The sequence below is a fragment of the Bacillus sp. LJBV19 genome (genome assembly GCF_017797845.1).
In the GTDB taxonomy this organism is placed as follows: Bacteria; Bacillota; Bacilli; order Bacillales; family Bacillaceae; genus Bacillus; species Bacillus velezensis.
In genome coordinates this window covers 346,029-576,714 of sequence record NZ_CP072563.1, presented here as the reverse complement: position 1 = coordinate 576,714, position 230,686 = coordinate 346,029, and the positions used below count along the sequence as shown (strand labels likewise).

Annotated in this window: 219 protein-coding genes, 7 tRNA genes, 11 pseudogenes and 1 riboswitch (1 of these 238 running past the window's edge); of the genes and pseudogenes, 72 read left to right on the top strand and 165 right to left on the bottom strand. The window is 45.5% G+C overall.

Translation table 11 applies throughout. The annotated features are described in order from the left end of the window. Positions 1-104 precede the first annotated feature (104 nt). Both J6600_RS02945 and J6600_RS02940 read right to left on the bottom strand, forming a co-directional pair. Positions 105-977: a DMT family transporter gene (locus J6600_RS02945; RefSeq protein ID WP_209387937.1), complete on the bottom strand. Its 873-nt coding sequence runs from the start codon at positions 975-977 to the stop codon at positions 105-107. 215 nt (positions 978-1,192) lie between these two features. After that, positions 1,193-2,014, bottom strand: coding sequence for a MerR family transcriptional regulator (locus tag J6600_RS02940; protein ID WP_209387936.1), 822 nt, complete (start codon positions 2,012-2,014; stop codon positions 1,193-1,195). 131 nt (positions 2,015-2,145) lie between these two features. Between J6600_RS02940 and J6600_RS02935 the strand changes: the two genes are divergently transcribed. Both J6600_RS02935 and J6600_RS02930 read left to right on the top strand, forming a co-directional pair. After that, entirely contained in the window at positions 2,146-2,604 is a 459-nt protein-coding gene (locus J6600_RS02935) for a GNAT family N-acetyltransferase (protein ID WP_017419174.1), read from the top strand. A 157-nt stretch (positions 2,605-2,761) separates the two neighbouring features. Continuing rightward, the gene (locus J6600_RS02930) at positions 2,762-3,505 is read left to right on the top strand and encodes a sulfite exporter TauE/SafE family protein (protein WP_209387935.1); all 744 of its coding nucleotides are present in this window, start codon (positions 2,762-2,764) and stop codon (positions 3,503-3,505) included. 41 nt (positions 3,506-3,546) lie between these two features. On the opposite strand, the gene J6600_RS02925 is transcribed toward J6600_RS02930, so the two are convergent. Then, entirely contained in the window at positions 3,547-4,386 is an 840-nt protein-coding gene (locus tag J6600_RS02925; protein WP_209387934.1) for a helix-turn-helix transcriptional regulator, read from the bottom strand. A 108-nt stretch (positions 4,387-4,494) separates the two neighbouring features. On the opposite strand from J6600_RS02925, the gene fabF reads away from it, so the two are divergent. After that, complete coding sequence (gene fabF, locus J6600_RS02920) at positions 4,495-5,730, top strand: beta-ketoacyl-ACP synthase II (RefSeq protein ID WP_021495025.1); 1,236 nt, start codon at positions 4,495-4,497, stop codon at positions 5,728-5,730. Positions 5,731-5,758: 28 nt separating this feature from the next. Here fabF and J6600_RS02915 read toward each other — a convergent pair whose 3' ends face one another. Continuing rightward, the gene (locus J6600_RS02915) at positions 5,759-6,970 is read right to left on the bottom strand and encodes a Bcr/CflA family efflux MFS transporter (protein ID WP_017419177.1); all 1,212 of its coding nucleotides are present in this window, start codon (positions 6,968-6,970) and stop codon (positions 5,759-5,761) included. A 145-nt stretch (positions 6,971-7,115) separates the two neighbouring features. After that, entirely contained in the window at positions 7,116-8,249 is a 1,134-nt protein-coding gene (locus J6600_RS02910) for a glycerol dehydrogenase (RefSeq protein ID WP_014417041.1), read from the bottom strand. Between the two features lie 282 nt (positions 8,250-8,531). Between J6600_RS02910 and J6600_RS02905 the strand changes: the two genes are divergently transcribed. From J6600_RS02905 to J6600_RS02890, 4 genes are all read left to right on the top strand, one after another. Beyond that, positions 8,532-9,389, top strand: a complete 858-nt coding sequence (locus tag J6600_RS02905; protein ID WP_014417040.1) for a YitT family protein — start codon at positions 8,532-8,534, stop codon at positions 9,387-9,389. 116 nt (positions 9,390-9,505) lie between these two features. Continuing rightward, the gene (locus J6600_RS02900) at positions 9,506-10,033 is read left to right on the top strand and encodes a GNAT family N-acetyltransferase (protein ID WP_209387933.1); all 528 of its coding nucleotides are present in this window, start codon (positions 9,506-9,508) and stop codon (positions 10,031-10,033) included. 276 nt (positions 10,034-10,309) lie between these two features. Next, entirely contained in the window at positions 10,310-11,941 is a 1,632-nt protein-coding gene (abc-f, locus tag J6600_RS02895; protein WP_022552673.1) for a ribosomal protection-like ABC-F family protein, read from the top strand. A 126-nt stretch (positions 11,942-12,067) separates the two neighbouring features. Beyond that, positions 12,068-12,790, top strand: a complete 723-nt coding sequence (locus J6600_RS02890) for a gamma-glutamyl-gamma-aminobutyrate hydrolase family protein (protein WP_209387932.1) — start codon at positions 12,068-12,070, stop codon at positions 12,788-12,790. Between the two features lie 33 nt (positions 12,791-12,823). Here J6600_RS02890 and J6600_RS02885 read toward each other — a convergent pair whose 3' ends face one another. From J6600_RS02885 to J6600_RS02870, 4 genes are all read right to left on the bottom strand, one after another. Then, positions 12,824-14,977 (bottom strand): MMPL family transporter, encoded by a 2,154-nt coding sequence (locus J6600_RS02885; protein ID WP_209387931.1) that lies wholly within the window; start codon positions 14,975-14,977, stop codon positions 12,824-12,826. 98 nt (positions 14,978-15,075) lie between these two features. Continuing rightward, positions 15,076-15,711 (bottom strand): two-component system response regulator YdfI, encoded by a 636-nt coding sequence (gene ydfI, locus J6600_RS02880; protein ID WP_014417035.1) that lies wholly within the window; start codon positions 15,709-15,711, stop codon positions 15,076-15,078. Continuing rightward, complete coding sequence (locus J6600_RS02875; RefSeq protein WP_280878960.1) at positions 15,704-16,921, bottom strand: sensor histidine kinase; 1,218 nt, start codon at positions 16,919-16,921, stop codon at positions 15,704-15,706. The genes ydfI and J6600_RS02875 overlap by 8 nt, the downstream gene beginning before the upstream one ends. A 56-nt stretch (positions 16,922-16,977) precedes the next feature. Beyond that, entirely contained in the window at positions 16,978-17,265 is a 288-nt protein-coding gene (locus J6600_RS02870) for a hypothetical protein (protein ID WP_017419184.1), read from the bottom strand. 146 nt (positions 17,266-17,411) lie between these two features. On the opposite strand from J6600_RS02870, the gene J6600_RS02865 reads away from it, so the two are divergent. Genes J6600_RS02865 through J6600_RS02845 form a run of 5 tightly spaced genes read left to right on the top strand, consistent with a single transcriptional unit; the run spans position 17,412 to position 19,730 of the window. After that, complete coding sequence (locus tag J6600_RS02865; protein ID WP_007409324.1) at positions 17,412-17,657, top strand: hypothetical protein; 246 nt, start codon at positions 17,412-17,414, stop codon at positions 17,655-17,657. Positions 17,658-17,674: 17 nt separating this feature from the next. Next, positions 17,675-18,043: a spore coat protein gene (locus J6600_RS02860; RefSeq protein WP_014417029.1), complete on the top strand. Its 369-nt coding sequence runs from the start codon at positions 17,675-17,677 to the stop codon at positions 18,041-18,043. Between the two features lie 18 nt (positions 18,044-18,061). Continuing rightward, positions 18,062-19,198, top strand: a complete 1,137-nt coding sequence (locus J6600_RS02855; protein ID WP_061861900.1) for a zinc-dependent alcohol dehydrogenase — start codon at positions 18,062-18,064, stop codon at positions 19,196-19,198. Between the two features lie 18 nt (positions 19,199-19,216). Further along, positions 19,217-19,423, top strand: coding sequence for a hypothetical protein (locus J6600_RS02850; RefSeq protein ID WP_014417027.1), 207 nt, complete (start codon positions 19,217-19,219; stop codon positions 19,421-19,423). Positions 19,424-19,430: 7 nt separating this feature from the next. Then, positions 19,431-19,730, top strand: a complete 300-nt coding sequence (locus tag J6600_RS02845) for a spore coat protein (protein WP_209387930.1) — start codon at positions 19,431-19,433, stop codon at positions 19,728-19,730. A 65-nt stretch (positions 19,731-19,795) separates the two neighbouring features. Here the strand turns inward: J6600_RS02845 and pdxR (J6600_RS02840) are convergent, their stop codons facing one another. After that, the gene (gene pdxR / locus J6600_RS02840; RefSeq protein WP_014417025.1) at positions 19,796-21,184 is read right to left on the bottom strand and encodes a MocR-like pyridoxine biosynthesis transcription factor PdxR; all 1,389 of its coding nucleotides are present in this window, start codon (positions 21,182-21,184) and stop codon (positions 19,796-19,798) included. 126 nt (positions 21,185-21,310) lie between these two features. Between pdxR (J6600_RS02840) and J6600_RS02835 the strand changes: the two genes are divergently transcribed. Continuing rightward, positions 21,311-22,195 carry a DMT family transporter gene (locus tag J6600_RS02835; RefSeq protein WP_095273184.1) on the top strand — a complete coding sequence of 295 codons (885 nt, stop codon included), beginning with the start codon at positions 21,311-21,313 and terminating at the stop codon, positions 22,193-22,195. A 77-nt stretch (positions 22,196-22,272) separates the two neighbouring features. Here J6600_RS02835 and J6600_RS02830 read toward each other — a convergent pair whose 3' ends face one another. Next, positions 22,273-22,851 (bottom strand): TetR/AcrR family transcriptional regulator, encoded by a 579-nt coding sequence (locus J6600_RS02830; protein WP_021495037.1) that lies wholly within the window; start codon positions 22,849-22,851, stop codon positions 22,273-22,275. 258 nt (positions 22,852-23,109) lie between these two features. Between J6600_RS02830 and J6600_RS02825 the strand changes: the two genes are divergently transcribed. Next, positions 23,110-24,300, top strand: a complete 1,191-nt coding sequence (locus tag J6600_RS02825) for an MFS transporter (protein WP_022552665.1) — start codon at positions 23,110-23,112, stop codon at positions 24,298-24,300. Between the two features lie 196 nt (positions 24,301-24,496). Then, on the top strand, positions 24,497-24,859 hold the full coding sequence (locus tag J6600_RS02820) for a hypothetical protein (RefSeq protein WP_021495039.1): 363 nt from the start codon (positions 24,497-24,499) through the stop codon (positions 24,857-24,859). A 47-nt stretch (positions 24,860-24,906) separates the two neighbouring features. Here J6600_RS02820 and J6600_RS02815 read toward each other — a convergent pair whose 3' ends face one another. Further along, entirely contained in the window at positions 24,907-25,527 is a 621-nt protein-coding gene (locus J6600_RS02815) for an FMN-binding negative transcriptional regulator (RefSeq protein WP_061861897.1), read from the bottom strand. 117 nt (positions 25,528-25,644) lie between these two features. Here J6600_RS02815 and pdxR (J6600_RS02810) point away from each other — a divergent pair, with 117 nt between their 5' ends. Further along, entirely contained in the window at positions 25,645-27,027 is a 1,383-nt protein-coding gene (gene pdxR / locus J6600_RS02810) for a MocR-like pyridoxine biosynthesis transcription factor PdxR (RefSeq protein ID WP_061861896.1), read from the top strand. Positions 27,028-27,057: 30 nt separating this feature from the next. On the opposite strand, the gene J6600_RS02805 is transcribed toward pdxR (J6600_RS02810), so the two are convergent. Together J6600_RS02805 and J6600_RS02800 are read right to left on the bottom strand one after the other, a co-directional pair. After that, positions 27,058-28,347, bottom strand: a complete 1,290-nt coding sequence (locus tag J6600_RS02805; RefSeq protein WP_209387929.1) for a Na+/H+ antiporter NhaC family protein — start codon at positions 28,345-28,347, stop codon at positions 27,058-27,060. A gap of 222 nt (positions 28,348-28,569) precedes the next feature. After that, positions 28,570-28,974 carry a MerR family transcriptional regulator gene (locus tag J6600_RS02800; protein WP_022552661.1) on the bottom strand — a complete coding sequence of 135 codons (405 nt, stop codon included), beginning with the start codon at positions 28,972-28,974 and terminating at the stop codon, positions 28,570-28,572. Between the two features lie 159 nt (positions 28,975-29,133). Between J6600_RS02800 and J6600_RS02795 the strand changes: the two genes are divergently transcribed. Then, complete coding sequence (locus J6600_RS02795; protein ID WP_061861894.1) at positions 29,134-30,183, top strand: NAD(P)-dependent alcohol dehydrogenase; 1,050 nt, start codon at positions 29,134-29,136, stop codon at positions 30,181-30,183. 57 nt (positions 30,184-30,240) lie between these two features. Here the strand turns inward: J6600_RS02795 and J6600_RS02790 are convergent, their stop codons facing one another. From J6600_RS02790 to J6600_RS02770, 5 genes are all read right to left on the bottom strand, one after another. Further along, entirely contained in the window at positions 30,241-31,203 is a 963-nt protein-coding gene (locus J6600_RS02790) for an arsenic resistance protein (protein ID WP_209387928.1), read from the bottom strand. 114 nt (positions 31,204-31,317) lie between these two features. Beyond that, on the bottom strand, positions 31,318-31,701 hold the full coding sequence (locus tag J6600_RS02785) for a hypothetical protein (protein WP_209387927.1): 384 nt from the start codon (positions 31,699-31,701) through the stop codon (positions 31,318-31,320). Positions 31,702-31,809: 108 nt separating this feature from the next. After that, positions 31,810-32,859, bottom strand: coding sequence for a Cfr family 23S rRNA (adenine(2503)-C(8))-methyltransferase (locus tag J6600_RS02780; protein ID WP_017419193.1), 1,050 nt, complete (start codon positions 32,857-32,859; stop codon positions 31,810-31,812). A gap of 150 nt (positions 32,860-33,009) precedes the next feature. Further along, positions 33,010-33,213, bottom strand: a complete 204-nt coding sequence (locus J6600_RS02775; RefSeq protein WP_017419194.1) for a hypothetical protein — start codon at positions 33,211-33,213, stop codon at positions 33,010-33,012. 143 nt (positions 33,214-33,356) lie between these two features. Continuing rightward, positions 33,357-34,151: a dihydrodipicolinate synthase family protein gene (locus J6600_RS02770; RefSeq protein WP_003156098.1), complete on the bottom strand. Its 795-nt coding sequence runs from the start codon at positions 34,149-34,151 to the stop codon at positions 33,357-33,359. A gap of 246 nt (positions 34,152-34,397) precedes the next feature. On the opposite strand from J6600_RS02770, the pseudogene J6600_RS02765 reads away from it, so the two are divergent. Then, positions 34,398-34,904: pseudogene (locus J6600_RS02765) on the top strand (DinB family protein). Positions 34,905-35,165: 261 nt separating this feature from the next. On the opposite strand, the gene J6600_RS02760 reads toward J6600_RS02765, so the two are convergent. Beyond that, complete coding sequence (locus J6600_RS02760) at positions 35,166-35,699, bottom strand: cupin domain-containing protein (RefSeq protein ID WP_129091647.1); 534 nt, start codon at positions 35,697-35,699, stop codon at positions 35,166-35,168. Between the two features lie 271 nt (positions 35,700-35,970). On the opposite strand from J6600_RS02760, the gene J6600_RS19505 reads away from it, so the two are divergent. Next, positions 35,971-36,366: a hypothetical protein gene (locus J6600_RS19505; protein WP_245207599.1), complete on the top strand. Its 396-nt coding sequence runs from the start codon at positions 35,971-35,973 to the stop codon at positions 36,364-36,366. Positions 36,367-36,694: 328 nt separating this feature from the next. On the opposite strand, the gene J6600_RS02750 is transcribed toward J6600_RS19505, so the two are convergent. Next, positions 36,695-37,732, bottom strand: a complete 1,038-nt coding sequence (locus J6600_RS02750) for a flavin-containing monooxygenase (RefSeq protein WP_209387926.1) — start codon at positions 37,730-37,732, stop codon at positions 36,695-36,697. 62 nt (positions 37,733-37,794) lie between these two features. Beyond that, positions 37,795-38,733, bottom strand: a complete 939-nt coding sequence (locus tag J6600_RS02745) for a cation diffusion facilitator family transporter (protein ID WP_209387925.1) — start codon at positions 38,731-38,733, stop codon at positions 37,795-37,797. Positions 38,734-38,925: 192 nt separating this feature from the next. Between J6600_RS02745 and J6600_RS02740 the strand changes: the two are divergent. Continuing rightward, positions 38,926-39,341: pseudogene (locus tag J6600_RS02740) on the top strand (VOC family protein). Positions 39,342-39,457: 116 nt separating this feature from the next. On the opposite strand, the gene J6600_RS02735 reads toward J6600_RS02740, so the two are convergent. From J6600_RS02735 to J6600_RS02705, 7 genes are all read right to left on the bottom strand, one after another. Further along, positions 39,458-40,804 (bottom strand): FAD-binding oxidoreductase, encoded by a 1,347-nt coding sequence (locus J6600_RS02735; protein WP_209387924.1) that lies wholly within the window; start codon positions 40,802-40,804, stop codon positions 39,458-39,460. Between the two features lie 396 nt (positions 40,805-41,200). Further along, positions 41,201-41,500, bottom strand: coding sequence for a hypothetical protein (locus J6600_RS02730; protein WP_017419202.1), 300 nt, complete (start codon positions 41,498-41,500; stop codon positions 41,201-41,203). 242 nt (positions 41,501-41,742) lie between these two features. Further along, entirely contained in the window at positions 41,743-41,928 is a 186-nt protein-coding gene (locus tag J6600_RS02725) for a hypothetical protein (RefSeq protein WP_017419203.1), read from the bottom strand. Between the two features lie 195 nt (positions 41,929-42,123). Continuing rightward, the gene (locus J6600_RS02720; protein WP_209387923.1) at positions 42,124-42,537 is read right to left on the bottom strand and encodes an NUDIX hydrolase; all 414 of its coding nucleotides are present in this window, start codon (positions 42,535-42,537) and stop codon (positions 42,124-42,126) included. A 331-nt stretch (positions 42,538-42,868) separates the two neighbouring features. Continuing rightward, positions 42,869-44,167 carry an MFS transporter gene (locus J6600_RS02715; protein ID WP_209388316.1) on the bottom strand — a complete coding sequence of 433 codons (1,299 nt, stop codon included), beginning with the start codon at positions 44,165-44,167 and terminating at the stop codon, positions 42,869-42,871. Between the two features lie 92 nt (positions 44,168-44,259). Further along, the gene (locus J6600_RS02710) at positions 44,260-45,648 is read right to left on the bottom strand and encodes an aminotransferase-like domain-containing protein (protein ID WP_209387922.1); all 1,389 of its coding nucleotides are present in this window, start codon (positions 45,646-45,648) and stop codon (positions 44,260-44,262) included. 239 nt (positions 45,649-45,887) lie between these two features. Next, complete coding sequence (locus J6600_RS02705) at positions 45,888-47,135, bottom strand: Zn-dependent hydrolase (RefSeq protein ID WP_022552648.1); 1,248 nt, start codon at positions 47,133-47,135, stop codon at positions 45,888-45,890. A gap of 126 nt (positions 47,136-47,261) precedes the next feature. Here J6600_RS02705 and J6600_RS02700 point away from each other — a divergent pair, with 126 nt between their 5' ends. Next, positions 47,262-48,158, top strand: a complete 897-nt coding sequence (locus J6600_RS02700) for an AraC family transcriptional regulator (protein WP_209387921.1) — start codon at positions 47,262-47,264, stop codon at positions 48,156-48,158. A 39-nt stretch (positions 48,159-48,197) separates the two neighbouring features. Here J6600_RS02700 and J6600_RS02695 read toward each other — a convergent pair whose 3' ends face one another. The 4 genes from J6600_RS02695 to J6600_RS02680 form a co-directional block, all read right to left on the bottom strand. Then, entirely contained in the window at positions 48,198-49,358 is a 1,161-nt protein-coding gene (locus J6600_RS02695; RefSeq protein WP_209387920.1) for a M20 aminoacylase family protein, read from the bottom strand. A gap of 49 nt (positions 49,359-49,407) precedes the next feature. Next, the gene (locus tag J6600_RS02690; RefSeq protein WP_198863959.1) at positions 49,408-50,718 is read right to left on the bottom strand and encodes an SLC5/6 family protein; all 1,311 of its coding nucleotides are present in this window, start codon (positions 50,716-50,718) and stop codon (positions 49,408-49,410) included. A gap of 77 nt (positions 50,719-50,795) precedes the next feature. Further along, positions 50,796-51,173, bottom strand: a complete 378-nt coding sequence (locus tag J6600_RS02685) for a RidA family protein (protein WP_014416993.1) — start codon at positions 51,171-51,173, stop codon at positions 50,796-50,798. Between the two features lie 139 nt (positions 51,174-51,312). Continuing rightward, complete coding sequence (locus tag J6600_RS02680; protein WP_209388315.1) at positions 51,313-51,978, bottom strand: GntR family transcriptional regulator; 666 nt, start codon at positions 51,976-51,978, stop codon at positions 51,313-51,315. A gap of 141 nt (positions 51,979-52,119) precedes the next feature. Between J6600_RS02680 and J6600_RS02675 the strand changes: the two genes are divergently transcribed. Then, entirely contained in the window at positions 52,120-53,316 is a 1,197-nt protein-coding gene (locus tag J6600_RS02675; protein WP_014416991.1) for a diaminopropionate ammonia-lyase, read from the top strand. A gap of 105 nt (positions 53,317-53,421) precedes the next feature. Here the strand turns inward: J6600_RS02675 and J6600_RS02670 are convergent, their stop codons facing one another. Further along, a complete protein-coding gene (locus J6600_RS02670; RefSeq protein ID WP_017419205.1) occupies positions 53,422-53,898 on the bottom strand; it encodes a DinB family protein in 477 nt (158 codons plus the stop codon). Between the two features lie 200 nt (positions 53,899-54,098). Between J6600_RS02670 and cotR the strand changes: the two genes are divergently transcribed. The 3 genes from cotR (at position 54,099) to J6600_RS02655 (ending at position 56,301) form a co-directional block, all read left to right on the top strand. Further along, positions 54,099-55,064: a sporulation hydrolase CotR gene (gene cotR, locus J6600_RS02665; protein ID WP_032866849.1), complete on the top strand. Its 966-nt coding sequence runs from the start codon at positions 54,099-54,101 to the stop codon at positions 55,062-55,064. 363 nt (positions 55,065-55,427) lie between these two features. Further along, complete coding sequence (locus J6600_RS02660) at positions 55,428-55,745, top strand: PadR family transcriptional regulator (protein WP_015239232.1); 318 nt, start codon at positions 55,428-55,430, stop codon at positions 55,743-55,745. Continuing rightward, positions 55,732-56,301: a DUF2812 domain-containing protein gene (locus J6600_RS02655; RefSeq protein WP_209387919.1), complete on the top strand. Its 570-nt coding sequence runs from the start codon at positions 55,732-55,734 to the stop codon at positions 56,299-56,301. The genes J6600_RS02660 and J6600_RS02655 overlap by 14 nt, the downstream gene beginning before the upstream one ends. A gap of 104 nt (positions 56,302-56,405) precedes the next feature. Here J6600_RS02655 and J6600_RS02650 read toward each other — a convergent pair. Further along, positions 56,406-56,747 (bottom strand): annotated as a pseudogene (locus J6600_RS02650) (aspartate/glutamate racemase family protein); the annotation flags it as partial. A 563-nt stretch (positions 56,748-57,310) separates the two neighbouring features. On the opposite strand from J6600_RS02650, the gene J6600_RS02645 reads away from it, so the two are divergent. Next, on the top strand, positions 57,311-57,772 hold the full coding sequence (locus tag J6600_RS02645) for a CarD family transcriptional regulator (protein WP_061861882.1): 462 nt from the start codon (positions 57,311-57,313) through the stop codon (positions 57,770-57,772). 627 nt (positions 57,773-58,399) lie between these two features. Here J6600_RS02645 and cspC read toward each other — a convergent pair. Beyond that, positions 58,400-58,603 carry a cold shock protein CspC gene (cspC, locus tag J6600_RS02640; RefSeq protein ID WP_003156143.1) on the bottom strand — a complete coding sequence of 68 codons (204 nt, stop codon included), beginning with the start codon at positions 58,601-58,603 and terminating at the stop codon, positions 58,400-58,402. Between the two features lie 447 nt (positions 58,604-59,050). Next, positions 59,051-59,149 carry a molecular chaperone TorD family protein gene (locus J6600_RS19775; RefSeq protein WP_072177240.1) on the bottom strand — a complete coding sequence of 33 codons (99 nt, stop codon included), beginning with the start codon at positions 59,147-59,149 and terminating at the stop codon, positions 59,051-59,053. Positions 59,150-59,333: 184 nt separating this feature from the next. On the opposite strand from J6600_RS19775, the gene desA reads away from it, so the two are divergent. From desA to J6600_RS02620, 3 genes are all read left to right on the top strand, one after another. Then, positions 59,334-60,362, top strand: coding sequence for a Delta(5) desaturase DesA (gene desA, locus J6600_RS02630; protein ID WP_209387918.1), 1,029 nt, complete (start codon positions 59,334-59,336; stop codon positions 60,360-60,362). Between the two features lie 511 nt (positions 60,363-60,873). After that, entirely contained in the window at positions 60,874-61,449 is a 576-nt protein-coding gene (locus J6600_RS02625; RefSeq protein WP_095273163.1) for a TetR/AcrR family transcriptional regulator, read from the top strand. 73 nt (positions 61,450-61,522) lie between these two features. Further along, positions 61,523-62,692, top strand: a complete 1,170-nt coding sequence (locus J6600_RS02620; protein ID WP_209387917.1) for an MFS transporter — start codon at positions 61,523-61,525, stop codon at positions 62,690-62,692. Between the two features lie 330 nt (positions 62,693-63,022). Here the strand turns inward: J6600_RS02620 and J6600_RS02615 are convergent, their stop codons facing one another. Further along, positions 63,023-63,661, bottom strand: coding sequence for an NAD(P)-dependent oxidoreductase (locus J6600_RS02615; RefSeq protein ID WP_179155898.1), 639 nt, complete (start codon positions 63,659-63,661; stop codon positions 63,023-63,025). A 197-nt stretch (positions 63,662-63,858) separates the two neighbouring features. Between J6600_RS02615 and J6600_RS02610 the strand changes: the two genes are divergently transcribed. Further along, positions 63,859-64,302, top strand: a complete 444-nt coding sequence (locus J6600_RS02610; RefSeq protein ID WP_021495071.1) for an Rrf2 family transcriptional regulator — start codon at positions 63,859-63,861, stop codon at positions 64,300-64,302. A gap of 331 nt (positions 64,303-64,633) precedes the next feature. After that, positions 64,634-64,975, top strand: coding sequence for an MmcQ/YjbR family DNA-binding protein (locus J6600_RS02600; RefSeq protein ID WP_209387916.1), 342 nt, complete (start codon positions 64,634-64,636; stop codon positions 64,973-64,975). Positions 64,976-65,238: 263 nt separating this feature from the next. On the opposite strand, the gene J6600_RS02595 is transcribed toward J6600_RS02600, so the two are convergent. Continuing rightward, positions 65,239-65,664 carry a MaoC family dehydratase gene (locus J6600_RS02595; RefSeq protein WP_014416973.1) on the bottom strand — a complete coding sequence of 142 codons (426 nt, stop codon included), beginning with the start codon at positions 65,662-65,664 and terminating at the stop codon, positions 65,239-65,241. Between the two features lie 125 nt (positions 65,665-65,789). After that, positions 65,790-66,162 (bottom strand): annotated as a pseudogene (locus J6600_RS02590) (cystatin-like fold lipoprotein); the annotation flags it as partial. A gap of 227 nt (positions 66,163-66,389) precedes the next feature. Here J6600_RS02590 and J6600_RS19500 point away from each other — a divergent pair. Beyond that, positions 66,390-66,494: pseudogene (locus J6600_RS19500) on the top strand (esterase); the annotation flags it as partial. A 616-nt stretch (positions 66,495-67,110) separates the two neighbouring features. Here J6600_RS19500 and J6600_RS02585 read toward each other — a convergent pair. The 13 genes and pseudogenes from J6600_RS02585 to J6600_RS02530 form a co-directional block, all read right to left on the bottom strand. After that, positions 67,111-68,514 carry an MFS transporter gene (locus tag J6600_RS02585; RefSeq protein WP_100261615.1) on the bottom strand — a complete coding sequence of 468 codons (1,404 nt, stop codon included), beginning with the start codon at positions 68,512-68,514 and terminating at the stop codon, positions 67,111-67,113. A gap of 38 nt (positions 68,515-68,552) precedes the next feature. Further along, positions 68,553-68,918, bottom strand: a pseudogene (locus tag J6600_RS02580) (BCCT family transporter); the annotation flags it as partial. A 782-nt stretch (positions 68,919-69,700) separates the two neighbouring features. Beyond that, a complete protein-coding gene (locus J6600_RS19495) occupies positions 69,701-69,829 on the bottom strand; it encodes a hypothetical protein (RefSeq protein ID WP_245207598.1) in 129 nt (42 codons plus the stop codon). Then, a pseudogene (locus J6600_RS02575) lies at positions 69,786-69,940 on the bottom strand (tetratricopeptide repeat protein); the annotation flags it as partial. The gene J6600_RS19495 and the pseudogene J6600_RS02575, both read right to left, overlap by 44 nt. Before the next feature lie 484 nt (positions 69,941-70,424). Continuing rightward, positions 70,425-70,949 (bottom strand): NAD(P)H-dependent oxidoreductase, encoded by a 525-nt coding sequence (locus J6600_RS02570; RefSeq protein ID WP_209387915.1) that lies wholly within the window; start codon positions 70,947-70,949, stop codon positions 70,425-70,427. A gap of 471 nt (positions 70,950-71,420) precedes the next feature. Further along, positions 71,421-71,504 (bottom strand) — tRNA-Leu (locus J6600_RS02565). A 68-nt stretch (positions 71,505-71,572) separates the two neighbouring features. Then, positions 71,573-71,654, bottom strand: a tRNA-Leu gene (locus tag J6600_RS02560). Between the two features lie 8 nt (positions 71,655-71,662). Then, positions 71,663-71,738: transfer RNA gene (locus J6600_RS02555), tRNA-Lys, on the bottom strand. A gap of 33 nt (positions 71,739-71,771) precedes the next feature. Continuing rightward, positions 71,772-71,846 (bottom strand) — tRNA-Gln (locus J6600_RS02550). An 11-nt stretch (positions 71,847-71,857) separates the two neighbouring features. Beyond that, a tRNA-Glu gene (locus J6600_RS02545) sits at positions 71,858-71,932 on the bottom strand. 19 nt (positions 71,933-71,951) lie between these two features. Beyond that, positions 71,952-72,042, bottom strand: a tRNA-Ser gene (locus J6600_RS02540). A gap of 3 nt (positions 72,043-72,045) precedes the next feature. Next, a tRNA-Asn gene (locus tag J6600_RS02535) sits at positions 72,046-72,120 on the bottom strand. Between the two features lie 135 nt (positions 72,121-72,255). Further along, positions 72,256-72,705, bottom strand: coding sequence for a SprT family protein (locus tag J6600_RS02530; RefSeq protein WP_115940463.1), 450 nt, complete (start codon positions 72,703-72,705; stop codon positions 72,256-72,258). 99 nt (positions 72,706-72,804) lie between these two features. Here J6600_RS02530 and cmpA point away from each other — a divergent pair, with 99 nt between their 5' ends. Beyond that, on the top strand, positions 72,805-72,918 hold the full coding sequence (gene cmpA / locus J6600_RS02525; protein ID WP_003156164.1) for a cortex morphogenetic protein CmpA: 114 nt from the start codon (positions 72,805-72,807) through the stop codon (positions 72,916-72,918). A 9-nt stretch (positions 72,919-72,927) separates the two neighbouring features. Here cmpA and J6600_RS02520 read toward each other — a convergent pair whose 3' ends face one another. The 14 genes from J6600_RS02520 to acpS form a co-directional block, all read right to left on the bottom strand. Then, on the bottom strand, positions 72,928-75,087 hold the full coding sequence (locus tag J6600_RS02520) for a Tex family protein (RefSeq protein ID WP_209387914.1): 2,160 nt from the start codon (positions 75,085-75,087) through the stop codon (positions 72,928-72,930). A gap of 72 nt (positions 75,088-75,159) precedes the next feature. Beyond that, entirely contained in the window at positions 75,160-75,762 is a 603-nt protein-coding gene (gene rsbX, locus J6600_RS02515; protein WP_007410234.1) for a phosphoserine phosphatase RsbX, read from the bottom strand. Continuing rightward, positions 75,762-76,550: an RNA polymerase sigma factor SigB gene (gene sigB / locus J6600_RS02510; RefSeq protein ID WP_003156171.1), complete on the bottom strand. Its 789-nt coding sequence runs from the start codon at positions 76,548-76,550 to the stop codon at positions 75,762-75,764. Before sigB ends, rsbX begins: the two co-directional genes overlap by 1 nt. Then, positions 76,516-76,998 carry an anti-sigma B factor RsbW gene (gene rsbW / locus J6600_RS02505; RefSeq protein ID WP_007609591.1) on the bottom strand — a complete coding sequence of 161 codons (483 nt, stop codon included), beginning with the start codon at positions 76,996-76,998 and terminating at the stop codon, positions 76,516-76,518. The genes sigB and rsbW overlap by 35 nt, the downstream gene beginning before the upstream one ends. Next, a complete protein-coding gene (rsbV, locus tag J6600_RS02500; RefSeq protein WP_003156176.1) occupies positions 76,995-77,324 on the bottom strand; it encodes an anti-sigma factor antagonist RsbV in 330 nt (109 codons plus the stop codon). The genes rsbW and rsbV overlap by 4 nt, the downstream gene beginning before the upstream one ends. A gap of 63 nt (positions 77,325-77,387) precedes the next feature. Then, positions 77,388-78,395, bottom strand: coding sequence for a PP2C family protein-serine/threonine phosphatase (locus J6600_RS02495; RefSeq protein ID WP_007609589.1), 1,008 nt, complete (start codon positions 78,393-78,395; stop codon positions 77,388-77,390). Positions 78,396-78,406: 11 nt separating this feature from the next. After that, entirely contained in the window at positions 78,407-78,808 is a 402-nt protein-coding gene (locus J6600_RS02490; RefSeq protein ID WP_003156178.1) for an anti-sigma regulatory factor, read from the bottom strand. 2 nt (positions 78,809-78,810) lie between these two features. Beyond that, positions 78,811-79,176 carry an RsbT antagonist protein RsbS gene (rsbS, locus tag J6600_RS02485; RefSeq protein ID WP_007609584.1) on the bottom strand — a complete coding sequence of 122 codons (366 nt, stop codon included), beginning with the start codon at positions 79,174-79,176 and terminating at the stop codon, positions 78,811-78,813. A 4-nt stretch (positions 79,177-79,180) separates the two neighbouring features. After that, positions 79,181-80,002 carry an STAS domain-containing protein gene (locus J6600_RS02480; protein WP_003156182.1) on the bottom strand — a complete coding sequence of 274 codons (822 nt, stop codon included), beginning with the start codon at positions 80,000-80,002 and terminating at the stop codon, positions 79,181-79,183. A gap of 117 nt (positions 80,003-80,119) precedes the next feature. Next, complete coding sequence (ndoA, locus tag J6600_RS02475) at positions 80,120-80,470, bottom strand: type II toxin-antitoxin system endoribonuclease NdoA (RefSeq protein WP_003156187.1); 351 nt, start codon at positions 80,468-80,470, stop codon at positions 80,120-80,122. Between the two features lie 5 nt (positions 80,471-80,475). Continuing rightward, a complete protein-coding gene (endB, locus tag J6600_RS02470) occupies positions 80,476-80,757 on the bottom strand; it encodes a type II toxin-antitoxin system antitoxin EndoAI (RefSeq protein ID WP_003156188.1) in 282 nt (93 codons plus the stop codon). A 119-nt stretch (positions 80,758-80,876) separates the two neighbouring features. Further along, positions 80,877-82,046: an alanine racemase gene (alr, locus tag J6600_RS02465; RefSeq protein WP_053285486.1), complete on the bottom strand. Its 1,170-nt coding sequence runs from the start codon at positions 82,044-82,046 to the stop codon at positions 80,877-80,879. Positions 82,047-82,162: 116 nt separating this feature from the next. After that, on the bottom strand, positions 82,163-83,170 hold the full coding sequence (locus tag J6600_RS02460; protein WP_007410230.1) for a LolA family protein: 1,008 nt from the start codon (positions 83,168-83,170) through the stop codon (positions 82,163-82,165). A gap of 164 nt (positions 83,171-83,334) precedes the next feature. Further along, positions 83,335-83,700, bottom strand: coding sequence for a holo-ACP synthase (gene acpS / locus J6600_RS02455; protein WP_095061578.1), 366 nt, complete (start codon positions 83,698-83,700; stop codon positions 83,335-83,337). Between the two features lie 92 nt (positions 83,701-83,792). On the opposite strand from acpS, the gene J6600_RS02450 reads away from it, so the two are divergent. Beyond that, entirely contained in the window at positions 83,793-84,392 is a 600-nt protein-coding gene (locus J6600_RS02450) for a rhomboid family intramembrane serine protease (protein ID WP_003156193.1), read from the top strand. Here the strand turns inward: J6600_RS02450 and J6600_RS02445 are convergent. The 5 genes from J6600_RS02445 to J6600_RS02425 form a co-directional block, all read right to left on the bottom strand. After that, the gene (locus J6600_RS02445) at positions 84,389-85,855 is read right to left on the bottom strand and encodes a PH domain-containing protein (RefSeq protein WP_038457027.1); all 1,467 of its coding nucleotides are present in this window, start codon (positions 85,853-85,855) and stop codon (positions 84,389-84,391) included. The genes J6600_RS02450 and J6600_RS02445 overlap by 4 nt on opposite strands. Continuing rightward, on the bottom strand, positions 85,845-86,324 hold the full coding sequence (locus J6600_RS02440) for a PH domain-containing protein (RefSeq protein ID WP_007410226.1): 480 nt from the start codon (positions 86,322-86,324) through the stop codon (positions 85,845-85,847). Before J6600_RS02440 ends, J6600_RS02445 begins: the two co-directional genes overlap by 11 nt. 116 nt (positions 86,325-86,440) lie before the next feature. Then, a complete protein-coding gene (cshA, locus tag J6600_RS02435; RefSeq protein ID WP_209387913.1) occupies positions 86,441-87,925 on the bottom strand; it encodes a degradosome RNA helicase CshA in 1,485 nt (494 codons plus the stop codon). 330 nt (positions 87,926-88,255) lie between these two features. Next, positions 88,256-89,626 (bottom strand): UDP-N-acetylmuramoyl-tripeptide--D-alanyl-D-alanine ligase, encoded by a 1,371-nt coding sequence (locus J6600_RS02430; protein WP_209387912.1) that lies wholly within the window; start codon positions 89,624-89,626, stop codon positions 88,256-88,258. Between the two features lie 76 nt (positions 89,627-89,702). Continuing rightward, positions 89,703-90,788, bottom strand: a complete 1,086-nt coding sequence (locus J6600_RS02425) for a D-alanine--D-alanine ligase (RefSeq protein WP_003156199.1) — start codon at positions 90,786-90,788, stop codon at positions 89,703-89,705. A gap of 153 nt (positions 90,789-90,941) precedes the next feature. Here J6600_RS02425 and J6600_RS02420 point away from each other — a divergent pair, with 153 nt between their 5' ends. Beyond that, a complete protein-coding gene (locus J6600_RS02420) occupies positions 90,942-91,259 on the top strand; it encodes a thioredoxin family protein (RefSeq protein WP_003156200.1) in 318 nt (105 codons plus the stop codon). Here the strand turns inward: J6600_RS02420 and J6600_RS02415 are convergent. Beyond that, the gene (locus J6600_RS02415; protein ID WP_007410221.1) at positions 91,256-92,149 is read right to left on the bottom strand and encodes a cation diffusion facilitator family transporter; all 894 of its coding nucleotides are present in this window, start codon (positions 92,147-92,149) and stop codon (positions 91,256-91,258) included. The genes J6600_RS02420 and J6600_RS02415 overlap by 4 nt on opposite strands. A gap of 216 nt (positions 92,150-92,365) precedes the next feature. Here J6600_RS02415 and J6600_RS02410 point away from each other — a divergent pair, with 216 nt between their 5' ends. Next, a complete protein-coding gene (locus J6600_RS02410) occupies positions 92,366-92,545 on the top strand; it encodes a Fur-regulated basic protein FbpA (RefSeq protein ID WP_003156203.1) in 180 nt (59 codons plus the stop codon). Continuing rightward, positions 92,532-92,678: a Fur-regulated basic protein FbpB gene (gene fbpB / locus J6600_RS02405; RefSeq protein ID WP_003156206.1), complete on the top strand. Its 147-nt coding sequence runs from the start codon at positions 92,532-92,534 to the stop codon at positions 92,676-92,678. The genes J6600_RS02410 and fbpB overlap by 14 nt, the downstream gene beginning before the upstream one ends. Before the next feature lie 25 nt (positions 92,679-92,703). Here fbpB and J6600_RS02400 read toward each other — a convergent pair whose 3' ends face one another. The 8 genes from J6600_RS02400 to J6600_RS02365 all read right to left on the bottom strand — a co-directional run bounded on the left by J6600_RS02400 (position 92,704) and on the right by J6600_RS02365 (position 101,050). Next, entirely contained in the window at positions 92,704-93,849 is a 1,146-nt protein-coding gene (locus J6600_RS02400; RefSeq protein WP_209387911.1) for an acyl-CoA dehydrogenase family protein, read from the bottom strand. 114 nt (positions 93,850-93,963) lie between these two features. Continuing rightward, positions 93,964-94,299 (bottom strand): hypothetical protein, encoded by a 336-nt coding sequence (locus J6600_RS02395; RefSeq protein WP_007410218.1) that lies wholly within the window; start codon positions 94,297-94,299, stop codon positions 93,964-93,966. A 94-nt stretch (positions 94,300-94,393) separates the two neighbouring features. Beyond that, a complete protein-coding gene (locus J6600_RS02390) occupies positions 94,394-95,161 on the bottom strand; it encodes an ABC transporter permease (protein ID WP_007410217.1) in 768 nt (255 codons plus the stop codon). Continuing rightward, positions 95,154-96,080 (bottom strand): ABC transporter ATP-binding protein, encoded by a 927-nt coding sequence (locus tag J6600_RS02385; protein ID WP_012116860.1) that lies wholly within the window; start codon positions 96,078-96,080, stop codon positions 95,154-95,156. Before J6600_RS02385 ends, J6600_RS02390 begins: the two co-directional genes overlap by 8 nt. A gap of 101 nt (positions 96,081-96,181) precedes the next feature. Further along, positions 96,182-97,231: an AI-2E family transporter gene (locus J6600_RS02380; protein WP_014416957.1), complete on the bottom strand. Its 1,050-nt coding sequence runs from the start codon at positions 97,229-97,231 to the stop codon at positions 96,182-96,184. 185 nt (positions 97,232-97,416) lie between these two features. Next, a complete protein-coding gene (gene dctP / locus J6600_RS02375; protein ID WP_012116859.1) occupies positions 97,417-98,673 on the bottom strand; it encodes a C4-dicarboxylate transporter DctP in 1,257 nt (418 codons plus the stop codon). 108 nt (positions 98,674-98,781) lie between these two features. Beyond that, positions 98,782-99,453, bottom strand: coding sequence for a two-component system response regulator DctR (locus J6600_RS02370; protein ID WP_003156219.1), 672 nt, complete (start codon positions 99,451-99,453; stop codon positions 98,782-98,784). Further along, positions 99,428-101,050 (bottom strand): two-component system sensor histidine kinase DctS, encoded by a 1,623-nt coding sequence (locus J6600_RS02365; protein ID WP_209387910.1) that lies wholly within the window; start codon positions 101,048-101,050, stop codon positions 99,428-99,430. The genes J6600_RS02370 and J6600_RS02365 overlap by 26 nt, the downstream gene beginning before the upstream one ends. Positions 101,051-101,130: 80 nt before the next feature. Between J6600_RS02365 and J6600_RS02360 the strand changes: the two genes are divergently transcribed. Both J6600_RS02360 and J6600_RS02355 read left to right on the top strand, forming a co-directional pair. Further along, positions 101,131-102,183, top strand: a complete 1,053-nt coding sequence (locus J6600_RS02360) for a TRAP transporter substrate-binding protein (RefSeq protein ID WP_021495085.1) — start codon at positions 101,131-101,133, stop codon at positions 102,181-102,183. Positions 102,184-102,266: 83 nt separating this feature from the next. Then, positions 102,267-103,088, top strand: a complete 822-nt coding sequence (locus tag J6600_RS02355) for a manganese catalase (protein WP_014416954.1) — start codon at positions 102,267-102,269, stop codon at positions 103,086-103,088. Positions 103,089-103,126: 38 nt separating this feature from the next. On the opposite strand, the gene J6600_RS02350 is transcribed toward J6600_RS02355, so the two are convergent. From J6600_RS02350 to J6600_RS02330, 5 genes are all read right to left on the bottom strand, one after another. Continuing rightward, on the bottom strand, positions 103,127-103,513 hold the full coding sequence (locus J6600_RS02350; protein ID WP_209387909.1) for a VOC family protein: 387 nt from the start codon (positions 103,511-103,513) through the stop codon (positions 103,127-103,129). A 138-nt stretch (positions 103,514-103,651) separates the two neighbouring features. Next, a complete protein-coding gene (locus tag J6600_RS02345; protein ID WP_209387908.1) occupies positions 103,652-104,011 on the bottom strand; it encodes a DUF4937 domain-containing protein in 360 nt (119 codons plus the stop codon). Next, complete coding sequence (locus tag J6600_RS02340; protein WP_017419234.1) at positions 104,005-104,346, bottom strand: cupin domain-containing protein; 342 nt, start codon at positions 104,344-104,346, stop codon at positions 104,005-104,007. The genes J6600_RS02345 and J6600_RS02340 overlap by 7 nt, the downstream gene beginning before the upstream one ends. Positions 104,347-104,479: 133 nt before the next feature. Further along, complete coding sequence (gene gsiB / locus J6600_RS02335) at positions 104,480-104,851, bottom strand: glucose starvation-inducible protein GsiB (protein WP_012116853.1); 372 nt, start codon at positions 104,849-104,851, stop codon at positions 104,480-104,482. 100 nt (positions 104,852-104,951) lie between these two features. Further along, positions 104,952-105,758 carry an EcsC family protein gene (locus J6600_RS02330; RefSeq protein ID WP_022552624.1) on the bottom strand — a complete coding sequence of 269 codons (807 nt, stop codon included), beginning with the start codon at positions 105,756-105,758 and terminating at the stop codon, positions 104,952-104,954. 166 nt (positions 105,759-105,924) lie between these two features. Between J6600_RS02330 and J6600_RS02325 the strand changes: the two genes are divergently transcribed. The 3 genes and pseudogenes from J6600_RS02325 to J6600_RS02315 form a co-directional block, all read left to right on the top strand. Next, positions 105,925-106,290, top strand: a complete 366-nt coding sequence (locus tag J6600_RS02325; protein ID WP_017419236.1) for a DMT family transporter — start codon at positions 105,925-105,927, stop codon at positions 106,288-106,290. Continuing rightward, entirely contained in the window at positions 106,287-106,694 is a 408-nt protein-coding gene (locus tag J6600_RS02320) for a DUF5360 family protein (protein WP_209387907.1), read from the top strand. The genes J6600_RS02325 and J6600_RS02320 overlap by 4 nt, the downstream gene beginning before the upstream one ends. 57 nt (positions 106,695-106,751) lie before the next feature. Then, a pseudogene (locus J6600_RS02315) lies at positions 106,752-106,967 on the top strand (DUF2188 domain-containing protein); the annotation flags it as partial. A 58-nt stretch (positions 106,968-107,025) separates the two neighbouring features. Here the strand turns inward: J6600_RS02315 and J6600_RS02310 are convergent. Continuing rightward, positions 107,026-107,379, bottom strand: a complete 354-nt coding sequence (locus tag J6600_RS02310; RefSeq protein WP_007410203.1) for a hypothetical protein — start codon at positions 107,377-107,379, stop codon at positions 107,026-107,028. A gap of 655 nt (positions 107,380-108,034) precedes the next feature. On the opposite strand from J6600_RS02310, the gene J6600_RS02305 reads away from it, so the two are divergent. The 4 genes from J6600_RS02305 (at position 108,035) to J6600_RS02290 (ending at position 111,145) form a co-directional block, all read left to right on the top strand. After that, on the top strand, positions 108,035-109,312 hold the full coding sequence (locus J6600_RS02305; protein WP_088056325.1) for an Nramp family divalent metal transporter: 1,278 nt from the start codon (positions 108,035-108,037) through the stop codon (positions 109,310-109,312). 105 nt (positions 109,313-109,417) lie between these two features. After that, positions 109,418-109,684 (top strand): hypothetical protein, encoded by a 267-nt coding sequence (locus J6600_RS02300; RefSeq protein ID WP_014416946.1) that lies wholly within the window; start codon positions 109,418-109,420, stop codon positions 109,682-109,684. A 183-nt stretch (positions 109,685-109,867) separates the two neighbouring features. Beyond that, positions 109,868-110,485, top strand: a complete 618-nt coding sequence (locus J6600_RS02295) for a hypothetical protein (RefSeq protein WP_021495090.1) — start codon at positions 109,868-109,870, stop codon at positions 110,483-110,485. 96 nt (positions 110,486-110,581) lie between these two features. Next, a complete protein-coding gene (locus tag J6600_RS02290) occupies positions 110,582-111,145 on the top strand; it encodes a hypothetical protein (protein ID WP_245207597.1) in 564 nt (187 codons plus the stop codon). 218 nt (positions 111,146-111,363) lie between these two features. Here J6600_RS02290 and J6600_RS19660 read toward each other — a convergent pair whose 3' ends face one another. Continuing rightward, on the bottom strand, positions 111,364-111,498 hold the full coding sequence (locus J6600_RS19660; RefSeq protein WP_254926347.1) for a hypothetical protein: 135 nt from the start codon (positions 111,496-111,498) through the stop codon (positions 111,364-111,366). Beyond that, positions 111,498-112,627: pseudogene (locus J6600_RS19730) on the bottom strand (response regulator aspartate phosphatase). The gene J6600_RS19660 and the pseudogene J6600_RS19730 overlap by 1 nt, the downstream one beginning before the upstream one ends. A 659-nt stretch (positions 112,628-113,286) precedes the next feature. Between J6600_RS19730 and J6600_RS02280 the strand changes: the two are divergent. Next, positions 113,287-113,736: a hypothetical protein gene (locus J6600_RS02280; RefSeq protein ID WP_025649977.1), complete on the top strand. Its 450-nt coding sequence runs from the start codon at positions 113,287-113,289 to the stop codon at positions 113,734-113,736. Positions 113,737-113,799: 63 nt separating this feature from the next. Then, positions 113,800-114,357, top strand: coding sequence for a hypothetical protein (locus J6600_RS02275; RefSeq protein WP_025649978.1), 558 nt, complete (start codon positions 113,800-113,802; stop codon positions 114,355-114,357). A 35-nt stretch (positions 114,358-114,392) separates the two neighbouring features. Here J6600_RS02275 and J6600_RS19655 read toward each other — a convergent pair. Then, positions 114,393-114,828 (bottom strand): annotated as a pseudogene (locus J6600_RS19655) (peptidoglycan-binding protein); the annotation flags it as partial. Positions 114,829-115,076: 248 nt separating this feature from the next. Further along, positions 115,077-115,178: pseudogene (locus J6600_RS19770) on the bottom strand (hypothetical protein); the annotation flags it as partial. A 126-nt stretch (positions 115,179-115,304) separates the two neighbouring features. Between J6600_RS19770 and J6600_RS02265 the strand changes: the two are divergent. Further along, positions 115,305-115,742 (top strand): GNAT family N-acetyltransferase, encoded by a 438-nt coding sequence (locus J6600_RS02265; RefSeq protein WP_209387906.1) that lies wholly within the window; start codon positions 115,305-115,307, stop codon positions 115,740-115,742. Between the two features lie 115 nt (positions 115,743-115,857). Here the strand turns inward: J6600_RS02265 and J6600_RS02260 are convergent, their stop codons facing one another. The 10 genes from J6600_RS02260 to lrpC all read right to left on the bottom strand — a co-directional run bounded on the left by J6600_RS02260 (position 115,858) and on the right by lrpC (position 130,310). Then, on the bottom strand, positions 115,858-117,579 hold the full coding sequence (locus tag J6600_RS02260) for a pyruvate oxidase (RefSeq protein WP_014416943.1): 1,722 nt from the start codon (positions 117,577-117,579) through the stop codon (positions 115,858-115,860). A 57-nt stretch (positions 117,580-117,636) separates the two neighbouring features. Beyond that, a complete protein-coding gene (locus J6600_RS02255) occupies positions 117,637-118,083 on the bottom strand; it encodes an NUDIX hydrolase (protein WP_209387905.1) in 447 nt (148 codons plus the stop codon). A gap of 53 nt (positions 118,084-118,136) precedes the next feature. Then, positions 118,137-119,957, bottom strand: a complete 1,821-nt coding sequence (locus J6600_RS02250) for an APC family permease (protein ID WP_025649980.1) — start codon at positions 119,955-119,957, stop codon at positions 118,137-118,139. Positions 119,958-120,113: 156 nt separating this feature from the next. Further along, positions 120,114-120,260: riboswitch (cyclic di-AMP (ydaO/yuaA leader) on the bottom strand. Between the two features lie 134 nt (positions 120,261-120,394). Next, positions 120,395-122,500: a cellulose biosynthesis cyclic di-GMP-binding regulatory protein BcsB gene (locus J6600_RS02245; protein ID WP_209387904.1), complete on the bottom strand. Its 2,106-nt coding sequence runs from the start codon at positions 122,498-122,500 to the stop codon at positions 120,395-120,397. A 5-nt stretch (positions 122,501-122,505) separates the two neighbouring features. Next, positions 122,506-123,768, bottom strand: a complete 1,263-nt coding sequence (locus J6600_RS02240; protein WP_017419244.1) for a glycosyltransferase family 2 protein — start codon at positions 123,766-123,768, stop codon at positions 122,506-122,508. Then, on the bottom strand, positions 123,761-125,488 hold the full coding sequence (locus J6600_RS02235; protein ID WP_209387903.1) for a DUF2334 domain-containing protein: 1,728 nt from the start codon (positions 125,486-125,488) through the stop codon (positions 123,761-123,763). The genes J6600_RS02240 and J6600_RS02235 overlap by 8 nt, the downstream gene beginning before the upstream one ends. Then, positions 125,478-126,326: a diguanylate cyclase domain-containing protein gene (locus J6600_RS02230; RefSeq protein WP_209387902.1), complete on the bottom strand. Its 849-nt coding sequence runs from the start codon at positions 126,324-126,326 to the stop codon at positions 125,478-125,480. Before J6600_RS02230 ends, J6600_RS02235 begins: the two co-directional genes overlap by 11 nt. Next, complete coding sequence (locus tag J6600_RS02225; RefSeq protein WP_209387901.1) at positions 126,307-127,392, bottom strand: lipoprotein YdaJ; 1,086 nt, start codon at positions 127,390-127,392, stop codon at positions 126,307-126,309. Before J6600_RS02225 ends, J6600_RS02230 begins: the two co-directional genes overlap by 20 nt. A gap of 233 nt (positions 127,393-127,625) precedes the next feature. Beyond that, a complete protein-coding gene (locus tag J6600_RS02220) occupies positions 127,626-129,812 on the bottom strand; it encodes a DNA topoisomerase III (protein ID WP_094296448.1) in 2,187 nt (728 codons plus the stop codon). 63 nt (positions 129,813-129,875) lie between these two features. Continuing rightward, entirely contained in the window at positions 129,876-130,310 is a 435-nt protein-coding gene (lrpC, locus tag J6600_RS02215) for a transcriptional regulator LrpC (RefSeq protein ID WP_003156263.1), read from the bottom strand. A 176-nt stretch (positions 130,311-130,486) separates the two neighbouring features. Between lrpC and J6600_RS02210 the strand changes: the two genes are divergently transcribed. Continuing rightward, complete coding sequence (locus J6600_RS02210) at positions 130,487-130,777, top strand: DUF3817 domain-containing protein (RefSeq protein ID WP_014416934.1); 291 nt, start codon at positions 130,487-130,489, stop codon at positions 130,775-130,777. Between the two features lie 37 nt (positions 130,778-130,814). On the opposite strand, the gene J6600_RS02205 is transcribed toward J6600_RS02210, so the two are convergent. The 9 genes from J6600_RS02205 to J6600_RS02165 form a co-directional block, all read right to left on the bottom strand. Continuing rightward, positions 130,815-131,624 carry a lipid II flippase Amj gene (locus J6600_RS02205; protein ID WP_014416933.1) on the bottom strand — a complete coding sequence of 270 codons (810 nt, stop codon included), beginning with the start codon at positions 131,622-131,624 and terminating at the stop codon, positions 130,815-130,817. 496 nt (positions 131,625-132,120) lie between these two features. Continuing rightward, positions 132,121-132,543, bottom strand: coding sequence for a pyridoxamine 5'-phosphate oxidase family protein (locus J6600_RS02200; protein WP_003156270.1), 423 nt, complete (start codon positions 132,541-132,543; stop codon positions 132,121-132,123). Between the two features lie 6 nt (positions 132,544-132,549). Continuing rightward, complete coding sequence (locus J6600_RS02195) at positions 132,550-133,173, bottom strand: GNAT family N-acetyltransferase (protein WP_022552606.1); 624 nt, start codon at positions 133,171-133,173, stop codon at positions 132,550-132,552. Positions 133,174-133,260: 87 nt separating this feature from the next. Next, positions 133,261-133,764: a D-lyxose/D-mannose family sugar isomerase gene (locus J6600_RS02190; protein ID WP_209387900.1), complete on the bottom strand. Its 504-nt coding sequence runs from the start codon at positions 133,762-133,764 to the stop codon at positions 133,261-133,263. 12 nt (positions 133,765-133,776) lie between these two features. After that, complete coding sequence (locus tag J6600_RS02185) at positions 133,777-134,637, bottom strand: SDR family oxidoreductase (RefSeq protein WP_021495102.1); 861 nt, start codon at positions 134,635-134,637, stop codon at positions 133,777-133,779. A 158-nt stretch (positions 134,638-134,795) separates the two neighbouring features. Beyond that, complete coding sequence (locus J6600_RS02180) at positions 134,796-136,310, bottom strand: class I adenylate-forming enzyme family protein (protein WP_014416929.1); 1,515 nt, start codon at positions 136,308-136,310, stop codon at positions 134,796-134,798. Positions 136,311-136,532: 222 nt separating this feature from the next. Then, positions 136,533-138,617, bottom strand: coding sequence for a BglG family transcription antiterminator (locus J6600_RS02175; RefSeq protein ID WP_209387899.1), 2,085 nt, complete (start codon positions 138,615-138,617; stop codon positions 136,533-136,535). A 299-nt stretch (positions 138,618-138,916) separates the two neighbouring features. Next, positions 138,917-139,819 (bottom strand): aldo/keto reductase, encoded by a 903-nt coding sequence (locus J6600_RS02170; protein WP_209387898.1) that lies wholly within the window; start codon positions 139,817-139,819, stop codon positions 138,917-138,919. A gap of 114 nt (positions 139,820-139,933) precedes the next feature. Beyond that, positions 139,934-141,937 (bottom strand): penicillin-binding transpeptidase domain-containing protein, encoded by a 2,004-nt coding sequence (locus J6600_RS02165; RefSeq protein ID WP_209387897.1) that lies wholly within the window; start codon positions 141,935-141,937, stop codon positions 139,934-139,936. A gap of 156 nt (positions 141,938-142,093) precedes the next feature. On the opposite strand from J6600_RS02165, the gene J6600_RS02160 reads away from it, so the two are divergent. Next, positions 142,094-142,414 carry an antibiotic biosynthesis monooxygenase family protein gene (locus J6600_RS02160; RefSeq protein WP_209387896.1) on the top strand — a complete coding sequence of 107 codons (321 nt, stop codon included), beginning with the start codon at positions 142,094-142,096 and terminating at the stop codon, positions 142,412-142,414. On the opposite strand, the gene J6600_RS02155 is transcribed toward J6600_RS02160, so the two are convergent. From J6600_RS02155 to J6600_RS02115, 9 genes are all read right to left on the bottom strand, one after another. Continuing rightward, positions 142,385-142,600: a YczI family protein gene (locus tag J6600_RS02155; RefSeq protein WP_369719110.1), complete on the bottom strand. Its 216-nt coding sequence runs from the start codon at positions 142,598-142,600 to the stop codon at positions 142,385-142,387. The two genes, J6600_RS02160 and J6600_RS02155, sit on opposite strands and share 30 nt — an antisense overlap. Positions 142,601-142,795: 195 nt before the next feature. Next, positions 142,796-143,437, bottom strand: a complete 642-nt coding sequence (gene lipC / locus J6600_RS02150) for a spore germination lipase LipC (protein WP_209387895.1) — start codon at positions 143,435-143,437, stop codon at positions 142,796-142,798. Positions 143,438-143,501: 64 nt separating this feature from the next. Next, positions 143,502-144,251, bottom strand: coding sequence for an IclR family transcriptional regulator (locus J6600_RS02145; RefSeq protein WP_209387894.1), 750 nt, complete (start codon positions 144,249-144,251; stop codon positions 143,502-143,504). 17 nt (positions 144,252-144,268) lie between these two features. Continuing rightward, positions 144,269-145,276 (bottom strand): 5-oxoprolinase subunit C family protein, encoded by a 1,008-nt coding sequence (locus tag J6600_RS02140; RefSeq protein WP_209388314.1) that lies wholly within the window; start codon positions 145,274-145,276, stop codon positions 144,269-144,271. A 2-nt stretch (positions 145,277-145,278) separates the two neighbouring features. Further along, on the bottom strand, positions 145,279-146,010 hold the full coding sequence (gene pxpB, locus J6600_RS02135) for a 5-oxoprolinase subunit PxpB (protein ID WP_110124520.1): 732 nt from the start codon (positions 146,008-146,010) through the stop codon (positions 145,279-145,281). Between the two features lie 29 nt (positions 146,011-146,039). Then, complete coding sequence (locus tag J6600_RS02130) at positions 146,040-146,834, bottom strand: putative hydro-lyase (RefSeq protein WP_209387893.1); 795 nt, start codon at positions 146,832-146,834, stop codon at positions 146,040-146,042. A 4-nt stretch (positions 146,835-146,838) separates the two neighbouring features. Further along, on the bottom strand, positions 146,839-148,053 hold the full coding sequence (locus J6600_RS02125; protein ID WP_014416919.1) for an NRAMP family divalent metal transporter: 1,215 nt from the start codon (positions 148,051-148,053) through the stop codon (positions 146,839-146,841). 22 nt (positions 148,054-148,075) lie between these two features. Next, on the bottom strand, positions 148,076-148,840 hold the full coding sequence (locus J6600_RS02120; protein ID WP_209387892.1) for a 5-oxoprolinase subunit PxpA: 765 nt from the start codon (positions 148,838-148,840) through the stop codon (positions 148,076-148,078). A gap of 206 nt (positions 148,841-149,046) precedes the next feature. After that, a complete protein-coding gene (locus J6600_RS02115) occupies positions 149,047-149,796 on the bottom strand; it encodes a Cof-type HAD-IIB family hydrolase (RefSeq protein WP_003156292.1) in 750 nt (249 codons plus the stop codon). 127 nt (positions 149,797-149,923) lie between these two features. On the opposite strand from J6600_RS02115, the gene J6600_RS02110 reads away from it, so the two are divergent. Beyond that, positions 149,924-150,088 (top strand): hypothetical protein, encoded by a 165-nt coding sequence (locus tag J6600_RS02110; RefSeq protein WP_003156294.1) that lies wholly within the window; start codon positions 149,924-149,926, stop codon positions 150,086-150,088. A gap of 38 nt (positions 150,089-150,126) precedes the next feature. Here J6600_RS02110 and J6600_RS02105 read toward each other — a convergent pair whose 3' ends face one another. The 5 genes from J6600_RS02105 to J6600_RS02085 all read right to left on the bottom strand — a co-directional run bounded on the left by J6600_RS02105 (position 150,127) and on the right by J6600_RS02085 (position 154,127). Beyond that, a complete protein-coding gene (locus J6600_RS02105; protein ID WP_003156298.1) occupies positions 150,127-150,522 on the bottom strand; it encodes a 3-hydroxyacyl-ACP dehydratase FabZ family protein in 396 nt (131 codons plus the stop codon). Positions 150,523-150,590: 68 nt separating this feature from the next. Next, complete coding sequence (locus tag J6600_RS02100) at positions 150,591-151,712, bottom strand: mannitol-1-phosphate 5-dehydrogenase (RefSeq protein WP_014416916.1); 1,122 nt, start codon at positions 151,710-151,712, stop codon at positions 150,591-150,593. A gap of 1 nt (position 151,713) precedes the next feature. Beyond that, complete coding sequence (locus J6600_RS02095) at positions 151,714-152,145, bottom strand: PTS mannitol transporter subunit IIA (protein WP_012116817.1); 432 nt, start codon at positions 152,143-152,145, stop codon at positions 151,714-151,716. 25 nt (positions 152,146-152,170) lie between these two features. Further along, positions 152,171-153,610, bottom strand: a complete 1,440-nt coding sequence (locus tag J6600_RS02090; RefSeq protein WP_014720723.1) for a PTS mannitol transporter subunit IIBC — start codon at positions 153,608-153,610, stop codon at positions 152,171-152,173. A 175-nt stretch (positions 153,611-153,785) separates the two neighbouring features. After that, on the bottom strand, positions 153,786-154,127 hold the full coding sequence (locus tag J6600_RS02085; protein ID WP_003156306.1) for a hypothetical protein: 342 nt from the start codon (positions 154,125-154,127) through the stop codon (positions 153,786-153,788). Positions 154,128-154,303: 176 nt separating this feature from the next. Between J6600_RS02085 and J6600_RS02080 the strand changes: the two genes are divergently transcribed. Genes J6600_RS02080 through J6600_RS02070 form a run of 3 tightly spaced genes read left to right on the top strand, consistent with a single transcriptional unit; the run spans position 154,304 to position 157,167 of the window. After that, on the top strand, positions 154,304-154,876 hold the full coding sequence (locus tag J6600_RS02080; protein WP_007609432.1) for a DeoR family transcriptional regulator: 573 nt from the start codon (positions 154,304-154,306) through the stop codon (positions 154,874-154,876). A gap of 32 nt (positions 154,877-154,908) precedes the next feature. Next, a complete protein-coding gene (locus J6600_RS02075) occupies positions 154,909-156,537 on the top strand; it encodes a copper resistance CopC/CopD family protein (protein WP_209387891.1) in 1,629 nt (542 codons plus the stop codon). 12 nt (positions 156,538-156,549) lie between these two features. Further along, positions 156,550-157,167 (top strand): YcnI family copper-binding membrane protein, encoded by a 618-nt coding sequence (locus J6600_RS02070; RefSeq protein ID WP_022552595.1) that lies wholly within the window; start codon positions 156,550-156,552, stop codon positions 157,165-157,167. Between the two features lie 45 nt (positions 157,168-157,212). Here the strand turns inward: J6600_RS02070 and gdh are convergent, their stop codons facing one another. The 4 genes from gdh to gabT form a co-directional block, all read right to left on the bottom strand. After that, positions 157,213-157,998, bottom strand: coding sequence for a glucose 1-dehydrogenase (gdh, locus tag J6600_RS02065; protein WP_015416819.1), 786 nt, complete (start codon positions 157,996-157,998; stop codon positions 157,213-157,215). Positions 157,999-158,018: 20 nt separating this feature from the next. After that, positions 158,019-158,882, bottom strand: a complete 864-nt coding sequence (locus J6600_RS02060; RefSeq protein ID WP_003156317.1) for a RhaT/GlcU family sugar-proton symporter — start codon at positions 158,880-158,882, stop codon at positions 158,019-158,021. A 154-nt stretch (positions 158,883-159,036) separates the two neighbouring features. Beyond that, complete coding sequence (gabD, locus tag J6600_RS02055; protein ID WP_014416912.1) at positions 159,037-160,425, bottom strand: succinate-semialdehyde dehydrogenase; 1,389 nt, start codon at positions 160,423-160,425, stop codon at positions 159,037-159,039. Between the two features lie 105 nt (positions 160,426-160,530). Continuing rightward, entirely contained in the window at positions 160,531-161,838 is a 1,308-nt protein-coding gene (gene gabT, locus J6600_RS02050) for a 4-aminobutyrate--2-oxoglutarate transaminase (protein WP_209387890.1), read from the bottom strand. 107 nt (positions 161,839-161,945) lie between these two features. Here gabT and gabR point away from each other — a divergent pair, with 107 nt between their 5' ends. Continuing rightward, complete coding sequence (gabR, locus tag J6600_RS02045) at positions 161,946-163,355, top strand: MocR-like transcriptional regulator GabR (RefSeq protein ID WP_209387889.1); 1,410 nt, start codon at positions 161,946-161,948, stop codon at positions 163,353-163,355. A gap of 27 nt (positions 163,356-163,382) precedes the next feature. Here gabR and J6600_RS02040 read toward each other — a convergent pair whose 3' ends face one another. Further along, positions 163,383-163,697 carry an ArsR/SmtB family transcription factor gene (locus tag J6600_RS02040; RefSeq protein ID WP_012116810.1) on the bottom strand — a complete coding sequence of 105 codons (315 nt, stop codon included), beginning with the start codon at positions 163,695-163,697 and terminating at the stop codon, positions 163,383-163,385. A 141-nt stretch (positions 163,698-163,838) separates the two neighbouring features. Between J6600_RS02040 and J6600_RS02035 the strand changes: the two genes are divergently transcribed. From J6600_RS02035 to J6600_RS02020, 4 genes are all read left to right on the top strand, one after another. Next, positions 163,839-164,126, top strand: a complete 288-nt coding sequence (locus tag J6600_RS02035) for a putative quinol monooxygenase (protein WP_014416909.1) — start codon at positions 163,839-163,841, stop codon at positions 164,124-164,126. Between the two features lie 16 nt (positions 164,127-164,142). Beyond that, the gene (locus J6600_RS02030; protein WP_095273133.1) at positions 164,143-164,889 is read left to right on the top strand and encodes an NADPH-dependent oxidoreductase; all 747 of its coding nucleotides are present in this window, start codon (positions 164,143-164,145) and stop codon (positions 164,887-164,889) included. Between the two features lie 160 nt (positions 164,890-165,049). Then, entirely contained in the window at positions 165,050-165,925 is an 876-nt protein-coding gene (locus J6600_RS02025) for a TetR/AcrR family transcriptional regulator (RefSeq protein WP_015239157.1), read from the top strand. A gap of 17 nt (positions 165,926-165,942) precedes the next feature. Beyond that, positions 165,943-167,367: an MDR family MFS transporter gene (locus J6600_RS02020; protein WP_017419270.1), complete on the top strand. Its 1,425-nt coding sequence runs from the start codon at positions 165,943-165,945 to the stop codon at positions 167,365-167,367. Between the two features lie 620 nt (positions 167,368-167,987). Here J6600_RS02020 and J6600_RS02015 read toward each other — a convergent pair. From J6600_RS02015 to J6600_RS01955, 13 genes are all read right to left on the bottom strand, one after another. Then, positions 167,988-169,292 (bottom strand): dihydroorotase, encoded by a 1,305-nt coding sequence (locus tag J6600_RS02015; RefSeq protein WP_209387888.1) that lies wholly within the window; start codon positions 169,290-169,292, stop codon positions 167,988-167,990. A 4-nt stretch (positions 169,293-169,296) separates the two neighbouring features. Next, on the bottom strand, positions 169,297-170,475 hold the full coding sequence (locus J6600_RS02010; RefSeq protein WP_101562706.1) for an acyl-CoA dehydrogenase family protein: 1,179 nt from the start codon (positions 170,473-170,475) through the stop codon (positions 169,297-169,299). Then, entirely contained in the window at positions 170,476-171,453 is a 978-nt protein-coding gene (locus J6600_RS02005; protein ID WP_209387887.1) for a PrpF domain-containing protein, read from the bottom strand. A 4-nt stretch (positions 171,454-171,457) separates the two neighbouring features. Continuing rightward, on the bottom strand, positions 171,458-173,215 hold the full coding sequence (gene asnB / locus J6600_RS02000; protein ID WP_209387886.1) for an asparagine synthase (glutamine-hydrolyzing): 1,758 nt from the start codon (positions 173,213-173,215) through the stop codon (positions 171,458-171,460). 38 nt (positions 173,216-173,253) lie between these two features. Continuing rightward, positions 173,254-173,934 carry a class I SAM-dependent methyltransferase gene (locus J6600_RS01995; protein ID WP_209387885.1) on the bottom strand — a complete coding sequence of 227 codons (681 nt, stop codon included), beginning with the start codon at positions 173,932-173,934 and terminating at the stop codon, positions 173,254-173,256. A 31-nt stretch (positions 173,935-173,965) separates the two neighbouring features. Continuing rightward, on the bottom strand, positions 173,966-175,219 hold the full coding sequence (locus tag J6600_RS01990; RefSeq protein ID WP_209387884.1) for an MFS transporter: 1,254 nt from the start codon (positions 175,217-175,219) through the stop codon (positions 173,966-173,968). Positions 175,220-175,267: 48 nt separating this feature from the next. Beyond that, the gene (locus J6600_RS01985; protein WP_209387883.1) at positions 175,268-177,064 is read right to left on the bottom strand and encodes a M3 family oligoendopeptidase; all 1,797 of its coding nucleotides are present in this window, start codon (positions 177,062-177,064) and stop codon (positions 175,268-175,270) included. A 255-nt stretch (positions 177,065-177,319) separates the two neighbouring features. Further along, complete coding sequence (locus J6600_RS01980) at positions 177,320-178,117, bottom strand: hypothetical protein (protein ID WP_209387882.1); 798 nt, start codon at positions 178,115-178,117, stop codon at positions 177,320-177,322. Beyond that, the gene (locus tag J6600_RS01975; protein WP_209387881.1) at positions 178,117-178,968 is read right to left on the bottom strand and encodes a multinuclear nonheme iron-dependent oxidase; all 852 of its coding nucleotides are present in this window, start codon (positions 178,966-178,968) and stop codon (positions 178,117-178,119) included. Before J6600_RS01975 ends, J6600_RS01980 begins: the two co-directional genes overlap by 1 nt. Before the next feature lie 1,352 nt (positions 178,969-180,320). After that, complete coding sequence (locus tag J6600_RS01970; protein ID WP_012116805.1) at positions 180,321-181,265, bottom strand: siderophore ABC transporter substrate-binding protein; 945 nt, start codon at positions 181,263-181,265, stop codon at positions 180,321-180,323. Positions 181,266-181,286: 21 nt separating this feature from the next. Continuing rightward, complete coding sequence (locus J6600_RS01965) at positions 181,287-182,045, bottom strand: iron ABC transporter ATP-binding protein (RefSeq protein ID WP_063636991.1); 759 nt, start codon at positions 182,043-182,045, stop codon at positions 181,287-181,289. Next, positions 182,039-182,986: an iron chelate uptake ABC transporter family permease subunit gene (locus J6600_RS01960; RefSeq protein WP_014416905.1), complete on the bottom strand. Its 948-nt coding sequence runs from the start codon at positions 182,984-182,986 to the stop codon at positions 182,039-182,041. The genes J6600_RS01965 and J6600_RS01960 overlap by 7 nt, the downstream gene beginning before the upstream one ends. Continuing rightward, on the bottom strand, positions 182,976-183,929 hold the full coding sequence (locus J6600_RS01955) for an ABC transporter permease (protein WP_015239156.1): 954 nt from the start codon (positions 183,927-183,929) through the stop codon (positions 182,976-182,978). The genes J6600_RS01960 and J6600_RS01955 overlap by 11 nt, the downstream gene beginning before the upstream one ends. A gap of 413 nt (positions 183,930-184,342) precedes the next feature. Here J6600_RS01955 and J6600_RS01950 point away from each other — a divergent pair, with 413 nt between their 5' ends. Then, on the top strand, positions 184,343-185,707 hold the full coding sequence (locus tag J6600_RS01950; protein WP_110085395.1) for an aspartate kinase: 1,365 nt from the start codon (positions 184,343-184,345) through the stop codon (positions 185,705-185,707). Positions 185,708-185,786: 79 nt separating this feature from the next. Continuing rightward, complete coding sequence (locus J6600_RS01945) at positions 185,787-185,897, top strand: YjcZ family sporulation protein (protein ID WP_369878517.1); 111 nt, start codon at positions 185,787-185,789, stop codon at positions 185,895-185,897. Between the two features lie 150 nt (positions 185,898-186,047). Here the strand turns inward: J6600_RS01945 and phrC are convergent, their stop codons facing one another. The 4 genes from phrC to yclJ all read right to left on the bottom strand — a co-directional run bounded on the left by phrC (position 186,048) and on the right by yclJ (position 189,555). Further along, positions 186,048-186,167, bottom strand: a complete 120-nt coding sequence (gene phrC / locus J6600_RS01940; protein ID WP_003156334.1) for a phosphatase RapC inhibitor PhrC — start codon at positions 186,165-186,167, stop codon at positions 186,048-186,050. Beyond that, entirely contained in the window at positions 186,151-187,299 is a 1,149-nt protein-coding gene (locus tag J6600_RS01935) for a Rap family tetratricopeptide repeat protein (protein WP_014304340.1), read from the bottom strand. Before J6600_RS01935 ends, phrC begins: the two co-directional genes overlap by 17 nt. Before the next feature lie 158 nt (positions 187,300-187,457). Further along, positions 187,458-188,885, bottom strand: a complete 1,428-nt coding sequence (gene yclK / locus J6600_RS01930; RefSeq protein ID WP_088056326.1) for a two-component system sensor histidine kinase YclK — start codon at positions 188,883-188,885, stop codon at positions 187,458-187,460. After that, positions 188,872-189,555, bottom strand: a complete 684-nt coding sequence (gene yclJ, locus J6600_RS01925; RefSeq protein ID WP_014416901.1) for a two-component system response regulator YclJ — start codon at positions 189,553-189,555, stop codon at positions 188,872-188,874. The genes yclK and yclJ overlap by 14 nt, the downstream gene beginning before the upstream one ends. 212 nt (positions 189,556-189,767) lie before the next feature. Between yclJ and J6600_RS01920 the strand changes: the two genes are divergently transcribed. After that, positions 189,768-191,201 carry an ABC transporter permease gene (locus J6600_RS01920; protein ID WP_209387880.1) on the top strand — a complete coding sequence of 478 codons (1,434 nt, stop codon included), beginning with the start codon at positions 189,768-189,770 and terminating at the stop codon, positions 191,199-191,201. A gap of 14 nt (positions 191,202-191,215) precedes the next feature. After that, positions 191,216-191,899 carry an ABC transporter ATP-binding protein gene (locus J6600_RS01915; protein WP_022552585.1) on the top strand — a complete coding sequence of 228 codons (684 nt, stop codon included), beginning with the start codon at positions 191,216-191,218 and terminating at the stop codon, positions 191,897-191,899. Positions 191,900-192,002: 103 nt separating this feature from the next. Here the strand turns inward: J6600_RS01915 and J6600_RS01910 are convergent, their stop codons facing one another. The 10 genes from J6600_RS01910 to gerKA all read right to left on the bottom strand — a co-directional run bounded on the left by J6600_RS01910 (position 192,003) and on the right by gerKA (position 202,790). Continuing rightward, positions 192,003-193,349 (bottom strand): MmgE/PrpD family protein, encoded by a 1,347-nt coding sequence (locus tag J6600_RS01910; protein WP_209387879.1) that lies wholly within the window; start codon positions 193,347-193,349, stop codon positions 192,003-192,005. Further along, positions 193,346-194,497, bottom strand: a complete 1,152-nt coding sequence (locus J6600_RS01905) for a M20 peptidase aminoacylase family protein (protein ID WP_209387878.1) — start codon at positions 194,495-194,497, stop codon at positions 193,346-193,348. Before J6600_RS01905 ends, J6600_RS01910 begins: the two co-directional genes overlap by 4 nt. Before the next feature lie 17 nt (positions 194,498-194,514). Beyond that, a complete protein-coding gene (locus J6600_RS01900; protein WP_003156349.1) occupies positions 194,515-195,264 on the bottom strand; it encodes an amino acid ABC transporter ATP-binding protein in 750 nt (249 codons plus the stop codon). Positions 195,265-195,277: 13 nt separating this feature from the next. Then, on the bottom strand, positions 195,278-195,952 hold the full coding sequence (locus J6600_RS01895) for an amino acid ABC transporter permease (protein WP_007410261.1): 675 nt from the start codon (positions 195,950-195,952) through the stop codon (positions 195,278-195,280). Positions 195,953-195,974: 22 nt separating this feature from the next. Next, a complete protein-coding gene (locus tag J6600_RS01890; RefSeq protein WP_014416894.1) occupies positions 195,975-196,766 on the bottom strand; it encodes an amino acid ABC transporter substrate-binding protein in 792 nt (263 codons plus the stop codon). A gap of 28 nt (positions 196,767-196,794) precedes the next feature. Next, positions 196,795-197,286, bottom strand: a complete 492-nt coding sequence (locus J6600_RS01885; RefSeq protein ID WP_003156352.1) for a GNAT family N-acetyltransferase — start codon at positions 197,284-197,286, stop codon at positions 196,795-196,797. 13 nt (positions 197,287-197,299) lie between these two features. Further along, on the bottom strand, positions 197,300-198,625 hold the full coding sequence (locus tag J6600_RS01880; RefSeq protein WP_209388313.1) for an LLM class flavin-dependent oxidoreductase: 1,326 nt from the start codon (positions 198,623-198,625) through the stop codon (positions 197,300-197,302). Between the two features lie 168 nt (positions 198,626-198,793). Beyond that, entirely contained in the window at positions 198,794-199,912 is a 1,119-nt protein-coding gene (locus J6600_RS01875) for an endospore germination permease GerKB (protein ID WP_014416891.1), read from the bottom strand. A 24-nt stretch (positions 199,913-199,936) separates the two neighbouring features. Continuing rightward, positions 199,937-201,163, bottom strand: coding sequence for a Ger(x)C family spore germination protein (locus J6600_RS01870; RefSeq protein ID WP_209387877.1), 1,227 nt, complete (start codon positions 201,161-201,163; stop codon positions 199,937-199,939). Further along, positions 201,150-202,790 (bottom strand): spore germination protein GerKA, encoded by a 1,641-nt coding sequence (gene gerKA, locus J6600_RS01865; protein WP_022552580.1) that lies wholly within the window; start codon positions 202,788-202,790, stop codon positions 201,150-201,152. The genes J6600_RS01870 and gerKA overlap by 14 nt, the downstream gene beginning before the upstream one ends. 121 nt (positions 202,791-202,911) lie before the next feature. On the opposite strand from gerKA, the gene J6600_RS01860 reads away from it, so the two are divergent. Beyond that, complete coding sequence (locus J6600_RS01860; protein ID WP_014720711.1) at positions 202,912-203,133, top strand: YczF family membrane protein; 222 nt, start codon at positions 202,912-202,914, stop codon at positions 203,131-203,133. Between the two features lie 92 nt (positions 203,134-203,225). On the opposite strand, the gene J6600_RS01855 is transcribed toward J6600_RS01860, so the two are convergent. Continuing rightward, positions 203,226-204,971, bottom strand: a complete 1,746-nt coding sequence (locus J6600_RS01855; RefSeq protein WP_209387876.1) for a right-handed parallel beta-helix repeat-containing protein — start codon at positions 204,969-204,971, stop codon at positions 203,226-203,228. Positions 204,972-205,249: 278 nt separating this feature from the next. Between J6600_RS01855 and J6600_RS01850 the strand changes: the two genes are divergently transcribed. Further along, positions 205,250-206,728: a peptide MFS transporter gene (locus tag J6600_RS01850; RefSeq protein WP_012116786.1), complete on the top strand. Its 1,479-nt coding sequence runs from the start codon at positions 205,250-205,252 to the stop codon at positions 206,726-206,728. A gap of 42 nt (positions 206,729-206,770) precedes the next feature. On the opposite strand, the gene J6600_RS01845 is transcribed toward J6600_RS01850, so the two are convergent. Genes J6600_RS01845 through J6600_RS01830 form a run of 4 tightly spaced genes read right to left on the bottom strand, consistent with a single transcriptional unit; the run spans position 206,771 to position 209,515 of the window. Beyond that, positions 206,771-207,232, bottom strand: a complete 462-nt coding sequence (locus tag J6600_RS01845; protein ID WP_209387875.1) for a pyridoxamine 5'-phosphate oxidase family protein — start codon at positions 207,230-207,232, stop codon at positions 206,771-206,773. Next, complete coding sequence (locus J6600_RS01840; protein ID WP_007410250.1) at positions 207,232-207,459, bottom strand: non-oxidative hydroxyarylic acid decarboxylases subunit D; 228 nt, start codon at positions 207,457-207,459, stop codon at positions 207,232-207,234. Before J6600_RS01840 ends, J6600_RS01845 begins: the two co-directional genes overlap by 1 nt. Before the next feature lie 17 nt (positions 207,460-207,476). Beyond that, positions 207,477-208,898: a phenolic acid decarboxylase BsdC gene (gene bsdC / locus J6600_RS01835; protein ID WP_022552576.1), complete on the bottom strand. Its 1,422-nt coding sequence runs from the start codon at positions 208,896-208,898 to the stop codon at positions 207,477-207,479. A 2-nt stretch (positions 208,899-208,900) separates the two neighbouring features. Continuing rightward, positions 208,901-209,515, bottom strand: a complete 615-nt coding sequence (locus J6600_RS01830; protein ID WP_104843074.1) for a non-oxidative hydroxyarylic acid decarboxylases subunit B — start codon at positions 209,513-209,515, stop codon at positions 208,901-208,903. Between the two features lie 91 nt (positions 209,516-209,606). Here J6600_RS01830 and J6600_RS01825 point away from each other — a divergent pair, with 91 nt between their 5' ends. The 6 genes from J6600_RS01825 (at position 209,607) to J6600_RS01800 (ending at position 214,356) form a co-directional block, all read left to right on the top strand. After that, complete coding sequence (locus J6600_RS01825) at positions 209,607-210,479, top strand: transcriptional regulator BsdA (protein WP_003156371.1); 873 nt, start codon at positions 209,607-209,609, stop codon at positions 210,477-210,479. Between the two features lie 129 nt (positions 210,480-210,608). Beyond that, complete coding sequence (gene tcyA, locus J6600_RS01820; protein WP_209387874.1) at positions 210,609-211,406, top strand: cystine ABC transporter substrate-binding lipoprotein TcyA; 798 nt, start codon at positions 210,609-210,611, stop codon at positions 211,404-211,406. After that, on the top strand, positions 211,393-212,097 hold the full coding sequence (locus J6600_RS01815) for an amino acid ABC transporter permease (protein WP_003156375.1): 705 nt from the start codon (positions 211,393-211,395) through the stop codon (positions 212,095-212,097). The genes tcyA and J6600_RS01815 overlap by 14 nt, the downstream gene beginning before the upstream one ends. 12 nt (positions 212,098-212,109) lie before the next feature. Next, positions 212,110-212,853, top strand: coding sequence for a cystine ABC transporter ATP-binding protein TcyC (gene tcyC / locus J6600_RS01810; RefSeq protein WP_209387873.1), 744 nt, complete (start codon positions 212,110-212,112; stop codon positions 212,851-212,853). Between the two features lie 117 nt (positions 212,854-212,970). Beyond that, the gene (locus tag J6600_RS01805; protein WP_014416881.1) at positions 212,971-213,582 is read left to right on the top strand and encodes a YczE/YyaS/YitT family protein; all 612 of its coding nucleotides are present in this window, start codon (positions 212,971-212,973) and stop codon (positions 213,580-213,582) included. A 99-nt stretch (positions 213,583-213,681) separates the two neighbouring features. Beyond that, positions 213,682-214,356, top strand: coding sequence for a 4'-phosphopantetheinyl transferase family protein (locus J6600_RS01800; protein ID WP_209387872.1), 675 nt, complete (start codon positions 213,682-213,684; stop codon positions 214,354-214,356). Between the two features lie 35 nt (positions 214,357-214,391). Here J6600_RS01800 and J6600_RS01795 read toward each other — a convergent pair whose 3' ends face one another. The 4 genes from J6600_RS01795 to srfAB all read right to left on the bottom strand — a co-directional run. Continuing rightward, positions 214,392-215,702 carry an aminotransferase class I/II-fold pyridoxal phosphate-dependent enzyme gene (locus J6600_RS01795; protein WP_209387871.1) on the bottom strand — a complete coding sequence of 437 codons (1,311 nt, stop codon included), beginning with the start codon at positions 215,700-215,702 and terminating at the stop codon, positions 214,392-214,394. A gap of 121 nt (positions 215,703-215,823) precedes the next feature. Then, positions 215,824-216,555 (bottom strand): surfactin biosynthesis thioesterase SrfAD, encoded by a 732-nt coding sequence (gene srfAD / locus J6600_RS01790; RefSeq protein ID WP_103527162.1) that lies wholly within the window; start codon positions 216,553-216,555, stop codon positions 215,824-215,826. Positions 216,556-216,574: 19 nt separating this feature from the next. Beyond that, complete coding sequence (gene srfAC, locus J6600_RS01785) at positions 216,575-220,411, bottom strand: surfactin non-ribosomal peptide synthetase SrfAC (RefSeq protein ID WP_209387870.1); 3,837 nt, start codon at positions 220,409-220,411, stop codon at positions 216,575-216,577. Positions 220,412-220,445: 34 nt separating this feature from the next. Continuing rightward, positions 220,446-230,686: the 3' portion of a surfactin non-ribosomal peptide synthetase SrfAB gene (srfAB, locus tag J6600_RS19475; RefSeq protein WP_209387869.1), read on the bottom strand. The gene runs 520 nt beyond the window's last position; the window shows 10,241 of its 10,761 coding nt (coding positions 521-10,761); its start codon lies beyond the right edge, outside the window — the gene reads right to left on this strand; it ends in the stop codon at positions 220,446-220,448.

Sequence of the window (230,686 nt, the reverse complement as noted above, 5' to 3'; positions counted from 1 at the left end):
CCCATGATCCGTTTCTGCTCCTTGTTTTCTGTGTATGACGGAGCGAATCCTGCCGGAAAATCAGAAAAAAGCCATTCATTTGCTGAATGGCTTTTTTTCATTTTCTATTTTTCTTTCATGACGAGAACGACGCCTGAAACAATAAGAGCCGCCCCGATCCAGAAGGTTCCTCCGATCGTCTCTCCCAGCAGCAGCCAGCCGAGCAATGTCCCGGAAAGCGGCTGAAAGAAGAAAAACAGACCGCCGCTTGCCGCATTCAGTAATTGCAATCCGCGATTCCAAAGCATGAACGCGCAGGCGGTTGAGATCACACCCAAATATAAAAGTCCGCCCCATATTTCAGGCCGGGCAAGCTGAGACAAAGGAATCTCCTGAAGCGAGCCCGCTGTAAACGGGGTCAGGATGACAAATGCGACGCAAATGGAATACGTTGTGACGACAAGCGGTGAGTAATGGCCGGGAACCCGTTTCATCAGCACGGACATCAAAGCCCATGTCAGCGCCGCAGCCAGAAGCGAGAGACCGCCGAGCTGGCTCGACATATCGAGATCTCCGTTCCCCACAATGAGCAATACTCCGATCGTCGCCAGCCCTGTCGATATTCCTTTTTTCAGCGTTAACCGCTCTTTCAACATCAGCCGGGCAAATACAACCATAAATGCGGGAGTGGATGCCGTAATAATCGCACCCATCTGCGCGGTTGATAATTTCGTGCCGATTTCCTGCGTGACGATCGAAATCGTGTTGCCGATCAATCCGATCGCAGCGATCAGTAATAAATCACGTTTATGAACTTTCCAGGATTGGCGTGTAAACAAACTGAGAAGCAAAAGCGAAAGAAGCGCCACCGCATATCTCAGCCATACCAGTTCAAGCGGCGGAATGACCGCTACCACAACTTTTACAACGACATACATACCTCCCCAGATACTGGCGGCCAATGCCAAATAAATCGAACCGAACAATGTATTTTTCAATTTGATGCACCCTCCGTTATCATATTAGGTCACGTCATATGCCCTAACGGAGAGAAGCGCAGTCACTTTTCTCCATTAAGGGCGGAGAAGTGCTGCCGGTACATCATGTTCAAATAAGGGCGCTAGAAACATATCGTGTTTCACCTCAATTGCAATCTGATTTTTCTCATTATACAAGGTTTGTTAAAAGACGTAAATGAACGGCGGCATCGGCTTTATGGATTGCGGACTTGCAGCTGGATTCTTGTGATCTGATTGTCAAACCCGTCCGCCACAACCTCATCAAGCATATATTCTTCATATGCATAATCGCCCATTTCCAGCCCATACTCTTCAATAAACTGCATGATGCTGCGGTAAGCCGCTTCCGCTTCATCCCCTATTTGGTACCCGACGGCATAAAGCCCTTTCGGCTTGATATGGAGGTCTCTATTCTCTATGCCTTCATCTGTCTTCATATAAAAATGGGTGTAGTTGTAGAATTCTTTTTTCAGAATCTGCTCCCGCGCAAACAGTCCGCCGACCGGATGCCCCTGATCGAGCTCATGTACCCGCATATAACGGATCAATTCGGAAATGGCGGCAGTGTATTGCCGTTCTGGCAAATGGAGTACGGGTCGTCCTATCATAAGTGTCTCTTCATCTAATCGCTGCAATGAGACGGAGGAAAAGTCTGTCTCCAAGGCTTGTTCGGTCAGCTTCACCTTTGTCTGAATCATCCTTTGCAGGTGCTCCAGCTTTTTGATTTTGCTTTCGATTTCTGAAGATTTCTCTTTTAAAAGCGTGATGATACCCTCAGGGGTTTTGTCTGTTAAGAGTGGTTTGATCTGCTTCAAGGGCACGCCGACCTCCTTAAACAGACCGATGACCTGGAACAGTTCGAATTGATGATAGGAATAGTATCTGTATCCATTCGCTTTTTTGATTTCCGGAGAAAGCAGGCCGATCTCGTCATAATGGAACAGGGTTTGTTTTTTTACGTGGCACAGTTTTGCAAATTCACCCGTTGTGAAGTATTTTCTGACGTCTTCGCTCATAATGCCTCCTTGACTATACGGTAACCATATCCTTTATGATGATCATTGTATCCGAGAGAAGGCTGATTCACAAATGGCTTACGCAATGAAAGCTTTACCGTCTCAAAAAAAGCGGAAGAGGAGTATCAAGTATGACGATTGAAATCAGAACAGTCACGGAAGAAAACCGTGCCGATATACTGGCGCTTCATGTAAGTGAAAGCCAGACTTCATTTATTGAAACCGCGGAAGAGTGCTTACAAGATGCTGAGGATTGCCGGCATTATCAGCCGGCCGGTCTTTATGTTAACGGGGAATTGGTCGGCTTTGCCATGTACGGATGGTTTCCGGAATATGATGAGGAAAATGAAAACGGCAGAGTGTGGCTTGACCGTTTTTTTATTGATGAACGTTATCAGGGACGGGGATTGGGCAAGCTGTTGCTTGATGCCCTAATCCGTCATCTCGTTCGAATATATGATTGCAGACGGATTTATTTAAGCCTGTTTGAAGATAACGTGCATGCATTGCGGCTTTATCAAAAATTCGGCTTCTTATTCAATGGAGAGCTGGACTCAAACGGGGAAAAAGTGATGGTGAAAGAGCTGTAAACCCTCTGTATAAAAGCGATTCGTCTTCTTGCCAATACCTTAAATTTGAGGTAACATAAAGATATCAGACGACGGTCGACGGACTACGGTCGATTATTAGAACCTGATACAGCGGAGCGGAACATGGTGATCAGGCATCTAAATGGAGGAGAAGATTGTGCTTATTATACTCGTTATGTTTCTTCTCGGGATTATTCTCGGGTTTATCGGCGCCGGGGGAGCCGGTTTTGTCATTGCACTTTTAACTATACTGTTTCACGTACCGATTCATACGGCTTTGGGCACCTCCCTTGCCGGAATGGCTTTCACAAGTTTATCTGGGGCTTTCAGCCACTACCGTGAAGGCAATATTCAGATGAAGATCGGCCTCATCGTCGGCGTTTTTGCGGCATTCGGTTCGTTTTTCGGGGCAAGGCTTACTTCCCTTATCCCCGCAGATTTGCTGCATTACTTGACGGCGGGCATGCTGTTTTTATCTGCTCTGCTTATTTTAGTCCGGTTATTTATTGTAAAAGAAACACATGAAGATTCCGGACAGCAAAGCAATCTGAATATATGGGTGAAAGCCGTTGTACTCGGTGTCATCGCAGGAATCTTGTCCGGAACATTCGGGATCGGCTCTGCCCCTTTCATCCAAATCGGCTTAATGATTCTTTTGCGCTTATCCATCCGCCAGTCGGTCGGCACCACCATGCTTGTCATTATCCCGCTTGCGGTCGGCGGAGGACTCGGTTATGTGACGGAAGGATTTGTCGATTATATGCTGTTGGTCAAAGTGCTGATCGGAACGATGTGCGGCGCATATGTCGGAGCGAAATTCACCAACCTCGTGCCGAAAGTCATTCTGAAATCAGCCATCTTTTTAACACCGGCCATCGCCGGTCTCATGCTTTTATTTTAAACTGAAACGGGAGGCGGCCGCCTCCCGTTTTTTTCTGTTCTTCACCTGTTTTCGAAGAGCTTTTTCAGCTTTGCTTCCGTTTCGGTATGATCTACCGGCGTATACACACTGCAGCGCAGATCACTGTTGCCCTGAACCTGAAATGAAGTCAGGTTAAAGACCATTTTTCCCGCCTTTGCGTGGCGGAACTCAATTAATACTTCGGGTGCCGAGCTGACTTCGCTCTCATTCCACAGCGCATGAAATTCCGAATACGTTTTCTCCATTTCTTCTATAAACTGAGAATACCACGTATCAGCTACATACTGGCCGTAATACGTTCTGAAAATGGCGATGAATCCTTTCACAAAGTGCTCCCAGTTCACGGCTAAACTTCTTAATTCTTTTCTGGAAAACAATAGCTCTATGAGATTCCGTTTTTCAGGAGGAATTTGTTCGAAATCTAAAAACACGTGAGCCGCAGCCTGGTTCCATCCTACGATATGACACCGCCTGTCCGAGATAATGGTGGGACAATAACGGAGCTCCTGCAGGATTTTTGAAAGCGACGGGCTGATAACCGCTTCTTCCTCCGCGGTAAACGGCTGCTTCACGCCCTCCTCAATGGCAAGCGCGTATAAATAATTTCTCTCATCTTTGTTGAGCTGCAGCGCATCGGAAACGGCGTCCAATACGGCTGCGGACACTTTAATGTCTCTGCCCTGCTCCAGCCACGTATACCACGTGGTGCTTACGCCGGCTAATTGCGCGACCTCTTCTCTTCGGAGTCCGGGCGTTCTTCTCCGTGTGCCCATCGGCAGCCCGGCCATCTGCGGAGAAATTTTGGCCCGCTGCGTTTTTAAAAACTCTGAAAGCGCCTGCAATCTTCCTTCTGGTATCATACCGAATCTCTCCTCTCTTACCCTGGTATTCATTATACTAGGATAATCAACAACTTGTAATAGGATAATTGCGAGTTACAATAAATACATACCGAAGGAGGAATGACCATGAAAAGAGTTGTGATCACCGGAATGGGAGTGATTTCACCTCTCGGCAATGATGTGCATACATTTTGGAAACACCTGACGGAAGGAAAATCGGGAATCTCTTTCATCGATTCGTTTGATGTCTCCGGTTCAAAGACAAAAATAGCCGGCACCGTCCGTGATTTTGACGCAGAAGAAAGATGGGGCAGAAAAGAAGCGAGACGGCTTGACCGTTTCAGCCAGTTTGCTCTAGCGGCAGCGGAACAGGCGCTTGAAAGCTCCGGGATTCAGCTCGATCAGATTGACCGTGAACGCCTCGGCGTGTACGTCGGCTCGGGAATCGGCGGCATCACGACTTTGATTGATAACGTTCATACTTTAAATGAACGGGGAGCGCGAAAAGTGAGCCCGAGCCTTGTCCCCATGATGATCTCAAACGCGGCCGCCGCTCAAATCAGCATCAGATTAGGCGCGCTCGGCCCCTCACTTTCTCCCGTCACCGCGTGTTCCATCGGCAATACGTCGATCGGGGAAGCTTTCAACGCCATTCGGAATGATGACGCAGATATCATGTTTGCCGGGGGAGCGGAAGCGGCGATTACGAATTTGTCATTAGCCAGCTTCGGCAATGCCCACGCGCTGTCAGCGAGAAACGAAGACCCCGCCGCGGCAAGCCGGCCGTTTGACGCGGATCGCGATGGGTTTGTCATGAGTGAAGGCGCGGGCATCTTAGTATTGGAATCATTGGATAGCGCAATCGGCAGAAATGCCCCGATCCTTTGTGAGGTGCTCGGCTACGGCGCAAGCTCTGACGCCTATCATATGGTGGCCTCTCATCCGGAAGGAACGGGCGCTTACCTGGCGATGAAAAACGCTTTGAAGAAGGCGAACGTTTCAGCGGAAGACATTGATGTCGTAAGCGCTCATGCGACAAGCACAAAAGCCGGAGATCTTTCTGAAACATTGGCCATCAAGACATTATTCGGGGAGCTTGCGTATGATATTCCGGTTACGGCCAACAAATCAATGCTCGGCCACATGCTTGGCGCGGCAGGCGGCGTTGAAGCCATCGCTCTGACAGAAAGCCTGAGACACGGCATCATTCCGCCGACGATCAATCTGCAGCACCCTGATTCGGCGTGTGATTTGGACTATGTAGCAGACGGGCCCCGCCAGCAATCGTTAACGATCGGCCTTTCCAACTCATTCGGCTTTGGCGGGCATAATTCGGCGATCGTGCTGAAGAAATATGAATAGCGGGCATCAAAAAAAGGAGTGAATCATTTCACTCCTTTTTTGCTTTCTCCGGTTTTGTTGTTAAGGCGAAAAAAGCGATGGAACCGATAACGGATGTCGTAAACATGATCGCCCCCATCGGGACGGCCGTCGCTTCATTCATCCCCACAAGCGGCGACACGATGGAACCGAGAAGAAGCGGAAGCATGCCGAGCAGTGCGCTTGCGCTTCCCGCGCGGTGTCCCTGCTTTTCCATCGCCAATGTAAAGGTGCTTGTCAGCGTCATGCCGATCGTAATCATATAAATAAAAATGGAAATCACCAGTGCCGCCAGCGGCCCGTGAATGATTGTCATGACGAGCAGAACGGCAGTCGCCGTCATCGCTGTAATCACGCCGATTCTCAGCAGGCTTTTTTCGTGAATGATCCCGCCGAAACGCCCGATGATAAAGCTTCCGGTAATGATCGCCAGACCGTTTATGCCGAATAAAACACTGAATACCTGAGGCGATACTCCGTAAATATCCTGATACACGAAAGGCGTTCCGGAGACATACGCAAAGCTCCCGCCGTGAATAAAACCGACCGTCAGCGCATAGCCGATAAATGACCGATCCTTCAGCAGGCTTCCCATTGTCCGCACGGAATTTCCGATGGAGCTCGGAATCCGCTTTTCCGGCGGCAGGGTTTCTGTCAGCTTGAGCGCAATGATGAGAACAAGCAAAAACCCGATAAACGTTAAAAAGAGAAAAATCGTATGCCATGATGCAAACGGAAGCAGTAAAATCGCGCCTCCCGTCATCGGCGCCACCATCGGCGCGACGGCGGTAATGACCATCAGCAGCGAGAAAAATTTAGAAAGCTCTCTTCCCGTAAACACATCTCTGACGATTGCACGGGATAAAACGAGTCCTGCCGAAGCGGTGAATCCTTGAAGAAAACGGGCAATCACTAGTGTTGCAATGTTCGGTGCAAGCGCGCAAAACAGAGAAAACAACGCAAATAAAAAAATACATAGTAATAACGGTTTTCTTCTTCCCTTCGCGTCACTTAACGGGCCGACAACAACCTGTCCGATTGTCAGCCCGATCAGACATGCGGTTAAACTGAGCTGGACAAGCGATGCGCGGGCGCTTAAATCTTCAGCGATTTCAGGGAAACTCGGCAGATACATATCTATATTGAGCGGCCCCAGTATCGCAAGCATTCCGAGAAGAAAAGCAAGCGCAAGCCGCTCCTTACCGGTCGGATTATGCAGCATATCGTTCCCACCTTTCCTTTGTCAATCTCTCAAAACATTTGTATATTGTATCATAATTTTTTCTTTATTTTTAAAAGTTTTCAAAGAGCACAAAAAAACCAAGGGCTGTAACAGCCCTTGGTTCCGGGTCACGCGGTAAAAGGTTTTACGCGTGTTTTTCTTTAAATGCTTTTGCGTATTGATCAGCCGCTATAATGGCATCCGCCACGTCGTCAGCCGTCACGTCAAAAGCGGCATGAATCGTTTCTTCTTCAATCGTCGCGGCTTCTGCCACTTTCATAATGTCCTCTTTAGATGCGTCTTTCAATTTGATGTCTTCAAGTGTGACAGGCAGCCCCAAGCTGATATAAAACGCGATATACCGCTCAATTTCCTCAAGCGAACGTTTTTCCAGCGCCAATTGAACGAGCGTGCCGAATGCCACTTTTTCACCGTGGGTCAAGTGATGGATTTCACCTTCAAGCGCGGTAAATCCGTTATGAATGGCATGTGCCGCAGCTAAGCCGCCGCTTTCAAATCCCAGCCCGCTCAGAAGTGTATTGGCTTCAACCACCGCTTCCAATGCGGGCGTAACGGCTTTCGCTTTCACAGACTCATAAGCGAGACGTCCGTATTTGAATAACACCGCTTCACATTTTTCCGCGATAGCCTCTCCGGCGATGGTAGGAATTCCGCCTGCCATCGTTTTACCGCCATTGGCGATGACACTGCGCGCCTCTATCCACGTCGCCATCGCATCGGCAATCCCTGATGCTAAAAAGCGCGGCGGAGCTTCCGCGACGATTTTCGTATCGACCAGAACCAAGTCAGGATTCTTATGATAGAAACGATAGTTTTCGAACGCGCCTTGTTCAGAATATACGACAGACAGCCCGCTTGTCGGAGCATCCGTTGAAGCGGCCGTCGGCACGATAACGGTGTAGCCGTTTATTTCATCTGATACGGCTTTGGCGGTATCAAGCGTTTTACCGCCGCCGACTCCGATGACAATAGTCGCGCCTGCTTTTTCTGCGATGCCGGCAATTCTTTTCATTTCTTCCTGGGAGGCTTCGCCGTTGAAAACCGCCTCTTCAGAAGAAATATTGCTTTTCTTTAATTCAGCCGTCACCTTGTGGCCCGCGATATCCCATACGGTTTTGTCCGCAATGACGACGGCTTTTTCACCAACGCCCTCCAGATGTCCGCCGATCGTTTCAATGGCGTTTTTTCCCTGCACGTATTTGGCCGGACTGATAAAAATTCGTTCCAATGTCATCATCCCTTCTTCGTTGTCTTTCATTACATTTCTCTTATTGATAGAGCAGAAATGAAAACTCTTCTGATATAATTCCTCGTTTTAACTTGATTTAAACCTCATATACACTGCAGAAAAATCAATTTTCACGGCATTGACAAGATGTGAAGGTGTCTATATAATCTTCGATATTGAAGCTGATCATTCTTTACTGAATGAACAAACGAGATTGTGAATGATTCGTCTTAAAAATTATTTAGTTCTGCTGGATAATTTTTGAGGCGTTTTTGTTTTTTATATATTTTTGACTGCAGAGGAGGTTTGCACATGAAGAACATTTGCAAGGATATACTGATGATTATGGCCGGAGCCTTTCTTATTGCGGCGTCCGTGGAATTTTTCGTCATCCCGAATCATTTAGGGGACGGCAGCACCGTGGGAATCGCTCTCGTGTTATATTATCTTTTCCATATACCTGCAAGTATTACGACTCTGGTTGTAAATTTGATTTTTATCGGGCTGGCTTATAAATTTTTAACGAAAAAAACGATTTTATACACGATACTCGGTACGGGGATGACTTCTGTTTTTCTCAGCGTCGTCAGCTTTATTCCGTTCGGCGTGCACGACATGGTGCTCGGGATTGTATTCGGCGCTCTGCTGATGGGAGCGGGGCTGGCATTGATCTTTATCGCTGACGGATCTACCGGCGGGACCACGCTTTTGGCGTATTTATTGAATTACACAAAGGGCTTTAACATCTCGAAAAGCATGTTTTATATGGATTGTGTCATCATTTTCGCATCCGTTTTAGCGATCGGCATCAATCACATGCTGTATACGTTTATATTCGTATATCTGTGCGCCAAAATCGTCGATATTGTCATTGAGGGTTTCCATAATAAAAAAGCCCTCACCATTATGTCTGACCAATACGAAGAAATCGCCAAAGCCATCACCTCTGAGTACGGCAACGCGGCGACGATTTTTTACGGATACGGGTATTACGGCAGCAAAGACAAGCGCATTATCTATGTCGTCATTAAAAAGAACGAATTGCTGAAAATCAAAAAACATGTTCAAAAAATTGACCCGAAATCATTTATCGTTATTCATGAAGTAAAAGAAGCTGTCGGAGGGCAATTCGGATTTACAAACCTGCCCGCCGCCGCAAATGAAAAATAATCGCCTGCAGTGTATAGCTGCAGGCTTTTTTTATTCGGCTCTTCTCCGCTCAAAGGTTTTTACATCTTTCAATCGAAGTAGTAAATGAAATCTTTTTTGATGGAGGAACATAAAAAATGAATATCAAAACTGACAGGCTCGTCATTCGGACATTTGAACCGGAAGATTGGCAGAATGTCTATGCGTACACGTCAAATCCGAATGTCATGAAATATATACCAGAAGGTGTCTTTACCGAAGAAGATGCCAGGAAATTCGTTACTGAAAACAGCGGTGAACATGCCGGGAAGTTTCCCGTTTTATTGAAGGATGAGAAAACGGTCATTGGCCACATTGCTTTTTTTCAGTATTTTGGCGATCATACGTATGAAATCGGCTGGGTGTTTCACCCGGAATACCAGGGCAAAGGATATGCTTCAGAGGCGGCCCGCGCCGTGCTGGCATTCGGGTTTAACAAGATGAAATTACACCGGATCATTGCGACATGTCAGCCGGAAAACATGGCTTCGCACCGGGTGATGGAAAAGATCGGGATGAGACGGGAAGGATTTTTTAAAAAATGCATCCCCCATGATAATGAATGGTGGGATGAATATTATTATGCCGTTTTAGAAGAAGAGTGGGAAGCCACCAATCTGGAATAAAAAGGCTTATACCCTTTGCTTTTACAGATAAGTGTGTGCTACACTGTTTGTAACAAATACGAAGGGATGATGGGTGGACAATGATTAACTAATCTTATTTTGACCGTTTGAAATCAAATATTTCAAATCAGAAAAAATAGGATTAGTCTGCCCATTTTCTATACGATACGAAAGCTATGTGAAAATAGCTTATTTGATCATGCACAGGTACGGCTAATCCTTCCAAATCAATTGGGAGGATTTTTTTGTCCTCCCTTTAAAGCGAGGGATTGACATATGAAAGAAATGTTAAAAATAAGCGGTATCAGTTATGAAATCAACAGCGTTCCCCTTTTTGAACAGATCAGCGCGAGCGTTCAGCAAGGTGACATCATCGGCGTTATCGGTAAAAACGGCGCCGGCAAATCTTTATTGCTGCAATTGATCTGCAATCAAAAAGCGCCGTCACAAGGACAGATTCAGATGATGCAAGATGTAAACATATATATGGTGGAACAAGAAACGGAAGCTTATGATTCCGGCCATCCGGAGCCTGCGGAGGCAGCCTTGTTAGAAAAGTGGAACGTGCCCGCACGCGCCTTTTCGCAATTGAGCGGCGGAGAAAAACTGAAAGCCCGTCTTGCCAAAGGTTTCTCCTCCTCAAGCAGCCTTTTGTTATTAGATGAGCCGACGAACCACCTCGATCAGCACAGTTTAGAAATACTGCTGAATCAGATCAAGAATTACAAAGGCACCATTATTTTCGTTTCGCATGATCGTGCTTTTATAGATGCAGCGGCGACAAAAATCTGGGCCATCGAAGGAAAGAAACTCATTGAACATAAAGGGAATTATTCAAGCTATATGGAGGTCCGCAAACAGAGAAGGCTGACACAGCAGCGGGAATATGAGAATCAGCAAAATATGATCAGACGGATTGAAGCTCAAATGAACGAGCTGAGCGCCTGGTCGAAAAAAGCCCACGCTCAATCAACGAAAATAGAAGGCTTTAAAGAATACCATCGTGTAAAAGCAAAACGCACCGACGCCCAGATTAAATCAAAGCAGAAGCGTCTTGAAAAAGAGCTTGAAAAAGCGAAAGCAGAACCGGTTGAAGCGGAGTATGAAGTCCGTTTTTCCATTGAGCACCGCAAAAAAGCGGGAAAGCGTTTTTTAGAAGTAAGTGATGTCACAAAGTCATATGACGGCCGAACGCTTTTCAAAAATGTGAATTTCACTGTGATGCACGGTGAAAAGATCGCGATTACAGGCCCGAACGGCAGCGGGAAAACAACATTATTGAAGGTCATCCTCGGTCAGGAAAAAGCACAGGACGGCAGCATATGGATTTCTCCGTCTGCAAACGTCGGATATTTAACCCAGGAAGTATTCGACCTTCCGCTTGATAAAACCCCCGAACAGCTTTTTTACAAAGAAACGTTCGAAGCAAGGGGAAATGTTCAATCCCTCATGAAGCATTTAGGATTTACCGCAGCGCAATGGACGGAACCCATCGGCAAGATGAGCATGGGAGAGCGGGTCAAATGCAAGCTGATGGCGTTTATTTTAGAGGAGAAAGATGTGCTGATTCTGGATGAGCCGACAAACCACCTTGATCTGCCGTCACGCGAGCAGCTTGAAGACACTTTGGCCCGATACGACGGAACGCTTATCATCGTATCTCATGATCGTTACTTTCTCGAAAAGACGACGGACATCCGGCTTGATATCTCAAATGGCAGCGTCCGAAAACAATGGAAAGAATCCCCCTCCGTCAGGGACGATGCTGAAGAACTGCGATTAAAGCTTGAAACCGAACGGCAGGAAGTCCTCGGAAAACTCAGCTTCATGACTCCGGCTGATAAACAATATCGTGAGCTTGATCAAAAATTCAAAGAGCTGACGGAAGAAATCAAGAAATTGAAATGAATGTAAAAGCCCGTGATTGTCACGGGTTTTGTTTTGGAAAGTTCACGTATCATGAAGAATAATTTCAAACTGATTTGTACAACCTACGTTCAGATTTATTATGAGCATAGTTCAGGGGGACGAAGAATGGCCAAACGCATCGGAATTACGGGAAACATTATGGCTGATCAATCCGGTCCTTTCCCGGGTTATAATCGGGCATATGTCAATAATGATTATATTCAGTCTGTTTCTGAGGCCGGCGGTGTGCCGTTTATATTGCCGGTGATTCAAGAGACGGCGCTTGTAAAGGAACAGGTCTCTCATGTTGACGGGATCATTCTGTCCGGCGGTCAGGATATAGACCCGCTGTTTTACGGCGAAGAACCTTTACAGGCTTTAAGAAAGACCTTTCCTGATCGGGACGCCTACGAGAAGGAGCTGATTCTCACGGCGGTTGCTTTAGAAAAGCCGATTCTGGCCATCTGCCGGGGGATGCATATGTTAAACGTCACTTACGGGGGAACTTTATATCAAGACCTGGCACACGCTTCGTTTGCTGACATTAAGCATGACCAAGAAAAAGATCCGCCGTTAAAAACCCATCATGTTTCCTTTGAAAAAGGGACACGTCTCCATTCTTTGTTTGGCGATTCAGCGCGGGTGAATTCATTCCATCACCAGATCATAAAAGAGACGGCGCCTTCGTTTAAAGCCGCGGCTTATGCGAAAGACGGGGCCATTGAAGCGATTGAACGGACGGGTGAATTATTTGTCGTCGGCGTGCAATGGCATCCCGAAATGCTGACAAAAAAACATGAAGACATGAAAAAGCTTTTTTCTCTTTTCATGAATGCGGTCAGCACATAAAAAAAGCAGATCATAACGATCTGCTTTTTCATTTTATTCTTCCGGTTTCTCCGGTGTTTTGCCTTGTGTCAGCTTATGGCCTTCGATATCCACGTTCGGAATGATTTTATCCAGCCACTTCGGCAAGTACCAGGCCGCATGTCCCATCAGCTTCATGACACTCGGAATAATGGTCATTCTTACAATGAACGCATCAAAAAGAACACCGAAGGTCATTGCCAAGCCCATGGATTTGATCGTAGCTTCTCCCGCAAAGATGAACCCCGCAAAGACGAAAATCATGATCAGTCCCGCCGCTGTTACGACAGGTCCGCTATGCTTCAATCCGGCATGGATGGCTTGTACCGGATTTTTTGTTTTGACATATTCTTCTCTCATTCTGCTGACAAGGAATACTTGATAATCCATCGCCAGTCCGAAAAGAATACCGATCGCTAAAATAGGCAGGAAGGCGAGAATCGGGCCTTTTTCCGGAATGCTGAGCAAGCCGGTGAAATTCCCATCCTGCAGAACGAATACCGATAAGCCGAGTGTAGCGGTCATCGTCAGCAAAAAGCCGACGACGGCGGCAAGCGGCACGAGAAGCGAGCGGAAAACAACGGTCAGCAATACAAACGCAAACCCGACAATGAGAATGGCGAATTCCGGAATGGCATCGTTTAACCGATCTGAAATATCAATGTTCACCGCGGTTGACCCGGTGACGAGCAGGCGGATGCCGTTTTTGTCTGATCGTTTCCGTATATCCTGCACTAACTCTTTCGTTGCCTTATCATTCGGCCCGGTTTCAGGCACTGCCGTAATAATGGCATAGTCCCCTTTTTCGTTCGGCATGGCCGGTGTGACGCTCGCCACATTGTGCAAGTCCTTCATTTCGTTCACGGCGTCTTGAAATGCTTCACTTTTGTTCCCCTTGACCCCTTTTGCATCGGCAACAATTGTCAGCTTGCCGTTAAAGCCCTCGCCGAATCCTTTAGACAAAAGATCATAGGCGCGGCGATCCGGGCTGTCTTTCGCTTTCATTCCCGCATCAGGCAGCCCCAGCTCTAAATGCATGGCCGGCAGACTGATGACGGCTAAAAGAATAATGCTGAAAATGCTTAACAGAATAGGCTTCTTTGTAACGAAGCGCCCCCAGGCATTCGTGTCGGCGCTTTTCTTTTCTTTCTTCTTGTTTGATGTCGGAATCATCCGTTTTCCTGCGATTGACAACACCGCAGGCACCAGCGTAACAGAAGCCGATACAGCCATCAGCACACTGAGTGCCGCAGTCAACCCCATGGCAGACATGAACGGAATGCCGACAACAGTCAATCCGCAAAGCGCGACGATCACGGTCAGTCCCGCAAAAACGACGGCGCTGCCAGCCGTTCCCGCGGCTTTCGCGATTGATTCATTTTTTTGTACACCTTCGCCCAAAAACTGACGATGCTTCGTAAAGATAAACAGCGCATAATCAATCCCGACGGCCAGTCCGATCATTCCGGATAATGAGAGACTGACCGAAGCGATCGTAAAGAACTGTGTCCCGATTAACGTCAGCGCGACGCTTACACCTAACCCAATCAGGGCCGTGACAATCGGAAGCCCCGCGATGACTAATGAACCAAACGTAATAGCCAGTACGATGAATGCCAGCACAACGCCGACAATTTCAGATACACCGCCGATTTCAACACCGGCCCCCGGCACATCGCCGCTGAGCTCCGTCTGCAGACCTTTGTCTCCTGCGGCGGACAGACTGTGTTTAATATGTGAAACAGACGCATCCGTAATGTCATCCGCCGCTTTTTTGTACGTAATATCGGCATATGCCACTGATCCGTCTTTAGAAATGGTTCCTATCTCAAAAGGACTTGCAATCGAAGCGACTGAATGATCTGTTTTGATCTTCTTTAATGTCTCTTCAATCGCTTGTTTTTCCGGTTTTGACGTCAATTTCTTCCCGTCTTCAGCTCCGAAAATAACCCGTATGCTTCCTTTATCGGGACCCTTTGAAAATTCTTTTTGAATCATATCCATCGCCTTTTCAGAAGGTGTGTCGGGAATTGACATATCCTCAGAAAAAGCAGGTTTTAACGAGATGGCGATCACAATCGAAGCGATCAGTATCACGAGCCACGCACTGATCATTTTTAATCGATTGCGGGCAGACCATCCCCCTAATTTATATAAAAAACCAGACATCGAATACTCCTCTCCAATCATTACTTTCTGCCTAATTGTAGTTCACATTCACATAAAAAAAACGTACATAGGGGCATGTACGTTTGGGCAGTTTTTCATTATATATTCAGTTTCAGAATGCCTTTTTGCATGGCAATGGTGACGGCTTCCGTCCGCGAATCAGCGCCTAATTTGTTATAAATCGATGTTAATCTCGCTTTTACCGTCCGCTCTGAGATTCCTAAATCGAAGGCGATCGCTTTGCTTTTATGTCCTTGCGCAACGGCTTGCAGAACTATGATTTCCTTTTCCGTCAGCTGTGTTTCATTGGCATTTGCCCGTTCCATTTTCATTTCCCGGAAACGCCGCAAGATGTCCGGCTGCAGAAGCACTTCTCCCCTGACTGCCGCATCCATCGTATGAAATAAGGTTTCTGAGCTTGTGTCCTTCAGCAGATAACCGTTCGCGCCTGATTCGATGCCTTCTATCATCAGATGATCTTCATTATAGGTCGTCAAAATAATGATCGGCACATCAGAATGCTCTTTTATCTGTTTAATGGCTTCCAGCCCGCTCATTTCCGGCATGTACAGATCCATGAGAATGACATCGGGTTTTAGTTCTTCTGCGAGCCGGACGGCGGTTTTCCCGTTTTCCGCCTCTCCCGTTATGGTGTAATGGTCATTTGTTTCTATCAAAAGCTTCAGACCTTCTCTGACGACAAGATGGTCATCTGCTATTAACACTTTATACATGTTCCGCCTCTCCCTGAATTGGTATGATGATCTCAATTTGAGTCCCCGCTGATCTGGCGCTTGTTATACGGAAAGTGCCGTTCATCATATTGACGCGTTCTTGTATCCCAAGCAGCCCGTAATGACCGCTTTTTCTCATTTCTGTTCCGGCATCAAAGCCTTTCCCGTCATCTTTGACGGTTATGCGGATCTGTCTCTCTTCTTCCCGAACGGACACCCAGACATTCTTTGCTTCTGCATGCTTGGCGGCGTTTGTCAGGCCTTCTCCGATCATGTAATGGCAATTCTCCGCCGTATGAACGTCAAGCACATGATGCACGCTGTAATCTAAAAAACAAGACAGCCCGGAGGCTTCTGTAAAATGGTTGATTTGTTCAGTGATGCTTTCTTTTAAGAACCCGATCTCTTCTGATTTGCTGCGAAGGTTATCAATGGCCGAGCGCGCATCAGCCAATGTGCTCTTCACTCTGTCCATTGACTGGCTGATGATGTCTTTCGCTCTGTCAGTGTTATCTTTCGAAAGATGAACTTGCACCGCTTCAAGCTGCATGTGCAAGCTGACCAATCCTTGGGCAAGCGTATCGTGCAAATCTCTCGCCATCCGCTGTCTTTCATTCTGAAGCGTCAGCTGTTTCACTTGCCGGTGAGCGAGCTCTAATTTTTCAAGCGTCATCTGTGTTTTTATTTTTTCATCAACTTGCGCGAAAAATGTTGCCGCATACGTGATAATCACGATCATGATGGGAGCGGCGATAACGATGAAACGCAGCAGATGATGCGGATGCTCCTGGTGCAAGGCTGTTATGGACATTAAAATGAAAAGATAGAGTATGAGCAGCGTTTTTCCCTTATCCGCCATTCCGATAATCTGCCCGATTAAAAAGGCATAGAGACCGATCACCAGCGCGATATAGCCGCCGGTCATCAAGTTAGCCGATGTATATATGATAAATCCCTGTATGATGAAATAAAGAAACGTCTTTTTCTTCACCCAGCGATGGGAATGCCAGTGCAGCACGGTAAAAATGACGATCAATATCGTGAATAACAGCTGCAAAAAAACCGTCCAGCTTTCATAAATGTACTGCAAAGAGACTGATGCGGCATATACCATTAAAATAAACGCCAGACCGGGCACCCGAAGCGCAAGCATATGCAATGAGCGTCTGTCACGGGAGACGTAGTCTTCTTGATGTTTTGTACCAAACAATCTCTGTCCACTTCCTTTTAGCCGACCGGCCTCACGAGGTTTTATTCTATTTGTCATCATACCATATGTGCCTTCTTCTCACCTTCCCCTTCTGTCCCTGCATGACGGGTGAAAGAAAAAACAGCCTGCGGGATTGTTCGCAAGCTGTTTTTTGCGGGATTGATTATATTCGGGCTTGCGTTCGGCTCATTGATCGGCCTGTTAAGCGCCAGCCGGATGATCTCGCGGAAGGGAACCAGGTTCGTTGCCCCGGTCAGCGTTCTGTTTGTTATCAGCGCAGGTGCTTTTGCCGCTTTCAAAAGAATCGTATTTGCCGACTTATCATTTTCGGCATATTTTGACAAGAGGAAGCGATTGTGCTTCCTCTTTTTTTTGATGCACTGTCAGGCTTTTTCACCGCTTTTTCTTACAAACAAAATTTGTAAGACTAGAGCTCTTTTCTCAGGGGAAATTAATTACGTATTTTTAGAAAGGGAGGTTTCAGACGATTATGGAAAAGCGTGAATTAGCGGCTCACGAGTCGCTGGACTTACATGAAATCATTAACTTCAAGACGCTTTGTGTAGCGAAATCCAAGCTCATGCAAGGGCTTGTGTTTGATCAGGATCTGAAAACGTTAATGGAAAAAGACGTTCAGCAAGCCTCTCAAGACCTGGCTGATCTGCAGGCGGTTTATGAACGGGCAACGTTTCAGGCCCCCGTTCCTCAAAACCGGCCGACTTCGATCATCAATTGAAAGGAAGGTAAGCATCATTGAATCATGACCATTTAGATCCGATCAATTCATTACATGTCCCTGAACTTGCGGATATGACATTCGCAATGGATTTTCTCATACGCGCCAAAGAAGGCGTCAGAAATACCGCCGTCGCTTTAACAGAAACCGCTTCACCTGATGTAAGAGCTTTGCTGCGCAAACAGCTCATGCAGGGAATCGCGATGCATCAGGAGATAACAGACTTGATGGTCAGCAAAAAGTGGTTTCACCCGCATGATTTGAGCGAACAGTATAAATTGGATCAGCTCTCTGCAAAAAATACCCTCATGGTCGGAAGCATGAACCTGTTTCCCGTTGAAACGAACAGAAAAGGGATGTTTGACCGCACACCTGATGAACACTAACACTGGAGGTATTACAGCATGAAGGCCGTAACGTATCAAGGAGTGAAAAACGTCGTTGTCAAAGACGTGCCTGATCCGAAGATTGAAAAACACGATGACATGATTATAAAAGTCACAAGTACGGCAATTTGCGGATCAGATTTACATTTAATCCACGGACTCATCCCGAATTTGCATGAAGACTACATCATCGGCCATGAACCGATGGGCATCGTGGAAGAAACCGGTCCCGGCGTGACGAAAGTCAAAAAAGGCGACCGCGTCATTATTCCTTTTAATATCGCCTGCGGAGAATGCGTTTATTGTAAGAATCACCTGGAAAGCCAGTGTGATCAATCAAATGAGAACGGCGATATAGGCGCTTATTTCGGCTATTCAGGAAATGCCGGCGGCTATCCGGGAGGCCAGGCCGAATATTTGCGCGTCCCATTTGCGAACTTTACCCACTTTAAAGTTCCCGAAACATGCGAAGAACCGGATGAGAAACTGAGTGTTATTTCCGATGCGATGACAACCGGCTTTTGGAGCGTCGACAATGCCGGCGTAAAAGAAGGCGATACAGTTATCGTTCTCGGCTGCGGGCCCGTGGGCCTTTTCGTTCAAAAATTCTGCTGGTTAAAGGGAGCGAAACGCGTAATAGCCGTAGACTATGTCAACTACCGTCTCCAGCATGCGAAACGGACGAATAAAGTAGAAATCGTGAACTTCGAAGACCACGAAAATACAGGCAGCTACCTGAAGGAAATCACCAAAGGCGGCGCCGACGTTGTCATTGACGCCGTCGGCATGGACGGAAAAATGACGGATCTCGAGTTCCTCGCCAGCGGATTAAAACTTCAGGGCGGGGCGATGAGCGCATTGGTCATCGCGTCCCAAGCGGTGCGAAAAGGGGGAACGATCCAGATTACGGGTGTGTACGGCGGCAGATACAACGGGTTTCCCCTTGGCGATATCATGCAGCGGAACGTCAATATCCGATCAGGACAAGCTCCGGTCATCCACTATATGCCGTATATGTTTGAATTGGTGTCAACCGGCAAAATTGATCCGGGCGATGTTGTAAGCCATGTCATTCCGCTCAGTGAAGCGAAGCACGGCTATGAGATGTTTGACACGAAAACAGATGATTGTATTAAAGTTGTACTCAAACCTTAAAGAACGGAGGCTACAGAAATGGCCAGCGCCTTACATGAATTACTCGAAATTCAGGAGATGGCTTCTTTTAAGTCACTTTGTCTGACGAAATCCAAAACCATGAAAGCGCTCGTATCCGATCCGCAGCTGAAAGAAATCATGCAGCAGGATGTGGATACATCAACAAGGCAATTGCAGGAATTTGCCTCGATTTTATCTGATGCACAGCATGAAATGAGGAGATGAATCACGAATGAATCCGATTATTGAATACTTGACGGGAATGAATGCACTGACAGACCAAATTGTCGCAATGGATTTATTGAATTCAGCAAAAAGCGGTGTCAGAAACTATGCAATGGCGGCGACGGAAGCCGGAACGCCTGAAGTGAAAGCGATCCTCACCCGGCACTTAGAAGAAGCCCTTGACATGCACGAGCAAATCTCACGCTATATGATGGAAAAAGGCTGGTATCGCCCGTGGAACACAAATGAACAAGTCCGGCTCAATTTGCAAAATATTGATACTGCGCTCCGCCTGCCCGTCCTATAAATTGTTTTGCTGCTGAGACAGCACCCCTGACTCAAGCTTCAGTATTTCAAACTGTGAGCTGCCTTTTACAGCGCCCAGGCGGCTCTCAGTTTTTTTATACCTTCTTGTATATTGGTTTCAGAAACCCCCGCGAAACCGAGAGAAACTGTTTTTTCAGGGAGCTGTTTTTGATAGGTGAGAGACACGGGATAGATTTTGACTCCTTGTTCCTCCGCCTTTTCAATCAGCTCTTTTTCACTGAAAGGCAGCTGAACGTCAAGTAAAATCCGCAGCCCGGAATTTTCTCCGCGAATCCTGACGTATTGTCCCAGCTCGCGCCGCACGGCCTCTAATAATACCGCTCTTTTTTTCCGGTACAGCTTTCTCATTCTGTTAATATGTTTCTGCCACTCTCCGCTTTTGATAAATTGAGCCAGCGTCAGCTGACTGTGGCAGGAGACGGTCTGCTTATATAAAGAAGCGATTTCCCTGCCTTTTTCGATAAGCGGCAAAGGAAGAATCATATAGCTGATGCGAAGCGAAGGAAGCAGAGATTGGGAAAACGTTCCCATATAAATAACACGGTGATGCTGATCAAGCCCTTGCAATGATGGGATCGGCTGGCCGGTGTATCGGAATTCACCGTCATAATCATCTTCTATAATGAACGATTGATGTTCCTTCGCCCATTTCAGCAGCTGAATCCTTCTGTTTACCGGCATAATCGTTCCTAACGTAAATTGATGAGAAGGCGTGACATATACAAGACGCGGCCGCTCTTCATTCAGCTTCCGGATACAGACTCCTTCATCATCGACGGGTATCGGAATGATCTTCATGTGATTGGCTTTAAAAATCTCCCTCGCTCTCGGATAACCCGGATCTTCATATCCGATGGATAGATTTGCTTCAAATATTTTGCACAGCATTTGCAAAAGAGCAGGGTTCCCGGCGCCGACTATCACTTGTTCAGGACGGCAATTCACGCCGCGCGACTGATATAAGTACTCTGAAATGAGCGTTCTCAGTTCAAGCTCGCCCAAATCATCCCCGGGCCGATACAGCTCGTGCCCATATTGATCTAAGCTTGCAACCATGCTTTTGCGCCATGCCGAAAAAGGAAAATGAGCGGCATCCACAGTGCCGTAGTGAAAATCAATCCATTGGCGGTCTTCCTTCGCCTTTGTTTGAACAGGCGAAGCACCCGGCTTTTTCACATAGACGGCGTCCGAGTCATAATCGGCAAACCATCCGCTTCTCGGCTTACTGACAATATAGCCTTCGGCGGCAAGCTGTTCATAGGCACGCTCCACAGTCGTCTGACTGACGGAAAGCTGACTTGACAAAAGCCTTTTTGAAGGAAGCTTCAGTCCTTTAGGAATACGGCCCTGATGCATATTTTCCTTAAAATGCCGATAAAGCTGCTGATAAAGCGGAATATCCAGATCTCTATTTAAAAATGGCGTGATATCCATTTTTACTCCCTCCAAACTGGCATTCTTCTTTTTATAAAAACTGGCCATTTGTATATGGCCAATTTCAGTTTATAGTCATTATAAACTTTGAAAATGGGTTTAGAAATATATATTGGAGTGATTGGAATGAATAAGGCCGCAAACGGCTGGATTAACGGATTTATCGGCGTGCTCATTTTCAGCGGCTCGCTTCCCGCGACCCGCTTGGCTGTAGCGGACTTTGATCCGGTATTTCTCACCGTATGCCGCGCCGCGATAGCCGGTATATTGGCAGGCGCTCTGCTCCTCATTTTTCAGGAGAAACGCCCTGCCAAAAGCGACATCATTTCACTACTAACAGTAGCGCTCGGCGTCGTGATCGGTTTCCCGCTGCTTACAGCATTAGCGCTTCAGCATGTCACATCCGCTCATGCCATTGTCTACATCGGGCTTCTCCCGCTTGCGACGGCGATCTTCGGCGTACTGCGGGGAGGCGAACGGCCCAGGCCGGTCTTTTGGATTTTCTCGGCTGCCGGCAGCATCCTCGTAGCCGGATATGCTCTGCTGCAAGGAGGGGAATCCTCTCCGCTCGGTGATACGTACATGATCGCTTCGATTATCGTGTGCGGTCTCGGTTATGCCGAAGGCGCCCGCCTCTCCCGGCGGCTTGGCAACTGGCAGGTGATCTCTTGGGCTCTCGTTTTATCGCTTCCCCTTATGTTCATCCTGTCTTTCTGCTTCATGCCGGACTCATGGTCAAACATCGGCGCGCCCGCACTGCTCAGTCTTGCATATGTCTCAATATTCAGCATGCTGATCGGCTTCGTATTCTGGTATCGCGGACTCGCCCAGGGAGGCATCGCCGCGGTCGGACAGCTGCAGCTTCTGCAGCCTTTCTTCGGACTGTTACTGGCCGCCATGATTCTCCATGAAAAAGCGGGATGGGAACTTGCGGCGGTGAATGTCGGCGTTATCGCTTGCGTGGCGGCCGCCCGGCGGTTCGCAAATCAATCAGAAAAGGCCGAACAATGAACTTGTTCGGCCTTTTCATTATGTTCCGCCCATAGGCAGCAAAAGTCTGCATCTCTTTCACACGATCCGGGTATTTTTCAGGCAGGCTGAACTCCCTTAAACGCACTCATCACCAGATCATGCACATAGGAATCATTCACCTCATCACCTGTGATCAACAGGCGATAGAAAATCGGTCCGTAAATGAGATCGATGCTTACGTCAATATCAAGATTCTCTCTTAATTCACCTTTTTGAATTCCCTTTTCCAGAAGGCCTTTCGCTTGGAGGCGGCGGGGCTGGAAAAATCGCGTGCGATATTCTTCCGCCAATTTTGCATCCAGCTGCCCCGCACCGATTAATTCCTTAATAACGGTTCCTTCCCGGCTCGTCAAAAACCTTGCTAAATTCGTGGCGTGGGTCAATATATCTTGCACTGTTGATCCTGTATCGGGCACAGGCAGTCTGTCCGTAGCGGTCGAAAGAAAGCTGTCCATGATAACGGCAGCCTTGTTTGACCACCATTTATAAATCGTTGCCTTACTCACTTTGGCACGCTCAGCAATTTTATCGACTGTCACCGCGTCAAAGCCATTTTCCAACAATAGGTCATAGGCTGCAGAAAGAATCGCCTTATGTGTTCCTTCATCGCGCGGCCGTCCTCGTTTACTCTGCACATGAATCATTCCTTCCCGAATTATAAACGATACGTTCAGTATACTTAACCTGTATAAAAAAAGAAAACAGAAACCCATTTACAAAACTGAACGTTTAGTATATCATTTGCTTATAATAAAACTAAACGTTTAGTTTACAAAATAACTTGAGGGAAATCTTGATGAAACACAAACTCTCAAAGCCTCTGCGTAAAGGAGATGAATCAGCAAATCATTTATCAAGCATCATAAAAACCACTTAAAAAGGAGTTCATTCATATGGCTAAAGAAAACAAACAGACAGCAGATCAGGGAATTTCACCTGGTTTAACCCTTCTTCTCGCAACGGCATGCGGTATCATTGTCGCTAATCTTTATTATGCACAGCCCTTGGCAGGATTCATTAGTGCGGCAATCGGACTTTCTCCAAGCAGCGCCGGACTGATTGTCACGCTGACCCAAATCGGATACGTTGCCGGCTTACTGTTTCTCGTCCCTTTGGGAGACATTATCGAAAACAAAAAACTTGTCGTTGTATCGCTCCTTCTAAGCGCAGCCGCTTTGACACTGACAGCATTTGTGAAGCATGGAACACTGTTTTTAGCCGCTGCGTTTTTCATCGGACTGGGATCAATCGCGGCCCAAGTGCTAGTTCCGTTCGCATCATACCTTGCACCAGATGCCGCACGCGGCCGGGTTGTCGGCAATGTGATGAGCGGCCTGCTGCTCGGTATTATGCTTTCCCGTCCGATATCCAGCCTGGTCGCTGATATATGGGGGTGGAATGCCATATTTGCTTTATCCGCCGCGTTAAGTGTTGTCCTGGCAATCATCTTATCAAAAGTGCTTCCTGCCAGAAAACCAACAGCAAACACAAGCTACACCGTCTTACTCGGTTCAATGTGGAAGCTGCTGCGCACGACTCCGGTCTTACGCCGCCGTGCCATTTATCATGCGTTTGTATTTGGAGCTTTCAGCTTATTCTGGACGACTGTACCTTTATTATTGTCCGGTCCTGCTTTTCATTTTTCTCAAAAGGCAATCGCGCTGTATGCATTAGCGGGCATTGCGGGTGCAGCGGCTGCACCGATAGGCGGCCGTCTGGCTGATCGCGGCTTGACCCGGCTTGCCACCGGAATCGCTCTCGGTGTTGTCATCGTTTCTTTATTACTCCCGCTCATGATTCAGAGCAGCTCCCCCGTCGGAATAGCAGTTCTGGTGGCCGCAGCTATCCTGTTGGATATGGGGGTATCTGCCAATCTCGTACTCAGTCAGCGTGCCATTTTTTCGTTGGCACCTGAATTTCGCAGCCGATTAAACGGATTATTTATGGCAATCTTCTTTCTCGGCGGTGCTATAGGATCATCAATCGGAGGATGGGCATACGCCTCAGGCGGGTGGAGTATCACATTATGGATTGGAATCGCTTTTCCGGTCATAGCATTGCTTTATTTCACCACAGAGAAATAAGCCTTTCACCAAAAATAAGCCGTCAGGACCAAGCTGACAGCTTTTTTTGGTGTATTCTTCTTTACATCCATCCGAACAAAAAATCCGGATTCATGAAAAGATGATATTGATTCTTTACGCCCCGCTCACATAGCAGAAACGGTAAAACCATGTCATAATATGTTAAGAAATAATTGCGCCATAGGCAGGTGAACACATGAAGAAGTATTTATATAAACACCTTTTGTTAGCTCTCGTTTCGTCCGTTTGCTTTTTATTGGTCTTTTATGTGGGTTTAAAAATGACACAGGAAGACACACCGCCGTTGTCTTCTTACCCGTTTTACCTTTTTATTTATCTTTACATAGCAGCCGGATATTTGACGGTCGGCCTTGTTTTAGCTTGTATGACTGATATCTTGAAAAACCGCTGGACATTGAATAAAACGTCTTCCATTCTATTGAAACTTATCGTTTACTTACTCATACCGTATGCTATTTTTCATTCTTTCTTCATTTTAATGGCGCCGTTGATTTATGTGCTGTTTGAGTCGTTATTCATCCTGAGAAAAGCTTCGTAACCTGAAAAAACATGCCCCATGCTGCCGGTATGTTTTTAATATGCTTGTCAGTTGTTCGCAGTGATCCGTTTGATGTTTTCTTCCATCAAGCCGGAAATGAGCTGTTCGTTTGTATGAGGAATCTGTTTGAGCTGTTGTACGACCAGCCCTTGTCTTGCGGCTGAATGATTTTGACTCAGCTTTGCTTTCCCCTCTATTTTGCTGATTTTGATTTTAAAACCTTTTACCCCTTTGTTCATGCCTGCCAGCAATTTCGCATCGACATCCTCTAATTTGTACGGGCTGTCGGGGCTTTCGTATTTCAATACGAGATCACTCATCGACTGCACGGTTTCTTCCTCATCCAAAAGCTCCGCCTCTCCGTAAACATGAACCGCCACGTAATTCCATGTGGGAACAGCCTGATTCGTCTCATACCATTTAGGCGAGATATAACAATGAGGCCCTTGAAAAACGGCTAACACGTTTTGGCCATCAATCTCTTTCCATTGGGGGTTCGGCAATGCAAAATGACCGTATAAGCATTCGTTATCCTTACTCATCATCAATGGCAGGTGGGTTGCATACGGCATGCCTTCCGCCGTTGAAAACAATGCTGCGAAACCATACTCTTTGATTACATCGCACGCTTCAGCTTCACTCAGCTGAAATGGAGCGGGAATATACATAAAAACTCTCCTCTCTGAACATGGATTGATAAAGCGCTTTCCGCTATAATAAGATATCAACTGACATTTAAAAAGGTACAGTTTTAAATAAATATACATGTCAGAGGAGAACATCTGATGAAAAATATGATTTTCGCTTTCGAAAGCGACACCCCGAAATACAAACAAATTTACGAGCAATTTAAAACATTGATTGAGCAGGGAAATATTCAGGCAGATGAGCGGCTGCCTTCAATTCGGGAGCTGGCAGATTCCCTGCGGGTAAGCCGCAATACAACGCTGATGGCCTATGATCTGCTTTTAGCGGAGGGATACATTCGCGGAGAAACACGCAAAGGATATTTTGCTAATGAAATAGAACCCTCTTTATTTCAACAAGAAAACGATGTTGTTTACGCTGAGAAAACCGAATCAACTCAGCCGATCCTGATTGATTTTCGTGCCGGAGCCGTCGATCAAAATCATTTTCCTCTGAAAACATGGAGAAAATTATACAATCAAGTTTTGACATCAGAGAAAAGCTTCCTTTACGGTGAACCGTTCGGCGAGAGAGACCTGCGTGAACAAATTGCCGCTTATCTCTTGGAATCCCGCGGAGTGAAAACAGATGCGGATTCCATTATCATCGGCAGCAGCACGCAGCAGATGCTGATATATCTCAGCCGGATTCTGAAAGAGGATTTTTCGGGAATGATCGTTGAAGACCCGGGATTTGACGGTGCCAGAGCGGCTTTTCAATTTCACGGGCTTTCTCTGGAGACGATGCCTGTCTATGAAAACGGAGCTGATTTTTCTCAATTACATGCAATGAAAGAAAAATTAATCTATGTGACCCCTTCCCATCACAGCCCTTACGGCGTAAGCATGTCCATTCAGCAGCGCCAAACTCTGATCAATTGGGTGAATCATAGAGAGGGTTATATTCTTGAGGATGATTATGACAGTGAATTCCGTTATACACAGCAGCCGTTTCCCGCTCTTGCTTCCATTCAATCAGACCGGGTGATTTATTTAGGGAATTTCTCAAAATCCTTTCTTCCGGGCATCCGCATAAGCTATATGGTTTTGCCGCAGCGCATTTTGCACCGGTATAAAAAAAGGTTTATTCATTTCGAAAGCACCGCTTCTTCGCTTAACCAGCTGACCATGGCTGAATTGATGAAGGCCGGTGAATGGACCCGCCATATTAAGCGCATGCGCATTGTTTATAAGCGCAAAATGCAGCACTTGATTTCACATGTAAAGCAGCAGTTCGGCGATCATGTGACGATCATCGGCGAGCAGTCGGGATTGTATATATTGGTGAAAGTTCACCTGAACTGTTCAGAAGAAACATTAATCGAACGCGCTTTTCAGTACGGAGTGAAGGTATATCCTACCGCCGTTTATTTCGTTGCCGAAAAACCCGAACCGCCGATCATAAAGCTGGGTTTCGCCCATCTCGATACGGATCAGATCACACAGGGCGTACAGCTTTTGAGAAATGCTTGGCTGTCATGAAAGAAAAAAGGCGCCGAACGGCGCCTTTTTTTATTTCGTATTTCTTGTGAATTTCGGCAGTCCAAATATGATGGCGGCGATGCCGCAGATTCCGATGAAAACGGGATAGAAAGAGTATGGCAGGATGCTGACGGGTGAAATATTCCCGAATTTTCCGGCTGATAACAGCTGCGCGCCATAAGGAATCAATCCTTGAATCATGCACGAAAAGATATCCAGAATACTTGCCGATTTTCTGTTGTCGATGTTGAATTTATCAGCGATATTCTTTGCAATCGGCCCGGCTGCGATAATCGAGATCGTATTATTGGCCGCAGCCAGATTCGTCACACTGACCAGTCCGGCAATGCCGGTTTCGGCTCCTTTTTTCGAACGGATTCGTTTCGTGATGAACTCCAGTAAAAAGTCAATCCCGCCGTTTTGTTTCATCACGCCGACCATCCCTCCGATCAGCATGGACAGGATGATCAGATCGCTCATTCCGGCAATTCCATCCGTAATCGCCTTAAAATAAGAGTCAAGCGTCAGGCTGCCGCCCGCTAATCCGATGATTCCCGTCAAAACCAATCCGCCGAATATGACAGCCATCACATTAATACCGATTAACGCAAAAACCAACACGGCGACATAAGGGAGCACCTTAATCCAGTTGTAAGATTCAGCACCCGTATGGCCGGCGTGGCCTGCCGGAATAAAAAATAAGATAATAACAGTCACAATGGCAGCAGGCAAAACAATCAGAAAGTTCGTTTTGAATTTATCCATCATTTGTGTTTTTTGCGTCCGGACTGACGCGATGGTCGTATCGGAAATAAAAGAAAGATTATCTCCGAACATAGCTCCGCCGACCACAGCCGCCATCGCAATCGCGCCGGAGATGCCAAGCTCTCCGCTCAGACCCGCGCTGATCGGCGCAACCGCCGCAATCGTGCCCATTGATGTTCCCATTGATATAGAAATAAAACAAGCAATGATAAACAGCCCCGGCAGCAAAAACTGCTGCGGAATAACGCTCAAAGCAAGATTGACAGTTGAATGCACCGCTCCCATTGCTTCAGCCGCTGAAGCAAAGGCACCTGCCAATATAAAAATCATAACCATAATGATAATATCAGGATGTCCCGCACCGGAAGCGAACCATTCTATTTTTTGATTGAGCGATTTCTTCCGGTTAAATAACAGCGCAAAAGCTGACGCAATGATCGCGGCAATCAAGATCGGCAATTTATAAAAATCTCCGGTCACCAGACCAGAGCCGACAAAAAGCCCTACGAATAAGACTAAAGGCAATAACGCCCAAGGGTTCTTTTTATTGTTCATCTGGGTAAACCACCTCTTTTCAGCATTAAAGTCGCTAATCACAGTCTAAGCAACATTTCACACTTTAAAAGTCTGCAGTGAAAAAGTCAAGCTGAAAAAAGGATAAGTAATGATTGATAAGATAGAAAAAGCTGTTTTGTTTCCTCTCTTTAAAAAATAAAAAAACCAAGGCTCGTTTCCTTGGTACATTTCATGCGGCCCGGCGTCCGGGACACCTTCTCTTCATTCAGAAATACATTCAGCTTTCAGTCTGCTTTTAAGTTTCGCTTCATTTTCAAGGATATCTTCGTAATCCTCAATCTTCCTGTTTAATCGTTTTATGGTTTCATCAATTTCCCTCTGTTTCTCCGTCAGCCTTTTCCTTTCATTTATCAGGATGTTTTTTCGGGGTTCGATCGTATGATCGGCTCCTTCAATAAATAAAGCGGTATATTCAATCAGCGCCTCAATCGACAGCCCGGCACTTCTCATGCATTTTATAAATTGAATCCAATTCACATCATCTTCGTCATAATCGCGGATGCCGCTTTCATCGCGTTTTACCGGAGGAATCAGTCCTATACTTTCATAATACCTAAGCGTTGCGGCTGATAACTCAACCTGCTTTGCAGCCTGCGCAATCTTCATATTCTTACCACCCGTCCTTCATACCTTTCATAAGCGTGCCATTATAGAATATCATTTCATAAAAAAATAAACCAAACTCCTTGACTTAAAGTCCGCTTTAACATTTAAAGTAAAACCGAACAAAGGATTCATCACTTTATCTTGGAAAGGAAGATAACCATGTGTAATAATCATCCGACTCGTGTATTAAGCGCTCCGCATGCAAAAGCTAAATTTGAGCGGACGACGATTGAGAGAAGAGCATTACGGCCGCACGATATCCTGATTGATATTAAGTACAGCGGGATTTGTCACTCAGACATCCACAGCGCATTCGATGAATGGGGCGGCGGAATCTTTCCGATGGTTCCCGGGCACGAAATTGCCGGAGTTGTGGAAGCCGTGGGTGAAGACGTCACCACATTTGCCGTCGGCGACCGTGTGGGTGTAGGCTGTTTTGTAGACTCCTGCGGGGAATGTGAATACTGCCTTAACGGAGACGAACAATATTGCACAAAAGGCGTTGTTCAGACTTATAATAACCTGGACTACGACGGAAACCCTACATACGGCGGCTACAGCCAGAAAATAGTTGTCACTGACAGATTCGTTGTCCGGATTCCCGATCAGCTGGATTTGGATGCTGCCAGCCCGCTATTGTGCGCGGGCATTACCACGTATTCTCCGCTGAAACACTGGAATGCCGGCCCCGGCAAAAAAGTGGCGATTGTCGGAATGGGCGGGCTCGGACATTTAGCCGTTCAATTCGCGCACGCTTTAGGCGCAGAGGTCACCGTCCTCAGCCGCTCAATGAACAAAAAAGACGAAGCGCTTGAATTTGGAGCCGATCATTACTTTGCAACAAGCGATCCGGATACATTTACTGAGCTGGCCGGACGTTTTGATCTTATTTTAAATACAGTATCCGCGAACCTTGACGTAGATGCCTACTTATCTCTGCTTCGCATTGACGGTACATTGGTAAATGTGGGGGCGCCCGCTAAGCCGGATTCATACAGTGTGTTCTCTTTAATCACGGGTCGCCGCAGCATTGCGGGTTCACTCGTCGGCGGTATTCCGCAGACTCAGGAGATGCTTGATTTCGCCGCCGAGCACGGCATTGCTCCTAAAATTGAAGTGATACCGGCCAATCAAGTCGACGAAGCGTACGAACGGGTTCTCCAAAGCGATGTCCGCTACCGTTTCGTCATTGACATTGCAACTTTATAATTCTCATAAAAACATACCAATATCTATTGGTATGTTTTTTTCTGTTCAGATTATTTTTTATTTCAGCAGCCATCCGGGCACCGCTTTTATATAAACCAATTCGCCTATCAGCTCAACAATCGTCTGTGTGACGATAACAGCGGCGGCTAATGAGGCCCAAGCATCCGGCAAAGCCAGCGCTAACGGAAGGACTGCGAGTGAATTTCTTGTGCCCGTGCTGAAGATCAATGCTCTTCCTTCACCTGTATCCAGACGGAACGCATTTGCGATAAACCGGGAGACAAACGGCATAATGAGCAGGAATAACAGATAGATCGGGATCACACGTAGAATGATGTCAGCATCACTGATGACCTTGCCGATTTGTGTGGCGACGACCGCCAGTAAGACCAGAGCCATAAAAGGAACAGGCAGCCACGCCGTCCATTCCAGCACCTTTTCTCCCGCCGGCTTCTTATCAGCCCATAATTGAGTCATCACCGCCGCCAGCAGCGGCACTGCTATTAACAATAAGAATGCTTCCAGAAACGGTTCCGCATGAACAGCTCCTATCACTTCTTTCCCGATAAACAGCCACAAGTATAACGGAAGCAATACCATCTGAACGGCGAACAAAACCGGCGTGGAAGCCAGTATTAATCTCTCATTTCCTTTGCCGAGCTGAGTAAAGACGATGACGTAATCAATACAAGGTGTAAGCAATACCAAACAAACCCCTAATAATATAGGAGGAGATTGAGGAAAAATGGCGGTTAACACCCATACAACGACAGGTACAGCTAAGAAATTACCGATCAGTAAAGCCGCCATAAACTTGAGGTTTGACAAGGCTTCCCTCAGCTTCAAGAATGGGATTTGGGCAAACATGGCATACATGAGAACAGCGATAAACGGTGATATCGTCCATCCCCAGCGAAGTCCTGAATCTTTCCCGGCGATCCCCGCTATTCCTCCGATCACAAGAGTCACACCATATATCCAAATTTGCTGTTTTTCTAATGTCTCTCTGGTTATTTTCATTGGCTGACACCTCTTCCCCGCCCATTATACCTTCTTTTCTGCCGGAATTAAAAAACACCAAGGGTCTGTGACACTTGGTGTTTTCAGGACGCGTGTTATTGTTGTCAAAACCGCTTACGAAAGCTTATTTGTGTTCTCTGTCCTGCCAACGAATAAGGTGACCGCAACACTGGCTGAACTGACCAAAGTTCCCAGGACGGCAGCAAGAATTGTCAAAAAGCCATTGGGGATCAGAAATCCAATCGGAATGAGCCCCGCAAACGTGAGGACGATAAAACATTGATAGACTCCGGATATGATTCTCATAACCAAGCTGCCAAAAAAGGACATGACGAATGGCGGAATGAACAAACATAAGATGATTCCGAGCGAGATCAATAAAATCATAGGCTCGTCAAAAGAAATGACACGATCGCCGGGAGACTCTTCAGCAGCCGCGAATACAGCAAATATAGACATTATCAGCGTAAGAAAAACAAGAAAAAACCTTTTCAGCAACGTTATGACTCCTTTTTTATAAAAACGGGTATCTTTTTTTCAATCACGATAACCATTTTATGTTATCAAATGAAATAATATGAAGTCAAACCGAGTTCTGCACCTGATTTATCGGTTCTTATTTTTTTGATAATTTCCATATAATTGTCCGCAAGCAGCATCTATATCAATGCCAAATTGACTTCTGACGGTCACGTTAATTCCTGCTGACTTTAATTTTTTATAGAAGTTTACAACTTGTTTCTCATTTACTTCTTCAAATCTCATAGGTGAACTAACAGTCGGGTTATATCTAATGATGTTTACATGGAACAAGTTCCCTCTCTTATATCTGCTTCTTAAAAGACGTACTACTTCATTCGCATGATCAATAGAATCATTAACTCCCGGCAGCATAATATAAGCAATATAAACTTTTCTTGAGGTCACACGTATATGCTCATCTAATGTGTCCATTACCTCCAATAACGGGAAGCGTTCATTTATCGGCATTAACTTGCTTCGCTGTTCATTAAAAGGAGAATGTAATGAAAACGTCAGGTTGACCTGCGGATAATCCTGAGTGATTTTTTTAATGCCCGGAATAATACCTATGGTCGAAATAGATAACCGACGAGGGCTTAAAGCAAACAACTCCGGATTTGTAAGCACATGTAAAGCATCAAAAACTTGTACATTCGCTAATGCTTCTCCCATTCCCATAAAAGAAATACTGTCAATTGAATGTCCTTTTAAGTGAAAGTACAAAATTTGGTCAGTCATTTCATCTGATGTTAAGCTGCGTTTTAAACCAATATCTCCTGTTGCACAAAATGTACAGCCAAAATGACAGCCGCACTGCGAGGATATACAAAATGACTCCCAGCCAGCTTTATATTTCATATTGACCGTTTCTATTTTTTCGTCTCCTGAAATTTCAAATAAGACTTTTGTTACTTGCTCAGAATGCTGCACTTTTAAAGCAGCAATATTTAAAATTGACTCTCCAAACTCATTCATTAACAATTTTCTCAAGGATTTAGGAAGAACCGTTATTTCATTAAAATGATTTATTCTCCCTTTGAACACAGCATTTTTGATTTGATTCATTCTAAAATCAGGAAATTTATTTTGCTTCAGGAACTCTTGAATTCTTATATACTTGTTTTTTTGTTGCATGTTTTCTCATCCTTCCATAAAACTCTGGTTTGTTTGAGTAAATAGAAGGGAGTGATCATCTAACCTTTTTTTAAAATCAGGCACAAAAAAACACCGACACAATTATCGGTGTTACGCTTAAATAACATCATGCACAAATAAACAAGGACATTATGTCATTGGATTATCGTTTATTTGACATAGAGAAAAAGCACCGATAACTGTTTTTGTATGATGATTTGGCTTAAAAAAGGACAGACTGCTCCCTTTATCCGCCAAGATGTTTCCAATTTTTGCATTTTCACCATACAAAATTCCATAAATCGTTATCATCGCTTTCACCTCTTTCTTGTCAATATTAGCAATAATCACCATATCATAAGGGTTCCCTTATGTAAAGTTAAACAAATGCTTACGCCCCCGCTAATGACAGTATTATATAACTTGCTTATTAAGCCTAATCCAAGTACAGAAAGCGCGCTGATCACATGTTTCACTTATCCGCGACGGAACATTTCTTATATAATGGGTGACCGGCAGCTGCCTGCTTGAATCCCAATCTTCTTATAGTGATTTTTTATATTCATGACAGTATGATGATTTGTCACTTCAGCAATCAGATCGTTTATTCGATCCAGATTAATCGGTTTATTTTCTGATAAGCTGCTGAAGCTTTCTCTGATTTCTTCAGGATAGACATTTCCGGCCATGCTTGACAGGCCGTTACACCCGTTACTCAGCATCTTCGGAAATTCAACGTCTCCTGCCGCAAACAAAATAAAGTGATCAGGGAACTCTGTTTGTTTATGACGCAGAACGTCTCCTCCTTCTTTCAGCCCCCTTATCCCGGGATGCCGGCTTATTAAGTCTTTAAGCGCTTTCTCACTCAGATTAAAACCGGTCCGGCCGGGGTTATTATAAAGCACAGCCTCTTTTGAGGTATGACTGAGAAGTTCGTCAACGTAATAAACGGCTTGCTGCTGTGTCGGTCTTATATAAGGAGGAAAACCAATCAGTACAGAATCAATATTGGTTTTCTCGATGTGTTTCATCAGTTTGACGGCATCACTGGTTCTTACGGCTGAAACACCGAACATCAGTTCAACATCTTCAAATTTTCGCTGATTAACATACTCAATGATCTGAAGACGCTCATCTATGCTGAGTGAATGCTGTTCACCAGTCGTGCCGCATATGAGTAACGAATGGATACCGCTGTTTTTCAAATGTTCGACAATAGCATCAAATCCTTCTAAATATAAACTTTCATCTTCATGAAAAGGCGTAGGGATAGCAACATTAAAATTTCGCATGAGAATGTCCTCCAAGTACATATTCTTGAATATCTGCAGAGTATCATATAACACTGTCTGACATTTAAAAAGGTACAGTTTCAGAAAACTCGACATGTCAGATGTAAAGGCCGGCACACAAAAAAAGCAGGCAAAGAGAGCCTGCTTCATAGCTTCGTCTTACAGCGGCCCATTCCCCGGATGGCTTGACAAATATGAGTAATAAGGCAAACTGAATATAAAAATTGTGCTAATGAGGCGGGGTTAATGATTTTAGATTTAAAAGGTGAAATGCATATGGACCATCTTGTGGGAATGCTGTATTCTGCCGTTAATGAAAATTACAGCCGCTTAATATCCGCAGGAGATTGATTATAAAGGACCAAATCAAACATACAATAGTACAGCTCAGCTAATAAGACACTTAGCATATGTTGATCTCAACTGGATATTCAGAATAAAGGGTGAACCGATACCAAAGCAGCTTGAAGAGAAGTATGGACCAATGTTAGATCAGAACAATAAGATCCCTTTCATTTCCGGTGTTTCATTAAAACAAATCTCACTGATTATGAAAAAGTATTCAGCATGTTTAAGTCTGTTTGTTATCAATTAACTGACGATCAGCTGAATCATACAGTAGATTATGAAGCAGAAAAACAAGCAACCATTCAATGGGGAATATGGCATATGGCAGACCATAATAGATATCATCAAGCTCATATTCATCAGCTTCGCAAATGGTTTGAAGAGAAACAGAAACTTGGCAGTTAAAGCCGCTTATTAGGAGGAGCAAGGATAAATTCATTACAAATGTCTATTTTCACTGACTGCCAATCAATTAAAATGGTCAGACAAAAAAACCACATTTGCTGTTGAAAAGTTGTGGAATAAAGCATCGCATCAACTGCACTATGACAAGCTGAACCCGTTAATTATTTTGTGTTTCAGCCATTCAATCGCTTTATTTCATCATGCTGTCCCAATACCATTTTTTCTATAGTCTTTGCAGCAGCAAAGTCCTCTGGAATCCTACTAATCTTCCGCAGCCGCTGCATCGGCCTTTGTCACATGAACTGTACCAAACGGATGGTTGGGAGGAGCATAAATTGAATATAGTTTTAACGGCGTATTACCCGTATTAATAACATTGTGCCAAGTGCCGGCAGGGACAACAATGGCATAATCATCATAGACATTTCTTCGGAAACTTAAATTATCTTTACTCTTGCCCATTTTAACTATCCCTCGGCCTTGCTCAATCCGTAAGAATTGATCTACGTGAGGATGGATCTCCAAACCGATATCTTCTCCAATACCAAGACTCATCAAAGTAATTTGAAAATGCTTTCCTGTCCATAGTGCCGTACGGAACGTATTGTTTTGTTTTGCGGCTTTATTAATATTCACAACAAATGGTTTTGGTCCATAATCTTTCAAGAGAAGGTTTCTATCTTCGTATGAAGGATCATAGTTATTTGGAAAAGTCCAATAAACAGATCTTCCATCGCTATACATCGGTACATTCACACAATAATAACATTGATGCGAAAAAGGTATATAATACATTTTTCATCCCCGCAATTTTAAATTTTTGTGATATTATCCTATGCTTTTTGTATGAGAGTGTGCCGCACTAAGAAATTCCCTTGTTCAGCCTAAAAGACTTAAGTTAGCAGAAACGTTTTGGCCACAAAATCCGTTTGCATAAAAAATACCAACTGAATATGCGCGGACTAAAATAGTTGCACTGATGGATTCATTTAGGCACATGCCCTTATCAAAAACAATCTGGGTGCATATCCTGCTCCTAAAAGTCATTCATAAAGGGAGTTTAGATATGTATTATGATTATTATCCGTATTATGTATATGATTACAGACAGCAGCCTGATTTAAGTCAGGCAAATCATAAAATGCGAAGCCATTTATCTGCGATTCAACAAATTCCAATACACTCGTCCTCCTTTCAACAATCAATGGCTGCGGTAGTGAAACACTTGCAGGCTGTCAGCAGAGCACTCGCTCTGGGATGCGGTATGAGTTCAGAATTCAGATTTCTTCCAGACACTTGGGGATTACGAGAACTTCATACTGTACACGCAAAATATCTTACTCCGTTGAGCTATCACGTTTATTCCGCTTTAGGCGCAGCAGAGCTTCTCGCCTCCGGACAAGGCCGGGCTCCTCATTTTCCTCTTATGGTTGGCTGCATGAATTCAATACTTCGTCTATAGTCAAACTTCCCCGCAGCGATAGCAGACCTGCGAAGAGCAGCCGGTCATCAATACGCGTCATCTGTAGACGAGGCGGAAAATCTCCTAAGACCAATGGTTCCAGCCACACAACAGGCATTATCCATCAGTGAATCTGCAGTGAGTCCGGCTATTTGGCAGGCTTCCTTACGTGCCGCGCAGTTAGCTCGGGAAGTACGTCAGAATGTTGCACAATCAATGAGTCAGGGATCTTCTTATTAATGATTTTTTCGGCTTTACACAGTCACATAACCGGACTTATTCAACACAAAAAAGAGCAGTAAACACGTAAGTTACTGCTCTCCTCAGTCTATCCGCCATTCATTTGTTTTACAATGTATTCAGCATCATTTCCTACACCTTGAAGCAGCGCTGAACCTCGCCTATGCTGCCAAGGCAAACCAATAAAGTACAATCCTTCCACAGCTGAAACACCCCGGTGATGTATAATTCGGCCTTCCTTATCCAAAACGCCTTCTATTTTCATCCAACAAAGCGGATTCTTAAAACCAGTTGCCCAAATGATATTGTTTACTTCTAATGAAGATGAATCTTTAAAAATGATTTCATTTTGCTTTCCGGCTATGACTCTTTGTTTTAAGATGATCTTCTTCTGTCTTATTGCATGTTTTAATTCATACCCAAATATGGGGTCGCCTTTCTTTTGAATGAACTTGCCTACTATTGATGTATGACTTGCATGTAAAACTCCTAATTTATCAAACCACCAAAAGATGCTTCTTTTTCCAATCCATAAAGGGAAATAAGCCGGTTTATTACTGCAAGCCAAATATGTAACTCTTTCTTTGGATAATTCAACAGCTATCTGAGCTCCGCTATTCCCGCCGCCGACTACCAGTACATTCCCAGGCGCCAGTTGTTTTGAATGTTTATATTGTGAAGAATGTAATTGATGAATATGATCGGCTACATCCCTTGATATTGATGGAATGTTAGGGGTATGAAAAGGACCTGCGGCCATCACAAGATTCTTCGTTTGATATTCTTCCCGGTTTGTTTTTATTAAGAAATCGTTCTTTAATTTTTGGACACTTATTACTTCTGTCCGTAATTGGATCGGGATTTCAAATCTTTTAACATATTTTTTCAGATAAGCAGCAATTTCATTTTTTGAAGGGAGTCCATGCTTGTCTCCTTCAAGCGGCATTCCAGGCAAAGAGCTGTACATTCGAGAAGTAAATAAAACCAATGAGTCATACCGGTTTTTCCAGCTTTCTCCCACTTCATGACTTTTATCCAAAATGATAAACTTTTGTTTCGACTTCTTTAGATAATATCCTACTGAGATTCCTGCCTGACCGGCTCCGATTACTATCGTGTCGTACATATGAATCCCCCCTCCGGTTTTATCTTAATTGTCAGCAGACAAGTGAGTCCCTATTTCCTCCTTTAATGATGATGGTCACGCGGATTCTCAGTTTGGGCCTGACAAAGAATCGTATTGTCGTGATTATGCGCTGCTGTTTCCATTTGAATGGTTACATGTGTAATGCCTTTGTCTCCAAGTTCATGTTCAATTTTGCGTAAAATACTTTCACTTTCAGAAATGGTCAGTTGATCGTTAACAACAGCGTGGCAGGAAAGAGCATTCAATCCGCTTGTGATAGACCATATGTGCAAATCATGAATGCTTTGAATTCCTTCTGTCTCTTCAATTGTATGAATGATGTCAGTGACATTGATATTTTCCGGAGTTCCTTCCATTAATACGTGAATGGAGTCTTTCGTCACATGGTAACCGCTTTTCAGAACAAGAATAGCCACAATGACACTGGCCGCTGGATCTGCCCAGCTCCACCCGAAGAAGATGATAAGAATCGCAGCCAGTATGGCACCTACAGATCCGAGCATGTCACTTATCACATGTAAGTAAGCCCCTCTTATGTTCAGGTTATTCTTTGTATCTCCGCCGTTCAGCATAATCCAAGCGACCAATATATTCACAGCTAACCCGATGATACTAATCGTCAGCATGCCGGTTGTTGCTACCTCCGGCGGATGAGAGAAACGTTTGATTGCTTCATAAATGATATAAAGGGAAATCACTATTAATGCAACACCGTTTATCACAGCTGCGAGAATCTCAAATCGTTTGTAGCCGAATGTCTTATGATGACTTGCCTTTTTTTCGGCCAATTTAAAAGCAATCAGAGCAACCATTAATGAGATCGAGTCACTCAGCATATGGCCTGCATCTGACAAAAGCGCTAAACTATTGGTTAAGAATCCGCCTATCGCTTCTATTATCATATAACCTGTAATCACGATAAAAGAGATCAATAAAACCTTCTTATTGGACCCGCCAGCGTGATTGTGATTGTGACCCATAAAAATCTCCTCCTTATCTCATACACTGCATTTATTATTTCTTTTCTGTTATGAAGCATTCTAACACGGACACAAAAATAACCGTATATGATTATGTGCTCATATATGAATATATAGGTTCTTTACTGAAATGTCAAAATCTTTTCAATGAAAATGTCCAATACTTTATATTGCTCTTAATCAATGATTGCTATGAAGCCGCGGATTACAGTAATTACTTCAGGCGCAGACAATTTAGAAAAATCGCTGCACTTCTATTGGGACGGCCTCGGACTACCTACAGAAGGAATAGCCGGTACAGATTTGAACATGGCGCAGTTGCTTACTTGCAAACGGGACTGAAACTTGCTCTTTGGAACCGCAAAGACATCGCACATGAATCAAACGTTACGTTAACTGCTCCAAGCCCTGCGGAATTTACATGAGGACATAACGTCAGCAGTAAAGCTGAAGTCGATAAAGTCATGGAACAGGCAAAACAGGCAGGAGCAACGATAACTGATCCCGCTCATGATGCTTTTTGGGGCGGATACGCCGATCACTTCCAAGACCCCGATGGACACTTATGGGAAATCGTTTGGAATCCGCACTGGGATATAAGTGAATAACCACATTTCAGAAATGAAAACAACAATAAAAACACACCTGAATGTTCTGGTGTGCTCCAATAATGATGTTTAGAATGCAAACGCAGCATTTTATTTTGTTTCCCAAAACGATCAAACTATTTATACGATGGCGGGATGCTTTGCGGAAAACGGAATACATTTTCGGGATCGTATTTCGCCTTTATTCTTTGAAGCCTTGCAAAGTTTGAGCCATAATATGCTTTTCCGAAGTTCTCGATATTTTGATCCGGAACATTTACATAAGAACCTGTTACATATGGTTTCATCAGCTGACGCACTCTTTCAACTGATGCAAGATTCGAAGCTTCTTGTGATTTATTTTTCCAACTAGCCGTCCATTCCGTATAAAACAATGGCCGGCGCCAATAGAAGGCTGTTTCACTGCTTGAAACTCTGCTTATCGCGCCGCCCCAATTGATAAAAAAGAAATTGGTTTCTGTCCCAGTCGCTTTTTCTAAAAATTGTCTCATTACTGCAATAGGTTCTTCCGGCCAAAGATTGAGCGCCCACGCCGAGGAGAATTTTACACTCTGATCAGATCTGCCGGGAATCGGTTCGTCAGGATCTAAGAAATCTATACAATCCGGGTAGTATAGTGTTTTGATTACTGTTTGTGCCGGCGTTCCGGCATTTAATAAAGGTTTTAATAATTGAACCAGCTCTGGTTTTGAACCGAGGAACAATCCTTCCGCATGGCACAAGCCATTTACTTTGCTGTAAATCTCAAGGTAGCATCCTAATCGTTCGTCTGTAAACGGCGCCCATTTTTGCCACGCTTTAAATACCGTTTCTAACTGTTCCCACGGCCAAATAATATTAAAGACGGTTGCGGTTTTAGGGGCACGGTGAACTTTGAACGTATATTGGGTGTTATATCCGAAATTGCCTCCCCCGCCGCCTCTGGAAGCCCACAGTGAATCTTCATTGCGGGATTGATTTGCTTGAATAATCCTGCCTTTGGCATCTACCATTTTCAGTGCGAGAAGGTTATCGCTTATCAGGCCGATCGATCGTGAAAGCACTCCAAATCCGCCTCCCATCGTGATTCCTCCGATTCCGACGGTTGGACTGTCTCCGAACGGGGCCATAAAACCTTCCCGAGCTAAACCTTTTACAAGCGGGCCGACGTGAATGCCGGTTTGAACGGTTGCTACCGCGTTTTTTTCATCTAAGAAAACTTTATTCATGTCACTCACATCAATAACAATCCCATCACTTACCGTGGAAAGATTTTTATCCAGAGCATGGCGGCCGCTTCTGACACGCATAGGCACATTCTTCTCACGAGCCCATTTAATAGCATTACTTACATCGTATGAATTTTGTGCAAAAACAAAGACAAGCGGACAGACATCAACATAAGGGTTCCAATTCTTAACCGCCTGTGTATAGCCGGGGTCCCCTTTGAAGATGACGCGTCCTGTTAACTGTGCTGATCCCATCTATTTCACTCCCAATAAGCATTTGATTCCGATACCAGTATATGTAGGAATTGGACAAATTCTTAGACAGATGATCTGCAAACTTAAAAATAGATACCTATACGCGAAGATGAGATAAAAACAAAAAAAACAAGAGCGGCAAGCTGCCGAAACTCTTGTCTCTCCTGCCTTTTTGTCATGATAGGCACTTACATTTATTGGCGTGATATCCCGACCTGACTATGGAAGTCCATAGAAAATTATGTTTGCCCTGCCATGCGTGGTTCTGCTGAGACACCGGCTGAGCAACCTTTCTGTTTGATCCCCCGACAAGAATCTTTTTCTTTATCGTTTTTGCACCCCTGTACGGGTAAAATCAATACACATGAATTTTATCTTTTACATGATGAAAAGCTCTTATTTTTTCTTCTTGTGCTTACGTTTGCAATCATGTTTTTTCTCTTTCTTATGACGTTTTTTACATTTCGCTTTTGCTGCTAATTTTGCCGCTTTTACCTTTGCTTCTGCTGCTCGGGCTCTTGCTTCTTCCGCTCTTGCTATTGCCTCTTCCGCTCTGGCTCTCGCTTCTGCTTCTCTTGCTGCTTCCGCTCTTGCTTCGTCGTCCGCCATATCAAAATCATGGCCAAGGTCACAGGCTTCGTTGTATGGCTTTTTCTTCTGAACGTACTGTTGATCTTCACCTTCGTTATAATACATTACGCCACTCCTTCTCGCATTTTTTAATCTCTTCATACTATGTAAATAAAAAACCCCAGCTTGGACTATTATGTTGATGAACCGGCACATTTTAGGGCAATTTTCATTTATCGATGCAACAGATTCTGGATGCTTGATGAAACTTAAATGATTTATGATAAGCAGCGTAAAAAGAGAGACTGCGAAAAAGGATGCTGCGCGCTGCAGCATCCTTCTGTACCAACTTTTTGTGTTTTTGACTTTTAGTTTGCTTGCTGTGTTTGTTTTACTGGTTCTTTGCTAAAAAGTCCGACAATGTTCCACAAGATAATTGCAGCAGCTATGATCAAACGAGCCGTACTGACTTCTTGGTTAGTAAACAATTTATAGCCATATATTGATCCCAATGCTGCTATGCAAAAAATATTGAACCATTTACTCCAACGCAATTAGAAAACTCCTTATAAAATGATTACATTTCCAAACAATGTATTATAATATTAACAAAATTTTTCAATATTTAACCTTAAATTTTTCTTAAGTGTCGTTCAAGTAAAAATCATTATTACTATTTTGTTTTTTCCTTGAAGAACGAGTACCTTACCTCTTCACCCTCCACAACCATTAATCAAAGTACGGGATTATCAGTATATTGTTCCCTGATTGTTATACAGCGCATTTCCTTTCATAAGCTTTTTAATCCCTTCGGTGTAATAAGGCAATCGTTGACTTGCCTGTTCAATATCAACCCATTCTATTTTCAATATTTCTTGCTTTTTAATTCCTTCTTTCCCTCCTGTAACTTTTGCTTCAAATGTAAAAAATATGGCGTGATGATTTCTCTTTATAAATTTCGCTTCATTAACAGCTAGTATATTCCCAATTTCAACTTCCAGCCCTGTTTCTTCATATACCTCACGTACAGCTGCTTCTATTAGATTTTCATTAAGCTCAACTTTTCCGCCTGGAAGTGACCAATGCCCCTCATGATTATCTACCATTACTATCTGATTGAACTCATTTCTAATCAATGCGTATACAACTTTAACTTCTTCCATATGACTCTCCTTTACTAAAAATATTTTTTAACCGCTTATTTATTTTCTATATATTTACTATAAAGAATATAAAGGGATATAACAGCTGTTTTTTTGTAATACATCAAACTTACAACCGTTCAAGCGCATCATTTGTATCGTTTTAGAACCTTTTTTAAAAACGACAGTCTATTGAGCAGAGCAAATAAGAGTAAACTTTAAAAATAAAAGAGACCATAAAAAATACCAAAGGCCGTTACACCCTTGGTATCATTGAGATGCAGCCGGGAGGACTTACGCTTCATGGGTTTTTCAACCACGGGAGCCTCGCACTGCTTTTAAACATAAGATACTATTCCTTACTTCCAAGCGACCATATCACCACCGGAATTAATAATAACGATAATATCCCTCCGCCAAGTGATAATGTCAGGTAATTGGCACCTGCTACGACCATTCCGGACAAGGCTCCGCCGGCGGCTTCGGACAACGCAATCAAAACATCCACAGTACCTTGGGTTTTAGCCCGTGTTGACGTTTCAGTTGAATCAACAATCAGTGCCGTTCCGCTTATCAAACCAAAATTCCATCCTAACCCGAGCAAAGACAGAGCAATGACCATAAGAATCATAGAATCTCCCGGTGCAAATGCCGATATAAGCCCTGCCAAAAGCAGCGTCATTCCGGAAGATACAGCCATTACAGTACGGCCTAATTTATCCGCAAGCACACCTGTCACCAAAGAAGGGAGATACATGGCGCCTATATGAAAACCGATAACAAGACCTACCGCTCCTAAGCCATGGCCGTGATGTCTCATATGGACCGGTGTCATTGTCATAATAGCAGTCATTACAATTTGAGTAAGAATCATAACCGCCGCGCCCGCAATAATACCTTTTTTGTTCTCTGTGTGTTCGTCGGCGGTCACTTGTCCTCTATCATCAGGTGTTTGGCCGGCCATTTCTATTGTTCTTGCTATGACTAAAGGGTCAGGACGTAGCATGATGAAAAGAGTAACACCTGCCAACATATATGCTGCCGCCGCTAAAATGAATGGACCCGCCAGTGACGGAACACCAATGGAGCGAGCGAAGTTCCCCATTACATTCACTAAATTCGGGCCTGCAACGGCACCGAATGTGGTAAAAACCATAGTCATACTGACAGCAGTCGCCCGCTGTTTATGATTTGCCAAGTCCGTACCCGCATAACGGGCCTGCAGATTTGTCGCTGTTCCCGCACCATAAATAATCAAAGAAGCAAACAGCAGAAACACACTATTTAAAATAGCCGCAATGATGACTCCTATCGCTCCCAGTCCGCCAATCATAAATCCGGCTGAAAGACCTGTCCGGCGGCCGTAACGCTGAGAAAGCCTCCCCACAAATAACGCGGCGCCTGCTGATCCTAAGGTAAATAAAGCAGAGGGCACACCGGCAAACGCATCTGTACCAAGCATTTGCTGTGCAATAAGAGCACCGACAGTCACTCCGGCCGCCAACCCTGCGCCGCCGAAAATTTGTGAAAGACTGACGACAAACAAAGTACGCTTATATAAGCTTTTTTGTTTATCAGGAGAACCTATGAATTGCTCCAATAATGCCGATTGAGTATCTGACCCTTTTGCACTGTCTTTGTGAAGCATAATCCGACCTGCCTTTCTATAACCTCCAACAGATTTGGATTATCATAACACGCACAAAAAAACCATACAATAAAATAATTGTATGGCGGACAATATTAGATGTGCTCATCCAGCAGGCGTTTAAGAATCAGCAGTCCCTGCTCAAGCTCCCCAAGCGTTTTCGGTGCACAGACAGACACCCTTACAGCCTTTTCCGGACAACTGTTCCCGACGACAAAACGTTCAGCCGCGTATACTTGCACTCCATGCTGTGCGGCTGATTTTTCAAATGCAGCACCTGTCATATTTCCGGGTAACAGTAACCATCGAAAGATTCCCGTCTCAGCACCTGCACACGCATAGCCGGTTAAATATTGATCGACCATTTTGTTTCTGCGAATAGTCTGTTCACGATGACTGTCAATTAAGATTTCAAATTGATTCGATACGATCGTCCGTGCAGTGAGTTCTGCTAACAGCGGGGAAACGGTTATATTTAAATTGTAAAGCGCCTTTGAAATCGGCTCCTTATATTGACTCGGGACGGCGACATACGCCATCCTTAACCCTGGTGCCAGTGATTTTGATAAACCGGCAATGTGAATGACCTGTTCCGGTGCAAATGATGCGATGGCCGGAAGCGGATTCTTGCCAAGAAGATGGTACGAGGCATCTTCAATAATGAATTGGTTATATTTTTTTGCAATTTTCGCGATCATTTTTCGATTCTCAACAGACATAAAGGACGCTGTCGGATTATGATAATCCGGGATGAGGTAGATGCCTTTAATATTTTCATTTTTACACGCATATTCAAATGAGGCAGGGCTCATCTCATTGTTCTCTGATTTGATCGGCACAATCTGCACACTCAGCATCGAAGCGGCAGTTTTCAAGCCTGGGTATGTATGGTGATCAACTCCAATGCGGTCTCCTGGTTTACAAAGACTCGCCAATGCCGCGGCAATCGCATTTTGCCCGCCGTTTGCAAATAAAATGTGATCAACGGACGTTTCAAATCCGCCTCTTCGAATCAGCTTAACAGCCGCATCTTTCTGCCAAAGACTTTCACCCGTCCGGCCATAGCCAAACCACTTTTCATAATCTTCCTCTTGCAGCATACTTTTCAGCTGGAGCAGCAGCGGCTCATAAGAAGCCTGATCCGGAAGCGTCGCCCCCATTTCAATCAGATGCTTCGGCTTTGTATCTTCCAGCAGATACGCATTCGATAACGCATCATAAGCAACAAAAGTCCCGCTCCCGACAGAGGCACTCAGCAGACCCTTTAACTCGCAGACTTTAAAAGCCTTTGAAATGGTGCTTACATTTAAATCCAAAAAATCAGCCAGTTCTCTCTGAGGAGGCAGTTTGGTTCCGGGTAATAAAACTTCTTGTAATATATCCTGTTCTAATTTCTCTGCAATCGCTTTATAAATGGGTTTTTCCGTTTTATCAATCGCCGGCTTCCAGCTCATCGGATAGTTTTCAAAAGAATTGATCGGCATGATATGCATCCTTTTTCATTCAATTATATGATCACACTGTTTATAAAACAATTTTCACTTAACAGACGCAAAAGTTGACATAAAAAAAAGCCAAAGGCGGTTAAACCTTTGGCATGATTGATACGCCGGGAAAAATTGAACTTTCATCAGAGATATCAATGATGAGAAGAGCTTTTCTGTACGACACTCTTTATCTTCACTCTTTATCTCGATTTGTATTCCTTGATGTTCCCGTTTCCTTAGTTAGAAGAAAGATCACTAACGACATCTAATAATACATTGACACCTGCAGCCAAGTCATGATCTTTCGTGTATTCTTCAGGATTATGGCTGATCCCCTCTATACTTGGAACAAAAATCATAGCCGTCGGACAGATGCGGGCCATCATTTGTGCATCGTGCCCGGCACCGGATGTCATCCGTTTTGATTCCAGTCCCCGTTTATTTGCAGCCCGCTCAATTAATGCAACAATGTTTTTATCAAATACAACGGGATTGAAACGGACTAATTGTTCAGATGTGATAGATACGTTTTCAGCCTCTTCCAAATCTTTCAGGTAATCGGCCAGTGCTGATTCTTCTTCTTGAAGTCTCTTTTCGTCCGGATCCCGCAAATCAACTGTAAGTGCTGCCAATGATGGAATGACATTGATAGCATTTGGCTCAAAACTGATTGTTCCGACCGTGGCGACAGTTTGGCCGTTAGACATATTGGCACGTTTGCGCAAATACGTTATGATTTGTGCGGCTGCATGCCCGGCATCCTGACGCATATCAGTCGGAGTTGTCCCGGCATGATTTGAAACGCCTTGAACCGTTATACGCTGCCACGAAATCCCTTGCAAATTCTCAACGGCACCGACCGGAATGCCTGTTTTGTCTAAAATCGGCCCCTGCTCAACATGAAGCTCAATAAAGGCGTGCGGTGTTAAAAAGCCGGGCTTTTCTGTTCCCTCATATCCTATACGCTTAAGTTCTTCACCCAGTTTCGTCCCATCCGTACCGCGGGTCTGAAGCGCCTTTTCTAAAGAAAGTCCTCCGGCGAATACGAGTGATCCCATCATATCTGGAGTATATCGCACACCTTCCTCATTGGTAAAAGCCGCAATGACAATCGGACGCTCCGGTTTGAAGCCGGACTCCTTTAAAGTGTTTATGACTTCAAGTCCCGAAATAACCCCGTAACATCCATCGTAAATACCCGCGTTGATGACCGTGTCGATATGAGAGCCGATCATAATGGGCGCATCATTATTCTGATCAGAACCGTACCATACCCCGAAAATATTTCCGATTTTATCAATCATAACCTCTAAGCCTGCTTTTTTCATCCATGTTACCAATAAGTCCCGTCCCGCCTTATCTTCATCGGAAGCAGCTAACCTTGTGAGTCTGTCATTGCGGTCACGTCCGATTTCACCAAGCTCCTTAAGACGGCTGAGTAAACGTTCAGAATTCATGTAAAGGTTCACATGTTCAGATGCCATTTTGCATTCCTCCCTGCACTGAGTCAATCGCTTCATTGATATAACAATAATGTTATGATATATAAGAATTCATCATCTTAATACCAATATTGGATTTAAAAATATAAGTATATTGAGGTGTTTAACATGCAAACGCAAAACTTTCTGATGGATGACAGTCTGCAAGATTTGACGAAACACCATACAATTGTTATGCCGGTTGCTTGCTATGAAAAAACCATTAAGAACCATTTGCACGGATATATTCCCCTTCATTGGCATGATGAAATTCAATTCGTGCTTATAATAAAAGGAGAAGCGCTGTTCCAAGTAAATGAGGAATGGGTGGTTGTCCATCAAGGCGACGGGCTGTTTATTAACAGCGGCTGCCTGCATATGACAAAGGAGCATGGCAGTTCAGATTGTCTTTATATCTGTTTAAATGTCTCCCCGCATTTCGTTTTATCACAGGAACTCTACACGACCTATGTAAAACCTTTGATTCACGCAACGAATGTCCCTTACTTATATATCCACGCAGACGACCCTTTAGAAAAAAACATTCTGAATGCTGTATTAGAGATCCACAAATGCATCGAGCAAAAATCCCTCTTTTATGAAATAGATATCACGATGAAACTTACGTCTGTTTGGAAACACTTAATCGCCAATTGCTTCCACCTTGAATGTATCGAAACAGAATGGTTGAAGAACCAAAGGATGAAGAATATGCTGAGCTGGATCCATCAGCATTATGCTGAAAAAATCACATTGGAGGATATTGCGAAAGCCGGGCAGCTAAGCCGTTCTGAGTGCTGCCGCTATTTCAAGCGCTTTTTAAAATGTTCTCCGTTACACTACGTTATAGATTACAGAATTCAAAAAAGCTTATATTTATTGCAGCAAAGAGATGCGAGTGTGACAGACATTTCTTATCAAGTTGGTTTTAACAGCACAAGTTATTTCATCAGCAGGTTCAGACATGCCATGAAGATGACGCCGCTGGCTTATAAAAAACAAAAAAACAAAGAAAGACAGCACTGACTGATTCAGTAATTGCTGTTTTTCTTTGTTTCATGTGTTTTAGGATAAGCGAATTTTAACTAATTCCGCAAAATACGCTGCACCGGTTAAAAGAATGTCATCATTAAAATCATATGACGGGCTGTGTAATGGAATATGGCCCTTTTGATCATGCTCATCACCATTGCCAAGAAAAACAAATACACCGGGAACCTTCTCTAAAAAAGCCGAGAAATCTTCTGAAATCATCATCTGATTTATGTTAGAAGTGACATTCTCTTTTCCGGCTGTTTTGGCAGCAGCTTCAACAGTAAACCCGACATATTCTTCCCAATTCGTCGTTGGAGCAAATTCATGTGTATACTCAAACTGACACTCCGCACCATGCATCTCACAAATCCCGGAACTGATAGTCCTCATTTTTTCTTCGAGAAAACGTCGGGTGTCAGGAGAATAACTTCGCGTATCACCTTTGATTTCCACATAAGTCGGAATCGCATTCCTCACCCCGTCTGTTACGATTTCCGTACAGGATATAACGGCAGGAACGCTTGGATCTAAATTTCTGGACACAATAGTCTGTAAGGCGAGAATAATTTGCGACGCTATGACCAATGGATCAATACTCATATGAGGGCGGGCTGCATGAGCGCCTTTTCCTTTAATCCGGATGACAAAGTTATCTTCACCGGCCATAATTCCCCCGGGGCGGGTTGCAAAAGTACCCGCCGGCAATCCAGGCATATTATGCAATCCGTAAATTTCATCGAGCGGAAATTGTTCAAAAAGTCCATCCTCAATCATGGCCCTCGCACCCTTGCCCGGTTCTTCCGCCGGTTGAAAAATAAAACACACGGTGCCGTTAAAATGTTGTCTTTTACTCAATATTTTAGCTGTCCCAAGAAGGATTGCCATATGTCCGTCATGACCGCAGGCATGCATTTTCCCTTTATTTTTAGACACATACGAATGATCTGCTGCTTCAGTGAAGTGTAATGCGTCCATTTCCGCTCTGATTCCTATAACCTTTGAACCTTCTCCCGCTTTTAAGGTGGCGACTATACCTGTTCCGCCCAGACCCGAACAAACGCTTACTCCCATTTTTTTTAATTCTTCAGCAATATACACTGAGGTCATGTGTTCTTCAAAAGCTGTTTCAGGTATCATGTGGAGGTCATGTCTCCATTTTATTAATTGATCTTTCATTGTGATATCATTCATAAAGACCACTCCAATATAATCATTAAATAGAAAGCGTTTACATAAATAATTAAAATAAAGCAAAAATAATTGCCGAAACAGTGATGACACCAATAATCGCAACAAAAACATTACTGATTTTATTTCGATACATTTTTAATACTGGCAGCTTACGAATGGCATACATAGGGAGCAGCAATAGAATAACAGCCCCTATCGGTCCGCTGATGCTTTCAATGATGCCTAGAATACTTGGGTTGATATAAGCTATTAGCCAGCAAGTGACAAACATAAAAAACAGAATGATAAAATCTGTTTTTTTCTTATTATTTCTTGATGGAAAAACCTCAACAATGATATCCCGCATGGCCTCATAGGCTCCTATATAATGTCCTAAAAAGGATTTCGTAATTGCGACAAATGCGATAATCGGGGAAAGACAAGCAATAAACGCTGAATGAAAATGGTTGGCGAGATAAGTGAGAATTGAGATGTTTTGTTTCTTTGCCATAGCAAGATCTGCCGGCGACAAACTGAATACACAGCTGTATACAAAAAATAAAACAGTAAGTATCATCAATATATAACTGTATTTTTGTATTTGGGCACATTTATCATCAGCAAATTTGTCTCCATAACACTGCCTTTGAGCTACAACGAATGGTGAAATCATTGAATAATGATTAAATGAAAGCACCAGGACAGGGAATGTCATCCATACCGTCATGAACATCCCTTGTCCTGATCCGGATAATGATAGGTGTGTGACATCCAAAATGGCTGTATTCCATTTAGGTATCAGATAGATCCCCATCAAACATAACGAACCTATAAATGGATAAACTAACAAACTCATAGTCTTCATGACCGCATCCTGACCAAAACGCACGATAAACAGTAATCCTGCTATCAGAAATCCGGCAGTTAAACCCCTTGGCGGCTCTGGCATGTTCATTTGATTCACAATAAAGCTTTGAGCTGTATTTGTAATGGCAACTGAATACATTAACAGGATGCTGTAAATCGCAAGAAAATAAATGACAGTGAATACTCTTCTTGCTTTCGCCCCAAAGTATTCTCCTGTCACCGCTAAAATCCCGTCTGTTGCAGAACCTGCCGATAAAACAAATCTGGCCAAAGCTCTGTGAGAAAAGTACGTAATCGGAAAAGCCAGAACAGTGATGATCATCAGAGGCAGAATGCCCCCTATTCCCGCATTAATTGGCAAAAAAAGCACGCCCGCGCCTATTGCTGTGCCAAACAGGCCTAAGACCCAAATTGTATTTTGCCTGCACCATTTAGCCGGATCTTCATAAGAGGCATTATTCGATGAAGAACTCCGGCACCGCACATCCACATCCTGTTCTATAGACATATTTATCCTCCCGAAAAAAGAATGTCATGCTCTGGAACATCACGAATTACCATGAAGCCGGGCAGCTTTTCACTCGTATATATTTATCCGGAATACGCGATGACTTCAATTTCAATCTGTACATCTTTAGGCAACCGGCTTACTTCAATTGTGGATCTCGCAGGACGATGGTCTCCAAGATATTTACCATATTCCTCGTTAACAGCTTTAAAATCACCTAAATTTTTAAGGAAAATAGTCGTTTTCACTATATTTTCAATTTTTAAATCCTCTGATTTCAGAATGGATTCAATGTTTTTTAAAACTTGAATCGTTTGTTCCCTAATATCAGCCGGAACTTCATCCGTGTTTGGATTAACAGGAAGCTGTCCTGATAAAAATAAAAAATCTTGTACTTTAATGCCTTGAGAATAAGGTCCGATCGCTTTTGGTGCTTTTTCTGTAAAAACTGTTTTTAACATAATAATCACCTTCTCCTTATTGATGTAAAATTCTAAATATTCTTCACAAAAAAACTGAATTGCTTTCAGTTAAGAGTAATATATCACATATCTCATATTAGTCAAACGAAAAATTCATACAAAAAAGCCTGACGAGTTGTCAGGCTTTTAACTGGCTGTTTAAAATGATTCGAGTCAGACTGTTTTCCCAGTTACTCCTTATGGCATTCAGTCCTTGTTTAAGATCTTTATTCTTCAGTGCGTCTAATATTTGATTGTGTTCACTGCAGGATGCATTCATTGCGTGATTTTGACTGAAATACCGAATTTCAATTCTCTGTATTTTCGTTTTTTGTCCTTGCAGTAATTTCTGCAGTTCAGTATTATTTGAGACTTCAATGATCTTTTGATGAAAGGCATTATCCAATTCCAGCGCTTTTACCTTATCATCCGTCTCCATTATTGCATTCATTTGCTTATTTAATTTTTCCATCTCGTCTATATGATCTTGTGTAAATCTTGAAAGTGCCTGTTCAAAAGCGAGACACTCGAGAGACCAAACGACCGAGTAAACCTCTTTCGCATTTTCCAGGTCAATAGGTGCTACCACTGTCCACCGATTGGCTTTCGTTATGACAAGACCTTCATTTTCAAGCTGAAGCAGCGCCTCCCGGACCGGCGTGCGGCTGATTCCGAGTGTCTCAGATATATCTTGATTTCTCAGTCTTTCTCCCGGCTCAAGCTTACCTGTTATAATCCACTCTCTCAGAAACTGATAAGCTTCAACTTTCATAAATGTTCGTTTTAATTGGTGCTGTTGGTTCATTGTCACGTTTTCACCTCTTTAAAACATCATTTTACATGTAATATACCACATTTCAGTATATCGTTTGCGAAAAAGAAAAGTTGCTTTACATTCCGATCCATGTATAATGTGATATATCACATATTGGAAGGATGAAGAAATTTGTTTGCGAATATTGATTGGGTTTCGAATCATTTCAGATCTGATACGTTACCTCAGGAATCTTCCTATTTCTCTGCAGAGGAAACAAAAAAAGCGCTTCATTTTCATTCCGGCATTCCCGGCTATCAAGCAACACCGCTTCACTCGTTAAGAAGTCTCGCACAATATCTCGGCATAAACAGTCTTTATGTCAAAGATGAATCTAAACGCTTTAGCCTTAATGCTTTTAAAAGCTTGGGTGCTTCATATGCGATTGCTTCTTACTATAGTAAAAAACTTAAAATCGACCTTAATTCCATTCATTTTAACGAATTGGTTGAACTTGTAAAAAGCGCTCCTTCTGCTACATTTGCTACAGCTACCGACGGTAATCACGGAAAGGGACTGGCATGGGCGGCTTCCCTTTTTGGACAGAAAGCAAAGGTATATATGCCGAAAGGTTCTTCTCCCGCGAGATTGGAAGCCATTAAACATTTAGGTGCTGATGCGTACATTACAGATTTAAATTATGATGACACTGTTCAAATGGCGGCAGATTTATCTGAGAAACATCATTGGATTTTAGTTCAGGATACGGCTTGGGAAGGATACCAGCAAATTCCTCTCTCTATCATGCAAGGATATACAACAATTATTGCAGAAATATACAAACAAAATGAAGATTTCTTCAATACAATCAGTCATGTTATCCTTCAGGCTGGAGTGGGATCTTTCGCTGCTTCAATGGCAGCTTCCCTATTAAATGTAAAAAGCGGGAATAAGCCCAAAATCTCCATAGTTGAACCCGAAAGCGCAAATTGTCTGTACCGGTCAGCCCAAAGCGCCTCTGGATCACCTGTCCGAGTATACGGTGATCTTTCTACAATGATGGCTGGGCTTGCCTGCGGCGAACCCAACCCATTCGGTTGGAACATTTTGAGAACATGCAGTGATTATTTCTTTTCCTGTAATGACAAGATAAGCGCATTGGGGATGAGAATATTGGGTAATCCTATTGATCCGGATCCGAAGATTATTTCTGGTGAGTCAGGTTCCGTACCATTAGGTTTGCTGCATGAGTTAAGTAAGAATACTTCAATGGAACAGATAAAGAAGAAATTAGAATTAGATCAGTCATCTAATGTGTTAATGATTAATACAGAAGGTGATACTGATCCGGAAAATTATCGGAAAGCGGTTTGGGGAACAGATCATTAAAACAACGGCAACATGTTTGTTTTAATGATTTATAAAAAGCCTTAACTTTGGGTGAAGTTAAGGCTTCCGTTATTTCCCCTTCCCGTGTGAAACTCAATCATTTAACTAGTCCCAAATTAAAGGCCTGTCAACCTCAGCAGTTCTGAGATAGTCTAAAAGCTGACCGGTATGTACGGACTCATGGTAAGCGATTCTTAATAACATGTCTCCTAGTTCGCGAATATATCCAACATCAGACCTGTCAATCTTTATATTTGTTAAATCTGTTTCGTTTAACGATTTGATGAATGTCAAAAACTCGGCCCGATACGGTTTTGCGAATTCTAATTCTTCGGTTACTGTGGTAAACGTTTTTGATTCATACGGGTTTTTAGATTCCTCTGAAGACTCATTCATTTGTTTTAGTAAAATGTGATGATAAAGAAATTCCGCTTCTACTACATGTCTTATCATTTCCTTACACGACATTGCTTCGGAATCGGGGCGCCAGTCCATTTTTTCCTCAGGTATAGCTGTCCATAACTTGATGCTTCGCCGTCTTACTTCTTCAAAATGTAAAACAATAAGGTCAATCGTATTCAAGTGTTTTCCCCCTTTTATTTTTAAATAATTCTCCTTTTTCCCGGAAAAAACCTCTTCAAATAAAAAACATATTCTTTCCCGACTCGCTGGATTGATAATCAAACCATTTTTAAGATAAGGAGATATTCATTCATCCATACAATAGACTCTGGTTGAACATATACTGAATGATAGTTTTCATCAGAAAGGAGAAATCAGCTTTGGCAAAATATCGGATCATGACCTTTGACGGGGGCGGTACCTTAGGTGCTTTAAGTTTACAACTATTGAACAGACTGGCTGAAGAAAATCCAGCATTAATAAGTCGAACCCATGTATTTGCGGGAAATTCAATCGGTTCATTTACTGCCCTTGCATTAGCAAGCGGAAGATCTCCGAAGGAAACACTTCAGTATTTTGAGGATGAAATCCTGCCCGCTTTCAGCACTTCCCGGCCGGGCGGACCTGTTTTCAATCAACAATTACCATATTCCGGTTTTATTAAAGCGGTACGAAACTTTTTCCCGCCAGGCCTACGTCTTAAAGATGTAAGAAAACGAATTGTTGTCCCTTCATTCAAATTATACTCCCCAGCACTGGATCGTTGGACGCCCGTATTATTTCACAACTTTCCCGGCTCTCCCTATTTAAATGAGAAAGTGAGTGATGTCATACTGCGGAGCAGCGGTGCTCCCGCAACGCAACGAGCCTATCAAAACTACGTGGACGGATATGTAGTGGCAACGAACCCCAGTACGGCCAGTATCGCGTTTGCGGTTGGTAAAGCCAACGTGCCATTGGATCAAATTGCGGCGCTATCCATCGGTACAGGTGAAGCCCCGACTCGGTTAAGAAGAGATACGAGGGGGTGGGGAATGGTAAGTGCGGATAACATACGTCCCGAAAATCTGAAGAACCTTCCTCCAAATTGGGGAGTCCTTTTGGACAGGTCGCCTAATGAACCTTTACTGCCATTTCTTCAGATGATCTCCGGCGGAAATGGCTACTATGAATCCATGGTCAGCGCGAACCTGCTGGGAGATCGCTTTTTCCGGTTAGATCCGCGGATTCCTAACTTCTCCAAAACAGACCCTTCCGTGGTTCCCGCTGTCATTGAAATTGCGAACAAAACCAACTTACAGCCTGTGAATACATTTATAGAGAAAAACTGGAACGACAGCCACTAAGTAAGTCAGAAGTTTACGTCATCATACAATGAACAAAAAATACCAAGGGACTCAAAACCCTTGGTATTATTAATGCGGCCGAGAGGGTTTGGACCTTCCTGGGGTATTTATACGCTGGGCATTCGATAAAGTGAAATCTTATTACCGCCCGGCATTTCAAACACTGAAGTTAAGCATTACATCCAACAATCGGGCCATTTAATTGAATAGGACTACTCAGAAGTCGCGTCCCATTACGTAAGAAAAGCGACTTTTTAGATTTGATTTTCAAGTTCCTTTGACAAATTTTGAAAAGACCATTGACTATTCAGTTGAACTGTATTAAGTTTAACTATATAGTCAGACTGAATAGAGGATGAGGATATGAAACATAAATTATTACCGCTGTCTGAAACCATGCATTATATTTTATTAGCTCTGCGGGAGCCGCTTCATGGCTATGCCGCCATGCAGAAGATCGAAAAAATGAGTAACGGAACTGTTATTTTAGCAGCCGGCACATTATACGGCGCGATTGAAAACTTGAATAAGCATGGCTGGATTGAACCTGTTGGAGAGTCGGGCCGGAGAAAAGTTTATATGATAACTGCGGAAGGAAGCGCCATTTTGAAAATGGAACAAAACAGGTTACTGCATATTTTATCCCTGCACGAAGGAAGTGAATCGAATGAAGACATTTAAGATGTTTTTTGATATTGAAAAAGAGGAGCAATGGCTGAACGAGCAATTACAAAAAGGCTATCGCTGTACAAATATCAGCGGATTAGGAATATACACTTTCGAAAAAACCGACAAAAAATATGTGATGAGACTGGATTATCAAGATTATTTATCAAAGAAAAAATTCGAAGATTACAGAGAGATATATGAAGACTTCGGCTGGAGTTATATAAACAGCCCATGGCTTAGCGGAACTCGATATTGGCAAAAAGAAGATGATGGTCAAAATGAAATCTTCTCGGATCGCCAATCAAAGAGTAGTTATTATAAAAGATTAATGAGTTATTCATCTTGTTTTGGTTTACTTTGCTTATTTTATTCTTATTTGATGTACAAGGATTCAGGTTTGTATTTAGCTGAAGGTCTGTGGAGTATGGAAGGCGCAATGTTTTGGAAAGCATTTTTATTTGAAACTCCATTTGCCCTTTTAAGGTCGCTTCCCGCTCTTATGGCTGTTGTCTTCGGCATCAGTTACTATAAAGCGTATCGAAAATATTCAATGTTAAAAGAACAATAACGCGGGGAAGTTACATTCAAGAAGTAATCGAGGATTATATATCTGCCGAAGCCGGGCGCTTTAACGGAAAAAAGCGCCCTGAATTTGCTGATAAATCAGACGGCTTATTTTGTTAATGATACATACTTATTTACAATGGCTTGAGCGAGACAAGCTGATGAATCAACAAAGGTAAGTTCGCTGCTTTTTTGATCCGTGACCATATTTAAATCCGTACATGCAATGATAACCGTATCAACCTTTTCTGCTAATTCACGGTGTAATTCATCATATAATGTACCAGCCTCATCGATTTGACCTTGTTTAATCTTTTCTATTATGTGATCGACATAGATTTGCCAACTATCTTGATGTAAAAAATCAAAACCTTCTCTGTTTAACGCTTCTTGAAATATTCCAGATTGAACCGTTGGAACGGTGGCTAAAAGAGCTGCTTTTTTGAAACCTGCCAGTATTCCAATCATAATTGTCCTCCTCTGTAAAAATGTGTACGAATACGATCACGATGAGTTATTCTTGTGTTACACATCTGAATTTGCTCTCATTTCTTTTTGGCTTTCTTCTCCTATTTTATCATTTCATTAATCGAATTATCATATCTCATTCCGCCGCACGCAGTCAGCAGAATAACCGATACACTAAGGAAAATAAAAAGACTCTTCAAAGGATGGCTGGCAAACCGGACGACTTCCTATAAGCAGCGGACTCTTTTGGCCACAAAACACATGTTTTAAAAAGAAATAAAAAATACCAAAAGTTATCAAAAACCCTTGGTATCTTTGAGATGCGGCCGAGAGGACTTGAATCTCCACGGGTTATTCACCCGCTGGGCCCTCAACATTTCATTGGTTATGAAAGCGGGAATCCCACAGGCTCCCTCTTGTTTTGATGTTGTTTTTTTAAAAAAGTTATTGACACCAATAAATGACCATGTTATCATTATAAATTTGATATCTCACTCCATATATGATAACCTTAAGTTAAGTTCCTATATATGGAGGTGGATGATATGTTTCAAATTGGCGATAACATTGTTTATCCAATGCATGGAGCAGGTACAATTGAAGCCATAGAAGAAAAACAATTCTTAGAGGAAAAACAACAGTATTATGTCATAAGAATGTCAATCAGTAATATGACAGTTATGATTCCAACGCGTAAAATATTGAGTTCAAATATACGGCCGGTTACTGATATACGTGCATTAAAACACATTATACACATTTTTCAGCATGGAGAATCAGATAGGCTACTGCCGTGGAAGCAAAGGTATATAGTAAACACGAACAAAATAAAAACGGGTGAAATACAAGAAGGCGCTGAAGTTGTACGTGATTTAAGACGGATGAAGAAAGAAAAAGCACTTAATTCAAGCGAAAAAAAAATGTTGGATCATGCATATGAATTTTTGATTAGTGAACTGGAAGTCATTAAAGGAATCACTGAAAAACAAATAAAAAGTTTCTGCTAAGGTTAATTTTAAATAATGTTTTGCATTCCAAAAAAAGCACCTAAAAGTTTTCGGAATATTACGATTAGATGTTTAACTTACTTACTTTTAAAACATTAACCCCTTTTATTACCCCAACAATCTAATCTGTTTTATTTTTTTCTTCAACGAACATTTGAATTTCGATGAAATAGTCACTTGATTTTTGTAATCCTGATTCACACTGGCACGGACAAGGAGCCGTAAGGATGGAAGAGAGGCAGGGCTTTCATTGTTTTAGGTCTAAGTGATTATTTCCGGAAGAAAAAACAACCACTCTCCTCTTTATCTTTAAGAATTTCTTACATCTCTTGCGACAGTGAATAGCAGTTGTTTATCTTCTTTTCATATTAGAGATATGCGAAATGTAACAAAGAATAACATACAGATATATTGAGAACATAAAAACAAATCATTTATATATATTCCACATATCGTCAATCCGGTATGTTATACTGTAAACAATCCTTTGAGGTTTTAAACCTTTTTCTTACCTTGTAGCAACTGTCCCTACTCGAACGTTGAGTAGGGTTTTTTTATTCAGTATATACAGAGAACATAAAAAAACAGGCCCTGTATAAAGAGCCTGTTTGTATAAACGATTAAAGATTAAGCAGTTTTTTGAACGTTAGCAGCTTGAGCTCCACGAGCACCTTGCTCAACGTCAAACGTTACTTTTTGACCTTCGTCTAAAGATTTGAATCCGTCACTTTGGATTGCAGAAAAGTGTACGAATACATCGTCTCCATTTTCACGTTCGATAAATCCAAAACCTTTTTCTGCATTAAACCATTTAACTGTACCTTGTTCCATTTTTGTTGCCTCCTAGTGTGTTACACATTGTATTACTATCCTTGCCCAAAGTATCATCAAGACGAAAAGTCGATATTCATACTATCCTTTACACGAACAAAAATAATTCCCCTTTATCATAGCACGAAACGGAAATAACTGCAAATTAATAATGTGTTCATTCATGTTTTATTTGTTAAACCTGTCGATACGAGTGCAAAATAAGATGCCTATTAATAACTATGGTTTGAAAACACCGTGAACATGAATCACGAGTGTCTTCAAACCCAGTACTTCATATTGATTGTTAAAGATTTCTTTAAAAAGCTCAGCTGTTTCTTGTTCAAGTACTAGATATTCTTGGCTGTTCACTGGTATAGCTTTGTTTCTGCAGATGTTTCCAAACGATCATTCAAGTATACCCCCTATTTTAACGGTATTAACTTGTCATGTTTGTTCCTCAAACAATCAATGTTTACGGTCTAAATAAACCGATTCACATAGGGGAGCATGGAGAGAGTTTGGCCCGATAAAGAGCCGGGTATAATCTTCATACGCTTTTTGTATCCCGGCTGGCCATTGCTAATAAAGATTTAATCGAGATGGAGATCAGTTTCTGACCTTCAATAATTTTACATAGGATTAGAAAAGATACTTATCATACATGGAGTATGACAGCTGGGACTTCAAAGGCAATAAAACGTTTTCTATACGCAGATTAAGAACATCAGGGAAGGGGAAGCTTTTAAAAATGAATGAACAAAACCTAAGGACTTTGAGAAAACTGGTTACCCCTTATGAAAAGTCCGATTTACAAAAAAGTATTTGTCAAATCATTAACACATTGGTGCCGTTTTTCCTGTTATGGTGTTTGGCCTATAAGAGCTTGCCGATTTCTTATATCCTTACATCAGCGATTTCTGTCGTTGCGGCAGGTTTTTTAGTGAGAACCTTCATCATCTTTCATGATTGCTGCCACTATTCCTTTTTTAAGAACCGAAAGGCGAATCGAATCCTTGGAACAATTACAGGAATTCTGACTCTGCATCCGTTTGATCATTGGGCACACGATCATTCTGTCCATCATGCGACAAGCAGCAACCTGGACAAACGCGGTACGGGCGATATTTGGGTACTGACTGTTGAGGAATATAAAGAAGCCTCAACTAAGACAAAAATAATGTACCGTTTGTACAGAAATCCGTTTGTTATGTTTATTATCGGACCGATTTACGTCTTCGGGATTACCAATCGTTTTAATCGTAAAGGGGCAAAACGCAAAGAACGGATGAATACATATGTAACGAACCTGGGGATCGTCGCTTTGGCAGCACTTTTATGTTGGGCTATCGGCTGGAAAAACTTTCTGCTGGTCCAGACGCCAATTTTTATGATATCGGGATCCCTCGGAATTTGGATGTTTTATATTCAGCATACGTTTGAGGATTCATATTTCGAAGAAGATGAGCATTGGGAATATGTAAAAGCAGCCGTTGAAGGAAGCTCTTTTTATAAGCTTCCAAAAGTCATGCAGTGGCTGACAGGCAATATCGGTTTCCATCATGTTCATCATTTAAGCCCAAGAGTCCCAAACTATAAGCTTGAAATCGTGCATAACAACACTGAACCATTGCAAAATGTTCCGACCATCACACTGGCAACAAGTATTAAGTCGTTAAAGTTCCGCCTATGGGATGAAGAAGGCAAAAAATTTGTTGGTTTTAACCACTTAAAAAAAACTTCTAAAAGCCAGGTATCAGCTCGGCTAAGAACGGATTAAATAAACGCCCGTAATCGGTGATAATGGGCAGTGTATCTTGCAGAATAAAAGTGCAGACTCGCACAAAGATTTTGTGCAGAGGTCAGCACTTTTTTTAATGCCACATGCACTTACAACAAAAAAATACCAAAGGTGTCAAAACCCTTGGTATCATTGAGATGCGGCCGAGAGGACTTGAACCTCCACGGGTTATTCACCCGCTGGGTCCACAATAAAGTGAAACTGTGTTTTCTATTATAAAACCTTTGAATATTATATTGTGGAGTAAAAATGGAGCAGTTTTTATTTCCAAAAAGTTACATGACATGTCATTGGTGCAATGTATCTTAAAATAGCCACTGTTTAAAGAAAAAAAGAATCTTTTGAAACTGATCTTTCCCAATCTTAGATTGACCCCATTTATGACAAAATGACAGGATCGTTCTAAAGATAAGAAGAGGAATGGATCATAATTATTCTTTACCGATCGTTCTCAATATGTTATGATTGCCATCACAAGGAGGGGAATTTAGTGGCTAGAACCAAGGAATTTGATGAAGATGCAGTACTGCTTAAAGCTGTTCGTTTATTTTGGGAACAAGGGTATGAGAAAACTTCCATGACAGACTTAGTTAACCATATGGGAGTGCACAAGAGAAGTTTGTACGATACCTTCGGAGATAAGCATTCGTTATACATTAAGGCTTTAAACCGTTACACTCAACTGCAGTCGGAGAAAAAAATCAATAAAGAGAATCTTACTGCGGTTGAAGCAATCCGGCAGTTGTTCGATAGAGTCATTACTAGAGGAGAAGGCGAATACCCTAAAGGATGTTTGATCGTAAACACAGCAGTTGAACTGGCTCTGCATGATTCCGAATGTAAGGATTGGGTAGATCAACGATTAACCGATACAGAGCGTCTAATCCGTGAACTCATTGAGGCAGGTCAGCAGTCCGGAGAACTCGATAAGATGCTAAACGCGGAATTACTATCCCAATATATAAATAATGCTTTAATCGGGCTTCGAGTGATGATCAAGACAACAGATAACAGAGATAAATTAGAGCAGATCGTGGATACGACATTATCCATTTTAAAGAAATAATTTTTTTATCCTATTGAGAACGATCATTCTCAAATAAAACGGATTTACTAATAAAATGCGAGGAGAACGAAAGATGAAGAGAATGTTTTGGATTATTCTGATGATGTCTTGCGGAGCCACTTATATTTCATCATTATTCCCTATATACGGGAGTCACTATCAAATGAGCAGCCTAGAGATTACAATGTTGTTTGCTGTTTATGCCGTTATCTTGGTTCCGACCTTGCTAATCGTAGGAGCCAAAGGGAGCACCTGGGGATTAAAGAAGGTCCTTCGCATCAGCATCTGGCTGTCCATTGCGTCAACGTTGCTTTTCATAGGGAGCCAGAACGTCTGGATGCTATTTGCGGCAAGGATTTTGGAAGGCATTGCATATGGCGCTTTTACAGGAACGGCCACCACATTTTTATTATCACAAACCTCTCGCCAGCATCTAAGTACTGCTATTAAGTTATCGGGAGTATTCGTAAACGTTGGATTCGGCATGGGTCCGGCTATATCCGGTCTAGTGTTGCAATATGTGCAGGTTCAGCCGCTTCGAATGCCATTTTGGCTTTTGCTTGCCATGCTATTGAGTTCTTTAGTATTTCTGGAAATGTTACCGAGTCTTAAAGAAGAACCAAAACCGCTGAATACAAAAATTTCGCTCGGTATACCGGAAAATATACGATCCCATTTTATTTCATTTATTGGACTTCCGGCTTTTACATTCTTCATGTTAGGCGGAATCGTATTTTCCGTCATTCCTTCCTATGTCAAAAACGTCATTCACTCCTCTAATCTCTCATTAGCAGGTGTGTTGGTGTTCATACTCTTAGGCGTGGCTGCCTTGATACAATTCTTCCCGTGGGTACAGAATCCAGTTAAGCGAATGCGCATCGGAATTGTATTGCTGGCCATCGGTCCGTGGATCATTGTTTTCTCCGGACAGACAGGCGATTTATGGATGCTCTGGATTGGAATGCTTATCCAAGGGGTCGGCGCCGGTTGGTCGTTCCAAGCAGCATTAAGGTTTGCCGGACAGCTGCCTAAGCCGGAAGAACGACCGAGAGTAATATCAGCATTTTATTTGTGCGCTTATTCCGGATTCATTATCCCTCCAATTGGAGTCGGCATTTTGACCAGTTTCTTTAGCTTGAATCACTCATTAATTGTTCTAAACACATTTGCCGCACTAATCGTTATTTATGTCTTGATCTATTCAATCAAGTTTAATCAATATTATTCGAAAGTGACATCATGATTAAACTACCATGAAAATAAACTTCTGTAATTTAGAAGTTTTGACGGACCCCTTACCGTACTTAATAATAAATATCATGTTGATAGATGTATTTAAAAAAAGCCCACTCACGAAAACGAGTGGGTTTACAAAAGCTCTAACTAACCCACAAAGGTTTTAGTCAGAGCTATTTATACATATTTTTTTGGTCCAACTCACTAAGCACCTACTCTATCCTCAACTCGAATAAATCAGCTGCTCTGATTGCAAAGTTTTCAATGTCTCCGTACATTCTTAGAAGGAAAGATACCATTAGCGATGACACTAATGGTACCCTTTGTTTCTACTCAATTATTCAGCTTCTCCAACAACTGTAAAGCGTTCATTTATATGTTTTGGATTTTCAATTTCATCCAATACTGCAATTGCATAGTCTGCATAGCTGATATAACTTTCGCCTTTCGAATTCACAAGAAGATGATCTTTTCCTGACTGATAAAATCCAGTTCTTTTCCCGTCTGGGTCAAATACCGCTGAAGGACTGATAAATGTCCAGTTAATATCAGAAGTTTCCTTTAGTTCTTGCAAGTTACGACCTTGCCCTTTAGCTGTTGGAATAAAAATCTCCGGGAAATCAGGTGTATCCATTACACTGACAGTTTTATTTTCGTCTACATAAAGACTCCCTGCTCCACCTACAATTACGGCTCTTGTACCCGTTCCTTTTAATGCCCTAATTAATGCCCGGCCGGCATCTACATGTGCCTGTTCTTCTCCTAATGGAGCACCGAAGGCATTAACTATTACATCTAACTTTTTTAGATCATCCGATGTAAGATCAATTATATTTTTTTCAATGATTGAAATCTTGTCCTCTTTAAGTTTTGCAGCATCTCTTACAATTGCAGTTACTTCATGTCCCCTGCTTACCGCTTCTTTCAAGATAAGACTTCCAGCTTTTCCGGTTGCACCAATGATTCCAATTTTCAATTTAAAGTCCTCCTAATCATTCAAAATTTTAAATGTAACCATATTGATTACATGTAATAATTTTAGTTACACCTTATTTATTTGTCAATACTTTTATCATCTTGTTAATTGAGCATATTAGAGTAAAAGAACTTGTAATACATTCAGTTACAAGTGTACTATAAAGAGTGTAACGTAATTAGGATGGTGAAGAAATCATGTCTATTAGCAGCCGTTTTGCTGTAGGAATTCATATATTGGCTCTTATTGAAATAAATGAAGACGGAATTAGCACTTCTGAATTTTTAGCTGGAAGTGTAAATACAAATCCCGCCTTCATAAGAAAAATTATGGGGATGCTGAAAAAAGCAGGTTTAGTAAAAGTTCGGCCAGGTATTGCAGGAGCTGAATTAGCGAGGGATTTAACTGAAATCACCTTACTTGATGTTTATAGAGCAGTTCATGTTGTTCAAGATAAAGAATTGTTTAGTATACATGAAAATCCCAATCCTCAATGTCCTGTAGGCCGGAACATTCAAAGTACAATTGGTCCAATATTTGAAATCGCCCAATCTGCCTTGGAAAAAGCTCTTGGGCATATCACAATTGAGGATGTGGTAAAGGATATTATTGAAAAAGAAAAATTGACCAATAATTGTTAAATGATTTCACAGAAAATCTTTTATCAGACTGAGGATAAGAAAAATGGCTTTTTCATGAACAAAAAAAGAGCAGACATAAAGTCTGCTCCTTTTGATGAAAGATTTAGATTACGGTAAGGGATATAAATATGCTCATGATACAGAGGAAAAATTAACGACAATGCAGACGATGCCAGATTCTTTAATAGGGGTGAGTATTACTATCCAACAACTCAAGGTTCAGAAGCTAAGACTTGAGGAAATCTCGGATTGGTATAAAAGAAACCGCAAATCTTAGTTTGAACAAATATGTTCTGTATATAAAAATAATGAGGTATGGAGTGAATTGATAATGAATTATGATGAAATAAAAGATTACTGTCTAACCTTTCCAAACTCTTATGAAGACCATCCTTTTGGAGATGGTTGGACTGCAATTCGGCACAAAGGGAATAAGAAAATATTTGCACTTATCTTCACTCGCGACGAACACTTATGTGTCAACCTTAAATGCGAACCTGAAAGGGCTGATTTTCTACGTGGTCTTTTTGAAGAAATCAAGCCCGGATACCATATGAACAAGGAGCATTGGAATACTCTTACCTTAGATGAGAGACTCCCAGAGCACCAAATCCATGACATGGTAAAGTACAGCTTTGAACTGACAAAACCAAAAAGTAAAAAGGAAACATAACATCGAAGGATAGAACGCTCATTATAGATATTCATCCGGTGCAATGATACAGAGAAATATGCAAAAAACCTCAAGGCAGCAATGTTTAAATTCGTATTTACGAGATGATTTTTTCGTTATTGTTAGTCCTTTGTTTCTTGACATAGGTTGAACAAATAAAAAAGAGCAGACTCAAAGTCCACTCAATTCATTAAGATGATTGCTTATTTCATCCAGACACCTATAAAAAATGAAAGGTGACGATGATATGCCACAAAGGTCATTTAGCGTTTAATTAATACTGATAACTCACCTTCAAACACTTTTTCCTCTTTCTGATTATAGGTAGATAACAATACAGTAAGTATCCCCGTCTGGCTTTTATTTGGTTTTTTATCAATAACCTTAACAATAGTGTGCAGTTTATCATTAGGGTAAACGGGTGCTAGGAATTTTATATTATTCATTCCTGTCCCAGCAATAATATCGTCTTCATGACACCCTTCTTCAATCCAAAGCTTAAAAGTAATAGATAACGTTTGTATTCCAGAAGCAATAATTCCATTAAATCTGCCCATTTTTGCTTTTTCTTCATTTAAATGCATGTATTGTGGGTCATACACTTCTGCAAAATTCATTATATTCTCTTTTGTTAATTCAAAAGATTTAGTTTGAAAAACCTGCCCGATGGTAAATTCATCCAACTTCATAAATAAATCTCCTTGAATCTAAACTTTATTATTAAATCTACGTAGCATTTTAACATACTGGCTCTCACACAACAACTTAACGGTGAAACAATTGTTCCCCTATCAGGAATGAACAAGCACATTGTTTTGGTTTCTTTGCCTTTAACCTCTTTATAATCAGGTGTTTTCTTATAAAGACCAAGGCGGTCGCCATCACCATCACCCGGCATATGTGCCATTTCCTCATAAGAATCTCCAAGCTTCTCATAATAAGAATAAGCAGTAAGCTTACGAGAACTTTCTTCTGGCATAAAACGCAAGTTGAATATACTTCCCGTCATCACATACACGAATTATAGCGTTATCTCTTTTGTACTCATCTGAATCTGCTCGCATTTCTTTTCTGACTTTCTTCTCCTGCTTCATCACTTCATTAATTGCATTATCATATTTACTACCGCCGCACGCAGTCAGCAGAAGGATGAAGGTGACTGACAAATCATACGGCCTACAATACAGTAACAGATGAATTTTCCGCAAAAAAAAATACCAAGGGCGTCTACAACCCTTGGTATCATTGATGCGGCCGAGAGGACTTGAACCTCCAAGGGTTATTCACCCGCTGGGCCCACCAGCTATATTCATAAAACTATTGCTCAGTTGTCAGCATGTTAAGTAAATTACGAATTTCCTTGTTATAACTTTTAATTTCTTCTTCATTACAACCGGTTTTATCAAATACTGCATTAGGTATCATTCACGGTTTCGTGATGCTCAACGCCTTAGCTAAAACTGAAGCTGCGCGCGGAGCAATTGATCTTGCCGCAACATGGCTGCGTAAAGGGTTTTAATTCATCTATTGTTTCGTCACATAGAGACTGCTGCAAATAAATAAAAAACAAACAGATCCACTCAAATAATTGAGTGGATCGTATATTGATTCAATAACTTATCGCAAATATATTCACGTTGGAATAATGGAACTTTTGATGAGCTTTTTAATCGGGCTGGTTATTATTTTGTTGTTGAGATGTCCCTAATTGAAAAGCTAACTCCACAACAAACTCTATTTTTTCACCAGTCCACCCTCTTCATATCCAAAAAACCTTTGTTGATAAAAACAATAGGATTATTAGTTAGCGTACAAGTTCTCGTTTTCTGCTTTGGACCCCATATAGAAAATAAAAAGCCAGCTCTCCTTCGGGAGAAGAACTGGCATAACAAAGCTTCTTGCTTCTTATTTTGGCTGTATTGCTCGGACCTTTTAATTTCTCTTCGTTCTTGCGTCAATGTTTTATTATTAGGACACAATCAATAAAATAATGACGATCGAGAATAGCAACGCTGCTTTTGCAAAGCAGTAAGCCCTCCAGAATATAAAAGAGCTGCAGTCATTGCTGCTCGGATAATCCCAGCTTACTCTGAGTCTGTATTTCGAGTAGCCGGTCAATTAAATGGATGTTTTTTTCATTCCTTTTCTGTTTGTTCCATTTTCCACCACAGTGAATCTTTTGGATTTTCAACAGCTTCTTGAAACTCAGCTTTAGAAGCAACTGTTGGGTAAGAACCTTTTAAAGATTTACCTGAAGTATCTTTAAATAAGGTTAACACAACTATTAAGCCAATTAAACTAACTGCTAATAAATAGAAGCCCGGCGCCAAATTGTTTCTTGTCACATGGGTTAACCAAGAAGCAACTAAAGGTGTTGTTCCACCAAAAATAGAAACTGATAAGTTGAATGTCCAGGATAAAGTACGATATCTAATGTCAGTATGGAACAACGTAGGTAAAGATCCTGGCATAGTACCTTCGTATACAGATAATACAATACCTAACATTAAAAGTCCTATAAATAAGAATGTTATATTCCCCATATTAAGAAATTGGAAAGAGATAATCGAAAATACAATTCCTAATACTAATCCAATTGTTATAACTTTTTTATTTCCTAATTTATCTCCCAATTTACCAAAAGTTAAAGCGAACGGTACCATAATAATCAATACAATTGCTGTAATCGGTGTACTTATATTATCACTTATACCAAGGTTCTCATCTAAATAAGAAGGCATATAACCTAACAATAGGTAATTGGTTATATTGAAAAATGCCACAAATACGATACATAAAAAGATATCTTTTTTATATGTTTTAATGACTTCTAATAAACCTGGTTGTTGTTCTTGGTTTTCAGAGATGTCATTTTCAAAGATTGGTGATTCATCTAAATGACTTCTCAAATATAAACCAAATAATCCTATTGGAATACTTAAGAAGAAAGGAATTCTCCATCCCCAACTATTCATTTGAACATCAGATAAAGTCCAGAAAAGTACTGTAACTAAAACAGAAGCTACTATATAACCAGATAATGTGCCTATTTCTAAACCGCTGCCTAACCTTATACGTTTATTATCTGGAGAAGATTCTGCGATATATACCATTGCACCAGCGTACTCTCCACCCACAGAAAAGCCCTGTAAAATACGAGCTAAGAGTAATAATATAGGGGCCCATACGCCAATCTGATCATAGGTAGGAAGTACACCAATTATTAAAGTAGATAAAGCCATCATTAAAATAGTGATTGTTAATACTATTTTCCGACCAAATTTATCACCCATTTTACCAAAAATAATTCCGCCTACCGGTCTAAGTAAAAAGGCAATTGCAAATGTAGCAAAAGTAAATATTAACTTTAATTCATCGTTTTGAACTGGACTGAAAAAGTTTTTACTAATAATAACTGCCAAATAAGAATATAAAGCAAAATCAAACCATTCCATCGCGTTTCCTATCCCTGTAGCAAACACGCTTTTCTTCGCTTTTTGAATGTCTACAACGTTAATTTTTTTCTTGTTAAACTTCATTTAATAATATCGACTCCTTAATTATCAAATCCACATTATACAAGCGTATAAACGGTCCAAGCATGCAGTCCCAGAATGTATAGCGTAATGCTTCTCTAAAGTCTGGGGGTTTCTGTTTCACCTGATGGAGAGCTAACGGCATAGTGGATGATTGGTTCAACTGTACCTTAAAAGACTAGACGAATATCCATACCAGCGCCAAATAACATTGTAAACCAGGAAAGAAGGATGAAATTCAGTTTTTTCGCTGGTTTCCTTAACTTATTTTTGCCGATTGGACTAAAAATAATACAAAAAGCAACAAAAAGAGAAACATCCAACAGATAATACCAGCCAAAGCGGTTAGTGATATATCCTTGGGCTGTGGTTGGTATTTTCTGCAGACTATTTGGAGAAATGATTCCCCTTCATACAGCTCTATTGTGAATATTATCACAATCGAAAAAAAACTTTTATTTCTTCAAAGGATCCTAAACCTATATTTTAGTTCTTCCATTACGTCTTTATTTACTGATTCTATCTTTATTACCCCGCAATCAGGTGAAACAAAACACTATAAACGTAGCATACCTTTTTAAAATCTGACAAGCCCAACAGGGTGATAGAAACCCGGCTAAAGCCAAGCTAGTCAATGGATAGAAGAATTTTTTTTGTTTTTCCCAAGGAATAACCGTCTGCGTTTAATCTAGCCCAATTAGAAAGAAAAAGAGCAGGAGTAATCCTGCTCTTTCATTCAAAACTTTAATTTGTATGAAGAATGTCGTATACCTTTTCGACTTTCTTTACCTATTAATCAGTATACAGACTACAACAGAAATAAGTAGCACCGGGTATGAAATAATGGATGCATATAATCAGGCCAATCACCGACAATTGAATTTATTGCATGACACCTAACAAAATTATTTTTTAAATCCAGCTGTAAATAAAGAAACATTTCTTAGGTAATGGTTTTTATTTTTGGTAAATCGACATGTATTTGTTTCCCCTTCCCTGTAATCCAAATGTTTCGATATGAACATTTAATCCTTTCATACATTTATCACAATTTTAACAATCTTTTAACTGAACTGGGTAAGTTGAACAAGGATTAAACATTGAATTTTGACAATCACAAACTGTCATATGTATCCGTCATATCAAAAGAATCTCTTTAAGGTGTTGTTTAGTGCTTTCGTTACGGCGACTATCGACAAATAAGAACCAAACAAAGTATTGTCCAGATACGTTGAGTATTTTGATCACTTTGCAAATAAGTTATTGAAAATACACTACCTAAAATCACTGCAGCCAATAGACACCGGCTGATTTTCATCAATAATCTCCCCTTTTTTAATTTTCGTAGAGAGCATTAAGCTTCCTCGTTCATGAAAATAATCAGCGACTTCAATCGAAAAATTTTCAACATCAGAAACATTTTCCTCGAAATCTTGGTTTTCTTCCATGCTTAGCAATACTTTCTCTGCTTTTGCAAATTGGAGTTTGAGGCATTAGTAACTACCTATAAAGATGAAAATATTTGTGCGATGTCTACTGCAGATGACTTACTTTAGGTAAGTGGGCAGTTTGTGGATAGTAGATCATTTAAAAATAAGCACAAAAAAATACCAAAGGTGGTTAAACCCTTGGTATTTTTGAGATGCGGCCGAGAGGACTTGCACCTCCACGGGTCATTCACCCGCTGGTCCCTCAACCTAGTAAAAACATGTCGTCATTTACAAAAGCCTCTAATTCAAAGCATCTGTTTATTTTATTTATACTTATTTTCATCATTTTTCATGAATTCTGAGCACAAACTGGGCACCTATTAGAGACCAAGGAAATCTACATTTCATCAAGAAATATGTACTCATCGCCCTGCTGTAATTATTTTCACATCATTTATTTCAACTTCCCTCGCGAATACCGGATCAATGCTCAGCTTTAAGATAGTCAACCAATTTCTCCGCACTGTTCTTAACATCTTCTTTTGAAAGGTGAAGTGTCCCATATTGTGTAAAGGCAGGAAGAAAACGCATTCCTATATAGTTAGCAGTGACTTGAAACGGTCTGATAAGCTCGCTGATCGTGATATTATATTCTCCGCCTGCTTGATAATCAGATTCCTGTGCGCCTAAGGAGATAGCTAAGAGTAGTTCTTTTCCATCCAATTTAGTACCTCCAGTTCCATAAGCCCAGCCATGTGTTAACACATCATCTTCCCATTGTTTAAGTAACGCGGGACTGCTGTACCAATACATTGGGAACTGAAAAACGATACGCTCATGATCTAACAGGAGCTGCTGCTCTTTTTCTACATCAATGATAAAATTAGGGTATTCACCGTACAGGTCATGAACCGTAATGTCATTCTCTTGCTTTAAACGATTCATCCAGGTTCTGTTGACAACAGACGTTTCCAAATTAGGGTGTATAACGATAACTAATGTTTTCATTTGGCTGATTATCCTTTCTTCGCCGATTAGTTATTATTGCTTTTGCGATAATGAATTGAATCTAATTTTAAAATAACAACTTATTTACACCTAGTTTATCCTTTTTCATGAATTCAGGGCAACTAATTGGACACTGATTACATTAATAGCCCAAAAAAGGCTTAACCTTTTAAAAAAGATTAAGCCTTTTCAGTACCCTTATGCCCCTACCCTATTATCTCGTGTCTAAATTCTAATAGCTGATCATATAACAAGGGATCTTTGTTTTCCTCCATGCTTAGCAATACTTTCTCTGCTTTTGCAAATTGGAGTTTGAGGCATTAGTAACTATCAATAAATAATGAAAATATTTGTGCGATGTCTACTGTAGATGACTTACTCCAGGTAAGTGGACAGTTTGTGGATAGTAGATCATTTAAAAATAAGCACAAAAAATACCAAGGATCTCTATTATCCTTGGTATCATTGAGATGCGGCCGAGAGGACTTGAACCTCCACGGGTTATTCACCCACTAGGCCCTCAACCTAGCGCGTCTGCCATTCCGCCACGACCGCGTGCTATGAAGCTGTCTTTCCACTAAGCATATAAGCTAGTGATGATGATCAGCACTTTGAAAAGAAAGTGCGGGTGAAGGGACTCGAACCCCCACGTCGTAAGACACTAGATCCTAAGTCTAGCGCGTCTGCCAATTCCGCCACACCCGCGTGACAAGTGGTGAGCCATGAAGGACTCGAACCTTCGACCCTCTGATTAAAAGTCAGATGCTCTACCAACTGAGCTAATGGCTCGCTCTAAAAGTGATTCAAAATTTTTAAATAAAATGGCTGGGCTAGCTGGATTCGAACCAACGCATGACGGAGTCAAAGTCCGTTGCCTTACCGCTTGGCTATAGCCCAACGAAGGTAAATGGTGACCCGTACGGGATTCGAACCCGTGTTACCGCCGTGAAAGGGCGGTGTCTTAACCGCTTGACCAACGGGCCGTCTGGTTGAGAACTTATCTGGCGGAGAAGGAGGGATTTGAACCCTCGCGCCGCTTACGCGACCTACACCCTTAGCAGGGGCGCCTCTTCAGCCACTTGAGTACTTCTCCATATGGCTCCACAGGCAGGATTCGAACCTGCGACCGATCGGTTAACAGCCGATAGCTCTACCACTGAGCTACTGTGGAATAATCAGACTTTCTTTATTATAAATGATGCGACATATTGTGTCAAGAAGCAACATTTATTTTTTTAAGAAAGTGTCGTTGTCTCTCAACGACTTTTATAATTTAACATAGAACATTAAAATGAGTCAAGCCTTTTTAAAAAATTCTTTTGATTTTTCCTCTGCACTTTCCGCAGGCATATCTTTCCGGGTTCATTGCCCGCTTCTTTATATACTGTTGGCCGCAGGCCGCGCATCTATACATATATGTTTTCTTTTGTGTCTTTTTGGTTTGCAGCGGCGTGCAGAATCTCGGCGCTCCGACTTTCTGAAGCAGTTCTCTGAAGTCCTTGTCTCTGTGCTTGTACCCTTTTCCTTCAAGGTGAAGATGGTAATGGCACAGCTCGTGTTTAATGATTCCTTCCAGCTCGCTCTGCCCGTGTTCGAGAAGATATCTGCGGTTTAATTCGATGTTATGGGAAGACAGCATGTACCGGCCGCCTGTCGTTTTCAGCCGGTCATTGAAGAAGGCTCTGTGACGGAACGGCTTTCCGAAATCTTGTGCAGAGATGTCTTCCGTCAGCTTTTGAAGTTGTTCGTTATCCATATGTGCACCCCGCTTTAAAAACATTGAACGGGACAATTCACCGTTCGCATACAATGAGTTAAAACCGACCTCTAACTAAAAGCTGAGGAGGAATGAGCCATGCCGAATTGGCTGATGAAACAAATGCAAAAAGCGTTTTTAGAAAAGGACAATTACCAAATCAAACTGCTGAACCAGTGCTGGTATTTCTACAGAAAAAAACACTGCTCGTAAGCAGTGCTTTTATTTTACCATAGACAGCGACACTCTGCCTTTTTGCACGTCCACCCCTTCGACCCATACGGTGACGATGTCTCCGACCGATACGACGTCAAGAGGATGTTTGACGTATTGATTGCTCAGTTTTGAAATGTGCACAAGCCCGTCCTGTTTGACGCCGATATCGACGAAAGCGCCGAAGTCCACAACGTTGCGGACGGTGCCCTGCAATTCCATTCCTTCCTTTAAATCCTCAAGCTGCAGAACGTCTTTTTTCAGCAAAGGCTTCGGCACTTCGTCACGAGGATCTCGCTCCGGCCTTGTCAGCTGCCCGCAAATATCCGCAAGCGTAATCTCCCCTATACCGAGCTCTTCAGCTGTTTCAGACAGCGGCACTGAGCTGATTTTCTCTTTTGCGTCCGCGCTTCCGATCTGATCCGCAGTGAGCTGCAGTTTTTTGAGCAGCGCCTTTGTCTCTTTATAGCTTTCCGGGTGTATCCCGGTGCGGTCGAGCGGCTCCGGTCCTCCGGGCACTCTCAAAAAGCCGATGCACTGTTCATATGTTTTTGCGCCGAGACGCGGGATTTCTTTCAGCTCTTTGCGATTTGTAAATTTTCCGAGCTCTTCCCTTTTCTTAACGATATTACCGGCAACGGTTTTGGATAACCCGGCTACATATTGAAGCAGCGCGGCGGATGCTGTATTGACATTCACCCCGACTTGGTTGACGACGGTCTCTACGACAAAACGGAGAGATTCGTTTAAATGCTTTTGGCTGACATCATGCTGGTATTGCCCGACGCCGACGGATTTAGGATCAATTTTTACAAGCTCGGCCAGCGGGTCCTGCAATCTCCGCGCGATGGAGACGGCGCTGCGCTCTTCGACCTGAAAATCCGGAAATTCTTCACGGGCGATTTCTGACGCGGAATACACGCTTGCTCCGGCCTCATTGACGATGACATAATAAATGTCCCGCTCTGTTTCTTTCAGCACATCAACGACGAATTGCTCTGTCTCCCGTGATGCCGTGCCGTTTCCGATCGCCACAACCTCGACTTCGTACCGGTCCAGCAATTCTCTGATTTTTTTCCGGGCTTCTGCTGTCTTTTTTACGGGAGCGTGCGGGTAAATGACGTCGATTTTCAACACTTTTCCCGTCTCATCAACAACTGCCAGTTTGCACCCCGTACGGAAGGCCGGATCGACGCCGAGCACAACTTTCCCCTTCATCGGCGGCTGCAGCAGGAGCTTACGCAGGTTTTCAGCGAAAATATGAATCGCCTGCGCGTCTGCTTTTTCTGACAGCTCTTTGCGGATATCGCGCTCAATAGCCGGCTGGATCAGACGTTTGTAACTGTCCTCAATGGCTTCTTTCAGCGTTTCTTTCACAGGCGTTTCACGGCGTTTGATGATTTGCTTTTCTAAATAAGTTTTTATCTGATCGGCGGGCGGTTCGATCGCAATCTTTAAAATGCCTTCTTTTTCACCGCGGTTCATCGCAAGCACTCTGTGAGGAACGACCTTTTGGATCGGCTCTTCGTACTCGTAGTACATTTCATAGACGTTTTTCTCGTCATCTGCGGCTGACTTGCCTGCCGCGGAAGTGAGAATTCCTTTTTTATACGTTTCCTGGCGGATCCACTTTCTGAAATGAGGATCATCCGAGATTTGCTCGGCTATGATGTGCTTCGCGCCTTCAATGGCTTCCTCTCTTGAAGCGACTTCTTTTTCTGTACTGATATATTGATCAGCGATGTCGTGAAGGCGGTTTTCTTTCGGGAGAGAAAGAATATAGTCCGCAAGCGGTTCAAGGCCTTTGCTTTTGGCGACGGTGGCTTTTGTTTTCCGTTTTTGTTTGAAGGGACGGTATAAATCCTCGACTTCCTGAAGCTTGATCGCTTGTTCGATTTTTTGCTTCAGCCCTTCCGTCAGCTTGTCCTGCTCGGCGATCAATCTGATGACTTCTTCTTTCCGCTGCGTCAGGTTTTGTATGTATTGCCACCGCTCGGAGATTGCCTGAATCTGCACCTCGTCCATTGAGCCGGTCTGCTCTTTTCGGTACCGTGCAATAAACGGGACGGTATTGCCGTCTTCCAGCAGGCGGATGACACTTTCGACATGTTTTTGGGATAACGCTGTTTCTTCAGCAATTTGTTTTTTCAAAAGGGCTAACGTTTCCATATCACAAAAGCCTCCATCTCTTCATTCTTTCTCTAGTGTATCAAAAAACGGCGGAACATAAAAAAAGCAGCCTTACGATAAAAGCTGCCCTAGAATATAGGTCAAATCATCACGTCTGGATGTTGTGTACGGATGAAGTGATTTTGATATATCTTCTATTGAGTGTCCCTGCTTTAAGCAGGTGCGGATATGCGGAACCTCAAGCCCATCCGTGTAGATGATGAACCTCGCCCCTTTTTCGTATGATGACGTATACGTTTTGTATCTTTGCGGTTTGCCTGAGAGGTAACCCGAAATCGGCAGCGGATGAAAGACTTCGCCTGATGGGGAGTGCAGGAAGAAACGGACGTTGCCGATCGAGCAGTATGTCAATTCCCTTTTGATGAAATTGATTTTTAAGATGGAGGCAGTCGCCCCTCTTTTGTTTTTCATCGCTTGATTGCAGCGCTCAATGATGCTTTCCACATCCTCATCCGCATACGTTTCCACGATGTCTTTAATGGCTGACGAGGATTCGTTGGCAAGAGATCCGCTGCCGAGACCGTCCGCTACCGCGCAAACTAATTCTTCTTCATTCGCCTTCATAAAAAAGCTGTCGCCGCATATGGACTTGCCTTCTTTATTTAATTGGTATACAAGAGTTTGAACATGTTCATTTTCTTCAACCTGAATCATTACATTAGCTCCATGGAGGGATCTCCAATCAAGGCCTCTCTCAGTTTTTTCACCGCTTTCCGCTGCAGGCGCGAGACGTGCATTTGAGATATTCCGAGAATGTCCCCTGTTTCTTTTTGGCTTTTATTTTGCACAAATGTTAGATCGATAATCTGTTTTTCGCGGTCGGACAGCACATGAAGCACGCTTTTGATCATCATCTGCTGGTTGACGCGTTCGTATCCTTCCTCCTGCGAACCGACGATATCTAAAATCGTGACGGTGCTTCCGTCCGCATCCGCTTCGATGCTGTGATCGACAGACAGCGCCTGATAGCTTTTTCCCATCTCCATCGTTTCAAGCACTTCCTCTTCTGACACATCGAGAAAGGCTGCGATCTCTTCGACTTTCGGCGACCGCTGCGTCTCTGTCGTCAGCTGATCCACCGCCATTTTAATGCGCGGCCCGAGTTCTTTAATCCGTCTCGGAACGTGTACGCTCCATGTTTTATCTCTGAGGAAGCGTTTGATCTCGCCGATGATGGTCGGAATCGCAAATGCTTCAAAGGATTTGCCGACCTCGGGATCATACCGTTTAATGGCTCCGAGAAGTCCGATCATTCCGACCTGGCGGAGGTCTTCGTGAAAGCTTTTTCCTTTTGAATATTTCTTTGCCAGCATTTCGACGAGATTGGTATACACCTCGACGAGTGTTTCCTGGGCTTCTTTATTATCATGTGTTTGAAAGTCGCGTATGAGCCGATCAACTTCATCTTTAGTTAGTTTCGTAGTTTTTGATGGTTGTGCCATGATCAACTCGCTCCCCATTTAAATACTTTGTCATCGCCACGGTTACGCCAGAGTTGCTTTGAACTTTGACTTCATCCATGAGCGTTTCCATTAAATACAGACCGAGCCCTCCTTCTGACAATTGATCGACTGTGTGCGAAGGTGTGTACGGCCCGAGATCCTGCTGCTTCTGATCAAAATCAAAGCTGTCTCCCTGATCGGCGACAATGACCTCCAGCCGATCCTCAAACACACCGAACCGCACGGATACTTCTCCCTTATTTTCATCGTTGTATGCATGCTGGACAGCGTTTGTACAAGCTTCGCTGACAGCGATTTTTAAATCTTCAATGTCATCATAGGTATAGCCCATTCTGCTTGCGACCCCTGATAACGTAAGCCTGACGATTCCTACATATTCCGGTTCGGCCGGAATTTTCATCTCTATATAATCAACTGATGTACTCATTGCACGCCACCTTCTGACTTTGCCGAAATGTCGATGATGTCCTTAAGCCCCGTAATTTCAAACAGACGGACGAGCCGGTCGGAAAGATTCTCAAGCTTCAGAGAGCCGCCTTCCTTGCTCACCGTTTTAAACACGCCTACAAAAACGCCTAAACCCGTACTGTCCATATAGTTTACATCTTTTAAGCAGATTCTCATGTCCTTCCCCTCGTTTGCCAGGGGCATCAGCTTTTCACGAACCACCGGAGCTGAGTATACATCGATTTCTCCAGCGATATTGATTTGTATATCTGAAAGATTCTCCTTCATATCTACCGTTAAATTCATCGTATCACCTCTGAAAGTTATCCTTACTCGTGCTAATGGCTTTTTACCCGTGCTGCTGTTTTTTTAAACCTTTCTTTTCAAAACAATTAACGTAAAATCGTCATGAAGCTGAAAGTCCTGGAGTCTCAGCAGGCTGTCGTAAATATTTTTGACCATATCCTGCGCGGAGCAGTCCATATGTTCTTCCAGCATGCGCTGAATGTCGCTGCGTTCTAAGAAACCGTTTTCGGTACGGCATTCGGTGACGCCGTCAGAAAAAAGAACGATCATGTCTCCTTCGTCCATGTGCTGTTCATATTGGCTGTAATCAAAATCCTGAGAAATTCCCAGCACCAATCCTTTTGCCTCCAGATCATAAAACTTTTTTTCTTTTTCAGAGTAGTAGAAGCCCGGTTCATGCCCCGCAGAAGCATATGTAAATTGGTGATTTTTCGTATTGTAGTTTGCGTAAAACATGGTGATAAACATGCTTGAGTCCACGTTCTGTTCTACAACGCGGTTAAGATTTTTCAGCACTTGGGAGGGGTGAATGCCGGTCTCCGGAAGAGAGTCCATGGCATACTTGATCATCGACATGCACAATGCGGCGGGTATTCCTTTTCCGATGACATCGGCTATCGCGATGTTAATCGATTCCTTGTCTTTGACAAAGTGATAATAATCCCCGCTCATCTGTTTGGCGGGGACGCTGATTGCCCCGATATCCAGATCTTCTTCTTCAGGAATTTTTGTGCCAAGCAGCGTCTGCTGAACATTTGCGGCAATTTCAATTTCTGAACGAAGCTCCTGCTGGATATCTCTCAGACTTTGATGTTCCTGATAAGCCATCCCGTAGCCAATCATGACTTCTATTAAAAAATCCAGCGAATGAAAAACATCTTCCGGCAGATCCGGATACAGTTCCTTTACTACTTTTCGGTGGATGCTGATGATCTCCTCCGGAGGAACCTGATGTTCAATCGTTTTTCGGCTGAATTTTTGGGCTTGATATAAAGATGTTTCTGTTAATTCGGCTATATATCGGCTAAGCAGCTGATGATACCGCTGCTCTATAACCTCCCTGAAATCCACGTTCTAACCTCCTACCGAAGCCATTTCACGGCTTGAATCTCTGTTCCTTCCTCTGCAACAGATTGCAGGCTGAATTCGTCCATCAGCCTTTTGACGCCCGGAAGTCCCGCTCCCAGTCCGCCTGACGTTGAAAAGCCGTCTTCCATCACTTTACGGATGTCGGGGATTCCGGGTCCTTTGTCTTCTGCTATAATTTTAAGGCCTTTTTTCCCTCTGTCGTTTACTTGTTCTATGCTGACCTGGCCCTTGCCTGCATATAAGTAAATGTTTCTGGCCAATTCTGAGATAGCCGTCGTGATTCTGGCCTGGTCCACCGTGCCGAAGCCTAATTCCTTCGCAACGTTGCGGCCAAGCTGTCTGGCGGCTACGATATCCCATTCTGTCATGATTTTCACACAGGATTGGTCGTTCATCGCTATTCCCCCAATTCCCGCTTCAATGTCTCAAGCCCTTGCTCTAAATCGAGCGCTGTTTCGATTTCCTCAAGTGAGATTCCGAGTTCAATCAATGTGACCGCCACAGCCGGCTGAATTCCCGTCAATACGACATTTGCGCCCATCAATTTAGACATGGTGATGACATCGCCGAGCACTTTCGCGATAAATGAATCGATCATGTCAACGGATGTCAGGTCAATGACGACCCCGTTTGCGCCGGTTTCATAGATTTTGTTCAGCAGATCTTCTTGAAAATGCAAAGCTGTCTGGTCGTCAAGTTCCCATTGGATGGATACCAATAAGCAGTTATACAGTTTCAGGATCGGGATTTTTGGATGTCTCACAATGTTATTCCCCCAATGAAACGATTTTTCGATTTGTCATTTCAAGCGCTGTTTGAATTCCTTTTTGAAGGGTATTCTTCGTAATAACCTGCGACAAATCAATTCCCAGATTAACGATCGTCTGCGCAATCTCCGGACGGATTCCGACGAGCAGGCATTTCGCGCCGACAAGCCGCACCGCTTCTGATGCCTGAATAATATGGTGCGCCACCATCGTATCAACGACCGGCACGCCCGTGATATCAATTAATACAACCTGTGAACGGTGCTTTACGACGCCGTTTAACAGATTTTCCATAATGTGCTTTGCACGCTCCGTATCAATCGTCCCGACAAGCGGCATGACCGTTACATGCTCAAATACCGGGATCAGCGGAGCCGACAATTCCTGAAGCGCGATTTTTTGCAAAGTAACCGTTTTTTCCCAGGAGATAGAATACTGATTTAAAATTTCCGTGTTGATCGGATTGAAAAAGCTGTCTATTTCCAAAATCAAATCTGCTCTGTCCTGATCGGCCATATTAAGGTCGACCATCGTTTCGTAAAGCAGTTTCCAAAACTCTGACAGGGTAGCTGAAAGAAGTTTTAGTGACAGACCGAGCTGAACGGCGCGCAGTGCGAGCTCACTGATCTGCTCTTCCGTAGCCTCGTCATTTTTAGTCGATAATAAAAGAATGTCTATATAGTCTTTACAAATATTTTCACATATGTGATTCGTAAGCTGATAGTCTTCCTGATTGCCTACTTCTTTTAATTTGGCTGTCCAAGTATCAAGCAGTTCATCATGCTGATCAATGATGAACTGATACACTTTCTGATTCGACATGGGTTTCACTGACCTCCCGACACAAAACAACAAATTTTGTTTGATTATCTCTTTATTATAGCGCTTATGTTTTTCGAAAACAAAAAAAGTTGCTCTATATGAGCAACCAAAATATGACTAAAAATCAATGAGTGCCAAACTGATTTGCAGGGCTTCATCAACCTTATCCATCATTTCATCATCCAGATGAGTTATTTTATCCGTTAATCTTTGCTTGTCAATCGTCCGAATTTGCTCCAGCAAAATAACGGAATCTCTTTCAAAACCGTAGCGTTTTGCATCAATTTCGACGTGGGTTGGTAATTTCGCTTTCTGTATTTGGGCTGTTATGGCTGCAACAATAGCAGTCGGGCTAAAGCGATTTCCGATATCATTTTGGATCACTAAAACCGGGCGTACGCCGCCTTGCTCTGAGCCAACAACAGGAGATAAATCAGCAAAATAAACATCGCCGCGCTTTACAATCAAAATGATTATCCTCCGCTGACTAAGCGCTCAACGGTCGTTTCTGCTTCGCACTCAGCATAGTGAGCCTCAGAAGAGATATTCAAGTTGATTTTCGCCATTTCCATATACCCGCGTCTCATCAAATCACGGTTATGGCGAGTTGTCCGTTCGCTGACATACGCTCTCACTGCTTGTGATATCAGTTCGTTTCTGCTTCGTTTCTCCCGCATCGCTACACCATCCAATTCAGCTACTAAGTTTTCGGGCAAGCTGATTTTCATTTCGGTTCTTGCGCTGGATTCAGACAAAAAACATACACCTCCACCAAACTTACGGATACGACCAATTCATCCATCCAGACATAATGATACCATTATTCAAACGTCAAGCAAAGCTGTTTTATAAATTCTCTTTTTCCGGATGACGGCTACTTGCTTGTATTATCTTGCAGTAAAGGATTTCTTACTTCCATTATACTCTCATTTTCCAAAAACATACGGGGAACGCGGGAACTAATGGTACAAGGGACCTCGTAATTAATCGTCCCAAGCCGCCCGGCGATTTCATCCATTGTGATCGTTTCTCCCTTCTGGCTGCCGATCAGGGTGACTTTGGTGCCCGGCGGATAAGATTGATCTAATTCGACCATCAATTGATCCATGCAGATTCTTCCCGCGATGTTCATCCGTTTGCCGCCGATCAGCACAGACGTGCCGCTCAGCTTGCGGAGCCACCCGTCCGCATAGCCGATGGGAACCGTTCCGATCCATTGATCCTTCTCTGCCGTATATGTTGCGCCGTAGCTGACGCTTTCCCCTTTGCGGATCTTTTTCACATGGGATAAAACAGAGTGCAGCGCAAAAGCCGGCTTCAATTGAAAAGGAATTTCGCTTTGGATGTCAGCAGAAGGACGAAGCCCGTACATACTGATGCCGAAACGAACCGCGTTAAAGAAGCCTTTTTTAAGACGAAGTCCGGCAGCGCTGTTCGCGCAGTGCACCATCAATTCTTTTAAAGGAAGCGGAGCGATTAATTTTTTAAAGCGGTCAAACTGGAAGAGGAAATAATCTCTGTTTTTCTCATCCGCGGTAGCAAAATGGGTGAATACGCCTTTACAGACTAAACCGGGATTTTGACCGAGGATTTTTAACACGCTTTGGATTTCTTCCTCCGTTTTGACTCCGAGTCTGTTCATGCCGGTGTCGACTTTCAGGTGGAACGGCACTGTTGCACTTCCGAGGTGGCGCGCGGCTTCCTGAAGCCATTCAACAGAATATCCCGTGAGTGTTACGTCATACTCGGCAGCTGCTTGTACATATTCGGGCGGCACGGCGCCAAGCACGAGAATCGGCGCTGTAATGCCCCGTTTTCTCAATGAAATCGCTTCATCCAGTATGGCTACGGCAAGACAAGAGGCACCCGCTTCAAGCGCGGCTTTCCCAACTTCCAAATCTCCGTGACCGTAAGCGTTCGCCTTTACAACCGCCATGAGATGGACGTTTTGCCCGATGTGTTTTTTCATATGCGTGACATTTTCTTTAATCGCGGACAGGTTGATTTCCGCCCACGTTTCTCTGTAAAAGGATGCTGTGTTCATTCGATACACTTCCTAGCATTATTTTCGATTCATATTGTTATTATCATACTAAAATTATTCTGCAAAGTGAAATGGAATCAAAAAAGAGACCGACAGCGGCGGCCTCTTTTTTGACGTTATTTTGACGACTGTCCCTGCATGCTTTTGGCGGCGGCCACCATTTCATCTTTTGTCAGATCCTGTGATGACAGAAGATAATCCACTCCGTCATATGTCCACGTTAAAGACGTATCAGATAATGCGGCCACCGTGAAGCCGAGATTAACCGGTTCGCCTTTCAGCGTGACGGCAGAGGCGGCTTTTGCGATATGGGCTTTTTCTTGAATAAGGGTGAAGGATTTTTCTCCGCCGTAAGTCATGACGATCCGTTTGCCGTCCGCCGTTGAAATATCTTTCTCTTCAAGTTTTTTGACGCCGGCCGGCACTTGAAGCGGTGTTTTGACCGCAAATGAATCAGACGGCTTGGCGCTTGTGGCGACGTCCATCTGGGAAAGCGTCATATTTTTCTTCTCGTCAAAAGAGTCTTTATCAAACGGTTTGTTGAATTCAAAGCTTTTGAATTCGACTTTTACCATCACTTTCCGGTCTGTATCCATAACTTTGACGAGCGACGGGCTCATGTCCTTTTTGTTGAAAGTGATTTCCTGAGTCGGCAGCATTTTGTTGTGCTGATAGTTTGTTTTTGTTTCAAACGTGTACTTTTTATCTTTGGCGGAATAGACGGCGTCTTTGTCATGCTGCACGTCCTTTACAAGTGACTCAAACAAATATACTTGGCTGCTGTTATTCGGCCAGTCGCTTTGGAATCTGAAGCTCTTATTTAAAGACGGCGTGAGGACAAAGACTCCGTTGGCGTTCCGTAAAATGACTTGGTTTTGGTCTTTTTTCGGATTTTCCAGATAGACCCGGTACAGGGAAGGTTTTTTATGCCAGATTTCCACATTGTATACTTGCGGATCACTCCCCGTTTCAATGGTCATTTTGGCTTTCGCTTTATACGAGGTGTATTCTTTCGCCTTCTTATCTAAACCGTTCACGATATCTTCCTGTGACTTTTGGCCGCAGGCCGAAAGAATAAGGACGGCAAGCAGTCCCGTTAAAAGCAAAACAAAGCTTTTTCTCACCTTTTTTCAACCCCTTCTTCTCAATTGATGTAAAGGGAAGAAATCGCTTGTTTGACTTTAACGGTACGCCCTGAACGGACGGACGCGTACCATAAAAGCCTCAAACAACTTGTCTCCCTTAATGCACTATCAAATATATGAAGGGGTTTCGGCTAATATGCAGACTAGCGTGACAACCTTTCAATCACGACCTGTGCCGCGGCGTATTCTTTTGTATGGGTAATGGAGACGTGAACCGCCGCGCCGTCAAGCTTGGCGCAGGCCAGCACAGGCTTTCCCGCCGTGTCGTTTCCGGTTTCAATATCCTGAAAGCTGAGCTCTTTGCCGATACCTGTGCCGTATGCTTTCGAAAAGGCTTCTTTTGCCGCAAATCTTCCCGCGAGAAATTCAATTTTCCTTTTGTCCGACAGCAATGTAAAGCGGGCGTATTCAGCCTCCGTCAATATTCTTTTGGGAAACCTCGCCTGCCGGCTGAGCATGTTTTCAATTCTGTGCAGTTCAACGATGTCGATTCCGATTCCGAAAATCATGTGAATTCCTCCTAAAAGTCCGTACTAAAAAACGGTTTATGTCATAAACGTGTTACTATATATGTAACAAATCAGATGCAAAGGGGCTTGCGATGTTTATACGAACGGAAAATTTCCAGACTTTTATCAGACGTTATCCGGCCGTCAGCTGTATCTTGGCGCTGCAGGCGTTCTTGTGGCTGTTTTTCAGTATGCCGCTTCATTCCGTCATGATGTGGTCAGATGCTGTGACCGGCTATAATTACGGCGTTTCCTCGGGAGAATGGTGGCGGCTGGTGACACCGATGTTTTTACACGCGAATTTCACTCACCTTTTGTTTAACTCCATGTCTCTCTTTTTATTCGCGCCCCCGCTTGAGCAGATGCTCGGAAAAGTCCGTTTTCTGATTGTGTACATCGCATCGGGCATTATCGGCAATATCGGCACGTATCTTGCCGAACCGCTTGATTATGTGCATGTCGGCGCATCCGGCGCGATCTTCGGACTTTTCGGCGTGTATGTGTTTCTGACTGTTTTCCGCAAGGAGCTGATCGGCCGGGATCAGTCGAAAATGATTATGACCCTGCTTATCATCGCGGTGCTGTCGACGTTTATCAACTCTAATATTAACATTATGGCGCATTTGTTCGGACTGGCAGGCGGATTTTTGCTTTCCTTTTTATGCGTGCAGCAAAAAAAGCGGCGGTATTAACCGTCCGCTTTTTCATATGAATACCAGCGCCCGATGCGTTCGGCATCTTCCTCGCTGACATCCTTCAGCATGACATGCTCCATGTGGTGAGCTGATTTCACTGCGGTAGCCACAGATGCGAGCCGCCTTCTTTTTTGCAGAAAGGAGCGGCTGACTTCAAACATTTGCATTCTTCTTCTCAGCATAATCGTGGTCGTCTTCCCGATAAGCCTCGTGGTGATCTGAAGCCTGCCGCCGTTTATGCACCATGACGCTGTCCTAAACGAGGCATATCCAAGCACCATTTCGACGGGAAGCACAAGGAGCGATGCATATCCCCACGGTTTAAACAGAATACAAAGCGGGATGATCACGAATACCGAGAAGATTATGGATCGGAATAAATACCGGCGCAGCGCCCTTTTCGGCAAATGATTCCGGTTTTCTTCCAGCACGTAATCCGGTGTGAAACCATTCAGCATCACTCCGAGCTTTGATTTGCGGATGATCGGAAACAGAATCGTCTGTGCTCCTTCTTTCTCATTCCCCGCACTGCCGGCGCTGACAATCGCAACCGTCGCGTATCCGAATAATTGCCTGATCACATTTTCTTTCATTTTAATGGCTTGGATTTTACGGAGCGGGATCGTCACTTGATGCTTTTCAATAATTCCTCTGGTAATGACCAATTCGTGTTCTTTTTTTTCTATCTTAAAGTTGGCATGCTTGATCATCATACCGGCGATGCTTAACAGCCAGGCGATGAACAATCCTATGAAAATGATCACGGCGTATATGCCGATGCTCGCATGCTTGAGAAAGGAAAACCTGTCATAGAGCCAGTCCATCGGAAGTACTTCATCAATCTGAGAAAAGAGGGCGAATACCGCTGAGATGATGACACCGATTCCCCCGGATGTTGAGGCGGCCATAAGCAGCTCACCTACAGACAGGCGGTAAACGGATTGCACATCTTCCCCGCGCATCGGCTCCTGCTCCGCTGCGGTCTCCCCTCGTTCTTCTTGCTCCGCTTTTTGCTGAAAAACAGCCGCTCTGATCCGTTCCGCCTCTTCCACAGTAATGGCGGATAAGACGGCTTCAGCGTTTTTCCCTTCGCCGGCTGTTTCGATTTGAAGCTTAACAAGCTTAAAAAGCTGCTGAATGATGCCGGCACTCGTATTCATTGATTGAATCCGGTCAATGGAGATGTATCTCTTTTTCGTAAAAAACAAGCCTTCTTCAATTCTGAATTCTCCGTCCTCAATCCGGTATGTAAATTTTCTCCACTCGATCACACTTGCCGTAATCAGCCAGATAAGCAGGACGGCGAGCGCAATGCCTCCGTAAAAGCGGATGAAGTGGTTGGAATTAACAATATAGACGAGAAAAAATGGCAGAATAATGTTTTTAATGGTTTCGATAATAATATGGAATAAGTTCAAAATCACGGCCGCCGGGTGCAGACGTTTCGGCTCAGACATCATCTTCCGTCACCCTTGCCAGACGGGAAATGGAATCCCTCAGCCGGTCAGCTTCCTCCATATCAAGCGCCGGAATGGAATGAACGGTTGCCGCCGTGGAGATTTTGACTGAGGCCAGACGGTACCTTCTGAGGAGCGGGCCTTGTGAAGTATCTACGTGCTGCACCCTCACCATCGGCACAATGACCCGTTTGACAATAAAAATGCCGGATTGAATATCAATTTCATTTTCATGGACTTCATAGCGCCAGATCCTGTGCCTGATTTTCGGTATGGCATAGACGGATATCACTGAACCGAAGATCCAAATGATGCCGAGGACTCCGGTGATCCAATACGGCCAATGGAAGAAATGGCTTAAAACAGCTGCTGCTATAACGGCCAGAAGACAGAAGGCGGACAGGATGATTTCCTGAAGACGCCAGACTTTTAAGCCGCTTGGACTGATTCGATTTTTTGGCTGTGCTCTCAACATACCTACCTCCCATTTTTTATCATACATACAAATACGGCTGATTTGCAAAAAAGATTCACTTTCCGGCATATCAAAAAAAAGCGGACCCCGTAAAAGGGTCCGCTTCCTGTGTCTTAGTATGATTTTTTCTGGCGTCTGTCACCTGAAGAACGGCGGTCGCTTGAGCGTTTTTTATCGTAGGAAGAACGGTTGTTTGTTTTCCCTTTGCCGCCGCGGTAGCCGCCGCCTTGGCCGTCTCTGCGCTTAGAAGTACGCTGGTTTTTATAGCGTTTGCTGACCATCGGCGCTTCATCAGTGAGGCGTACAGGCGTGCTGTCCGGCTCTTTTGTCGCCATTTTAATGGCTGCAGCCACAACTGTCACTGCATCATGATCTTCTAACAATTCCGCAGCTGCCGTCATGTAGAAGTTCAGGTTGTTTTCGCTGATCGCCGTGCGCAGACGGTCAACCGTCATCTGCTGCTGACCTTCTAATGCTTCGTCAAGCGTCGGCTCTTTCATGCGGTCCATTTTGCGTTTTGTCGTTTGTTCGATCGCGCGAAGCATGTTTTTCTCACGCGGTGTGATAAACGTCATCGCCATACCCGTTTTTCCTGCGCGTCCCGTTCTTCCGATACGGTGAACGTAGCTTTCAGGATCTTGAGGCACGTCAAAGTTGTAAACGTGGGTAACGCCTGAGATATCAAGTCCACGGGCGGCAACGTCAGTCGCTACAAGCACTTCGATCGCACCTTCTTTAAATTTACGAAGCGCAACCATACGTTTCGCCTGCGTTAAGTCGCCGTGAATTCCTTCGGCCGCATATCCGCGAAGGTTCAGGGCTTCAGCAAGCTCATCGACACGGCGTTTTGTACGTCCGAATACGATCGCAAGTTCCGGAGACTGAATGTCAAGAAGACGAGTCAGGGTATCGAATTTTTTGCGCTCCTGCACTTCCAAGTAGAACTGCTGAATGTTGGACACAGTCATTTCTTTCGCTTTTACTTTTACGTGTTCCGGCTCAGTCATGAAACGCTCTGCGATCCGTTTGATCGGCGCAGGCATTGTTGCTGAGAATAAGAGCGTTTGGTGCTCGCTCGGTACATTTGAGAGAATGGATTCAATATCATCAATGAATCCCATGTTCAGCATTTCATCAGCCTCATCCATGACAACCGTATTCACGTTGTTTAAACGGATCGTACGGCGGTTGATATGGTCAAGAAGACGCCCCGGCGTACCTACGATGATATGCGGGTTTTTCTTCAATGCGCGGATCTGACGTCCGATATCCTGTCCGCCATAAATAGGCAGCACTTTCGCACGCTTATCTTGTCCGATTTTATATAACTCTTCAGATACTTGAATGGCTAATTCACGGGTTGGCGCGATTACGATTGCTTGAATATTAGGAGACTCGGGGTTCATTTTTTCAACAAGGGGTATACCGAACGCAGCTGTTTTACCTGTACCTGTTTGCGCTTGTCCGATGACATCTTTATTTAAAAGTCCGAGCGGAATCGTTTGTGCCTGGATCGGTGTTGCTTCTTCAAATCCCATACGATTGATTGATTTCATGAGATCAGAACTTAATTGGAAATCTTGAAACGTTATAGTCAAATTATTCAAACTCCTTCTGATTGCTGTTTCAGTAATGTCGTGATTTACCACTAAAAACCGCCCTTTCATCCAAAGGACAGGATCATACGTATACAAAGCCCGAATTACTTTACGTTTAATCTTACCATTACACTATGTGTTTTTCAATAAGGCGAGATGGTCAGGCGGCCGGAAGCGGCCTGACCGGATTCTTCCCGCGAACGGGGCCGGACCCCGCGCCGGACGGGATTTCCCAGCCGGCGGTCTTTCTTTTTCATACGGACAGAATTATTTCACCCTGAATTAGTTTCTTCATTTTTGTATATTTTTATGATGCTGATCATTATTTTTTCAGTGCTTCTCTAATAAATCTTTAACGATTTCTTCGAGCTTCATACCTCTCGATGCTTTAAACAGAAGGAGATCGCCGGAAGCGGCCATTTCCTGTATAGCGTGAAGCAGTTCTTTTTTGTCAAGATAATGGCTGACGCGCCCTTCTTCAAAATGCCGGCGCGCTCCGTCAGCGATGAATGCGCCGAGTGTGCCGTAAGTAAATACATGGTCGATTTCCGCCGGATTGACCGCAGCTCCGCATTCTTCGTGGAATGCTTTTTCTTCATCACCAAGTTCAAGCATATCACCGAGCACGAGCATTTTCTTCCGATAGCCTTTCATCGTTTCGATTAATTCGACCGCCGCTTTCATTGACGTCGGGCTCGCATTATACGCGTCGTTTACGATCGAGATGCCGTTGTCCGTTTTGACCAGTTCCAATCTCATCCCTGTCACCTTCAGACGGCTCAGTCCCAGAGCGGCATTTTCCGGCGTAATGCCGAAATAGATGCCGGCGGCGTATGCGGCCATGGCATTCATCACATTATGTCTGCCGAGAACGGGAATAAAGAAAGAACGGTCGATCCCGTCGATATTAAAGTACGTGCCTTCTTCCGCCTGTTTTATTTCTTTCAGGGGGAGATCATTGTCCGCGCCTGCGCCGTATGTCGTTGTCCGGCAAGTGTACGTCTTTTCGCGGAGCAGCGGCTCATCCCCGAAATAAAACAGAACGCCGTCTTCCCGAAGTCCGTTTATAATTTCAAGTTTCGCCTCCGCAATTCCTTCTCTTGAGCCTAAATCCTGCATGTGGGATTCGCCGATATTGGTAATGACGGCAGCTTCCGGTTCAGCAAGACGGCTCAGAAAATCAATTTCGCCTCTCGCGCTCATTCCCATTTCTAAAACGGCGATTTCTGTATCTTCAGGCATGGCAAGCACGGTCAGCGGCAGGCCGATATGGTTGTTGAAATTGCCGGCGGTTTTGTGAACGCGGTACTGCGTGCCGAGAACGGCGTGAAGCATGTCTTTCGTTGTCGTTTTTCCGTTGCTCCCGGTCACCCCGATAACCCGTGTGCCGAGCTCTTCCAAATAAGCTTTTGCCAATGTTTGCAGCGCCTCCAACGTGTCATCGACAAGGATGACAGCACGCTCTTCCGGCGGATTCGGTTCAGAGCGGTCCCACAACACCGCGGAAACGCCTTTTTCGAATGCTTGCGGCACAAAGGTGTGGCCGTTAAAATGCTCGCCTTTTAAAGGAATGAACAGCTGATTTTTTTCCAAAGTCCGCGTATCGGTTGCGGCGCCCTCAATCATTGTTTGTTCAAATACGGGATTTGTCAGTGTGCCTTTGACCATGTCTGCGATTCGCTTTACAGTTCGCTTTATCAAAGGTGGCACCTCGCTTTCTGAAAATGTTGTCTGTTACGGGAAAAGACACTGCCCCTTCAGGCAGTGTCCGTCTTCATTAAAATGTATGTTTAATCAGCTGTTTTTCGGCATGGCGTTCTTTTGCCAGCTCAACCAGCTGTTCGATTAGATCACTGTAATCTACGCCTGCTTCTTTCCAAAGCAGCGGGAACATGCTGAATGGCGTAAAGCCCGGCATTGTGTTCACTTCGTTAATGAGCACTTGACCGTCATTGGTCAGGAAGAAATCGGCGCGGACAAGGCCTGATCCGTCAATCGCTTTGAAGGCTTTAATCGCCATCTCGCTGATTTCCGCATATTGTTCATCCGTCACTTGCGCGGGAATCATTAAATCCGTGTCGCCGTCTTCATATTTCGCCTTGTAATCGTAAAAGTCGGTTTTCGGCGCGATTTCACCGACGGCGGAGCATTTCGGTTCGTCATTTCCGAGTACGCCGATTTCGATTTCTCTGCCGGCGATTCCTTCTTCCACCACAATTTTCCGGTCATACTCAAAAGCCAGTTCGAAGGCTTTTTCAAGCTCTTCGCGATTTCGGCATTTGCTGATTCCGACGCTTGACCCGAGGTTCGCCGGTTTGACGAAGCACGGATACCCAAGCTCCTCTTCAACCTGCTGTAAGCAGCTGTCCGGCGTCTGTTTCCAGTCCTTTTTTAAGAAAGCGGCGTACTTCGCCTGCGGAAGCCCCGCTTGAGCGAACAAATGCTTCATGATGACTTTATCCATGCCGGCTGATGATGCAAGCACTCCGTTGCCGACATAAGGAACGTTCAGCAATTCCAGCAGACCCTGAATGGTGCCGTCTTCACCGTTCGGTCCATGCAGAAGCGGAAATACGACATCGATCGGCGCCTTTTCGTCAGGCGACGCTTCAGGAAACATTTCCCGGTTCAATGCTGATAGAGCGAAACTTTCACCGTTTTGTTCCAGCTGAAGCATTTTCACGTTGGAAACCGGCTCAGTCAGCAGCGGGCCTCTTTGCCATTCTCCTTTTTCAGTGATGTAAATCGGATGTATATCAAACTTCTCAGTATTAAGCGCTTTTGTTACAGCTAATGCTGTCTGCAGCGATACATTGTGTTCGGCTGACTTTCCGCCGTACACCAATCCTAGACTTGTTTTCAATGGATATTCCCCCCACAACAATTCATCTTTACTATCTTATCACTTTCCTCAGAAAATGATCTAATTATTTTTGGGCATTCTGAATATGAAAGCATTTGTATGTAATTCCTTTTTATTTTATATTAAAATGGCATGGAAAAGGAGATGTGTCATATGAAAAAAATCAGTACAACAGAACAATTTAATGAACTTATTCAATCCGACAAGGAAATCATCGTGAAATTTTTCGCTGACTGGTGCCCTGACTGCACGCGCATGAATATGTTCATCGGCGATATTTTGGAAGAATATAATCAAAATGATTGGTATGAACTGAACAGAGACGAGCTCCCTGAGCTTGCCGACAAATATCAGGTAATGGGCATACCGAGCCTTCTGATCTTTAAAAACGGCGAAAAGAAAGCGCATCTTCACAGCGCAAACGCGAAAACGCCCGAAGAAGTCACAGAGTTTTTATCACAGCATATTTAATTCGTTTCACGATCTTTGTTTATGACTTCAGGCTCTACATGAACATGGACATGAGTCACATCATGTTCATGTTTTATTGCATATTCGACCTCATCGGCTACTTCATGGCCTTCTTTCACAGACAGTCCCGGATCTACCGTAATGACCATTTCCACATGAACCGTGCTCCCCAAATACCTTGCTTTCACATCCTTCAGCCTGCTGACCTCTTTTATTTCTTTCACTGTGTGTTTATACGGCTCCAAATCTTTCAGATCAAACCCGTCCGTCAATGAGTGGGAAGCATCTTTGAAGATGTCCCATGCCGTCTTACAGATGATGATTCCGATCAGAAAAGCAATGACCGGATCAATCCACGGCAGATGAAGCCGGGCCGTTAAGACGCCTATAAACGCCCCAATACTGACATAGGCGTCAGAACGGCTGTCTTTCGCCGCCGCATGAAGCGCAGAACTTTTAACCCGATCCGCAAGTCGGCTGTTATATACATACATGCCGTACATTACAATCGCGCTCCCGAGCGCCGTCCATGCCGCAATGAAGCTCGGCTCGGCCTCCGTTCCGCTGACAATCGCCTTTGCTCCTCCGATCAGCACTTCAATACCGACCGCCATCATAATAAAAGACGCAATTAATGAAGAAATTGTTTCAGCCCGATAATGTCCGTAAGCATGATCACTGTCCGCGGGTCGCTGGGAAATCCGGAGCCCGATCAGCACAGCCAGTGATGCGACAATATCCGTGGCATTATTTAACCCGTCCGCTCTGAGCGCTTCGGAATGATAAATAAGACCGATCACCAGTTTGACGGCGGCAAGGATGAGGTACGCGGCGATATTAAGAATCGCGCCTTTTTCGCCCCGTTTTAAGTTTGCCGTTTGATCATTCATGTAAGGACTCCTCCATTCTCATTCATAGTATGGATGGAAAAGCGGAAAAATAGCAGCTTTGATCTGACAGAAACGCAATCAATTCGACAGCATTATTCCCCGGGAAACTTTTTGTCGAAAAATTGGCGGTATTTTTCCTTTACATATGAATATGCCCATTGTATACTTTCATTAACTGATAATGATTCTCAATATCATTTGATTAGGAGGGTAATCATGAGGTCTTCTCCTCAGCTCAGATCATCAGTTGAAGGACGAAAAAAACATCTGATCCATTTGCTGATCAATAACGGAATATACAAAAAGTCGGAACGGCATTTATATGAATTATCGCTCGGAGAATTAGAAAGCGAATACAAATATGTTAGGAAGGTGCGGGCTCATGGCGAAACGTAAAATAAAAACATACGAACAGCTGATAAAAGAAAACAAGGCGGCCATTATGAATAATCAAAAGCTGATGAATGTGATCTATGACAGAATTGACCGCAAGCATCAAAAACTGCTCCGGCACAACAGCCATACATAAAAAGAGCCTTTTTCAGGCTCTTTTTTTATTGCTCAAAGGCTTCCGCCGCTAATTTGCCGATGACCGCATCGTCCATCGGCGGATTGTGAAGGCCGGCCCGGGCATCCCGGTAATACCGCTGAAGCGGATTATTTCGCTCCAGGCTTTTGGCGCCGGTGATTCTCATTGCTTTATCAACAACAGAAAGGACGGCATTTGTCACAATATGTTTTGCCGCGCCGAGCTCGCTTTTGATGAAAGGACGGCGTTTCGGGTCATCACACATTTGCGCCGCAGTGAAGAGAAACTGTCTCGCTTTTAACAATTCAAGCTCCATTTCCCCGACACGCTGCCCAACGGCCGGCACGTCTTTAATCGGTCCGTTCAGGCTGTTCGGCGAATATTCGGATGCAAACCGGACGGCATAGTCCCTTGCCGCTTGAGCGATGCCCAGATAAGCAGCGGGAATGTGAAGCAGCCAGCCATTCACTTTCGCCGCTCTCGGCCCGCTGATAAGCTCCACAAGCCGCTCATCACTGACCGTGACATGATCTAAAAGGAGATCATGGCTTCCGGTCGCCTTCATGGCAATCATATCCCATGTTTCTTCGACTGAAACGCCTGCCTGATCTTTATGAATGAGAAAAACACCGGTCGTTTGTTTTTCTTCAATCCATGCCGTCACAAGCATATAATCCAAAGTCAGTGAAAGGGTTGTAAAGGTTTTTCGGCCGTTCAGCACCCATTTTCCGTCTTTTTTGACAGCGGAGGTGCCGGGTCTTCCTCCCCTCGTCGGACTGCCGGTCTGCCGTTCCGTCGCTGCCCTGTTCAGGACGGCTCCCTTTTTCACCTCTTCTGTGATAAATGAAAAGACACCTTCATCCCAGCTGTTTCCTTCTCCGAGCTCACCCATGACGGATAAATGCCAGCCGATTCCGAGAGCAACGGCCGCGTCTCCCCGCGCCAGCCGTTCCTGAAACAGCACCATATCATAAACGGAAATGCCTGCACCGCCGAATGCCTCAGGCACCGTTAACGCCGTATATCCCGCGTCGCGCAGTCTTTGAATTTTCTCCGCGGGAAAACGGCCCGCCTCATCATCAAGCGCGGCTGTTTGTTGAAATTCGTCTGCAAGCAGGCCGATTTTTTCCATCCATAACCTCTGCCGTTCATTCTGTATCCATAAAGACACTGGAATCCCCCCATTATAATTCCGATAAAGTTAATAAGTATTATAGAGATTCAAGTCTCGTTTCGCAACTGTGAGGCTGTACAAAAAAACACGCTATTCCATGGAATAGCGCGTTCAGACTGCTTCCGGGCCGCGGTCCTGCTTGAGCCCGAGATAAATCAGCATATATGTGAGATAACCCATCGTCATCACAAGCCCGCCAAAGAAAAAGCTTGAAAAAATCGGCTCTTCAAACGCGGTAACCGCCGCAAGCACGATCCAGCTTGCATACAGGTAGATGATGAAATAACGGAATCCCGACTTCATTTTATATAAGAGAAACAGCCCCACTGTAGAAAACAAACCCAGCGCAAGCCTGAAATAAACAAGATGTTCGAATTGGAACATGAATGACACAAAGGAAAAACCAAGCAATAACACAATCGGTAATGCGGTAATAAAATTTCTCAAGTGAGCACCTCCGTCATTACCTTTATTATAAATCAAAATAGCATAAATTATTGATTTATCGTGATCTTTTTCACAAAAATGTCATTCCTTTACTTTATACCCGAACATCGCGTTTGCAAAAGCTCCACCAAGCGACGGCTAAGAAGAATACGATATGGATAATGATAATGCCTGCGGAAAATAACGGCGTCATTCCCGCAAACAGCGGTTTCGCCCCGCTCATATATTGCGTCAGGTCAGTATTTGCGAACAGCAGAAAACTTCCCCATTTGTTTTGGAAGAGCGACATAATTGTCACGAGTGATTTTGCGCCGTACAGCACGATAAATGACAAAATGACGGCCGTTGCGCTGTTTCGGAATACAGAAGAACACAACAAGCCAAAGCATGCCATCGCAAACGCCTCGACCCAGTTCGTGCCGATTACTTTCAGGGTGTTCATCAGAAGCGTCCCTGATTCAGATGTCACCGACACGCCGAAGAAAGCCATGCCGAACAGCAGAGACAGAATATAGTACGCCGCATACAGGTACAAGCTGACCAAAAATACGGTAATGAGTTTAGATACAAAAATCCGCTCCCGCTTTACCGGGCGGATTAACAAAAATTTGATCGTTTTCTTATCAAATTCAGCGGAAATGATCGTTGCCGCGATCACGATTGTTAATGCCTCAAGCAGAATATTCAGCCCGGGCGCATACGCCATATAGCCGATGAAATTCTCATCCGTTCCGGAACTGATGACAAGCCGTTTAATGACAAGCGCCATAATAAATTGGAGAACGGCCATCAGAATCAGCGCCACTAATGAGACTTTTCGGTTAAAGAGTTTCATATGCTCATTCGCTGTCAATTTAAACATTCGTCTCCCCCTCCTCTTGAAGCGCCGTCGTCACTTTCATGAATTCATCCTCCAGCGATTCCGCATACGGCATGATGGAATACACGAGAAAGTCTTGTCCGACGAGCGCACGGTTTAATGCCGGGATGTCCTTCTTCGCTACGGTGACGGTAATGCCCCCGCCGTTTTTCTCCGGAGCAAATTGCTGTTGGGACAGCCATTCAAATGCTTCGTCAGCCGGCTGAATGTCGAGGACGGCTTTTTCTTCTTTTTCCTCAGCGCCGCGCAGAACAACCTCTGTTTTGATCTCACCTTTTTGAATGATGATGACACGGTCGCAAAGGTCCTCCACTTCACGCAATAAATGCGTCGCAAAAAGGATGCTCGTCCCTTCAAGCTCCGCGAGTTCCTTTAAGTGATCGCGGAAATCCTTCATTCCGCCGGGATCAAGCCCGTTTGTCGGTTCATCTAAAATGAGCAGATTCGGACGGTGAAGAATGGCCTGTGCAATCCCGAGACGCTGACGCATACCAAGGGAATACGTTTTAACTTTGTCATGAACGGCATTTGTGAGCCCGACCCGCTCGATGACTTCCTGAAGCCTGTCCTCTTTGATGTTTTTGTGCATGTTGGCAAAGTGCTTCAGATTCTCCCACCCCGTCAGGTACGGGTAGAATTCAGGATTTTCCACGATCGCTCCGACGGATTCAAGCGCTTTTTCGAAATCAGCATCGTGCTGAAAGCCGTTAATTGTAATCGTGCCGCTGTTTTTCTTTAAAAGACCGACGATGATTCGGATAAGTGTGGTTTTTCCCGACCCGTTCGGACCGAGCAAACCGATGATCTCGCCCTGCCTGACATCCATGCTGATGTTTTTTAAAATGTGCTTCTTGCCTATTGTTTTGTCAAGGCCTTCAATATGTAAAATCGGCTCAGTCATACAGCCTTCCTCCTTTTTCACAAAAAATAAACAGTGCCCGTACATAGGCACTGTCTGCATTATAACATTAGTCATATATTCGTGAAGAGCCGGAGCCGACGTTATGTCTTATCCGGGACCGGTCCTTTTTTTTCCTTCTCTTCATTATTGACGACATCCAGAATATCAAGCAGGAACACAAAAATCGGAATTCCGATAATCAAGCCCCAAATGCCGAAGAAATGTTCCGAGAAAATCAGAACCGTAAAGGTAAAAAAGATCGGCAGTTCCGTTTTCGCTGACATCAGTTTCGGATTAAGGAAGTACGTCTCAATCGCATGGATGACGAAAATGACCAGCACGATGTAGATGACATACGCAGCGCCGCCCGTCGTATACGCGATGATGCTGAGCGGAATGAGCGAAATCACCACACCCGCCACGGGAATGAGCCCGAGGAAAAAGACCATGATTGACAGGCCGAACAGCTGCGGAAAATGCAGAATCGCCAATGCGATCAAGGTGAGGATACAGTTCACCAGCGCGATAATAAATTGGGCTTCAAGCACTTTGCCGAATGTTCTCGCAAATTTGCTGCCGAAAAAAGCAAGTTCGTAGTAAAAAACAGACAGCTTGCTGTGCTGAAATTTTTTCATAAACTCCGTGAGCCGCTTTTTCTCGAACAGGAAAAACATGCTGAGAATCAGTGACATCACGACCTGCAAACCGAAAGTGCTGATATCGGCCAAGTATGTATACAGTACATTAAAACCTTCTTTTACATAGGAACCGATATTGATATCGCCGAACACGCTCGATATCTCATCATAAAACGGAATGACATCGGGATGATACGCGATGTGCTTGATCTGCTTAATCAGCTGTTCAATCTGCTTGGCAACAATCGGATAAAAGACAAAGCCTCCGACAGTCGCCCCGACAGCCAGCGCAATATATAAAATGGTGATGACCACCCTCTGGCTGATCCGGAAAAAATGGTTCAACACGTGCCGGATGACAGTCTCCAGCCGATCCATCAGAAAAGTAAAAATAAACGTAAGCAAAATCAAATTAATCATACTTCGGAATACAACTAACACCCCAGTCAAAACAAGAAAAACCGAAAAACGTCTGACACCCGGATGCTGAAAAAATTTAAAAATAGCCGCCATTTATACACTCCTGCTAGGACAAAAAGCCCTTAGATTTCATCTTTCACTCTCTAATTGTAAATTATATAACAAAATGACGCTAAGGTCTTTGTCCACCTCCTAATAAATTTAAACAAATTTATCTTTTTTACTCATGGCGGCCGAAAAAAAGAACGGCATGCCCGATGCATGCCGTTCCTTTCCTTTTATACCGCCGTTTTCATTTCTTTTACGGCCTGTGTGCTTTTCGCTTCGTCAAACTCATTTTCGCTCTTGGCTACGATGATGGTGGCGATTCCGTTTCCAATCAGGTTGACGATCGCCCTTCCTTCACTCATAAAGCGGTCGACGCCGAGGAGCAGCGCCAGCCCCTCCAGCGGAATAACCTGAAGCGCCGATAAAGTGGAGGCGAGCACGATAAATCCGCTTCCGGTTACGCCCGCCGCGCCTTTTGATGTCAGCATCAGCACGAGAATGATCGTAACCTGCTGGCCGATGGTAAGGTCAACGCCGAACACCTGCGCCAGAAAAACCGTCGCCATGGACAGATAAATCGAGGTGCCGTCCAGGTTAAAAGAATATCCCGTCGGAATGACAAGGCCGACAACCGATTTGGAACAGCCGTAGCGCTCCATTTTATCCATCATCCGCGGAAGGACGGACTCAGAAGAGCTTGTGCCGAGAACGATGAGCAGTTCATCTTTAATAAAACGGAGATAGTTCCACAAGCTGAAACCGAATAGTTTGCAAATGATATTCAAAGCGACAAATACAAACAGGAACATCGTAACGTACACAGACAGCATCAGACTCGCCAGCGGCTTGATGGAATCAAGGCCGAAGTGCCCGATCGTATAGGCCATGGCCCCGAATGCGCCGATCGGCGCCGCGCGCATGATGTAGCCGATGATTTTGAAAAAAACATGCGACAGTTTATCAAAGAAATCAATAATGCTTTTGCCTCTTTCACCGAGCGCCGCCAGGCCGACACCGAATAAAACAGAAAAGAATAAGACCTGAAGAATGTCGCCTTTTGCGAAAGCGTCAACCATATTTGACGGAACGATGTGAGTGATAAATTCAATCCAGTCAATCCCCTGTCCCCCGTTTTGCGTATACTGAGAGACATCCCCTTTTTCAAGCTTGCTGTAATCAAGCCCCTCACCGGGCTTCATGATATTGACGACCAGAAGTCCGATAATAAGGGCGATGGTGGTCACGACTTCAAAATAAATAAATGCTTTTCCCCCGACTTTGCCGACTTTTTTCATGTCTCCCATCTTGGCGATGCCAAGCACGATCGTCAGGAATATGATCGGTGCGATAATCATTTTTACCGCATTGATAAATGTATCGCCGAGCGGCTTCATCTGCTTCCCGGCCTCAGGCCATACGAGTCCGACAATGACGCCGATGATCACCGCCGTGATGACCTGCACCGTAAGATTTTTGAAAATTTTCATCCCTGCTCCCCCTTGCCTCTCGCTGCGTCTATATGAAAATGATAGCGTTTTCAAACAAAGAGGGGAAGCTTATGATCATAACGGACATTTTGGTCTTTTTGGTCTCGGCTAGCGGACGAATTTGTAGCGGTTAACCGGCCGGCCCACTCCCCCGTATTGAATGTCGAGCTTAATCTGGCCGTCTTTCTCAAGAAAATCAAGATAACGCCGCGCCGTCACCCTGGCGATTCCGAGCGCTTTGGCGGCTTCTTCAGCTGAAAGCGGCTCCGTCTGCTGTTTCATATAGGTCAAAATTTCATTCATCGTAAAATGATTTAACCCCTTCGGCAGATCCCGGGACGGATTTTGCGGAATTTTAAGCAGCATGTCAAGCTGCTCTTGCGACATGGTGTCATGCTCTTCAATTTTCCGTTTATATTGTTTATAGTTTTCGAGCGCTTGTCTCATCCGCTCCAGCTTAAACGGCTTCAAAATATAGTCGGCCGCACCGTTTTGCAGCATAAGCTGGATTGTTTCTTTGTCTTTTGCGGCCGAGACGATGATGACGTCCACTTCGAGCTTTTGTTTTCTGATTTCCTGGAGCGTTTTAATTCCGTCTTTTTTCGGCATATATACGTCTAATACCACGAGCCCGGGCCGCAGATCTTTAATAAGCCTGATTCCCTCGTCTCCGTCAGCGGCTGTGGCGATGACGCTGAACCCCGAAACACCGGTGATAAATTCTTTATTCACCTCCTGCACCATCGGATCATCTTCAATAAGCAGCACCTTGATGTCCATCGAATGATTCCTCCCCCTTCATCGGAAATAAAATAGAAAATGCCGTTCCCTGTCCCTGCCGTGTGTCGACTTCAATAACGCCCATCCCTTTGTCGACGATTTGTTTGACGAGGTACAAGCCGTATCCCGTTCCTCCCGTTTTATTGACGGTAAACCCTTTTTCATAAAGGCGCGGGATGTGCTGATCGGAAATCCCGCTTCCGTTGTCTTCTATTAATATAGCAAGCACTTCATCATTTTGCTCGATACTGATGTCAATATGTTTGTCCTCCCTGTCTGCTGTTTCGAATGCGCCGAACGCATTTTCAATTAAATTGCCGAGCAGGACGACGATGTCATGCTGGTCGACATGCTCCGGAAATGCCGAGAAACTGCTGTTTTCATCAATTTTCACAGAAATGCCAAGCTCTTTTCCTCTTTTGATTTTGCTTAACAGCAGCCCCGCCGCAGCGTCATTCTGAATGGCCTGATGAAGAAAATCGGTGACGCTTTCTTGTTCTGATGATTCCTTAAAAGCAAGCTGGAGCGCTTTTTCTGATTTTCCGAGCTGAATCAGTCCCGCGATGGTGTGAAGCTTGTTCATATGTTCATGATTTTGGACTCTGAGCGCATCGACAAAATTTTTCACGCCGGTCAGTTCTTCCGCCATTTTCGCCGCTTCCGTCCTGTCCTGAAAAATAGCGACGGCTCCGATGACCTTCTTTTTCATGACGATCGGAATTCTGCTGCTCATGATCACCTTTCCGCTGACTTGGATTTCTTCATTATATACGGCTCGGTTCCGCTCGACGATTTCAGGGAGCCGCGAATCTTTTAACACGTCCCAGATCAGCCTGCCATCGGTCTCTTGTCTGACATTGAATATCTGCTTCGCTTTTTCATTAAAAATGGTGATGTGATGCTGATTATCGATCGCGATGACGCCCTCATTCATCGAATGAAACGTAGCGGTCCGTTCCTCATACATTCTCACGATCTCATGGGGCTCCAGCCAAAACATTTGTTTTTTGATGTGGCGGGCCAGCAAAAAGGAGCCGGCCAGTCCGAACCCGAGCGCCAGCAGAACGATAAACAGTATTTCATGTTTCAGCTGAAGAAGAATTTCACCGAATCCGGGCAGCGTTTTACCGGCCAGAACGACGCCGATCTGATTCAAATCCCGGTCTTTGATGGGATAAAAAGCGCGGACGGCGGTGCCGATCTCTCCCTTTGCTTCGGAAAAATAAATGTGCTCGGCGAACGCCGCGGCTTCGTCCTCACCCCTTGAACGCTTTCCGATCATTGTGCTGACGGGATGTGAATAGCGAATATGATCCATATCCATGACGACGATGTAGTCCGCTTCATTGATGATCCTTATTTCTTCGACCGCATGGCGCACGTCTTCCCTTTGTTTTTTCTGCTCGAGGGCGCGTTTGACATCGGTCATCTCAGATACCGTCCGCGCGGTATTCATCAGCCGTTTTTTCAGCTCGCGCTCCTCTGTATGCTGAATATTGCCGATCAGCACGATGCCGACGATCAAAAAGGTAAAAAGCACGACGATATACGAAAGTATGGTGATTTTCCAGCGGATGGTGAGCTTTTTTTTCGTCATTGGCCTCTTCCTTTCCGTCTCTTTACGAAAACGGCCCGCCCGATTATGCTTGTTATAGAAAATGGCGGAGGGGGTTTTCGATGAAAAGCTTGCTGACTTGTCTCAGCCTGATGGTACTCGGTATCGGGACCGCTTTATTCATCGGCTTTCATGATCGTTTCTCAACGGAAGAACCGTATTATGATGACGAACAGGAAGGCCTGAAAGATCAAATCGTTTTCAAATTCAGCCATGTCGTTGCTGAAAACACGCCAAAAGGGCGGGCGGCGAATAAGTTTGCCGACCTTGTCTATCAAAAGTCCGGCGGCACCATTAAAGTAGAGGTGTTTCCAAACGGGAGCCTCTATTCAGATAATGAAGAAATAAACGCCCTCCAAAACGGGGACGTGCAATTCATCGCTCCCTCCACCTCAAAGCTCGGATCACTGTCTCCCGAATGGGGTGTTTTGGATCTGCCGTACGCGTTTACAAACTATAAAGCCGTGCAAGAAGGCCTCAACGGCAAAATCGGCACACGCCTGTTCGCTTCATTAGAAAAGCATCATTTGAAAGGACTGGCGTACTGGACGAACGGGTTTAAACAGCTCACGTCAAATAAAGGACCGATCTTCACTCCGGACGATTTGAAAGGACAGGCGCTCAGGATCATGCCGAGCAGCGTGATCGAAGACCAGTACCGTCTGCTCGGCGCGCACCCGCGGCAGGATTCCTTTAATTCCACGTTTCAGCTCTTGGAAAGCAATCTCGTAGACGGAGAAGAAAATACGATTTCAAATATCTATTCTAAAAAATTTTATAATGTTCAAGATTATTTGACAATCAGCAATCACGGGTACCTCGGTTATGCCGTGATGACCGACGAGCATTTCTGGAATTCGCAGACAGAAAAAACGAGAACCATCTTAACGGAGGCAATGAGAGAAACGACGGAGTGGAACGAGGCATCCGCTGAGAAAATGAATAAAGACCAGCTTGAAGAGATAAAGAAGAATTCATCCATTCATATTCATGTGCTGAGTAAAGCGGAAAAGAACACATGGATGAAACGCCTCGACCCGATTTACGAACAATATGAACAGGTGATCGGCCGCGGGCTTGTGCAGGATTTGTTATCCTTGCGCCGCGAGCCTTAGCAGGACCAATACGCCCATCTCCGTTTCATCCCTTTTCCCGCCGGGGAAGTAAATAGGGACAGATCAAAAAAGGAGATGGAGACATGTTTACACATACGAAAAAACTGCAGCATCCGGCTAAACCGGATCGTCCTGACCCGCTGTTCGCAAAAAAGATGCAGGAAATTTTAGGGGGACAATACGGGGAAATATCCGTCGCCATGCAATATTTGTTCCAAGGATGGAATACACGGGGCAATGAAAAATATAAGGATCTTCTGATGGATACCGCGACGGAAGAAATCGGCCATGTCGAAATGATCGCGACGATGATTGCGAGACTGTTAGAAGACGCCCCGCTGGCAGAGCAGGAAAAAGCGGCTGATGATCCGGTCATCGGGTCCATTTTAGGCGGCATGAATCCGCATCATGCGATCGTGTCAGGACTCGGCGCAATGCCGGAGAGCAGCACGGGCGTTCCGTGGAGCGCAGGCTATATCGTCGCAAGCGGAAACCTTCTGGCAGACTTCCGCGCCAATCTGAACGCCGAATCACAAGGAAGGCTTCAAGTCGCACGCCTGTATGAAATGACCGATGATAAAGGCGTGAAAGATATGCTCAGCTTTTTATTGGCCCGCGATACCATGCATCAAAACCAATGGCTTGCGGCCATTAAAGAATTAGAAGAACAGGAAGGTCCGATCGTTCCTTCCACATTCCCGAAGGCGCTGGAAAAACAGTCATTCTCCCATAAGCTTATTCATTTCTCAGATGGAGCAGAAAGCGCTGAACAAAATTGGCTGAAGGAAACAGCGCCGGACGGAGAACCATTCGAATACGAAAAGGAACCGAAAGCGCACGGCGAAATAGCTAAGCTGGATCCCGTCCCGCCGTATGTCCATAACACGCTTCCCGGACGCGAGTAAAGAGACCATCATAAAAAGGATAGATCATCAACCATGATCTATCCTTTTTTGTGTGTTTTCTGCCACTCAAGCATCTCCAGACGATTTCCAAATGGATCTGAAATATAAAATCTGTCCGCTCCCGGAAGTTTATTGTCCTCAACAATTTCAATTCCATTTAATTCTATATGTTCTTTTAAACCTTCTATATTCATAACCTCAAAGGCAGGGTGTGCTTTTTTAGCGGGAACAAAAGGTTCTTCTATCCCGATATGCACTTGTCTATTCCCAAAACTGAACCAGACCCCGCCCCGGGCTTTTAACTCATCAGGTTTTTCAATTTCCCGAAAGCCTAATATACCACCGTAAAATTGTCTGGCAGCAGTTTCACAGCCTTTAGGAGCCGCAAGCTGAATATGATCAATTCCCTTAAAATGAAAAGTCATCCGAATCAATCCCCCTGTTTTCCCAATTGAATGTCATTTTCTTCATTTTAATTCAATCAAAATAACAGGAGAATATCTTCATTGTTATAACGATTGATAAAATCAGCTTATCACCTTTTTCAGAACGGCTTCACATAACTATGCTTTTACTACGGTCCATCCAGGCTCGTATTCAATTTCCCGTTTTTCAAATAAGTAAGTGACTCCCTCTGCATCAACCTGTGTAAGCGCCACTTCTATTGAATGTAACGTAGTCTTTTGTCCAATTTCTTCATAGATAACATCATGTTCGTTCTCCATAAAATCATCATAGGCCTGTCTGTTCTCCCAAACGCTGATGATCTCTGCGATGAACAGGCCGTCTGCGTTTTTCCGCCAGCCGCCGGCCTGTTTGACGAAGCCATTTACACATGATAATGCTCCCCACTGTGACTGTGCTTGCGCAAATGCTTCAGCGTTTGCGGCGTCTGTTTCACATACAATCTTTTTGATCAGCATGACCGTTCCTCTGTGATGACTGTTTTCGCATGCGCATGCTCGACACAGAGATTCACGGTTCTGACGTAAGAGCGGGTGCGGTGAATCGTGCCTTTCGGGATGAGCAGGCTGTCATTTGCTTTGAGCACTGCGGTTTCTTTGTCCTTAAAATCAATCAGCAGCTCCCCTTCCAGAACGATGAACCATTCATCTGAGTCAGGGTGATGGTGCCAGTCATATTCTCCCGTAAACACTGCGAGGCGCACACAGTGGTCATTGATCTCCGCGATTGAAAAATTGTCGTGTTTTTCTTTGACTTTATTGGCGATAGCGAGCAAATTCAGCATGTCAGACACGAGTGAAAAACCCCTTTTTCATTTTATTGTATCGCAACGGCGGCTCAGATCAAGATTTTCCCAAAATAAAAAGCGATCCAGCTGATGCGCCGGATCGCTTTTGATCTGCAGGTTGTCTGCCTTTATGCTTTTATTAGCTGCTTCGTCTGTTTCCGCCTTTTTGGCCGATTTCTTTATAAAAATCTTTGTCATGATTTTTGCTTGTGGCTTCTCCGCCTTTTTGGCCGATTTCTTGATAGAATTCCTTGTCATGGTTATTGCTAGTGGCTTCTCCGCCTTTTTCACCGATTTCCTGATAGAATTCTTTGTCGTGATTTTTGCTAGTGGCTTCTCCGCCTTTTTCACCGATTTCCTGATAGAATTCTTTGTCGTGATTTTTGCTAGTGGCTTCTCCGCCTTTTTGACCAATTTCCTGATAGAATTCTTTGTCATGGTTATTGCTTGTCGCTTCTCCGCCTTTTTTACCTGCTTCTTCTCTGCTCATTTTGTTATTATCTTGTGCCATTTTTGAATTCCTCCTTTAATTGGTGTTGGTTGTTGGTTTCCCGATTTCAGAACTGCTAAACAAAGAAAACACATTGAATGTGTTTTCGGGTGGTTTTTTATTATTCTGTATCCTTCATGCGTTTTAGAATCCGGCGTTTTTTATAAAGCATGATGCCTGTTTCCGCGATGCTTTCTAAAGCTGAACGGTTGGCGGACGCGCCGAAGATGATGCCTGCGGCCGGAACCATTTGCAGCAGTTTTTTCGCGGCGAACGTATCGCGGTAGCTGTAAACGACTTCCCGCCAGCCTTGGATTTGCGAGGCGACGCGCTGATAGGCGCGGTCGTTTTGATCATATTGCCGTAAATCTTGCAGGATCGCTTTTTTTCCGATGACGTCACTGGATGCAAGCTGAAGCAATTTGACGATAAACACGCGTTCTTTTTTGTCTTTCGGATCAAAGCCGTAAGCAACCGCGATATCTTGCAGCGTCTTTAAGGACAGGCCGAGCATCGCCGGAATGTCTGCCGCCAGCGTGAATACACCGCCGACTCCCGTTGCGGCTCCCTGCACCGTCGCGGCCTTTACGCTTGTACGCGCTATGCCTTCTGCGATTTCGTCCATGACGGCAAGCGGCGCATTGCGGATGTCGTGAAGCGTTTGACATGTACCGTGCGGCAGCCGTTTTTGAAACTTTTTCATGATGCGCTTTTCTGATGTAAGGTACTGTCCGCCTGACTGAATAAACGTTCCCGTTTCATCGAGAATGAGTCCGATTTTCCTCTGAATAAATTGCGGTGTCAGCTTGTCCAAAAGCTGAAACGGCAAGCGGGTGAATGTTTGCCAGAACATCACCCTCTGCTGCGCCTTTTCCCATTTTTGAATGTCTCTCAGTTGTCTTTCCAGGTCTGTCCGCTCTTCTGTCACCCGTCCTGCACGTCCTTTCTGATTTCTTTGTTCATAGTATACCTTTATGGCGTTTTCTTTTTACACCCGGCCGGATTTTTTATCCGGAAAACATTCCATTGTTTAATTTCCTTCAAATTCTATATATTGTATAATTCTGAATAATACGATTGAAGGAGAATGTTGAATGCAATGGATTTATTTAAGTTTAGCGATCATTTTTGAAGTATTGGGTACGGTCAGCATGAAATTATCAAATGGATTTACAAAACTTGTCCCAAGTATTTTATTATTATTGTTTTATATCGGCAGCCTTTGTTTTCTTACTTTGACTTTGAAATATATAAGTGTCTCCATCGCGTATGCGGTCTGGTCGGGAATGGGGATCGTGCTGATTTCCATGATCGGAATTTTTTTCTTTCATGAACAGTTCTCTGTCATAAAAGCTGTCTCTGTTCTTCTGATCATCATCGGTGTCGTTTCCTTAAACTTTATTTCTGAAAGTGAAACGTCATCAAACGGCATCAGCGTTCATACGGACAGAAACAGATGATGAAAGGGTTAAAGGTTCTCTTCCTCATTACAGATATTGGATTTATCGTTTATTGGATTGTTACTTTTTTTGAGTGGATTCCAAAAAACATGGTGTTTAAAGATTATGATAACGCCATGATAATGGCCTGGAACTGGTCATTCTTTCCCTTAGATATTTTCATTTCGATAACCGGGCTGTACAGCTTGTTTCTTTATAAACGGAAACATGCGTTATGGCTCCCTTTCGCATTAATATCACTTGTGCTGACCTTTTGTTCAGGCCTGCAAGCGATTGCCTTTTGGGTATTTATCGGTGATTTTGATCTTATGTGGTGGGCATTCAATCTGTACTTGCTTCTTTATCCTTTATATTTTATTCGGAAATTGCTGGTCTCTCATAAAAATAGCTGTCATTCTTTTTGATGAGGCGGTTTTCTTTTTCTTCAGGCGGGAAACACTTTTCATAAAGGAGTGATAGACATGCCTTGGTCTATGAAGGATTATCCGCAATCATTGAAGAATCTCGAGGAACCTGTGAAGAAAAAAGCGATCGAAATCGCAAATGCGATGATAGATGAGGGTTATGAAGAAGGACGGGCCATTCCCATTGCGACAAGTCAGGCGAAAGAGTGGAAAAAAAACGCTTCTAAGGAAGAAATCGATCAGCTGATGAAACACGATGATGAAACGAAACGCGGAAATTGAATCGGAATAAAGGAAAAACCCCGCTCTCAAGAGAACGAGGTTTTTCTGATTATAAACCGTAATAATAAGATAGTGTGGTGACTGAAACGTAGCCTGTCGCTCCTGCATACGTGACTTTCAGCCATTTATTAGAATTGGTGTAGTGGCCTTGAACATATTCTCCGGTTACCCAAGAACCTGTAATTTTTTTACCGCTTGAGAATGTTGTGATCGTTGAACAGCTGACCTTAGAGCATGAGCGCATATTAGCACCGTAAATACCGACTGTACCCCCGCTGGCTAAAATGGAAACGTCCGGTTCAGCTTTAGGTTTGAAAGCTGCTGCTGATGCAGAGCCGCCAAAAGCGAATAAAGAAACAGCAAAAATCATGGCTAAAGAAATGATCGACAAACGACGTACCAAGAAAATTCCCCCTCTTTTATCATATGGCTGGAAAGCTTTCCTAACGTTATTATACTTTTTTGCCCGGGAGACTGAAATAAGTCTAATGCTCCAACTTCTTTTCTTCGCAAGTGGCCATGCCGATTCTTTATTTGATAGATAACAGCGGTTTATTGGACTGGAATCACTGATATATCGTTGATTCAAACGTTTATTCAGAGCGGCCGGAGTTTTTCCGGAGGTCATTTGAATGGTACAGAAAGGTTTTATCTTCCAATGGAAAGAAACATTATTATTCTATTTACCCGGGAAAACGGAGGAAATACAGCGTCTTTTTCTCAAATCAGTTGGGCGGACAGAAAGTTGTGAAGTTATATGGGCAAGTGTCCTCTTTTCACCTTTTTAAAAGAACGCTCCACACATTCGCGCATGATCGGACGCGGAAACACGCTTTGCGAACGGCATCGCTTCTTTCCCGGAACGATGCCGTTTTCATTTTCGGACCTTTCTTCGGCGGGATACATATCATAGATAAAACAGGGCATCAATGTGCCGGTTTATTGAACATAAAGAACTTGACATCTCATAATAGCGGATTTATGATGTAGATAAAATAATTTGCATCTAGGAAACTTTTTGTTATTTAGCTAAAAATCTATCGGAATTTAGGTGAGACATAATGAGCAAAGACATCTCAGCACAATCACTGCAATCAAAAGCCGTGCAGGATGCACTTGACGGCAAAAGCAAGGGATTCAAGCGGCTTCTGCCTTTTTTAGGCCCCGCCTTTATCGCGGCGATTGCCTACATTGATCCGGGAAACTTCGCTACGAATATCTCAGCTGGTTCGAAATATGGGTATATGCTGCTGTGGGTCATCCTCTTTTCAAACTTGATGGCTTTTTTAATTCAAGTTCTTTCCGCGAAGCTCGGCATTGCCACGGGTAAAAACCTTCCGGAAATCGCCAGAGACCGGTATCCGAAATGGGTATCCGCCGGGCTGTGGATACAGGGTGAACTGGTAATTATGGCAACTGATCTGGCAGAATTTATCGGGGCGGCGCTCGGGCTCAACCTGCTGTTCGGCATACCGATGGTTGAAGCGGCCATTATCGCGGCGATCGGATCATTCGCGATTTTAGAGCTGCAGCGCAGGGGTTACCGGGCGCTGGAAGCGGGCATCGCCGGACTTCTGTTTGTCGTGGTGATCGCCTTCGCTCTGCAAACCTTCTTTGCCAAACCTGACGCCGCCTCCGTTCTCGAAGGGCTGTTTATCCCGAAAATTGACGGAATGGACAGTGTGCTCTTGGCAACCGGGATACTCGGCGCAACCGTGATGCCGCATGCCATTTACTTACATTCCGCACTGACACAGCGCCGTGTCGTCGGAAAAACGGATAGTGAGCGGAAAAAGATTTTTAGATTCGAGACGATTGACATTCTTATCGCGATGGTGATCGCCGGGGCGATTAACGCAAGCATGCTCATCGTCGCTGCTGCGCTTTTCTTCAAGAACGGGCTGTATGTAGAAGATTTAGACGTGGCTTATCAGCAATTCGGCCACTATATCGGACCGGCTTCAGCCATTCTCTTCGGGATCGGGCTGCTGGCCGCAGGGCTTTCAAGCTCTTCTGTCGGCACATTGTCAGGCGATATTATCATGCAGGGCTTCATCCGTTACCGTATCCCGCTTTATTTGCGGCGTTTCATTACCATCATTCCGCCGATGATCATCATTATCTCGGGGGTCAACGCCACAGAAGCGCTCGTATGGAGCCAGGTCGTTCTTTCATTCGGCATCGCCTTTGCGCTCGTGCCGCTGATTATGTTTACAAGCAACAAACGCCTGATGGGCGCCCTGACGAACCGAAAATGGGTGACGGCTCTCGCCTGGCTGATTGCGGTTTTGGTGATCGCGCTTAATCTGTTTGTGATCTACGATTCCTTCCGTTAGAAAAAAACCGGCCATAGCGGCCGGTTTTTCTTTTGGCGCCGGGTGCCGTTCGTATCTTTTTCCGGGCGTTTTTGGTATGATAGAAGAAAAATCGGAGTTTTGCTTATGTCAGTATTTATCCTTTTTTATCTGTGGATTGTGCCGATTGTCATCGGCATCTTCTGTTCTCTTTTTGCTTATCGGACAACGGGTAAGAAACGTCTGATTCCCGGCTTTTTGATGATCGCATTAAGCATCGTTTCCTTAATCACGGGGCTTTGGATCGGCGGGGTGAACTATCATGTGTTCATCGGGGGCATGTTTTTATTCGGTACGTTATTGGCCGGCTCCGCCTTCCCGTTTTTCTTCGCTCTTTCACGCAAACGAAAATAAACAGGCATGCCGCCTGTTTATTTTTATTCATTAACCCTGAATTATAAACCGCTCCGATAATGTGATTCCGCCTCAATCAGCCTGTACATGTGTTATATAGGCTTCAGCACATGTCCCATCGTCGAAACTGCAGCCAAAATGAATCCTGCTAAAGAAGATTTTGAATTATAAGAAAAATACTGTATGAAAATCCTATTTACCCCAAAAATACCTATTGATAGAATGGTATCTGAGAGGGGAAAATGTTCAAAGCGGATAATAAAGGTCCCGCCTAAATACATAGTCTTTCATTTCTCTCTACACTACATTTCTAAAGGAGGATTTCCCATTAGACACGCAGCTAAAGGCATTCTGTTTGCCGCATCTTTAGCCCTTGTAACTACTACTTTTGTCCCCGCATCCTTAGCTAAAGAAAATCATAATAATACTGCCAATGCCACTGGAACGACCAAATCATTTTTTTATCAGACTGATACGCAATTTTCCTACGGACTTAAAGCACAAAGCGATGCATCTGTGTCAAAACCAGTCAAAGATGTAATCAGAGAAGTGCTGAAAAATAAAACAAAATTATTCAATCTTGTTGAAAAATTAGCAGGAAAGAAAATAAGAAATGAACTTGAATCCGTTTTCAATCAACACATAGAACCGGTTTTAAAGAAAATGCTGAACGAGTATGTCGCCTTAAGCTGGACTGACGTGGAAAAGAATCTTTATCTTTCACTTAAAAAGTCCGGACTTTCTGACAGTCAGGCTAAAAACCTCGCTCATTTGACAACTTTAGCAATGAAAGCATTTTAAAATCATTCATAAATGATCGTCAGGAAAATACGTATGAAGTAAATGCAAAGTGCTGTTAGATTCACTCTAATAGCACTTTTTCATTGGAGATGTCACATGACTGTCTTTTTTACTGTTTTGCTCACTTTCTTATGCTGCCTTGTGATTTCATCTCTTATTTTTATGATTCTATTAAAAAAAGAGATCGTGGATACACCGCCAAACCGCTTAGCTCATGCAGCATTCATCGCACTTATTGGATTCTCCCTGTTCTTCGCTATAACTGTACCTAGCCTAGTTATTTATTTTGTAGCTATAACTGTAAATCATTTTTTCGGAGAGTATATCATCTATGGTTCACTTTCAGACTTATACATATTTTCTGTCGTCGTCAGTATCTTAGCTTTAGTTTATATGCTTATCCTTACGGCAATTGTAAAAGGAATGACTCATGTTTTGACATTGCCTGCTTGGTCAGCCTATATCCTTGAATTCATTTTTGCATGGGCTGCTGTTTACTTCTCAGTTCAATATGTTTCCAATCATATCATTGAGAACATATCTATATTTCAAGGCGGAGAAATTCTTCTTTTTAGGACGGCTATATGCAAGCAAGCTGCCCAACAAAAAAATAAACAGGCATGCTGCCTGTTTATCAAGCTGTCGAGATCTTCTCGATAGCTCCTTTGTTTTTCCTTGAATGATTGAAGAAAGGCTTAAAAATGGACGGCGTCTTTCTCATGCATGCATAGTTCAAGAAAACACTTCACAGCAAAACGGAAAGGTGAACGCAATACACTCAGCGGTTAAGAACCATATGAGGCTGCGTATGTTGATTACTGGATAAGAAAAAGAAATCCCCCAGTCTTAAAAGGTGGAGGTCAAAAATTGGAGAACACTTAAATATTTATAGCTTTTTCAGCGATGTGGAAAGTTCCAGAATCACTCATTTCAGCAGTATAAACATTTGTTACACTTAATAATCCAGTAAAAAGAATACCGATTAAAGCGGAGCTGATTATAACCTTCTTCATTATATAGCCTCCGTAACCTTAAGTATTTGTGTTTGGGCATGTATGGTTTTCTTTAAAAAGTTTCTTCCCTCTGCATAGTTTCTCTTCTCAAAATGAAAGTCACCTAATTGTTCAGTTAGCTCTGCGAAATCAGACCAAAGGCGTTTCTCTTCTAAGTAGCCTAAGCTTTGTTTCACTGCTGTTTCATTATATTCTTCGTATAATGAATTAATGATTTTTAATTTCGCCAAATATTCTTCTTCATTAGAAGTCCGAGCACGATTTAAAGCCGTTTCATAAAAGAAACGTGCTTCCTTGGCTTTATCACATTGGTACAGGACATTTGCCATTATATATAATGATCTCACACCATACACTGTATCAATATGTTCTTTCACGTCTATTGCCTTTTTGAAATTCTCTTCAGCAGCAATCAAATTTTCCCCTCTTAAATAAACTAAGCCTAAGTTATGAAAGATCACTCCGATAATCCTTTTCACTTTTTCCTCTTCCAACCCACGGGCGATACTTAATGCTTCCCGATAATATGATTCTGCTTCCGTCAGCCTGTACATATCGTACATGTTAGCACCGACCATCATATTACAGCCAATCACTTTCACTTTGTATAATTGATTTTTTTCAAACAATTGCTTGGCTTTTTTCAAATGATTGAGGGAAACAAAGTGCTGATCAATTTGATAATAGGCATCAGCTATTTTGTAATGAAATTCAGCTTGCTCCATTTCATCTGATACAGCATTCAACTCTCTCTCTGCTTTGCGATAATAGCCTATCGCTTCAACATACTCTTTATGATCAAATTCATACATTCCACGAAAAAATAATGAGTAATACTTCAAGAGGCCTGTAAGTCTTTTTTGCGGCTTTTCTATTTTTTCAAGCAGTTCGTCGACTGTAGGGCGATCTCTATATCTGTCTTCCGGCTCCAAGGAATCTAACATCAATTGGTGACGAAAGCACATCAATGAATAAAAAACTAGCAAATCCTGATCCTCTTCCATCTCCTCTATTTCCTGTTCGACCTCAGCCTTTAAATCTCAGCATCAGGCACACTGAACTGGCGAATCATTTTGTACCATTCATTGATCTTGACACCAACTTGGGACGACGGTAAAACTTGATCCATATATACCTCTCCCTCTAATCACTATTTTTGTAATATTATAACTATTTGAACATAAAGTGAAAACGAAAAAAAACCGCAATTTACTTTTGCGTCATACTCACCTGATTAACTTGTTTTTAAGACACAGGGAAATTATACCTCAACATAAAAATACTGTATAAAAATACTATTTACCCAAAAAATACCTATTGATAGAATGGTTTCTGAAGGAGGTGGAAAAATATTCAAAGCGAATAATATAGGACTATCCTAAATACATAGTCTTTCATTTCGCTGGCAGATTACATTCCTAAAGGAGGATTTTTCATTAAACACGTAGCTAACGGTATTCTATTCGCCACATCTTTAGCCCTTGTAACTGCTTCTTTTGTCCCCACATCCTGAGCTGAAGAAAACCGAGATATCACTACTAATGCCACTGGAATTACCAAACCAATTTTTTATAATAATTGATAAGCCGTTTTCCTTTTAGCTTAAACTGGTTTTAAAGAAGCTATTAAACGAATATGTTGCCTTGAGTTGTATTGACGTGGAGAGAATCTTTATCTTTCACTTAAAAAGTCTGGACTTTCTGACAAGGCTAAAAGCCTCGCTCATTGGACAACGTTAGCGATGAAACATTTTATTGTTATTCATAAATTATTAGGAGGAAAATATATATGAAGAAGAAAGTAATCCCTGTAGTTTTAAGCGCAACTCTACTTACATCATTCTTGGGTACTTCAGGTGCTTTAGCAGCTGAAAACAGAACCACAACTCCTGTACCGGTAACGAAAACTGCACCAGGTACTATTCCAACTGGAATGCCTGGCACTATTCCAACCAAAGCGGCTCTCAATGGTGACTACCAAACCCAAGGTGTAGTTTCGTGGTCCTATAAGGCTTTCAGAGCTGCCTGCCGTTCAGGTGGATGGCTTTTATCAAAAGCCTTAAAGCCATTCTCCCCTAAAGCTGCGGCATGGATTAGAAAAAACTCTAAGAAGGTTGCCGACATTATGGATAAAGGTGAAAATTGGGGTGTAAAACAATTTACAAAAGCTTTTAAAGCTATCGGAGCTCCTACAGATGTAGCTACCACTTTAGCTAAATTCATTGTTGCTTTGATTTAACATATTTAAAATTTAAAGTGCTGTTAGATTCACTCTAATAGCACTTTTTCATTGGAGGTTAACATGGCTATCTTTATTACCGTATTGCTCACCATACTATGCTGTCTTGTTATTTCATCTCTTATTTTTATGATTCTATTAAAAAAGGAGATTGTGGATACACCACCCAACCACTTAGCTCATGTAGCATTCATAGGGCTTATTGGATTCTCCCTGTTCTTCGCTATAACTGTACCTAGCCTAGTTATTTATTTTGTAGCTATAACTGTAAATCATTTTTTCGGAGAGTATATCATCTATGGTTCACTTTCAGACTTATACATATTTTCTGTTGTCGTAAGTATTTTAGCTTTAATTTATATGCTAATCCTTATGGCAATTGTAAAAGGAATTACTCATATTTTTAAATTACCTGCTTGGTTAGCCTATATACTTGAATTCATTTTTGCATGGGCTGCTGTTTACTTCTCAATTAAATATGTTTCCAGTAATTTCATTGAAAACATATCTATATTTCAAGGTGGAGAAATTCTTCTTTCATTCTTCATAACTTTCTTATTTTCGGGCCTGGATATACTTTTTACTAATTTGGATAAGATCTCAAAAGAGAAATTAGGCTAATAAAAAGAAAAGCAGGCAATTTAGAGCCTGCTTTTTTATTCCCTTTTTAACATTTCTCCAAGCCTTGCTTTCGTTTTCGGCCCGTAAATGCCGTCAGCAGGCAGTCCATACATGGACTGGAACCGTTTGACTGCATTTGCTGTCTTCGGTCCGTAATAGCCATCTATTCCGTTGTTCTTTGCCCCTTTGTCCGGATAATAATAGAGAGCCGCCAAAGCTGTCTGGATCTGTTTTACGGCCGTTCCCTTAGTTAAGGGGCTTGTCACTTTAAAAACGCCCGATGGCAGCGTGTAAGATGATTTTTTGCCTTTTGTTGGAGAGCTGGCCGAGTCCGTCAGCTTTAATACTTGGCCGACTTTGATAAAATACGGGTCCTTGATACCGTCAACCTTTGCAGGGTTGCCATGCTTACGCCTGACTTCTGTGCAATGACGATAATATTCCGCCTTTTTTGACGGTGTACGTTAGCACCGGTCCTTTTTCCTGTTTTTTGATAGAGGCTCACGGCGCTAATGTGCAAACGCCCTGGCCCTTCAAAAGCTTTTTTATCAACCATCGCTCGCTAGCAGCAGATTTTATGATCTCTGTTACCGTTTCAGCAAATTTGAATACGATAGACTTCCTGTGTCCAAGCGGACTCGAACTGCTAGGCACTTCCTTACCATGGAAGAGGTCAGTAAAACTGATAAGAACTAATCTTCTCAATAAATCAAGGCAGACAGCGAATACTGGCTGAAGCCCTTCGCTTGGCCGTAAGTGATTTTTCCCGGAAGCGGCGGCTCGTCGCCGATGACGACCGGCTCATTTGAGTTGAGCGCTTCAAGAGACCTTCTTATTATTTCTTAAACAACAAACCGGTTCAAAACCAATTTAAAGTATTGAATAATTTAGAATGTTTGTGTAAGTTTTGTATAACAAAAATTTAATAAGAGTGAGGAGGGAAACATATGATAATCAGAAGCGCGGAACCCTATGATGTAAAACAATTGACCGATTTAATGTATTTATATATCGTGGATTTTTATAAAAGACCTAAGCCACCGATTGAAAAGATACATCATTTAATTGAAATGTTATTTGAGAAGAACAGGGGTATTCAATTCGTTGCTGAACAAGATGGGGAACTTGTTGGCTTTGCAACATTATATTTTAGTTTTAGTACGACGAAAGCAGATAAAATAACAGTAATGAATGATTTATTCGTGATAGAAAAAGCAAGAGGTACAGGAGCAGCCCAAGAACTGTTTAAAAGATGCGAAACATTTACAAAAGAAAACGGATATGCGCATATGTCGTGGATAACTGCATCCGATAATTACCGTGCACAAAAATTTTATGAAAAGATGGGTGGCTCTCTTGGAACTTGGCTGACCTATTCCATTTAACCCGGGATGACCTTATTGAAGAAAAGCCTAAAATAAAAAGCCGGACTTTTACTATGGCTTATCTGGGTAAATAACTAAAAAATAAACAGGCATACTGCCTGTTTATTTTTATTTTTTAAAACAGGCGTTTTAAGCTTTTCTTGAGTGACGGCATTTCGATTTTTTGGTTTTCAAAGAAGTTTTTCAGCATGTATTTGCTGAAGCCCTTCGCTTGGCCGTAAGTGATTTTTCCTGGAAGCGGCGGCTCGTCGCCGATGACGGCGTCGATGACGACCGGCTCATTTGAGTTGAGCGCTTCATGAAAAGCGGGAGCCAATTCCTCGTGTTTCGTCACTTTGATGCCTTTTGCCCCGCAGCTTTCTGCAAAAGCGGCGTAATCCATATTTTGCAGCTGGGTGACGTAGTCAATGTTGCCTTTGACCCGCTGTTCATATTCAATCATGCCTAAATTTTCGTTGTTTAATATGACAACCGTAATCGGCAGTTTATATTTAACAGCCGTCGGCAGGTCCTGCATCACCATTGAAAATCCGCCGTCTCCGCAAATGGCGATGGACTGCCGCTCAGGTTCGGCAAGGCTTGCGGCAATCGCTCCCGGAAGCCCGCATCCCATCGTGGCGAGCCAGCTTGAGACGATAAAGTCCTGCTTCTTCATCTTAAAATGGCGGGCCATCCACACCGTAACCGTTCCGACATCCACTGACAGGACAGCGTCCTCTGCGGCGGCATCCTGAAGCCGGGCAATGACCTGCTGCGGCTTGAGCGGATGAGTCGCTTCAGTTTCATCCTTTTCGATTTCCTTCCACCAATGCTTCATGTGCTCGGTGCAGGCGTCCAAAAATCTTCTGTCTTCTTTATATTCAATGTATTCCGTCAGCTCTTTCAGCCCCAGAGCCGCATCACTGACGATTCCCGCATTGACGGGATAGCGCTTGCCGATTTTCGCCGGATCCGAATCAAGCTGAATGGCAGGCGTATCATCCGGGAGATAATCCCTGTATGGGAACGATGTGCCGAGCATGATCAGCAGATCGCATTCCTCCATTGCTTCGTAGGCGGGCTTTGTGCCGATTTGCCCGAGATTCCCGAGAAAGTGGGGATGGCTGTCAGGCACGACGCCTTTTGCCGGAAGGGTAATGACAATCGGAGCGGCCGCTTTATCGGCGAATGCGAGCAGCTCCTCTTTTGCTGATTTTAACCCTTGGCCGGCGAGAATGACCGGTTTTTTTGCGTTGTTAATATATTGCGCGCATGTCACGAGATGTTCTTTTTTCGGCTCTATATCAGCTTTGAGGTATATCGGCGATGTGTAAACCGGCTCCCGTTTGATTTTTTGCGCGAATAAATCATCAGAAACGGTTAAAACGGCAACGCCTTTTTTGCTGTAAGCCGTGCGGATCGCCTGATTCAGAAGATCGGGCAGCGCTTCTGCCGTATGTACTTGCTGGTTGAATACCGCCACGTCCTCAAACATTTGCTCTAATTTGATTTCCTGAAAGCTGTCACGGCCGATTTCATCGGAAGCCACCTGTCCCGCAATCGCCAGCACCGGAACACCGTCCGCTTTGGCGTCGTACAAACCGTTCAGCAGATGAACGGCCCCCGGCCCTGCGATTGAAAGGCAGACACCGATCTGCCCGGTCAGTTTTGCCTCAGCCGCGGCGGCCAGGGCTGCGACTTCTTCGTGCCGGGTTTGGATGAATGTCAGGTTATTTCGTTCATGTCTCAGTTCTTCGATAAATTCATTAATGCTGTCTCCGGGAATGCCGTATATATGACCGACTCCCCATTGTTCAAGCAGCTCCGTCATTACGTGTCCTGCTGTTTTACTTGGCATACTGCATCCTCCTTTTACCTGTATTCATCCCCTTTTTCATACGGGTTGAAACACGGGCTATACTCTCAGCTTTTTTCTCAGCAGATCAAGGATGGATAACAGATTTCGGTCTTTAAGGACTGCCTTACGATTTGCCGCCCCATTGAGTCCGTCTTTTATTTGGAGTTTCCTGTTCGGCACCATGAACAGCGGCAGCCGGTTTTGGGAAAACCAGCGTAATGCGGCGGTTTCCGGCCCGTTCATCAGCGGTGTTCCTCCGGTAATGGCTCCGATGAAGACATGTTGTGTATCTTCAAATGCCGGCCTTTCATACTCACCGGCTTTTTTTATGATGGTCACGTTATAACCGGTTTCTTCGAAGGCCTCTCTTACGGCTGCGGATTCAGGTGTTTCACCTTCTGCGATCCTGCCCCCGGGCAAATCCCATAAGGGAATGTCTTTTCGTTTTACGAGCAATATGTCCCGCCCGTCATTTTGAATGATGACAAAAGCGCCTTGAGCCATGGCGTCCTCCTTTACAAAAAAGACCGCGGCATTAAAGCCTGCGGTCTTTGCCGTTACTTTTTAAAATGATACGGCAGGGTGGCGACGATTATGTCCTTCTTCCAAAACAGCCGGACTCGGAGCAAGAAGGCTGATTGGTTGTGAAGGATGGTCTGCCAGCGTTTTTTCGTAATGAATTGCGGAAACAGCACCATCACGGAGAACTGTTCTTTTTTCGCTTTTTGTTCGACCGTTTCCAAAAATTTATCAAACGGGTGAACCAGACTGCGGTATGAGGAATGCAGGGTGACGAGGCGGACGCCGTTATGAAGCTCTTCCCAGCGCTTTTCCACCTTTTTTTCGTTTTCTCTGTCAAAGGAAACATGAACCGCAATGACCTGATCCGATAATGATTTCGCATACTGAATCGATTTTTGGACGACGGTGGTGACACCGGCGACAGGCACGATGACGACGGTTCCCCTGATTTCCTCAGGCTGCTGATCAACGACCCGCAGCTGTTCGCCGACCGCGGTGTAGTGATTTTTAATGACGAAAAACAGCATGACGACAGCAGGCATGAATAACAGCACCGGCCAGACAAGATTGAACTTCGTCGCGAATAAAATACACAGCACCATAAATGAAATGGCGGCGCCGCATGAGTTGATCAGCATTTTTACCGCCCAGCCCTTCGGCTTCTGCCTGATCCACTTGATGCACATTCCCGTCTGCGACAGCGTAAACGGAATGAACACGCCGACGGCATAAAGCGGAATTAAATGTTCCGTGCGGCCGCCGAATAAAAGAATGAGCAAGATGGACGCGATACCGAGAAAGATGATTCCGTTTGAAAATCCTAATCGGTCGCCTCGTACCGTAAACATTCTCGGCATATACTGATCGCGCGCTAAATTAAACGCCAGCTGCGGAAAAGCGGAAAAGCCCGTATTCGCCGCAAGCACGAGAATCAAGGATGTAACGCCTTGAATGAAATAATACACCGTATGGCGGCCGAAAGTTTCCGCGGCGATTTGCGAAATAACGGTCTCGTCATGCTTCGGTCCCGTGCCGTATCCGTACGCCAGCACCGTAATCCCCGTAAATAAGATTGCCAGCAGAATCCCCATCATGGCCAAAGTGCGGGCCGCGTTTTTTGCCGGAGGATTTTTAAAGGCCGGGATCGCGTTTGAAATGGCTTCCACACCGGTCAGTGCCGAACAGCCGGATGAAAAGGCCTTCAGCAGCAAAAACAGCGTGATGCCCGCCACGGGTGTGCCGATCGGCGTGTGTTCGGCCGGATGAACCTGGCCCGTCATAAGCTTAAACAGTCCGACGACGATCAAAAGGACAAGCGCCGCCACAAACAGATAGACGGGATACGCCAAAATGGACGCCGACTCTGACAGTCCTCTCAAATTTAAAATCATAATCAGAATCACAAGCAAAACAGCAATGAGCAAATGATACGGGTGCAGGGCCGGAAATGCCGATGTAATCGCGTCAGTTCCGGCAGAAATGCTTACCGCCACCGTCAGAATATAATCAACAAGCAATGAGCCGCCCGCAATCAGACCCGGCTTCTCACCAAGGTTTTCTTTTGAAACCATATAAGCGCCCCCGCCTTGCGGATAAGCGTAAATAATCTGTCTGTAGGACAGAATCAAAGCAAGCAGCAAAATGAGAACACCGGCTGCGATCGGAATGGAATACCAAAACGCGGCCGCGCTTACCGCAGCCAAAATGATCAGAATCTGTTCCGTTCCGTAAGCAACTGATGACAGCGCGTCTGAAGAAAGCATGGCGAGCGCCTTGAGTTTCGTGAGTTTCTGCTCTCCGGCCGCCTGTGATTTCAGCGGTTTCCCAATCAAAAATCTTTTGATTGAATGGTACATTTGTTGTTTTCCCCTTTTTTTCATTTTCCGTTTGATTTACAAACCCTTACTGCTATGATGTCTCCGAATAACGATTGCATGCCATATTTCAGCACAGCAAAAAGACACAGAGGCAAACGGATGCCCCTGCGCCATAATCGTGCACAGGTTTCATTCATCTCCTCTCATGAACGCTTACGAGGTTAGCTGTCGGATTCGGGCTGATGAGAGTTGGCCCTACCTGAAAAAGGATTCACCCCAAGCGGCATCACGCGCCGCAAATTGGTTCCCCCGCTCTGATTACAGATTAAGCGATATAGATTATAAAAGAGATCATACTCCCGTCCCGTTCAGTTGTAAAGGGGCTTTTATGCTGTTTCAAAAATAAAAAAACCGCCGCCAGAAATGGAAATAAAAATACAAAAAAAGAGGCCTGTTAACGGCCTCTTTTTCCTTCATTACTCTTCGCTTTTTTCATGATCCGTTTTTCTTTTTTTCCTTCTTGCCGTCAGCCAGATCAGACCGGCCGCAATGATCATAAGCGCCGCGAAAACAGCGATATACGTGACGTTCAGTGCTGCGGAACGGCTTTTCGTATCAGCCGATGGACTGCTGTCATCTGACTTGATTTGCTGATGGTTCGAAAACAGCTGCTTGCCTGTCGTTTCGTTGACGACGGTTGCCGCATCGCTTGTGCTGTCTAAAAAGCTGATCAGTTCTTTTGTGACAGCCGCGCCGCTTCCTGATAACGGAGCAAAAACAGCGATGCTCCGGCCGGAGTCCCAAGGTGATTTCTGGGTAAACGCGACTTGTTTCGTTGTCTCATTCAGCATTTGAAACGAAGAAACATCGTACGCGCCGCTGCGGTCTGACGGCACGAGAAGCTTAGAGGCGTTTGATTTCAAAAGCGGAATTTGCGGCAGGCCTCCGATAAACACAACATTCCGGCCTTTGGCATCCGCTTCCTTCATGTCTGATGCCGTCTTTACGGTAAAGCCGTTTCCGAATGAATCCGCCACCAGAGAAAGCTCTTTCAGTGTCTGCATGTTTACGTCATCCGGGATGACGATCACTGTTTTCTCTTTCCCGCCGCCCGCAAACGGGAGCGGCCATTGCCCGAAATCAGCTTTCTGCGCCGCATCGCTTACCGGATACGTCAGCGTGCTGCTTTTATCAATATAGACCCATTTGTTTTCGTCACGGTCGATACACGGATTGTTATGTTTCAAGCCTGATGTGACAAATTGCAGATCAATGTACCTGCTGCTTCGCAAAAGCTTCGGATCAATCGGGATTGAGACGTGGTAAAAGCCGTCTTTATCTTTATTGCCGAGATCATCAAGACGCACCGCATTCGGCTGTCCGTTGACCATGACGTTCAGCTCCGCTCTCTCGGCGTCATTTGCTGAATCCGCCTTCGTCCGGATCGATTCCGACGTTTTTAATGTAAGTGAAAGCTTGACCTTACCGTCTTTATCAACAGCGGCCGCCGCAGGGTAAAAGAAGTGCTCTGACGCCGTTTTGTTTGATCCGACCGTTACATTTCCCGCGCCGAAGTCCTCTAATGTCAGTTTATTGCCTGTCTTTTCCGCAGCGGGCTGAAGGCGGCCGATTGTCAAAGTATCTCCGCCCAGCTGGCCTGAATAAGCGCTGTCTGTGATGACGCGGATTTTATCCGCCAGCGTTTTGTCTGATTGCGCCGTGACAAACAGGACGGGCTGCCGTTTGTCCCCTGATGTCAGAACCCGTTCAGCGAGAAGAAGTTTGTTGTCTTCCGCTTTGATGTTCCCCTGATCGAAAAGTTCTTTTATTTTGCCGTTCCAATGCCGATCAGCGCCGATGACAATTGACGGATTGCTGATTTTGCCGGCGTCGGATTCTTTTACATAGGATACCTTCAGCCTGCTGTCTGCCGTTTTCAGAAATGCTTCTGTTTTGACTGCGGCTTCAGCTTCCGCCGAGGTCGGTTTGTCAGGAAGAATAATATCGGTTTCTTCACCCGTATTGCCTGATTGGGCAAACGGATACGGGAAATGGCCGAGATCCGCTCCCTTTGACTTGCTTGCTTCTGAAAGCACAAGGCGGCTGTCCGGATAAATTTTTATCCAGTTGCCTGACGTATCCTGCCTGACGCAGACGCCCTCTTTTAACACGCCGTAAAATCGTAATGATACATTGTGATAGCCTTGGGCGGATTGGCTTTTGCTGAGATTGAGCTTCACCGTTTTCCGCTTGGAACTGCCGTCAAGCTTTATGGATTTGACGGGTTCATCATCAATGGCGATGGTTAAAGAAGACGGGGCAATTAATAAGTTTGACGCCTCGTAATCAATCAGAAGCGACTGATCGGTATTCGAAGCTCCCGCAGGAATCTGATAGGTCAGCTCTGCGCTGTCTTTCGCCCCGTACAGTGTCATCAGATCGCCAGTCAGCGCCTGCTGCTCTTTTGCGCCGGCGCTTGTTCCGAGGGCGGAACCGTCCGTTTTCAGTTCCCGGGCCGCGGCCTCCTGCCCGTTATGCATCAATAGCAAAAGGCCAGTTATCAATATGATCGCTTTTTTCAAAAAGGTCACCCGCTTTTATTTTGATTGTATCGCTCCGTTTTGTACCACTTGACTTCCTGCTTGAACAAGCGGTGCTTAATCTCTGTGAATAATGACCAGATGACGAGCACGATCCAAGCCTGGGAGTATGTAAAGTACATCAGAAATACGATAAAGAAGTTTTGTTTGTTCATTTCTGTTTTTTCAATGCTTAAAGTAATCATGACCTCAGTCATAAACAGGAAAAAGGCCAGTATCCACAAAATCATCGCCAAAAACCCGACTGCCAGATGCAGGTCGTAAAAAAGATTGATGATAAAAATCGTGTTTGACATGATCACACCGAAGAAAAACAAAAAATACGTAAAAAAGAAATAAAACAGATCGAAGATGATCCGCTTGCGTTTCAGCTTGAAAAATTGGGATAAAAACTTGAGAACGACGTATTGGTTGCCGCGCGCCCATCTTGTCCGCTGACGCCACCAGACCTTCCATGTCTCAGGCTCCTGCTCCCATGTCACGGCCGCCGGGAAAAAGCGGATATGGTAGCCGAGATTATACACGCGGATGGTCAGCTCGGTATCCTCCGCCAGCGCCTTATCATCCCAGCCGCCGAGCTGTTCGATAATGCTCCGCCTGATCGCGAAGTTCGTCCCCGGGATGGTGGCGATTTTGAACCATTTCCATCTGCCGCCCTGCGCCATCCACTGAAAGCAGATGGTTTCAATATTGATAAACTTCGTCAGGATCGTTTTGGCCGCGTTGATGACACGAAATTTCCCGACAACCGCTCCCGCTTTCTCATCATTCATCAGACCGAGAACCAGGTAGTACACCGCCATTTTTTCCGGCGTATTGTCCGCATCATACACGCAGATCACGTCTCCGTTCGATTCCGCGAACCCTGAGTTCAGCGCCGAAGATTTCCCTTTTCCGGCGTTAGGGGGCTTTGTGATGACCATTTTAATGAAGTCATACTGACGGGAAAATTCATTGACGATGTCTCCCGTCCGGTCGGAGGAATTATCGTTAACGACGATGATCTCAAGCCTGTCTTTCGGATAATACAGGTTCACCATCGCCTTCAGCGTCTGCCTGATGACGACCTCCTCATTATGCGCGGGAATGAGCACGCTGACCTTCGGGAGCTCCCCCATCTTTGCACGCCATTTCGGAATGTTCCGTTCGAAGGTCATATAATGCCTGAATCCGCCCTGCATCAGAAACATGTGATAGAGAAGCATCACCCATATTAAACTTAATGAGATAAAAAACAGAATGTTACTCAAGGCTTCTTCTCTCCTTAAAGATTCGTTTTTTTAATGTGGCGCGCAAATAAAGAACGTAGCAGGCGAACATGATGATAAACAATAACACCACGCCGGAGAGAATCCAAAGCGCTTTTTCCAGAGGCGTCTGCTGATGGTGATTGAAAAAGGCCGTTATCGGATGAATCTTGTTTTCCACATGAATGGTTCCGTCTCCGTCCGTTTTGATCCTGACGCTGTCCGACGTTACCGTTTGCTTCGTTTTCTTCAGATCGAGCCACTCGCCGCCGGGAATCCGCTCCATCTGATTGACGAGCTCGGGGAGGTATTTCATGCCGAGATACGGATGGTAGAAACCGCCCGCCACTCCGCCGCCGAAATCAATCATCTGCGAAATATGATTCTCCATATCTCCGAGCGGATTTTCCTTTGAGTTATCGGCATAACCGATTGTTTCAGGGTACAGCGTCATCCCGTCCAGCATAGCCGGCTTTGAGACGAACGGGGGGGCGCCCGAGGTTTTCCACGTCGTGCCGCTGAGCTGCACTTGTCCGAAAATGCTGGAGAAATAAGAAGATGCGATTTTGTAGCCTTCTTCAGACATCGTATAGTGCGGCGCTTCGAATGACAGCGGGTAAAGGCCGAGCTCTGTCAGATCGTCAATCGCCTGCTCCAGCTTCGTTCTCGTGTAGATGTTTTCTTTTTCACGGAAAGGCTTCACATACGACCGGTACGCTTTTTCATTCGGAAAATCCTGTTCCTTTTCAAGCTTGACCGGAGTATCATCCGCATTTTCTGACGTAATCGGCTGATCCGCTTTGGCATCCCAAAATTCAAAGCCTTCTCCCGTTTCGCTGTATCGGTATGCGTGCGTGTAGCCGTGAATAATGATGCTGCCGCCCATTTGCTGAAGTTTTTTCAGGACGCTGACCATTTTCGGCTTGTCCGCCAGGTATACTTTTTCTCCGTTTTCCGGATTGAGATAGACCGGAATGACCGCCAGAATAAACGGAATGTGTCTTTTATGCAGGTAAGCGCCCGCTTCGTAAAGCAATGTTTCATCTGACATCGGACTGATGTCTTCAAGCCGCAAGTAAAGGAGGGTGCCGCCTTCTGATTCTCCGAATGCGCTGCGCAGCGCTTTCGCCGTCAGAAACGAATCATTTAACAGGCTCGTCACACCGAAATAATAGTCAGAGCGCGCCGTTTTCCACATAAAAGGGCGGGTGCCGCCGTCACCGGACCGGTATGTATAAAGGGGCTTTCCTTTTACTCCCGATACGCCGAGCACGGACATTCCTTTTTCAAGCGGCATGTCTGTTTTTTCTTTCTTGCTGTAAATGCGGTATACCGTTTCTTTCTCTGTCAGGGACAAACCCGCAAATTGGCGGAACTGTCCGGCGTTATAGCCGATACTGATAAGCTGCTGCGGCATACTGCTGATCAGTGACACAAATGATGTGCTGAGCTTTTTTTTCGTGACGCCGTAATAGATGACGCGCCGATTCTTTTTGAGGTCCGCGGCTGTGATGTCTCCGTCGCTTTTCACGGTGACGGCTGATGAGAAATGGCCCGCGGTCAGATCAAGCATTTTGACCTCAGCGGTTTCTTTGCCGTCCGTGCTTGTATAAATAATGAGAATGCCGTCCTTTTTGTCTTTTGCTTCCGCCGTAAGGGGAACATAAACCGCCGAAATCATGAAGAGCGCCGAGAGTAAGAGACGTATCCATTTAGAGTTCATTCATCATCATCTCGTTTTCCAGTTCATTTAAAAATTGCTCGGCCGTTTGTAAATCCTTTCGGTACGCCAAGTAACATACACGGAAGGTGATGGAGACGTATTTACCGTTTTGCAGCCGGTACGTATCCAATTCCTTTTTCAGCTTCGCCAGAACGGCCGGCATGTTTTCTTCAGGCGTATGGGTCAGCACGATGCCGAACCGTTCGGCGGACGGCCTGAATTTTTTGTCTGTTTCCCGAACGCTTGACCGGATTTGGCGGCTGATAAATGCCAGCAGACGGTCGGTCTCTTTTTCTCCGTAGAGGGATTTGAATTCCTTGAAATAATGCATGTGCAGCAGCAAAAAGACGAAGGAATTGCCGTAGCGTTCCGCCCGCTTGATTTCCTCAGAAAGCTCCAGCTTCATCCGCAGATGGTTGTCAAAGCCGGTCACCCTGTCGACGGCGACAAAGCTCGTAATCTCTTCACGCAGCTGTTTCACTGAGCGCTCAAGCTCCTTCGCCAACTCGTGAATCCTTCCCGCTATGTAAGAAAAGAGCAGCAGCGCAATCCCCCAAATGACCAGCACCTGCAGACTTTCGGCACCGGCAGACGCCATAAAGCCCCCGGTCTGAAACCACAGGAGCAGGCTGCCGAGAACAAATAAGACGAGTAAGGTGATGACGAGCGCGTAGATTGCCCCGAACCATATGCCGGCTCCCGTGACAAGCAATGTGATGCAGGTTATCAGAAGCCCTGCGGATTGCTGAGACGCATAGTAAATAAAAAAAGACAGCAGCACCAGCATAACTGCTGTGTAGCTGCACAGTTTTTGTGATTCATTGAATGATATTTTCATTAAACAATTTCCTTTCAGCCAGAAGCGGCAGCAGGTTATCGAAAGAATGTGTATCGCCCCCGCTCATATAGCCGCCGTAATCAGGTTTCAGCGTGTCCAGTGTTTCAAATGAAGTCATTCTTTCATAAAGCGGCTTGATGACAGCCGGATCAGCTTTTTGTTCTGCTAAAAAAAGAACGGCCAGGGCGTAAACGGACGGTGATTCGTATTGAACCGCCGGCTTCTTCGTGTCTGCGATGTATCGTCCGTACAGCTGTCCGCGCGACTTCCATTCTTCTATGATCCATTTTGACAGCACGGCGGCTTTGTCATCGCCCCGCTTCAGATTCACGGCGGCGTACAGCTGGTCGATGACATTCACTTCGCTGTCATATTTGTATTCCTTAGTTTCGGTATTGAACGATTTCGGCAGAAAACCATTTTTCAGGGGCGCAAGATTGAGAACATCAAGGTTCAGGTTTTCCGTTTTCTCATCGATAATTCCCTTTTCTCTGAGCATCTGTAAGGCGCCGGGGTCGACATAGGACAACGTCACGGTCTTTGACGCGGCATTTGAAGCGGCATCATAATAATCCGTAAAATACCCGTCATTCGTATTGTATTTTTCCAGCGCCTTCCCGATCTGCACCGACGTTTTCCCGTATTCACTGTTTCCCCACAGGGTTCCGGCCTCATTCAGACAGTTCATAATTCTGAAATCATCAATTAAGGCATTGGTGCCGCTCGCTTTATTCCCGTCAATCTTCCACGACACGAGCCCGTTTTTCGTCAGAAACGAATCGGTGAGAAGCTGATATTGCGCTTGAAACTGCCGTTCATCTTTCCTGTTCAGCAAAAATGCCATCCATAGTCCGAGAGACTCAGATAAATATTCCGGCTCACCGGATATGTTCGTCCGGATCATCCCCCGCCCGTTCATCAATTTATGATAAATAAAATGCTCTGCGGGCTGAAGCGGTCCGGACGGTTCGGCCGCCGCCTGTTTTTCAGTGCCGGCCTCCGCGCACCCCGCCGTCAGAACGATCGAAATCAAAAGGATCATCAGACGAAAAACGAATTGCTTCACAGTCCATCCTCCTATTTTATAAACCCTTTTTTAGACCCATATCTTATTTTTTCACAAAGTATTTTTACTATATAGGAAACGATAAAAGAATACTAGCATTTTTTCACATTGGAAAATTTTAAATGGGAGCGCCGCCTGCTCACCTTTCCCCTCTTCGTCTGGATCGTATTCCCATTACAGTTAAAAACACAACAAAAGGCAGCATTTCTTTACAAATGCTGCCTTTCTCTGATCTATTTATCCAGGCCGAGTTTTTTCAGCTGTTCTGCCAGCGCGTTGTTCATCGGCTCCTCTTTGTTTTGGCTTTTCATATAAGAGTTGATGTCCCGCTTGGATGCGCGTCCGGATTTATCTTTCGCCTTGCGCTTTTCAAAGACGGACAGTTTCTCCCGGTGGCCGCATACACATGCGAAGGTTTGGCCTTCACCCTGGCCGCGAAGCTCCATTTTCTTATGACAGTTCGGGCAGCGGGCGTTTGTTTTTCTTGCCAGCGTTTTCCGGCTGCCGCACTCACGATCCTGACATACGAGCATCGTGCCGCGTTTGCCGTTGACTTTAAGCATCATTTTGCCGCAATCAGGGCAGGCGGTGCCTGAAATGTTGTCATGTCTGAAGGTTTGGCTGCTGTTTTTGATTTCCTTCACCGTTTTGCCCGCATATGTTTTCATGTCTTTAATGAACACGGCGGATTTCAGTTTGCCCGCTGCGATGGCGGAGAGCTTTTGCTCCCACTCAGCGGTTAAGGCCGGTGATTTTAAATCTTCCGGGACGAGCTGTAAGAGCTGCTTCCCTTTTGACGTGATGAAAATATCTTTTTCTTTTTTCTCGATTAAGAAACTATTGAACAGTTTTTCAATGATATCAGCGCGGGTGGCGACTGTTCCGAGTCCGCCGGTTTCACCCAATGTTTTCACAAGGTTCTTCTCTTCTCCCTGCATAAAGGCGCTTGGGTTCTCCATTGCGGATAACAGCGTGCCTTCATTAAAGCGCGCCGGCGGTTTCGTCTGTCCGCTCGTTTCTTTCAATGATGAGACAGTGAGGCGCTGACCCTGCTGAAGATCCGGGAGCGTCTGGTCTTTGTCTTCCTCGTGATCGTCGTCATCCTCGTACATATCATACACGGCTTTCCAGCCAGGCGATTGAACCGTTTTCCCTTTTGCGGTAAATGTTTCGCCGCCGATATCGGCTGTAACCTTTGTTTCTTCGTATTCGAACGCCGGCATTAACACGGCGAGAAAACGTTTGGCAATCAGATCGTAAAGTTTTCGTTCTTTGTCGCTGAGGCTTGAAAGGATCAGCGGCTCCTCTGTCGGAATGATGGCATGGTGATCCGATACTTTCGCATCATTGACGAATCCTTTATGCGCTTTGACGCCCCGCTTCAGTATTTGATTGACGTACTGTGCGTACGGCTTAACTTCCATGCCGTTTAAACGGTCTTTTAAAGTCGGCACGATGTCTGCGGAAAGGAATCTGGAATCTGTCCGCGGGTAAGTGACAAGCTTATGCTGTTCATACAGCTTTTGAAGCACGGACAGCGTCTCTTTTGCGGAAAAACCGAAGCGCTTATGAGCGTCCCGCTGCAATTCCGTCAAGTCGTAAAGACCGGGAGCGAAGCTTTTCTTCGCCGTTTTTTTCAATTCTGAAATGACTGCCGGCTTTCCTTGCAGATCTTTTGTCAAACGGCCGGTCACCGTCTGATCGAACGTTCTTGTCTGCTTTGTTTTTTTATCCTGCCATGTCAGCGTCATCTGATCAGCCGCCGCGCGGAGACCGTAATAAGGAACGGGTTTGAACGCCTGAATATCCGCTTCACGCTTGGCGATCATCGCCAGTGTCGGAGTCTGAACGCGTCCGCATGACAGCTGTGCGTTAAATTTCGTCGTCAGGGCGCGGGTCGCGTTGATGCCGACGATCCAATCCGCTTCCGCTCTGGCAACCGCGGAATGATACAGGTTTTCGTACTCTTTGCCGCTGCGAAGCTTCTGGAATCCTTCTTTAATCGCCTTATCTGTCACAGAAGAAATCCACAGCCGCTTAATCGGTTTGCGGACGTTTGCCTTCTCGATGATCCAGCGGGCCACAAGCTCCCCTTCCCGTCCTGCGTCTGTAGCGATTACGATCTGGCTGACGTCTTTCCGGACAAGCTGAGCTTTGACCGCATTGAACTGTTTTCCTGTTTTTTTAATGACGACGAGCTTTAAAGGCTCCGGAATAATCGGCAGATCCTCAAGCCGCCATGATTGAAATTCTTTGCCGTATCCTTCAGGGTCAGCGAGCGTTACCAGATGCCCGAGCGCCCATGTGACGATGTAGCGGTCGCCTTCAAGATATCCGTTTCCTTTTTTATGACACTTCAGCACGCGGGCCAAGTCCCGGCCGACTGAAGGTTTTTCAGCTAATACAACTGTTTTTGACATGCTTTTCACTTCTCTTTCTTTCACAATCATCCTGTTATTATAACAGACTTCCTCACGCTCTCTCTAATCGAGGACGTTTTTTGTGTCAATTTCTGAGAAAATGACGTGGGTCACGGTTTGGGCATACGGAGAGGTGCGGTTAATGAAGTGTTCGATCGTTTCCAGGCTGTCCGCGTTAATCTTCAGCATATAACACGCCGCGCCGGCGACCCGAAAACAAAATTCAATGTTGGGAATGGATTGAATGTAGGTTTTGAATTGATCGTATTTTCCGTTTTTCACCGTCGCTTCGACAATGCAGGAAACGGGAAGTCCGATCTTTTTTTGATCAATGTCCAATGTATAGCGCTTAATAACGCCGAAGGATTCAAGCTGTCTGACACGCTCTGTGACGGACGGGGCTGACAATTTGATTTTTCTGCCAAGCTCCCGCATGGACAGGCGGCTGTCCCGCTGCAGCTCTTTAATGATGCTCAGATCAACATTATCTAGTTTCATGACTTGTAGTCCTTCCTTACCCTTTTGGCTATATTATCAAGAGAAATCCGAAAAATGACAAGAACAACAGGCTGAAATCATGCAGGTTTTTTAGGAACAGACGCGAAATGGTCATATTAGGACTGCCCTTTGCTTATAGTATAGAGGAAAAAAGATGTCCGACAGGAGGGAGCTGTATGTTACACACGCCGATCGGCAGACTTCGCACGATGGGGTTTATTGAAGGAATGTCGCTTTTGGTGCTGCTGTTTATCGCGATGCCGCTGAAGTATTGGGCTCATCATCCGCTCGCCGTCACCATTGCCGGTTCCATTCACGGCTGTTTGTTTATCATTTATCTGGCGGTGCTGGCGTATGCGGCGTTTACTGTCAAATGGCATGTGAAATGGTCAGCCGCCGGTTTTATCGCGGCCTTTATTCCGTTCGGTAATTTTATTTATGATCGCGGCCTGAGACATTATCAATAAAAAAGCTCCTCTTCTGCAGAGGAGCTTTTTTCATGCGTTACATCCATTTCGTCACCCAGGCGATATAATAAGCGCCAGGGATGAATACGAGCTGGGCGAGAAGCGTGCCCGCGACCCTTGATGTGACCATCGTCAATGATGTCCATTTTAAGGAGACGTAGCTGCGCTTGCCCTTCGCCACATCGTCTGCCAGTACGGAAACTTTCGGATCAACAAACACAGCCAACAGCATAGTCGCAACTCCGTTGATTAAGCCTGATGCCATCACGGCCGTCGTGCTGTGCTCAGGCGCCAGAAGGCCGGCGTACAGAGCGGACAGAACACCGATCGTGTAAATAGACGTAATGACCATATTAATGACAAACAAGCGTTTCGGGATCATTCGGAATTGAAGCCCCTTTAAATAGGAGACTGACGGCAGTCTGATATAAGAACGCGCATGCTTCAGCCCGTTCAGTGAAAATCCTTTTTTAAATACCTGCATAACGGAGCCTCCTCCGTCCGCCAAGTGTATAATCGCCCTGGTGAATAACGCGACGAATGTCGGCAAAAGACAGATGCCGAGTATCGTTCCGACCGTGGAGCCGAATATTAAAAATCGAAACTGGGCGCCCACAAGAGACAGGGCGTTTGATCCGGCGGCATCAATCAGATGTCCGGTAAACGGCTGCTGAACCATGTTTGACATGCGCGACACGATGACCATGACATTAAATAATGACAGCGCGGACGCGATAAAACCGACTCTCGCGCCGGAAAGGCGTGTTGCATAGGCAAGCGTTTCAATCGAATGTATCAGCAGCAGAAAACAGAAGATAAACAGTACTTGTGAAGTAATAACGTGCAATGTATGATTCCTCCAAATCTTTTCTACTGATTAGACTCTGCAGACTGCGGCGAGGTTTCGGCCGGTTGCATAAAAAAACCGCCCGGATGTCCGGCGCGGTTTTGTCTTATTCTTTTCTTACGCAAATAAATAATATATGGTTGCCCGCCTTAGCCCGCGGGTGATTCGTATAAACAGTTCCGACAGAATCATTCTTCGAAAGTAAACACCATGGAAGTTCTTGAACACAAGACAACGAAAGCCCTACCTCTCAATCGTCACTGCGGCTCCGAAGCCGCGCCGGTGTGAATTGTAAAACAAAAAGTCTTTTTTCCATCTCTTCGTTAGGGGCGAATGTCAGAAGGAAAAGAATAAGCTCAGCTTTTTTTCAAGCTGTCCGTTGAAGCCTGAAGCTTCTATATCAAAACAGAAAAAAGAAGTTTACTTTCTTTTTTATTTGCATGTTGTCACTTAGCAATTAAGTATAACAGATTGCCCCTGAATGATCAAATGATTTTTAAAGTTCCAGCTCGGCCGGCGTTTTTTCACCCGCGTTCATGAGCTTGATCTGCTTCGGTTCAATTTCAAGAATCACCAGGTTCGGATCGTCTTTTCCGTCAAACCAGCGTTCCAGTTTCGGATCCCACAGCTTTTCTTTTAAATCGGCTGAGTTGTTCAGTTTGGCGGTTCCGGCCACTTCCACATAAGCGTCTCCGAATCCTTCACAGTCATACCCTAACAGAATATGAACATTCGGATTGTTTTCAATTTCTTCCGCTTTATGAGTGTCTTTGCTCGTCGGCGTGTAAATCGTTAAGCCGTCATGGAAAAATGTCATGTAGCGTGAATGCGGTTTGCCTTGCTCTACCGTCGCAAGCGAACCGACTTTATGATGATCCAGTACTTCAAGCACTTTTTCTTTGATTTCATTTTGATTCATGAAGAATCACTCCTTTTTAACGTCTCCGCTGTTACTTTTCCACATTGGGGAGACATTTAAACCAAGAAATGTGCTCTTCTGCCGATCTTCGCTCCATTCCCGCTTCAGCATGCTGTAGGTCACCGTGTCATGATAGGCGCCCTGTACGAAAATGCCTTCTCTCGTCAGTCCTTCTTTCTGAAATCCGAGCCGTTCCGCCACCGCCCTGCTTTTCGTGTTTTTTTCAGCCGCGCTGATCATGATGCGGTTCAGGCCGAGATCCTGAAATGCATGGGTGATGACCGCCCGGCAGCTTGCGGTGATAATGCCGAATCCTTCATGCTCTCGATCCAGCCAGTAGCCGATCTCTGCTTTTTGATTGACTGGATCGGCATTATGGATGCTGATCATGCCGCAAAACCGGCCCTTCACAAAAATTCCGGCGTCAAACCCATTCTCTTCCGCGTATTTATAGCGCCATTCAGGGATGATCACATCTCGGTACGTATCAATATCAGCCAGTTCTTCCGCCCAGCTGAGCCATTCGCTGAGATGGTTTTGATTTCGCTTCATAACAGAATACAATTCGTCCGTATCTTCTTTGGCAAGCAATCTGATCGTCAGATGTTCCCGGATTTGACAGGAAAACACGACCACACCTTCTTTCCTTTATTAGCCATTATACAGGTAAATTCATTTTTTTCCATACAAAAAAAGATGAGGCGTGCAGCCTCATCCTTAAATGCGCGGGTCGGTGAAAACATCGTGATCATCCGTGCTTGTCGATGACATTTCCGTGACGACCGCCCCTTCTTCTCCCGCTTGAAACCAATGCTTCGTATCCGGCGGTATGGTGTATTGTCCGCCCGGCTCAAGCACAATCTCATGCCAGACGGTGTAGTATTCCTTGTCTTCTTCCGGCGGGAGGACACTTGGGTTCTCTGTCTTTTCACCTTCCACGTAGAGATACACCTTCCCCCAGCGGCAGCGGAATGTCTCTTGTTTTCCCTTCTCGCCGCCGACCGGCGGATGGCGGTGTTCCGGACACGTCTGGCCCGGGAAGAGCACCAATTCTTTCGAACAGTAGCGGTCGGTATTCACGTAAATAAACAGCTGAAGCCCGGTTTCCTCAAGCTTGTCTAAGCCGTAATCCATGATTTGAATGTCTTCGACTTCATCATCAGTCAGAACGATTCCCGCTTTTTGATAGTATGCATTCACGTCATGTTTCGATATCGTCATGCTTCAGCCCCCTTATGTGGTCACAAATTTGCCGCCGTTGACATGCAGCGTCTGCCCGGTCATATAAGATGATTCATCTGAGGCCAAGAGCACATAGCAGCCGACATGTTCAACAGGCTGGCCTGCCCGGCCCATCGGCGTAGTCTGACCGAAGGAAGCGACTGTTTCTTCTGAGAATGTCGCCGGAATAAGCGGTGTCCAGATCGGACCCGGCGCCACGGCGTTGACACGGATACCGTCGTTGACGAGCGCTTGCGCCATGGATCTCGTAAAACCGTTAATCGCGCCTTTCGTAGCCGTGTAGTCAATCAGCTGCGGATTGCCTGTGTAAGGATTAATGGATGTCGTATTGATGATCGCGCTGCCCGGCTTCATGTAATCAATCGCTTTTTTAGTCAAATAAAATTGTGAGTAAAAGTTTGTCTTAAAGGTTCTGTGAAGCTGCTCGCTTGTGATGTCTTTAATGCTTTCTTTCGGATGCTGTTCCGCGGCGTTATTCACGAGAATATCAAGACGCCCGAATTCTTCAACCGTTTTTTCAACGGCTTCATTACAAAAGTCTTCCTCACCGACATCGCCGGGGATTAACAGACATTTTACGCCTTCTTCTTCCACTCGTTTTTTTGTATCTTTCGCATCATCGTGTTCATCAAAATAGACGATCGCGACATTTGCGCCTTCCTTCGCGTAAGCAACCGCTACGGCGCGTCCGATACCGCTGTCGCCCCCTGTGATAAGTGCGGTTTTCCCTTTTAATTTATCAGCGCCTTTATATTCTTTGTATTCATAAACAGGCGCCGGATTCATTTCGCTCTCAATGCCCGGCTGGCGGTTTTGTGATTCCGCCGGGAATTCCTTCGGATAGTTTTCCATGTCAAGTTCCTCCTTCTTGTTCGATCTCATATTTCTTGTCTACCTCGGCTGTCTTTTGGATAAACATGAATGAGACAGTTCAAAACGTTTTCGGAGAAAAATGTTTCACATGGAACGCAAGAAAAAAACCCGGCTGGCAGCCGGGTTTTTAATTTCTATTATGAACGTACCGCTTGTTTGCGGAGCACGTCTTTTCTCACTTTTCCAAGGTTGTTTTTCGGAAGTTCGCTGACGAACTCAATTTCCGGAATTTTAAAGGCGGCAAGACGTTCTTGAAGGAATCGGGTCACTTCTTCTTCTGTCAGGCCTTCTCTGCCGTTTGTCACGATGAACGCTTTCGGCTTTTCGCCGTAGAGCGGATCAGGGATACCGACAACCGCCGTTTCGAGAATGCCCGGCACTTGCTGAATGACCTCTTCAATCTGGTCGGGATAAATATTGTCCCCGCCGTAGATGATGACATCTTTATAACGTCCGGTGATAAAGATAAATCCGTCTTCATCCACATAGCCGGAATCGCCGGTATGGAACCAGCCGTCTTTCAGCACTTTTCGTGTCGCTTCTTCGTTACCTTCGTAGCCTTTGAATAAAAACGGACTTGTCACAACGACTTCTCCGATTGAGCCTTGCGGAAGGACTTCACCTGTTTCCGGATCTACAACGCGGACGTCCACTTCTTCCATCGGTTTACCCGCGGAAGCGGCTTTATCCATTCCCATTTGCGGATTCCAAGAGCTGATGCCCCACGCTTCCGTGCTTCCGTATCCGTGCATGAGCGGGATGCCGATGTCGAGATACTGCTGGATCAGACTGCTTGGCACCTTTGTGCCTCCCGTCATCATATAAACGATAGAAGACATGTCAGTCTGATGCGTTTCCCATGCTTTCAGCAGGTATGTGTAATAGACAGGCAGCGCCATCACGGTTTGAATTTTCTCTTTTTCGATGAGCTTCAAGTTTTCCACAGGGTCCTGATTGTCTGTCATAATGAATGTCGTTCCGCTCATCGTGCCGACCATCTGGCAGATAATCGCGCTCGTATGGTAATTCGGATGGCATGCTAAGAAGCGGACATGCTGCATTCTCCCCGTGTATGCCAATGTCGCGTTTACATAGTTGTATATGCCGCCGTGAGTGATCATGCAGCGTTTCGGATTGCCGGTTGTACCTGAGGTAAACATCAGCAATGCCGTATCGTTTTCAGACACCGTTTCGACATCCGGTGTATCACCGGAGCCTGTCAATAAAGCGTCAAACTCAGGCGTTGTCTCCGCAGCTGTTCCTGTTACGACCTTCAGTTTAAGAGAAGATGCAAGCGCAGGAAGCACTTCTTCCATGATCTCTTTAAATTCAGTGCTGTAAAAAACAGCTTTCGGTTCACAGGCTGCTAAAATGCCTTTCATTTCGTAAGGTGTTAATTGCCAGCTGACCGGCACAACCACCGCGCCGATTTCGAGTGCCGCAAACATGACAATGGATGCCGCGTGGCCGTTTTTGCAAAGCATCGCCACTCTGTCGCCTTTTTTTATTCCTTTATCAAGAAGCGCTTGTGCAAGCTGGTTGATTCGTTTTCGATATTCCGCGTAGGTCAGGGTATACGCACCGCTTTTTACAGCTTCGATCTCTTCGCTATTTGAAATGTCATGCAGAATCAGATGCTGTAATGTCTCCATATTTTCATCTCCCATAATGATAAATCACAAAAAAACTCTGTCAGATTTTCTTTCTCACGCAACCCATTTTAAACCAAAAAATATAACTTGTAAAACTATTTTGTTTTAGAACTATTCCATCAGTGAATGATACAATAGTCCCGTGTTTTTAGTTTCTTCCCTTCCCCTTACCCTCATACATGCACAAAAAAACACACCCCACATGAGGTGTGCGCTTCCTGTTTACCGCTGTCCTTTCTCCTGAATGAAATGATAAAACAGCTTGTTTAAACGTTTGTATAAATCGGCCTCATCCTCCGTCTGGAAGGCTTTTATACTGTCTTCAGACTCGATAATGGCCGAGCTGACCGCACTTAGTATTTCCGACCCTTCAGCGGGCATATCAGCCGGCGCCATCATCACCAAAGCGCGGTCGACGGTCAGGGAATTTCCGTCCATGCCTTTGACACTGCATGGAGCTGTCAAATCATAAATTTTGAAAAAAGGCGTGACAATTTCTTCATTTTTGAGATGGTACAGGGCCATCGCCGTTCCCGGAATGCCGAGTCCGCCCTGTCGTTCACGCTCAGCAAGGCGCTGTGCGGTTTTTTGGGCATTATGAACCAATCCTTCTTGCTCCAGCATGTCAAACATACGGTTCAAAAACAGCTCATACGCCGTGTTTGAATCAATGGATTTGATCGAAAAGTTCCGCAGCACGCTTTGGATAACCGCCGCGTAATGCGCCATACGGCCGGCCGCTTCCAGCATATCAGGCGTCTCCGGCTGCTTCTCTTCTCTTTTACCGTTTCTTTTTTTGTCAAGAATCAGCGGAATTTTTCTTTTGATGTACTGCTTGACCTGATCAGCGTCTTCTTCGTTTAAAAGCGGACTGACCATGACGTAATCAATGTTTTCATACGGGATCGGAACAGTGGATACGATCATGTCATACGCAGCGGTGTCTCGGTCCTTCAGTTCGATGAGGGAAGACATATCAAAGGAACGGATTTCCGGAAGCTCTTTTTTCAGCCTGGATGCGAGCATTTTGGACGACCCGATGCCGCTAGAACAGACGATCAGCGCTTTGATCTTCGCTTCTTCCCGTTTGATTTCCAGAGCGGAGCCGAAGTGAAGAACGATGAAAGCGATCTCACCATCAGAGAAAAGAAGCCCCGGAAAGAATTTTTCCATTCCTTCTTCTACGGCCATGTACAGCAGAAAGTAATCGCGTTTAATTTGCTCGGTCATCGGGTTGTACATGTCGATATTTTCTTTTACCCGGTTGATCGCAGGCTCCAGATGGGCGATTAAACCGTCGTATAAAGAACCGTTTTCCGTCAGATCAATTTTAATTTTTTCAGAAATGAAGCCGATCAGCTGCTTCGTTTGCAAGGCCGTTTCAACCTCTATGTCTTCCGGTTTGAATTCCGTTTTGTATTTGCGGTTGGCGCTCCGCAAATGAATGGTGATATAACCGATCTCAGCTTCCGGAATTGAAACGCCGAACGCTTTTTCAAGCTCTTTTGCCATTTCCAGCGCAGAGCCGTACTCCTTCGTCTGCTGCAGCGCTTTTAGTTCCGAAGCCTCCATCGTGATGGTTTCTCCGAGCCTGATCCGGTCCATCGCAAAGGTTAAATGAACCGCAAGCGCCATGTATGAGCTGTCAGATAAGGCGATCGCGATTTTTTCCTTGAGCTGAATTAAGAGCCGGTCCATTTTCAAAAGTTCCGCTTTATTTACGACGCCGAACATTTTTTCAGCATCGTCCGGTTTTCCTTTAATATTCAATTCAACCGCTTCCAAAAAGCTTTGAATATCAAGGCGGTTGACGATGAGATTGCCGACGATTTTCCGTTTCGCATTTTCCGGCCCCGTCAGCTGAATGCCGAAGCCCCTTTTTCGGATCAGCGTCAAGCCGAAGGGCGCAATCCAAGTCTCCAGCTCATCCAGGTCATAGCTGATCGTCGCGTTTGTCACTTGCAGTTCGTTCGCCAGACTGTAGAGCTTGATCGGCTCTTGAGATTCTAATAGTGAACATAGAATTAAAAGTTTCCGCTCCTCAGCGCTGTATTCATGCTGTTCATAGGACAGGTCTGACAGGAGTTTTTGTTTGTCCTCCGGGTTTCCTACCGCTTTCAGTCCTTTGCCGGGCTGTTTATCAAGTGCCAGACCGAATGATTCCATCATCGGTTTGATTGTTTTCAACTCGCGGTGAACGGTTCTTGTGCTGACTTGTAAAGCTTCCGCCAGTTCATGCACTGTCTCGTACCGGTTCTGCAGTAATAGATGTTTCATTAATTTTTGTTCTCTCGCTGTCATATACATGAAACGCGCCTCCAGATTTTCTAGTTGTGAGAAGTATGGCATATGGGGAGTGCTGCCGGGGAAAGTGGTGTAAGTTATAATATAAAACGCTTTCAATGATTATTCAACCATTTTCAAATGGCAATTTGGCACTGGGCCGTGTGACAGTATTGAAAAAGAAAAATGTGTCAGATAATATGCCATGACGCTTGTTACTCTTGATCCGCACGGCTATACTTCAAAGTGACCTTACTTGTTTTTAGACATTGCACACCACATAAACAAACGCCCGGAAGATAGCTTCCGGGCGTTTGTTCTGTTTATGGAATATCGCAGCCTTGGACACCGGTATAAATCCGGAACCACTGATCATGGCTGAGTTTGTACGCGGATGCACGCACCGCGGCGGAAATGCGGTTCTTTTTTCCGCTGCCGACAATCGGCATGATGTCTGCCGGATGGGTGAACAGCCATGCGTACATGACTTCGTCAATGGAAGCGGCGCCGATTTCTTCCTGTACGGAACGAAGCGCGGCACGGATTCGGACGTCCTTATCTGATTGTCCGGTAAAGACAATTCCGCCTGCAAGCGGTGACCACGCCATCGGCGGAATGCGTTTTTCCTGACAGAAATCCAGCGTGCCGTCATGAATATTTTCCAGCTCGTACGCCGAGATTTCAATTTGGTTTGTGATGAGCGGATCATCCAAATAGGATTCGAGCATTCTGTACTGGTGCGCTTTAAAGTTCGACACCCCGAAATATCTGACCTTTCCCGAGCTTTTCAGCGCGTGAAACGCTTCAGCCACCGCCTCCGGGTCCATAAGCGGGTCCGGTCTGTGAATGAGCAGCACATCCAGATAATCCGTATTCAGATTCAAAAGCGACTGCTCCGCCGACGCTAAAATGTGAGACTTCGACGTATTATAATGATGCGACTTGTTTCCGGGCCGTTCCGGTGATTCAATGACAATCCCGCATTTTGTGACGATTTCGATTCGCTCCCTTATTGAAGGCGAAAGGGACAAAGCGCCGCCGAACAGCTTTTCACACGTATAACCGCCGTATATATCGGCATGGTCAAAGGTGGTGATGCCTTGGCTGATACACCATTCAATCAGATTCAGCAGCTCTCCGTCTGAAACATTCCATTCGTTCAGACGCCAAAGCCCGTGTATCACTCTTGAAAATTCCAGGTCTTCAGCCAATTGAATGCGCTGCATGTGAAATCCCCCTTTTTCTTAGAGCCTCTTGTATCTCTGTTTTCAGGAATTGCCCATGCTGTTTCATTCTGCTTCGGCGGCCGATTTTCCTTTCAGCCCGCAAAAAATCGTCAATTAATGATTCTGAAACTGCTTTTTCGCTTTTTCAACGACGTAATGGCTTCCGCCGCGTTTTTTGACGTCTTGAATCATCATCGCGATCAAAAGGTCTTTCTTTTTATAATCGTAACCGACAAACCAGCCGTTTTCTTTGCCGTCTTTATCTTCTTTAGACGTTTTCAGCTCGGCTGTACCGGTTTTCCCGGCTACGGTAATGCCGCTTACGGCCGGCTGATATGCAGAGCCGCGCGGATCTTCAACGACGCCTCTCAGCCCTTTTGTGATTTCTTCGGCATTGGCTTTCGATACCACTTGCTTATGCCAGATTTGCGGTGTTTTTTCTCCGTCTTTGATCAATGTCGGTTTGACGAGATTTCCGTCTGTTACAAATGCGGTATAGTCAGCCGCTAAGTGCAGCGGAGACATCAGCATCTGCCCCTGGCCGTAGCCCGTATCTCCGAGAAGGATCTCGGAATCAAGCTTGCCGTTAGCGATTGAAGACTTTTCAATCGGAAATTGGTACGGAATCTCTTCATCAAAGCCAAATGTTTTTAATCCTTTTGTAAACGCGTCCGCTCCGGCATCTATGGCATTTTGCGCAAAGTAGATGTTGTCCGATGTGATCAGCGCGTTTTCGAGATCCACTTCATTCAGGCGCTCTGATACGCGTGTGACATGGTAACCGCCCCAGCTTGAATCTTTCTGCCACTCTTTTCCGGTGATTTTTTTCTTTTCTGACGCTTTCAATGTGCCGTTTGTCAGGCCGACTGCCGCGGCAATCGGTTTAATCGTTGATCCCGGCGCATAAAGTTTGTTGAATTTCGCTGAAAACGGATTGTTTTTATCTTCATTCAGCCTTTTCCATTCTTTGCCGCTCCAGCCGAAAATAAAGCCGTTCGGGTCATAAGACGGTGCGCTGACGAGCGCGAGTGTCTCTCCCGTTTGCGGTTCGAGGGCGACTGCCGCTCCGCTGTCATCTTTCATGGAATCATACAGCTTCGTCTGCGTTTTCATGTCAATCGTTACATGAATATCCTGCCCGCTTTCGGCTTTCTTTTCAGCAATGACCTCACCTGTTTGCGGGACGTAAATTTTCCAGCCGGTCGTGCCGCGCAGCTTGTCTTCATATACATTCTCAAGGCCGGCGATGCCGATTTTGGAAGTATCGCTGTATTGGCCGTCTTTCGCTTTTTTCAGCTGCTCCGCTGTGATGGTTTTAATATAGCCGGTCAGATGGGCCGCTTTTTCGCCGTACGGATAGTAGCGGGAGCTGACTTTCGTTTTCGTCACGCCGTCTAATGCGAGCAGGCTTTTGACCTTGCTTTCACCATCCGGTCTGATTTTTTGAATCGGGACATAGGAGTCGTCTTTTACCCAGCCCTGGTTCAGTTTGCTTTTGATATCGTCTTCAGAAAGGTCCAGTTTTTCAGACAGTTTTTTGATCACGCTGTCTTTATCCTTGCCGAGTTTTCCAGGGATAATGCCGATTTCCGGCACCTCGGTATTCACGGCGAGACCTTTTCCGTCTTTGTCGTAAATTTGTCCGCGCTTCGGTTCTTCATTTGTGATCTGCACGGTTTTGTCATCGGAAAGCTGTTTGAAAATAAAAGAAGGATTCCAGTCGATGTTCCATGATTCTCCATCGTCTGTTTTTTCTTTTTTCAGGACGGCCGTGTTTTCAAAAGCGACCTTCCCTGCTTTTGTATCCATGCTGACTTTATAATCGATGTGCTGGAGGTCATCTTTTTTCTTGTCGTCTTCGTCCTGTTTTTCGGCAGTGACTTTCAGATTTTTGACCCCTGCTTGTTCATAAATGGTTTCATATCGTTTTACAAAATCCTTTTTGGATAGCTTTTTCTTTTCATCCTGGGTGAGGCTTTGGTACATCTTATCGTAATGACCGCCGTTCCAGTCTTTTACGAAATCTTTCATTCTGTCTTCGGCCGATTCCGTTTTCGAGCAGCCGATCAAACCTATGATTCCTGCGAGTAAAAGTAATAGGTATAACCCTTTTTTCACTGTCTATTCCCCTGCCTTCCAACTGTTATTTTCTCCTAAACCAAATCAGGCTGGCAAGGATTTTTTTCTCATAGTGTTTAAAATTTTTTTGTTTTTCCTGCCGTCACGGGCCATATTCTTATACAATGTATCTATTAAAAAAAGGGGGAATTTCAGATGGTCAGAGAAGCAGCCATGCTGTATGTAAAAGAAGGTCTTGAGGGGGAATTCGAAGAGGCATTCCGCCGGGCGGAGCCGATTATAGCGGGCATGAAAGGTTATCTGTCCCATTCCTTGTCCAAATGTATGGAAAAGACGCATAAATATTTGCTGCTTGTGGAATGGGAGACATTGGAAGATCATACAAAAGGCTTTCGCGGATCGCCGGAATATCAGGAATGGAAAGCCTTACTGCACCGTTTTTATTCACCATTTCCCGTTGTGGAGCATTTTCAGGATCTATCAGACTCAGATCGCGTGAAGCGTAAAACCGATTAAGGAGATTGACCATACAAAAACGGCGGTATAGATATTGAATTTCCCGGAACCGTCGTTTTCTTTCCGTTTTTCCTCCAGCCCCTGAATGAACATGACCGCACCGAGAAACACGAGCATAACCGGCTGTATGACAGAGGTATGTTCCGCATACGTAAATGCGGCGGCCGCAAGTATAATAATCAGCATCGCGAGTGACAGTTTTAAGGCGCGCAGCAAAGCAATCCATCCTTTCTGTTATCATTTTTTGAACACAATTCTATTTCTGTCTTTATCCCCCATTATTCTAGCGTATTTTTTGCGCGGATAGAACGAAAGTCGGACAATTTTAAGTTTGTTTTAAGGAGCACGAAAAGCGCGCTCCCGATGAAAAGGAGCGCGCGGTTATGAGCGGGCGAGGCTTCCGTATCCGAGCCCCCGCAGGACGCATGCCATGACTTCATATCCCTTGCTGTTGGGGTGTACGCGGTCATGAGAGAGATATTCATTCATTTTTCCTTTGAAAGCGCTGTGGACGCCGGCGATTTTGACGTGCGGCGCCGATGCGAGTGTGCTGAGGTGCGCATTATAAGAGGATATCCATTTTTCTGCAATGGAGATTCCCGGGAAAGGATTGTATAAATTAAAGACGCGGATCTCATAAGGAGACGGGTGCGGCCCTTTTAAGGCAGCGATCTTGGCTATCATCTTTTCAAAGTTCTCATGGCAGTGACTGGACACGCTGGTGAACACCGAAGCGTCCGATGTTTGCTGATATGCCTGAACCGAATCGATCAAATCGTTGCCGCAGCCTGTAATCGTAATCATATCAGCAGCCTGAATCCGCCTCTGAATGTACGGCAAGGACATAAGCCCGAGAATTTCTCCCGTCTCAAGGCCTGATTTGGCAAAGATAGATACGTCGGTTCTTGTCTGTAAATCTTCTGCCATCATACGCCCGAACCGCTGGACAAAACCGGCGGAAAACGGCCCGGATCCCCTTCCCGTCGTCAAAGAATCCCCCAGCGCCGTATAAACAAGTCCCATTTACTTTCCTCCACTCGTTACTATCGATATTGTAATGTACGCGAGTGAAGAAAAATTGGCTCGGTCAATAACCCAATTTCTCAGAAATATGCTGTGCTGCGTTTTTGACCTTTTCGGTTAAATACGTCAGCCTGTCCTTTGAAAACCGGGCTTCGAAGCCGGCGATGCTGATTCCGGCAGCCACCTTACCTTCGTGATTGAAAATCGGCGCCCCGATCGCCGCCGTGTAATCTTCTAATTCCGAATAGCTGATCGTATACCCTGATTGTAAGGATCTTTCAATAGATTGAAGCAGTTCAGCCCGATCCGTCATCGTGCCTGAGGCGATTGCGGCAAGCTTTGTCTTCTGAATGTATGTGTCAATCTCCTCTTTTGGCAGAAACGATAGAATGCTTCTGGCGCACGCTCCCGCGTACAGCGGCGACCGGCGGCCGATTGCCGTATACAGGCGGACGGTTTGGGTGCCTTCAATTTTCTCGACGTAAATAGCTTCATCCCCGTCCCTCATGATCAGCTGAACGGCCTCATCCACTTCGCCGCACAGCTCTTCCATAATCGGTTTGGCTATTTTCCTGATGTCCAGACGTTCAGAGACGAGCTGGCCGAATTGTAAAAAGATCAGACCAAGCTGATAACGGCCGTCCGCTGCCCGGGTGAGAAACCCCGTTTCCTCCAGTGAGCTTGCCATCCGGTGAACCGAGGTCTTCGGCATCTCCGATAGAGAAACCAGCTCATTTAAGCTCAGGCTCGGTTCAGTCAGAAACAAATGAAGCAGTTCCATTGATTTGATGACGGTTTTGTTTTTGTTTTCCATGGTCTTTAGCCCCTTTGTCAGATCAGCCATTCCATTTTGAGCCTTGCTTTCAGCTCCTTCAGCTGCTGTTCCTTCTCCAAAAGCAGCATTTCCGCTTCCTCCAGCGAAACGGCCCGGAACGTGATGTGTTCCCCCGGCATCGTTTGGGAGACGAGAGGAAGATCGGCAGATATGATATGCGCCATCCGCGGATAGCCCCCCGTCGTCTGTCTGTCAGCCAGCAGAATAATCGGATTGCCGTCCGGAGGCACCTGCACCGTTCCGAACGTCACGGCCTCAGATACCATCTCCAGCGGCTCCCGCAATTCAAGCGGAGCGCCCTTCAGCCGGTAGCCCATTCGGTCGGATTGAGGCGTGACCGTATATGACTCTTGATAAAAACGCAATTTTGCTTCTTCTGTAAAAGCGTGAAATTGAGCGCCTTCAAGCACTCGTATAACCGGATTTTTTTTCAGCGGCAGAAACCCTCTGCTGCTGACAGACCAATCAGGCGCTGAGAAACCATGCTGTCCGAAAGAATCGCTCAGACGGTACGCGATTGATTCCGAACATGGCGTCATACGGCCGAGCGGCAGCTCATCATCTTTTTGCAGCGCTCTTCCGCAAAAGCCCCCGATCCCCGCTCTGACATACGTGCTTTTGCTTTCCATGACGGCGGGCACGTCAAATCCCCCCGCGACGGCGAGATAAGCGCGGCTCCCTATCTTGCACGGCCCGAACGAGACGACGCTGTTTTCCTTTATCAAAACCGGTTTCCACAGTGGGGCGGGCTCCCCATTAATATGAAGGGCGAAATCAGCTCCCGTGACGGCAATAACCGCAGGTTCTGAAAATTCAAAGGAAGGCCCGGGCCCCATGAGCGTAATTTCAAGCCCCGCCTCTTTTTCTTGATTTCCGGCAAGAAGATTGGCGATGCGCAGAGAGATCGTATCCATTGCGCCGCTTCCCAGTACACCGTATTTCTGATACCCCGTGCGTCCCGTGTCCTGAACCGTCGTCAAGAGACCGGGCTTTACCACTTTCATACTCATTCGGCTCCCTCCTTGATGCGGCTGTACTCCTCTGCCGTGATCCGGACGAATTTCACCGTATCGCCCGCTCTCAAGAGGCTCGGCGGATGTTCTTCCGGCCTGAAAAGCCGGAGCGGGGTGCTGCCGATCAGCTGCCAGCCGCCGGGAGTGGATATCGGATACACACCGGTCTGCATTCCCGCGATTCCTACTGAACCGGCCGGGATGGACGGCCTTGGCGACGCCTTTCTCGGCGCTCTGATCCGCTCAGACATTCCTCCTAAAAACGGAAATCCCGGCGCAAATCCGAGCATATAAACGAGATATTCGCCTTCAGTATGAATGCGGATGACGTCTTCCGGGGTCAGATCGTTCATCTCAGCGACCTCTTCTAAATCGGGACCGAAATCACCGCCGTAGCAAACGGGGATTTCCATCACCCGGCGCTCTTCTTTGCGGTCGGTCATTGTATGGCTGAGACGTTCTGTCACTTCTTTCTTGACCAGGGCAAAAGGAGAAACGCCTTTTTTTATGTTTGAGACGGCATACACATCATAAAAGATCGTTAAGCTTGTGAATGCCGGAATACATTCAACGAAGCCCGGAAACGGCCGTTCTTCCATACAGGCTGCCGCCGCATGCACCCGGCTGTTGACCTCTTCGCTGATGTGCCCGCCAAAGCGGATGATAACGGCGGAATCACCGTACGGCTGTATATCAAGCGCTGTATTTCCGCTATACTGCATCATTGTCATCACCTCGTTGTATTCTTTCTCACTTACAGGACAGCAAGCGATTCATTTCGTATATCGGTGATCAGCATGTGCCCCGGTGAATGTGTTATTACGATGTCAGGCTTTGCTTCCATGATCACCGCCTGGGGTGTAACGCCGCAGGCCCAGAATACGGGAACTTCACCTTCCCGCACCGTTACGGCATCTCCGAAATCCGGCTGATGCAAATCGCTGATACCGATGCTTTGCGGATTTCCGATGCGGACGGGGGCGCCGTGCACGGCGGGAAAACGTGACGTGACCTGCGCCGCCCGGACTGCAAGCCTTTCCGGAATCGGTCTCATGCTGACGACCATCTTTCCCGAAAACGGGCCGGCGGGAACACAGTCAATATTTGTTTTATACATGGGAACGTTCACGCCTTCATCAATATGCCTGATTGGAATGTGCTGATTAATAAGGGCTTGCTCGAATGAAAAACTGCAGCCGATCAAAAACCCGACATCATCATCCTTCCAATACGGCGTAATATCCGTTACCTCTTCAGTAAGCAAGCCATGCCGATAAATCCTGTATTTCGGAAAGTCCGTCCGGATATCAGCTCCCGGCGCAGCTATTGCCGGAACGGGTGAACCCGCATCCGTCACGTCAAGCACCGGACAAGGCTTTTGATTGCGCTGGCAGAATAAGAGAAAATCAAAGGCAAGATCCTTTTGCAAAACGACGAGATTGGCTTGTGCGTAAGAAGCGGCCACCCCCGCCGTCGGCCCGGTCATCTGCCCCTTCCTGATCAGCTGTCTGATTTCTTCGGGGCTCATGTCTCTCATATGTTTTTTCATATCATCAGCTCCATAGCTGCGGCATCTGCGTGAATAATGTATAGATGCCCATAACCGCCATGACAACCACTACGATCGCCCCTGCAATCGTGAGCCAGATCGGATGCTTGTAATCGCCGACGATTTTTTTCTTATAAGCGCCCAACAGAATCATCGCTAATGCAAGCGGCAGAATTAAGCCGTTAAGCGAACCGACCGCGACCAAAATTTTGGCAGGCTGGCCGATCGTGACAAAAATAAGAGTGGATACGATGATAAAACCGATAATTACGCCATGTGAGTGCTTTTCGATTTTTGTTGAAAATGATTTGAAAAATGACACCGATGTATAGGCGGCGCCGATGACAGACGTGATAGCGGCAGACCACATGATGACGCCGAAAATTTTATAGCCTACATTTCCCGCCGCAAGCCGGAATACAGAAGCTGCGGGATTATCAGGATCAATGCTCAGGCCCTTTGAGACGACGCCGAGCACGGCGAGAAACAGGGCAATCCGCATAATCGATGTGATCAGAACGCCTGTGATGGAGCTTTTCGTGACCTGGGGGATGACTTCTTTCCCTTGGATGCCTGAATCAAGCAAACGGTGGCCGCCGGCAAATGTAATGTATCCGCCGACTGTGCCGCCGACAAGCGTCACGATCGCCAGCACACTGATATGATCAGGCATAAAAGTTTTCACAACGGCGTGTCCGACCGGCGGAGCCGTCGTTACGGCAACATACACCGTCAATACGATCATGACGATTCCGGCGATCTGCATAAAACGGTCCATGACTTTTCCGGCTTCCTTTATGACAAAAATCAGCACCGCGACCGCTGCGCTGATTAAAGCGCCGATCTCCGGTTTGATCCCGAATAATACTTGAAGACCGAGACCCGCGCCGCCGATGTTTCCGATATTAAACGCAAGTCCGCCGAGCACGACCAGAAAAGCAATGGCATAACCGGCGCCCGGAAGCACCATATTGGCAATCTCTTGGCCGCGCTTTCCGGAAACCGCGATAATCCGCCATACATTGGTTTGCGCGAAAATGTCCAAAATAATAGAAATTAAAATGATAAAGCCGAAGCTTGCCGCCAATGTATTGGTAAACGTGGCCGTTTGCGTCAGAAAGCCGGGCCCGATTGATGATGTCGCCATCAAAAATGTCGCGCCTAAAAGAAGCGACCATCTGCCGGAAGCCTTTCCGGCTGTTTTTTTCTTTTGCTCCATGCTGTCTTCCTCCCTCTGCTGCTCAGTCTTTTGCAAGCGCGCTGATTTGAATGTCTGCCGCTTTTAATTCTTTTTTGATTGTTTTTGCGAATGTGAGGGCGTGGGCTCCGTCTCCGTGAATGCAGACCGTGTCCGCTTTCAGGCTTACAGCTTGTCCCTTACGTGATGTCACCGTGCTGTCTTTCACCATTTGAATCACTTGACCGACCGCTTTTTTGTCATCCTGAATCAGCGCATCCGGCTCTGAACGCGACGTCAGCGTGCCGTCTTCCTGATAGGTGCGGTCCGCAAACACTTCGCTTGCCGTCCTCAGTCCGATTCGATCTCCCGCTTTAATCAGCTCGCTTCCGGAAAGCCCGAAAAGAATAAGCGCGGGATCAAAATGACAGACCGCCTGAGCGATGGCTTCTGACAGGCCGGGATTGACGGCGGCCATATTATATAAAGCGCCGTGCGGCTTCACATGCTGCATTTCGACACCTTCTGCTTTTAAAAACCCTGACAGCGCGCCGATTTGGTACAGCGTCAGATCATACGCTTCCTCGGGTGTAATCGCGATCTGCCGCCGCCCGAATCCCTGAAGATCGAACAGCCCGGGATGAGCGCCGATTTTCACGCCTTTTTCCGCCGCAAGCGCAACCGTTTTGCGCATCACGCTGGGATCACCCGCATGAAAGCCGCAGGCGATGTTTGCAGATGTCACATAGTCCAAAATCTCTTCATCCAGCCCGATTTTATAAGCACCGAAACTCTCTCCTAAATCACAATTGATGTCAATCTGAAACATAAGATCCCTCCTGTATTGTAAACGTTTTATATTATTATCATTCCGCTATTCGGAATGACTATTCCGAATTGTTGGATTTCTCTTCATTATATTTAATTCTGACAGGTTTGAACATCCTTTTGTCAGAAAACCTACCATGGACCTAGTCAGAAATGTAACAAAACAAAAAAGAGAGAGCCTCATGCTGAGACTCTCTCTTTTTTCTATTATAACACCCAGTGGCGGATCGCTTTGGCGACCCCGTTTTCCGTGTTGACATCAGTCACCCAGTCAGCTGTTTCTTTCACAATGTCCTGCGCATTCCCCATGGCGACGCCGACACCCGCTTTTTCAATCATGGCAATGTCATTCAGACTGTCACCCATGGCCATCACATTTTCCATCGTGAAGCCGAGTTTTTCCGATACCTTCGCAAGCGCAGCCGCTTTGTTGATACCAAGGGCATTGACTTCGATGTTGATCGGACTTGAGTTTGTGATCTCGAGCTCCTTGTATTCCTTGAGCTCTTTCAGCACCTCATTCCGCACTTCGTCATCCTCGATTTCGAATCCGAACTTGAGCCACTGATGATCCGTAATCGTTTCCGGGAATTCCCCTCTCCACACTCTATCGACGGTAGAAGCCCAGAAATTCGTGTTGTGCTTATTCCGCAGATCCCATAATTTTTGAATATGATCGGTATGAAGAAGCTTGCGCTCAACCAGCTCAAAGTTGGAATCCCAGATTTCGCTGCCGTTTGCCGTGATTAAAAAGGATGACAGCTCGAGAGACTCAGCCAGTTCGCGGCATGTCATCAGCGTGCGTCCTGTGCTGATGACGACGTGAATTCCTTTCGCCTCCGCTTCCTTGATCGCCCGCCGGTTTTCCTCCGGGATGAGCTGCTCGTCATTGAGCAGGGTTCCGTCCATATCAATCGCGATCAGTTTAATATCTGCGTCTTCTCTTTGTATCGGCATATATGTACCTCACTTTTTATAATGTAGTCGTCTCTATTTTAATACATATGACCCGCAGGAACAAAAAACCGCTTCCTGCGTTTGGCGGGGAGAACGTTGAGGAAAAGAAACATTGAGGTGATGGAGGATGAAAGAAAGAAAACAAAAGAACAAACCGAATGAAAATCCTGAACATCATGATTTAACCGATCCGATTCCGCTGGAAGAGCTGAAAGAAAACGCCAATGACGAAAAACACAAACATGACCAAAGGGACAATTCACAAAGTGAAAGAGATTATGATACAAAATAACAGACTTGTCCGAAAGCCGCCGCTGGAGGCGGCTTTTTTTACGATGGCTGGATAAATATGCTGAGCTCAGCTTCCGCCACAGGCTTCCCGGCAACGGACGCTTTCGCCCGGCCGAACACAAAACCGCGTCTGATTCGCGTGACCTCAAAAAAAAGGTCCAGACGGTCTCCCGGCAAAGCGGCACCTAACCTTTCCGCTTTCTTCACCGCGGATAAGAGACCGAGGCCGTCACCGCCGGTAATTCCCGCGCAAGCCGCCGTTTGGGCCATTGCTTCAACGACGAGCGAAAATGGCATCTCTCTTTGGGATTCAGTTATAAACCAGTCATTTTCACTGATGTTTTTGTAAGCAGCCGCCCATTTTCCGGCTTCACTGTTCGTCGTGCCGTCAATCAAAAGAAACGGAAAACGATGGGGCAATAACTTCTGATTCATCACGCAGCCTCCCTTCCCTCTCATTATAACGCAAGAAAAAACCCGCGTCCCCCGACGCGGGTTCATTTTTATTGATTGAGCTTTTTGAGCACGATGCCGTGCAGCGGTTCATGCGGCTGAATACCGCAAATGTCTTGAAGAACGCCGCTCGTGCCTTTTTCCGCGATAAGCTTTTGCAGCTCAACCGCTTCCGGATCATCCTGATAGTCAAAGCGCAGGGCGGCGGCGATGCCTTCTGCCAGCGCGTTCGGTTCTTTTATTTTTTTGGCCGGCCCTACTAATCTGTCATTCGCTCCGAGTTTTCTAAGCGGTGATCTGGCGACTCTTGTCACATCATCCGTGATGTATTCATTTTCAAAGCGGCCGATGATTTTCTTCATGTACTGCTCGTGTTCGGATTGCTTAAAGCCGTACGCTTTCACCAAGTACTCGCCCGTTTCTGAAAGTGCATCGTACACGACACGCCGGATTTCCGGATGGCCGATGGCCTCTTTGACGGTTTTTAATCCGCGCTGATAGCCGACGTACGCCGTAACGGCATGGCCGGTATTGACGGTAAACAGCTTTCTCTCGATGAAAGGCGTAAGATCATCCGTAAACAACGCACCTTCCAGTACCGGCTGGCCGCCGGCAAAGCCGGTTCTGTCTATGACCCATTCAAAAAACGGTTCTACGGATACTTTCAGCGGATCTTCATGGTGCTGAATCGGCACAATCCGATCCACCGCAGAATCCGGGAAGCCGACCGTCCGGTTCACGAGTTCCCGCTCCGCTTCCGTCAAATGTCCGAAAACTTCTTTTTTCAGAAAACTGCTTCCGCCGATCATATTTTCACAGGCAATGATATTGAGAGGCTCAGAGGACGTTCTGCGCTTCAGCCCTTCCGCGATGGACGGGGCGATGAGTCTGAGAACGTTCGGGCCCACCGCCGTCGTAATGATCGCCGCTTCATTGATCAGCCTGTACAGCTCTTGTTCTTGCACCGCGCTGTTGATGGCTGAAACGGGGCCGATGATTTCGGTCTGCCGGCCGCCGTCGGCAAGCTCCACGGTATATTCCTTCTTTTCATTGAGAAGGCTGACCATCGTTTCATTCACATCAGCGAAAACTACGTCATAGCCGGAATGATGGAGCAGGGCGCCGATAAAGCCCCGCCCGATGTTTCCCGCTCCGAAATGAAGGGCAATCATGTCAGTTCACCTCGCTGAAAATAGCGGCCAGTTCTTCTTCCGTCTTTGCACTGATCAGCCGTTCGATGTTTTCTTCCTCTGAGCAGATGATGGCGATGTTTGACAGGATGTCTAAGTGTTCATTATTTTTTCCGGCGATACCGAAAACGACCTTTGCCGTATTGCCTTCACCGTATTCAACACCGTCCGGAATCTGGATGACGGAAATGCCTGAATGAAGCACCTCATCCTTTGCATCTTCCGTACCGTGCGGGATCGCGATGAAATTCCCCATAAACGTGGATGATGTTTCTTCACGTTCGAACATTTTTTCCACATAGCCGTTCTTCACGTAGCCGTTATCAATCAATGTCTGTCCCGCGAGGCGGATGGCATCCTCTTTTGAGTTCACCGTCTGGTTCAGTTTGATGTTCGCTTTAGCCAATACTTCCATGATGAAGATCCCTCTTTCTGTTTGATTAGTTTTTAAGCTTTTCAATCAGTTCATCGTATTTCGGACTGTTCAAGAAATTATCAACCGAAATGTGCACCGCCTGCGGCAGCTTCGCTTTCGCGCGGTCAGTCAGGTCCTTATGCGTAATGACGATATCCGCGTCATTCGGCAGATTATTGATCGACGTATTTGTCACATCAATATCCAGGTCTGCTTTTTTCACTTTGTTTCTTAAAATGGAGGCGCCCATTGCGCTCGATCCCATACCCGCGTCGCATGCGAAGATAATGCGGCTGACTTGGTCGGCGGAAATATCAGCGGCGCTGTTTTCCGGCTCTTCCTCTTTGTCTGCCAACGCGGCCGCCGCTTCGCTTTTCCTGCCTTTCATTTCCTGCATTTTTTCCGCCGCGGCTGTCAAATCTTCTTCACCCGCTTTAGACGATTTCAGAATAAGCGCTGAAACGATAAACGATACGGCCGCGGCAACGATGACGCCCGCCAGCACGCCGAGATAGCTTCCTTTCGGCGTCAGCGCCAAAATGGCGATGATGCTTCCCGGAGATGATGCGGCGACAAGACCTGCGTTAAAGATCGAGAATGTAAGCAGTCCGCTCGCTCCCCCGGCGATCGCCGCGAGGATCAGCATCGGTTTCATTAAAATGTAAGGGAAATAGATTTCATGAATCCCCCCGAAGAAATGAATGATCGCCGCTCCCGGAGCCGTCGATCTTGAAGAGCCTTTCCCAAAGAACATATATGCCAGTAAAATACCGAGTCCCGGCCCGGGGTTCGCTTCCACTAAGAACAGAATGGATTTACCCGCTTTGGCAGCCTGCTCGATTCCGATCGGACTTAAAATACCGTGGTTGATCGCGTTATTCAGGAACAGGACTTTCGCCGGTTCTACGAAAACGCTTGCAATCGGCAGCAAATTCGCGTGGACAATGACTTCCACACCCGCCGCCAGCAATTTGTTAAGAGACAGGACGACCGGGCCGATCGCATAAAACGCGATAATCGTCAGCACCGCGCCGATAATTCCCGCCGTGAAGTTGTTGATCAGCATTTCAAAACCCTGTCTGACTTTATCTTTAAACACACGGTCTAATTGTTTAATGAGATAACCGCCCAAAGGCCCCATAATCATTGCCCCTAAGAACATCGGAATGTCCGCTCCGACAATGACTCCGATGGCCGCCGTCGCTCCGACGACTCCCCCGCGGTGATCGTAAATCATTTTTCCGCCCGTATATGCGATTAAAAGCGGCAGTAGATACGTAATCATCGGGCTTACCAATGTATTCAGCTGCGGATTCGGAAACCATCCCGCTGGAATAAACAGCGCGGTGATAATTCCCCATGCGATAAATGCGCCGATATTCGGCATGATCATACCGCTTAAATAACTGCCGAACCGCTGTATCTTCACTTTCATGCCAGCTTGCTGTTCTTGCTGCATGTTCATTCCCTCCCTGTTTGCTTGCCTTCAGATGAAAATAAATAAGACACGGGGTTTCTCTCTCCCCTGTGTCTTTATCATAAAACGCTTACAATCCCCATTCAATGAAAAGTAAAGAGGAGTTTGGCACAGAGACTGTGACAAATCCTTAACAAAAAAAAGACACCTCATCAAAGGTGTCTTACCGCTTTCTGTATATAATGTGTCCTTTTGTGACAACGAGTTTGGCAATGAGCCGCTCACTGACAATAAACACCGGATACGCACATACGAGCGCGAAAATGGCGGCCGGCACATACCGCGCTGCCGGAAACATCGGCATGACGGCGGTTCTGGCCATCTGCACAAGATAAATCAAAAGCACCGTGATCGCAATGGCCGCAGCCATAATCGGAGCTGATACTTTATATTCACGCAATTTCACATGGCAATGCCCGCACTGAAACTGGCACGGGATCATGGATGATCTGACCATGTCGCCTGTAATCGGCTTGCCGCAGTTCGGGCAGGTCGTTTCTTTCATGTTTATTCCTCCATTCAACTCTTCTATTATAACAGAGTCTGACTACGTCTTTTACACTTGTGATTGTTCAACATTTTTTCACATATTTTATCATCAGGCTCTTGTGTGCATTTGTGAAAACATCTACTCTTAGAGGGAGGTTCATCACTCATTCGCATAAAAAGGAGGATGCAGAATTGCTTCCGATTCACAGACAGCAAACCTTGCTTGAATGGCTGAAAGAAGAGGGCGCGCTGAAAATCTCTGACATAAGCGAGAGATTCGGCGTCTCCGAGATGACCGTGTACAGAGACGTCAATCAGCTGGCGGATGCAAACCGGATTATCCGGACACCCGGCGGCATTACGCTCCCTCCCGCTTCAGAACGAAGCGCCAATCAATGCGGCTATTGCCTGCGGCCGATTCAGCATTCGTATTCTGTTCAGCTTATTACCGTTTCACAAGCCGTTGAGCAGATGTGCTGCATTCATTGCGCGATTTTGCGGTATGAGGATAAAAAGGAAGAAGTGTCCCACGTCATTTGTAAAGATTTTCTTCTTCAGACGACGCTGACGGCCGCTTCCGCATACTTTTTAGTCCATGCCGATATTGACCTTCACTGCTGCCGGCCTCAGGCGATTCCCTTCTCAACGCTTGATTACGCAGAACGGTTTCAAAAAGGATTCGGCGGGGTCATTTGCACCTTTGACGAGGCGGCGGACATCATCTTACACGACAGGCAGAAGGGATGCACCTGCAGCAAGACATAACAACAACCAACCGGAAGGCGGTGTCATCATCCATGAGACAGAACAAACGCTGGCTCATCTTTTTGCTGTTCCTTGTTTTGATTCCGAAAACAAGCTTCGCCCACGCCTACATCACAAACTCAAATCCGGGTGAGAACAGCGAATTAAAACAAGCGCCGAAGCAGATTGAAATTGAGTTTAATGAACAGATTGAAGAAGGCTTCCACTCCATTAAGGTCTATAATTCATCCGGCGAACGGGTTGACGCGGGCAAAACGGTGATTCAAAAAAATGATGCCCGCATCATGACCGCGGCATTGAAAAAAAACCTGCCGCATGATATTTACAGAGCGGAATGGAACGCGGTATCGGCCGACGGACATCCGGTATCCGGCGTCATCCCTTTCAGTATCGGAAAAGCCGGCGGAGAACTTCAGGAGCAGACATCTTCGCAAGCGGCGCTTCATCCCGAAGCGGCCATCGACCGCGGTATTTTGTACACCGCTCTCTCCCTGTTTATCGGCACGGCTTTTTTCCATCTGTTTTGGTACAGAAATAATAAAGATTCATCAAAAGCAAAACGAACTGTAAAGCTGCTCGTGATTTCTTTGTGTTTAACGGGGCTCGCGCTTATCTGCCAGCTCCCGATCCAGACGAAAGAAAACGCGGGCGGCGCTTGGAGCGCCGCGTTTCAGCCGGACTATGTAAAAGAAACGCTTCTGAAAACGGCAGGCGGGTACGTCTGGATGATCCAGATCAGCTTATTTATCCTGCTCGCCCTGTCCATGATCCCGCTGCTGAAGAAGAAAGCATTCCGGTCATTTGCGTACTGGACGGCGCCGCTGTTGTTCTTCTTCGCTTCGCTTTTGGCAAAAGCATTCGCCGGGCACGCGGCGGTTATCGACGAAAAAGCGGTCGGCATCGCAATGGACTTTCTCCATTTATCGGCCGCGTCTGTATGGATGGGCGGTATCGCCGCGCTTGTGCTGCTTCTTTCATCAGAGTGGAGAAAACCCGATAAAACCATCGCTTGGGAAACGGTCAGACGGTTTTCTCCTTGGGCGTTCGCCTCTGTCGGCGTGCTGTTATTTTCAGGTGTACTGAACGGATTTTTCATTATCCGCACGTTTGATTCACTCTTTCACACCGCTTACGGTAAGACGCTCCTTTTGAAAATCGGACTGTTTGTCATCATGCTTGCGCTCGGCGCCGTTCACGTATGGATGACGAAGTTCAGCAGAAAAAGGAGCATCAGCGCAACGATAAAGGCCGAATGGGCACTAGGCATCGCGGTATTATTCACAACCGCCGTCTTCACAAGCCTGCCCAGCCCGCCGCCGCCTGCGCCATTGCCTTTTAACGGCTCAGAAACGATCGGAAACGGGGAAACCCTGTCCTTGCACATTACGCCGAACCAGCCGGGTAAAAATGAATTTCAAGTCATTGTCACCGATCACAACGGCAGCTTGGTAAAAGACATTCAGCAATTTACGGTCACTGTTTACCAGACGGGCTTCAGCGGCAATCAGCATGAAAGCACCTTTGATTTGAAGAAGACGAAGGAAGGCACATTCGAAGCCGCCAACCTGTCCATCACCGAAAAGGGAAACTGGAAGATTAAAGTCCACGGGCTGACAAACGATTTTAATGAAATCAACCAAATATTCTCAACGACAAACTAAGGAGTGTATCTCATGTTGAAAAAAAAGGCTTTATTATTCATATCCGCCGTGACCCTGTCACTCGTCGGTTTTACGGCGACAGCAAGCGCCCACGTCTCAGTCAAACCCGCGGAATCCGCGGCCGGTTCTTGGGAAACGTACACGATGAAAGTGCCTGTGGAAAAGAATGAGCCGACAACGAAAGTCGTGCTGAAAATGCCCGCCGGCGTTGAATTTCAGCAGTATCAGCCGATTCCGGGCTGGAAAACATCCGTATCCAAACATGATGACAAAGCGGTCTCCGTCACTTGGGAAGCAAAGGACGGCGGCATTCAGCCGGGCCAATTCCAGCAGTTCACGTTCGTTGCGAAAAATCCTGAAAAGAGCGGAGATGCCGCTTGGGACGCTTACCAATATTACAAAGACGGCAGCATTGTAGAATGGACGGGTGATGAGAAAGCCGACACGCCCCACTCGATTACGAAAATCACGAAATCGGCCAGCGTGACGGATGCGCACGGAGCTGAACAGTCAAACGAAGAAAGCAAATCCAAATCCGGCGTATCAGCGCTTGATATTGCGGCCATCGTTCTGTCAGCTGCGGCGATTATCCTTTCCATCGCGGCGCTTGTAAAGAAAAAACGCGCGTAAGCAAAAAGCGATCCGGCTCTAAAGAGCCTGCGATCGCTTTTTTTCTTATCCGCGTCCTGCCTGGAATGACGGATATTTTGTCATTCCGCCGTCAGCAAACAGCGTAATGCCGGTTACGTAGCTTGATTCCTTTGACGCGAGCCAGACGGCGACAGCCGCGATTTCTTCCGGTTCACCGATATATCCCATCGGAATCATGCTTTCCACATCTTTTCTCTGAACGGGATCCGCAAATTTTTCCGCGTTGATCGGCGTATTGATGGCGCCCGGCCCGATGTTGTTGACACGGATGCGCTTCGGCGCGTACTCAAGCGCCAGCGTTTCCGTCATCAATTTGATGCCGCCTTTACTCGCCGCGTAGTGAACAAACAGCGGCCATGGAATCATTTCATGTACGCTTGACATGTTAATGACGTTTCCTTGAATATCATTCTCTACGTAATATTTAATGGCTTCGCGGCTTCCTAAGAAAGCGCCGGTCAGATTGGTATTGATGACTTTGTTCCAGTCTTTGAGCGGCATTTCATGCGACTGAACCGGATTTTCCATGCCGGCGTTATTGATCATGACATCCAATGTGCCGAATTCCTTCACCGCGGTCTGCACGATGTTTTTGACATCTTCTTCTTTTGTGACGTCGCCTTGAATGATGACCGCTTCGCCTCCCGCTTTTTGAATCTCTTCTTTAACGGTTTGAGCGTCTTTTTCATTACTATAGTAGTTAACCACGACTTTCGCCTGCTCCTGTCCGAAGCGGATCGCCATCGCTTTTCCTAATCCTGATGAAGCTCCCGTAATGGCAACGACTTTTCCTTTTAAATCCGTGTACATGTCCAAACCTCCTGCATTTGTTATGAATTTGATTTCGCAACGCCTAAGAATACCGCGGCTACAATGATCAGGATAATCCCGATGGCAATAGCGACCAGCTGACGCTTCGTTTTGCTCTCACGGAGAATGAAGATTCCGCCGAGCGTGCTGATGACGATCCCCATTTGAGAAAGGGAAAAACTTGTCGCAACTCCGACGCGCGGCTGTGAGATGAACAGAAACATATTCCCGAGCGCCCAGATGATTCCCGGCAGAATGTTCTTGAGGGCGTACTTATTAAACGGTTTATGCTTGTACGTCAGGAGCAGTCCGCCGATGACCATCCCGATCGCCTGCGGCAGAAGCGCTGACCATCCGGATACGCCGAACAGCCGGGCCACAACGACATAGACCAAATAACCGAGCGTGGAGATCAGCAGGATGACAATGCCTTTTTTTAAGTTTCCCGGTTCTCCGTCCGCCCGCCCCTTTTTATCTTCTAAAGATGTGAGCACAATCCCGATGATGATAAAAATAAGGGCGAGAATACCCAGCGTAATCGCGATCGGAGTTGACCATTCTTTGAATACGATCACACCGAACAAAGAAGTCGAGACGAGCTGCATTCCCGTTGATATCGGCATCGTTTTTGAAACGCCCATCAGCTGTATGCTTTTAAGCTGATTGCTTTGGCCGAGCGACCAAAACAGCCCCGAGATGATACCGACAATAAAAATGCGCCCAGACAGCACCGGGTGGACAAACAGATACAACACAAACGAAACGATGAGCGCCCCGATTGTCGTTCCCAGCGTCTGGCTGTAAGGCCCGCCGCCTAATTTGACGTTAAATAACACGATGCTCCCCCAAAATAAAGCCGGGAGAAGAGCCAGTAATATATCCATGATGGCGACCTTCTTTCAATCGTATTTGCTGTTATTTTGTCTGGAATCGAACCGATTATTCCCGCAAGATCAAAAAAGCCTGCCGGCGATATTCACCGGCAGACTGCTCAATAAAAACAGCCCCGCTTAGAAGCGGGGCTTTCTTTTCGGCTCATTAAAGTCCGATAGACATGTATTTGGTTTCCAGGTACGGTTCAATGCCTTCCGTACCGCCTTCACGGCCGATGCCGCTTTCTTTCATTCCTCCGAACGGCGCTTGAACCGCGGACGGACCGCCGTCATTCCAGCCGATGATACCGTATTCAAGCTGTTCAGAAATATAGATGCCGCGGCGGTAGTTTTCTGTGAAGAAATAAGCCGCAAGCCCGAACGGCGTATCGTTCGCAAGCTTGATCGCTTCATCAATATCTGAGAACGTAACGATCGGCGCAACCGGGCCGAATGTTTCTTCATGCATGATGTTCATGGATGTATCTACATCTGAAAGCACGGTCGGCGTCACGAAATAGCATCCTTTTTCATCGTTTTGGTCATACGTTCCGCCCGTCAGCACTTTTGCGCCTTTTTCCACGGCGTCATTAATTTGGCCGACGATTTTATCGAAGCCTTTTTTGTTGATGACAGGGCCGACGTTTACGCCTTTTTCAAGACCGTTTCCGACTTTGAGTTTCGCAGCTTCTTCACTCAGTTTTTTCGCAAACTCGTCTTTCACGGATTCGTGTACGATCAGCCGGTTTGCACAGACGCAGGTTTGGCCGGCGTTTCTGAATTTAGAGGCCATTGTTTGGGCTACCGCCAGATCAAGATCAGCGTCTTCATCCACGATCAGCGGCGCATGTCCGCCAAGCTCCATTGACATATGTTTTACGGTGTCGGCGCTGTTTTTCATCAGGATTTTGCCGACAGGCGTTGAGCCGGTAAAAGTAATTTTGCGGATTTTCGGGCTGCTGGTGAAGACGTTTCCGATTTCGGCTCCGTCACCGATCACCACTTGCAGCACGTCCTTCGGAATTCCCGCTTCATATGCGAGACGCGCAAGGGCGTAAGCGGAAAGCGGCGTATCCTCCGCCGGTTTGATGATGAACGTACAGCCTGCCGCCAAAGCGGGCGCGGCTTTTCTTGTAATCATCGCATTCGGGAAATTCCACGGCGTGATCGCGGCTACCGGGCCGACCGCCTGACGGGTGACGACAATCCGTTTGCCCGTTGTCGGCGCAGGTACGGTTCTGCCGTAAATCCGTTTTGCTTCTTCGGCGAACCATTCAATATAACCGGCGCCGTATAAAACTTCTCCGACCGCTTCTTCGTACGGTTTGCCGTTTTCTTTCGTAATTAATTCCGCAAGTTCTTCTTTATTTTCAACAATCAGCTCATACCATTTTCTCAAAAGTGAGGCTCGTTCTCCCGCTGATGTTTTGGACCATGATTGAAACGCTTGATGTGAACGTTCAATCGCTTTTTCAACATCTTCGGCCGTCTGCTGGGGGATGCTTTCGATCGCCTCTCCCGTTGCCGGGTTGTACACTGTTAATTGTTCTGGCATATTGAACATTCCTTTCTTTGCTATAGTAAAGCCATTGAATGCTTGTTGATGTATCTCACACTTTCATGATAGCAGACACATCCGCCGGCATTCCAATAATTGAACTCACAGAGCTGCTTCGATAATGGAAAGGCCTTCTTTGAGCTGCTCATCCGTCACGACAAGCGGCGTCAGGAATCTGATAATGTTGCCGTTAATGCCGGCCGTCAGCAGCAGCAGTCCGTTCTCGTTCGCCGTTTTAGCGATCGCCGCGGCTTTTGCTTTGTCCGGTTCCCGCGTGTCCGGATCTTTGACAATTTCGATGGCCGCCATCGCACCGAGTCTGCGCACTTCTCCGATGCAGGCATGCTCTTTTTTCCACTCGATCGCTTGATGCTCGATGATCCGGCCGATCTCCTCGGAACGCTGATTAAGCCCTTCTTCTTTAATAATATCCAAGACCGCAAGCGCAGCCGCACAGCCGAGCGGGCTTCCCGCATATGTGCCCCCGAGTTCCCCCGGCGCGGCGGCATCAAGCATTTCCGCCCGGCCGATGACGCCGCTCAGCGGCAATCCGGCCGCAAGTGATTTGGATACGGTGATCAAATCCGGAACGGCTCCGAAATGCTCAATCGCAAAATATGTTCCCGTTCTGGCAAAACCGGTCTGGATCTCATCCGCTACAAAAACGATGCCGTGTTTTTTACAAAAAGCGGCGACGTGCTGCACGAAACGTTTTGACGGAATGATGAAGCCGCCTTCTCCCTGAACCGGCTCCATTACGACACAGGCGACGGTTTCCGGTGCAACTGCGGCGATAAAGAAATCCTCAAAAGCGCTGATGATAAAGTCGTCATACTGCTCGTCGCTCATGCCGGCCGGCTTTTGATAATAGTAAGGAAACGGCGCCTGATACACCTCTGAGGCAAATGGGCCGAAACCGAATTTATAAGGCTTCACCTTGCTCGTCATGCTCATCGTCATGTTCGTGCGGCCGTGGAACCCTCTTGTAAATGACACGACAGCCTGGCGCTTCGTATATTTTCTGGCGATTTTCACGGCGTTTTCCACCGCTTCCGCCCCCGAATTGAGAAAAATCGCTTTTTTCGCATGATCTCCCGGCGCAAGGGCGCAAAGTTTTTCGGCCAGCTCAATATAAGACGGATACATCATAACGTTAAAACCCGGGTGAATCAGATCCTCCGCCTGTTTCTTCACGGCCTCCACCACTTTCGGATGGGAATGGCCGACATTCAGCGTTCCGATCGCTCCGGCAAAATCAATGAATCGTCTGCCGTCCAAATCGTACAAAAGCGCCCCTTCCCCTTTTACGGCCATGCCGCGGTTTCCGTTGCCGACCCCCTTGGAAACGAATTGATCCCGTTTTTGCTGCCACTGGGCAGTTGTCACTTCCGTTGATGCTGTTCGACTCATAGATTCCATCCCCCTGCATTGTTTTCTTATCATTCTGACTTCTTTTTGGTATGATGAAAAGTACCAAAATCAATTTATCCATGGTATCAGAAAGGGGCAGGGTCTGGATGCTGACGATTTCCATTGATCATTCGGAAACGGCGGATTATATCTATCAGCAGATCTATCAGCACATAAAAGCGGCTGTTTTGAAGCGCAGCCTGATGCCTCATACAAAGGTGCCGTCTAAACGGGAGCTTGCCGAGACGCTGAAGGTCAGCGTGAATTCAGTGAATTCAGCTTATCAGCAGCTGCTTTCGGAAGGTTATTTATATGCAGTCGAAAGAAAAGGCTTTTTCGTGGAGGAAATTGATACGGTTTATCATGAAGAAGCGCCTTCGCTCCTATTGCCTGATGATTTGAAAGAGCGGGAGACGGATAAAAGCGGCTGGATTTCGTTTTCTCATATGAGCGTGGATACGGCGCATTTCCCCCTGAAAAGCTGGTTCCGCTGTGAGCATAAAGCAGCCGCCCATTCATTTCATACACTCGGAGAACTCGTTCACCCGCAAGGTTTATATGAAGTCCGTGAAACAATTTCGCGGCTTATTTCCCTGACAAGGGGCGTTACATGCCGCCCGGAACAAATCGTGCTCGGGGCGGGCACGCAATTGCTGGTGCAGCTGCTGACGGAACTGCTGCCAGAAGACGCGCTCTACGCCATGGAGAACCCGGGATATATGAGGATGTACCGGCTGCTGCAAAACCTCGGGAAAAAGGTTGCGACGATCAGCCTTGATGAAAAAGGCATGTCCATGGACGAAATCGAAAAACGCCGGCCCTCTGTATTGATCACTACGCCTTCCCATCAATTCCCCTCAGGCGTGATCATGCCCGCTTCCCGGCGGATTCAGCTTTTAAACTGGGCCGCCGAACAGAACGGCCGCTTCATCATTGAAGATGATTATGACAGTGAATTTAAATATGACGCCGATACGATACCGGCGCTTCAAAGCCTTGACCGGTTTCAAAATGTCATCTACATGGGGACCTTTTCAAAATCCCTTTTCCCAGGTCTGCGCATCAGCTATATGGTTCTGCCGCCCGGGCTTTTGCGGACGTTCAAAGAGAGAACGTATGACCTGCATACGTGCAGCACACTTGCCCAGCTCGCGCTGAAAGAATTTATCGAATCAGGTGAATATCAGAAACATATTAAAAAGATGAAGCAGCATTATAAGAACATGCGGGAACGCCTCATTTCGGCTTTGGAAGAAACACTCGGAGAAAGAATCAGTGTAAAGGGCGCCAATGCGGGGCTTCATTTTGTCACTGAGTTTGACTGCGCCCGTTCAGAAAAAGAGATATTGGCACGGGCGGATGCAGAACAGCTCGATCTGTTTGCGATGAGCCGGTTCCGTCTGAAAACGGGAGGCGATTCAAATAAGCCGCAGCTCATTCTGGGATTCGCCCGCCTGAAGGAGAGCGATATTCAAGAAGGCGTCTACAGACTTTACCGTGCAGTTTTCGGCGCATAAAAAAACCCCCGGAATTCGGGGACTTATTTACCAGCGGTCCGGCTCTGTCTGCAAAATCGCCTCCAGCAGGCCGGGAAACGCCGCTTGTAAATCATCTTTGCGCAGGGAATAATAACGGTGTTTCCCGTCTATGCGCACTTGGGCGATCCCCGCTTCCCGCAGCACTTTGAAGTGATGGGACAGCGTTGATTTAGCGACCCGGACATCAGCGCAGGTTCCGCACGTTTTTTCTGTTGTTTCCGCCAATTGTTTGACCAGCTCTAAGCGGAGCGGATCACTCAGAGCATGAAGAACCTTTGTCAGCTGTAAGCGTTCGGTTTCAGGATGGTTTGGAATGTTCATGAGTCAAATGTAACACATAAAAGCGGCGGGTGACAATTTAGGCGGTGAGGGTTTTTCCTTTACCATTCGCAGCGAAACATGTTACAGTTAGTTCGATAATATTCGAACTATAACAAATTAACCCAATCAGGAGGAATAACAATGATCGTCTTACAGGCTTACATGAAAGTAAAAGCGGATAAACGCGAGGAATTTTTAGGAGAAGCGCAATCACTTGTTCAGCATTCACGCGCGGAAGAAGGAAATGTGCAATACGATCTTTTCGAAAAAGTCGGTGAGGAAAATACATTCGTCATGCTTGAGCAATGGAAAGATGAAGAAGCGATGAAATTCCACAACGCAACTGACCATTTCCAAGGATTTGTGGCAAAAGCAAAAGAACTGCTGAGTGCGCCGCTTGACGTCGTCCGCACAGAACTGTCAGAGTAACGAAAGGATGAATGACATGAACGAAGTCCTTCAATTATTAACAGACCACCGTTCCATCCGCAGCTACACAGGTGAACCCGTATCGGATGAACAGCTGGATCTTATCATCCAAGCCGCTCAGGCAGCGCCGACTTCCATTAACGGCCAGCAATTTACCGTTATAGCGGTGAAAGATAAGGAACGGAAGAAAAAAATATCCGAATTGGCGGGCGGCCAGCCGTGGATTGACCAAGCGCCGGTTTTCCTTTTATTCTGCGCTGATTTTAACCGCGCCAAAATTGCGCTTGAAGAATATAATGATACACCGCTTGAGATCACGAACGGTTTAGAGTCCGTACTTGTCGGAGCCGTAGATGTCGGGATTGCGCTGGGTACGGCAACGGCTGCGGCTGAATCAATGGGACTCGGCACTGTGCCGATCGGCGCCGTGCGCGGCAAGCCGGACGAACTCATTGAATTGCTGAAACTTCCGAAATACGTTTTCCCGGTTTCCGGTCTCGTCATCGGCCATCCGGCAGACCGCTCCGCGAAAAAACCGCGTCTGCCGCAAGCAGCCGTTCTGCATCATGAAACGTATCAAGAAGAAGATGTAAGAACACATATCGAGGCCTATGACAAGCAGATGTCCGAATACATGAAAAAACGCACCGACGGACAGGAAACGAGAAACTGGTCACAAGGCATCACCTCCTACTATAAGCAGCTTTATTATCCTCACATTCGTGAAATGCTTGAAAAACAAGGGTTTAAGACGGATAAATAAGCGGATCAGCCTGCCGGAACACTCCGGCAGGTTTTTTCTGTTTCTCAAACAAAAGCGTTGACACTATGTAAAAATTTTTGTTAATATTTTCATCATATACTCATTGGTTTTCTGTGAACCGATGGGTTTTCTATTGTGACGAAAGAAGGAATCTGGGCTTATGAATGATAAGAAAACGGATATTCTGCTGGCGGCAAGAAAGCTTTTTTCCGGGAAAAGCTTTTCGTCAGTTTCGATGCAGGCGATCGCAGAGGAGTGCAAAGTCTCCAAAGCATCTTTATATAAGCTGTTTGAATCAAAGGAAGACCTGCTCCTGGAGCTGCTCGACTTTAACCAGAAACAGATGGTAGCCGCGGCTTCATTATTGAATGAAGAAACAAGCCTCTCCCCTGAGGAACGGTTTGCCAAAAAACTGATGGCTGAGCTTGAAGGCTTCAGGCGCAATCAGCAGTTTTTTAATATGCTGATGTACGGAAGCCCCTCTTCCATTAATGAGCGGGTAAAACGGCATATTCACAGGGCCCGCTCCACCTTTATCTGCTGGCATCGCGATTCACTGATTCAGACGTACGGCGAAGACATTATTCCTTATGTATGGGAGCTGGTGATCGTCCTGCAGGGGCTCCTGAGAGAATGCATCACGCTGATTAAGCTGGAAAAAGAACCGCTCGCCCTGGAGCCGCTCACGGAGTTTATCATCCGCCATCTCAATCTCATCGTCGAAAACAGGACAACCGAAACCGCTTTGCCTCAGGAGATGATTGACCTTTATATCGCCTCCGCTTCCTCATTTGAGCCGAAAGACAAAACCGTATTGCTGGCTGAAAGCCTGAAGGAACTGAAAGAAGCCGTCTCAGCCCTTCCGGAGGAAAAATATGACGCCGCAGGACTCGCTTCCGCGGCGGCTATGCTGGAGAAAGAATCAGCGGACAAACAGCCGCGGGATTTTCTCATCAAAGCGCTCATCGGTTATTTGGAGCAGGCCGGACCGCTGCACCAGCCGCTTGCAGCCGTTAAAACATTGCTCAAACTATAAAGAAAGAAGGAATCAGCTTGAATAAGAGTATTAAAACTGCACCATACAACCGCTCTGTCATTGTCGGGATTCTTTTGGCGGGTGCGTTCGTCGCCATTTTGAACCAGACACTGCTTATCACGGCGCTGCCGCACATTATGAATGACTTCAATATAGACGCCAACAAAGCGCAATGGCTGACAACGTCGTTTATGCTGACGAACGGGATTTTGATTCCGATTACCGCGTTTTTAATAGAGAAATTTACGAGCCGCACCCTCTTGATTTCCGCCATGAGTATTTTCACGGCGGGCACCATTGTCGGGGCATTCGCCCCGAATTTTCCGGTGCTCTTAACGGCCCGGATTATTCAGGCGGCCGGCGCCGGGATTATGCTGCCTCTCATGCAGACGGTATTTCTCACGATTTTCCCGATGGAAAAGCGCGGCCGCGCCATGGGTATGGTCGGCTTGGTTATTTCGTTCGCGCCGGCGATCGGCCCGACGCTTTCCGGATGGGCGGTCGAAGCATTCTCTTGGCGGTCTTTGTTTTATATTATCTTCCCGATCGCAGTCATCGATTTGCTTTTAGCGATTATTCTGATGAAAAACGTCACGACATTACGAGAAACACAGATTGATATTTTATCCGTGATCTTATCGACCCTCGGATTCGGCGGTCTGCTTTACGGCTTCTCAAGCGCCGGTTCATCAGGGTGGACCAGTACTGAAGTGCTGACTTCGCTGCTTGTCGGAGCGGTCGCGCTGATTTTCTTTATCGCAAGACAGATGAAGCTTAAAAAACCGATGCTGGAATTCCGCGTGTTTTCTTTCGGGATTTTCAGCCTGACCACCCTGCTCGGAACGCTTGTTTTCGCGCTGCTGATCGGAACGGAAACCATTCTCCCGCTTTACACGCAAAAAGTCCGGGGCGTATCCGCGTTTGATACCGGATTAATGCTTTTGCCGGGCGCGATTGTGATGGGGATGATGTCTCCGTTTATCGGCCGGGTGTTTGACAAAATCGGCGGAAAAGGCCTTGCGATGACCGGATTCTTCATCATCCTGCTCACGTCCCTGCCGTTTATGAATCTGACGGACTCGACGTCTCTCATTTGGATTGTCGTCGTTTATACCGCGCGGCTTCTGGGAACAGCCATGATTATGATGCCGGTGACGACAGCGGGGATCAACGCCCTGCCGCGCCACTTAATTCCGCACGGCACAGCCATGAACAATACCGTCCGCCAAGTCGGCGGTTCTATCGGTACGGCGCTGCTGGTTTCCGTGATGAGCAGCCAGGCCGCGCACGCAAATGCGTCAACTCCGGCAAACGCCGCCCTGCACGGCATGAATGCGGCATTTGTCGTAGCCGCCTGCATCGCGCTGGCCGGCTTCCTCCTATCTTTTATATTGAAGAAAAAACCGCGTCAGCCCGAGCAGCAGCAGGCCGTTACGCGGTAAACCAAAAAGAACCCGATCACGTATGTGACCGGGTTCTTTTTTTACTTCTCGATTCCGTCTTTTACTTCTTTCACCATTTGCGCCATGGATTCCAGGCCGCCTCCTGATTATGAAATAAAGATCAAACATCTTAAGCAGCCAGCTGTTCTTGGTATGTTACCAGCAGCTGGGGTTGTTTAATTTCGCTTTTAACAGGGTATGTTTATAATAGTGAATATAGGTTTGACAGTTTCTCTACGATGGCCGTCGATAGGGTTAACCTTGTATACTTGAAAAAGATACAACCGTTTATTTTCAAGAGGTAAGCACGTAATATCTGCCTCAAGCTTTTGAAAAGGTTTGCCTGCCTGAAAATCAATTTTCATCGGATATATAATAAGGTTGCCTCATTTGTCTCCGTTTTTTACTTTCACTCGGCATTGCCAAGCACAGTTCGGTTTTAAAGTTAATAGACATTTCTTGTCTCAATAAAGCAGTGATTTTACGGTTGCCCTATCAGAATCTATAATTACGGCACAACGAACCTATTTCCCGCCTTCAGTGCCCTTTCAGAAGGATACTGTTTGCCCGCCAGTTGTTCAAAACGTCTGCATTTTCCTATTAAATCATACTCATTTACTTTACTTGAGTATCTCTTTTTCTACCTCATACACATTTATACCTTTTAAATATACTTTTAGAACTTCACCATATATTTTCTTTTTAGAATATGGTGTCCATTTATTCTTAGTAAATAACTCATCAAACCCCTGTCTTTCTATATAAGGATTAAAAACAATTATATCGGCATCATACCCTTTAGAAATAACCCCCTTATTTGGAATATCGAAGATTTTTGAAGGCATAAAACCAAGGTAATAAACACAAAGTTTAAGTGCATCTTCAATGCATACATTCATCTCAATTAAAAGAGTGAATAATATTACAAACATCTCTTGGACTCCCGGCATCCCAGGCGGTGCATCAGGAAACAATCGTTCCTTCTCAAACAAAGTATGCGGAGCATGATCTGATCCTACTGTATCAATAGTTTTGTTAACCAAAGCATTTAGAAGGAACTTCCTATCATTTTCAGTTCTGAGAGGCGGACTTAATTTAATTAAGTTTCCATTTTTATAATAATCTAAATAATTAAAATATAAATGTGGTGGTATGGCTTCAAACGTAATAGGTAGTCCCCTATCTTTAGCTTTTCTAATTAATTCTACTTCTTTTTTTGAACTGACATGTAAAATGTGTACTTTACATCCGGTTATTTCACATGATTGTATTATTTTTTTTATTGCACTAACTGCAATTAACGGAGATCTGCTATTCGTATAACTTTCAATGTCAGATTCGTTACTATAATTTATCATTGAGTGATCCTCAGCGTGAACCGTCAGCGGAATCCCCTTTGAATTTAAAATTTCCATTATCTTAATAATAGTTGATTGATTGGTTACTATGTTTTTGGCTGTATGATGCCCTGCCATGAAAATTTTAACAGATACAACCATACTTTTGGATAACTTTTTTATTTGGTCTAAATTATCTTCTGTACCCAGAAAATGAAAAAAATAATCAACGTGCGACTTTTTTTTAAACAGTTGATCCTTTTCGATTAATTTCTTTATGGTATCGGTAGGAGGAACGGTGTTTGGCATATCACAAATGGTGGTAATTCCCCCACTAAGGGCAGCCAATGTGCCACTAAAGATATCCTCCTTATAAGCCAAACCAGGTTCTCTTAAATGAACATGAGAATCGATTAACCCTGGTAATACATAGCTGCCTTTAAGATCAATAATTTCAAAACCCTCTAAAAGTAAATTAACATCATTTATTTCAATATCAATTATTTTACCATTTTGAACAATAATATTACCTTCATATATTTTTTCATGTGATACTATTTTTGCATTTTTAAATAGAATTTTTTTCATACGTTTACCCCAGTCTATTTATATCTTGAAATATTAACTCTTTACAAAGTTCACTTACAGGTCCCATTAAAGAAATGGCTCTAGAGTCTCTAAGAAATCTTTCAACTTTATTTTCATTAAGATAGCCTCTTCCACCAAATATTTGCATAGCAGAATTAATTGTATTAAAAGAATTTTGTGATGCAAGTACTTTTGATTGCATCGCATAATAACCCGCTTTATCTAATTCATTTGAATCTGCTAGGTAAGCAGCTTTATATATGACAGACTGAATAGCCTCAATATTTATTTTCATTTCGACTAATTGAAATCGTACAGACTGATATTGTGTTAAGTTTCTTTTTAAAGAATATTCTAAAACTATCTTAAATACTGCCCTAGCTAATCCTAGACCGATAATGCCCGGATGAATTGCAGAGTCTCTATTTGATTTAAATATCTCGGTTCCACTTCCCACATGACCCAATAAACGACTTTTAGGTACTCTGCATTGGTCAAATGTTAATTCACCAGTACTTGTGCCTTTTAAGCCCATACCATTCCAACTTTCACCAAATCTCAAACCTTTGTCATCAGATTCAATAATTATAAATGATTGGTTTGTAAGACCGAAAGCTTTCTTATTGTTTTCCATATCCGCTTCTTTTCCCATTTGGCTTTTTACTAAAACTGTGTATACCCCTGCTTTCCCTGCACCAGTACAGAAACTCTTTCTCCCATCCAAAATATAGTAATCACCATCATCTATGATTGAAGCAGATAACCCATGTTTATTAGCACCAGAATTAGGCTCTGTCCAAGAGGAAGCTCCCAATTTCTCAGTAGCCAGTAGTGGTAAGTATTTTCTTTTTTGCCTTTCGGTTCCATACTCAATCACTCTCTTCACCACTTGATAATGAAACATCATAATTGTGGCTGTAGAAGCACACAAACTTGCAATTGATTCAATAGCATAAACTACATCGGCAATACTGCCTCCTAAACCCCCATATTCAGTAGGAATAATAATCTTAAATAACCCTTTACGTTGTAATACGTCTATTAATTCAATTGGAAATTTACAATGTTTATCAATCAATGCTCCATATTCTAGAAAATCGGGAGTTAGCAACTTAATTTCATTGTCAATCCAATCTTTAAATTGAATAAAGTGTTTATTCGTTCCAACTGTCAATACATCCATTTAAAATCCTCCTTTTAGAACCTTAACTGTTTGTGAAATACAAATTGTTGAAATATTTTGATTAATGCATTGATATTTCACTTTCATTTTTTTTTTGTTGATAAAATAAACTGTAATCTCTTTACTAGCATCATCGATTGAAATATTCTGATTGACAACACTACCTGATATTAATACCGCCTTAATTAAACAGGCCAGCCCAGTTAATGCAAAAGCCTTATGCCATGTTGGAACAGAAATCATTCTTGCTTCAATAGAATTGTTCATAGCCACTTTATTGACAATTGAAAACTTTGGGAATACTGAATTTTCATTTAAACCAATTAAACACTTGGCCTTATGCCTTATTAATTCAAACTCTCTATAAATTTTTAGATTTGGATCTTTGAATTCCGATATACTTAAATCCAGCTGACTCCGTTCAATAAATATATAAGGGTTGCCTGTATCAACAATACTGGCTAAATATTCTTTATTATTCACATAAATTTTATCAATTATATTACCAGTTGGAAGCGAAGTTGATGTTATAGAGCCTTCAGGATCAAAAAAAGTGACTTCCACTTCAAAAAAATCTTCTACAAAATTTTGAAGCATGACTTTAATTCGTTTATTTGTATTAATATTTTCAACTATTAAAGCTTCAATATTCCTTGTTTGCTTTTTATTCATATAATAAACTGCAGCAGCCACTATAGCATTACCGCAATTTCCACTAATATCAAATGAGTTTAACTGAGGTATATATTGAAGAAATAAACATTCACAATCTAAATCTTTCTTTAAGCTAGGGTAGATAATAGCTACTTTATTTACCTTTCCACCTAAATGTTCAATGATTTGGTTACAGTACTCATAACTATTTTGTACCAACTTCTCCTTTATCAACAATTTATCTACCATTAAAACGCATATAAGGCTCTCTCCACTTTTTACTATACCCTTAATAATTTTATTACTGATTTTCAACAATACCATTATGTCACCTCAGAAGAATTGTTCCTTTTTCAATAGCAGCTTTATTCAAATTCAAATCTTTTGTAAACTGAATAAAATTTTCTAATATTACTAAGCTCCATATGATATGAGAATGATCTATTAGCCCTTCTCTATGCTCTTTTAAGAGAAGATCGGTTGACTTTTTATCACAGAAGGATAAATGATAAGCATTACCGGAAGATAAAATTGACTCAACAAAATCAAAAAGCTCATTTTTAATCCATATGTTTATAGGTAATGTGAAAGGCTTTTTCCGTCTTGAAACAATATTTTTTGGAACTGTATTTCGAACAGCATTTTTCAAAAAAATCTTTTCGTTATCTAATGTAATAAAATCTTTAAACTTTCTAGATAGTCTAGCCAAATTGGCGATATTATTTCTAAGAAAAGGAACTCTCGCTTCAATACTATGGGACATAGATAGTTTATCTAATCTGACTAAATGATATGCTGGGAGTCTGGTCACTTGTTCCAATTCCATTAGATCTTCTAACTTTGTATCATTTTTTAATATTGAGTACCCATCATTAAACCAATGATTTAATTTAAAAAAATTCATAAATTGACTTTTAGTCATAGTACCTATAGAATCACGATATCCACTTAATCCATTTTTTAGCATAGATTTATACCGTGAATAACCTCCAAATAATTCGTCTGACCCGTCTCCTGTTAGCAGTACTCGATTTTTTTTGCTTGCTTCTTTTATAACTTTATATGTTGGTATTGTAATAGGATCTTGTATTGGTTCTTCTAAACTGTAAATAACCTTATTTAACAAAAGGGGAATTTCTTCTGGCTTTAGAATAACTTCGTTCAAAGTTAATCCTAATTTTTTAGTAAGATTCTGTGCAAACTTTCGCTCATCATCTTCTAACTGGCCTGAATACCCAATACTATAAATATTAAAGTTACTATATCTATTTTTATGTAAATAAGAAACTATAATACTTGAATCAAGGCCACCGCTTAACAAGCAACCATAACTGACTTCTTCTGGTATCATTTCATTTATTGATTTATTTAGAGCTTTATCCAATGCTTCTTCCAACGATTCTTGAGAGGGACTATCAAGCTTGCTTTTATGGTATTCGTTTTCTCTTAAAACCCCATTTGTAACCTTCAAAAAGGTTCCTGGTCTTAATTTAAAGATATTTTTGAAAATCGTTTCAGGTGGAAAAATAGCCTTGTAGAAAAGGTATTGAAAAATCAATTTCTCATCTATTTCAAATTTTGTAAACGGGAGAGCGGATAATGCCTTTATTTCTGAAGAAAAAGCAAAGTGTTCTCCATCTGTATAATAATAGATCGGTTTAATACTATACGGGTCTACAGCTAATAATAAGACTTCACTTTTTTTATCAAATAAACATATAGAATACATACCATCCAGCTTTTCAAAAAATTTCTCTCCATACTCTAAATATAAACTTGGAATTACCTCACCATCACAATTCGTATTAAAGCGATATCCCTTTTCCTCTAATTCATTCTTAAGCTCTTTATAATTATAGATCTCTCCATTATAAAAGCATGTAACCTGTTTCATATCATCCTGAAAGGGTTGCGACCCATTATCAATATCTGTTATACTCAGGCGTACTGACCCCATAGTTATTATTGAATTCATAAAATATTTAAAATCGTCCGGACCTCGATGCTTAATAAGATTATGCTGTTTTGTTATTAGATCTTGTTTATCACCATGAAAGTTATTTAAAAAACCAAAAATCCCACACATAAATTTCACCTCTTTATTTTATGTCTATGACATTTATACTATTCCTTTAATCCCGTATATACAGCTAATTCAGTTTCGTCTTCATAATATATATCGTTTTCCCATTTAAATCCGGAATCCGATAGTAATTGCTTTTGAGTCTCTAAGGTTAACGGTATGTTGAAATGATATTTTCCCTCTTCCTTTTCTTCAAGAGGTGCTACATACTTATAGTACTCGTTAAGTGACTCTTTCTCCTCTTCTATTGATACTAAAAAGTCCCCTTCAATATACTTTCCGCCCCTTTCTAAAGATAAGTAGATTTTTTCATATAATGCTTTTTTTGTGTTAGGTGTAAAGTGGTGAAATGTTTGAGAAGAAATTATATAGTTAAATTGTTCTTTACCAAATGGGAATTCAAAAAACGATCCATGTCTTATTTGAATTTGTGAGCTATACTCGGTAAATTTTTTACTCAGCACCTCCAGCATATTCTCTGATAAATCAATACAAGTTATTATTGCATTTGGGGCTTTATCTAAAATGGAGTGTAATGTTAACCCGGTACCGCAACCAAGTTCTAATATTCTAATCTTTTCTTTTGTTTCACTTACATGAGAAGAAATAGCTTTAAAATAATGATTATAAGGATCGTGTTTCGCGTATTCATCCCAATCTTTCGCTTTTTCATCAAAGAACTTTTCCATTTCCTCGAGATTATCAACATAATCAGGTTTCAAATTTACCCCTCCTAAATTAGTTCGAGTTAATTTAATAATCAATAAATTTTTGGCTAGTCCTATTATTTTCCCGGTATCCTGCAAATTTCCCCTTCATTACTTGTAATAACCATATTAATCCGCATAACATGGATACCATGCCTCCTATTGCTCCGACAATAGGCACACTATATTTCTCATAAGCATAACCACTAATAAAGTATGAAATTTGCATTACACCCATATAGGTTGAATTATATAATGAAAAGACCCTTCCCCTGATCTCATCGGTTGTCCCCATTTGCACAAAATAATTACTTAGAGGAATAATGACCCCCCCACATACTCTCATTAAAAATAAAAATAGACTTCCTAAGTAGAACACTGTGGAGTGTGTTAAAAGCACAAACAGCATGGATTGAACTGAGTAAGATATTCCAAAAGAAAATAGTGCACGTTTAAAATTATTTTTAATTATTTTCTTTACAATATAAGTACCTAACAAAATACCCAGTCCGTCTATAGCATATAAAGCGCCTATACCTACAGCACCTAAATGGTAAATGTTATTACCTAAAAAAGGAATTAGAATATAATATCCTCCACCAACCAATCCCCATGTTAATCCAATTAAGATTACATAACGGATCAAAATGTTCTGGTTGCTTTCCAATAATCCTTCTTTTAAAAGTTGTATATAGGGCTGATTTTGAATATCAGATTTCTTATTTTCTTGATATTTTATTTTAAAAACGTAATAAGCCGACCAAAGAAATGACAAGGAATTAACCAGAAAACACGTTATTGGACTAAATACAGTGGATACAATACCACCTAAAACAGCCCCAATGATATTAACTATTGCATCTGTACTAGACATAAATGCATTTGCTTCTGGCAAATCCTTTCTGTTAACAATTAGTGGCAACAACGCTTGTTTTGTCGGATTAAATAAGACACTAATTACACCAAACAAAAATGAATTAATATATAACACATATACGTTATTATAGACAATAGCCCCTATAAAACTTAAAACAAGCAAAGCTCTGAGAATATCCGTAGCAATCATGATTACTTTTTTTGGCCATTTGTCAACGAGTGGACTTAAAATAGGTCCTAAAAAAACAACTGGTAAAGAACGACAAAGCAATAACATACCTACTGCTGCGGGAGAATTAGTTAACATTAGCACTGTTTGTGTGATAGCTACCTGATTGAACCAGTCACCTAAAGTACTGCCCGATTGCGCAAACCAAATATATCGGAAATTTAAATTCTTTTTAAATAAGCCTTTTTCATCCACTTATTACCACACCTTTAACGTTAACCTCGAAATTATTACATTGTTTTTCTATTCTGTTAATTCTAGAAAGTTATTGATATCATCCTTGATTAATTCGATTGCATCCTGCCAAAACTCAGTGCCTGTTAGATCAACGCCTAAATATTTTAGAGCCAACTCTTCCGCAGTCATACTTCCTGTACTCTTCAACAATTCAATAAATTGATTCGAAAAATTTATTTTATTCTCTGAATATCTCTTATAAATCCCAATACTGAATAAATATCCAAATGTATATGGGTAATTATAAAAAGGCACTTCTGTAATATAATAATGAAGTCTAGAAGCCCACAGCCAAGGGTGGTATTCAGAGAGACAATCACTAAAGGCATCCTGCTGTGCCTGAACAGTTAGCTCTTTGAGCCGTTTTGCACTGACTATCCCTTTTTTCCGCTCGTTATTAAGTCTTGTCTCAAAAAGAAAGCGAGCTTGTATACCAAGCAAGCAAGATACTGCCTGCCTTATTTTTTCTTCTAAAAGTAAGATTTTTTGTTCCTTACTCACAGTTTCACAAATTGCGGAGTCTGTAACAATAAGTTCAGTCAGCATTGAAGCTGTTTCTGATAAGCATAATCCACAGTTTTGCACCAATTTAGGTAAGTCACGCATAGTATATTGGTGGTATGCATGACCTATTTCATGGGCAAGCACACTAACAATCGATGAACTACCAGAAAACGTCGTGAAAATACGTGATTGAGCACTGTCAGAAAAATATATACAAAATGCTCCAGATCGTTTTCCGGGACGATCCTCAGCCTCTATCCATTTTTCTTGAAACACTTTTTCCGCAAAAACTGATAAATCCATGTCGAATTCCCCTAATTTTTTAACTATGGTGTCTACAGCATCTTCATAACTCATTTGGCTTTTGGTTTTACCAAGTGGTGCAAATACGTCATACCAAGCCAACTTGTCCACTCCTATAATTTTCGCCTTGCGTTCTAAAAATTGAATTAGACCTTGTTTATTTTTGTTAATTACATCCCACATTGTTAATAGGGTTTCCTCAGAAATTCTATTATTAATCAATGATTCTTTAACAGGATTTGACCATCCCCGCTGATTATATACATTAAGACGGAATCCACATAAATGATTTAGAATAGATCCTATAAGATCCTCCTCTCTCTCCCAAATATCATTTAATAAATGAAATATTTGTTGGCGAATGGATCGATCAGAGCTGTCTAATATATTCATTGCCTGTCCAACAGATAGAAGCTTGCTGCTTCCGTTTATCGTATAAGGTATTGTTATTTTACTAATTATATTGCTATACAAATCTCCCCAAGCATGATAGCCGTCAATAGCCAGTTCCTTGATTAGATTCTCTTTATCTAAAGATGAAAGCTCTTTTATTTTTTCTCTTCTCTCCTTCAAAGGAAAAGAAACTTGCTTAAAATAATCATCATTCATCATTTTTTCCCAATCAGACTTTTTCATTTCCAGAAATAATTGATCTAGCTTTTCTAGTGCTGCATTGAAAGCTGATTCAATTACTGAAAAATTCATTTTTAGATTTCGGGCTTCTTTATCTCTCATATCCTGAGCAATCAAACAACTAATATAAGCCTCTGCTTCTCCTAAACGACATGATAAATCTTGCCAGATATCAAGAATATTTCTCCAAATTGTGAGATCTCTACTTTCTTTTAGTTCAGAAGAACTTACTAGAAGTTCAAATTTCTTTATATCAGTTTTAATATGATTCATATAGATTTTAAAATCCTCAGATAAGCTTCCTCCTAAGAAGAAAGCATCCAAATCCCATGTTAAGCTATACTTATTTAATTGATTAGTCATAGCACTACCCTTTCACTTACCTTTGTGGCCCACGATTAACTACTAAAATAAGCAGTAAAATACTTAAAACTCTTGAAATATACCATTATTTTTTTCATAATGTTATTCTAAACAAAATATGCGGGGGACAGCCCCCGCATATTTCTTTGTTATTACAGATTATTGCTTACCATTATTGCTGTTTTTTTCGACTTTTCCGTCATTTTTACGCACTTGTACTTTTTTCATGATTTCACCCCCTTTCAAGTAATACTTTCAATCCGTAGTTCCGACTATGTCCAAATCATATAACTCAGAAATTAAATCTCTCCATTTACCCTTCTCATTAATGGAATTTGCCCTATTCAGAATTTCGTAACCAGTTAAGTTCTGCTCCACTAGTCTGAAGAAAACAGAATCATCTACTTCGAAAATATTTGAACTAATCAAATTTGAGTAATCTTTTTGAAATAAGTATGTTGTCTCTTTTTTTTGAATAGTTTCTATATCTTCTATTTTTTTAATATTTTCGTTATTAATAATTTCCATTAAGTTATAAGAAAAAGTTTTTTTACTAAATGGTCGTTTAAGAAAGAGAGGCTTATTCCAGTTGAGTTTATTTTTATTATATACATCCTGTATCTCAACTTGAGATATTCTAAATACTTGATATGAATATGTGGCAAGATCTGCAAGAATATCGGGTAAACTATTATCACTAATATACTTATGAGCATGCTCTAAAAAGCGTTCTGCCTCTATTTCTGATGTGAGAAACCCATCGGTATAAGACTGCGTAAATGAGCTGAAGAATGAATCAAATAGATTTGCTTGCTGCAAGACTGAAGTAAACTCCGAAAAATCAGCACATCTCTTTCCTTTTCGTTCCTCTTCCAAATGATCAGCAGTCCGATTAAGTTGAGTAAAGTCTAGGGTCTCTATTAATTTTAACTCTTCTTTTGATAGATCATATTCATAAAGAATATTCTCAGTTGATTGTGATTTCATTCTTTCCCGTAAAGAATTATTCCTGATATAACAAGTTAGAAAGGTTTGCAATTGTAGTGTACTCATTACGAGACCACCTCTTTGTTCTTGAAAAACAATGATTTAGCCCAATTCATCCGTTCACGCAATTCTTCAACTTCTGGATGAGAATCAGTTTCAGTTTCTAACTCCCATATAAACGCTTTTGGTTGTACACCGCTTTTTTTGGATAGATACTCCAAAGCCTTATACTGCATCAACTGTTTATCATAAACCGTGCCAAATATATCAGATTTCATCTCTTTTTGTTGCTTACTGTTACCTATGGTACAGTGAATTTGAACAATCCGGTCAGAAGGAATAGTGTCAATAAACTCGTAATAATCACAATCGGAATACATTTTTGAACTGCTGATATTCTCCATACTGAGCACTATTCCAATATCCGCCCTCTCAACTACTTCTTTCAGGATCTCCGCATGTGTTATTGTTCCTGCCTGAAAATACTCTACAACATTCTCAATCAGGAGCGGAGTATTGATTACCTTTTTAGCTTCAAGAATATTACGAACAAAGATATCAATAGACTCCTCATTCCCAATAGGAGGAAGTAAACCACCAGCTGCCAAGCCTGGAACACCTGTAAAACATAAGTGATCCCCGCACCATTTTGCTTTACATCTGAGCATCATATCATTCATACTATTTAACAGCTTACTATCCATAGGTGTATCTGTTCCGAAAGAAAACCTTGTAGTATGAGCAATAATAGGCTTCCCTAGTCGATCAACCATTTTGTTTAACTCATCTGGTTCATTTAAGTATTGAATAAGTAACAATTCATAGACTTCGGATACATCCCCCAATCTTTCAAGATAATCCATGTAAACTTCAGAATTATGGACAAGCATACCTACTCCTAAATTCGGGTAATTCATTCTAAACAGGCCTCCCAATACTTCCTGTAAATAAATTTCACAAATCTAAAAATCCATTAAAACCCTTTAATTGGATTATATAACACATTTTAACACTTTTAAACATTTTTATTACTACAAATTTTTTCATATTTTTACAAAAAACTACATTATTCTACATTTTTTTGTATATGCAGAGTTAATGAGAGAAAAAAACCTTTTATGTTTAATTTAACGCTTTCTTCTGAAGGTCTCGTCTTATCCTTTTAACAGGACTATTAATAATTATTCTTGAACTTAAAAAGTCTGATCTTTCTCTTTTCTCTCCTTTAGCCTTTAATAACATTTATTTTTTCCATAACTAAGAAAAATCTTCTCTATTATGCACCTGAAGCTTTCCTCAAATAAAATGCCGTCTAGTTGAAAACGGAGAATTTAAAACAATTTTGGTAGCATTTTTCATGAAATTAGAATGATCAATGATGCTTTAAAGAAATTCAACAAGAATGGCCGATCAGCACGCCTGTTAAAAGATTAAAAATCAAATTAAAATTCAAGCATGAAAATTTCAAAACACGGATGAAATAATTAAGCATCCGTGGGCTCCTATCCACTCTTATCAGATGGATAAGCTAGTATACGTTTTGGATAATTTACAAACAAAGGAACTGAAATCTGAAATAACTTCGGAAAGGTTAAACTGAAGTTCTAAAAAAGTATGAAGTATGGGGAGAGGGAACAGTACCGTCTACAGTCGCAGAATTAGTAAGAGGAACTGAATTGATGCCAACAACATGTATCGGGATCTTGGTATCTCTTGATTAAGCATGATTATCAGAAAAAACCAACAAACAGGCAGCCAAAAAAAGGAACATTGAGCTAAACACGTGAGTTTCAATGTTGCCTCTTAATTAAGACTTTTTGTAGTGTTCACAAAGACAGAGGAATGAGATACCTACGATATTATTTAAATTCCTGCTGATTAGGACTGTAACAAGACAGGTTTCTTTTCATAAAGATTGAACTAACTGTGACACCACTCCTTATTTTAACGGTCGCTGCCTATTCTGTAGGAAGGTTAATTCCTGACACATGTAAAAATTCCAACTCAAGAGTATCAGAAAACAGTCGAAGTTAGCATTTTCCAATAGCCTCTAACTGATTCTTTTATATAATTTCATTAACCAGTAAATCAGTAAGTTTGAATATTCTATCTCAACATTACGACAGTCATTGCAGAGTAACTATTGAATATTAATTCTACAACAAAACAGCCAGTCGCCGATCTTCTGTCGGCAGCTGGCTGTTTAAAGATGCTCTCAGATCAGGGCAGTCCGACAGCCTCAAGCCTTTTAAAAAGATAATAATTTAATTTACTTCTCGATTCCGTCTTTTACTTCTTTCACCATTTGCGCCATGGATTCCAGGCCGCCTCCTGATAAATACCATGTAGCTGAATCAAGGTAGACAACATGGTTGTTTTTCACGGCTTTCACCGATTTTACATAATCATTCTCAACCACTTGTTTTGTTGAAGATTTTGTGCCGATCGCTGTTCCGCGGTCAACGACAAACATGTAATCAGGGTTTGTTTTGGCGATATATTCATAGGAAATGCTTTGTCCGTGCAGTGAGGCTTCAATGTTTTTGTCAGCCGGTTTGACGCCGAACACATCATGAATGAAGCCGTATCTTGATTTAGATCCGAACGCGCTGATTTTGCCGTCGTTCGCCATCACCACTAACCCGTTTTTATCCGTGCTGCTTGTCTTTTTCTTCAGATCGGCAATGGATTTGTCAATTTTCGCAAGCTTATCTTTCACTTCATTTTCTTTGTTAAAGATTTTGCCGATCACTTCGGTGTTGTGCTTGAATCTGTCAACGTAGTTTGTATAGTCATCATCAAGATAAATCGTCGGCGCGATTTTTGAGAACTCTTTATAAGAATCAGATTGTCTGTGGGCGATAATGATTAAATCCGGATCAATATCCGCGACTTTTTCAAAATCCGGTTCTTTTAAACCGCCGGTATTGGCGTATTTATCACTTTTATATGAAGATAAGTATTTTGGAAGGTTTTGTTTCGGAAGTCCCGCCACGTGATCCTGTAAACCGAGTTCATCCATCGTGTCCAGCATTCCGAAGTTGAATACGACGACTTTTTTCGGATTCTTCGGCACTTTGACTCCTTCTTTGTTCAGGTCATCTTTGATTGTGATTGTTTCTTTTGATTTGCCTGATGTTTTGTCCCCGTTTCCGCATGCAGAAACAACAAAAATCGTAACTAGCGCAATGAATAGCAATGCGAATTTTTTCATGATTTTCACCTCATCTGGTTTTTAAGAAAAGTACACACCGATCCGCTGACTGTCAATCTCTTGAATCGGGATGGTCATATCATAAATATCTTCAAGCACGGAGGTTTCAATGATCTCCTCCGCCGGCCCTTCTTTGACGATCCGGCCGTTTTTCAGAGCGACGATATGGTCTGAATATACGGATGCGAAGTTGATATCGTGAATCACTACGACGACCGTTTTTCCGAAGTCTTCCACAAGCCGCTTCAACAGCTTCATCATTTCAACGGAATGCTTCATATCTAAATTGTTCAGCGGCTCGTCGAGAAAAATATAGTCCGTATCCTGAGCGATGATCATCGCGATAAATGCCCTCTGGCACTGGCCTCCGCTGAGCTGATCGAGGTATTTATCCTTTAATTCATCCAGCTTCATATAACTGAGGGCCTGGTTGATATGCACCCAATCTTCATCCGTCAGTTTCCCTTGGGAATACGGAAATCTGCCGAAGCTGACCAGGTCTTTAATTGTCAGTCTGATATTGATTTGGTTCGTCTGCTTCAAGATGCTGATTTTTTTCGCCAGATCGTTGCTTTTGCAGGCCCCGATCTCTTGCCCGTCGACCGTGATTTCCCCGGAATCCGTCTTAATCAGCCGGCTCATGATAGACAGCAGCGTGCTTTTTCCCGCGCCGTTCGGACCGATAAATGAGGTGAGCCTGCCCTTTTGAATGGATAGAGACGTTTTCTCAAGGACGACTTTCCCTCCGTATTGTTTGCTTACATTTTTGACCTCTACCATGATTTATTCTCCTTTAACAGCAGATAGATAAAATAAATCCCGCCGGCAAAATTAATGATGACGCTCAGCGTCGTGGAAAACGTGAACACTTTCTCCACGACGAACTGGCCCCCGACGAGCGCGACGATGCTGATCAGGACAGAACCCGCGATTAAATACGTGTGCCTGTAGGTTTTTAAAAACTCTCTCGCCAGATTGACGACAAGCAGTCCTAAAAACATAATCGGCCCCACAAGAGCCGTAGAGACAGACACAAGAATGGCGACGACAATGAGCATCTGTTTCACAAGCTTATCGTAATCAATCCCCAGGTTGACGGCGTGCTCCCTGCCGAGCGACAGCACGTCAAAAAACCGCGTGAACCGCCAGACATAAATGCCCGTCAGAAGAAAGACAGCACCGGCAAACCATAAAAGATCGGTGTTGATATTGTTAAAGCTGGCAAACATTTTGTCCTGAACAACCTGGAACTCATTCGGATCAATCAGCATCTGCATAAAGGATGACAGACTGTTGAACAGCGTGCCGAACACGACGCCGACAAGCAGAAGGAAAAACACGTTCCGCCCCTCGCCTTTAAACATGAGCTGATACAAAACGAGTGACAAGAGCACCATCAGCCCGACGGAGATGACGAAATTAAGATTTTTGTTCATCATGACGATATTCATTGAACCGAACAGGAACACGATGACAGTCTGAATGAGCATATACAGGGAATCGAGGCCTAAAATGCCCGGTGTCAGTATGCGGTTATTTGTAATCGTCTGGAAGATGACCGTTGAAAACGCGATCGCTCCTCCGGTAAGCATCATGGCAAGCACTTTGAAGCATCGTCTCGGCAGGGAGTATTCCCAATTGCCCAGTCCGTAGAACAGGAAGAATCCGATACATATCATGGCGAGCGCCGCCAGCAGCGTAATTTTTTTATTATGACTCATATGCTTTTCTCCTTAACAGCATATACAGGAAGATGCCGCTGCCGATAACACCGACCATCAGGCCGATGGAAATTTCGTACGGGAAGATGATCACCCTTCCCAAAATGTCGCAAAACAGCACAAAAACAGCGCCCAGCAGAGCGGTGTGGGGCAGGCTGCTCCTCAGGTTGTCCCCTTTGTAAATCGACACCATATTGGGAATGATCAAACCGAGAAACGGCAGCATCCCGACGGTCAGGATCACCAGTGAAGCGATGAGCGACACGATAATCAGACCGATATTGACGACGCGTTTGTATTTCAGGCCGAGATTGACGGAAAAGCTCTCTCCCATTCCCGCCACCGTAAATTTATCCGCATACACATAAGCGATGATCACCAGCGGGATACTCAGATATAAAAGCTCATACCGGCCTTTGACGACCAGTGAAAAATCTCCCTGCAGCCAAGATGACAGGTTTTGGATCAGATCGTATTTATATGCGATAAACGTGGCGATTGAGCTGACGATGTTCCCAAGCATTAAACCGACGAGAGGAATAAAAATCGCATCATTGAATTTGATTCTCTCGAGGATTTTCATGAAAAGGAAATTTCCTGCCAACGCGAAAACGAAAGCGATAGACATTTTCACCAGCGGACTCGCTGACGTAAAAAGCATTAATGAAATCAAAATTCCGAGCCTTGCCCAGTCCATCGTTCCCGCAGTCGTCGGCGATACAAATTTATTCCGGCTGATCTGTTGCATGATTAATCCGCAGATGCTCAGGCTCATGCCGGCGATGATAATGCTCACCAAACGCGGCAGCCGGCTGTCAAACAATGTACCTGCCTGTTCTTTATTTAAATGAAAAATATCCAGCGGCGACAAATCTTCTACACCGATAAATATAGAAGTACACGCCAAAACCGCCAGTAGCAAAAGTAAGTAACGTAGCTTCATGCTGCCTCCCTGCACCCATCACAAACGGTATGACTGATTGCCAAACAACTCCCATATATCCCACTCGTAATGATTATCATTATCAACGACAATTATAATCTTATCATCTTTCCAAGCGCAGTCAATACAGTTTTGCTTTCAAAAGCGGTCATCCGCGGGCCGTACACTAAATTGTCTTACAATCAGTCTATCAAGAATTTGCAGGATTTTCTATAACCTTCATTTGGCTGCTTATCATTTTTTGCACATGATGACACGCTTGAGGGAAACAAATCTGACAAACAGCGGCAAAATTCCTCCATGAAAATACAAATGTTCTCCCCACGTAGAAAAAATCCTTGATTTACATGTTTGAAAGAGAGATAATAAAAATTAAATTTGTGAGAAAATTTAAATATTAGGGGATGTAAATCATGAAAGTTGTAAAATTCGGAGGCAGCTCTCTTGCGTCAGGAGCCCAGCTTGAGAAAGTGTTTCAAATCGTGACGGCTGATCCCGCGCGGAAAGCCGTCGTCGTATCGGCACCGGGAAAACGCTTCTCGGACGATACAAAGGTGACGGATCTGTTAATCCGCTGTGCGGAGCATTATTTACAAAAAGGTGCAGCACCCGGGCTTGCCGAAACGGTCATTGAGCGGTACGCCGCCATCGCGCGTGAGCTGAACCTGGATTTCTCTATTATAGAAAGAATCCGCAGTGACCTATTCGCTCTCTTAAACAGCTGTAAAACCAATCCCGAACAATATATGGATGCGGTGAAGGCGAGCGGCGAGGACAACAACGCGAAGCTGATCGCAGCCTACTTCCGGCGCCGGGGCGTGAAAGCGGAATACGTCAGTCCGAAAGAAGCGGGGCTGTTTGTGACGAATGAACCCGGAAGCGCGCAGGTGCTCCCTGAGTCTTATGATCATTTGTACCGCCTGAGAAACCGGGAAGGCTTGATCATTTTTCCGGGATTTTTCGGTTACACGAAGGAGCATGAGATTGTAACGTTTTCCCGGAGCGGTTCTGATATTACCGGCTCCATTCTCGCTAACGGCTTAAAAGCCGATCTGTACGAAAACTTTACTGATGTGGACGCCGTCTATTCCGTCAACCCGTCAATCGTGCGGCATCCGAAAGAAATTAACGAACTGACGTATCGGGAAATGCGTGAGCTCTCCTATGCCGGATTTTCCGTTTTTCATGATGAAGCGCTGATTCCCGCATTTCGGGCCGGCATCCCCGTTCAGATTAAGAATACGAATAATCCGGATGCGAAAGGAACACGCGTCGTCAGCAGCCGTGACAATACGAACGGGCCAGTCATCGGCATCGCAAGCGACACGGGCTTTTGCAGCATTTACATAAGCAAATATTTAATGAACCGGGAAATCGGTTTCGGCCGCAAAGCCCTTCACATTTTGGAGGAAGAAGGGTTGACGTATGAACACGTTCCATCCGGCATTGACGACATCACGATCATCCTTCGGCACAATCAGATGGACTCAGAACTGGAACACAGGCTCGTCACCCGTCTGAAGCAGGAACTTCAAGCAGATGAAGTCACAGTCAGGCACAATCTGGCGCTGATTATGGTCGTCGGGGAAGCGATGCGCCATAATGTCGGCACAACCGCCAGGGCATCCAAAGCACTGTCGGAAGCCGGCGTCAACATCGAGATGATCAATCAAGGGTCCTCGGAAGTCAGCATGATGTTCGGAGTGAAAGAAGAACAGGAAAAACACGCGGTGCGGGCGCTGTATGACGAATTTTTCGCCGGAGTCTTACTCTCATAGGACACCGCCTCTTTTTTCTCTTGTCCACTAATATCCCTTACAAAGCAGCTTCTTTTACATATTGTATGGTATAGACAATATGGAGGTGAAGCTCATGTCAGGATATTCAGGAGTCAGCTCTTTCGCTTTGATCGTTGTTTTATTTATCCTGTTGATTATTGTTGGTACTGCCTTCGTTGGCGGTTTCTAAGCATCACTCCGTCTATATGAGGACGCTGCGGGTTTTGACCTGCGGCGTTTTCTTTTGTTTTCCGCCGCTGTCCGAGCCCGGCCGCGCAAAAAAAAAGACTGCCGGGAATATTCCCAGGCAGTCTTTTCCTTTGTTCAGGTTATTTTCTTCTCACGTCATTCCTCTTTCAGCTACATGGAATTCAGCCTGATCTGTCTGGCCTGCACCTGTCACTGTAAAAATCGCGGCGGCTGCTAAACAAATAACAAACCATTTAGATTTCAATTTCATACAAACCCTCACTCCTTTGTATTTGTTTCCTTGCCTCTTCGACTTTCAGAAAATAGTCAGAAGAAATTTTAAAGCAATTTTGTTCATAGTAATATTTAGCTGCTTCTAGTGCTAAATCCTCTATATCGGCGTATAAATTTTTATCTTCCAGGTAACGGAAACACGCGCTGATTGTTTCCTCATCCGGTTTCGCCTGATACAGAGCCTGCAGCCATTCGAATTTTACCGTGTAAACGGGATCGTCTGTTTCTTTAGCATATTCATATCCCCGCTTGTGATATTCCGACGCTTTTTCTTTTTTTCCGAGTTTAAAGTAAATGAGTGTGATTAGAAAATATGCTTGAGGAAGAGAATTGACGATTCTTTGTGATTCAAATGTATCGACCGCCCGTTCAAAGTACGGAATCGCTTCACCGATGCGGTCCTGATTGTAGTAGCACAGTCCGAGGTTATACAGCGCCCTCCCGACAAGCTGCGCTTTTTGTTCTTTTTCGGCCATTTGCAGAGCGTGCTGAAAATGTTTGGCCGCCTGTTCAAAGCGCCTTTCATCCATTAAATTGACGCCGAATACAAAATGGCATTGAATGATCCGGACGTTATATGTGTCCTGCTCTACGTAAATTTCATAAGCGTTTTTTATATGTATCAAAGAAAAATACGTTTGTTTCATATGATAATAAGCTTCGGCCACTTTAAAATAAAACTCCGCCCGTTCCACGTGGTCCGATACGAAGGCCAGTTTTTTCTCAGCTTGTTTATAATATGTAATCGCTGAGATAAATTCTCTTTTATCAAATTCAAACATGCCTTTGAAAAAGTTGACATAATAATCGAGAAGCCCTTTGAGGCCGGCCTGGCTGTTATCAATGTTATCAAGAATTTCCGACAGGGTCGGCTGGTCTTCTATCTTCAGTTTTTCCAGCGGCTCCAAGTAGTCCAGCATCAGCTGATGGCGAAATTCCATGAGGGAATAATAAAGCACTAAGTTTGAATCAGGCTCCATACGGTCAAGCTCTTGTTTGATCTCGGCTTTCAAGATCTCCGCATCCGGCACGCTGAATGTTCTGATGTATCGATACCACTCGTTAATTTTCTGCCCGACTGCTGAAGAAGGAATTAACCCGCTCTTCATTCCTTCACCCTCCCCATCCAAGACCTGTTTACCAGTTATTTTATCACGTTTCCGTCTCTTTCCATCCCGAAAAACACGCAAACTTTGTTTCGGCAGAGCGCAATTTTCCGAGTGGAGTTAAAACAGACGGCGGCCAGACGGGACCGCCGGTTTCAAGATTATTCATTTTTCGTATTCAGCGGAAGGCGGATTGTAAAGGTCGTGCCTTTTCCTTTTTCGCTGTCAATATCTATCGTACCCTTGTGCATTTCGACGAGCTGCCTGACGATGGACAGGCCGAGTCCGTATTCGCCGTATGCCGTATTCCTCCGGGACACGTCCGCCTTATAAAACCGCTCCCATATATGCTCAATTTCTTCTTTGGAGATACCGATCCCGGTGTCTTCGATTTCAATCACCGTTTCTTTATAGCCTTCATACCCGCGCAGCGTGATGTCTCCCTTTTGCGTAAATTGAATACTGTTTTTCGTGATGTTGACGAGAATCTGGATCAGCCTGTCATAATCGGCGAACACTTTGACGCCGTCCTCCACTTGAATACGCAGCTGATTTTGTTTTTCCTCCGCCTGCTGATTGAGATGCTCTTTAATAATTTCAAACACCTCGATGAGCGGCAGGCTGAGCTTGTCCAGTTTGATTTGCTGGGATCTGATTTTTTCATAATCCAGGTTTTCTTTCACGAGCCTGAGCATCCGCTTCGTTTCTTCGCTGATCAGCGAGAAGCATTTCTCTTTATCTTTTTCCGGGATGGTGTTGCTGTTAAGCCCCTCCACAAGTCCGTTAATGGTCGTCAAAGGCGTTCTCAGCTCATGGGAGACATCGGCGATAAATTGGCGCCTCCGTTTTTCGAGGCGGTCAATCTGCTCTCTCGATTGCTTCAGATTTTTGGCCATGATGTTGAAATCGGACGCCAGCATGCCGATTTCATCGCCGCCGCTGTTCTTGAGCGAAATATCGTAATCACCGGATGCCACTTTTCCGGTCGCATCCCGCAATGTCTGAATCCGCTTGACGTGAAATTTAGATAAAAGCCAGCTCAGCAGAATCGTGATGATAAGGGTGCTGATGATCGCGTAAATCATATAGCGGTTGACCTGGCTGATCATCTGCTCGACCCCTCTGACGGGAGACACGAGCAGCACCGCGCCTTTAAATTGATCGTTGATAAAAAGCGGTTTTGCGACAAGCGATACTTCCAAGCCTTCCGTATTAAAACGGTTCATTTCCGCTCTGATCTGAACGGTTTTCCCTTGCTTCAGCATGTGCCACTCTTTACTTTTCAGCTTCTCGCGCGGCGGCATATCGTCAGGAAAAAAGTAAGGCTGCTGATGTTCATCAAAAATAATAAACCTGGTCTCGCGCGTTTTTAACATGTCCTGATACGGATACAGGCGGCGCAGATCAAGATCGCGGCCGTTCAGCTCACTTGTGATCTGCTGCGCGTAAGAAGACAGCTCATCCACTTTATTTTGATACGCAAAATCTTTCACAAAGTGCGAAAACAGGGAAATGATGATGAAAAAGGCCAAAATCAAAATGCTGACATGGCTTAACAGCAGCTGATATAAGTATTTAATCCTCATCAAATTTGTATCCTACCCCCCACACCGTGTATAAAAACGGTTTTTCGTCACTGGACAGTTTTTTGCGCAGCCGTTTAATATGAACATCAACCGTACGTTCATCGCCGTAAAATTGATAGCCCCACACCTGCTCAAGCAGCTGCTCTCTCGAAAAGACCTGGCGCGGGTTTTGTGCGAGATAAAAGAGCAGATCGAATTCCTTCGGCGTCAGATTCTCGACAGGTTTTCCGTGCAGAAACACTTCCCGCGTCTTCTTATTGATTGAAAAACACGCCGTTTCGATCAAGTCGTCGCTTTTTACGGCCTGCCCCGTCGCCCGGTATCTTCTGATCACCGCTTTAATCCGCGCTACTAGTGTCAGCGGGCTGAACGGCTTGGTGACATAGTCGTCGGCCCCCATTTCAAACCCGATCACCTGATCAGACTCCGTGTCCTTTGCGGTCAGCATAATAATCGGCACACTGCTCGTCTCTCTTATTTTCCGGCAGATCGTCACTCCGTCCATGGATGGGAGCATAATGTCCAGAATGACCAAATCCCAGTCCTCTTCCGTGAACCGCTGATAGCCTTCCACTCCGTCATGGACAAATTCGGCTTCAAATCCTTCTTTAAAAAAGAACATTTCCGTCATGGTGCATACGCTTATATTATCTTCTATCATTAATATCTTCATTTGTTCCTCCGCTTATCTTGACGCTTTTTCTTATAATAGCACCATTTTACCCGGATGTTTTCGGGTTTCACAAATGTTAGTTTTTATTTCATCACCCGGAAATAGTTTGTTCATATTTTTTTCATACATTTCTCCTACTATATACATATCGGATGGCCGGTGCTAAAGGAGGCCGGTTTTACAAGATCTGACATCCATACGGAGGAACAGACATGAACTTTATAAAAAGAGCCTTTTGGAGCATGAAGGCTAAAAAGGGAAAAACATTTTTGCAGCTGGTTGTGTTTTCAGTGATTTGCATTTTTGTCCTGTCCGGTCTTGCGATCCAGTCAGCGGCAAAGAAATCAAGCGAACTGGCAAGGCAGCAGCTCGGCGGGAGCGTCACACTCCAGGCTGACCGCCAAAAGCAAATGGCGCAGCAGCAAAAAGACGGTGAAAAGAGGACGTTTGAATCAACACCGATTTCCGTCTCAGATGCCAAGAAGCTTACATCTTTACAGCATGTTAAAAATTACAACTTCCTCACGACAGCGTCAGCAAATGCAGAAAGCTTTGATGCGATAAAAAGCTCAGGCGAATCAGCCGATAACAGTTCCGGCGCCGGCCGTTTTCAAGGCGGCGGAAGACAGATGATTTCAGCGGATATCTCGATCGAAGGCGTGCTCTCTACGGCATTGCTTGATGATTTCACGGACGGGAGCTCAAAAATCACTGACGGACGCGCCATCACAAAAACAGATGCGGACGCAAAAGTCGCCGTGATTAATGAAACGCTGGCAGATCAAAACAAGCTGAAGGTCGGCGGCTCCATTACCGTTTCCTCAGCAGCGGATGATTCTGTGAAAACGAAGCTTAAAATTGTGGGAATCTATAAAACAACATCATCAGGAGACGATCAGGCACAGCATTTTTCATTCTTAAATCCTGACAATAAAATCTATACGCCTTACACCGCCGCGGCGGCGTTAAAAGGGTCTGATAACAAAAACAAAATCAGCTCAGCCGTTTATTATATGGATGATGCCAAATATATTGACTCATTCGTTGCGGCTGCGAAAAAAACATCTATAGATGATAAAACCTACGCGCTGACGACAAATGATCAGGTGTATCAGCAAATGGTCGGCCCGATTGAAAATGTCGCGTCATTTTCTAAAAACGTGGTATACCTTGTATCCATCGCGGGCGCGGTCATTCTTGGGTTGATCGTGATGATGTCGATCAGGGAACGTAAGTATGAAATGGGTGTCTTGATGGCGATCGGCGAAAAGCGCTGGAAGCTCATCGGACAATTCTTAACGGAAATTCTGGTTGTCGCGGTTATCGCCATCGGGATCGCATCCGTCACGGGCAGCCTTGTGGCGAATCAGCTCGGAAATCAGCTTCTTTCCCAGCAGGTCAGCTCAGCCGGTGATTCGCAGCAAACAAGCGGCTGGGGCGGAGGAGAAATGCTGCGGGGAGGCGGCATGTTCGGTCAGCATTCATCCGGCGCGGATGTCATCAGTACAATGCAGGTAAACGTCTCGCTGAATGACCTTCTGATTCTTAGCGGGATCGGCGTCGCAATTGCCGTCATTGCCACATTACTGCCGTCTGTATCAGTCATGCGGCTTCACCCTAAAACGATCCTGACCAAGCAGGAATAAGAGGAGGCAGCATAATGAGCCTATTAACCTTTCAACAGACCGGCTACTGGTACCAAGACAAATCACAGCCGCTGTTTCAGGATATAACGATCAGCTTTGAAAAAGGGAAGTTTTATACAATTGTCGGCGCCTCCGGAACGGGAAAAACAACGTTTCTGTCTCTGGCGGGCGGCCTTGACACACCTAAAGAGGGAAGCATCCTTTATAACGGAGAAGACATCTCCAAAATCGGATTAACCAAATTCAGAAATCAATATGTCTCTATCGTCTTTCAATCTTATCATCTGATCCCGTATATGACGGCGCTCCAGAATGTCACAACGGCGATGGAGATCACCGGCTCTAAGGAGAACAACAAAGATGCGTTCGCGCTCAGCATGCTGAAAAAAGTCGGCTTCACCGAACAGCAGGCCCGTCAGCGGGTGCTGACATTAAGCGGCGGACAGCAGCAGCGCGTTTCAATTGCGCGGGCTTTCTGCTGTGACACGGATTTGATTTGCGCGGACGAGCCGACGGGAAATCTCGACGAGGATACGTCAAAGGAAATCGTCCGGCTCTTTCAGGACTTGGCGCATAAAGACGGCAAATGCGTCATCATGGTTACGCACGACGAACAAATTGCCAAAGTTTCGGATATCAACATCCGCTTATCAAGAGGAGGTTTCACGGTAAAAGAAAACGGCACGGCCGTTTCCTGATACCGCGCCCCTGCCAGCGCAGACAGGGGCGCACCCTATATCCCCCTATTCAATAGAAGTGAACGTAAAAAGAGCGAGGGCTGCATCCCCCCGCTCTTTTTATTTATATCAGCTGTAAATAACGGTCAATATTTGATTGTCCGGCTGCTTTGATCAATTCTTCCGCCTTTTCCTCTTCCCGCGGCAAAGCGAGCCGGAGTTTGTCTTCAATGTCTTTTTCAGAAAGGCCGTTTCCCGGCGCTCCCTTCGGACAGTCGATACGTGTTTCATAGACATGACCGCCGGAAGCCGTAACCCGTACAATTGTAAAACGGCCCTTCGGAACGGCGTTTTCAGCCGGCTGAATTTGGTCATCGCAGCTACGGTGAATCCGCTCAAATCCTTTTTGAAAGGATTCCGGAATCGGCTCGGATGTGAAATGTTCAACTGAAAAATCCTTACCGTGCAAAGCTAAGGTGATCACATATTCCACGCTGAATCTTCCCGCTTCGCCTGTTTTCGGACGCCGTTCTGTCAATGCGGCGTCACCGCCCGGCGGATAAATCACGTCGATCCGTTCCGTTTGGCCGAAAGTGAGACTATGTTCGGCCTTCAGCTTGAGAATGGCGTCCGCCGCATGATGAGCCGCCGAGCAAAACGGATAAACCTTAAACCAAAGTCCCGGGCTCACAATCCGCCAAGGTTTTCCCCACCCGTTTACAAGCAGGGTTTCTGCCCGTTCAAGATCGCCGTACAGTCCGAAAAAACCTTTCTCCCCGTCGAGCGCATGAACTGAGCCGCCGAAACCGGCCTTTGCAAGCTTTACGGCGAACAACCCGGCTTGAGCGGCCAGTCCGGCGTGGAGCGGCTTCATTTCTGTCCCGAATTGCACTCTCATGCCTCCGGAGCGGGCAGCCGCAAACCCGATTGCTTTCTGCAATTGGGTTTGATTCAGATTCTCCGCGAATCCGACGGCGCATGCGGCCGCAATGGCACCTAACGTTCCTGTATTGTGCCAGCCTTTCTCGTAATGATGCCTTCCAGCTGACTCACCGAGCCGCGCCATCACTTCGATTCCCGTCACATAAGCACCGAGAAAACGGCTTTTGTCTATACGGCCGGCTGATGCGGCTGCAATCAAAGCCGGAAGGATGACTGCGCTCGGATGTCCTCTTACATCAGAATGAACATCGTCAAAATCAAGCGCATGTGCGATGAAGCCGTTAATGAGCGCGGATTGGGACGGCGTGGTTTTTTGATTTCTGCCGATAAGCGGCGCTATCGGCACCCCGCCTTCTTCTTCGGCCAGTTTTACCAGCTTTTCAACTCCTTTATCCCGTCTCCCCGCAAAGGCTGCCGCTGTAAAATCAAGCAGTCCTTTGCGCGCTTCTTTCATCGCTTCAGCGGATGTTTCCGGCACAGACGACATGACGGCCTGAGCAAGCCCGGCCGTCAGATTTTCCGTATTCATTCCGTTTGCTCCAATACATTGACGGCAAGCCGGGCGAAAAACTCAGCCGCTGCCGGGAGCGCTTTTTCGTCGAGTGTGAAGGCGGGATGGTGCCATTCTTCCGTTCCGTTTGTTCCCATCCAGACGAAGAAGCCGGGGATTTTTTCTTGATATAACGCGAAGTCTTCGCCGCCGGGCGACTGTTCTGCCCGAACGGTTTGAAGCCCGAGATCTTCAGCCGTTTGCTCCGCCGCCTGTATGAAACGGGCGTCGTTCATCACTGACGGAAGGTAAGGATACCAGCGGAATTCGGCTTCTGCCCCGAACCCGGCCGCGATTCCTTCGGCAACCCGCTTCATATGTTTCGGAACAGCGTCACGCGCTTCCTTTTGAAACGTCCGGACGGTGCCTTCCATTTCAACATGGTCCGGGATGACATTCCAAGAGCTGCCGCCCTGAACTCTTGTGATGCTGACGACGGCATTGTGAAGCGAGCTGATATTTCTGCTGACAACTGATTGCAGGCCGCCGATGATCTGCCCTGCCGCCTGAATCGGATCAATGCTGTTGTCGGGGATTCCGGCGTGGCCGCCTTTTCCTTTAACGGTGATTTCAAAGCGGTCGACACTCGCCATCAGCGGGCCTTCTTTCAGACCGACCGTGCCGACGGGGAGGTCAGGTTTGTTATGCATGCCGAATATCGCCGATACACCGTCAAGCGCGCCGGCTTCAATGACCTGTCTTGCTCCGGCGGCGATTTCTTCCGCGGGCTGAAAAATAAACCGCACCGTTCCTTTCAGCTCATGCTTTCTCTCATTTAATAAAAAAGCCGTGCCGAGGATAGATGCCGTATGGAAATCATGGCCGCAGGCGTGCATCACGCCGCTGTTTCGCGAAGCAAACGGAAGGTTTGTTTTCTCTTCGATCGGCAATGCGTCGATGTCCGCTCTGACGGCGATGACGGGGCCGCTTTTGTCTCCTTTGATTTCAGCGATCACTCCGGTTTGAAGTTTCGGCACATCAAGAACCGCGATTCCTTCTTCCTCCAGCCAGCGGCGGATTTTATTCGTCGTTTCATATTCCTCGCCTGACAGCTCAGGGTGTTCATGAAGATCGCGGCGAATATTGATTAAACGTTTGTTTAATGATTCATACGTTTCATTTGCCATTTCTTCTTCTTCCCTTCTTAGACAAGTTCGGCAGGCTCTCCCACTTGCTTAATGAATTTTTTCGTCCGTTCGTTCTGCGGATTGTCAAACAGCTCTTCCGGCGTTCCCTGTTCGATGATGCGTCCGTCTGCCATAAAAATAACTTTGTCGGCCACTTCACGAGCAAAAGCCATCTCATGCGTGACAATGATCATGGTTGTCTGTTTTTCGGCAATTGATTTGATGACTTGGAGCACCCCGGCTACAAGCTCAGGGTCAAGGGCCGAAGTCGGTTCATCCAGTAAAATCGCGTGAGGATCAACGGCCAAGGCGCGCGCAATCCCGATCCGCTGCTGCTGCCCGCCTGACATCGTAATCGGGTAGCTGTCCGCTTTGTGTTCTAAACCGACTTGCCGCAGCAGATCCATACCGATCTGTTCCGCTTCTTTTTTCGGTTTCTTTTGCGCGGTGATCAGCGCCTCTGTCACATTTTGCAGGGCGGTTTTGTTTTTGAACAGGTTGTAATTCTGAAACACCATCGCCGTCTGCTGGCGAAGCTTATGAACGTCTTTGCGCGAATAGGACGCTGCATTCAGTTTTGCATCACCGATTTCAATGATGCCGTCATCCGGGCGCTCCAGCAGATTCAAACAGCGGAGGAGCGTTGATTTTCCCGAGCCTGACGGGCCGATGATGGCCGTGACTTCGCCGCTTTTGATCTCAAGATCGATCCCGTCAAGTACGGTAAGGTCTTTAAATGCTTTTCGAATATGTCTGACTTGTATCATCCTGAGCCTCCTCCTATGTGCGATAAGGCTTGCTGATCGCCCGTTCGAGCAGATCCTGCAGCACACTGTAAATAATCGTAAGAATCCAGTACATGACCGCGACGGCTAAATACGTCTCAAAATATTTGAGGTTGCCTGATGCGTACATTTTTCCTTGGGCGAACATTTCCATCACTCCTAATGTAAAGGCGAGCGATGTTTCTTTTAACAGGCCGATAAACGTATTTCCCGTCGCGGGAAGCGCGTTTCTGACGGCTTGCGGGAAAATGATCCGTCTGTACGCCTGGGATTTTGTCATTCCGACAGACAGACAGGCTTCAAGCTGCCCCTCATCGACTGAGTTGAGCGCCGCGCGGAAGATTTCAGCCAAGTAGGCGGCATTCTTCAGGCTTAACCCGATAATCGCCGCAGTTAACGCCGTCATCTTGCTCATTCCGGGAAAGAGCTGAGGCAGGCCGTAATAAATTAAGAAAAGCTGCACGAGCGTCGGCACGCCCCGGAAAAATGAAATATACACCTTTGACAGCTGGTGAAGCACAGGAACACGATTTTTTGTGATAAGCGCTAATATAAGGCCGCCGATCACGGCAAATACCATGGCCGCGACGGCCATTAGTAATGTGATCGGCAAGGCTTCGATTAACGCGGGAAAAGCTGAAAACATAAATCCCCAATCAATGCTGTTCATTCTCGATTTTCACCGCCGTTTCTTAATGCTTTGCTTCCGTTGTGATATCTTCGTTAAAGTACTTTTCAGACAGCTTTTTCAGCGTGCCGTCTTTTCGCAGGTCTTCAATGGCTTTGTTTACTTTTTTGCGGATTTTATCGTGAGCCGCATCTTTCGCAAACGGGAAAGCGACTTTTTCATAGACAATCGGGTCTCCTGCTAATTTCAGAGGCAGACCGGTCTTTTTGATCTGGGCGATCAGGACGCTGCGGCTGTTTACATAAGCGTCAACCCGTCCGTAAGCTACGTCTTTCAGCGTGCCTTCTTGTGTTTCATATGTTTTAATGTTGATTTTTTTATCCGGGTCCTTGCTCTCAAGGTTTTTCGCGTGGTTTGAGCCCAGAACGGCCGCCACTGTTTTTCCTTTTAGATCGTTGACTGATTTGATGTCTTTGTTATCGTTTTTGACGACGATTTGAGTGCCCGCATACGAATACGGTTCTGTGAAGTTATACGTTTTCTTGCGTTCGTCCGTGACAGCGACCTGGTTAGAGATGGTATCGAGTTTGCCGGTCTGGAGCTCTCCCATCAGACCGCTGAATTCAAGCAGCTTCCAGTCCAGTTTCATGTTGATTTTTTTCGCGACGGCTTCCATGACATCCACGTCAAAGCCGGTCAGCTTGCCGTTTTCTTTATATGCGAACGGATAGCTTTGTCCCGTGGCGCCTACATGCAGTACGTTATCGCCGCCTTCGCTTTCTTTTCCGTTTCCGCATGCTGATAAAACCGCCAAAAGCGCGGCAGACAGCAGCAAAGCCCATGTTTTCTTCTTCATTGAAATCCCGCCTTTTCCTATTAAAATGTTAATCCTGCAATTGTTTTTTTAAATAAATGGTGATGTGCCCTTTTCCTAAATCCTTTTCGCCTGCACGGACGTAGCCTTTCCGCTCGTACATGCCGATCAGCCACGGATGCTTGTCCGCTGTGCCCAGTGACACGAAAGGCGCTTTTAATGTATCGCGGAGCACTGTATTCTCCAGCCACTCCAGCATGTCCGAGCCCGTCCCTTTTTTTCCGGTTTCAGGATCGACGGCGAACCACCAAATATGAGGGACACCGTACGGCCCGGGATTCGGCCCCCACGGCATCCGCAGAGAAATCGTCGCCAGAATCCGTCCGTCTTCTTCCAAAACGTAACAGGCGTTTTTTTGTATGTTATTCAAAACGAGCTCCTTATCCGCCGTGGCAGCGGCAAAGTTGATGCCGAGCTTGCGGATCGGTTCATACGCCCGCAGTGTCAGTGAAAGCAGCTCATCAGCGTCTGCCTCCGTTGCGAGCCGGTATTGTCTTGACATGATGAGCCCTCCTTTAGTCGGCATATCGGTTTGCCGGTTTTTCCAGTCCGAAATGTTCTCTGAGCGTCGTTCCTTCATACTCTTTTCTGAACACACCCCGTTCTTGTAAAATCGGAATCACTTTGTCTACGAAAAGAGTGAGACCTTCAGGCAAAAGCGGCGGCATGATGTTGAATCCGTCACAAGCTTGTTTTCCGACCCATTCTTCCATCTTATCGGCAAGCTGTTCTGGCGTTCCGACAAAGATATGATGGCCTCTTGAACCCGCCACATATTTGTAAAGTTCGCGGATGGTCATGTTATCGCGTTTGGCCATCTCCTGAACGAGCTTGAACCGGCTTTTAACGGCATTCGACGCATCCGCATCCAATTCAGGCAGCGGGCCGTCAAGCGGGCAGGCGGAAAGGTCGACGCCGCCCAGATAGTTTTGCAGAATGTTCAGGCCGACAGACGGAATGATGAGGTCTTGGAGCTCTTCATATTTTGCCTGCGCTTCTTCTTCAGTATCGGCGATAACGGGAAAAATTCCCGGCATGATCGCGATTTTTTCAGGATCACGGCCGAAAGAAGCCGCTTGTTCTTTAATAGATTGATAGAAATCCTGCGCGGATTCCAAATGATTTTGCGCGGTGAAAATGACCTCCGCCGTTTTGGCGGCCAGCGCTTTTCCGTCTCCTGATGATCCGGCCTGAATAATGACCGGGCGCCCTTGAGGTGTGCGGGCGACATTTAACGGCCCTCTCACGGAGAAATATGTTCCTTTATGGTTCAATTCATGCATTTTGTCTTTATCGAAAAATGCTCCTGATTCTTTGTCACGGATAAAGGCGTCTTCCTCCCACGAATCCCATAATCCTTTGACGACTTCAACGAATTCTTCCGCGCGCTGATATCTGAGATGGTGCTCAAGATGCTTTTCGCCGCTGAAATTAAGCGCGGTCGATTCAATCGAAGATGTGACGACATTCCAGCCCGCGCGGCCGTTGGAAAGATGATCAAGCGATGCAAATTGTCTCGCGATATGGAACGGTTCGCTGTATGTAGTAGATGCGGTCGCCGTCAGACCGATGCGGGATGTGACCTGAGCGAGCGCCGACAGCAGCGTAAACGGCTCAAAGCGCGTCAGCACATTCGGATGTGATTTGCCGTCTATTGATAAACTGTCCGCCAAAAACAGCATGTCCAATTTCCCCCGCTCAGCCGTTTTCGCCAGTTCTTTGAAATAATCCAAATTCATGCTCGCGTCCGCCGGTGCCTGAGGATGTCTCCAAGAAGCGACATGATGGCCGGTGCCCGCGAGAAACACACCGAGTTTGATTTCTTTTTTCTTTGTCATGATGGATCTCCTTCTATTCTGAAATACGGTTCGGAAAATATTAACACCACTAAACCTATATTTCCTAGTAATTTTATAAGAATAAATCAAAATGTACAATTGTCAGGCAAGTTTGTCAATGCATTAAGACAAAAATCATGATATTTAAAAAAACCCGGCGCACCGGCCGGGTTATTTCTTCGAAACTGTATAGACGGTCCCTTTGACCTTTTTCTTAATAACGGCAATGATAAGCAGCAAAACGGGGAACAGCACTTGAAACGGAAGATGAATATAGATCGGCACAATGTTTAAGCCTTCATTCATGTGTTCCGAAAAATTGCTTGCGATGCTGATGGAGAGAATCAGCACCCCCAATCCGACCGGGAAGGCCAGCTGGGACGGATTTTTTTCTTTAAACAGCGTGGACACGCCCACGACAACCGCATATGTAAAAAGGCTGACTTTGAAAAAACCGCCGATGACGAGCACGAGCATGAAAAAGACATCCAGCCGGTCTAAAAACTCTTCCACTTTAATTGTCTGTATGGTGCTCAGCAGCGGAAATTGAGAGCGGAGCATTAAGTTGACGTCCAGCACACAAATATTAATCGCCACTGACATCGCCAAAAACAGCCCGCTGATGATAATCGCCAGAAATCCGGTTTTCTTCACCTTTTTCCGATCTTTTAAATAAGGGAAAATCATGACAAACACGATTAATTCACCGAACGGGATGAACATCGTCTGTTTAAACACGGAATAAATGACCGTTCCTGCACCCTCCGCTAAAACGGGCTGGAGAAATCTGAGGTTTATCGTGCCTGAGCTGATAATGAGGATCAGCCCGACGGCTGTCAGGAAATACATAATGCCAAACAGCAGCTCGCCGGCTCTCGCTATCACTTCAATTCCCTTTCTGACCGCAAATATCGCGGCGATCATCAGCATGGCATTCACAATTAAAAGCGGCGTGTCCTGGTAGGCGAAGGTGACAAGCATTTCGCCAAAATCCCGCAATACGCGGGCCGCGATATAAGCAAAATAGAGAATATAAAGAAGGGAGACAGCCCAGCTCAGATGTCTGCCGATCAGTTCGTTCATGTAATCTCTCGGAGAAGACTCAGGAAAAAATTGATACAGCGCCTGATAAACGTAGAAAAGCCCGAGACCGATAACGCACCCGAGAAGCACGGACAGCCACGCATCCCGCCCGGCCATCGTTCCCGGCGGGATCAATAACGAACTGCCCAATTCAAACAAAATGATCATAATAAACAGCTGACGCGTGCCGATTTTCGCATTTTCCATACGCTTCGCTCCTTTCTCCTCAAATCAATCATGCTCAAGCTTGTCTGAGAGAGGATTATTCCGCAAGCCCGTTCTTCTGATAATGACTTCCGTTTTGACATCTACGGGGAGATTGGGGAAATATTCTTCATCCCACTTCCCTTTGAACTTTTTCCATTTGTCCGGATGCTTCCGATAGATCAGGTCTCCGAAGCCGACGAAGTCATTCTTATGGGCTTTTATATCTTCAATCGATTTGGTGATATCTTTCTCAAGCTGCACGCTGAGCGCCTTTTGCATCGACATCAGCACTTGCGGATCAGACAGATGGAAAGGGTATCTGACAGCGTCCACCAGCCCCTCGACCTGAGCATGCACGTGAATATACGGTTTTCCGTTCGGAAAAGTGGCCGTCACCTTTGTATTCTGGCGGGTGACCTGCAGACTGATTGCATGCTTCACGTTCTTCCAATCCGCATTGATGAACGTATGCTTGATCCTATTGAGCAGCCATACAGCCCCCACACTGTCGTCATCCTCAATCCAGTAATCCAGCCTCCCATCCTTTTTGAACACCGCCAGTCCGTCCGCTGACAGCACTGCTTTCGGTTCAGTTGTCTGCGTATTTTCCATCGTAGGACCGGCTTTATCGTCTCCGTGCATTTCATAACCAGGAATAAACGGCGACCCGGTCGGAGAAGCGAGATCAATCAGAACGTCCTGAAGGCTGGTTTTAATGACTCTGCCGTATTGTTCCTGCGTGAAGCTGAGCGTCTTGTTCACTTTATTGGAAGGGATTTTATCAATCGGCGTCAGCACTTTAATAATGTCTTCAGCCTTGCAATTATGCGCGATCACAACGGTTGCAGTCGTCCTGAATTCGGTGTCGCGGTCAAGATTGTCCAGAATAAAACTGAGCCCTTCCTCTTTCGCCAGTTTTTCACTGAACACCACGAGATTCGTATGCGCAAAATAGAGCCTTCTGGACACTTTCATCGAGCCTTTTCTCAAAGCTTCCGTCATATTGTCTCCGGACACCGAATAGACGGAAACCGGAGGCCGGTCTCCCGCTCCGCCGCCCTGCAGACCGCCGGCCACATTTCCCGGATTGATAATTTGAAAATGAAGAACATATTTTCCCGTTTCGGTCCGGTCAATACCGATGGCGGAGATCACCGCCAAATCGGTCAGCTCCCTTTTATCCCAGCATCCGGATACAAACATAAGGGAAACCATCGTACAAAGGATAAGCATCCATTTACGTCTTTTCATTACCGTCGCCCTCTTCTACATCTTTATTAACCATTCCTCTGGATGTCTCCGGTTTCGGTCTTTGATGTTCCCCTTGGCGCCTGTTGTTTTCCTGCACGAGCAGTCCCGGCCTTTTTTCATCCGCCCATAACGGAGCGCGGAGGAGGGAATCCTTCAGTCCGCCCGGGGTTAAAGGAGCGAGCGGGGACATATACGGAAATCCGAATGAACGCAGGCCGCACAGATGGACAAACATCATGATAATGCCCAGAATCAGCCCGTAAAATCCCATAACCGCCGCCGACAGAATAAAGAGAAACCGGATCAGACGCGCAGATATCGCCATGTCAAAAGCCGGGGTCGCAAAGCTGGCAATCGCCGTCAGCGCGACGACGATAACCATGGCCGGGGAGACGATGCCGGCCTGCACGGCGGCCTGGCCGATGACAAGCGCTCCGACGATGGAAACGGCGGAGCCGACAACTCTCGGAAGCCGGACACCCGCCTCCCTGAGAATCTCAAAGGCCACTTCCATCGTCAGCGCTTCAATCACGGCCGGGAACGGCACCGTCTCCCGCTGGGCCGCGATGACAATCAGCAGCTGGGTCGGAATCATTTCCTGGTGAAAGGTCGTCGCCGCCACATAAATCCCCGGCGCCACCAGTGAAATGAAGAAGATCAAAACCCGCAGCACCCTGATGCTAGTGGCGATATCAAATCGTGAATAATAATCCTCAACGGATTGAAAAAATTGAATAAATAAGGCCGGCGCGAGGAGAACGAACGGCGTTCCGTCCACGATAATCGCAAATCGTCCTTCCAGCAGATTCCCCGCCACAACGTCCGGCCGCTCTGTATGATATACGGTGGGGAACACAGAAAACGGCGCGTCTTCAATGAGCTGTTCAATGTAGCCGGATTCCAGAATGCTGTCGATGTCAATGTGCTTCAGCCGCTTGCGGACTTCCTTAATCAGCTTTTTATCGCAAATTCCGTTAATATACATCAGCGCGACATCCGTATTCGTTTCGTGTCCGATTTCCATTTTTTCAACCCATACATCAGGCGTTTTTACATACCTGCGGATCATGGAAATATTGGTTTGCAGAGATTCAGTGAATCCCTGCCGCGGGCCGCGGAAAGAGACCTGGGTGCTCGGCTCTTGAATGGACCGGTGCTCTCCCCCTTCCGTGCTGGCGATCAGCGCCTTGTCAGCCCCGTCGACAAAAATGAGCGTGCTGCCCGCCACCAGCCCGGCATAAAGACTTTTCCATTTTTCTTCCTCTTTCACACCGCCGATCGCAAGCGTTTTATCGTATATCAGGCAGACTGCTTGTTCCGGCTGAACGGACGGGATGTCGATTAAATCCTCCAGAAGGGATTGGCTGACGAGCTGTTCGTCTACCAAACCGGCGATATACACAATTGCGGCCGGAAGCTCTTCTTTTCCGATTTTCAGCCGGCGGATGACGACATCGGCACTGTTGCCGAACCTCTCAGACAGCTTCTTCATATTTTGCTTTAAGCTGAGGGAGATCGGCTCATCCCGCTCTTTGTCCGGCTGGCTGTCCGCTTCTTTTCTGCCTTCATTGTCACGGTCGTTTTGATCGGCTTTTTTTTGTTTCTTCTGCTTAAAAAATGGCGGCATATCGCAAAAAACCTTTCCTCGTTTTTTTCATATTCTTCCTGTACGGCAAAAGATTATGCACGGCGGAAAGTCTGTATAAGTTCTGCGTAATCGAAAAGGATAAAAAGGGAGAGTGATGCGCATGAAAATATTGGGGGTTTCATTTTTTTTGCTTGCTGCCTGTCTGATCATTTCAGTGACGATGGATATGCTGCAAGGTTTCAGTTTCTATGGAGCGGTCCAAAACAACCTGTCCGCTTTTAAATTGACCACCTTCTCAGAATGGCTGATGCTGTTTTTATTCGCCCTTTTTTTAATCAGAGAAATGATCGTTTTATATAAATCAGGTAAAAAAGATGCCTGACAGGCGCACGGCTGTATTGTGTCAAAAAAGAACACATCCCTCCTTCTTTCGGAGTTCATGTGTTCTTTTTATGTTTCCGGCGCAGATTGTTTTCAGATGACGATATTTCCGCTTTCCGTATCTGTCGTGTGTTTCACAATGACGCCTTTGATAATGCGGTTGCCGATGATTTTAGTACTTGCGGAGGAATTGGTTTGGATGGCGGAAGCAGAAGCGGCGGAAAGGTTGTTGATGGTATTGCCCGACACGAGGGAATTGGAGGCTCCGTTCAGATAGATGCCGATCGGGCTGCCCGCCGTTCGGTTGATCGTGAGCGTATTGTCTATGACTTCATGCGTGCCTGAGTTCAGATACACGGTAACGATAAGCGGTGATGATTCAAAGCGGTTGCTGATGACAGAGGTTCCCGAGGATGTTGAACTGAAAATGGGATAGTTTTTGTAGCTTTTGAAGAGATTTCCCTTGATGACAGCCCTGGCGTCATTTGTCACAGATACGGCATAGGACTCCGCGGCGCCCTGATACGCATTCGGAATGAGCGTATTTCCTTCAATAACGGCATTTCCGCCTGTGACCCATATGCCCCGGCTGAACGATTTCAGCACATTTTGTTTTACGGTGATATTGCCGGCCGACATACTGATTCCGTCCGTTACCTGATTCAGAGTGTTATTCATAAAGACGGCGTTTTCCGACAGCGTCGCCCGCATCCCCGTGCTTCGTCTCGTTTCGGAACGTCCGTTTTCAATGACATTGCCGTCAACGGTCACATCTTCTGCCTGATAGACGGAAATGCCCGTATTTTCAAATTGATTGATTTTGTTATGGGTGACGAGGACGCTTTTTCCCCTTACATCTATTCCGGTGGAAAAACCGGTAATCAGATTGTTGGAAATGACGGCATTGCTGCTGTCCTGTCCTTGTGACACACCTTGTCCGGCGACTGCGGTCCTTGAGCCGCCGTCTGACCGAAAGAAGACATTCCCCGAAATGACGGTATGTGCCCCATACCCGTAGCTGATTGTGTTATCGGAATGATTTCCTTCAATTAACACATTATATCCGTTAAAGTTGGTGACTGAGCTTGCGGCGTTTCCGGAAAAGAAGTTGTTGCGGACCGTAATATGAAGAGCTTCTTCATAATCAATATCGCCTTCTCCGTACGATTCAATATCGATTCCGAATTTCGGAGCCGTTCCGTTCCCTTGCCCGGCGTCTTCAATCACACATTCTTCCACCGTAACGGTATTGCAGCCGGTGATTGAAATGTTGTTCCGCCTTGACTGCCTGATCTCACAGCGGCGGATGGTCACCTGTTCTGAAGTTTCGTAATCACTGTTTGTTTTTAACCCGAGCGGGCTGACAATAATGCCGTCTCCCGTAAAATCGGAAATCTTCACATTTTCGATCAGCACATTGCTGCTGCCTTCAATACAGATTCCAAACCCCCATTCATGGGTCGACCGCAAAGGGACATTGGTATACGTGTGTTCATCCCGTTCTCCGATGATCCGGCCGCCGGTGATGGTGACATTTTCACGCCTGCCTATATAGAAAGCCGAGTAGCCCCAGGAGCTGTTCGGCGCCACTTTAATCGTGCATTCCGGATCTAAAACGATGGTGAGATGGCTCGGCACGTTAATCCCGGCGTTCCGAAACGGCTGGCTTCTGTCCCCGCCAAGCGTGCCGTTGATTTTATACGTTCCGGGCGGAAAAAACACCGTATGACAGCCTTCGCTGACGGCCCTGGCCAAGCATTGATTGATGGCGCCCGTCACGTCGGTTTTTCCGTCTGCCGCCACACCGCAATCCGTTATATCCAATATACGATTCGGCAAGTGATAATCTCCTCCTTCCTCTCTTATTGTCATCTTATTCCGCCATATCCCGCTCCGCCTGTACATACTTTAAATTTTATTAAAAAAGTTTATAAAGATAGTTTAGTCAGATAATATAACAAAATAAGTCATTGGAATTAGGAAAATTCGTCTATATTCAACGTTTTAATATCTTTTCATTCTGGAATTTTTTGAATTCAGTATAAATTATATTGACACAAGTATTATATAAGAATATGATTTTTGTAATACACTTTTTTAAGAAAGGGTTGGCTCAGGTGGCATCTATTGATAAGGACTCTATAACAGAAACTGTGCCGCAACGAGGCTTTTTCGGTCATCCCCGCGGCTTGTTCACACTGTTTTTCACCGAATTTTGGGAGCGTTTCTCCTACTATGGTATGAGAGCCATATTGCTTTACTATTTATACACGGAAGTCGCTCATGGCGGTCTCGGCTTTGATAAAACGACCGCAGTTGCCATCATGTCCATATACGGGTCTCTCGTATACATGTCGAGCGTCATCGGCGGATGGCTGGCCGACCGGGTATTCGGCACGGCAAACACCGTATTTTACGGCGGAATTTTAATTATGTTCGGGCACATCGCTCTTGCCTTCCCTGGCAGCACGGCGGCGTTTTTTACCAGCATGGCTCTGATCATTATCGGAACCGGCCTGCTTAAACCAAACGTATCCAGCGTTGTCGGAGATTTATATACGAAGGAAGACGAGCGCCGCGACTCAGGTTTCAGCATCTTTTACATGGGCATCAACCTCGGCGGATTGCTTGCGCCGCTAATTGTCGGAACACTCGGACAGAAGTACAACTACCACTTAGGCTTCGGATGCGCCGCGGCCGGTATGTTCCTCGGACTGATTGTTTTCGCTCTAACGAGAAAGAAATACCTCGGCAAAGCAGGCTCCAATGTACCGAATCCGATTTCTAAATCATCAGTGATCGGCACGGGAATCGGAGTGGTCATCGCAGCAGCCGTTATCATCGTTCTGATCCAAACCGGCTGGCTGACGATCCAGCGTGTGATTGACACCGTCAGTATCCTCGGCATTGTCATTCCGGTTATTTACTTTATCGTGATGTTCACGAGCAAAAAAGCGACGAAAACGGAAAAATCACGGCTTGCGGCTTATGTTCCGCTGTTTGTTGCAGCGGCAATGTTCTGGGCGATTCAGGAGCAGGGCGCGACGATTCTTGCTTTATATGCGGATCAGCGCACGAGACTTTCCTTTGCGGGCATGCATCTTGAGTCTTCATGGTTCCAGTCTCTGAACCCGTTATTCATCGTTATTTTCGCGCCGGTGTTCGCCTGGATCTGGATGAAGCTCGGCAAACGCCAGCCTTCAACACCGATTAAATTCGCAATCGGCATTATCCTTGCCGGATTATCATTTTTAGTCATGGTGCTTCCGGTTATGGGCGGAAGCGGCGAGCTTGTGAGCCCGCTTTGGCTTGTGCTCAGCTTCCTTTTGGTTGTGCTTGGTGAGCTTTGCCTTTCACCGGTCGGTTTATCCGTCACAACGAAACTTGCGCCTGCCGCTTTCTCAGCGCAGACGATGAGCATGTGGTTTTTAACAAACGCCTGCGGTCAAGCCCTGAACGCAAAAGTAGTCGGTTTGTTTGATAAGATTTCTGAAGCGGCCTACTTCGGCTCAATCGGTCTTGTTTCGATCATTCTCGGTATTATTTTGATTCTTCTGTCTCCCGTCATTAAACGGGCGATGAAAGGCGTACAATAAAAGAAAAGCCTGCGGAATCGTCCGCAGGCTTTTTTTATGCGTCTATCGTTTTAACTCCTCAAGTGTTTCTCTCCATCTCTTCAAGACATCTTCCGGTTCGTGGAGCTGGATGGCCGGTCCGGATGTCAGATCCGCGTATTTCGCCCGATCTTCCTTGACGGTGATCACGCGGCAGCTGAACCGTTCCCGCTCGTGTTTCGCCTCTTTCAGCGGCGGAAGCGCCTCACATTCCAATGTGACGTAATATGCGGCTCCTCCGTGCCAGGCGATGAAAAGCGCTTGTCCCGAATGCAGCAGGCTGCTTACGGTCGTCGTGTTTTTCCATAAGGCGAGCCGGAGATTTGTTCTGCTCACGGCCACGATTTCACCGGCGCTGATCATGGCCGCGTGCGGACGGCCTTCTTTTGTCACGGATTGGAGCACAAATGCGTCGTGCTGCTTTTTTTCAAGCTCCGTCCCGTCTAAAAGCGTGTAAAGCGCCTCCGGCAGCTGCTCCGGCAGCATTACGCTTTTCTTTCCGGAACAGCGGGAACATGTGCGGCCGTCTCCGTTTCTTTCGGATCAATTTTAAATGCCGGGTTGAATGCCGCCGGATTCGTGATGCTTTCCGGTTCACAGGATCTCCATGTGAAAAAGCAGGTTTGGCATTGGTAAATTTCCCAAGCGCCTTTGACCGGCGATTGGCTGACGGTTTCTCCTTTTTTCGATTCACAGCGCGGGCATGTTTTCATTGCAACCTCATCCTTTCTTATTGATTCATTAAGTCCATCAGTTTTTGTTCCCATTCTTTCGTTGTCAGCGGAGAATCAAGCGGCTGAGAATAATGGCCTCTTGTTTCCGGCGCGACAGGCGTTGTCGCGTCAAGAATCATTTTGTGTGTCATCCCTGCCGGATCAGACCCCGGGTCAAGCGGAAGGACGGACAGGTCAGGAATGATGACTGCATCGTGTTTCGGATGCATTTTCGTTGAGAGCGCCCACATGACTTGCGGGAGGTTAAACGGATCGACATCCTCATCCACGACAATGACCATTTTGCAGTAGCCGAGTCCGTGCGGCGTGGTCAGAGCGCGCATGCCGACCGCCTTGGCAAAGCCGCCGTAGCGCGTTTTCGTGGAAATAATGGCGATCAGCCCGTGCGTATACATCGCGTTCACGGCGACAATTTCGTTCGGATAAGCTTCCTTGAGCTGCTGGTAAAGCGGCACGCACGTATTAATGCCGATCATATAATCGCACTCCGTCCACGGCATGCCTAAGTATAAATGTTCAAAAATCGGATTGTTTCTATGATATACCCGTTTGATTTTGATCACCGGCATGCTGCGGCCGCCTGAATAATGGCCCGTGAACTCACCGAAAGGTCCTTCGTATTCCCGTTCTCCCGCAAGGATCTCTCCTTCCAGAACGACTTCAGCGCCCCAAGGGATGTCTAAATCAGACAATTTAGATTTGACGATTCTGTAGGGCTCCCCTTGAATTGCGCCGGCCATTTCATACTCGGATTGATCGTATAACAGCGGAGTTGACGCAGCTGTCGTAATCACCGGCTCACAGCCGAGCGCGATCGTAACGGGAAGATTCACGCCGCGTTCTTCAGCTTGGCGAAGATGAATCGCAATATCATGCTGAGGCACGGGCTGAATGCCGAGGCGGTCTTTTCCCTTTACCTGCATTCTGTAAATGCCGACATTCTGCTTGCCGAAATTGTCCGGATCTTCAAGATCGCGGGAAATGACACACGCTTTATCCAAGTAATAGCCGCCGTCCCCCTGGTTGATTCTGAATAGCGGAAGGATGTCGAATAGATTGATATCTTCCATTATTTCATTTTCATGAAACGGCGCGGTTTCTTCCCGTTTGACCGGCACCGGAAATGCATCGTACCGTTTGGCAAACTCAAAGAATTGTTCTTTTACAGGCGTATCTTTCGGCATGCCGAGCATCATCGCGTGATTCGGCCACGAGCCGATGACATTCAAAGCCACCTGCGCATGGTGATGTCCGTAAATATTGTTAAACAAAAGCGCAGGGGTTTTATCCCCGAGATTGCTGGCTGCACGCGCAGCGGCACCCAGATCCGGCTCCGGTTTTACCTCTTCGTTGACTGTTAAGAGCTGCCCTTCTTTTTCAAGAGCGGCGAGAAATTCCCTAAAATCCTGATAGGCCATTATCAGATTCCTCCTTTTTGTTTTTCAATTCCGTACCACCGTTTCGCTTCCGGCAGACGGATGCCGAACTGATCGAGCGTCCGGAACACAATATGGTCTATCAATTCATCCATGTCAGCCGGCTTGTTATAAAATGCCGGCATCGGCGGAAGAATGACGGAACCCATTTTTGTAAGCGTTAGCATATTTTCTAAATGGATTTGGCTGAGCGGCGTTTCTCTAGTCAGCAGCACAAGTTTTTTCCGCTCCTTCAGGATGACGTCAGCCGCCCTTGTCAGCAGATTGTCAGCCATTCCGGTGCGGATGCTTGCCAGTGATTTCATGCTGCACGGAGCGATGATCATCCCGTCCGTTTCAAACGAACCGCTTGAAATCGCCGCCGCCTGGTCTTTGTGAGAATACGTATAGGATGCGAGTTTCTCGACATCTTTTAACGTATAATCGGTTTCATGTGTAATGGTGACATTTGCCCAAGGAGACACGACAAGATGGGTTTCGATCTCCGCGGCTTTTAAATATTCTAAAAGCCTGATCCCGAATATGGCTCCCGTTGCCCCGGTCATTCCGATGACGAGCTTCATATTGACCCCTCCTTTACGCTTGAAATGTGGTGTCAAAACCATCATACTCCTGATATATCCATATGAAAAATATTCGTTAAATCTATATATCATACCTTAAAGGTATAAAAGAAAGGAGCGCGTTCTCATGGATATCCGGCAATTGCGTTATTTCATCACCATTGCCCAAGAGCAGAAAATCACGACGGCCGCCAAAAAGCTTCATATGGCACAGCCGCCTTTAAGCAGACAGCTGAAACAGCTCGAAGAAGAATTGGGCGTCATTCTGTTTGACCGCAATAAAAAGAAACAAATGACCCTTACATATGAAGGAAATGTCTTTTTGAAAAGAGCGAAAGAGATTCTTCATAAGTTTGAGGATGCCATTATCGAGGTACAAGAGCTGAAGGAGGAGGTGGCCGGGACACTTGCCGTCGGGTCAACCATTTACTGCGCAGCGCTCATGCTTGAGAAAGTGTCACAGATGAAAGAGCGGTTTCCGCATCTCACCTTTAACATTTGGGAAGATGAACCCGTCTCACTGCTTGAGCTTCTGGAAACCCGGCAGATTGACGCCGCCGTGACCACCACCTTGATTAAAAACGACGGCATTGAATCGAAGGAGCTTGAAGACATTCCGTGTGTATTGGTGCTGTCCGAGCATTCAAAACGACTGTGCGGTGAAACGATTAAACTGAATGACATCGCCTCTTTGCCTCTGATCCTTTTGCGCACCGTCAATGGAAGAGGTGTGTATGACCAAGTCCTCCAAGTTTGTGAACAGTACGGTCTCGACCTTCAGGTTGTCTGTGAATGTCATGACTCCGCGACGCTTTTGAGCCTCGTATCGTCAGGGTTCGGCGCCACGATTCTGCCTTTGACGATGATTCCCGTCCATATGCGCTCGCATGTCAAAACGGTTATCATCGAAGACAACCCGTTTGTCATGACACCGGCCGTCATCTGGAGGAAAGACAGCTACCTGCCGAAGCCTGTCAGACAGTTTTTGGAATTATTTTGATCTCAGAACACGAAGAATTCCCGCTTATGAAAACCAATTACTTGACTCATACTAAAAAAAAGTTATCCTTTACAATTGGGAGCTATTTTTTCTCAATAAAACTACTCAGAAAAGTGGGGAATAAAGAAGATGAAAAAAGCATTATTCGCTTTGTTCATGATGGTCAGCATCGCAATGCTTGCAGCCTGCGGAAACTCACAGGACAGCGGATCTAAGTCAAAAGACGGCGATCTTTGGGCTTCTGTCAAGAAAAAAGGCGTACTGACCGTCGGCACAGAAGGAACGTACGAACCGTTTACCTTCCATGATAAAAAGAGTGACAAACTGACCGGATATGATGTTGAAGTGATTCAAGAAGTCGCGAAACGCCTCGGTCTGAAAGCTGACTTCAAAGAAACGCAATGGGACAGCATGTTTGCCGGATTAAACGCGAAACGGTTTGACGTCGTCGCCAACCAAGTCGGCAAAACAGGCCGTGAAAACCAATATGATTTTTCTGATAAATACACAACGTCAAATGCAGTCGTCGTGACGAAAAAAGACAGCACGATTGCGAAAGATGCTGATGTCAAAGGAAAAACAGCGGCTCAGTCATTAACAAGCAATTACAATAAATTAGCGAAAGAAGCCGGCGCGAAAATTGAAGGCGTTGAAGGCATGGCTCAATCCCTTCAGCTCATTCAGCAGGGCCGCGCTGATCTGACTTACAACGATAAGCTTGCCGTACTGAACTACTTAAAAACGTCCGGCAATAAAAACGTGAAAATCGCGTTTGAAGCAGGCCAGCCGCAGCAGACGTATTTCGCATTCCGAAAAGGAAGCGGCGAACTTGTGACCCACGTCAACAAAGCGTTAAAAGAAATGAAAGAGGACGGGACTCTTTCTAAAATAGCGAAAAAATGGTTCGGCGAAGATGTTTCTAAGTAACATGCCGGAGCCCGTGATTGCAACAGCCATTCCATGGGATTTGGTGCAGCAGTCATTCTGGCCGATTCTTTCCGGGGGAATCTATTACTCGATTCCCCTTACCATTCTTTCCTTTATTTTCGGAATGATCATCGCGCTGATTACGGCGCTCGCCAGAATGTCAAATATGAAACCATTGAGATGGGTGTTCAGCGTATACGTATCAGCGGTGCGCGGCACTCCTCTTCTCGTTCAATTGTTCATCATTTTTTATCTGTTCCCGACATTTAATATTACGCTGGACCCTTTCCCAAGCGCAGTCATCGCGTTTTCATTAAACGTGGGCGCCTACGCTTCTGAAATCATCCGGGCATCTATTTCATCCGTGCCGAAAGGGCAATGGGAAGCCGGTTATACGATCGGCATGACCTATCGCAAGACATTGTTCCGCGTGATCCTGCCGCAGGCATTTCGCGTGTCCATTCCGCCATTATCAAATACATTTATCAGCCTGATCAAGGATACATCTCTCGCGTCACAGATTCTCGTCGCGGAGCTGTTCAGAAAAGCGCAGGAAATCGGCGCGCAAAACCTTGATCAAATCTTGGTCATCTATATTGAAGCCGCCTTTATTTATTGGATCATCTGCTTCTTGCTGTCAATCGTACAGCACGTGATCGAACGGCGTCTCGACCGTTATGTGGCCAAATAAGGAGGTTTCGATATGCTTTCCGTCAAAGGATTAAATAAATCATTCGGACAGAATGAAATTTTAAAAAAGATAGATATGGAGATAGAAAAAGGGAAAGTCATCGCCATTCTGGGGCCGTCCGGTTCAGGAAAAACAACGCTTCTGCGCTGTCTGAACGCGCTTGAGATCCCCAATCGCGGCGAGCTGGCATTCTCCGATTTTTCAATAGATTTCTCCAAAAAAGTGAAGCAGGCTGATATTCTTCGCCTCCGCCGCAAATCAGGCATGGTCTTTCAGGCGTATCATCTGTTTCCTCACCGCACGGCGCTTGAAAACGTCATGGAAGGACCCATTCAAGTGCAAAAGCGCGACAAGGAGCAAGTCAGAAAAGAAGCGATGGAGCTTCTGGAAAAAGTCGGACTGAAAGACAAAATGGATTTATATCCGTTCCAGCTTTCCGGCGGTCAGCAGCAGCGGGTCGGCATCGCCCGCGCGCTTGCGATTCAGCCCGAGCTGATGCTGTTTGACGAACCGACGTCAGCGCTTGATCCGGAGCTGGTCGGCGAGGTGCTCAAAGTGATTAAGGATCTGGCGAACGAAGGCTGGACGATGGTCGTCGTCACCCATGAAATCAAATTCGCGCAGGAAGTGGCCGATGAAGTCATTTTCATTGACGGCGGCGTCATTGTGGAACAAGGACCGCCGTCCCACATTTTTTCCGCGCCGAAAGAAGAACGCACGCAGCGGTTTTTAAATCGTATACTGAATCCTTTGTAGGAGCGGGAGAAGAAGCGAAACACTGATTTCGCTTCTTCTTTTTTTTGGCGGTTATGCTACAATGACAATTAATGAAATTTTATGAAAGAAGGGACCTCTTTGAAGCGGGAATTCTTGATGCGCTGGACGTTTTATTTTGCCGGTCTGTTGATTTTGTCTTTCGGGGTATCGTTAACCATTAAAGGAAAAGCTCTCGGCATCAGCCCTTGGGATGCCTTTCATTATGGGCTTTTTCAGCATTTCGGGCTTTCTGTCGGACAATGGTCCATCGTGGTCGGCGCGGTCATCGTGGCTTTAACCTGCCTGTTCACGAGGACGCTCCCGAAAATCGGCGCTATCTTAAATATGGTGCTGATGGGAATGTTTATTGATTTCTTTTCGTTTCTGCTTCCTGAGGCGCACGCTTTTTCCTTAGCGGCCGTGTTTTTTTCGATCGGATTGCTGCTGATCGGCTGCGGCGTCGGTATTTACGTATCAGCAGGGCTCGGCGCGGGCCCCCGGGACTCTCTGATGATGCTGATATCTGAAAAAACGGGCTGGAACGTGCAATGGGTGCGGAACGGCATTGAGCTGACGATTCTTGCCGCAGCCTGGATGATGGGCGGACCGATCGGCGCCGGTACCATTATTACGGCTGTTTTGACGGGGCTGATTCTGCGTTTTTCTTTGCCGCAGTCCTCTAAACTGTTAACATACGCGATCTCCGGGCGGGCAACGTCCGTTCATTAAAAACAAAGCCGAAACGGTTTTGTTTTTTTTATTTTCGGACAGCTTTCGTCTGATATGATAGGATGGTTTTGACAATATTTTCAGACGGAGGATCTGGACATGAAGATTTACGGAGTATATATGGACCGCCCGCTTTCTGCAGAGGAAGAGGATCGGATGATGGCGGCCGTGTCCGCCGAAAAGCGGGAAAAATGCCGGCGCTTTTACCATAAGGAGGATGCTCACCGCACCTTGATCGGCGACATGCTGATCCGCGCCGCTGCGGCGAAGGCTTACGGACTTGATCCGGCCGGGATTTCATTCAGCGTCCAGGAATACGGAAAGCCGTACATCCCCGCGCTTCCGGACATGCACTTTAACATTTCCCACTCCGGGCGCTGGATCGTGTGCGCCGTTGATTCAAAACCGATCGGCATAGATATTGAAAAAATGAAGCCCGGCACAATTGATATCGCCAAACGGTTTTTTTCGCCGACGGAATACAGTGATCTGCAAGCGAAACACCCCGATCAGCAGACCGATTATTTTTACCACCTGTGGTCGATGAAAGAAAGCTTTATCAAGCAGGCCGGAAAAGGGCTTTCCCTGCCGCTTGATTCATTCAGCGTCCGCCTTAAAGACGACGGCCATGTGTCCATTGAGCTCCCGGACGGGCATGAACCTTGTTTCATCCGCACATATGAGGCGGACGAGGAGTATAAGCTGGCCGTTTGTGCGGCGCATCCCGATTTTTGTGACGGGATTGAGATGAAAACGTATGAAGAGCTGCTGTAAGCATAGAAAAAGGAGGGTGTCCCCCTCCTTTTTTGTCAGCCTGATATTTCCGCCTGTTTCTGCAGCTGCTTTGCTTCTTGATAAATTTCTTCGAACAGATCCGCGATGTGTTCTTCTTCAACACATGAAAATGCGATTCGCAAATCGGTTTCATTAATGGATATCGTTCCGATTCCTCTCTTTTCAAGCAACGACACTCTCAATTCGCCGGCGTTTATGTCTTTCAGCCGGACACACATGAAATAACCCGAGTTAAACGGATAAGGCGTCCATACGTCTTCATAATGCTTGTTTTCTGCAAGAACGGCTTTCACTTTGTCAGCCCGTTTTTTCATGATGTTATATTTCAGCGATTTTTCTTTCTCGTATTCCGGTGACTGCATCGCCCGAAGCATGAATGTTTGGGACGGGTGCGGGGCGCTTGAAATCGTTCCCCTGATAATCCCTTTTGTTTTTTCCTCGAGCACGCGCAGCGCTTTTTCGCTTTTTGTGCTGTACGTAATAAAACCGACGCGGAAGCCCCATGCGTAATTTTCCTTCGTCGCGCCGTCTATTTTCACGCAAAGCACCCGGTCGTGCACTTGGGCGAGTTTGCTGAAGATGGATTCCTGAATGGCCGTTTCATCGTAAAACAGATTGTAATACGCATCATCTACGAGCACGACAATCTCTTTGCCGGCCTCCGCCGCCTCCAGAATCACGCTGACGATTTCTGACGCCTCCTCTTCCCCCGGCGTATAGCCTGTCGGATTATTCGGGAAATTCAGCACGACAATCGCCTTTTCTTCCTGCTTTTTCAGCAGCTCGGACAGCCCCGCCGCATTAAAACGCCCATCCTGATGAAAAAGCGGGTACGTCTCAATGGATGCCTTGCGCCGGACACCGAAAATGAAATTGTAATTTCCCCAATATTTATCAGGCAGAAGCAGCGTATCCCCTTCATTGACGAACAAGTCGGCGGCAATGCTCAGCCCGTGTGTTAAAGCGTTTGTCACGATCGGCGTGCTGATGTCTTTGCCGGCTAATGAAGGATTTTCGAGACGCATTTTTTTCAGCCATTCCTGTCTGAGCGGCTCTTTTCCCTGCGGCGGAGCATAATCGTAGATATCATCGGGGTTATAGGCGGACAGTGTCTCTTGAATATGGGAAAAGTGCATGGACTCGCCTTGTGAGGTGGCAATCCCGATCGTGGCGTTATACTTTCCGGCCTTGGCTTTCGCTTCCGCCGATTGTGTCAGCACCCCTTTCGGATAAAACAACTCTCTGCCCAAATCAGAAAGCATATGAAGCACGTGCGGGTTTTCTTCAGATAATGTTCTGTTCAGCTCTTTTGCTGCATCATTCATGTACGACAATCCCTTCAAAATTATATTCCATCAAATCATAACATAAAATTTTTGATAAATGAGAAAACTCACGGGCAGATTTTGTTACAAAAAACAGACAGCGAATGCTGTCTGTCATATCCTATAACAATTGGCCTGCAGTGCTCCTGTTAATAATCTCATAAATTCGTTCCGCCACTTTTTCAGTTTCACTTAATATGAACATGTGGCCGTCCGAAAACTCATGAAATACGGGATTGCCGGCCCATTTTTTCCATCCGTCCGCATCTTTGATACATTTTTTATCCTTCCGCCCGTTAAAAATATGGACGGGTGATTGAATCATGTGAGAATCAGACGGACGGAAGCTTTCAAGCGCGCGGTAGTCGGATCTGAAAGAAGGCAGGAAAAATGACATGACCTCCTTATTCTCCACTAACTCCTGCGGCATTCCGCCAAGCTCGATAATATGGGCGAGAAATTTTTCATCATCAAGATGAGACACTTTTTTCCTTTCCACATGCGGCGGCTGAATGGCTGAGATGATCACGGCCTGCGGGTAAATGCCCTCCCGCTCCAGCTTTTGCGCCAGCCTGAAAGCGACCATGCCTCCCATACTGTGGCCGAACAGCACAAACGGGCGGTCAGGATGGAGATTCAACTCCTGCTTGTATAAACTGACAAGCTGTTCAAAATCCTCAACGGGGGACATTTGATTTGTTCCGTGTCCCGGCGGTTCCGCGGCAAGCATCTCACACTCACCTTGAAGATAGGTGTGGAGCGGGCGGAATGATGCGGAATAGCCTCCTGCGAACGGAAAACAGATAAGCTGCGTTTTTTCCGTGGTATCGAACGATTTAAAGAGCTGGACCATTGGCGGGCTTCCTCCTTTTCTATCGTGAAGTTGTCAGCTTCAGATGTTCCTTCCTTAGGAATTCGAGCAAATATGCCGCATTCCTTTCGAGACATTCTCCCTGAAGCATTTCTGCGTGCGTGCCGCAGCCTTTTTTCACACGGTATTCACCTGTCGTGGCTTCCTCCCACGCAGCGAGCCACGGCGGCATCGCAAAGTCCGGTTCTGACGTTAATAGATCTATATCCGCATTAACCGTGCCGGTGCTTACGGTATGCACGAAATAAGAATAAAACGCGTTTGTTTTTTTGGCGAGACCTTCTTTGACGGCTTCGTTATTCAGCGCTTCATTGTCCCGGTTTACCTTCATCAGCGCCTGGACATCACTTTCTACGGTGCGGCCTTCCAAGTCGCTGACGCCTTGTTTTTTATAGGAATCGACCATGATCAGCCGCTCCACTTCACGGCCCCCGGCTTCAAGCCGTTTGGCCGTTTCAAAGGCGAGCGTGCAGCCTGCCGAGTATCCGAACATCTTGACCGGTCCTTCCGGCTGGAGCTGATTGATCAGCTCTGTGTAGCGTTCGATGCGGTTGTCTTCCTCGATAAAATCAAACGCACAGATTTTATAGCCGGACAGCTGTTTTGCCAGCGGCTGGTACATCAGCCCGTAACCGAGAACCGGCGGGAACGCAAACAGTGTGTCAGACTGATTTTTATTCATGATGGTGAGATCTTTCATTCCTTTTTCTTCACCGTGAAGCAGATAACCGGCAATGTCTGCGATTGTCGTCGCTTCGAACAACAGCTGCACCGGGATATCAGCACCGAGCTCTTTTTTAATGCGCGACGCTGCCGTCATCGCTTTTAAGGAATGTCCTCCGAGCGCGAAGAAATCATCATGAATCCCAATCTGCTGTCTGCCGAGGATGTCGGACCAGATGCGCGCAATCGTTTCTTCCGTCGCGTTTCGAGGCCCGATCCATTCTTTCGCCGCCTGAGCCTGATCCGGTTTCGGCAGCTGCCGTTTATTGACCTTCCCGTTTGTCGTTAACGGAAGCTCCTCTAAGAAAGTAAAGGTTTGCGGCACCATGTAAGCAGGAAGCTGTTTTTTCAAGTGCCTCTTTACGTCATCAGCTGAAAGCGGCGTCCGGTTCACGAGGTAGGCATTGATTGATGCATCTCCGGACTCATGGCGGTCTGCAACAACGACCGCATCTTTCACACCCGGGTATTCCTGCAGCTGCTTTTCGATTTCTTCAAGCTCAATCCGGTGTCCGCGTATTTTGACCTGGTCGTCAATACGCCCGGCGTATTCAATTGTTCCATCCGGCAGCCAGCGTGCTAAATCCCCTGTGCGGTAAAGCGTTTCTCCCGGCTTGAACGGATTTGGGATAAACGTTTGCTTCGTCAGGTCATGACGGTTCAGATACCCTTTTGATACACCCATTCCGCTGATGCACAGTTCACCGACAGCCCCAAATGGCTGAAGCTGATTTTGCCCGTTCAGAATATAAACACTGGCATTGCTGATCGGCTTTCCGATCGGCAATGAGGAAATGGAATCCGGTATGTCGTGCACGACGTGAGCTGTCGCAAACACCGTGCCCTCAGTCGGCCCGTAGCAATTAATCAGCTTGCCAGGCCCCATGATCTCAAGCGCCTTTCTGACGTGAGGCACTGACGCGCGCTCACCCCCGAATAACACACAGCGAAGCCCCTTCAGCCACTCCTCTCCCGCATCGGTGAGAAGATTAAAAAGTGCGGTTGTCGCAAACATGACATTGACATTCTCCTGCCGGATCAGATCAGTGAGCCGTTCTGTATCAAGCAGTGTATGTTCATCTGCGATAATGAGCCGTGCCGCATTCAGTATTGATGCGTAGAAATCAAAGGTAAATGCGTCAAAGGCGTAATTGGAAACAGATAAGAACGTATCTTTTTCAGAAAATGCCATGTAATCTACATGCTTGACCAATCCTTGAATATTGGCATGAGTGGTGATATTGCCCTTCGGCTTTCCGGTTGTGCCGGACGTATACATAATATACGCAGGATCATCGGGATCAACTGCGGCTGCAGGATCGCTTGCCTGTTCCTCAAACCGTGCCCGATCATCGATGATAAGTGTTGTTCCTGTATACGGCAGCTGAGCCGCTTTTTCTTTCATCTCCTGATGTGTCAGCAGACAGGCTGCCGCACTGTCAGCCAGCATGTACGAGATTCGGTCTTCCGGCAGCTTCGGATCAACCGGCAGATAAGCCGCTCCTGCTTTTAATACGCCGAGAATGCCGATCACCAGTTCAAGCGAGCGCTTCGTGTACAACGCGACAACGGAGCCTTTGCCCGCACCTTGCTTTTGCAAACGGCGCGCAAGACGGTTCGCTTCCTCATCTAATTCACGATAGGAAAGAGTCTGGCCGGAATACGTAAGCGCCGGCGCATCAGGATTTACATTCACCGCTTCCTTGAACCAATCCGTCAGAGGCTTCGCCTGATGAGTCTGAGCCGGCGGGTTTAAGCCGGTAAGCAGAAGCTCTCTTTCCTTTTCATCAACAAGTCTGATCGTATTGACAGGCTGATCCGGCTTCTGGATGAGCTGCTGAATCGCTGTGAGAAGCTGAGATTTTAAGCGCAGGATAAACGCCTCATCAAACACATTCCCGTTATAGGCAAGCTTAATCAGCATCTCATCACCTGGAGAAGCCATCAGGTTGAGATCATAATTCGATTTCTCAAAAACGTGTACATCCTCCATATCAAAGCCGTTTTCACTGTTCTCTTCATTTTTTGCATCCTGAAGCGGATAATTTTCAAACACAATGATGTGGTCAATCAGCTTTGGCTGATCGGCCTGGCTTTGGATGTCATAGAGCGGCACATATTGATGCGGCTCAGACTGCAGCGATTGCTCCTGCAGCTGCTTGAGCAAGCCGTTAAATGTGGTATCCCCAGACAGCTTCACCCGCCTCGGAACAGCATTGATAAACAGCCCGACCATATGTTCAACGCCTTTGATTTCTGCGGGGCGCCCGGAAACGACTGTGCCGAAGATCAAATCGCCGGACTGCTGGTAGCGGCTGATTAATACACTCCAAACCGCCTGCAGCGCCGTACTCAAAGTGGTATGCTGCGATTTTGCAAGCTCGGTAAATGCTTTTGTTTCCTCCTCCGGCAGTGAGAAGAGCAGCTCTTTCGGATCGTAGCCGTCCTTTTGTTTCTTTCTTTGCTCCGCAAATGTCGTTTGTCCTTCAAAATCTTCTAAGTACCCGCGCCAGTAATGCAGTGATGCTTGTTTATCCTGCTTTTCAAGCCACTTGATATAGTCTTTATACGGTTTGACTGGCGGCAGGCTGTACGGCTTTTGTTCGCGCAGGGCATTGTATACCTTAAACAGATCCTGCACGACGATGCCGAAGCACCAGCCGTCCAAAATGATGTGGTGGTAGCTCCACACCCATTCAAAGCTTTCTTCCGCTTTTTTGAAAATGGCTGCCCGCATCGGAATATCCCGCGTCAAATCAAAGCCCTTGATCTTATCCTGTTCTTTGTATTCATTGATTTTGGCTGTTTGCTCGCTGTCCGTTACATGTGTCAGATCGATTTCTTCTATCTGAAACTGCCGTTTTTTCAATACGACTTGGACCGGCCTTTTTACTTTTTCGTGAATGAACACGGTACGAAATACATCGTACCGGTCCATGATCACATTCATGCTTTCTTCAAGGCATTTGATATTCAAGCTGCCTTTTACTTTCATTGTCATTTGTTCGATATAAAAGCTTTGGCCGGGATTCAGGAGAGTATGAAACAGCATTCCCTCCTGCATCGGCGACAAATAATACATGTCCTGAACCTGATCTTTGCTGAATTGGCTCATCTGCTCCGCTCCCCCCTTCTGTGATCTGTTTTTGTCACGTTAAATTCTCCTCAAGCATGTCAAAGATGTCTCCCATTTCATCCATTTCAAGATCCTGCGCGCTGAAATCGCTCGGCGTAAATTCTTTCTCTTCTTTGGCCGTGCAATGGCGGATGATCATTAAGAGATTGTCTTTAAACCGCTGCATCTGTGTTTCGACGGTGCTTCTTTCATATTCTTCCTGATTGTATGAGCAGGAAATGACGAAGCGGCCGCCTGTAACCATCCCGCTGAAGCTCAGTGCGTATAACGCCTCTGATTCTTCGCTGACTTGACGTCCCATATCATATGGAGACGGCTCAAACCATTCCGTTTTCACTTCATTGTCAAACTGCCCTAAGTAGTTAAAACTGATTTCAGGCGCGGCGCCTTGTTCTGTTTCATCGGATGACAGATACCGGAGAATCCCGTATCCTACACCTTTATCAGGAACGCGCCGCACCGTCTCTTTTACCGTTTTAATGACGGAAGAGACGCCGTCTTCCTTGCTGATTTGCAGAATCAAAGGATATTGGGCCGTAAACCAGCCGACCGTCCGTGAAATATTGACATTCGGTATGATTTCTTCCCGGCCGTGTCCTTCTAAGTTGATGCCGACTTTGCCGTTTTCCGTCCATTCACCGATCGTTAAGCCGAGCGCGCTGAGCAGAATGTCGTTGATTTCCGTTCCGTACGGATGATGAACATCTGTAAGCAGCTGTGCCGTTTCTTCCTCAGTTAATTCACATTTCACGGCCGCCGTATGTTTGACGAGCCGTTTGTTCGGATCATGGTCTTTCGGCAGCGGCCGGAGTTCTTCCGCATCTGCCTGAGCCCAATAATCCGCCTGCTTTTTCAGCTCTTCTGATTGCGCAAATGTGTTCAGCGCCCCCGCCCAATCTTTAAAGGAGTGGGTTTTTTGCGGGAGGACGATGCTGTTTTGCTGCTGCGCCTGTTTATAACCTGAAGCGAAATCCTCAAGCAGAATTCGCCATGAAACCCCGTCCACGACGAGATGGTGAACCGCGATTAACAGATGATCGCCTTGTTCTGTCCGGTATTGCTCCGCTTTTAACAGCGGGCCGTTCTCCAGATCAAGACTTCCCTGAAGATGATCGGCAAGCCGCTGAATCTGGCTTTTCAGCATATCCTCGTCAGTTCCGTACAGATCAACGATGTCAAAGCTTGCCTTGCATTCTGTGACAGGGAGGTATGTCTGAATGATGCCTTCCCTTTCTTCACGGTACACCATGCGGAGCGCATCATGGTGTTCAATCAATGCTTGCAGGGTTTTTTCCACCAGGTCCGGATCAAAGCCGTCTTTTGCATGAAGCATGACGGATTGATTCCAGTGGTGTTTGTCCGTGAAGTTTTTCTCAAAGAACCAGCGCTGGATCGGCGTTAAGTCCGCTTCACCTTCGACAGGGCCCTGGTCGGCCTGCTTTCCTTCCGTCCGCTCCACATAAGAGACGAGTTCTTCGATGGTCGGGTGCTGGAAGAGGTCTTTCATCTCCAATTTATACCCGTGCTGGTTCAGGCGGCTCGCCATTTGGATGCCTTTGATCGAGTCGCCGCCGAGCGTGAAGAAATTATCGCTTACGCCGATCTGGTCAAGACCGAGCACTTCCTGCCAAATGTCGGAAAGCAGCGTCTCCATCTCCGTTTCCGGCGCTTTGTACGCGGCGCTTCCCGCTTCAATGTCAGGCGCCGGCAAGGCTTTTTTGTCAATCTTGCCGTTTGCGGTGACCGGAAGCTCGTCCATCTCCACCCAGAACGCCGGCACCATGTAGTCAGGCAGCGTGTCTTTCAGCGCGGCTTTGAGCGCTTCAATATCGTCCTGCTGAGGCGCGACATAGGCGCAAAGCGCGGTATTGCCCGCTTTGTCTTCCACCGCCGTCACCGCTGCGTCATGAACGTCCGCAAGCTGGGCGAGGCGGACTTCGATTTCTGAAAGCTCGATCCGGTAGCCCCGCACTTTGACCTGCTGGTCGATACGCCCGATGTATTCGATGCCGCACTGCGCGTTCCATTTGACGAGGTCGCCGGTCCGGTACATGCGCTCGCCGGGCACGAACGGATCGGCGGTAAACCGCTTCGCCGTTTCTTCTTCACGGTTCAGGTATCCGCGCGCAAGTCCGCGGCCTGCCACGCATAATTCACCGGCAATGCCTTCCGGCTGCACCTGATCGCCGTCGCCGAGAATATAAGCTCTCGTATTGGCAATCGCCCGTCCGATCGAAAGCGACCCTTCCTCCGGATTGATGACGCCGCTTGTCGCGACGACGGTGTTTTCCGTCGGGCCGTAGTTGTTGACGATCGTGTACGGCTGTTTCACCGCCCGCTTTAGCTTATCGCCGCCGACGAGAAGCATGCGGAGAGAGGTATTTTCCAGCTCCATAAATTGTTCGGCGAGCTGCGTAGGCAGGAAGGTGATGGTCACGCCGTGCTCTTCGAAATAGTGATTTAAGCGGGTGATATCCAGCCGGATCGCTTCGTCAATGACGTGAAGTTCCGCGCCGATGGTCCATGTCGGGAACATCTCCCAGATGGAGGCGTCAAAACCGAAGCCCGCGTATTTGGCGCTTTTATCATCCGCCGTCATGGCGAATGCGTCGTGATGCCAGAAGCACAGGTTCACCAGCGCATGGTGTTCGACCATGACACCTTTCGGCTGTCCGGTCGTTCCTGACGTGTAAATCATATAAGCGAGATGATCCGCCGTTGTTTCCGTCTGCGGGTTCGCTTCATCATTTTCATCAAGCGGCAGGCTCAGAATGGAGCGTCCGCCGTCAAGCAGGATCGTTTCTCCTTTGTAGCTGTCCGGCACGCCCAGCGCTTCCTGTGTGAGAAGAAGCTTCGCGCCGCTGTCCTGCAGAATGTAGCTGATCCGCTCTTCCGGGTAGTCGGGGTCAATCGGCACAAATGCCGCGCCCGCTTTCAGGACGCCGAGTACGCCCGCGGCCATTTCCAAGGACGGTTTCGTCAGGATGCCGACACGCTCGTCAGCCGTGACGCCGCAGTCCATGAGAATGCGCGCGATCCGGTTCGCCCTTGCGTTCAGCTCGCCGTACGTCCATTTTGCGCCGTTGTATGCCGCGGCCGGCCGGTTCGCGTGGCGGGCGGCCGTTTCTTCAAAGAGACGGTGAACCGTTTTGTCCCGCGGCACAGAAATTGTTTTTCCTTTCCATGCGTCAAGGAGGGCTTGTTTTTCAGCATCGCTGATCAGTGAAAGCTCAGGCAGCTTTCTGTCCGGACTTTCTGCCACTTGCTTCAGAATCCGCAGGAACCCGGCGCTCCACTTTTCAATTGTTTCTTTTTTAAACAAATCAGTCGCATATTCAAACTGAAGGCCGAGGCCTTCTTGATCCGTAAACCCGCCGAGTGTCAGATCGAATTTCGCCGTGCCTTGGTTCGACTCATACGGAGTGATGCGCAGGTTCTCCAGTTCCAGTGTTTCTTTATCCGGATCTTCTGTCGTCACCATCACCTGGAACAACGGATTTCGGCTCATATCTCTCGGCAGGTCAAGCTTTCCGATCAGATCCTCAAACGGATAATCCTGATGCGCCAGCGCGTCGAGATTGGTTTGTTTCACCTGTTCGAGCAGCCCGGCGAAGGTTTGCTCTTTGCGCGTTTCATTGCGAAGCGCAAGCGTATTGACAAACATCCCCGGCATTTCCTGAACTTCGGCGCTCGTTCTTCCGGCGGTCACCGAACCGATAATGATATCGCGCTGTCCCGTGATTTTGCTCAAAAAGACATGGAACGCGGCGTGAAGCACCATATGAAGAGTCGCTCCTGATGATTCCATTAATTCACGCACCGCTTTTTCCGTTTCACGCCCCGCTCTGAAACGGACGGATTGTCCTTTAAAACTTTGAACCGGCGGACGGGGGAAATCGGTCGGCAGATTCAATTCAGGAAGCTCGCCGGAAAATGCGGAGAGCCAATAACGCTCATGGTCTTTCATCCGTTCGGCCTGCTCAGGTTCATTCTGCCAGACGGCGAAGTCTTTATAGTGCAGGTTCGGCGACGGCAGGCTTCCGCCTTTGTAAAGATGAGCGAGCTCTTTGACCAGCATGCTTCTGGACACGCCGTCGGCAATAATATGATGCATATCCAGCAGCAGCAGGTGTTTCTTTTCATTCAGTCTGACAAGAGCGGCTCGAATGAGCGGAGCCGCGCTCAGATCAAACGGCTTAATGAATGCCTGAATGATGAGATCCGCTTTCTCCTCGTCCGCTGCTTCAAAGATGTGCAGGTCGATGTCAGCCTGTTCTGCGATCTGCTGCATCGGGCGGCCGTTTTGATCGATAAAGGACGTCCGCAAAGACTCGTGGCGATTGATCATCTGATTGAGCGCTTCCTGAAGCCTTGAAATATTGACTTCTCCTTCCATCAGAAGAACGGACGGCATATTATAACTGATTGTCTCCCGGTCAAGCTGGTTCAGGACGTACATCCGTTTTTGGGCGGATGATAACGGGTACGCGTCTGCACTGTCGGCCGGCGTGATCATCCGATACCCCTCAGATACCGCTGATTTTTCGATATATGCGGCAAACAGGCGGACAGTCGGCTGTTCGAACAGCGCTTTTAACGGAACCGTTTTGTCCAGTTCAGCCTGAATATTGGCGAGGAGCATCATGCCTTTTAAAGAGTGCCCGCCATAATCGAAGAAATTATCGTCGATGCCGAGCGTATCCGTACCGAGTGTCTGTTTCCAAATGCGGCACAGCTTTTCCTCCAATTCCGTTTCCGGCAAGGCTGAAGCTGTTTGCGCCGTTTGGCTGACGCCCGGTTTCGGGAGGGCGTTTTTATCGGTTTTTCCGTTTGCTGTGAGCGGAATGCGGTCTACCTGCACGAAATAAGCCGGGAGCATATGAGACGGCAGTGTTTCGGAAAGCCGTTTGCGAAGCTCAGAGCCTTTCAGCTCACTGTCGGCTTTATAGTACGCGCACAGTTCCGGCAGCCCGCCTTCGCTGACTGCGAGAACGACCGCCTCCTGAATGCCGTTTACGCTTAACAGCACGGTTTCAACCTCTTTTAATTCAATGCGGTAGCCCCGGATTTTCACCTGATCATCCGCACGGCCGATAAATTCAATCGTCCCGTCAGGAAGCCTGCGGACGACATCTCCCGTTTTGTACATGAGGCTGTCCGGTGAAAAAGGATTTGAGAGAAATTTCTCCGCCGTCAGCTGCGGACGGTGAAGATATCCTCTGGCAAGCCCCTTTCCGGTAATATAAAGCTCGCCGCTTGCGCCCGGAGGCACGAGCTGCATTGCTCCGTCCAATACAAGCGCGCCGGTATTCGCGATCGGGCGGCCGATGACGGGACGCTGCTCATATTGATCAAGGCGCTCCATATTGATCCGTCCGGCAATGGCGCCGATCGTCGTTTCCGTCGGCCCGTAGTGATTGATGAAGTCGGTATGGGCGTATACGTCATGAAACTTGCGGACATCGGACGTGATGATCTTTTCTCCGCCGAGCACCACTAAACGAAGCGGGCTGAAACGGCGTTCTGACGTAAAACGGGCTGTATTGACGATCATATGGAACAATGACGGCGTCAATTTCATATACGTAATGCCGTTTTTCTGTATATACTCACCAAGCTGATCAGGCGCGGTGTACGTCTCTTTCGGCACAATGTGCAGCTCTCCGCCCGCCTGAAGAATCGGGAATATAGCCGTATAGCCGAGATCAAATGCGTAAGAAGACAGCAGCACAGATTTGTCAGCTTCAGTCAAACCGGCTTCACGGCTGAACCATGTGACATAATTGATTAGATTGCGGTGCTCCAGCTGGACGCCTTTCGGTTTGCCCGTTGTTCCCGAAGTATAAATGATATAGGCAAGCTGGTCGGCGCCGGGATTCGTTTCAAGCCGGCCGGCGCTTTCGTTCTGCCATTCTCCGTCTTCCATTACGACCGTTTTTCCTTTATAAACGGCGGCCGCGGTCATGTTTCTCTCATTGACGACCAGAAGCTTCGTTCCGCTGTCTTCGAGAGAGTAGCGGATTCTCTCTTCAGGAGTCTCCGGATCAATCGGGAGAAATGCCGCTCCGGCTTTCATGACGCCGAGAATCGCGGTAATCAAGTCGGCCGAACGATCCATCATAATGGCCACGATGTCCTCACTGCCCGTTCCGCAAGACTGAAGGTGGCGGGCAAACCGGTTCGAGCGTTCATCAAGCTCACGATATGTCAGACTTATTCCGCCCGCAACCGCCGTGAGATCAGGCGTTTTTTGCGCTTGCCGTTCAAACACCGAAACAAAAGTGCCCTCAGGCAGATCCGCTTCCGTACGTTTTTCATCAGAAAGGAGCGCTTCCCGTTCAGGAGCGGACAGCAGGCTTGCGTCGGCCAGCTGAATATCCGGATTTTCAGCGCAGGCTTTAATCAGGTTGACAAAATGAGCGCTCCAGCGGCGGATGGTTTCGTCCGCAAATAAGGCTTTCGCGTAATCAAAGCTCAATCCGACCTCTTCTCCGCGCTCAGCCGCTTCTAAGGAAAGATCAAATTTAGCGACATGATGATGCATGGAGTATGAAGAAATCTCCAAATCTCCGAGCCGCAGGGCCGGGATCTCCATGTTCTGCATATTAAATAACACGCTGAACAGCGGACTCCGGCTTGTGTCCCTCGTTAACGGCAGTTTTTCAATTAATTCTTCAAGCGGATAGCTTTGATGCTCAAAAGCTTGAAGGCTCGCTGTTTTCACCTCATCCAGAAATTGTTTGAACGTTTTTTTGCCGGCAGGATGCGACCGAAGCGCAACTGTGTTGACAAACATGCCCGGCACGTCTTGGAGATCAGGATGCTGTCTTCCGGCCGCCGGAGACCCGACTACGATGTCTTCCTGCCCCGAATATTTGGACAGCAGCACTTGAAAAGCGGCTAACAAGAACATGTACATCGTCGTATCCGTATCAGCCAGCAGCTTCTTAATCTGCGCCGTCACCTGTTTATCAAGCCCGAAGATGACGCGTTCCCCTTCAAAACTGCGCTCGGCAGGACGCGGGAAATCAAGCGGCAGATCCAGCACCGGCAGATCGCCTTTGAACGTATCTAGCCAGTAGGCTTCGTGCTGATCGAGATTTGCTTTTTCACGCTGCCAGACTGAAAAATCCTTATAATGAATCTTTGGCAGCGCAAGCTCCGTGCCTTGATAAAGCTTCGCAAGATCACCGATGAAAATGCCCATTGAGCTTCCGTCCGTAATAATGTGGTGCATGTCAATCAGCAGAAGATGCCGGTCTTCTTCAAGCCGGATCAGCTTCGAACGGACAAGCGGCGCCCGGTTGAGCGCAAACGGTCTGATAAAGGCTTTTGTCAGCTCTTCTGCATCTTCTTCCCGGCCCTCGGCGGTTTCAAGCTCAAACGACACATTTTTATGAATGGTCTGCACGACTTCTCCATCTGCCATGTCAAACGACGTACGCAGTGTCTCATGACGGTTGATTAATGCCTGCATGGCCTCCTCAAGACGCTTTTTGTCTACTGATCCTTCCAGCAGAAGTACAGCAGGGACGTTGTAGCTCGTGCTGGCCTGTCCGAGCTGATTAAGGATATACATCCTGCGCTGTGCTGAGGAAACAGGATAATGCTTCTGATAAGGCGCTTGTCGGATCGGTTCAAACTGCTGCTCCTCCTCGCTCTCATGCTGCAAATAATGCGCAAGCTCCTGAATGGTCGGCTTTTCAAATAACACTTTAATCGGCACTTCTTTTTGAAAGTGCTCCTGAATTTTAGCGGTCATCATCATGGCTTTTAAAGAATGTCCGCCAATCGTGAAGAAATTGTCAGTCACACCCGCTTTTACACCGAGAATGCCTTCCCAAATGTCCGCGAGTTTCTGCTCCGCTTCCGTTTTCGGCGCTACGTATTCTTTTGGAACGGCTTCAGCCTGAGGCTCAGGCAGCGCTTTTTTATCAATCTTTCCGTTCGCCGTCAGCGGAAACTGATTCATCTGGATGAAGTGCGCCGGAATCATGTATTCCGGAAGTGATTCCGAAAGCGTTTTGCGCAGGTCTTCCGGCGAAAGGGCTTGGTCTGCGGTAAAGTAAGCGCAGATTTCATTTTCATCCGCTTTATTTTTCCGGATCACAGCCGCAGATTCCGTCACATTCTCCGCCTGGCTGATTTTCGCCTCGATTTCGCCGAGCTCGATTCTGAAACCGCGGACCTTTACTTGGTTGTCAATTCTGCCGAGAAACTCGATCGTGCCGTCCGGAAGCCACTTCGCCAAGTCCCCCGTCCGGTATATCATTTCATCCGGTCTGAACGGATCGCGTACAAACTGCTTCTCCGTTAATTCAGGCAGATTCACATAGCCTCTTGCCACTCCGCTTCCGCCGACGCACAGCTCACCGGGCGCGCCGATCGGCTGGAGGTTGCGGTTTTCATCCATAATGTACGCAGTGGAATTTCCGATCGGCTTCCCGATCGGGATCGAGCCGTCGTAGTCCTGATCAATGAGAAAACTCGTCGAAAACGTCGTATTCTCCGTCGGCCCGTAGCCGTTCCAAAGCGACAGCTCCGGTGATGCCTTCCTCACTTTGCTGACGATATGCGGCACAAGCGCATCACCGCCGATGATGAGGTGCCGGAGCGTGTTAAACATGCCGGCATCCTTTTGGGCAAGCTGATTAAACAGCGGAGACGTCAGCCACATGGTCGTGATCCGCTGCTCTTTCAGAAATTGGGCGAATTGTCCGGCGTCAAGCAGCGTCTCTTTTTTCACCGGGTGCAATGACGCTCCGTTCAGCAATGCGCCGAAGACTTCGAAGGTTCCGGCATCAAAGCTGACGGCTCCCGTTTGCGCCATCCGGTCTTCTTCATGAACCGGCACGTAATTCGAATGTTTGACGAGCCTGATGATATTTCTGTGTTCAATCATGACGCCTTTCGGTTTGCCGGTCGATCCGGATGTATACATGATATACGCCAAGTCGTTGCCGCCGGCCGGAAGATTCAAGTCTGTTCCGCTTACCGTTTCATCCGCGCTTTCATCCAGCATGACGACCGGGACTTGCAATGCGCCCGCTTGTTCTTGATATGCCTGAACCGTCAGCACGAGCCGAATCGAGCTGTCTTCCGCCATAAAGCGGAGACGGTCCTCCGGAAAAGCCGGATCAATCGGCACATATGCGCCGCCTGCTTTTAGGACGGCAAGCATTCCTATAACGGTTTCCGCAGACCGGTCGTTCATAATAGCGGCGGTCCGGCCTTTTTCCAGCCCGCTCTTCACAAGGCGTCTCGCCAGGCGGTTGGCCGCTTCGTTCACTTCACGGTAGGTCCATTCGCGTCCCGCTTCTTTTATTGCGCTGCTTGCAGGCGTCCGGTTTGCCTGTGCTTCAAACAAACGGTGAACGGCCTCCTCTTCCGGAAGCGCCGTTTTCGTATCATTGAATACCTCAACAATCTGCCGCTCTTCTTTGCCTGAAACAAGGCCGAGTTCCCGCACAGGCGCGTCAGGCGTTCCGACCGCGGCTTTCATCATGCGGGTCAGATGGTGCGCCGTTCGTTCGATGGCATCATGGGCGAAAGCCGCTCCGTTGTATTTGATTTTGACAGTCCACGTTTTTCCCGGATACACGATAAGATTGAAATCAAAGCTCGTCTGCTCAAAAGCATGTTCAACTTTAATGGAAAAGCCCAGTCTTTCCTCCATGCCCCCGTTTTCCAGCTCTTTGTCCAGCGGATAGTTTTCAAACGCGACCAAATGATTTAAGAGGCTGCCGTCCAGGGCGGAGCGCTTTTGAATGTCATAGAGCGGCACATAATCATAGCGCTCGGCTTCCACGGCGTTTTTCTGAACTGCCGCCATCACGTCCGAAAAGGCTGCATCTTTGTCAATCTTGATTCTGACGGGAATCGTATTGATGAACAGCCCCGCCATCGTTTCAATGCCGTTGATTTCTGAAGGACGGCCTGATACGACGGTGCCGAACACCACATCGTCTGTATAGTTGTATTTGCTGAGCACCGCACCCCAAACGGCCTGAAACAGGTTAGGCCCCGTGACTTGATGCCGGTTGGCGGTCTGCTGAATCTGCGCGACCAGCTCTTCATCCCAGACAAAAGAATATTCTTCATTTTGGTAGTCTTTCTTTTCTGCTGCCAGACGGCCCGGGAGCAGGCTCGGCTGTTCGAAATCCGCCAGGCGGCTGCTCCAATATTGTTCCGCCTCCTCATAATCCCGGCCTCCGAGCCATTTGATATAGTCAGAGTAAGGTTTGCCCTGGCTTC

Excerpts from the sequence above, each read along its gene's own strand:
- J6600_RS02940 (WP_209387936.1), bottom strand. The coding sequence starts at position 2,014 with ATGAGCGAAGACGTCAGAAAATACTTCACAACGGGTGAATTTGCAAAA.
- J6600_RS02935 (WP_017419174.1), top strand. The coding sequence starts at position 2,146 with ATGACGATTGAAATCAGAACAGTCACGGAAGAAAACCGTGCCGATATA.
- J6600_RS02925 (WP_209387934.1), bottom strand. The coding sequence starts at position 4,386 with ATGATACCAGAAGGAAGATTGCAGGCGCTTTCAGAGTTTTTAAAAACG.
- fabF (WP_021495025.1), top strand. The coding sequence starts at position 4,495 with ATGAAAAGAGTTGTGATCACCGGAATGGGAGTGATTTCACCTCTCGGC.
- J6600_RS02915 (WP_017419177.1), bottom strand. The coding sequence starts at position 6,970 with ATGCTGCATAATCCGACCGGTAAGGAGCGGCTTGCGCTTGCTTTTCTT.
- J6600_RS02910 (WP_014417041.1), bottom strand. The coding sequence starts at position 8,249 with ATGAAAGACAACGAAGAAGGGATGATGACATTGGAACGAATTTTTATC.
- J6600_RS02905 (WP_014417040.1), top strand. The coding sequence starts at position 8,532 with ATGAAGAACATTTGCAAGGATATACTGATGATTATGGCCGGAGCCTTT.
- J6600_RS02900 (WP_209387933.1), top strand. The coding sequence starts at position 9,506 with ATGAATATCAAAACTGACAGGCTCGTCATTCGGACATTTGAACCGGAA.
- abc-f (WP_022552673.1), top strand. The coding sequence starts at position 10,310 with ATGAAAGAAATGTTAAAAATAAGCGGTATCAGTTATGAAATCAACAGC.
- J6600_RS02890 (WP_209387932.1), top strand. The coding sequence starts at position 12,068 with ATGGCCAAACGCATCGGAATTACGGGAAACATTATGGCTGATCAATCC.
- J6600_RS02885 (WP_209387931.1), bottom strand. The coding sequence starts at position 14,977 with ATGTCTGGTTTTTTATATAAATTAGGGGGATGGTCTGCCCGCAATCGA.
- ydfI (WP_014417035.1), bottom strand. The coding sequence starts at position 15,711 with ATGTATAAAGTGTTAATAGCAGATGACCATCTTGTCGTCAGAGAAGGT.
- J6600_RS02865 (WP_007409324.1), top strand. The coding sequence starts at position 17,412 with ATGGAAAAGCGTGAATTAGCGGCTCACGAGTCGCTGGACTTACATGAA.
- J6600_RS02855 (WP_061861900.1), top strand. The coding sequence starts at position 18,062 with ATGAAGGCCGTAACGTATCAAGGAGTGAAAAACGTCGTTGTCAAAGAC.
- J6600_RS02850 (WP_014417027.1), top strand. The coding sequence starts at position 19,217 with ATGGCCAGCGCCTTACATGAATTACTCGAAATTCAGGAGATGGCTTCT.
- J6600_RS02845 (WP_209387930.1), top strand. The coding sequence starts at position 19,431 with ATGAATCCGATTATTGAATACTTGACGGGAATGAATGCACTGACAGAC.
- pdxR (WP_014417025.1), bottom strand. The coding sequence starts at position 21,184 with ATGGATATCACGCCATTTTTAAATAGAGATCTGGATATTCCGCTTTAT.
- J6600_RS02835 (WP_095273184.1), top strand. The coding sequence starts at position 21,311 with ATGAATAAGGCCGCAAACGGCTGGATTAACGGATTTATCGGCGTGCTC.
- J6600_RS02825 (WP_022552665.1), top strand. The coding sequence starts at position 23,110 with ATGGCTAAAGAAAACAAACAGACAGCAGATCAGGGAATTTCACCTGGT.
- J6600_RS02820 (WP_021495039.1), top strand. The coding sequence starts at position 24,497 with ATGAAGAAGTATTTATATAAACACCTTTTGTTAGCTCTCGTTTCGTCC.
- J6600_RS02815 (WP_061861897.1), bottom strand. The coding sequence starts at position 25,527 with ATGTATATTCCCGCTCCATTTCAGCTGAGTGAAGCTGAAGCGTGCGAT.
- pdxR (WP_061861896.1), top strand. The coding sequence starts at position 25,645 with ATGAAAAATATGATTTTCGCTTTCGAAAGCGACACCCCGAAATACAAA.
- J6600_RS02805 (WP_209387929.1), bottom strand. The coding sequence starts at position 28,347 with ATGAACAATAAAAAGAACCCTTGGGCGTTATTGCCTTTAGTCTTATTC.
- J6600_RS02800 (WP_022552661.1), bottom strand. The coding sequence starts at position 28,974 with ATGAAGATTGCGCAGGCTGCAAAGCAGGTTGAGTTATCAGCCGCAACG.
- J6600_RS02795 (WP_061861894.1), top strand. The coding sequence starts at position 29,134 with ATGTGTAATAATCATCCGACTCGTGTATTAAGCGCTCCGCATGCAAAA.
- J6600_RS02790 (WP_209387928.1), bottom strand. The coding sequence starts at position 31,203 with ATGAAAATAACCAGAGAGACATTAGAAAAACAGCAAATTTGGATATAT.
- J6600_RS02780 (WP_017419193.1), bottom strand. The coding sequence starts at position 32,859 with ATGCAACAAAAAAACAAGTATATAAGAATTCAAGAGTTCCTGAAGCAA.
- J6600_RS02775 (WP_017419194.1), bottom strand. The coding sequence starts at position 33,213 with ATGGTGATTATTGCTAATATTGACAAGAAAGAGGTGAAAGCGATGATA.
- J6600_RS02770 (WP_003156098.1), bottom strand. The coding sequence starts at position 34,151 with ATGCGAAATTTTAATGTTGCTATCCCTACGCCTTTTCATGAAGATGAA.
- J6600_RS02760 (WP_129091647.1), bottom strand. The coding sequence starts at position 35,699 with ATGTATTATATACCTTTTTCGCATCAATGTTATTATTGTGTGAATGTA.
- J6600_RS19505 (WP_245207599.1), top strand. The coding sequence starts at position 35,971 with ATGTATTATGATTATTATCCGTATTATGTATATGATTACAGACAGCAG.
- J6600_RS02750 (WP_209387926.1), bottom strand. The coding sequence starts at position 37,732 with ATGTACGACACGATAGTAATCGGAGCCGGTCAGGCAGGAATCTCAGTA.
- J6600_RS02745 (WP_209387925.1), bottom strand. The coding sequence starts at position 38,733 with ATGGGTCACAATCACAATCACGCTGGCGGGTCCAATAAGAAGGTTTTA.
- J6600_RS02735 (WP_209387924.1), bottom strand. The coding sequence starts at position 40,804 with ATGGGATCAGCACAGTTAACAGGACGCGTCATCTTCAAAGGGGACCCC.
- J6600_RS02730 (WP_017419202.1), bottom strand. The coding sequence starts at position 41,500 with ATGTATTATAACGAAGGTGAAGATCAACAGTACGTTCAGAAGAAAAAG.
- J6600_RS02720 (WP_209387923.1), bottom strand. The coding sequence starts at position 42,537 with ATGGAAGAAGTTAAAGTTGTATACGCATTGATTAGAAATGAGTTCAAT.
- J6600_RS02710 (WP_209387922.1), bottom strand. The coding sequence starts at position 45,648 with ATGCCGATCAATTCTTTTGAAAACTATCCGATGAGCTGGAAGCCGGCG.
- J6600_RS02705 (WP_022552648.1), bottom strand. The coding sequence starts at position 47,135 with ATGGCATCTGAACATGTGAACCTTTACATGAATTCTGAACGTTTACTC.
- J6600_RS02700 (WP_209387921.1), top strand. The coding sequence starts at position 47,262 with ATGCAAACGCAAAACTTTCTGATGGATGACAGTCTGCAAGATTTGACG.
- J6600_RS02695 (WP_209387920.1), bottom strand. The coding sequence starts at position 49,358 with ATGAATGATATCACAATGAAAGATCAATTAATAAAATGGAGACATGAC.
- J6600_RS02685 (WP_014416993.1), bottom strand. The coding sequence starts at position 51,173 with ATGTTAAAAACAGTTTTTACAGAAAAAGCACCAAAAGCGATCGGACCT.
- J6600_RS02680 (WP_209388315.1), bottom strand. The coding sequence starts at position 51,978 with ATGAACCAACAGCACCAATTAAAACGAACATTTATGAAAGTTGAAGCT.
- J6600_RS02660 (WP_015239232.1), top strand. The coding sequence starts at position 55,428 with ATGAAACATAAATTATTACCGCTGTCTGAAACCATGCATTATATTTTA.
- J6600_RS02655 (WP_209387919.1), top strand. The coding sequence starts at position 55,732 with ATGAAGACATTTAAGATGTTTTTTGATATTGAAAAAGAGGAGCAATGG.
- J6600_RS02645 (WP_061861882.1), top strand. The coding sequence starts at position 57,311 with ATGTTTCAAATTGGCGATAACATTGTTTATCCAATGCATGGAGCAGGT.
- cspC (WP_003156143.1), bottom strand. The coding sequence starts at position 58,603 with ATGGAACAAGGTACAGTTAAATGGTTTAATGCAGAAAAAGGTTTTGGA.
- desA (WP_209387918.1), top strand. The coding sequence starts at position 59,334 with ATGAATGAACAAAACCTAAGGACTTTGAGAAAACTGGTTACCCCTTAT.
- J6600_RS02620 (WP_209387917.1), top strand. The coding sequence starts at position 61,523 with ATGAAGAGAATGTTTTGGATTATTCTGATGATGTCTTGCGGAGCCACT.
- J6600_RS02610 (WP_021495071.1), top strand. The coding sequence starts at position 63,859 with ATGTCTATTAGCAGCCGTTTTGCTGTAGGAATTCATATATTGGCTCTT.
- J6600_RS02600 (WP_209387916.1), top strand. The coding sequence starts at position 64,634 with ATGAATTATGATGAAATAAAAGATTACTGTCTAACCTTTCCAAACTCT.
- J6600_RS02595 (WP_014416973.1), bottom strand. The coding sequence starts at position 65,664 with ATGAAGTTGGATGAATTTACCATCGGGCAGGTTTTTCAAACTAAATCT.
- J6600_RS02585 (WP_100261615.1), bottom strand. The coding sequence starts at position 68,514 with ATGAAGTTTAACAAGAAAAAAATTAACGTTGTAGACATTCAAAAAGCG.
- J6600_RS19495 (WP_245207598.1), bottom strand. The coding sequence starts at position 69,829 with ATGAAAATCAGCCGGTGTCTATTGGCTGCAGTGATTTTAGGTAGTGTA.
- J6600_RS02570 (WP_209387915.1), bottom strand. The coding sequence starts at position 70,949 with ATGAAAACATTAGTTATCGTTATACACCCTAATTTGGAAACGTCTGTT.
- J6600_RS02530 (WP_115940463.1), bottom strand. The coding sequence starts at position 72,705 with ATGGATAACGAACAACTTCAAAAGCTGACGGAAGACATCTCTGCACAA.
- cmpA (WP_003156164.1), top strand. The coding sequence starts at position 72,805 with ATGCCGAATTGGCTGATGAAACAAATGCAAAAAGCGTTTTTAGAAAAG.
- J6600_RS02520 (WP_209387914.1), bottom strand. The coding sequence starts at position 75,087 with ATGGAAACGTTAGCCCTTTTGAAAAAACAAATTGCTGAAGAAACAGCG.
- rsbX (WP_007410234.1), bottom strand. The coding sequence starts at position 75,762 with ATGATTCAGGTTGAAGAAAATGAACATGTTCAAACTCTTGTATACCAA.
- sigB (WP_003156171.1), bottom strand. The coding sequence starts at position 76,550 with ATGGCACAACCATCAAAAACTACGAAACTAACTAAAGATGAAGTTGAT.
- rsbW (WP_007609591.1), bottom strand. The coding sequence starts at position 76,998 with ATGAGTACATCAGTTGATTATATAGAGATGAAAATTCCGGCCGAACCG.
- rsbV (WP_003156176.1), bottom strand. The coding sequence starts at position 77,324 with ATGAATTTAACGGTAGATATGAAGGAGAATCTTTCAGATATACAAATC.
- J6600_RS02490 (WP_003156178.1), bottom strand. The coding sequence starts at position 78,808 with ATGAACGACCAATCCTGTGTGAAAATCATGACAGAATGGGATATCGTA.
- J6600_RS02480 (WP_003156182.1), bottom strand. The coding sequence starts at position 80,002 with ATGTCGAATCAGAAAGTGTATCAGTTCATCATTGATCAGCATGATGAA.
- alr (WP_053285486.1), bottom strand. The coding sequence starts at position 82,046 with ATGAACACAGCATCCTTTTACAGAGAAACGTGGGCGGAAATCAACCTG.
- acpS (WP_095061578.1), bottom strand. The coding sequence starts at position 83,700 with ATGATTTTCGGAATCGGAATCGACATCGTTGAACTGCACAGAATTGAA.
- J6600_RS02450 (WP_003156193.1), top strand. The coding sequence starts at position 83,793 with ATGTTTATACGAACGGAAAATTTCCAGACTTTTATCAGACGTTATCCG.
- J6600_RS02445 (WP_038457027.1), bottom strand. The coding sequence starts at position 85,855 with ATGATGTCTGAGCCGAAACGTCTGCACCCGGCGGCCGTGATTTTGAAC.
- J6600_RS02420 (WP_003156200.1), top strand. The coding sequence starts at position 90,942 with ATGAAAAAAATCAGTACAACAGAACAATTTAATGAACTTATTCAATCC.
- J6600_RS02415 (WP_007410221.1), bottom strand. The coding sequence starts at position 92,149 with ATGAATGATCAAACGGCAAACTTAAAACGGGGCGAAAAAGGCGCGATT.
- J6600_RS02410 (WP_003156203.1), top strand. The coding sequence starts at position 92,366 with ATGAGGTCTTCTCCTCAGCTCAGATCATCAGTTGAAGGACGAAAAAAA.
- fbpB (WP_003156206.1), top strand. The coding sequence starts at position 92,532 with ATGGCGAAACGTAAAATAAAAACATACGAACAGCTGATAAAAGAAAAC.
- J6600_RS02390 (WP_007410217.1), bottom strand. The coding sequence starts at position 95,161 with ATGTTTAAATTGACAGCGAATGAGCATATGAAACTCTTTAACCGAAAA.
- J6600_RS02385 (WP_012116860.1), bottom strand. The coding sequence starts at position 96,080 with ATGACTGAGCCGATTTTACATATTGAAGGCCTTGACAAAACAATAGGC.
- J6600_RS02380 (WP_014416957.1), bottom strand. The coding sequence starts at position 97,231 with ATGGCGGCTATTTTTAAATTTTTTCAGCATCCGGGTGTCAGACGTTTT.
- dctP (WP_012116859.1), bottom strand. The coding sequence starts at position 98,673 with ATGAAAATTTTCAAAAATCTTACGGTGCAGGTCATCACGGCGGTGATC.
- J6600_RS02370 (WP_003156219.1), bottom strand. The coding sequence starts at position 99,453 with ATGGACATCAAGGTGCTGCTTATTGAAGATGATCCGATGGTGCAGGAG.
- J6600_RS02365 (WP_209387910.1), bottom strand. The coding sequence starts at position 101,050 with ATGACGAAAAAAAAGCTCACCATCCGCTGGAAAATCACCATACTTTCG.
- J6600_RS02360 (WP_021495085.1), top strand. The coding sequence starts at position 101,131 with ATGAAAAGCTTGCTGACTTGTCTCAGCCTGATGGTACTCGGTATCGGG.
- J6600_RS02355 (WP_014416954.1), top strand. The coding sequence starts at position 102,267 with ATGTTTACACATACGAAAAAACTGCAGCATCCGGCTAAACCGGATCGT.
- J6600_RS02350 (WP_209387909.1), bottom strand. The coding sequence starts at position 103,513 with ATGACTTTTCATTTTAAGGGAATTGATCATATTCAGCTTGCGGCTCCT.
- J6600_RS02345 (WP_209387908.1), bottom strand. The coding sequence starts at position 104,011 with ATGCTGATCAAAAAGATTGTATGTGAAACAGACGCCGCAAACGCTGAA.
- gsiB (WP_012116853.1), bottom strand. The coding sequence starts at position 104,851 with ATGGCACAAGATAATAACAAAATGAGCAGAGAAGAAGCAGGTAAAAAA.
- J6600_RS02325 (WP_017419236.1), top strand. The coding sequence starts at position 105,925 with ATGCAATGGATTTATTTAAGTTTAGCGATCATTTTTGAAGTATTGGGT.
- J6600_RS02320 (WP_209387907.1), top strand. The coding sequence starts at position 106,287 with ATGATGAAAGGGTTAAAGGTTCTCTTCCTCATTACAGATATTGGATTT.
- J6600_RS02300 (WP_014416946.1), top strand. The coding sequence starts at position 109,418 with ATGTCAGTATTTATCCTTTTTTATCTGTGGATTGTGCCGATTGTCATC.
- J6600_RS02295 (WP_021495090.1), top strand. The coding sequence starts at position 109,868 with ATGAAAATCCTATTTACCCCAAAAATACCTATTGATAGAATGGTATCT.
- J6600_RS02290 (WP_245207597.1), top strand. The coding sequence starts at position 110,582 with ATGACTGTCTTTTTTACTGTTTTGCTCACTTTCTTATGCTGCCTTGTG.
- J6600_RS19660 (WP_254926347.1), bottom strand. The coding sequence starts at position 111,498 with ATGAAGAAGGTTATAATCAGCTCCGCTTTAATCGGTATTCTTTTTACT.
- J6600_RS02280 (WP_025649977.1), top strand. The coding sequence starts at position 113,287 with ATGAAGAAGAAAGTAATCCCTGTAGTTTTAAGCGCAACTCTACTTACA.
- J6600_RS02275 (WP_025649978.1), top strand. The coding sequence starts at position 113,800 with ATGGCTATCTTTATTACCGTATTGCTCACCATACTATGCTGTCTTGTT.
- J6600_RS02265 (WP_209387906.1), top strand. The coding sequence starts at position 115,305 with ATGATAATCAGAAGCGCGGAACCCTATGATGTAAAACAATTGACCGAT.
- J6600_RS02260 (WP_014416943.1), bottom strand. The coding sequence starts at position 117,579 with ATGCCAAGTAAAACAGCAGGACACGTAATGACGGAGCTGCTTGAACAA.
- J6600_RS02255 (WP_209387905.1), bottom strand. The coding sequence starts at position 118,083 with ATGGCTCAAGGCGCTTTTGTCATCATTCAAAATGACGGGCGGGACATA.
- J6600_RS02250 (WP_025649980.1), bottom strand. The coding sequence starts at position 119,957 with ATGTACCATTCAATCAAAAGATTTTTGATTGGGAAACCGCTGAAATCA.
- J6600_RS02235 (WP_209387903.1), bottom strand. The coding sequence starts at position 125,488 with ATGAACTCTAAATGGATACGTCTCTTACTCTCGGCGCTCTTCATGATT.
- J6600_RS02230 (WP_209387902.1), bottom strand. The coding sequence starts at position 126,326 with ATGAAAATATCATTCAATGAATCACAAAAACTGTGCAGCTACACAGCA.
- J6600_RS02220 (WP_094296448.1), bottom strand. The coding sequence starts at position 129,812 with ATGTCAAAAACAGTTGTATTAGCTGAAAAACCTTCAGTCGGCCGGGAC.
- lrpC (WP_003156263.1), bottom strand. The coding sequence starts at position 130,310 with ATGAAACTAGATAATGTTGATCTGAGCATCATTAAAGAGCTGCAGCGG.
- J6600_RS02210 (WP_014416934.1), top strand. The coding sequence starts at position 130,487 with ATGTTACACACGCCGATCGGCAGACTTCGCACGATGGGGTTTATTGAA.
- J6600_RS02200 (WP_003156270.1), bottom strand. The coding sequence starts at position 132,543 with ATGAATCAAAATGAAATCAAAGAAAAAGTGCTTGAAGTACTGGATCAT.
- J6600_RS02190 (WP_209387900.1), bottom strand. The coding sequence starts at position 133,764 with ATGACGATATCGAAACATGACGTGAATGCATACTATCAAAAAGCGGGA.
- J6600_RS02185 (WP_021495102.1), bottom strand. The coding sequence starts at position 134,637 with ATGGAAAACTATCCGAAGGAATTCCCGGCGGAATCACAAAACCGCCAG.
- J6600_RS02180 (WP_014416929.1), bottom strand. The coding sequence starts at position 136,310 with ATGGAGACATTACAGCATCTGATTCTGCATGACATTTCAAATAGCGAA.
- J6600_RS02175 (WP_209387899.1), bottom strand. The coding sequence starts at position 138,617 with ATGTATATGACAGCGAGAGAACAAAAATTAATGAAACATCTATTACTG.
- J6600_RS02170 (WP_209387898.1), bottom strand. The coding sequence starts at position 139,819 with ATGCAGCGCATTCAATTGGCTGAAGACCTGGAATTTTCAAGAGTGATA.
- J6600_RS02160 (WP_209387896.1), top strand. The coding sequence starts at position 142,094 with ATGGTCAGAGAAGCAGCCATGCTGTATGTAAAAGAAGGTCTTGAGGGG.
- J6600_RS02155 (WP_369719110.1), bottom strand. The coding sequence starts at position 142,600 with ATGCTGATTATTATACTTGCGGCCGCCGCATTTACGTATGCGGAACAT.
- lipC (WP_209387895.1), bottom strand. The coding sequence starts at position 143,437 with ATGGGACTTGTTTATACGGCGCTGGGGGATTCTTTGACGACGGGAAGG.
- J6600_RS02145 (WP_209387894.1), bottom strand. The coding sequence starts at position 144,251 with ATGGAAAACAAAAACAAAACCGTCATCAAATCAATGGAACTGCTTCAT.
- J6600_RS02140 (WP_209388314.1), bottom strand. The coding sequence starts at position 145,276 with ATGAAAGTGGTAAAGCCCGGTCTCTTGACGACGGTTCAGGACACGGGA.
- pxpB (WP_110124520.1), bottom strand. The coding sequence starts at position 146,010 with ATGATGCAGTATAGCGGAAATACAGCGCTTGATATACAGCCGTACGGT.
- J6600_RS02130 (WP_209387893.1), bottom strand. The coding sequence starts at position 146,834 with ATGAAAAAACATATGAGAGACATGAGCCCCGAAGAAATCAGACAGCTG.
- J6600_RS02125 (WP_014416919.1), bottom strand. The coding sequence starts at position 148,053 with ATGGAGCAAAAGAAAAAAACAGCCGGAAAGGCTTCCGGCAGATGGTCG.
- J6600_RS02120 (WP_209387892.1), bottom strand. The coding sequence starts at position 148,840 with ATGTTTCAGATTGACATCAATTGTGATTTAGGAGAGAGTTTCGGTGCT.
- J6600_RS02115 (WP_003156292.1), bottom strand. The coding sequence starts at position 149,796 with ATGCCGATACAAAGAGAAGACGCAGATATTAAACTGATCGCGATTGAT.
- J6600_RS02110 (WP_003156294.1), top strand. The coding sequence starts at position 149,924 with ATGAAAGAAAGAAAACAAAAGAACAAACCGAATGAAAATCCTGAACAT.
- J6600_RS02105 (WP_003156298.1), bottom strand. The coding sequence starts at position 150,522 with ATGAATCAGAAGTTATTGCCCCATCGTTTTCCGTTTCTTTTGATTGAC.
- J6600_RS02100 (WP_014416916.1), bottom strand. The coding sequence starts at position 151,712 with ATGATTGCCCTTCATTTCGGAGCGGGAAACATCGGGCGGGGCTTTATC.
- J6600_RS02095 (WP_012116817.1), bottom strand. The coding sequence starts at position 152,145 with ATGGAAGTATTGGCTAAAGCGAACATCAAACTGAACCAGACGGTGAAC.
- J6600_RS02090 (WP_014720723.1), bottom strand. The coding sequence starts at position 153,610 with ATGAACATGCAGCAAGAACAGCAAGCTGGCATGAAAGTGAAGATACAG.
- J6600_RS02085 (WP_003156306.1), bottom strand. The coding sequence starts at position 154,127 with ATGAAAGAAACGACCTGCCCGAACTGCGGCAAGCCGATTACAGGCGAC.
- J6600_RS02075 (WP_209387891.1), top strand. The coding sequence starts at position 154,909 with ATGAGACAGAACAAACGCTGGCTCATCTTTTTGCTGTTCCTTGTTTTG.
- J6600_RS02070 (WP_022552595.1), top strand. The coding sequence starts at position 156,550 with ATGTTGAAAAAAAAGGCTTTATTATTCATATCCGCCGTGACCCTGTCA.
- gdh (WP_015416819.1), bottom strand. The coding sequence starts at position 157,998 with ATGTACACGGATTTAAAAGGAAAAGTCGTTGCCATTACGGGAGCTTCA.
- J6600_RS02060 (WP_003156317.1), bottom strand. The coding sequence starts at position 158,882 with ATGGATATATTACTGGCTCTTCTCCCGGCTTTATTTTGGGGGAGCATC.
- gabD (WP_014416912.1), bottom strand. The coding sequence starts at position 160,425 with ATGCCAGAACAATTAACAGTGTACAACCCGGCAACGGGAGAGGCGATC.
- gabT (WP_209387890.1), bottom strand. The coding sequence starts at position 161,838 with ATGAGTCGAACAGCATCAACGGAAGTGACAACTGCCCAGTGGCAGCAA.
- gabR (WP_209387889.1), top strand. The coding sequence starts at position 161,946 with ATGCTGACGATTTCCATTGATCATTCGGAAACGGCGGATTATATCTAT.
- J6600_RS02040 (WP_012116810.1), bottom strand. The coding sequence starts at position 163,697 with ATGAACATTCCAAACCATCCTGAAACCGAACGCTTACAGCTGACAAAG.
- J6600_RS02035 (WP_014416909.1), top strand. The coding sequence starts at position 163,839 with ATGATCGTCTTACAGGCTTACATGAAAGTAAAAGCGGATAAACGCGAG.
- J6600_RS02030 (WP_095273133.1), top strand. The coding sequence starts at position 164,143 with ATGAACGAAGTCCTTCAATTATTAACAGACCACCGTTCCATCCGCAGC.
- J6600_RS02025 (WP_015239157.1), top strand. The coding sequence starts at position 165,050 with ATGAATGATAAGAAAACGGATATTCTGCTGGCGGCAAGAAAGCTTTTT.
- J6600_RS02015 (WP_209387888.1), bottom strand. The coding sequence starts at position 169,292 with ATGAAAAAAATTCTATTTAAAAATGCAAAAATAGTATCACATGAAAAA.
- J6600_RS02010 (WP_101562706.1), bottom strand. The coding sequence starts at position 170,475 with ATGGATGTATTGACAGTTGGAACGAATAAACACTTTATTCAATTTAAA.
- J6600_RS02005 (WP_209387887.1), bottom strand. The coding sequence starts at position 171,453 with ATGGTATTGTTGAAAATCAGTAATAAAATTATTAAGGGTATAGTAAAA.
- asnB (WP_209387886.1), bottom strand. The coding sequence starts at position 173,215 with ATGTGTGGGATTTTTGGTTTTTTAAATAACTTTCATGGTGATAAACAA.
- J6600_RS01985 (WP_209387883.1), bottom strand. The coding sequence starts at position 177,064 with ATGACTAATCAATTAAATAAGTATAGCTTAACATGGGATTTGGATGCT.
- J6600_RS01980 (WP_209387882.1), bottom strand. The coding sequence starts at position 178,117 with ATGAGTACACTACAATTGCAAACCTTTCTAACTTGTTATATCAGGAAT.
- J6600_RS01975 (WP_209387881.1), bottom strand. The coding sequence starts at position 178,968 with ATGAATTACCCGAATTTAGGAGTAGGTATGCTTGTCCATAATTCTGAA.
- J6600_RS01970 (WP_012116805.1), bottom strand. The coding sequence starts at position 181,265 with ATGAAAAAATTCGCATTGCTATTCATTGCGCTAGTTACGATTTTTGTT.
- J6600_RS01965 (WP_063636991.1), bottom strand. The coding sequence starts at position 182,045 with ATGGTAGAGGTCAAAAATGTAAGCAAACAATACGGAGGGAAAGTCGTC.
- J6600_RS01960 (WP_014416905.1), bottom strand. The coding sequence starts at position 182,986 with ATGAGTCATAATAAAAAAATTACGCTGCTGGCGGCGCTCGCCATGATA.
- J6600_RS01955 (WP_015239156.1), bottom strand. The coding sequence starts at position 183,929 with ATGAAGCTACGTTACTTACTTTTGCTACTGGCGGTTTTGGCGTGTACT.
- J6600_RS01950 (WP_110085395.1), top strand. The coding sequence starts at position 184,343 with ATGAAAGTTGTAAAATTCGGAGGCAGCTCTCTTGCGTCAGGAGCCCAG.
- J6600_RS01945 (WP_369878517.1), top strand. The coding sequence starts at position 185,787 with ATGGAGGTGAAGCTCATGTCAGGATATTCAGGAGTCAGCTCTTTCGCT.
- phrC (WP_003156334.1), bottom strand. The coding sequence starts at position 186,167 with ATGAAATTGAAATCTAAATGGTTTGTTATTTGTTTAGCAGCCGCCGCG.
- J6600_RS01935 (WP_014304340.1), bottom strand. The coding sequence starts at position 187,299 with ATGAAGAGCGGGTTAATTCCTTCTTCAGCAGTCGGGCAGAAAATTAAC.
- yclJ (WP_014416901.1), bottom strand. The coding sequence starts at position 189,555 with ATGAAGATATTAATGATAGAAGATAATATAAGCGTATGCACCATGACG.
- J6600_RS01920 (WP_209387880.1), top strand. The coding sequence starts at position 189,768 with ATGAACTTTATAAAAAGAGCCTTTTGGAGCATGAAGGCTAAAAAGGGA.
- J6600_RS01915 (WP_022552585.1), top strand. The coding sequence starts at position 191,216 with ATGAGCCTATTAACCTTTCAACAGACCGGCTACTGGTACCAAGACAAA.
- J6600_RS01910 (WP_209387879.1), bottom strand. The coding sequence starts at position 193,349 with ATGAATACGGAAAATCTGACGGCCGGGCTTGCTCAGGCCGTCATGTCG.
- J6600_RS01905 (WP_209387878.1), bottom strand. The coding sequence starts at position 194,497 with ATGGCAAATGAAACGTATGAATCATTAAACAAACGTTTAATCAATATT.
- J6600_RS01900 (WP_003156349.1), bottom strand. The coding sequence starts at position 195,264 with ATGATACAAGTCAGACATATTCGAAAAGCATTTAAAGACCTTACCGTA.
- J6600_RS01895 (WP_007410261.1), bottom strand. The coding sequence starts at position 195,952 with ATGAACAGCATTGATTGGGGATTTATGTTTTCAGCTTTTCCCGCGTTA.
- J6600_RS01890 (WP_014416894.1), bottom strand. The coding sequence starts at position 196,766 with ATGAAGAAGAAAACATGGGCTTTGCTGCTGTCTGCCGCGCTTTTGGCG.
- J6600_RS01885 (WP_003156352.1), bottom strand. The coding sequence starts at position 197,286 with ATGTCAAGACAATACCGGCTCGCAACGGAGGCAGACGCTGATGAGCTG.
- J6600_RS01875 (WP_014416891.1), bottom strand. The coding sequence starts at position 199,912 with ATGGAAAATGCGAAAATCGGCACGCGTCAGCTGTTTATTATGATCATT.
- J6600_RS01870 (WP_209387877.1), bottom strand. The coding sequence starts at position 201,163 with ATGAAAAGACGTAAATGGATGCTTATCCTTTGTACGATGGTTTCCCTT.
- gerKA (WP_022552580.1), bottom strand. The coding sequence starts at position 202,790 with ATGCCGCCATTTTTTAAGCAGAAGAAACAAAAAAAAGCCGATCAAAAC.
- J6600_RS01860 (WP_014720711.1), top strand. The coding sequence starts at position 202,912 with ATGAAAATATTGGGGGTTTCATTTTTTTTGCTTGCTGCCTGTCTGATC.
- J6600_RS01845 (WP_209387875.1), bottom strand. The coding sequence starts at position 207,232 with ATGCTGCCGGAGCAGCTGCCGGAGGCGCTTTACACGCTTTTAGACGGG.
- J6600_RS01840 (WP_007410250.1), bottom strand. The coding sequence starts at position 207,459 with ATGAAAACATGCCCGCGCTGTGAATCGAAAAAAGGAGAAACCGTCAGC.
- bsdC (WP_022552576.1), bottom strand. The coding sequence starts at position 208,898 with ATGGCCTATCAGGATTTTAGGGAATTTCTCGCCGCTCTTGAAAAAGAA.
- J6600_RS01825 (WP_003156371.1), top strand. The coding sequence starts at position 209,607 with ATGGATATCCGGCAATTGCGTTATTTCATCACCATTGCCCAAGAGCAG.
- tcyA (WP_209387874.1), top strand. The coding sequence starts at position 210,609 with ATGAAAAAAGCATTATTCGCTTTGTTCATGATGGTCAGCATCGCAATG.
- J6600_RS01815 (WP_003156375.1), top strand. The coding sequence starts at position 211,393 with ATGTTTCTAAGTAACATGCCGGAGCCCGTGATTGCAACAGCCATTCCA.
- tcyC (WP_209387873.1), top strand. The coding sequence starts at position 212,110 with ATGCTTTCCGTCAAAGGATTAAATAAATCATTCGGACAGAATGAAATT.
- J6600_RS01805 (WP_014416881.1), top strand. The coding sequence starts at position 212,971 with ATGCGCTGGACGTTTTATTTTGCCGGTCTGTTGATTTTGTCTTTCGGG.
- J6600_RS01800 (WP_209387872.1), top strand. The coding sequence starts at position 213,682 with ATGAAGATTTACGGAGTATATATGGACCGCCCGCTTTCTGCAGAGGAA.
- J6600_RS01795 (WP_209387871.1), bottom strand. The coding sequence starts at position 215,702 with ATGAATGATGCAGCAAAAGAGCTGAACAGAACATTATCTGAAGAAAAC.
- srfAD (WP_103527162.1), bottom strand. The coding sequence starts at position 216,555 with ATGGTCCAGCTCTTTAAATCGTTCGATACCACGGAAAAAACGCAGCTT.
- srfAC (WP_209387870.1), bottom strand. The coding sequence starts at position 220,411 with ATGAGCCAATTCAGCAAAGATCAGGTTCAGGACATGTATTATTTGTCG.